Source organism: Agrobacterium tumefaciens, from assembly GCA_025559845.1.
In the GTDB taxonomy this organism is placed as follows: domain Bacteria; phylum Pseudomonadota; class Alphaproteobacteria; order Rhizobiales; family Rhizobiaceae; genus Agrobacterium.
Map to the genome: position 1 here is coordinate 2,705,001 of CP048469.1, position 230,686 is coordinate 2,935,686.

Genomic DNA, 230,686 nt, shown 5'->3' on the forward strand with positions numbered 1-230,686 from the left:
GCGCCAGCGCCTTCCAGACGGCAGAGATCCGTCCTCGTGTCACCGGCATCATCCGCGAAATTCCCTTCAAGGAAGGTAGCGAGGTCAAGCAGGGCGATATTCTCTATCAGATCGACGACGACACCTATCTGGCGGAAGTCGCGCAGGCCAAGGCAACCGTTGCCAAGGCCGAAGCCAGCATTCCGAGTGCCCAGGCAAACCTGAGCCGCTACGAGCGCCTGGTCAACAGCGGCGCGACGCAGATCGAATATGAAAATGCCAAGGTCACTCTGCTGCAGGCTGAGGCCGACGTCGCTCAGGCCAAGGCAGCTCTGGAAACCTCCGAGATCAATCTCAATCTTACCAAGGTCCGGGCGCCCTTTGACGGCATCACCAGCACCACGGCGTTCAGCATTGGCAACGTTGTCACCGCCAATCAGACCACGGCTCTGACAACACTGCGTCGGATTGATCCGATCTACATCGAACTGATGGAATCGAGCACCAATCTTCTGCGGCTGCGCAATGCCATCGCCTCCGGCCAGCTCGGCGGAGACGCAAAAGCCACCGGTATTCACCTGACGCTCGAAGACGGCACCGAATACAAGCAGGACGGCAAGATCGACATGTCCGATATGGCCGTCAGCGAAACGACGGGTAGCTTCTCGATCCGCGCTTTGTTCGACAATCCGGATGACCTCATTCTCCCCGGCACCTATGTCCGCGCGACGCTGAACATTGGCAAGGAAAAGGGCTATCTCATTCCGCAGCGCGCCGCGAACCGAGATGCCAGCGGCAACCTGACCGCCAAATTCGTGACAGCCGAAAACAAGGTGGAAACACGCACCTTCGCGTCCAGCCAGCAATCCGGCAACGCCTGGCTTGTCACCGAAAACGTCAAGGATGGCGACAAGCTCATCGTCGACGGCTTCCAGTGGATCGCCGACGGCGCAACCGTCGCACCCGTTGAAGTCACCATCGATGACCGGGGCATCGTCGTGCAGCCGGCCCAACCGGCCGCCGCTCCCTCGAAATAAGCATAGGCAGAGAACCTTTGTTCGAAGCTCGAAAAAGATAAGGCAAGGACTGCCATGGCCCATTTCTTTATCCGGCGCCCCGTTTTCGCATGGGTTATCGCCATCGTCATCATGCTTGGCGGTGCCTTGGCCATCGCGACGCTTTCCATATCGCAGTATCCGGACATTGCGCCGACGACGGTGCGCATCAGCGCTACATATAACGGTGCAAGTGCGGAGACAGTCGAGAAATCGGTGACGACAATCATCGAAGACGGCATGACCGGTCTTGATGATCTCACCTATATGACCTCGTCATCCTCGACCGGCAGCTCCGAAGTCACACTGACGTTCGGCAACAGCATTCTGCCGGATATTGCCCAGGTTCAGGTGCAGAACAAACTGCAGCTGGTCCAGTCGCAACTGCCGGATACCGTGCAGCAGCAGGGTATCCAGGTCAGTCGCTCGACGTCGAGCATTCTGATGGTCGGCGCATTGATTTCAACAGACGGGAAGCGCAACTCCGCTGACCTCGGCGACGTCTTTTCCACCCGCATTGAAGATCAGATCAAGCGTCTTGAAGGCGTCGGCAGCATCAACGTGTTCGGTTCCGAATATGCGATGCGCATCTGGCTGGACCCATTCAAACTCAACAAATATCAACTCACCACCGCAGATGTAACGAGCGCAATCGAAAGCCAGAACACGCAGGTCTCGGTCGGCTCGCTCGGAGCGCTGCCGGCCGTAAAGGGCCAGCAGCTCAACGTGACGGTGACGGCACAGAGCCAGCTCACGACGGTTGCGGATTTCGAATCCGTCATCCTCAAAGTCGAGAAGGACGGGGCGACCGTTCGTTTGAGCGACGTCGCACGCATCGAAATCGGCCAGGAAAGCTACGGCGGCGATTCCCGCTCCAACAGCCGCCCGGCAGCAGGTTTCGCGGTCAATCTCGCAACCGGCGCAAACGCCCTCGACACGGCGGCCCGCGTGAAGGATGCATTGACGAGGGTTGAAGGCTCTCTGCCGGAGGGTGTTTCGATCGAATATCCCTACGACACGACACCCTTCGTCAAATTGTCGATCGAGAAGGTGGTTCACACCCTGATCGAGGCGATCATTCTCGTCTTCGTCGTGCTTCTGGTGTTCCTGCAGAATCTCAGGGCAACATTCATCCCGATGATCGCGGTTCCCGTCGTTCTGCTTGGAACCTTCGGCATTCTTGCGCTCACCGGCTATTCGATCAACACGCTCACCATGTTTGCCATGGTGCTGGCGATCGGTCTTCTCGTCGATGACGCCATCGTCGTCGTTGAAAACGTCGAACGTATCATGTCGGAAGAAGGCCTTTCGCCTGTCGAAGCAACGGAAAAGTCGATGGGTGAAATTACCGGCGCAATCGTCGGTATCGCCCTCGTCTTGACTGCCGTGTTCATTCCGATGGCCTTCTTCGGCGGGTCCACCGGCATTATCTACCGCCAGTTCTCCGTGACGATCGTATCGGCAATGTTGCTTTCGGCCGTTGTCGCTATCGTGCTGACGCCGGCGCTTTGCGCCACCATGCTGAAGCCGATCGACCATCACAAAAAGCAGCGTGGACCTGGCGCGTGGTTTAACCGCGGCTTCGGGAAAACCACTGATGGCTACGTTTCGACCATTGGTTATCTTCTGAAGCGTCCGCTGCGTGTCATGGTACTTTTCCTCGCCATCATTGGCGGTTGCGCATGGTTCTTCACGAAACTGCCAAGCTCGTTCCTGCCGCAGGAAGACCAGGGCGTTCTGTTGACCATCGTACAGACGCCAACCGGCTCGAACATCGAGCGGACCAACGAAGTGGTCAAACAGGTCGAGGCCTATTTCCGTGAAAAGGAAGGCAACAACGTTGAATCCGTATTCGGCGTGCTTGGCTTCAGCTTCACCGGTTCCGGCCAGAACAACGCGATGGTGTTCACCAAGCTCAAGGACTTTTCCGAGCGCACGGCGCCGGATCAGCACGCAGCAGCGATTGTCCAGCGCGCGATGGGAACATTCTTCGGTTTCCGCGATGCGCAGGTATTCCCGCTTCTGCCGCCGGCAATTCAGGGCATGGGAACGTCCAGCGGCTTCTCGATGTACCTTGTCGACAGCGGCCGTAACGGCACTGACGCCCTGACGGCAGCATCGAAGGAACTGATCCAGCTCACCAACGGCAACCCCAACATCAGTTCGCTGCGAAGCAACAGCCGTGACAACGAATCGCAGATGAAGATCATTCTCGATCAGGAAAAGATGGGGGCCATGAGCGTCGATCTTGCCTCAGTGAATCTCATGCTGTCGACGATCTTTGCCGGACGCGATGTCAACGACTTCACGCTGAACGGCGAGTTGAAGCCGGTCTACGTGCAGGGTGATGCCCCCTATCGCATGCAACCAGACGACCTGAAATACTGGTATGCCCGCAACACGAATGGTGAAATGGTACCGTTCTCGTCCTTCAGCGAAGTCACCTGGATCAATGCACCGCCGACGCTTGCGCGGTTCAACGGCACGGGCGCCATTTCGCTTGAAGGAACCGCCGGACCGGGCGTTGCGTCTGGTGACGCAATGAACGAGATGGAGCGTCTGACAGCAAGCATGCCGGGTGGTTACACCGTCGCGTGGCAGGGCATTTCCTATCAGGAACGTTTGTCCGGCTCACAGGCACCGATGCTCTATGCGCTTTCGGTCCTGATCGTCTTCCTCTGCCTTGCCGCCCTTTACGAAAGCTGGTCGATCCCGTTCTCAGTCATCATGGCCGTACCGGTCGGCGTGCTGGGTGCATTGGGTGCTGCGCTGCTCTTCGATCAATCGAACGACGTTTATTTCAAGGTTGGTCTTTTGACGACCATCGGTCTCGCTGCCAAGAACGCCATTCTGATCGTCGAGTTTGCGAAGGAGAGGCAAGAACACGGGCTTAGTCTGGTGGATGCGACGCTGGAAGCTGCGAAGCTTCGTCTGCGCCCAATCATCATGACCTCGCTGGCCTTTATCCTCGGTGTTGTTCCCCTTGCAATCGCAACCGGAGCAGGATCGTCGGCCCAAAATGCGATCGGTATCGGGGTGCTGGGTGGTATGCTTTCTGCAACACTCCTCGGAATTTTCTTCGTTCCGTCGTTTTTCGTGGTCATTCGCCGCCTTTCTAGGCGTTAACAAAACAAAAATGGGCTGTGCCAATTGTAAATACGCTGCTAGAAATGTTGCTGATTTGGCAGATGCTCGTTTCTACGGCACATGAGCGGCTTTGTTCGCTTCGTCATGACGCTGCATTCGGTAAGCCAACCGGAGAATTGGGAAAAATATATGCTGTCTATTCGTGCTACCATTCCCCTGACAATGCTTTTGCTGTCTGGCTGCGTTGTCGGACCAGATCACAAGACCCCGGAAATTCAGCTTCCCGGAAAATATGCAGAAGGTGGAAAAACCAGTAACGGTGACATCAGCAGTGTTGCCTGGTGGACGGCCTTCAACGATAGCCGCCTGAACGGCTATGTCTCGACCGGTCTTGCGCAGAACCTAACGGTCCTGCAGGCCCTCGAGCGCATCAACCAGGCCGAGGCCAACGTTGTCGCAGCCGGCGCCGGTTCGCTTCCAAGCCTTACGGCAAGTGGCCAGCACACCACAAGCCAGACCAAGGGCAGCTATCGCGACGTTCCCGTCACGAACGCCTCGTCCGGTGGCCTGAGCGTTTCCTGGCTGCTTGACCTGTTCGGTCAGTACCGTCGTGCCAAGGAAAGCGCCAATGCCTCGCTCGACGCGGCGTATTCCAACGTCGACACCCAGCGTCTGACGCTGATTTCGGCAGTTGCCGCCGCCTATATCGACGCTCGCTACTACCAGGAGCGTATCGCGATCGCCAAACAGAACCTCGGTTCTCGCCGCGAAACGCTCGACCTGACCAAGCTGCAGCTCGAAGCAGGTGCTGCATCGCGCCTCGACGTTGTGCAGTCCGAGGGCCTGGTGAATTCGACATTGTCGGAAATTCCGGGTCTTGAGACGAATTTCCGTCGCTCGGCTCACCGCATCGCCACCCTGCTCGGCATGCCGGCTTCGTCGCTTCTGACGGAGCTTCAGAAGGGTTCTCGCCAGCCAGTTGCCCGCAACGTCCCGCGCACCGGCATTCCGGCAGATCTCATTCGCAATCGTCCGGACATCCGTGCGGCCGAACGCGAACTGGCCGCAGCCGTTGCGAGCATCGGCGTTGCCGAGTCGCGACTTTATCCGAGCATCGAACTCGGCGGCTCCATCACGCCAAGCTACAACTTCATCAGCGGCGGCAGCCGAGGATCGGCAAATAGCTGGTCGTTTGGTCCGAGCATCGTCCTGCCGATTCTGGATGGCGGCACCATCCGCGCCAACATCGATCTGACGAACTCGCAGGCTCGCGAACAGTATCTCGTCTGGAAGGCGACGGTTCTGAACGCTGTGGAAGAAGTTGAAAACGCGCTGGCCGCCATCAATCGCGATCAGCGGACTGCCGATGCGTTGCGCAAGACGGTTGCCTCCTATCAGGAAGCCCTGCAGCTCTCGACCGCGAGCTATCGTGACGGTGCGTCCTCGCTGCTCGACGTTCTCGATGCGCAGCGTCAGGTTTCCACCGCTCAGGCAAGCCTTGCTCAGGCCGTACAGCAGACCGCCCAGGACTATGTTTCTCTGAGCGTCGCTCTCGGTGGCGGTTATGCCTATGGCCAGACCGCACCGAAGAAGGTCACGGAAACACAGACTGTCGCAAAGGGCATGTAACAAGCCTTTCGCAACAACAAAAAAGCCCGCGCTTTGCGCGGGTTTTTTTATGCCAACACATCCGTCAAATCAGGCAATAAAAAAGCACCGGTTTCCCGGTGCTTTTTGCATTTTCGGATCTGGATCGGCGCATCACCTCAAATAGCTGAAACGCTCCGAATGCGCCCGCGAGCACACATCCAGTGATCAGTTCTTGGCGCGCTCAACGTAGGAGTTGTCTTCCGTCGCGATCACAACACGAATACCGGCATCGATGTGCGGCGGAACCATGGTGCGAATACCGTTGGAGAGAATTGCCGGCTTGTAGGACGAAGACGCAGTCTGGCCCTTGACGACCGGTTCGGTCTCAGAGATTTCCAGCGTGACGTGACGCGGCAGTTCTACAGAAAGCGGAACGCCTTCGTGGATGGAAAGAACGCAGGTCATGCCTTCCTGGAGGTAAGCCTTCTGGTCACCCATCGTATCAACATCGACAACGACCTGATCGTAGCTCTCAGGGTTCATGAAGTGGAAGCCTTCGCCGTCTTCATAAAGGAACTGGAAATTCAGGTCTTCAACAAACGCGCGCTCGACCTGTTCGGTGGTCCGCCAGCGCTCGGAAACCTTCACGCCATCGACGATGCGGCGCATGTCGACCTGCGTAACCGGGGTACCCTTGCCAGGGTGAAAGTTCTGGGCAGTGAGGACGACGTACAGCTTGCCGTCGACGTCGAGAACATTGCCCTTGCGGACGGATGAGGCGATAACCTTGACCATATGAGTTCCTTGTAACTCGATGAAATGCGTCGTAAAGGACTGCGCGGCTGCACCGACCCGGTAGACGTTTTGTCTTTTTTCTGGGGCGCAACTACCTTAAATCCGTGCGAATTGCCAGCCTTCTACAGCAATTCCGGGAAGAGTGCCTAGCGCTTTTCGGTCCAGAACTGCTTTAAATGGTATGATCGCACATGTAGCGGAGAAAAATCTCTGCAATGCCGCCGCCGCAACGACGGAAAAGAAGACAGGAAAATGGATTCAAGCAAACAGAAAGTATCGTCCTGGTGGAGGCCTGATGTTCATGCAGACCGTCGCGCCTTTCTGATCGGACGAAATGCGATCCAGTCTGCCTTCCGCGGTTATTTCGCCCGCAAGGATTTTCTCGAAGTCGATACTGCGACCCTGCAGATCTCGCCCGGAAACGAGGCCCATCTACACGCTTTCACGACACAGGGCATCACCACAAGTGGCGACAGGGCCGCACTCTACCTTCACACCTCGCCCGAATTCGCCTGCAAGAAATTGCTTGCAGCGGGTGAAAAACGCATCTCCTGTTTCGCCCATGTTTACAGAAACCGTGAGCGCGGCCCCCTGCATCATCCTGAATTTACGATGCTTGAATGGTACCGTTCCGGCGAGACATATGAAACGCTGATGAATGACAGTGCCGAACTTCTGGCACTTGCGGCCGAAACGGCGAAAACCAGAACCTTTACCTATCGTGGCCGCAGCGTCGATCCGTTTCTGGCGCCTGAACGCTTGAGCGTCGCGGAAGCGTTTGAGCGATATGCGGGTATCGATCTTCTCGCAACGATCAGCCGGAATGGTGAAACTGACGCCAGGCACCTCGCCGCGAACCTCATCAACGCAGGCATCCGTGTTGCCGACGACGACACCTGGGCGGACATGTTCAGCCGTGTCATCGTCGAACGGGTGGAGCCTGAGCTCGGCTTCGGACGAGCCACCATCCTTGATGAATATCCGACCAGCGAAGCCGCCCTCGCTCGAAAATCGCCGGCAGATGCACGTGTTGCAGAACGCTTCGAGCTTTATGCTTGCGGCGTGGAACTCGCTAATGCCTTTGGCGAATTGACCGACGCAACAGAACAACGGCGACGCTTTGAAGCTGAAATGCTGGAAAAGCAGCGCGTCTATGGGGAGATCTATCCGCTCGACGAGGATTTTCTTGCTGCGTTGGACATCATGCCGGCAGCAAGTGGAATAGCGCTTGGTTTCGACCGGCTTGTCATGCTGGCAACCGGCGCGCCGCGCATCGATCTCGTTATGTGGGCACCCGTTGCGGAATATGGGCAATGACAGCAGCCGAAACCATCAAGACACCCGAAGCGCTGTTTGATGCAGGTCTGATAGACGCCAGTGCGCTTGATGGCCTGCGAGCAGTGGCACAACGTTATGCCGTGGCAATCACGCCCTCGATTGCCGCGTTGGTCGATCCGGCTGATCCGGCCGACCCGATTGCATTGCAGTTTGTTCCGACCGAAGCCGAGCTTCTACAGCTTCCAGAAGAACGTGACGACCCGATCGGCGACAAGCCGCATAGTCCCGTCCACGGCATCGTCCACCGATATCCGGACAGGGTGTTGCTGAAGGCCGTGCATGTCTGCCCCGTCTATTGTCGTTTCTGCTTCCGCCGTGAAACGGTCGGCCCGCAAGGAAGTGGTACGATGAGCCCGGACGAACTGGATGCAGCATTCGACTACATCAGATCTCGCCCGGAAATATGGGAAGTAATTCTGACGGGTGGCGATCCACTCGTGCTATCGCCACGCAGACTTTTCGGTCTGATGCAGCGACTGCGCGACATTCCGCATGTCAAAATCGTTCGTTTCCATACGCGGGTGCCGGTTGTTGATCCGGCCCGTATTGACAGCGCACTAATCGATGCGCTGAAGGCGAGCGGCAAGACGACCTATGTTGCACTTCATGCAAACCATGCGCGTGAGCTCACAGATGTAGCAAGGGAAGCCTGCGCCCGTTTGGTGGATGCTGGAATTGTCATGATCAGCCAGACGGTATTGCTGCGGGGCATCAATGATGACCCAGCGGTTCTTGCGGACCTTATGCGTGCCTTCGTCGAAACCCGTATCAAACCTTATTACCTGCATCATCCAGATCTTGCGCCCGGCACCAGCCATTTCCGGCTGAGCATAGAAGACGGGCAGCGAATCGTTTCGGCGCTGCGCGGGCGAATCTCTGGTCTGTGCCAGCCGACCTATGTTCTCGATATTCCCGGCGGATATGGCAAAGCCGTTATCGGCGAGAATGCGGCGAAAAAAACACCAGAGGGTTGTTACTCAGTCTCTGATTTCAACGGAAACGATCATATCTACCCACCCACGGACGGGAACGGCAATTAAAAAGCCAATCAAAAGCCCGCATTTCCGGGCTTTTGAAACCTGACGTTTTCAGAAACAAAAATTTCACATTTCCGCCCATCTCCTGTCATCATACAGAAAAATATTCTACCTATAACAATCGGTATTGATTTTAACGCCGATCCGGACTATCTGTCGTTTGAACTGGAGAACGAGTCTCCTGATATTCCGGGTCAACACCAACACAGGGAGTGTGTCATGTCGAAATATCCGCGCATCGTCGCAATCCTTGGTCTTGAATCCCGGGATGGTGGATTTAAATCCACATGTTCCCGCTGCTGTCGAATGTGACTTAATCGTCTCAATCATCTGAAAATTCAGTTCGACAACATGCTGTGAGATATAGCCACAGCGGGAGTGTATTATGCAGAAGCAAGTTATTGAATTCGCTGGCGAACCCGTCGGCATCGTTATTCCGGACAATGACCGGTTGAAGTTCATCGCAGTCAAGTTTCACGTCCATGATCTGGACGAACAGAAATTTGACAGCGCCGACGACGTACGCATTGCAATCCGCAATCTCGTGCGCGAGCGGAACTTCGCCGCTGTCGCTTGATGGAATGCATTTTCCGACAGTTTGAAAACCGATCAGAAAAACAAAAGCGCGCCCGATACTGATATCGACGGCGCGCTTTTTTGTTGTAACGCGTCTCGGCTTCAGAACGCCGTGAACGTCAAAGTGGTCAAAGACCGCACGATGCCGGGAATGTTGACGATGTTCTGGTTGATGAACTTGCCGATATCTTCTTCCGACCCCAGATAGATTTTCAGCAGCAGATCATATTCGCCGCTCGTCGAATACAGTTCGGAAACGAGTTCGGTCTTGTAGATGGCGTCGGCGACATCGTAGGTCTTGCCGGGTTCACATTGAAGCTGAACAAAGATTGGCTTCACGGACGTCTCCCGTGGTTGGATTCGTAATAAATGGCTTTGCCCTGTGGGCATGCCGCACTATTGGCGCACCCGCATTCGTCTTGCAAGACCGTTCCGAGCCCGCCGTAAAAAAGTGTGCGACCATTTTGACCACGTTACGTAGAACTGCGTCAGCCTCGCGACGCGCCACGCAATTGAATATCGCCCTTTTTTGCCTGCCCGACGATCCAGTTCCTAAAACTTTCAAGCGGCAAATAACCTGCCCTGTCCGACATGCAGGCCAGATAGTAGGCCTCTTCACTTTCAAGCGTTCCTGAAACTGCTTTGACCAGTTTGCCGGTTTGCATCTCATCTTCGATCATGAAGGAGGGAATGAGTGCCACTCCAACACCGAAAGACGCCGCCTCGGCAATCGTCGTAAACTGGTCAAACAGCATGCCATGCAGATTGTCGAAACCCACATCATGGCTTCGGAACCACTTTTCCCAGGCATCGGGACGGGTCGTCATGTGCAACAGCGGCACATTCAGCAAATGAGCCGGGCCAGAAAGACCATGTCGTTCCTTGAAGTCAGGGCTACAGACCGGCACCACGCTTTCATGCATCAGGAAAACGAGTTCCGCCCCCGGCCAATGCGGCAAACCGAAATGAATGGCCGCATCGACAGTTTCGGTCCTGAAGTCGAACACAGACGAGCGCGTCAGGAGATTAACCGATATTCCCGGACAGGCCGCGATGAAATCGGGGAGGCGCGGTACCAGCCAGCGTGTCCCGAAACTCGGCAGAACGGCAAGATTGAGCGTGCCACCGTCGGGATTGGCGCGCAGATTGAGCGAGGCGGTGGAAATGCGGCGCAAAGCCTCGCGAATTTCGCGTGCATAGCCCTCCCCCGCGCGGGTAAGCCGGATCGTCTGGCGTTCGCGTAAAAAAAGCGCCACGCCAAGCTGCTCCTCAAGCGCGAGAATTTGTCGACTGACCGCTCCTTGTGTCAGCCCTAATTCCCGGGCCGCCGCCGATACGCTGCCGATACGCGAGGCAGCCTCGAACGCCGCGAGAAGAGACAATGACGGCAAAAATCTGCGCGGCGGAAGAACCATATTCCCTCACGGAATGAACTCTTGACGATATGTCGATATTCACCATGCACGCTCGGCTGTAAAGTCTTCGGAACAAGGGCTTATCACTCATATATAATCAGCATGGATAGGCCCAAAAAATGGTGGAACGATGTACAACAACCCCCGCTCTCATGGCCTTTGGGAAAAGACCGCGCCCCAGCCCCCTGCGACCTCTTCATTGATGGACACGGTCCATGCCGACGTCGTCATCGTTGGAGGCGGTTTCACCGGCCAGTCAGCAGCACTTCATCTGGCGGAAAGAGGTGTGAACGTCGTTCTTCTCGAAGCAAAACAGATCGGCTTCGGAGGCGCTGGCCGCAATGTCGGCCTGATCAATGGCGGCATGTGGGTCATGCCTCAGGAACTACCGGGGGTTCTGGGCCCGGTCTATGGTGAGCGCCTTCTCAACCTGTTGGGCGATGCGCCGCTCACTGTCCGAAACCTGATCGAAAAACACGACATCGCCTGCGAGATGGAAAAGAACGGCACCCTGCATTGCGCGGTCGGCGAAAAGGGGCTGGCGGAAATCAAGGCCCGATGTGAACAGTGGGCAGCCCGCGGCGCACCGGTCCGGGTTCTCGACGCCGACGAGACAGCAAAGCGTATCGGCAGCCCGGCCTACTCTGGTGCGCTTCTCGATACACGCGCAGGCACACTGCAACCGCTTGCCTATGTCCGCGGTCTTGCAAAGGCTGCCGCGAAGGCCGGGGCACGCATCTTCACCGAAAGCCCTGTCATCGCCACGGAACGCGACGGAAACCGATGGGTCGTCAAGACACCGCAGGGCGCGGTCTCATCCGACTGGATCATCGTCGCAACCGAGGCTTACAGCACGGGACCTTGGAAAATCGTGCGAGAAGAACAGGTCTACCTGCCCTACTTCAACCTTGCCACCCGGCCATTGAGCGACAATCTACAAAAAAGCGTCCTGCCAAACCGCGAAGGGTGCTGGGATACCAAGGAAATCCTGTCGTCTTTCCGGATGGACAAGGCCGGCAGATTGGTGTTCGGCAGCGTTGGCGCCTTGCGTCGAACGGGTACCGCCATCCACAGGAGCTGGGCAAGACGATCGCTGAAACGGCTCTTTCCGCAGCTTGCCGACATCGAGTTCGAATGCGAATGGTATGGCCAGATCGGTATGACGGACAACGCACTGCCGCGCTTCCACAAGTTTGCAGACAAGGTCGTCGGCTTCTCCGGCTATAACGGCAGAGGCATCGCACCAGGCACGATTTTCGGCCGTACGATTGCCCACCATGTCCTGGGTGACCTTTCCGAGGATGACCTGCCCTTGCCCGTGACCGATCCTCAAGCCCAGCCATTTCGTGCGCTGAAGGAAAGCTACTATGAAGCAGGCGCGCAACTTGCCCATTTTGCCGGCGAGCGCTTCTAAAAATCGGCACGCACAATAAAGCCGCCTGACCATTGCGCGTCTCCATTGCCAAAGATAGCAGCTCTGCGTATTGATTTCAGGGTTGAGTTGAGGAGGAGAATCTTCTCAACCTGACCTTGCCTTGGCGGATACGGAGCCACAAGTCGAACTTGGCGCGTTCTGGTGGAGGAAACGGCGGGACCACAGACCAAATGGAACATCCGGAGTGGTCATTTAAATTGAAGATATTGAGACTATGCATCTGATCGATCAGAGGCAAAATCACGGCCAGAGATGCAGCCGACACGACATCGATTTGTTGATCGTGTGGCCCTGGTGCCTGCCATCTGCATGGTATTGACGGTATTTTATGTATTGGGGGACTTTTAAGTGATTGATTACGTTGCGGGCCTGCCCGCATTTTTGGGATATTTCTTCATCGGACTTGCCGCATACGCTGCTTTCGCTGCCATATACACCCGACTGACCCCTCATCGGGAGGCGGAGCTTATCCACGAGGGAAACCTTGCAGCCGTTATAGCTTTTCTCGGCGCACTGATCGGTTTCAGCCTGCCGCTTGCATCTGCGGCAGCCCATTCTGTCAGCATCGTCGACTACGTCATCTGGGCCGTAATTGGCATCGCCGCCCAAGTGCTCGCTTTCTACATTGCCAATTTCACGATGAAGAACCTCCATGACAAGATCACAAGCGGCGATATCGCAGCCGGATTGTGGGGTGGCGGTGTGGCGCTCGCGATCGGCATCCTCAATGCCGCCTGCATGACGTATTGAGGAGAGAAAATGCGCAGACGTTTGAGCGGGCACACACGCCCAATCCTCATTTTCGGCTCCCTCGCCGCATACGCTTTGTTTCTTCACAACTGCACCAAGACCCCGCCCTACAACGTCATGTTCACCTCCGTGGATGAGTGCGTTTCCTCTGGCATGGATACGCAGGTCTGCCAGACCGCCTATCAAGATGCCATGGAGACGCATCTCACAAACGCTCCGCGTTTCGATGGCATGGCAGCCTGCGAGGATGAGTACGGAAAATTTCAGTGCACGGAACAACAAGGGCTAAAGTCGAGCGGCACGAGCAGCGGCTCCTTTACGCCGTTCATGACCGGATATTTTCTGTCTTCCACGATCAAAAACATCGCTGACTATAACAACTACCGTCGAGAGGAAAACGAAGAGGAAAGCAGCTCTTCCGGCGGCGCAGGTATCAGCGCTTCCCAACCGGTCTATCGCAACCGCACTGGCCAGACGGTAACACCGATGATGATGGCAAGCGGCGCGCACAGCGATACTGAAATCACAACAACGCGCGCCACCCAGATGGTCAATGTAAAAACCCAGAGCGTTTCGCGTGAAGGTTTCGGCGGACGTTCATTTAGCAGCAGCGGTTGATATGAAACGCATAGGCATTACGGCCCGACCCGACTGGCGCGAGAAAGCGCGCACTGTCGGCTTTGGCTTTCATGAAATGTACGGCGAACCCTATTGGGTCGATGACACCGCTTACGTCTTTTCGTTTGAAGAAATCGAGACAGAAATCGAGGCCCCGAGCCAGGAATTGCACGATATGTGCATGGACATGGTCGGTGACATCGTCACCAGTGAAGAGATGCTCGACAGGCTTACCATACCGCACGACATGCACGACGTGGTCCTGCGATCCTGGCAACGCGGAGATCGCCATCTTTATGGACGGTTCGATCTGGCGTATGACGGATCGGGGCCGGTCAAACTGCTCGAATACAATGCGGACACGCCGACATCCATATTCGAGGCAGCCTATTTCCAGTATGACTGGCTGACAGATCAAATCTTGAGCGGCCAACTGCCGGACAGTGCGGATCAATACAATCTTCTGCAGGAAAGCCTGATCGAGGCTTTTGCGCAGTTCTCCAAGGAACCGATTTTCCATTTCGCTGCCGCGACCCGAAATGAAGAGGATCGCGGCACGACAGTGTACCTGATGGATTGCGCCCTGCAGGCAGGTCATCGCGTCGAGCTTATCGACATCAACGACATCGGGATCGACGCGAAAGGGCGATATACCGATCTTCAAGATCGGGTGATCGATCGCTGTTTCAAACTTTATCCTTGGGAACATATGCTGCGCGAGCCTTACGCCCGCCAGTTGGCAAAATCCGGCGACGTGTTCATCGAACCGGCCTGGAAATCGGTTCTCTCCAACAAGGGGCTGCTGCCGCTTTTATGGCAACGACATCCCAACCATCCCAACTTGTTGCCGAGCTTCTTTGCCGACGCCCCGGCAGCAACGGGCCTGATGGATTACGTGCGCAAACCGCTTCTTTCCCGTGAGGGAGAAAACGTCACCATTGTTCGTGACGGACATGACGTGATCGAAGCTCCTGGCGAATATGGCGAGGAGGGCTTTATCATACAGGCCTATTCGCCACTTTTCGAAAGCGAGGCGGGCTACGCCGTGCTCGGAAGTTGGGTGATCGGCGACCGCGCTTGTGGTCTGGGCGTCCGTGAGGATCAATCACGAATTACCGCCAACTTGTCCCGCTTCGTACCGCACGTCATCATCGACTGATTTGATCAAAAGCGGCCATTTTCCATCCTGATCCTGCAAAGACGTCTCGACGTTTTCACAAGATCGATATGTTCTTGAAAATATAATGATGGCGATGTACGGCTAGCGTTATATTCACGAAAATATCTCGATACCGGGGAATTATTATGAAGCTTCTGAGCCGCACTTTTTTCAGATCTGTTGCTGCCGCCACATCCATGGTGCTGGCCGTGTCATTTGGCGCCCTACCGGCCAACGCCGCCGAAAAGGTGACTGTTTTTGCAGCCGCGAGCATGAAGAATGCTCTTGATGCCATCAATGGCGAATGGGCCAAGGAGAGCGGCAACCAGGCCACGGTGTCTTATGCGGCAAGCTCTGCACTTGCCAAACAGATCGAAGCCGGCGCGCCTGCCGATATCTTCATTTCCGCCGACCTCGCATGGATGGATTACGTTGCAGACAAGAAGCTGATAGACACCGCAACCCGCTCCAACCTTCTTGGCAACCGGATCGTTCTCGTCGCTCCTGCCGACAAGGCCAAACCCGTTGAGATCGGCCAGGGCTTCGATCTTGCCGGCCTAGTTGGCGATGGCCGATTGGCGATGGGCGCCGTGGATTCCGTTCCGGCTGGAAAATATGGCAAGGCTGCACTGGAAAAGCTTGGCGTGTGGGCGTCAGTCGAGAATAAAGTCGCGGGCGCTGAAAGCGTGCGCGCCGCACTGCTTCTCGTTTCGCGCGGCGAAGCACCTTATGGCATCGTCTACCAGACAGATGCTGCCGCCGACCCGGGCGTGAAGATTGTCGGCACCTTCCCTGAAGACAGCCATCCGGCAATCATCTATCCGGTCGCTGTACTTTCAGAGGCCAAGTCCCCGGCGGCCAAATCCTATCTCGAATTCCTGAAGTCGGAAAAAGCCAAGCCATTCTTTGAACAGCAAGGCTTTACGGTTTTGAAGTAAGGTGATCGCCGTGGCTTCCGAACAACGGCAGCCACGGCTTTTCACGACGACAGGATATGCATTTGGACTGGTGGACGCTCAGCCCTGAAGAATGGACTGCAATCAGGCTCAGCCTGCGGGTGTCCGTGGTCGCAATGTTCGCAAGCCTGCCATTGGGAATTCTCGTGGCGCTTGCCTTGGCGCGTGGTCGCTTCTGGGGAAAATCCATCCTCAACGGTATCGTACACCTGCCACTCATTCTCCCGCCCGTGGTCACGGGCTTTCTCCTCCTCGTCATGTTTGGCCGAAGAGGCATGATCGGCCAGTTTCTCGATACTTATTTCGGTATTGTCTTCTCATTCCGATGGACAGGTGCCGCACTCGCCTGCGCGGTCATGGGATTTCCATTGCTGGTCCGCTCCATCCGTCTTTCGCTTGAAGCGGTAGACGGCAAGCTGGAAGAAGCAGCGGCGACGCTCGGTGCCAGTCCCTTGCGCGTCTTTCTCACCGTTACGCTGCCTCTGATTTTACCAGGCATCATTGCCGGCATGATCCTGGCCTTTGCCAAGGCAATGGGCGAATTTGGTGCGACAATTACCTTCGTCTCGAATATTCCAGGGGAAACCCAGACACTCTCAGCCGCCATCTACACCTTCACCCAGGTTCCCGGCGGCGATTCCGGTGCGCTTCGCCTCACCATCGTCTCCGTCATCATTTCCATGCTGGCGCTGCTCGGTTCGGAATTTCTGGCGCGGATCATCGGCAAAAAGGTGAGCATGGAATGACGCTCTCGGTTAAAGTTCGCCACCGCCTTGGTTCTTTTGCGCTGGACGCGTCCTTTGAATCGCAGAGCGGCGTCACGGCTTTGTTTGGGCGTTCCGGCTCCGGAAAAACGTCGATGATCCGAATTATCGCGGGTCTGTTACGGCCGGAGAACGGGCAGGTTTCGCTTGATGGCGAGGTTTTGGCAGACAGTGACAAGAAGCTGTTCGTGCCCGTCCATGAACGTCGTTTCGGCTATGTTTTTCAGGAATCACGCCTTTTTCCGCATCTCAGCGTGGCTCAGAACCTCAATTACGGGAAATGGTTCACGTCCGCCAAACTGACGACGGCTGACGACCGTCGCATCATTGATATGCTCGGTATCGACCACCTGTTGCAGCGGCATCCCAACAAACTGTCCGGGGGCGAAAAACAACGCGTTGCGATCGGACGCGCGCTCATGTCATCACCGCGACTGCTGTTGATGGATGAGCCGCTGGCGTCTCTCGATGAGGCGCGCAAGGCCGAGATAATTCCCTATCTGGAACGGCTGCGTGACGAGATGAACATTCCGATTGTCTATGTCAGCCATTCGATCCAGGAAGTCGCACGCCTGGCCGACAACATCGTAGTCATGAAAGACGGCAAGATCGAAACGCAGGGCAAGGCGGCCGATGTTCTTGCCCGACCCGCTCTTAGTGTTCATCTTGAAAGGCGCGAGACCGGCAGCATTGTTTCCGGCCATCTGGGCAGCTTCGATGCACACCATAACCTTGCTGCCGTGCGCCTCTCGAATGTCGTCCTGCAGGTTCCCGCCAAGTCCGGAACGGCTGGAGCAGCGGTGCGTGTCCTGATCCCCGCTCGCGATGTCATGCTGGCAACAGTAAGACCGGAAGGCTTGAGTGCCCTTAACATTCTTGAGGGAACGATTGCCGATATCACGGCCTCCGGCGACGGGATGGTTACGGTTCAGGTCGACTGCGGCGGCAACCTCATCCAATCGCGCATCACCGATCTGTCGCGTGAGCGTATGCAGCTTGAACCGGGCAAAGCCATCCACGCGATCATAAAATCGGCGGCTCTTGATCCCTATTGATCGCATCGCCCGCTTCAGGATTGCGATTGGCCTCCAGCCAGTCGAGATCGGCGCGTAAGGCATCGTTCATGCGCAGTTCCATGGCGCGATACCGCTCCAGGACTTCAACGCCAAATGGGGTCAGGGACGCGCCGCCCCCCTGCTTGCCGCCGCGCTGCGATTCGATCACAGGCTGCCGGAACATGTGGTTCAGAGCATCCACCAGCAGCCATGCCCGTCGGTAGGACATGTCCATTGCCCGCCCGGCAGCGGAAATCGACCCCGTCTCGGCAATAAGCTCCATCAGCTCGATCCTGCCATGCCCGAGGCGATCGCCAGGTGGAAAATCGATCCGAAGAACTGGCTTCAACGGTAAAGATGCGTTGCTCATTGCCCTGTGCTCCGGTGAACATCGCGAAATGCCTTTTGGGCACCGGCAACCGGCAGAGCCGTCGCTTCATAAACGCCACGCGCCACGGCGCGTGCCATGGTGATTGTCGCAAGGTGGCAGAGTTCTGCAAAGTGAACACCGGCCTGAAGTGTTTTTTCACCCGTTGCGGCAGAAAACATTGTGTCGCCATCACTTGGCAGATGAGCCGGCAAAACGGCGCGGGCAAGGCCATCATGCGCCATGATCGACAAACGATGTGCCTGTGCTTTTGTCAGTGCGGCATCGGTCACCACAGCCCCAATCGTTGTTGCGGTGAGGTTCACACCCTTCAAACGAAGCGCGGTATCGTGCGTCGCGAATTGCGAAGGATACCCAAAAGCCCCAAACTCGCCGTCCGTTTCAAACGGCGCGGACCAGAAATGATGCCCCTCCCCGACAGTTGCAGAACCAAGTGCATTGACCGCAACAATCGCCGCAATCTTGTAGCCGCCGGAACTCATGGCGCTGGCCGAACCAAGACCACCTTTGAAGGTAGCAGTCGTCGCCCCCGTCCCGGCACCGACTGTGCCAAGATCAAACGGTCCTGTCGCAGCCGCCCTGAAGGCAGCATAACCCATGTCGCGATAGGGAGAATTGAGGCCCCAATCCTTGTTCCCGCCATTCAATAGATCCATCAGGATCGCCTGCGGTACGATCGGCACCCGCGTGGTGCCGACCTGCAAGCCACGACCAATCTCACGCAAACCGGCCTGAACGCCACCTGCCGCATCCAGCCCGAATGCTGAACCGCCGGAAAGCACAAGAGCATCCACCGTCTCGACCGTCATGGAAGGGTCCAGCAAGGCCGTGTCCCTGCCGCCGGGCGCGCCTCCCAGCACGCTGCCAGAGGCAACAGCCGGTCGATCGAACACGATGGCGGTCACACCCGAGCCAAGTTGAAGGTCGGTGACGTTTCCGACTGAAACACCATCGATATCGGTGAGAAGATTGTGCATTGCGGCGTTGTTCCCTCTTTTATGCCGGTATCCCGCCACGACTGAAGAGTGTCAACGTAAAACCAGCCTTCCGGAAAAACGACGATCAGGAAAACACCGCCGTACCGATGATCGGCGTTGAGGGCACGGCCATGTCCCTTGGCTCAAGTAGCCCGGCTTGAAACGCATCACGCCCGGCAGCGATCGCACGGGCAAATGCCTGCGCCATGATGACCGGATGAGTTGCACCCGCAACCGCTGTATTGAGCAGGACCGCGTCATAGCCCAGTTCCATCACCGTAACCGCGTGGGATGGGCGACCAATCCCGGCATCGACGATCAGCGGTACGTCAGGAAAATGCGCCCGCATCGATTTGAGTGCCGTCACATTGAGAGGCCCCATGGCACTTCCGATTGGCGCGCACCACGGCATCAGCACCTTGCAGCCGGCATCCAGCAGTTTTTCCGCAACGACTAGATCGTCGGTGGTATAGGGGAAAACCTCGAAACCCTCGTCGCAGAGAATTTTCGCGGCCTCGACCAGGGCAAAGACATCTGGCTGCAAGGTATCGTGATTGCCGATGACCTCGAGCTTGATCCAGTCTGTCGCGAACACCTCGCGCGCCATTTTCGCAGTCAAAACCGCTTCCTTGGCGGTATGGCAACCCGCCGTGTTGGGCAGGATGTGGCAACTGAGGTCACGCAGCAGTTCAAAAAACTGCCCGCCCTTCTTGCCGCCCGCCGTTTCCCGGCGCAACGAAACTGTCAGGATTTCCGTGCCACTTGCCCGGATAGCCTCTTCAAGAATGGCAGGCGATGGATAGCGGGCCGTACCAAGCAGCAGACGGGAAGAGACTTCGCGATCGTAAAACGTCAACATTCCGTCAGCCCCCCTGCATCGGCGAGAGAATTTCGATACGGTCGCGATCCTTCAACCTGCACGCGGCACGCTCGTCCGAATGGATGAGGTCGCCATTGACCGCCGTCGCCAGCCATTCGCCTTCATACTCAAGATCGGAAAGCAGTGCTGCCAATGTGTCTGCGGCGAAATCAAGCTCCTCGCCATTCACCAGAAGTTTCATGTTGTTTGTCCTTTGCAGATAGATCACTGAAGACGACACGCGCAGCTTCGCGCGCCATCGCTGGCGACAAAAGAAAGCCGTGCCGGTGCGCACCGTTGACGAGAATGGTCCTGCCGCTTTCGCTGATCTTCGGCAGGTTATCGGGAAATGCAGGGCGGATACCGGTGCCTGTTTCGAGTATCTCCGCTTCGGCGAAAGCCGGATGAATGGTGTAGGCAGCATTGAGGAATTCCATCGTCGAGCGGACCGAGATCGGTCCGGTATGCTCGGATTCAATCATCGTTGCCCCGACCATGAAGCGCCCGCCTTCACGCGGCACAATGTAAAGCGGGATACGCGGATGCAGCAGGCGGACAGGGCGGGCCAGCGAAACATCCTGTGTGGCGAGATAAAGCATTTCGCCACGAACACCGCGAAGCCGGGGAAGCCGACCGACCCCCGCATAGCCGACACAATCGACCACACGGTCGAACGTATTTTCCTCCAGCCGGCCCATGCCCAGATGGAAGGCGACACCCATGTCCTGAAGGCGCGCATGAAGAGCTTTCAGCGCAAGGCGCGGATCGAGATGGCCTTCTTCCGGAAAATACAGCCCGAAACGGAAACGCCCCGAAAGATCGGGCTCGAGAGCTGCAATCCCATCCTCATCCAGCCATCTGTAACCACTGGTTCTGGAGGCAAAACGCGAAAGCTCGGCGCGATCGCGCGCCGGTGCAACGACAAGCGTGCCGTTGCGGAAAACGAGGCCGGGGGTGGCTCGTTCCCACCAGTCCAGTGCAGACTGACCAAGCGTTAGTACAGCCTCTTCTGCACTCTCGCGTTCACACCAGGGAGCCAGCATTCCGCCTGCATACCAGGAAGCGCCGCGAAACGGTTCGGCAGCGGCATCCGCAACCTCGACCGAAGCACCCGCCAAAGCCAGTTCGAACGCCGCGGTTAAACCCGCGACGCCCGTTCCTTTGATGAGGATACGCATGCTAAGCGCCAGTCGAAGGATCGACAGGCAGATAGAGCTCTCCACCCTCCTGGAACCTGGCTGCCATTGCTTCCAGCCCTTCCTTCTGCGCCTCGGCGCGGATGTCATGCGAAATCCGCATCGAGCAGAATTTGGGACCACACATCGAGCAGAAATGCGCGACCTTGTGCGCCTCCTTCGGCAGCGTTTCATCATGGAAGGAACGCGCCGTGTCGGGATCGAGCGAAAGATTGAACTGGTCTTCCCAACGGAACTCGAAACGGGCGCGCGACAACGCATCGTCACGCACCTGCGCAGCCGGGTGTCCCTTGGCGAGATCGGCTGCGTGGGCGGCAATCTTGTAGGTAATGACACCCACCTTGACGTCATTGCGATCAGGCAGACCGAGATGTTCTTTCGGTGTCACATAACAAAGCATTGCCGTGCCGAACCAGCCGATCATCGCGGCGCCGATACCAGACGTAATGTGGTCATAACCCGGAGCAATATCCGTCGTCAGCGGCCCGAGCGTGTAGAACGGTGCCTCGCCGCAGACTTCAAGCTGCTTGTCCATGTTCTCCTTGATCTTGTGCATTGGCACATGACCAGGGCCTTCGATCATCACCTGGCAATCCTTGGCCCAGGCGATCTTGGTCAACTCACCCAGCGTTTCCAGTTCGGCAAATTGCGCCGCATCATTGGCATCGGCAATTGACCCCGGACGCAGACCGTCGCCGAGTGAGAAAGAAACATCGTAGGCGCGGCAGATGTCGCAGATTTCCTCGAAGTGTTCGTAGAGGAAACTCTCCTTGTGATGATGCAGACACCACTTGGCCATGATCGAACCGCCACGCGACACGATACCGGTAACGCGGTTGACGGTGAGCGGAATGTAATGCAGCCGGACGCCGGCATGGATTGTGAAGTAGTCTACGCCCTGCTCCGCCTGCTCGATCAGCGTATCGCGGAAGACCTCCCAGGTCAGGTCTTCGGCAATGCCGTTCACCTTTTCCAGCGCCTGATAGAGCGGCACAGTGCCGATCGGCACGGGCGAATTGCGGATGATCCACTCTCGGATATTGTGAATGTTGCGACCCGTTGAAAGGTCCATGACCGTGTCGGCGCCCCAACGGATCGCCCAGACCATTTTCTCTACCTCTTCCGCCATCGAGGACGTAACGGCGGAATTGCCGATATTGGCGTTGATCTTCACCAGGAAATTGCGGCCGATGATCATCGGCTCCAGTTCGGGATGATTGATGTTGGCGGGGATGATCGCCCGGCCTGCGGCCACCTCCTGACGAACGAATTCCGCACTGACGTGATCAGGAACATGCGCGCCGAAACTCTCGCCATCACGCACAAGCTTTTCCCTGGCCGCCTCACGCCCAAGGTTTTCCCGGATGGCGATGAACTCCATTTCCGGTGTGATGATACCTGCCCGAGCATAGGCAAGCTGCGTGACGGCTTTGCCGTCTTTGGCCCTGAGCGGTTGATAGCGTAACGGAAATTCAGGCGTCAGGCGGGTGCCAGTCGCAAAACCGTTGTCCTCCGGTTTGACGTGACGTCCGTCGTAAGCCTCGACATCACCTCCGGCCAGCGTCCAGTCGCGACGCTGGCGTGGAAGGCCACGCTCAATGGCGGCACTGTGGGAAGGGTCGGTGTAGAGACCGGAGGAATCATAGACCGTTACGGGCGGTTCGCCCGCTGTCGGATGAACCGCGATCTCGCGCATCGGCACGCGAATTTCCGGATGCAGGACACCTTGCCTGTAGACTTTCGTGGAGGCAGGCAACGGCCCGGTGGTGACGACGGGTGGGGTAGTCTTGGCAACGATATTCATCTTGAGGCTCCAAAGTTTGACTGTGGAGACCCAGTTCGAGCCGGAATGATGGAAAATACCGCAAGGCGCTGCATGAACGTCAAGCGTCAGCAAACCCTTTGGTCTTTGCACCGTCCCTACGCCAGTATGAACTGGATCAGGTTCAACGGGTCACTGCGCATAACAGCAGAATCTCAGCCCCTTGCGGGACACCCCTGGTGAATGACCGAAAGAAAATGCACATCCCCGCTTTTGTCAAGGAGCGATATCGACACTTGGCAGCATCGACTGTTTGTCGCATGCTGCTGTTAGTTGCAGTTAACCTAACGGTTTAGTTGAATGTTATCGTTTGGAATGTAACCATAACATTCAAAGCGTCTAATATGACTTCATGGGAGACACGTCCAAATGAACGCGACTATTCGTGAAATACTGGCAAAGTTCGGCCAGCTTCCCACCCCTGTCGAAACGATCGCCGATGAGGCTGATCTTTACGCGGCGGGGCTTTCGTCTTTTGCTTCGGTACAACTGATGCTCGGCATCGAAGAGGCATTCGATATCGAGTTCCCCGACAATCTTCTCAACCGTAAATCCTTTGCGAGCATCAAGGCCATCGAAGAAACGGTCAAGCTCATCCTCGACGGAAAAGAGGCCGCCTGATGAACGTCACCGTGGCGCCGATGGATGAAGCTCTGTCCGCGCGTGCGGGCAAAGTCGCGGCGATTGCCGCAAAACATGCCGATGATGTCGATGCTGCCGGCCGGTTTCCCCATGAGGCCGTCGCAGCACTGCGGCACGAACGGCTGCTGGGAATTCAAATTCCTGAAAACCTTGGCGGCGAAGCTGCCTCCCTGCAGGCGATCGCCGATATCTGCGTTCGCCTGGGACAGGCATGCTCGGCAACGGCGATGATTTTCGCCATGCATCATATCAAACTGTCGAGCCTCGTTGAGCACGGCGAACAAAGCGACTGGCACGCGGCTTTCATGCGCCGTGTTGCGGGCGAACAGCTCCTGCTCGGATCGGCGACGACGGAAGGCGGCATCGGCGGTAATCTCCGCAACTCCATCTGCGCAATCGATATCCAGGGCGATATCTGCCAGCTGGAAAAGGACGCCACCGTCATTTCCTACGGTAGCGACGCCGACGCCATTTTGATCACCTCGCGCTCGCATTCTGACGCCGCTCCCACCGATCAGGTGATGACGGTTTTCCTGAAAGACCAGTATACGCTCGAGAAGACCCACGTATGGGACACGCTCGGCATGCGCGGAACCTGCTCCGACGGCTTCCTGTTTCGCGGCAAGGCGCCGGCCACCCAGATTTTTCCGAAACCCTTTGCCGAGATCGCTGCACAATCGATGCTTGCAACATCGCATCTGCTGTGGAGCGCGGTCTGGTACGGTATCGCTTCTGACGCTGTCTTGAGAGCGCAATCTTTCGTACGCGCTGCGGCACGCAAATCGCCAGGCACTGCACCACCAGGCGCCATCCGCCTTGCCGAAGTCTCGACCAAGCTGCAGGTGGTGAAATCCAACATCATCGCTGGCATCAAGGCCTACAATGACACCAAGAGCGATCCGGAAAAGCTCATGTCCATGGCCTTCGCCGTGGCCATGAACAATGTGAAGATCTGCTCTTCGGAATCCATTCTCGAAATCATCGACCACGCCATGCTGATCTGCGGCATCATGGGCTACAAGAACGGTACGCCCTACAGCCTCGGCCGACATCTGCGCGATGCGCATTCCGCGCGCCTGATGATTTCCAACGACCGCATACTCGGCAATTCCGCCAACCTCCTGCTCGTTCACAAGCAGGACACCAGCCTCTTGGGATAAGACCATGGACATGCAGACATCGTTTGTTGATCGACTGTTTGAAGAGGGCCTGCTGATCGAGACGGGCGTGGATGGTCTTTATGGCCGCAGCGGTCAGTTCGAAGACGTCATCGCCGCGTTCGAGCGCCTGATTGATCGGACCGGTGGTCCGGATGGTGCAGAAGCGATCCGCTTCCCGCCGGGCATCAACCGTGCCTATTTCGAAAAAAGCGGCTACATGAAGAGCTTTCCGCAGCTTGCAGGCACGGTTCACTCCTTCTGCGGCTGCGAGCTGGACCATGTCAGCCTGCTGAAGACGATGGATGAGGGTGGCGACTGGACGAAAGACCAGAAGGCCACCGATATCGTTCTGACACCGGCCGCGTGCTACCCGCTTTACCCGACGATTGCCAAGCGCGGCAACCTGCCGTCCGGCGGTGGGCTCTACGATATCCAGTCCTATTGCTTCCGCCATGAGCCGTCCAAGGACCCGGCCCGCCAACAGCTTTTCCGCATGCGCGAATATGTTCGCATGGGCACGGAAACGGATGTCACAGAGTTCCGTCAGATCTGGATGGATCGTGGTGTCGCGATGATGGCTGCCGTTGGCCTCGACGTAACGATTGACGTGGCAAACGATCCGTTCTTCGGCCGCGCCGGCAAGATGCTTGCCAACAATCAGCGCGACCAGAACCTGAAGTTTGAGCTGCTGATCCCGGTGACATCCACCACCAATCCGACGGCCTGCATGAGCTTCAACTACCATCAGGACGCCTTCGGCCAGAAATGGGGTCTGAACCTCGACAGCGGCGACGTTGCGCATACGGCGTGTGTTGGCTTCGGCCTCGAGCGCATTGCGCTTGCACTGTTTGCACATCACGGTCTCGACGTGAAAAAATGGCCTGAAAAGGTCGTGAAGACGCTCTGGGGCTGACCCGCGATGAAGCAGATATTTCCTGGCCTCGATCCTCAGAACTACGCGCAGCATCCCCTGCATTCCTCAGAGAGAATGTGGCCGGAAACCAATTGCTACGTCGATTTGTGGATCGAAGTGCTGGCGTCCCGAGGCCTGCCTCCGGAAGCCATGCTCGGCTTCACGCTGGCTCAGGATTTCGAAGGCGACCAGTTCACCTTTTTCAAGGTGCCGCTGGAAGACCTCGAAGCACTATACGACATCCGCGCCACCGAACTGGCGATCTTCGATCAGGTGGAAAACCACGTCGAGGCACAGCTTCAGCGCGGCCGCATCTGCCTCATCGAAATGGACAGTTTCTACATGCCTGATACCCATGGTGTGGGCTATCAAAAAGAGCATGGCAAAACGACTATCGCCATCAATCGGCTCGACAGAGACAAGCGCGAGCTGGACTATTTCCACAATGCCGGTTTTTTCCATCTGGCAGGTGACGACTTCGACGGTCTGTTCCAGCACCATCTGCAGGAAACCGACCCGCCTTTCCTGCCCTATACGGAATTCGCGAAATTTCCCGACAGCAACAATTCTGAAACGCACATCCGCAAGACGGCTGCGCGCCTGCTGAAGCTGCATTTCTCCAGGCGTCCATCCGCCAATCCGGTCAGGGCGTTCTCGGCCGTATTTCCGGCTCAGGTGGAAAAAGTGGCCGACAGACCCTTCGGCTTTTTTCACAAATATGCTTTCAACACGTTACGACAACTCGGCGCCAATTTCGAACTGGCGGCAAGCCACCTCGAATGGCTGGATAGGGATGGCTTCCAAGAGGCATCGCAACACGCTTTGCGCATATCGGAGGTCGCCAAGACCGTTCAGTTCCAGCTGGCGCGGGCTGTCACGCGCCGCAAATTCGATGCGCTTGCAACTGTTCTCGATCCCGCCGCAGATGCATGGGACGCGTTGATGCAGGCCCTCGACAAGAAACTGTCCGATGCCAGCGAGGCCGCGTGAGAGTGACCCTTCCGGGAGAGACGGCGACCCTGTTAAGCGAAGGCTGGACGCTGACGCTGACATCAGCGGATGCCTATGATCTCCCGTCGGACATTCCGGCACACCTTGAAAGCCTGCCCGCCGACGTTCCGGGCACCGTGGCGCAGGCACTGGAGGTCTCAGGCGAGTTCGATCGCTTTGCCCCAGAAGCCCTGAACGACAAAGACGCATGGTATCGCCTGACCCTGATTTCGGAGGTTAAGGGACGCGCGATATTGCGTTTCGATGGACTGGCGACCGTCACCGAGGTCTTTTTCAACGGCACATTGGTCGCCGCATCCCAGAGCATGTTCGAGGTTCTGGAGATCCCGGTTGACTTGACGGGGGCGGACGAGTTGGCGATGTGTTTCCGGGCCTTGTCCCCGAGGCTTGAGAAGACCGGCCCCCGCGCCAGATGGCGCCCCCAGATGATGAATTCACAGGGTTTGCGGCTGATCCGCACAACGGCACTCGGTTACATGCCGGGCTGGTGCCCTGAAATTCATGCAGCCGGCCCCTGGCGTCCTGTCAGCCTCACAAGGCAACCGCAAATCCATTACTCCATTCGTTCTTCTCTGGACGAAGCAGGAACCGGAACGCTCAGCGTCGCTCTGGAAACGGATAGCGACGTATCGTTGGCGCGTTTGATATGCGGCGGGCATGCAGTCGACCTGAATACAGATGCAATTGGCAGGCTTTCCGGCGAGTTGGCGATCCCAGAGGTCACGCCATGGTGGCCACACACACATGGCGAACCGACCCTCCACGAGATCGCTTTGGAGCTGGACGGCAAGCGCATCAGTCTTGGAACGACAGGCTTTCGACGGATTGACATCGACCACGGCAAAGATGGCAATGGTTTCGGACTGCGGATCAACGGAGAACCTGTGTTCTGCCGCGGTGCCGTCTGGACGACAGCCGATATCGTCCGGCTGCCCGGCGGGCGCGCGGATTACGAACCATGGCTCAAACGGGCTCTGGACGCCGGTATGAACATGATCCGCATTGGCGGTACAATGACCTATGAGACCGCGGAGTTTTTTAAACTCTGCGACAAACTCGGCATCATGGTCTGGCAGGATGCCATGCTTGCGAACTTCGACTATCCGGCCAAGGATGAGGCGTTTCGCGAGCACGTAACGACCGAGATATCGCAGCTTCTTGACGCCACCGCATTGTCGCCTTCGCTCACCGTCTTTTGCGGTGGCAGCGAGATGTATCAGCAGGGAGCGATGCTGGGCCTTCCCGAGCAAATCTGGAAAGGTCCATTGACGGAAGTGGTCCTTCCCGACCTTTTGAAAACAAAACGCCCTGACATCGCTTACGTGGCGAATTCACCGTCGGGCGGCGCATTGCCATTTTTTCCCAATTCTGGGGTCGGCCATTATTACGGTGTCGGAGCCTATTGCCGCCCTCTCGACGATGCGCGCCGTGCTGATGTTCGTTTTGCCGCCGAGTGCCTGGCGTTTGCCAATATTCCCGAGCAGGAAACACTGGACCGCCATCTTGCCGTTCAGCCTGTGCATGATCCGCGATGGAAAGCCCGAACACCGCGTGACCGGGGTGCCTCCTGGGACTTCGAGGATGTGCGCGATCACTACCTGAAACTCCTTTACGACGTCGAACCGGATGTCTTGCGCCGCGAAGACAGCGCCCGCTACATGGACATGTCACGCGCTGCAATTGCCGAAGTCATGGAAGCAACCTTTGCGGAGTGGCGTCGTCCGGATTCCCATTGCCAAGGCGCCCTGGTCTGGACGTTCCAGGATATCCTGCCCGGCGCAGGCTGGGGATTGATCGATGCCACGGGCCGACCAAAATCCGTTTGGTACGGGTTGAAACGTGCCTTCGGTCGGCTGCAGGTGACGCTGTCGGATGAAGGCACAAATGGCCTGGACGTCAATATCGTCAACGAAACCGCCCAAACAACTCAAGTCATGCTGGAATTGACTTGCCTGCGGGATGGCACGCAACCGGTCGTGCATGCCAAACGGGCCTTCGATCTTGCGCCTCGCCAGAGTCTCGTTGTCCCGGCAACAGACCTGTTCGGAGCGTTTTTCGACACAACCTATGCCTATCGCTTCGGCCCTCCTTCCCATGATGTGACGCTCGCTCGGCTACGCGACACGACAAGCGGACATGTGGTGACAGATGCATTTCATTTTCCACTTGGACGGAAAAGAGCACTGCACCCGGCATCAATACAGATCACCAAAAACAATATTGGCGGAACTTGGTGGCTTGAGATCGAAACCGATCGTCTGGCGCAGTCGGTCCATATTGCAGCGGAAGGCTATAGCCCCTCCGACAACTGGTTCCATCTGGCTCCGGGTGAAGCAAAGCGGATCGAACTTCGTGCCGACGTCGATGCCGATGCTGCCGAACCAACTGGCGAAATCATGTCGCTCGGCTCAAGCCGCCGCTTTTCCTTCTAGAACATTCCCTGCAGAAGCAACCGGTCAGGGTTGAGATGCAAGACGCGTCACGGTCTCAAGGTAGACCGCGCGGGCTTGAGGCGTGGACAGATTATGGTCGGCATCGGGAATGATCGTCACCGACGCATTCGCATAGGCACCCAGCCCCCGTCCATCGGAATCGAAGTAATAACGGAAGTGTTCGAGCCCGTCGTCATTGTCGCTATAGAGCAGCGTGACGATCGTGCCCTTTGCTCGCAATGTTTCGAAAGCCCGATAAACCGCCCGACCTTCCTCACTTTTGGCTCGAAAAAGGCGTGCGGTTTTTGTCGAAAGCTTTTTCGCCGTCGCTTTGATGATGTTCAGCACAGCACTTACAACGTCGACATCGCCGCTGAACAGGCGCTTGAACGTTGCCCCTTGCAAAAAGCGCTGGCGATATTCGCCGAAAGAGCGCGGACGTTTGTGCAGCGCCTCATCGACGGAGCGGCCTTTCAGCCAATGGAAAACAACCGGATTGACCGCAACGACAGCGCGGATGCGATCATCGGAAAGAGCACCGTTAAAGGCCAGATAGGCACCGCTGCAGCGCCCGGCGGCGACGATCGGACCTGCGATCTGCGCCGACAGAAAATCGAGAGCCGCGACGACATCATCGTTCTGTCTGACGTCGTAAAGCACCTGTTCTGGAACGCCTTCAACCGGTGGACTGTCGGCGATGTTCGCCGCATCAAACCGCAAGGAAGCAACGCCATTTCTCGCGAGTTCGCGTGCCATCGTTACCGAAAGTCTGCCCCACCCCGCATGCCTGTCATAGGCGGCCCCCAGAAAAAGGACCGCAGACGATGCGCTGGCGTCAGCGGGTTTGCAGAAGACACCGAACAGACGTCCGTTCTCACCGAACTGGACAGGTTTTTCGATAAATCCATGTCCTCTCTGACCCGCGTTGGCGAGCTGTTCCCCGGCATATCCGGCACCATCACTCGCTTGCGCCTGCGACAGTGTCCAGTCCACGATGCGGCTGACGACACTGTCCGGGATCTTTGACAAGGTCGGACTGGAAACCAGATCGTCATAGCCTGTGAATTCGTCTTCTTGCACGTCGCCAGCAAGCGTTTGCAAATGGCGTGCGAAATCGGCATCCGTCACGCGCCCTGGCCGCGTCAGAACGAGCAGCCGCTCGGCAGGAACAACAGTCGAGCTGGAAAGATTGGTCTTCTTGATCCTCTCTGCAACGACGGCAGGCATCTCCATGCTGGCGATGGAACCGGGTGTCGCCAACCGTTGCTCGGGACGAAGGCCCAGACCGTCATCGATCATCGACGACCACATCGCAGTTTCACGCAGATAGGCACGCCCTGAAACGACAGGAGCAAGTAGAGCCATTCCGCTTACGCTCGTCTCATCCGCAAAAGCCTGCATGGCAATCAGGCAGCCAAGCCCCTGAGCAACAATGACAACGCTTGAGACACCCGAAATCTCGCGGAGACAATTGAGAGCAGATCTGGCGTTGGCGGACCAATCTGCGTCCTTGCCCACATCTTGAGGATCGAGCGCATCACCCGCGCCATGGTAGTCGAACCGCAGGCTCGCAATGCCGACAGCACCAAGCCGCTCGGCAATGACCCGCTGGAATTTGCGGCTGCAGAGTTCTTCCATACCCCAGGGGCTGACGAAGAGAACCGCAGTATTTTTTTGAGTATCACCCAAGGCTGGATGAAAAATGCCGACACAACCATCAAAAGAAACTGGCTGCGCGTTCATACCGCCTGTTCGCTCTGAAATATTTATCGTCATTGGGCCTGCCACTTTTTGCGCCGATGCCTGGCTCAACCATACACGTTTACAGATACATCAAAGGTCTTAACACCAGTTCTACGACAACGACATCCTCGAAGGCACAAGCGTCGCTATTTTGCTCGAAACCCCCTCGAGATGCTGATAAATAGCAACTTGCATACTATCTGTAGGAGGGACCTTCGTTGTCTGGCAAACCAGTGCCGGAGCGTTGCGAGAACTAAACGACGGGTTTCACCCGAAAAATCATAGAAGTCTTTTATGGAACAAAGCCTTACGCGTTACATCTGGACGCATACAAAGCGGCATCAGCTCTTCATTCTGATGATCGTCGCTCTTTCGATGATTCCTTACTTCCTTGCCTTTGACCTTCCCAAGCAAATCGTCAACGGCCCGATTCAGGGTGACGGCTTCGAAGGCGCGAACGCGACTCAGCCGTTCATGAACATCACCGTCGACTTGCCCTATTGGGGTACGGTCACGCTGTTCGACGGGCTTGAGCTCGACCGCATGTCAATGCTGATGGCCTTGAGCCTGACGTTTCTCGCGCTCGTCATCGTCAACGGTCTCTTCAAATATTACATCAACACCTACAAGGGTCGGCTCGGCGAACGCCTGCTGCGTCGTATCCGCTACGAGCTGATCGACAAGATTCTTCGCTTCCCACCCAGCCATTTCAAACGGGTCAAAGGCGCTGAAATCTCGAGCATGGTGAAGGATGAGGTTGAGCCTTTGGGCGGTTTCACCGGGGATGCCTTCGTCCAGCCAGCCCTGCTGGGCGGACAGGCTCTGTCTGCGCTTTTCTTTATTCTTGTACAGAATTTCTGGCTGGGCCTGATTGCCGCTTTCATGGCCGCGATTCAGGTCGGCATTATCCCCAAGATGCGGCGCCGGCTTATCGAACTGGGGCGCCAGCGTCAGCTCAGCGCTCGTCAACTGGCAGGCCGTATCGGCGAAATGGTCGACGGTATTGGCACCATCCATGCCTATGACACGTCGAACTACGAGAGAGCCGACGCATCCCACCGGCTCGGCGATATCTTCAAAATCCGCTACGATCTCTACCAGTGGAAGTTCCTGGTCAAATTCATCAACAACTTCCTGGCACAGCTCACGCCGTTCTTCTTTTATGCCTTGGGCGGATACCTCACGCTGAAAGGCAGCCTGGACGTCGGCCAGCTCGTGGCCGTGATCAATGCCTACAAGGAATTGCCGGGACCATTGAAGGAACTGATCGACTGGGACCAGTCGCGTCAGGATGTTCAGGTCAAATACGAACAGGTGTTCGAGCAGTTCAACGCGCCCAACATGATTGATGAAAAGGTGCAGAAACTCTCTGCCGTGTCGACCACTGCACTAACCGCCCCGATCGTCATCACCAACCTGACGCTGGAAGATGACAGCGGCAGCAGACTGCTTGAGCAGGCCTCGTTGAAAATCGAACCGGGAGAAGTGATCGCGATCGTCGGCGGTTCCGGCGGGGAGGCACTTGCGGACGCCGTTGGACGTACTCTGTGGCCAGCGAGCGGCAAGATCACCATTGATGATGTCGACATCCTGGAGTTGCCGGAAGCCGTCACCGGCCGCCGGATTTCCTATGTCTCGTCGGACAGCTATTTCTTCCACGCCAGCCTCGCGGACAACCTGCTCTATGGCCTGAAGCATTCGTTGATCGCCGACAAGGTGTATCAGGGTGCGGAACTGGAACACCGAAAGTGGGAAATCCGCGAAGCCAAGATGGCTGGCAATCCGTCGGTCGATATCAACGGGAACTGGATCGACTACGCGTCCAGTCCCGCCGGTGACGACAAGCCGGAAAATCTCTCAAAGGCAGTACTGGCGGTTCTCGATGCGGTGGATCTGTCGCAGGATGTCCTGGAGTTCGCTTTGCGCTCGTCCATCGACCCGCTGCATGACCTGAATCTGGCGGCACGTATCGTGGAACTTCGCCACATCCTGCGCTCCGAACTTGAAAAGGAAAATCTGAGCGGTCTTATCGCGCCTTTCGAGCTCAATAGTTACAACAACGAAGCAACTGTGGGCGAGAATCTGCTGTTCGGTACAATGCGGGATTCGTCGCAGACGATCCGGACAGTCATTGAGAGCGATTACTTCCGGACGCTGATGCGTGAAACCGGCCTTGTCGAGACATTGTTCGACATGGGTCACACGATTGCTGAAAACATTGTCGAAATCTTCTCCGACCTGCCGGGCGACCACCCGTTCTTCCAGCAGCTCACCTTTATGACGCCGGATGATCTGCCAATCTACCAGCAGATGTTGCAGCGCCTTCAGGGCAAACATTTCGCCGACGCCAATGAAAGTGAAAAGCGTGCAATGTTGCGCTTGAGCTTCTTCTATGTCGAACCGAGACAACGTTTCGGTCTGTTGACCCAGGAGATCATGGACCGGATCATCGAGGTCAGGCACATGTTCCATGCCAACCTGCCCGATGAACTTAAAAACATCATCGAGATCTACGATCCGTCCAAATACATGAGCGCCACCAGCCTCATGGACAATATCCTGCTCGGCAAGATCAGTTACCGATATTCGGATGCATCGAGGCGCATCACCAAGATCGTCGCCGATGTCATGCGCAAACGTGGCGTCTACGAACGCGTTCTGGCCGTTGGTCTGGATTTCAACCTTGGTTCCGGTGGCAAAAGACTTGGGCCCCTGCAACGCCAGAAGCTTAATCTTGCTCGGGCGCTGATGCGCAAATCAGACTACTACATCTTCAATCGCCCGCTTCCAGGTCTCGATCATCGACTGCAGGAGGAAATTGTTGAGAGAGTCATCACATTCCTGAAACAGAACAACAATAACCCGTCCATCGTCTGGGTTCTGTCTAACGCTACACTCTCACGAATGTTCGATCGCGTTATCGTTGTACACCAGGGTTCTATAACTGCTGATGGAAGTTACGAGACTCTTGCGCAAGAAAACGGTACATTCAAGGAAATGGTCGCAACATAAAGTTAAGAGACGTGACCGAGGTGGAACGAAATCAGGATAAAGCGATGCTGTTTAAAGACGAAATACAAATGCTGAAACGAGTGCCATTCTTTTCGGAGATGGAACCGTCAAAGCTTAAACTTCTGGCTTTTGCATCGGATCGCGTATCCTACCACAGTGGTGATGTTCTATTCCGGCAGGGTGATGTGGGCGACGCCGCCTATGTGCTTCTGACCGGTAAAGTCGATGTGCTCATCGATTCTCCTGCCGGCCCCATCAAGCTGACGGAAATGACCGGGAACGCAATCGTTGGCGAAATCGCCATCCTCTGTGACAGCGTCAGAACGGCGACGGTACGGGCGTCGACCAATGTCGAAGCTCTGCGTATCGGCAAGGAACAGTTTTTCAAGCTGATGTCGGACTTCCCCGATATCACCATCAAGGTCATGCGCGTCCTTGCCGAGCGGCTTACGCAAACCACGGCGGAACTGAGCAAAGCGCGCACCATGGCGAAAACATAAGTGGCAATTCCTTGCTACCGTCACGCGCGATCTTGAAAAAACAGACGTCGCGCCATTGCAATATACATGAAATGCTGGATGAATAGTGAGACGTCTGCTGTGGGGCAGCAGACATAGGTAATGCGTTTACAACGGGCCTCCAGGGAGGAAAGCTTGCAAGGCTCCGTTGTGGTTTGGGGTGTATCATGGTGTTCGGTTCCGACGTAGCGGGTCGGGAAAATGATGAGAATTTTCGGATAAAGATCTGGGGAGCGCGAGGAACACTCCCCGTTTCAGGTGAGGATTTCCGGAAATATGGAGGCAATACGATCTGCATCGAGGTTCGATGCGGAAATCATGTTCTTTTGTTCGATGCAGGGTCCGGACTTCTGCCAGCCGGCCTGGCGCTGCGTGCCGAAGGCGTGACGGACGTCAACCTGTTCTTCTCACACTGCCATTACGACCACATTGTCGGCTTCCCCTATTTCAAGCCCTTCTACAACAGCGCCAATGATGTGAAGATCTGGTCCGGTCATCTGGCCGGCACGAAAACCACGCGCGAAATGCTCAAGGAATTCATGAGCCCACCGTGGTTTCCCGTTCCGCTGGAAATCTGTTGCGCCAGAATTGCGACCAGGGACTTTCTCCCTAGCGATACCCTGGACGTGCGCCCTGGCCTCTCCATTCGCACCGGAATGCTCAATCATCCAGGCAATGCGGTTGGCTACCGTATCGATTGGGCAGGTAAATCGCTTGCGATCATAACGGACACCGAACATGAGCCGGGCACCTTTGACGAGACGGTGCTGGACCTCATCAAGGACGTCGACCTCTTCCTGTATGACGCCATGTTCACGGACGAAGAGATGGGCCTCTATAAAGGCTATGGCCATTCCTCATGGCAGCAGGCAATCCGCCTCGCCAAGCTTGCCAATGCAAAGAGCGTCGGGTTCATCCATCATTCGCCAACACGCAGCGACGAAGAACTCGATGACATCGAGAAACAGGCGAAAGAGCAGTTCGACGGTGCATTTGCGGCGATGGATCATCAGATCATCGAACTCTGACGAAAAATTTCGCTCCATCGACCTGGCCGTCTCCATCCTTCGGAACAATCCGTGATACGAACACGTACAAGTGACAATAAGTGTGTGTTCCCTTCCACGATGTTGCCGCAAGCCATTGCGCAATAACGCAGAAGAACAGTTCGTCGCGATGACGGGTGCTTACGCAATGAATGATGGGGGAACCGCGAGATTGGAACAGGCAACGTCACACCGACAGACCGCATAAAGGGATTTCCATGATCCGCTTCGTGCCGGAAACCGCGCTCAGACATGCCCGGATTGGCTCTGGCCTTGTCATGTTCGCGTTTGTCTGCAGCCATCTTTCAAATCACGCTCTTGCGCTCGTATCACTGGAAACCGCAGAAAAAGGGCGCAAATGGTTCAGCCTGCTCTGGCTGAATCCAGCAAGTAGCATTCTGCTTTACGGCGCGCTTCTCGTTCATTTGGTGCTCGTCCTTCGCTCCATTTATCTGCGCCGGACCTTGCGGATGCCTCTGCGTGAAGCATTGCAGACTGGTCTTGGTTTGCTAATTCCCTTCCTCATCATCGGTCATGCCGTAAACATCCGTTTTTCCAGAATACTTTACGGCGTCGATCTCGGTTATCCAGACATCATTCGCAGACTGTGGGTCGAAAATCCCGGTGCTGGTGCATGGCAGAGTTTTGCGCTGCTGGTGATTTGGACACATGGCTGCATCGGCGTATTTTTCTGGCTGCGTTATCGGGACTGGTACCCACGATTTTCAGGTTTCTTCCTGACCTTTGCTGTCATGCTCCCGATCCTCGCCCTCTTGGGTTTTGCTGATGCCGGGAGACTACTCGAAGAGGAGAGTGCCAGGCTGAGCCTGCCGCCGGGGCTTGCCGAATACAGCCAGCATCCGGAATATCAACGCTCGCCAAGCCAGATGGAAAATCACATCAAATCCATCACGACAGGTGCACAGGCGCTCTTCGCATCAGCGGTTGCAGTTGTGATTGCAATGCGTGGCCTGCGCGCGTGGCGGCAGCGAACCGGCGCTATCGAAATCCGTTATGAGCATGGCGCGCAGGTGCGTGTACCTGCTGGACTGAGCATTCTGGAAGCAAGCCGGATTGGCGGTATTCCGCACTACTCCGTTTGCGGAGGAAAAGGCCGTTGCTCGACCTGTCGGGTCAGAATTCTCGATAGCAAGGGACCTTTGCCGCCTGTTGGCGATATCGAAAAGAACACGTTACGGCGCATTCATGCTGATTCCGATGTGCGGCTTGGCTGTCAGTTGCGCCCGACCGACAATCTCAGTGTCGCGCTCCTTGTATCTCACAATCAGCAAAGTGATCTCCCACCCGATACGCAAACGACACGGCCAGGCCGGGAAGAGGAGATCGCGGTTCTGTTTTGCGACATCCGCAATTTCACCTCGCTATCGGAAGCGAAGCTCCCTTACGACGTCGTCTTTCTGCTGAACCGCTATTTCACGATCGTCGGGCAGGCGGTCGAACAGGCAGGTGGACGCCTGGATAAATTCATCGGCGATGGGGCCATGGCGCTTTTTGGTGTCGAGGGAAAAACCGAAGATGCCTGCCGCAATGCGATGAAAGCAGCCGCCACGATTTTACGGGAACTGTCGCTTCTGAACGAGGGATTGGAAAGACAGTTTTCCGTAAGGCTGGAAGTGGTCATCGGCATTCATTCAGGCCCGACCATTGTTGGCGTTATGGGCTATGGTTCAGCAAAAACCCTCACCGCCATTGGCGACACCGTCAATGTCGCAAGTCGGCTGGAATCGAAAGCCAAGGAGCTTGGTGTGGCAATTGTGGTCTCTGAACCGGCCATTATTCAGGCCGGTCAGGACATCGCCGATCTGCGCAACGAAAAGATCGCTATCCGTGGCAGAAACTCGCAACTGAAGGTCTTCCTCTTGTCAAAGGAAGAGAGCGAGCGGTTCCTGTAAAACCAACGCACCTATCAGATCTTGCGGTAGAGAAAATAACGGTCGGTTGGCACGCTGTCCGGCACCGGAAGCGGTTCAAGGGCCGGATGCTCGAGTGGCAGGCCACTGATGGCGATGCCGCCCGCACCCAGCAGGCCAGCCGCAAGCTGGGGAAGCCAGGTCAAGGTTATCGCGTCTTTTTCCGGATATCCCGTACCAATATCGGCATGTACCAGCGCCGCTTCCGAGCCGATATAGGCGGGAGCGGTTTCCGATATCTCGCCAATCACCATGTCCTCCGCCACCGGAACGGACGAAGCATGGGCGCCCATCGCCCTGTCGAAGGCAATGATACGACGCTCCGGGAAAAGTTCGCGCAGGTGATTGAACGTCCGCCCATTGCCAAGACCAACCTCCATGATCGCCCCGTTGCGTGGCAATTCGAGGTCGTCACGCACGTGGTTGAGAATATCCCGCTGTGCGGTCAAACGGCGAATGAAACTGTCGAGTCTGCTCATGCGATATCCAATGGAACGAGAAATGGGAGGACGATCAGGCCTTTAGGATATGTTTTGCGGCGATGCCCCGCCTTGCAAAGACGTTTCGGGTATCGATGATCAGTGGCGACCACTCCACGAGCGTCGCGTAGTCCACGTCGTCGTGATCGGTCGCGATAAGCACGGCATCGAACGCACCGATGACCTCCTTGCGCCACGCGACAGACTGCATGCCCATCAAGGCGCTGTATTCGCGCGTTTTCGGGATTTCAGCCACGTAGGGATCGTAATAGAACGGTTCGCCGCCACGCTCATGGATCAGCTCGATCAGCTTCAGAGACGGGCTTTCGCGAATGTCAGGCACGTTCTTCTTGTAGGCCAGTCCAAGCACCAGCACTTTGGAACGGCTCAATGCCTTGCCGGCATGAATATCCAGCGCCTCCGCAACGCGACCGATCACATGCCGGGGCATGCCGGTGTTGATTTCGCCCGCCAGTTCGATGAAACGCGTCGGCAATTCATACTCACGCGATTTCCAGGTGAGGTAGAAAGGATCGATCGGAATACAGTGACCGCCGAGACCGGGGCCTGGATAAAAAGGCATATAACCGAAAGGTTTGGTCTTGGCCGCATCGATCACCTCCCAGATGTCGATGCCCATTGCCTCGTAGACCACCTTCAGTTCGTTGACGAGCGCGATGTTGACCGCTCGGAAAACGTTCTCGGTAATTTTCACCGCTTCAGCCGTCGCCGTCGTTGACACGGGAACAACTTTTTTCACGACCGCACCGTAGAATGCCGTCATCAGCGTTCCCGCCGCTTCACCATCGCCGGCAACGACCTTCGGGATCGTCGATGTTTCAAAATCCCGATTGCCGGGGTCCTCGCGTTCCGGCGAAAAACCTATGAAGAAGTCGACGCCGGCCATCAGCCCGGATGTCTCAAGTATGGTTTTCACCACTCCATCGGTCGTACCGGGATAAGTGGTTGATTCCAGCACGATAAGCTGTCCCACACGAAGATGTGCAGCGATGTCACGGCAGGTTTTTTCGACGTAGGAGAGATCCGGTTCACGATATTTCGTCAGCGGCGTCGGCACACAGATGGCGATCACATCGCAATCAGCCAATTTCGAAAAATCGGATGTTGCAACAAACCCATCGTCTCGGCGCACCTCTTCCAGAACATCGTCCGAGACCGCCTCGATGTAGCTTCGACCCGCGTCGATCGCGATGATTTTACCGGGGTCGATATCGAACCCGGTGACCTTGTAGCCCGCCTTGGCGATTGTCATCGCCAGCGGCAGGCCGACATAGCCAAGTCCGATCACGCCTGCTCTGGCGCTCTTGGTTTCAATGGTGGTGAGCAAATTCTGGAAGGAGACCGAGGAAGTCAAAGCGTGTTACGCTCCGCGCATTGCAAAAAGATGCCTTTCAGTTGGGCAAGAATGAACAAGCTGTCAAGGCTCGTGGTCCTCAAATTACGGTTGACGCAGTGACAGCGGCCGACGCAAAACCATGCAGATGAAAATCGCTTTTTATTCGCCGCTGAAATCTCCCAATCACCCTGTCCCTTCCGGAGACCGGTTGATGGCGCGCCTTTTGATGAAAGCAATGGCGATGGGCGGCCATGAGGTTTATGTCGTTTCGGAGTTGCGGAGCTTCAACAAGCACCCCGATGCCCTCAGTCGAGCGGAGATAAATGCTGCGGCAGAACGTGAAGTGGCACGGATTTCCGGGGTTTGGAAAAGCGAAGGCAAACCCGATCTCTGGTTTTGCTATCATCCCTATTACAAGGCGCCCGATCTCTTGGGACCAACGCTTTGCAGGGAATTCGATGTTGCATACGTCACGGCCGAAGCGTCTTATGCTCCCAAGCGCAATGCGATGGGATGGCAGGACATACAGGATGGACTTCTGTCCGCATTGGCAGATGCTGCCGTCAACATCTGCTTTACCGCACGGGATCAGGACGGGCTCTTGCGGGCCTCACCGGTCGTTCACACAGCAATGTTACCTCCCTTCATCGAAACCGGCGCCTTCCGTGATAACGAGCCAACGCCCGTAGAGGGAAAACTGATTGCAGTCGCAATGATGCGAGCGGGTGACAAGCTCAGCAGCTATCAAGCGCTGGCCAATGCGCTGGTGATGTTGCCGAACGATCTGGAATGGACGCTCGACATTGTGGGAGACGGACCCGAACGCGAACAGGTGGAGGCCATGTTCCGACCCGTCGACGCTCGGCAGCTCGTATGGCACGGCGAAAAACCCTCCACCGAAATACCCAACCTTCTCTCCAAGGCATCGATCTATGTCTGGCCGGGACATGGTGAGGCTTACGGGCTTGCCTATCTGGAGGCGCAAGCAGCAGGTCTTCCGGTTATCGCGGAGCAGACGGCCGGGGTGCCGGAGGTGGTAAAATCTGGAATGACCGGACGATTGACGCGCGCAGGCGATACGGGCGCCTACGCAAAAGCGATCGAGTCCCTGCTGACCGATGAGACAAGTCGTCGGATTTTGGCCGACGGCGCTCGCCGCTTTGTCATGGAGGAACGGTCGCTGGAGAAAGCTGCCGAACGATTAAACGACATTCTTTCGCAAACGAAGGCGCAGAAACCATGAGTGTGGAAAAGCTTGTTGCTGCCTTGGACGCATGCGCGAAGCGTGGTGTCACAGCCGATCTCTGGCTGAGAGATGACGACGCGGTCGAACCCACGGCAAAACTCGATCGATTGCTCTGTCTCTCCGAAGACTTTTCGGTGCCAATGACCCTTGCCGTCATTCCGGTTGCCACGTCGGAGAAGTTGTCGACCTATCTCGATGGCGCACCTCTTGCAACTGTCGCCGTCCATGGCTGGTCCCATACCAACTATGCGACGAAGGAGGAAAAGAAGCAGGAGTTGGGGCGCCATCGGGAAACGGCCGTCGTTGTCGCGGAGCTACAATCCGGACTGCGAAAACTACGCGATCTGCATGGTGGACGTTTCACGCCGATGCTCGTCCCACCTTGGAACCGCATCGATGCCGGTGTCGTCAGCGAACTACCGCAAATCGGCTATCGTGCCCTTTCCGTGTTTGGCCCGGAAAAGGCGACAGAACCGCCATCTCAGAATACCCATGTCGATGTCATGGACTGGCATGGCACGCGCGGCGGACGCGACCACGACACTCTGTTCGCGGAAACAGCCACTCGCATAACAACAACAATGGAAGATGGTGGGACGACAGGTATCCTCACCCATCATCTGGTGCACGACGAAAACGTCTGGCGATTTTTGACGATGCTCCTGGAAGTCACGACAGATCATCCGGCATGCCGCTGGCGTTCGTCCGCCGATCTTATCGAAACGCCTTCACCATGATTTCCAGGCAATCAGCAATCCACCATCCTCGTCCTGAAGGCCGGCCCTGACAGCTTCTACCTCGTCAAACGGCGCACGATCGGCCATGGATGCGGCAACGAAATCTGCTGGTGCCAAGCTGATACTTCCTGCCCGGGCGATAATCGTGAAGATCAATGGTCCCGTGGCCCACCAGGCAGGAGCACGCGGCATATCCCTGACAATGCCTGGAAAGGCGTCGAGAAGCTTGCGAAAGACAGGATGCCCGGCAGGTGCCGCAATAAACGAATTGGCCAGGAGAACGCTGCCTTTTCCGGTCTCGCGTGGTGTTTTTTCATCGAAAGCCATAAGCCCGATCATCGGCAAAACGGCATCGAAGCTCAAATCATCGCGCGCCGGATACCAGTCGCAATCGAGATAAATACCGCCGAAACGGTCCAGCAGCTTGTAACGAGCAACATCGACGGCACCGGGATAGTCGCGTTTGTCCAACATGGTCTTGAAGGTCGCGTCGGCAAAAACACCTTCACGCTCCAACCCGTCCTCGCGCCATAAAAAATATTCATAACCGTTCGCCCGCGCATGAGCCTCCCATGCGACGGTCGATACCGGTGGAGGTTTATCGCCGATCCATATTTGGTGGATAATTTTGGGCACCGGCTGCCGACTTTTTTCCGCGACGGTGCGACGCTCCTCCACTGAGAACTGCGCGTATTTTGCGAGCGTCGAAGGGGGCGGTACCAGCGTGTACTGATAGCCGATCTTCGCAATCCTGTCGCCCTCGGCCTTGGCAAGGCGCAGACGGGCAGCATGCAACCTTCGCGGAAGCCCAAGCACCGTCGGCTCACCCATCAGGTGCCCATCCTCAACCGCAACGAGTGAAGACAGGATCGCATGCGCCTCGGCATATTTGCCATTCCCCTGCAACTGTCGGGCCTTATCCAGCAATGCGTCGTAATATTTCTTGTCCGACATTTAACCCTGTCCCGAAACACTGACTCACATATCGCCAAACCGAAGCCGCCAGGCAAGTCGCCGATTTAAGAAGCCGGCTTCGAATTCGCAGCATATACAGGTGTTTCAAGGGCATAGACAGACACAAAGCCCTACGATAACGTGACGTTAGAGCCTTGGATGAACTTTGTCGCAAGGCAATACTCAAGAAGACGACAGGGAACCTTTTTGGCATGAGCGCAGGCGCGGATTTGCTCCGCATCGAAAACTTGCAGGTGTCGTTTTCTCTCATGGGAGGAACCATCAATGCGGTAAGGGGCGCCAGCCTCCGCATTCTGCCGGGCAAGGTAACGGCGCTCGTCGGCGAATCCGGCTCCGGCAAGTCCGTGATCGGCCAGACCATCATGGGTATCCAGGCCAAAACCGCACGCGTGACGGGTCGCGTCCTGTTTTCCGATCCGGCCCTTCCAGCGCAGGCGCCAGTCGATCTGCTGCAACTGCCGAAAGACGGCAGGGAAATCCGCGCCATACGTGGTAACCGCATCGGCCTGATCTTTCAGGAACCGATGACATCGTTTTCAGCGCTGCACACAATCGGTAACCAGATCGATGAAGCGCTTAGAATTCACAGTGTCCTGACGCCAGCGCACCGTCTCGAAAAAATGCACGAGACGCTTGATCTCGTCGGCTTTTCCAATCCGGCCAAGATCTGCAACATGTATCCGTTCGAGCTTTCAGGCGGCATGCGTCAGCGCGCCATGATCGCGATGGCACTGATCTGCCGCCCTGCGCTATTGATCGCAGACGAGCCGACGACGGCTCTGGATGTGACCATTCAGGCCCAGATCTTGAAGTTGTTGCGCGATCTGCAGAGCCGACTAAACATGGGCATGCTGCTTATTACTCACGATCTCGGCGTTGTCGCCAACATCGCCGACGAAGTTGCCGTCATTTACCAGGGCGAGATCATGGAGGCCGGTCCCGTCGACGACATCTTCAGGGCTCCCAGCCACCCCTATCTCAAGGGGTTGATGGCTGCCGTGCCGCATTTCGACATGAAACCCGGCCAGAGGCTGAAAGCACTTCGTGAAATCACGGTCGATCACGAAAGTCTGGTCGGCAAGAAGAAAGTCGCTCAGAGCGACAAAGCACCTGATACGATTCTGACGGTCGACAACATCAGCAAGACCTTCACGACGCGCAAATCCAGCTGGTTCCGCAGTGGCAAGGCTAACGCCACCAAGGCGGTCAATAGCGTCAGTTTCGAGATTCGCCGGGGCGAATGTCTCGGCCTCGTTGGAGAGAGCGGCAGCGGCAAAACCACTGTCAGCAAGATTCTCATGCGTGCCGTCCGACCGGACGAAGGTTCGGTAACGTTTCACAGCCGAGATGGCGACATCGACGTCCTGAATGCGCAGGACGACGACCTCAAGCAGTTGCGCTCCAAAATCCAGATGGTGTTCCAGGACCCAATTTCGTCTCTGTCGCCGCGCATGACAGTGGGAAATATCCTGAGTGAACCTCTGGAAATCCATCGTCGCGGCGATGCGAAATATCGTGCGGAGAAGGTTCGTAATCTTCTCAAGGCCATCGGCCTTGGCGAAAGTGCCCTCAATCGTTATCCGCACAGCTTTTCAGGTGGCCAGCGCCAACGCATTGGCATTGCCAGAGCCCTGACGCTTGGCCCTGAGCTTCTCATCTGCGACGAGCCGGTTTCCGCCCTCGATGTGTCGGTGCAGGCGCAAATTCTCAATCTGCTGAAGGATTTGCAGCAGGATCTCGGTTTGACCTATCTCTTCATCTCCCACAATCTGGCGGTCGTCGACTACATGGCAGACCGCGTCGCGGTCATGTGTGAAGGCCGTATCGTCGAGCTCGCGCCACGGGAAATCTTGATGCGGTCGCCGGTCCACCCCTATACCAAATCTCTGCTGGCTGCGGTTCCGTTCCCCGATCTGGACCGCCCTCTCGACTTTCGCACCATCGGCAAGATCAGCGCGACGGGCAAATTCGATTGGGGCAAGCAGTTCCGCGATGAGGGCGAAGGAACGATGATCTCCGCAGATCTGGGTGAAGGCCATTTCGTGCTCGCCAACGGCAGCGCCGATATCCGAGAGTTGCGACCTTGATTACCCGCCGCACAACACTTGGCCTGCTGGCCTCCGTTTTTCTGCCGTTCACGGCACGGGCAGCTTATGTCGACCCTGGCTTTTTCAAGGAAAAAAAGGACAAGGGCGAATTGCCGGATGTTTCCGAGCGTTTGCCGAAAAATCCCCGCATCATCAACATGAAAGAGCTTGGCCGTGAGCCGGGTAAACATGGCGGTTCAGCACGAATGCTGATCGGCGGGCAGCGAGACATCCGTCTGATGCCGATCAACAGCTACGCACGTCTTGTCGGCTATGATGAGAACTTCAATTTCCAGCCGGATATTCTTGAGAGCTACGACATTCAGGAAGAGCGGATCTTCACGTTGAAACTGCGAGACGGCCATAAATGGTCGGACGGCAGTGACTTCACGACGGAGGATTTTCGTTATTTCTGGGAGGATGTTGCCCTCAACCGTGAAATCCACAAGGGTGGCCCGCCGATCGAATTGCTTGTCTATGACAAGCCGCCGCTCATCGAAATCATTGATCGCCTGACCGTTCGCTACACCTGGGAAGGCCCTAACCCGGATTTCCTGGCAAAGCTTGCCGCCGCCTCCCCCGCGCGACTGTGTCTGCCGGCCGCCTACATGAAGCAATTCCACGTCAAATATCAGACGGCGGAAAATCTCGCGAAGCTCATCAAGAAAAACAAGACCGATGACTGGAGCGGATTGCACATCAAGATGTCGCGGCAGGTTCGTCCGGAAAACCCTGCATTGCCGACACTCGACGCATGGCGCAACATGACATCGCCACCGGCCGAACAATTCGTGTTTGAGCGAAACCCCTATTATCATCGTGTCGATGAAAATGGCCTGCAACTGCCCTATCTCGATCGTTTCCTTCTGAACGTGACGTCATCAGACATCATTTCGGCAAAAACGGCATCTGGAGACAGCGACATCCAGTTCCTTGGCCTCGATTTCACTGACTACACCTTTTTGAAGGATGCCGAAGAGCGCTTCCCCTTGAAGGTCAATCTCTACAAACGATCGCAGGGTTCACGCATAGCCTTGTTGCCGAACCTGACCTGTGGCGATGCGGTCTGGCGGGAGGCGTTCCGCGATGTCCGCGTGCGCCGCGCCTTGTCGCTGGCGATCAATCGGCACGAAATCAACATGGTGTGCTTTTACGGTCTGGCGACCGAGAGCGCCGATACCGTGCTGCCTGAAAGTCCGCTCTATCGTCCGGAATTCGCCAAAGCCTGGAGCGAATTCGATCCCGCGCACGCCAACCGTCTCCTGGATGAAGCGGGCCTCGACAAACGCGACAGCAAGGGCATGCGGCTCCTTCCAGACGGCCGGCCGGCCCACATCATCGCTGAAACCGCGGGTGAAAGCACCCTCGAGACCGATGTGATGGAGCTCGTCACCGATCACTGGCGGCACGTCGGCATCTCGCTTTCGGTGCGCCCGACCCAGCGCGACGTTTTCCGTAAACGTGCCATGGGTGGCGAGGTCATGATGTCCGTCTGGATGGGCATGGACAACGGGGTGCCAAACGCCGACATGTTGCCCTCTGGCCTTGCGCCGACGGGCGACGACCAGTTGCAATGGCCCGTCTGGGGCGTGCATTATCTGTCCGGTGGACGCGAAGGCACGGCCCCCGATCTGCCTGAGGCCGCTCAATTGCTGGCAATGTTGAAGGAGTGGCGACGCACGGTATCCGACGAGGACCGCAAGCGGATCTGGCTTGAGATGCTGGAGCTTTATTCACAGCAGGTTTTCTCGATCGGCCTCGTCAACGGAGCGCTCCAACCGGTCGTTCACGTCACGCGCATGCGCAATGTGCCGGAGAAAGCACTGTTCGGTTACGAGCCAACGTCCTATCTCGGCGTCTATATGCCGGATGCCTTCTGGTACGACGGAGACGCTTGATATGTTGCGGTACATTCTCAAGCGCATCCTCGTGATGATCCCCACCCTGATCCTGATCTCGATGTTGGTCTTCACCATCATCGAGTTACCGCCAGGGGATTATTTCGAAAGTTATGTCGCCGAAATGCGCGCCATGGGCGAGACAGCCAATATGGCGGAAATCGAGGAACTGCGTGTCCGTTACGGTTTCGACCAACCTGCGCCCATTCGTTATCTCCGATGGGTCAGCGGCATGCTGGTCGGCGATTTCGGCTATTCCTTCGAATATCAGCTTCCGGTCAACGAAGTCGTGGGCGACCGCCTGTGGCTGACCGTTCTGGTGTCCTTTGTCACCATTATCGTTACATGGCTGATCGCGTTCCCGATCGGCATCTACTCCGCTACCCACAAATACAGCTGGGGAGATTACGGGCTGACGTTTTTGGGGTTGCTGGGCATCGCCATTCCCAACTTCATGCTGGCGCTAATCCTGATGTATTTCGCCAACATATGGTTCGGCATTTCCATCGGCCATCTGATGGATCGTGAATATCTCAATCAGGCGATGAGCTGGGCCAAGTTCAAATCAATCCTTGAACATCTGTGGATTCCCGTCCTGATCATTGGAACGGCGGGAACGGCCGGCATGATCCGGCGCCTGCGCGCCAATCTGCTGGACGAGTTGCAGAAACAATATGTCGTCACCGCACGCGCCAAGGGGCTTCACCCTTTCAAGGTCCTGATCAAGTACCCGCTCCGCATGGCATTGAACTTCTTCATCTCAGACATCGGCTCGATCCTGCCGGCCATTATCTCCGGTGCGGAAATCACCGCCGTCGTTTTGTCGCTGGAAACCACCGGTCCGATGCTCATCAGAGCGTTGCAGAGCCAGGATATGTATCTTGCCGGCTCGTTCCTGATGTTCCTGGCTTTCCTGACGGTGATCGGTGTTCTTGTCTCCGACATCGCGCTTGCCATACTTGACCCGAGAATCCGCTTCGGAGGCGATAACGTCAAATGACTTCACCCGCCCCGACTCCCATTCCCAAGCCCGGCGAACCGCTTCCGCACTATGTGTCAGCGGCGCCATTTGATCCCTATAGTGTCGAGCCTGCGACGTCGGGGCTGGCGGCCTTCGGAAAGGCATCGCAGTTTCGCCTGATGTGGTGGCAGTTCCGCCAGCACAAGATCGCCGTATGGTCCGGCGCGTTTCTGGCTGTCCTTTATCTCTCGATCCTGATCTGCGAGTTTCTGGCACCCTATAACCTGCACTCGCGCAACATCGACCACATCTACGCCCCGCCACAGCGCGTCCATTTCTTCAATGACGGCAAGTTTGTTGGACCGTTCGTCTACGGTCGGGAAATGACGCTCGACATGGAAAACCTGCGGCGCGTCTATCGGGACGTCCCGACCGATGTTCAGCCGCTGCGGTTCTTCTGCCAGGGCGATACCTATCGCTTCTGGGGATTGTTCGATGGCAACAGACACCTCGTCTGCCCGGCAGAAGGCGGCGAAATGTTCCTGCTCGGCACCGACAGGCTTGGTCGCGACGTCCTTTCGCGCATCATCTATGGCGCACGTATTTCGCTGACCATTGGCCTTTTGGGCGTCGCCATGAGCTTCGTTCTCGGGATTGTGATCGGTGGATTGGCCGGATATCGCGGCGGTACGTTCGATCTCATCGTGCAACGCCTTATCGAAGTGCTGCAGTCGATCCCCAGCATACCGCTCTGGCTGGCATTGGCGGCAATCATGCCCGTCACCTGGAGCCCGATTCTCGTCTATCTCGGCATTACCATCATCCTCGGCATGCTGGACTGGACCGGGCTGGCACGCGCGGTGCGCTCGAAATTGCTGGCGCTTCGCGAAGAAGACTATGTTTTAGCAGCACAATTGATGGGTGCGGGAACGACGCGCATCATTGGGCGACACCTGATACCAGGCTTCATGTCGCACCTCATCGCGTCGGCCACGCTGACGATACCGGGCATGATTCTTGGCGAAACCGCACTCAGCTTCCTTGGCCTGGGCCTGCGCCCGCCGATCACAAGTTGGGGAATTCTACTCACGGAGGCGCGCAGCGTCAGCGTGATTGCGCTATATCCGTGGCTTCTCATTCCGACGATCCCGGTCGTTCTCGTCATTCTGGCCTTTAATTTCTTCGGTGACGGACTACGTGATGCCGCGGACCCTTTCAGATAAAATGGAACACGCCTTGATAGACTGCCCTTCCGCCATCGCCTTTTCCGTGAAAGGCACCAAGAGGTGTGGCCCATGACCTCCCGCCTGAATGATGCGCGCATCCTGATGTACAGCCACGACTCTTTCGGGCTCGGACACCTTAGACGGTGTCGGACGATCGCCCATGCGTTGGTGGAGGATTATCGCGGCCTCAACGTTCTTATCATTTCGGGCGCAACGATCGCCGGCGCCTTCGACTATCGCGCTCGCGTCGATTTTGTAAAAATCCCGAGCGTCATCAAGCTGCGCAACGGCGAATACACATCCATGGATCGACACATCGATCTTCAGGAAACCCTGAAGATGCGCCGTTCGATCATCTACCACACAGCCGAAAGCTTTAAGCCGGATATCTTCATCGTCGACAAGGAGCCGATGGGCCTTCGTGGCGAAGTCGAAGAGACACTGGCCTATCTGAAGCAGCAGGGAACCAAGCTCGTCATCGGTTTGCGTGACGTCATGGATGCGCCGCAGCTTCTTGAGGCCGAATGGAAACGCAATGACGTGATGAACAAGATCAGTCATTTCTACGATCACGTCTGGGTTTACGGACCACCGGATTTCCACGACCCGCTGACTGGGCTGGACGTTCCACAGAGCGTGCGCAGCAAGATGGATTTCGTCGGTTTTCTGCAACGCTCCAGAACACAAGCGGAAACCGTCTCGCATAAACCGGATGGCGATTATCTTCTCATCACGACAGGCGGCGGCGGTGATGGCAGCGAACTGATCGACGACGTGATCAATGCCTATCATCACGACAAGGATCTGACCCACAAGGCACTCGTGGTGCTCGGTCCCTATATGCCGGTTGATCAGCGCCAGCGTTTCGTCAGCCTCGTCGCAGACATTCCGCATATTGAGATCATCGAATTCGACAACCGAATGGAAGACCTGGTTGCAGGTGCTCAGGCCGTCGTATCGATGGGGGGCTACAACACAGTCTGCGAAATCTTGTCGTTCGACAAGCCGGCTCTGGTCGTGCCGAGAACCATCCCGCGCGAGGAACAGTTGATCCGTGCCAGCCGCGCGTCGGAACTCGGGCTTTTCGACATGCTTTTGCCGGAAGACGCCGAAAATCCGGGAAAGATGGCTGCGGCTCTCAAAGCGTTGCCCTATCGTAATCCGCCTTCCGTCAATTCGCAGAACCTCAAGCTCGACGGCCTCGAAAACATTTCGAAGCGCATTGCCGAATGGCTACACCCGGAAAGCGAAAAGACGCCGGCTGTCCAGACGGCATGACCGACCGGTTCGATGCGTCGACCTGAAAGAGACACGATCAACGTGACAAAAAAAGAAAAAATCGTGGTGCTGCTCAAGGGTTACCCGCGGCTGTCCGAGACCTTTATTGCGCAGGAACTTCTGGGGCTGGAAAGGGCCGGGCTTGAGCTGGAACTGGTGTCCATGCGCCGCCCGACCGACAAGAAGCGTCATCCGGTGCATGATGAAATCCGCGCACCTGTCACCTACCTGCCTGAATATCTGCACGAGGAACCCTTGCGCGTTCTCAAAGCGCTCTGGGCATGCCGAAAAAAAGTCGGCTTCGGCAAAGCCCTTCGCCAGTTCTGGCAGGACTTGCGCCACGATGTCAGTCGCAACCGCTTCCGGCGTTTCGGCCAAGCGGCGGTTCTGGCTCATGAGTGGCCCGTCGACGCTGGATGGCTGCATGTGCACTTCATCCATACTCCAGCTTCGGTTGCCGCTTATACCCATCTGATCACCGGCACCCCGTGGACGATTTCCGCCCATGCCAAGGATATCTGGACATCCTCCGATCGCGATCTGTCCACCAAACTGAACAGCGCCCGCTGGGCCGTTACGTGTACCGCCAGCGGCTTCCAGCACCTTCTTGGGCTGTCCGGGAAAAAACAGAATGTGCATCTGAGCTATCACGGATTGGATCTGACCCGCTTCCCGCATTTCGATGGTCCGCGTCCGATGAGAGACGGCTCGGACGCAAACGATCCGGTGCGTGTTCTAAGCGTTGGCCGCGCAGTCAAGAAAAAGGGGATCGATGTGCTTTTGCGAGCGCTCTCCTCCCTGCCATCAGAGATCCACTGGCATTTCACCCATATCGGTGGCGGTGATGAGCTTGCGTCGCTCAAACAGCTTGCCGATGAACTCGGCGTCGCCGATCGCATCGTCTGGACAGGCTCAATGGATCAGAAACAGGTGCTGGAGAACTACCGCCAGGCAGATCTGTTCGCGCTTGCCTGCCGCATCACCAGCGATGGCGACCGTGACGGGCTTCCCAATGTTCTGGTGGAAGCAGCCAGCCAGTCGCTGACGTGCATTTCCACCAATATATCCGGCATTCCGGAGTTTTTTGTTGATGGGGAAAATGGTCTGCTGACAGAACCTGAGAATCCCGTGGCCTTCGCCAATGCTCTGCAACGGGTGATCACCGATCCACAATTGCGCATCAGCCTTGGTGAGGCAGCGGAACACCGGGTTCGCACGGCCTTCGATCACAGAACCAGCATTGCGGACCTCAAGGCACTCTTTGAAAGCGAATGGGAGAAGGCATCGTGACGACGACTGAACGGCCTCCCCGCGTCTTTTTTTATGTCCAGCATCTGCTCGGCATCGGTCATATCGCCCGCGCCAGCCGGGTTGCCAACGCGCTCCAGGCGGATGGTTTCGATGTGACGCTTGTAACAGGGGGCATGCCTGTTCCCGGTTTTCCAGGTGACGGAATACGCCATGTCGAGCTACCACCGATCGCCGTGAGCGACGGTAGTTTTTCCGGCCTTGTCGATGCGACGGGAAAGCCAGTGGACGACGCTTTCAAAAAAGACCGGACCGACATGCTGATCGGCGCCTATCACGGCGCCAAACCGGATATCGTCATCATCGAGGCTTTTCCGTTCGGGCGCAGGCAGGTTCGCTTCGAACTTCTGCCGCTGCTGGACGAGATCGAGGACAGCGAGCCCAGACCACTGGTCATGGCCTCGCTTCGCGACATCCTGCAGGAACGTTCGAAACCGGGGCGGGACGAAGAAACCGTCTCATTGGTGAAGAAACATTTCGATGCGGTACTCGTGCACGGCGATCCGAATTTCGTGCGGCTTGAAGATACCTTCCCTCTCGCTGAACAGATCAGCCACCGCGTTGTCTACACCGGCCTTGTCGCTCCGCTCGCGCCACCACCGCCGTCGGAAAAATTCGATATCATCGTGTCTGCGGGTGGCGGTGCTGTCGGTGCAGCACTCATTCAGGCAGCCCTAGAGGCAGCGCCAAAAGTCAAAGGGATTGAAAACTGGTGCCTGATCGCTGGCCCCAACATGCCCCAGGCTGATTTCGAGGCAATTACCGCAAAGGCCGGGGACAACATCTCCGTTTTTCGATTCCGCAAAGACTTTGCAAGTCTGCTTACCGGCGCGCGACTTTCCATTTCCCAGGCAGGCTACAACACGGTCTGCGATGTCCTTCAGGCAAAATGCCGTTCCTTGCTCATTCCCTTCTCGGCAAGTGGCGAGACGGAACAGAGTGCCCGCGCGGAACGTCTGCAAAAACTCGGGCTCGCGCATGTACTGGAAGAAAAAGACATTACGGCACAGTCGATGGCCGATGCCATAGAAAGAGCTTTGGCGCTGCCTGCTCCGGACCTCGTCTCCCTCGATCTGGATGGCGCATCGGGAACAGCTAGGGCGTTGCGCCATATCTATGACGAGCGTTGAGTATATCCCTCAATGCCCGGACAGTCGCCTCGTCCGTCTGTTTGCGTTCCGGGCCGGCAAAACCGAGCTTTGAGACCTGGCTTTCAGGATCGTAAGGCTGGGCGGACGAACATGACGCATGAATCTCTGTTATCGGAAGCCGGTCCAACAGCGCTGGCGTGATTTGAGGACGAACCCCCGCACCCGGCATGATGACAATCCGGTCACCTGCCATGTGGCAAAGCCGCTCCAGCATATCGATACCCTCCAGGGCCGATCTCGCACCTCCCGATGTCAGGATGCGCGAGAACCCGAGATCGACAGCCGCCTCCAGTGCCTCCCTCATATCAGGCACCACATCAAAAGCGCGATGCAGGGTCAGATCCAATCCCTCGGAGTGGCGGCAAAGGTCTTCAATCAACGGCACGTCAAGCGCGCCGTTTTCACGCGATGCACCGAGAACGACGCCGGAAAGACCAGCGCGTCGAACGGCATCGATATCGTGTTTCATCTGATCAGCATCTTCACCGGTGAACACGAAATCCCCGGCGCGCGGCCGTATCATCACGCTTACCGGCACATCATACCGGGCCGCCAACTGCAAAAGACCCGATGACGGCGTGACACCGCCACCCGAAAGGGCTGCGCACAATTCGATGCGGTCTGCCCCACCTTTGACGGCGGCGGCCAGCCCGGCAGCATCGTCTACGCAAATTTCGAGAATCATCGACACCTCTTTCGTTGTACCGCCGTTATCGGCGACGGCCCTTCCCATCAAGTGCATAGAGCATGTAAATGCCGCCCAGACCGAACATCGCCCCGAGAATGGAGGTGCCGGCATAGTTGGAGAACAATGTTCCGATCGCAAAGATCAATGCACCAACGCCCGCACTGAGGAATATGTTCACGGCAATCAGCGAGCTTCCAAGTCCCGGCCGGTCAGCGATCAGTTCCTGCAGATAGGTAATGGGTATGCTGATGATCGCGGCAGCACCAAGCGCGCTGATACCGGTCTGGGCATAGATGTGCCAAGGCGCGCTGGCCAGTCCCTGGAAGACCAGGTAGATGGCGTAGAGTACGGCACCTGTCGCAAGGGTGATCGTCTGCGGCAGCTTCTTCTCGATCCATCCCCAGAACAGGATGAAGGCGATTTCCAGCGCGGCTACGATACCGGCTACGATACCGATGTCTGCCACCGTACCGCCGGCCTGCCCCGTGATGATCAGAGGCCGCACGGAATCGTTCAGATGCAGCATCGAGCAAATCAACGCGATGGCAATGACGCGCAACAACACCCGGCGCGAACCAACCTGAGCCAGCGAGGCGCGCAAACCGAAACGTGCCTCATTTCCAACCGAAATTGGCGTGGAGGTGCGCGGCAGATAGAAGGCGACCAACAGGAAACAGACGCCTGCACAAATGCCCGAGAACAGGAAAGACGACATCATGTTGCCGGTGTTCACCAGGAAGATGCCAACGATGCCGGGCACGAGAACCCAGGATAACGAAATCGTTGCCCGCATGATCGAGTTGACGGCGATCATGTCATTCATGGAGAGGTCGCGGGCGTCAGCGCGAACATGCGCAAAAATCAACGAATTCATGGCGCCGAAAATCGGCAACAGAACAAGTTTCGCCGCCACGAACGCGGACGCATTGGCAGCGAGATAGACAAGAAAATAACCGCTTACGCCAAACAGCGCGATGAACAGCATCGGCTTGCGGTATTCGCCGAGCCGGTCTGCCACGATCCCCATCAGCACGCTGGCACTGACATTGATGACGGCGGCAAACAACATCAACAGCGAGTATACAGTATTGCTCAGTCCGATCTCGCGAATGCCGATGACCGCCTGATAGGGCGCGGTTGCAGCATTCGAAAAACCGAAGAACAGAATGGCAAGCGCCCCGATCCGGATCGACGGATTGCTGATAACGATGGAAAGAGCGGAGCGCATAAAAACTCACGAAAGATGATCCGCAAATCCGGATCGATACGAGGGCATCTTTCCCGACGCGCTGTTATCGCCAGCGCGCCGAGAGAACGGGTTCCGGGCTATAATCGAAAGACATGCTCCATGGGAAGATGGCTCCTTGCCGCCGGTGGTTCGGAAGACTTTCGATATCCTGATTGATGACGCCGTCCGTCAGTGCCATCAGATTTGGATTGGCGATTGGTGCAAGCTCTGGTGAGAGATAACCCGATTTCACCACAAGCAGCTTTGCCTCTTTGGGGTCGAAACCAAGCCGCGTAAAATCGGACAGCATATGATACGGTCTGCGCCGCGCAGCGAGGATGACCGTTACGCCACCAATGGCAACAACAGCCTGGCGCTGCTCGTCCGTACCCGGGTCATCGAGTTTCAAAACCAGCGCTTCGACGTTCACGGACGGACTTTGAGGATCGAGGCTACCACCGATCTGCAGGCTGACAGATGCACCTTCGCCTGCCGCAAAACACGCCTCGACAGCCGGCTTGTCCGTAATACCGCCCATCAACGCGCCCTGCCAGTTTCTGGCAATGAGCGCAGCCAACACATCAGCCCGATCTCCCACCCCACCGCCGGTCGGGTTGTCACCGGAATCAGCCAGAATGATCGGCGTAGTCACTGTCTTTGCCGCAATGTCCAGAATGGCGTCCAAAGGCTCGGTCACCGGTCCGAACTCGAAGTCCTGACGTGCATCCCAATAAGCCTGAGCAATCTCGACGGCAACGGCCTGCGCCTCTTGCTTGTTGGTGCCCGTTACCACTGCGCAGGCTGTTGCCCGAGGCTCATCCGCCCAGACATAGCCGATCATGAAATTCGCATCCCAGATGCCGGGTCGCGCATCATGTTGCGGCAACACCGCATAGAGACTCTTGGCAGGTTCATCTTCCGTTGAGGTTTTTTCACCTGGAAGCAGAACCGGGATCTTTGCCCATGCGACGCCGGGCTTCTCACCCGTTTTCAGGGCTTTCAGCAACATGGACCACGCCCGCACCATGGTTTCGCGTACGTCGATATGCGGCGCAGTACGGTAACCCGCAAAAATATCAAGCTGATCGATGATCCGCTGGCTGACATTGCCATGCAGGTCATAGCTGGCAGACACGATCACATCTGGCCCGACAACGGCGCGGGCACTGGAAATCCAGTCACCCTCGGCATCGTCCATGCCTTCGACATTCATGGCGCCATGCATGGCAAGATAAAGCCCGTCAACCGGCAGGACCGCGCGAAGCCTTTCAAGAAATTCCGTCTTGAAAGCCTCATAGGCCTGGCGCGAGACAGGGCCGCCGGGAACTGCCCGTGCATGCAGGAGCGGCAGAACTTCCGCCCCTCCATCACCCAGAAAATTGAAATACTCGGCTTCGACCAGATCCTGACCGCGGAAGACACGAAAATCCTCCGGCCTCATCAAAACCGGCGAAGACGTGCTGCATTCAGTGTGAATGCCGCCAACGGCAATACGCATGGCGCTCCCCCTCAATAGACCGGGCTAAGAGGAACGATCGCGGCAAACCGCAGCCAGTCCTTTTGTGCCTTGGGTGTCCACGCCGCTTCCGCAATAGCCGGGAGACGCGGGAAAACAAGGTGATTGAAGTAGGCGCGATTGAGGAAATGCTCCGACCAGATGCAGGCCTGTACGCCCTTCATGCGGTCCTTCAGCTCTTCCGGAAACTCGCCCACCGCCTCATAGGCATATGTGTGCGACGGAGGCACCGTTCCAGCCCAGCTTGCGCCCGGCTCCTGCCAGGCCTCGTCCTGCACCATGTCCAGGTAGTAGGCTTGTCCCGGCGTCATCACCACGTCGTAGCCCTGCTTGGCCAGCGCAAGGCCGACCTCCGGTTTCTGCCAGGCCATCAGAAGTGTGCCTTGCGGATCGACACCGCCGCCGTGGGAAACTTCGTCCCATCCGGCAAGCTGACGGCCGCGCTCATGCAACATGCCCTGAATGCGCTTCATGAAATAGGATTGAATGCCGAACGTGCCGTCCAGCCCTTCTTTCTCCATCAGAGACTTTGCCAGCGGCGATGCCAGCCATGATCCATCCGCAACCTCATCGCCACCGATGTGGATGAGACGCGATGGAAACAGCTCGACCATTTCATCGAAGATCTTGCCCAGAAACTCATACGTCAACTCGATGGCCGGGTTGAGTGCGTTGTTGGGATACCCCTGCACAGAACGATAACTATCGGGCGCCTCCTGGCCGTCCGTCAATTCCGGATAGGCCACCAGGGCTGCAGTACTGTGGCCAGGAATATCAACCTCGGGAATGACTTCGACGTTCAATGCAGCCGCACGCGCCACAACGTTGCGGACATCATTCTGCGTATAGAAACCGGAGACCGGCTCGGCGCTGTTGCCAAGCTGCGGCAGAAGCTGCGTGTCCGGACCACGCGTCGCACCCACCGTGGTCAGCAACGGGTAGGCCTTGATTTCAAGACGCCATGCCTCGTCATCCGTCAGATGCCAATGGAAACGGTTCATGCGGAACCATGCCATGATATCGATCAGCCTCAGCACATCATCCGTGGGATAGAACTGGCGCGACACATCCAGATGGCACCCACGCCAGCTATATCGCGGCGCGTCACTGATGACACCGGAGGCCGGGAAACGGAATTTGGCGTCGCTGCGCGCGCCATGCAGCAACTGGGCAAGCACCGTCAGAGCATATTGGAGGCCGGCAGCAGCAGAATATTCAACGGTTACACTGTCAGCAGCAAAGGACAGCCGATAACCTTCGGCTTCCAACCCACTATGCTTCTTGAAATTGAGTGGCTTTCCTTCATGCACGGGTGCAAGACTGAGCGGCGCATGACCGACCGCGAACAGTCTGCGGAAAAGCGAAAGCACGCCGTCCACAGCAAGCACTTCGTCCGTTGTCGCTTCCTTCGCCGGGAAAAGCGCCACTGGGAAGGTTTCGCCGGGTTGCACCTCAACATCAGCAGGCCATGGCTGCATGGAAAACGGCAGATCGAGCTTTCCTTCCGGCAACAGGACCGGCGGCGGCTCGCTGTGGCGTCCATCCAGCATCAGATCGGCAACCTCGACGGTACGATGTGTGCCGTCTGCAAGGCTGACATAAGCGGATTTTGCGCCATCCGTGCGGTGGCGGGCCGGACGCAACAGACCATCGACCACAAACCGCCAGGATTGTCCGGCCTCCAGAACGAAACCCGGCGGCGGTGCAAACTCGTGGAAGTTCGCATTCCGGCGCAGATAAACGGCATTCTCGCAAACAGGCTTGTCCACAGTGCGCGTCAGAGAGGTGTAGACAACACGGAAATCGCTCAACGGTTCGGAAGACAGGTTGAACAGCGTGAAGGTAAATCCACCGGACGCGTTGTCTTGCAGCGGATGCCAGGAATTTTCGAGACGGTAACGTGTGAGCGCCATGATGCTCCCCTTATTATTGCAGATTGAGCCTGGTTCTGGCCCGGGTCAGTAATGTTCGGATTGCGAAAAAGTGTGGGCGAGCGGTGCCTGCCCGGCGGTCAAACCGCAGTCGACAGGCAGGCAAACGCCGCTGATGGCCATCGCTTGCGGACCGGCCAGAAAGGCAACAGCATTCGCCACATCCTCCGGTTTCACGATGCGGCGCAACGGATACCAGTGCTTCGCCTCTTCGAAGACTTGCGGATTGTTGGCCGCCCGCGCTTCCCATGCCTGTGTTCGAACAGTGCCAGGGGCAACGGCGTTGGAGCGGATGCCGAATTTTCCGTATTCGACGGCAATCAGCTTTGTCAGGTGGATCAGGCCTGCCTTTGCAGCGCTATAAGCCGGATGACCGAAAACCGACATCCCGTTCACCGAGGCGACGTTGACGAGCGCACCCTGCGTTCGCTTCAAAGGCTCCTCAAAAGCCCTGAAACACAAGAACGGCGCCTCGAGGTTGAGAGCGTTATCCTTGCGCCAGATTTCCGGCGTTGTGTCGTGCAGACTGACAGCGCGAGCCGCGCCAGCATTGTTGACGAGTGTTGCGACATCACCAAGCAAAGCTACGTCGGCTGCCAGCCTTGAAAGATCCTCCGGACTGGTCACGTCACAGGTTTTGGCAACGAAGTTGGAGCCGGAAAGCAGGGAAAGCAGGGAAAGCGCCTTATCAAGCGCTGCAGCATCAATATCCACCAGCACAACGGTCGCATGGGTCACCGATAGCTGTTCAGCAATTGCGCGACCAATATCACCAGCCGCACCCGTTACCACGGCGACGTGGTTTCTGCTGTCTGTCATGTCCTAAAGCTCCTCTGGCGTTAACCGCCCCTCTCAGTCGCCAAGCAATTGCCGGTCGTCCTTGTCGCGGTGTTCCACGAGCTGCTGCTTGATGTGACGCAAGGTCACCATCGACCTTTGCTGGTTGTGATAAGCTGCCAACGTCGCGAGAACATCGACGGCAGCCAGATAGGCATAACGCGACGAAGTGGGGCGGAAGATATTGTTTCCTTCGGGAACATTGACCCCGACAACGATGTCTGCAGCGTCGGCAACCGGACTGTCGCTCTGGGTCAACGCAATGGTGGCGACACCCATCTCGCGCGCCAGCCTGAAACATTTGACCAGCTCCATGTTCCGGCCCGAGAAGGATGAACCGATAATGACATCGTCCTTGCGTGCGGCAGCGGTCATCATCAGTTGCATGCTGTGATCGGCGCTTGTCGCAACACGGAATCCGAGGCGAAACAGGCGGTTTTGAATCTCGTCCGAAATCATCGACGAGTTGCCGCCCGAACCAAAGGCATAGATCATGCCGCTATTGGCAATCCTTGCTGCGGCCTGATCCGCTATCGCAGGATCAAGCGTCTTGTGAAGCAGGAAAAGCGCATCTTGCGCCTTCGCCAGAACTTCCTCGGTAACTTCGGAGGGACCAGTGCTAGTCGCCTCCGAGGTCAGATAACGGATACCGACATAGGCCGTCTTGGCAAGGCTGACCTTGAACTCGGAGAAACTCTGACAACCAAGGCGCCGGCAGAAACGTGTAACGGTCGGCGGAGAGACTTCGGCACGCGCTGCAAGCTCGATGATCGAGGCATTGACGGCAAATTCGAAGTCCGAGACCAGAATATCGGCGATGCGTTTCTCCGACTGGGAAAACTGCGCCTTGTCTTCTTGAATTTTTGCGAAAATATCCATGGTCATCGGTCCCCGTTACGCCAAAATCAGGCTTTGGCCTCGTTTCCGATGCACCGCAAATCGGCATGCCAGTCAACCGCCCGAATTCTTGATCCAAGGTTCGTTTGCCCAATTAACGGCAAGGCTTTCGCTCCCATTACGAAAATTATTTTCTTTGTTGATTGATATGAGAGCATATGCCAACAATCTCCACCAGAGAAATCTACGAAATATGAAAATAATTTCAAAAACGGACTGTCGTCATGCGTGATCCCTTCAAGAACCCCTTTCCCGAAACCGATTTCGCCCGCCACTCCATCTGGGAGATGCTGGTGACGCGTGACATCGACGCTTTTCTCGCTGCCGACTGGGACAAGGTCGCCGATGATTTCGTCGAAGACGGCTTTCTCGGCATCAATGCCAACCGCGAGACCAATCCGGACAACTGGCGCCTGTCCTTCCCCTCGCTTGTTGCCTACCGCGACGAATGGCTGAGACAGGCACAGGATTTCCAGAAGGAAAAGTTTGCCGACGATCCGCGCACAGCCATCTTCACCACGACGACGCTGGAAGAGATCGAGGTCGAAGGCGAAACGGCGCTCGTTCGCAAGAAGTTCGATGGCGGCTTGCGAAAAGCAGACGGCAGTTTCGACACCATGAAATGGCAGACGCTTTATTATTGCCGGCTGCACCAGGGGCGCTGGAAAATCAGCGGCTTCACGGGCTACATGCCGAACCCGATGCCGTAATGGCAAAGACGCAAAACGCCGGGCCGAAAACCCGGCGTTTTTTTTGCGTTTAGCGCCTGCATCTGAAGTACGAAATGCGGCCTTGGCAACAGGGGCGGATGTAAGTGAAAATCCCATGATCCGCCCTCCTGTCGCTATTGAATGAGCTTGAGCACGGAGAGATCGACACGCCGATCCAGGGCAATACCGCTATCGTCAAACAGATGGCAATCGGATGCCTTGATACCTGTGACGATCGGCTCGTCGACAACCACCGGTGCAGAGCCAGACAGCAACGCACAATAGTTTTCTCCGGTCGGAGAAACACCATAGGCAATGGTGTTGACACCGAGCCGCTCGATCACGCTTGGCGCCACCGTGATATTGAGGTCTGCAGGTTCAAGACCGGTGTGTTCCGGGCGAATTCCAAGCGTCAATTGCGAACCTTCGAGACCCGCACGCGGTTCGACCGGAACAGTGATCCGCTGGCCCTGATAGTCCACCGTGACACCATCGGCGTCTGCCTTTACACAGGTCACCTTCAGGAAGTTCATCTTGGGGTTACCGATAAATCCGGCAACGAAAAGATTGGCGGGTTTGTGGTAAAGTTCCAGCGGCGCGCCGACCTGTGCAATCTCGCCAGCATTCAGCACCACGATACGGTCAGCCATGGTCATGGCTTCCACCTGGTCGTGGGTCACGTAGATCATCGTCGCCTTCAGCGTACGATGCAGATTGGTAAGCTCGATACGCATGTCCGCGCGCAGCGCCGCATCGAGGTTGGACAGCGGTTCGTCGAACAGAAAGATTTTCGGTTCACGGACGATCGCGCGCCCGATTGCAACGCGCTGGCGCTGACCGCCAGAAAGCATTCCCGGTCGCTGTTCAAGGCGCTGATCAAGCTGCAGGATCTTGGCGACGCCTTCGACCTTCTCCTTGATCTTGCTTTCTTCCATCTTTTCGACACGCAGCGGAAACGCGATGTTTTCGAAGACAGACATATGCGGATAAAGCGCATACGACTGGAAAACCATGGCAATGCCGCGCTTGACGGGTGGCAGCTCGTTGACCTTCACACCATTGATGACGACGTCACCACCGGAAATGTCTTCCAGACCTGCGATCATCCGCAGCAGCGTGGACTTGCCGCATCCCGAAGGTCCGACAAAAACGACGAATTCACCATCCTTGATGTCGAGCTGAACGCCCTTGATGACTTCGAAATGTCCATAATTCTTGCGGACGTTGTTGAGATAGAGTTGACCCAAGACTTGCCTCTCCCGTCACCAGCCAAAACACGGCTGCGTTCAGAGACGTTCCAGAACGAACAGGGCCGTTCGGACCGAAACCGTTTGAAATAAGACGGAAACCTTACCCCTTCTGATGAAGTGATGATGTTTCCGCAGCGAAATTGAGGGGAACTGCGGGCTTTACGACAAGCCCGCAGTCATCAGCGCATTTGGCTTACTTGTATTGCTCAAGCGCACCCGATGCCTTCTTCACGGCATCTTCCGGTGTCGCCTTGCCCGTGACGACGGACTGTACCATCTCGATGATGACGTCCTGGAAGCCCTTGTAATCGGTGAAGAGCGGCTCAGGACCACCATAGGCGATACCGTCGACGAGCGGCTTCCAGAAGGGGTCCTTGGCAATGAATTCGTCAACCTTCGGCGATGGACGCAGCGGCGTCAGGCCGGCGCCGCCCTGCAGTTCATATTCGCCCTGTGGACCGGGAGAGGTAATGAATTTGGCGAATTCGGTCGCTTTTTCCTCAACGCCCGTACCCTTGAAGATAGCAAGGCTGTCGGTGATGAGCAGCGTGCCAGAACCCTTGGCTTCCGGACCGAGCGGAAGTGTTGCGATACCCCAATTGATCTTGGTGGCCTGGAGACGCGTAGCGGCACCGGAGCCTGCCTGGATCATGCCGACCTTGCCATCGAGGAAGATCGCGCGGATTTCGTTCTGCTCGTAGGCAGTCGGACCTTCGACGGAGTAAGGTGTGATGTCCTTGTAGGCCTGCAGTGCTGCCAGAACCTGCGGGCTGTCGACCGTGATCTTGTCGCCGTCGATGACCTTGCCGTTATTGGTGTAAACCCAGTGCATGAACTGGTGCATGGTGTTGTCGAAGGTCTTTGCTGGCAGACCGTAACCGGCCACACCGGTCTTTTCCTTGATCTGCTTTGCGAACGCAATTTCTTCAGCCCAGGTCTTCGGCGGCACTTCCGGATCAAGACCGGCCTGCTTGAACAGATCCTTGTTCCAGTAGAGAGCCTTGGTCGAGAACGCGACCGGAACGCCCCACTGGGTATCTTCGAACGTCACCGTGTCGACGATGTTGGGGTAATAGCTTTTCTTTTCCTCTTCCGTCATCGGCACCGGAACGATGAGATCGTTCTGCGCGAACTGCTTCAGAGTGCGTGAACCGACATAGGCCATGGCGACCGGCGTGCCGGCAGCAGCCAGCGTGGTTGCCTTGTCCTGGCACTGTGCCCAGCCGACGACTTCCGGAACAACCTTCCAGCCTTCGTTCTTGCCTTCCCATTCCTTGATGTACTTCTCATGGATGGGGTCCATCTTGTCGCCGCAATAGATCCAGCTGATTTCCTTGTCGGCAGCGTGCGCCGTCACCGTGCCAAGCGCGGTTGAACCGGCAAATGCGAGAGCGCAGAGCGCCAATCCGTAATGTTTCAGTGCCATAAGTAGTCTCCCATTCTCTGGTGGTCGTTCCGGTTGTTGTTTATTTCACCGCGCCGGCGGTCAGACCGCTGACGAGATATCGTTGCATGAAGAAGATCACGACCATGGCCGGCGCAATGCCGACAAAGCTGGCCGCCATCAACTCATTCCAGATGACTTCCTGACGACCGAAATAGGCAAACAGGCCAATAGGCAGCGGCATAAATTCGGTCTTGGAATTGAAGGTGAGGGCGAAGATGAACTGCTGGGCGTAAGCGCCGATGAAGGTGGTGATCGACACCACGGCGATGCCAGGCATGGCAAGCGGCAGGATCACACGGCGGAACGTATAGAAATAGCTGGCGCCGTCCACATAAGCGGCTTCTTCAAGTTCGCGTGGAATGCGCAGCATATACGTTCTGAGCAGCCAGATGGCGGTTGGAATCAGGAACGCCGCACCTGGGATGATCATTGCGAAATAAGTATTCAGGACACCCATGTTGCGCATCAACCGGTAGAGCGGGATCAGGAGAACCGCACCTGAAAACATGTTGATGGCCAGAAACGCGCCCAGCAACTGCCCACGGCCGCGAAACTTGAAACGGGCGAAGGCGTAGGATGCGGGGACCACCAGAAGCAGCACGATCGCCGTCGAGATGGTGGAAATGAAGAAGGAGTTGAAGACGTAACGGGCAAAGCCCGGAACGCTGACCCACATGGTCTTGTAGGCTTCGAACGAGCCGTTTTCCGGCCAGAAACGATATGGCGAGGAAAACAGCAGGCTGAGCGGCTTCAGCGAAACCAGAAAACCCTCGACAAACGGTGCCAGCACGAAGGTCAGGAACACGGCGATACCGCAATAGATCCCGACGATTTCATACCACTTGTAGCGGTTGATCATCGCATTCTTGTCGGTCATCGGGTGGCCTCCTGAGAAATACGGCTGGTGACACGGAAATAGAAGAAGGTGAAAATCGACAGGAAGATGCAGATCAGCACGGCACGCGCGGCACCTTCCCCGTATTTGTAGGAACCGATCGCGGTCTTGTAGGTGTCGATAATCATCGTTGTCGTCTGACCGGTCGGACCGCCCTGCGTCAAAATCCAGATGATATCGAAAGAGTTGAACGTCGAGATCAGCGAAATCATCGACATGGTGATCATCGCAGGCAACATCAGCGGCAGCGTGATGCGGCGGAAACGATACATACGGCTTGCACCATCGGTCCACGCAGCCTCGTAGAGATCCTGCGGAATGGCCTGTATGGCTGCCAGAAGGTAAAGCGTCACCATCGGCACGCCGATCCAGACGTCTGTCACGACTGTCGCCCAGAATGCGGTATTGCCGTAAGCAAGAAATGCAACCGGTCCATCGACCAGGCCCAGGTTCTGCAAGACGCCAGAGATCATGCCGAACTGGCCGTTATACATCCAGCCCCACATGAAAATGCCGATCGCCATTGGCACGATCCATGGCGGCATGGTCAGGATGCGGAAAAGTGCCCGACCTGGAACGGCCGAGTTCAGCAGAACTGCTCCGAACGTGCCGATGATCATCTTGATCGAGACGGAAAAGAACGTCCAGATGAAGGTCCGGGTGATGACACCGGCAAAGGTCTCGTTGAAAATCTTCTCGTAGTTCAGAAATCCGACCCAATTCGTCGTCTTGCGAAGTGACGCATCGGTGAAGGAGAGAATGAACGTATCAACCAGCGGGTAGGCAACGATAACCGTTATATAGAGGAGTGCCGGAAGAAGGAGAAGCCAGGCGAAGATGACCGCGGTACGTTTCGCTTCCATCGCCCGTCCCCTTACGCGGATTTCGCCGTGGGCGCTTTTACCTGCCCATGGAGCGCGAGATCATAATCTTCCCAGACTGGCTTCAGGTCCACGACCTTGCGGCCATGACGAGCCTCATCCATGGCAAGCGCCAGAATGCCAGCCTCGATTGCATCAAGCGCCGAAACCGGAAGCGGCGTCCCATTCACCACATGCGCCACGACATCAGCGGCCATTTGTTCGTCGGCACCATAGTGCTGCGACAGGGCCGTTGCTGCGGAGTAGGTCTTCGAAACGGTTTTTTCGTTGGTGCGGGCATTGTGTACATTGAGGAAGCCACGCACGAAATCACCTTCCGCCATGCCCTTTGCGCCCATGACGCAGAAACGGCGAAAATCGTCCGGCACGTTCAGATTGGTATGGAACGCAAGCGAGGCACCATTTTCATATTCGACGATTGCCGTCTGATAGTCGATGATATCGCCATCGCTGTCGAAGACCTTGTCGGACCCCATCCAGCCACTTGGCTTGCGATGATAGACCTCCATGTCATTGATGCCGTCGTTCTGCGGGGCATTGGCTGGCGTAAAGCTTTTGCGCCCACCGAAACTCGACACGAAACGTGGCCGCGCCCCGACAACACCGTTGTAAAGATCGAGGTCATGGCAGCATTTTTCCAGCATGAACGAACCGGAATAATGCTCGTAACGCCGCCAGTCGCGCATGAAAAACGCGCCGTGATAAGGCGGAATATGTTCTGAAGCCTCGATGGAGACGACCTCACCCAGCTTGCCCTCCGCCTGAGCCGCGCGCAGATCGCGATAAAGTGGCGAATAACGCAGGACGAGGCCGACCATCAGCCGCTCATGCCCATGCTTATTCAGCAGGCGGGCAAGCTCGAGGCTTTCAGCAATACTGACGACAATCGGCTTTTCGGTGAAGATCGTGCAGCCGGCCTCAAGCCCGATGCGGATGTGGTCGAGATGCATATGGTTGGGAGACCCGATCATCAGCAGATCAAAGGTCTCGTTGGCGATCAGCTCTTCGGGGGTATCATAAACCCGACCAGCGGAAATTCCCTTTTCCTGCAAGCCGGGAAGGCCAGCAGGGGCAGGATCGACATAGCCGACGATTTCGAAATCCTTGTCGATTTCACTGAAAACGTAGCCCAGATATCCGAGACGGAATCCGAGTCCGATAATTCCCACTTTCATGAAGCTGTTCCCTGCTTTACCGTAATTCATTTTCGCAATTGCAGCCATTTCTGCGTCGGCCGTTCAATCAACTGCGATAATTTTGATCCATCATGAAATTAATTTTCAAGATGGTCAAATCAAATTCTAGACTTCCAGCTCTTGGCCCAGAGTTTTTCACGGCGGCCCAACTCAATGGACAAACCTCAACCGAGGACCAACACAAAAACAATACCAAAAAAATGCCACTCGTCCAGAGAGGAAACGCAAAGCGGAAATTTTTTTTGGTTAACGCTGAAATATCATCGAAAACAGCCTGAAAAACCTCGAAAACAATGAAAAACCTCCATCACCGAACGGATTTTTGCAAATGGTTTGATTTTGGTATTGTCGGTGGTATCACCTGTGATATAGCGAAACCAGCCAAGGACTGGCGACAGAGGGTGACAGATGAACGAGGCAGCCTTGAATCTCGACGGCCTGCAATCAGGAAGCGGCGGACCGCTTTACCTGAAACTGCGCCAGACGATTGAAGACGCGATCAATGGCGGCCGCCTGAAACACGGCGATGCCCTCCCCCCGGAAAGAGATATTGCCGAAAACGCCAGCGTAAGCCGCGTGACGGTGAGAAAGGCCGTAGACGATCTGGTTCGCGATGGCCTTCTGGTACGCAGGCATGGCTCGGGCACGTTCGTTGTGAAGCCAATAACACGCATGCAGCAACCCCTGACAAAGCTGACCTCGTTTACCGAGGACATGCGTCGCAGGGGTATGACAGCCAGCACGCGATGGCTCGACCGGGGACTTTTTTACCCCACCGGCGATGAAATGATGACACTCGGCCTCTCCCATTCCGCCATGGTGGCCCGGTTGACCCGTCTTCGCCTTGCCAACGACCAGCCAATCGCGCTGGAAGTCACGACCCTGCCGGACGACATATTGCCTGAACCACAACAGGTGGAAAACTCGCTTTATCTGGTGCTGGAACGGAACGGCATTCGCCCTGTCCGCGCCATTCAGCGCATCTCCGCACGCACTCTGACAGACGAGGAAACATTGCTCCTGGGTGTTCCGCCCGGGTCCGCCGCTCTTTCCGTGCAACGCATGGCCTATCTGGAGAGTGGGCGTCTCATGGAAATATCACACGCGCTTTACAGAAGTGACGCCTACGACCTCGTAGCGGAACTGACGATAGCATCCGACTGAAACAAATCGATCAAGGACCAAACCGATGACAACCCTGATGCGCCAGGAAATCGACGAGATTCCCGATGCAGTTGCTCGCCTGCTGGACAATGCCTCGACAGAATTTCAGGAGGCAGGGCGCAAATTGATGGCCCGGGACCCGGCTGTCATCATTACCATCGCCCGTGGATCGTCAGATCATGCCGCACATTTCCTGAAATATGCCATCGAGTTGCAGACTGGCCTTCCCGTTGCCTCTCTCGGCCCTTCGCTCGCCTCGATCTATCAGACAAAATTGCGGCTGGAACGGGCAGCAGCGATCGCCGTCTCGCAGTCGGGCAAAAGCCCCGATATCGTGGCGCTGGCAGAAAGTGCCCGCAAAGGCGGCGCACTGACATTTTCCCTCGTCAACACCTTGCCCTCTCCCTTGGGCGATATGGCCGATCACGCGATAGACATTCAGGCTGGACCGGAAAAGGCTGTCGCAGCAACCAAATCCTTCGTCAATTCGATTGTCGCAGGCTTGGCAATCCTCGCGGCCTGGACGGAAGACAATCTGCTCGCGAAAGCCGTCAGCGCGCTCCCGCAAAATTTTGCCAAGGCCATCGCACTTGACTGGAGCCACATCGGCGAAGCCGTGAAGAATGAGGAATCGCTTTATATGCTGGGCCGTGGCCCGTCATTGGCAATTGCTGCGGAAGCCGCGCTGAAATGCAAGGAAACCTGCGAGTTGCACGCGGAGGCCTACTCCTCTGCTGAAGTTATGCACGGTCCGGTGTCTCTGGTGTCGCCGAGGTTCCCTGTCATCGCGTTTGCCGCACGCGATCGCGCCGAGGCATCTGTCACGGAGATTGCCAGCGGACTTGGCAAGAAAGGCGCAAGCGTCTTTGTCACGTCCACCAAGGGATCACCGGCCACATCGTTGCCATTCGTCGAAACCAACCATCCGCTGACCGACGCGCTGTTGCTGATCGCGCCATTCTACGGCTTCATCGAGCAGCTTTCACGCGCGCGCGGCTTCAACCCGGATGCGCCCGTCGCACTGAAAAAGGTAACGGAAACCCAATGAGCAGCATGAAAGCGCTGGTTGGCACCCGCATCTTCGATGGCACGACGTGGCATGAAGGCAAGGCCCTGCTGATTGATGGCGGACGGGTATCGCAAATCATCGACAGGGAAGCTTTGCCCTCGGGGACGATATCGATCGATGCGGCAGGCTTTTTGATGGTACCGGGGTTCGTTGACCTGCAGGTCAACGGCGGCGGCGGTGTGATGTTCAATAACCAGCCGGATGTCGAAGGCGTTGCCCGCATCTGCGCCGCTCACGCGAAATTTGGTACGACGGCCCTGATGGTAACGTTGATTACCGACCGGCCAGACGTCACCGCAAAAGCAGCGCAGGCAGGGATCGCAGCATGGAATGACAAAGTTCCGGGCTTTCTCGGGCTGCATTTCGAGGGGCCGCATCTTTCGGTCGCACGCAAGGGCACCCACGATCCCAACCTGATCCGGAAAATGGAATCAGGCGATCTGGCCTTGCTGACCGCCTTGAAGGCTGACCTTCCTTATATCCTGACGACGGTCGCCCCGGAGAGCGTTTCAACCGAGCAGGTCAGCGCGCTTCGGCAAGCTGGCATCATCGTCAGTCTTGGTCATACCGAAGCCGGGTTTGCTGTTGCGAAAAATTATGCGGATGCAGGCGCCTCCATGGTCACGCATCTTTTCAACGCCATGAGCCCGCTTGGTCACCGCGAACCCGGTCTCGTCGGTGCGGCAATTTCAAGCGGCAAGCTGGACTGCGGTCTCATCGCCGACGGTTTCCATGTCGATCCTGCCGCAATGGGAATTGCTTTGCGCGCAAAAAACGGTCCGGGACGAATCTTCCTCGTGACCGACGCCATGTCCACCATCGGCACGAACGATGACGGCTTCGAACTGAATGGCCGCCGGGTTTATCGCAACGGCGGACGCCTGACATTGGCCGACGGTACGCTTGCTGGAGCGGATATCGACATGCTTTCCTGCATCCGGTTCGTACACGAAAAATTGCAGATGCCCCTTGAAGAAGCCTTGCGAATGGCGTCCACCTATCCCGCGCAAGCCATCGCGGCATCAGGAAAAGGCGAGCTTCTGCCTGGTTTCGATGCCGATTTTGTCTTGCTCACGCCAAGCCTTGATATCGATTCGACCTGGATCGGCGGGGAAAAGATCTTTGACGCGAACACTTCCGGGATGTGAATGATGATCGTTTGCTTCGACATCGGTGGAACGACCATCAAGGGCGCGGCTGCCTACGCGCCAGATGACATCAGGCCGGCACCCCGCATCCCTACTCCAAAAACCAGTTTCGAGGATTTTGCCGCGAGCTTGAAGGCGGTCATAGACGCAAGCGGCACGACACCGGACTGTGTGTCGCTGTCGATTGCCGGGGTCATCGATGCGGAGACCGGCAAGGCGACGGTCGCCAACATTCCAAGTATCCATGGCAGGCGGTTGAAAGATGATCTGGAGAAGGCACTCGGCCTGCCGGTCATCGTTTCCAACGATGCCGATTGTTTCGTGATGGCCGAATCGAAGATTGGTTCTGGCAAGGGACACCGCGTTGTGTTCGGCGTCATTCTCGGAACGGGTGTCGGCGGCGGACTGGTGATCGATGGCAAGCTCATCAACAGCGATGGTGGTTTTGCCGGGGAATGGGGGCATGGTCCGGTTGCCGCGACATCTGCCGGCAATCCCCCCGCCATTTTGCCGCGTTTCGAATGCGGCTGCGGGCTTACCGGCTGTGTCGACGCCATTGGCAGCGCCCGCGGCATGGAAAAACTGCATCAGCATCTGTATGCGAAAACGATGAGCAGCGAAGAGATCATTGACGCCTGGCAGAGCGGCGATGCCGAAGCCGCACGGACCATCGACATTCTCATCGACATCCTTGCCTCGCCTCTCGCCATGGTCATCAATGTCACGGGCGCGACCATTGTGCCGGTTGGAGGTGGGTTGTCGAACTCGAAAGAATTGCTCGCGGCGCTGGATGAGGCCGTCAGAGCGCGTATTCTCAGACGCTTCGACCGCCCTCTGGTCGTTCCGGCCATATGCCGAATTGAGCCGGGGCTTATTGGCTCCGCCGTTCTCGGGTTGAAATTTGCCGAAAAACCGGAAATCGCCTGACCCCGGCCAATTGTTTAGCGCGCCAGTTTCTCTCGTCTGAAACCAAGCCCGATGAGCCTTCCGGCAAGATGGGAAAGCAAAGGAAACCGGGCGATGGTGCGAACAAAGCCCGGCGGACCCTTGGCTTTCTGCGCATCGCTCTGATCTTTCTTGCGGCGGCTGCGCATCATCAACTGCAATTTCTGCGTCGCCTTGGTCGGGAAGGACCGCCGCACCTCAATGGCAGCCAGTGCCTTGTCTGGCACCGCACCGTCAAAACCAAGCGCCGGGATCAGAATATTGGCAGCGGCAACCGCATCCTGGATCGCCAGATTGACGCCAACGCCGCCAATCGGAGACATGGCATGCGCGGCATCCCCGATGCAGATCAGACCCGGCCTCCACCATCGTTTAAGGCGATCGATCCTGACACTCAAAAGGTGGACATCACTCCAGTCTCCGATCTCCAGCAACCTCTCCGCAGGCAGAGGGCACACCTTGGCAACAGCATCTCGAAAAGCATCGAGCCCCCTGCTTTTCATCTCGGCAAACGTGCCTCTGCGAACCACGTAGCCGCACTGCCAATAGTCACCACGGTCGATCAGGACAAAACCCTGTTGTGGTCCCGCATGCCCCATCGTTTCCCTGGGGTCACCGGGTTGTTTTGAAAGCCTCAGCCACAAGACCTCGGTTGGCTGACCGAAACTTTCAACCTCCAGCCCGGCCTTGTCGCGAACAATGGAGTTGCGCCCGTCTGCACCGATCACAAGATCCGTTTCCACCACGAGTGCGCCATCTGGTGTTTCAACCTCGAGCCCTGACACCCGACCGTTCTGCTCGACAATGCCGCAAACACGAGCATTCATCATCAACCGAAAACTATCGTATTGGCCGGCCTTTCCGGCCAGAAAACTCAAAAACTCCCATTGCGGCATGAAGGCGATAAAACGGTTCTTGACCGGCAGACGCGAGAAATCGGCGATTGTGATTCTCTCACCACCGATCTCGGCATGGAGTTTGGGGGCACGTGTGTGCGGAAGCTCGAGAAACTCGCGGATGAATCCAAGCTGCTCGACAATATCGAGCGTGGACGGGTGGATCGTATCACCACGAAAATCGCGTAGAAAATCGCCATGTTTTTCGATGACGGCAACATCGACGCCGGCTCTTGCCAGCAAAAGCCCGAGCATCAAACCCGCTGGCCCTGCCCCGGCAATCGCAACCCGTACCTTGATGCGACCCGCCCGCCCGGCATCGGCCTGCGCCTGCGGATTTGCCTGGTTCATTCCATCCACTGGAGAGCCCCCTCTCGCATCAAACATTCATACTGGCAGCGGCACATTTTTTGGCTGTGGCCAGCCGTTGGCGTCGAAACGAAAGAGCTTTTCGGATCGCGCAAAAATAAAAGCGTAAGCAACCGCCGTCCACAAGCCGAGCAACAGCCCCGCAGCGACATCGCTTGGATAGTGCGCCCCAACGATGACACGCGAAATGCCGATGACAAGCGCCAACAACAGGAACACCCAGCGAAACCGGGGCATCAGCATCGCGAACACCCCGAAAAATGCGCCAGCGGCCGTAGAGTGCCCGGAGGGAAAGCTCTCGTAGAGATTGTCGCCGGTGAAGGGCGTGAGACTGTAAGCGCCCAACTCCAGAAGCAATTCAGGCCGTGCACGGCCTATCAAAAACTTCAGGGCATGAACAAGAACGCTGGCAGTTATGATGGTCAGAAAGAAATAGGTGAGAAGCCGCCACGCTGCCTTCAGACGTCCCGAATAGGTTCTCGCCTGGAAAATGCGGGCGGCGATGTAGACGCCGATAGCCAGAACACCGGAGGAATACAGCATCCATCGGAAGGTACCGAAATCGGTAACCGCCCTGTTGAAAGACACCACCGCACCAGGAAGGGCCTGCGCCCGCTCGGACAGCCGCGGGTCGAACGGCATGAAGACACACACAAGAATAAGGCTCGTGGCAAAGATCCAACCGCTGGAAACAAGGAAACGTCGCATTCAGGTCCTCTTATCGTTTTCAAGCATATGGCTTTACCGTTCCCAAAAACAATAGCAGGGCTTTGAGCTTGTTATGGCCGGGTTTCACTTGTAGAGCCTAGAAACGGATGATTGAGACTGTCGACGGGCTGAACATGACGAATGCCAAGAACACGCCACGCAAATTGACGATTTTGGGATCGACGGGTTCCATCGGCACCAGTACGCTGGATGTGGTGCGGCAGCTTGGCGGTCGTAATGATTTCGAGATCATGGCACTGACAGGTGCTGGCAACATCGCACTTCTGGCAGAACAGGCACGCGAATTCGGCGCCAAACTCGCTGTCACGGCAGACGAAGACAGGTACGAGGACCTCAAATCCGCCCTCGCAGGCACGGATATCGTGGTCGCTGCCGGCAAAACGGGCCTTGAGGAAGCCGCGTCAATGGACGCTGGCTGGGTCATGGCGGCCATTGCCGGAACGCCCGGTCTTGCTCCGACGCTCACGGCGGCGCGACGCGGCGCCGATATTGCCCTGGCAAACAAGGAATGCCTCGTTTCGGCTGGCGACGTTTTTCTGCGTACCGTCAAGCAAGGGGGCGGCAAACTCATTCCCGTGGACAGTGAGCACAGTGCCATTTTCCAGTGCCTGACCGGCGATCATAAACAGGCTGTCGAACGGATCGTCCTGACCGCATCAGGCGGACCATTCCGTACCTGGACGCGAGAACAGATGGCGGGCGTCACTGCGGACATCGCCCGCGCTCATCCCAACTGGTCGATGGGGCTGAAGGTTTCCATCGGCAGTGCCTCGATGTTCAACAAGGGGCTGGAAATGATCGAGGCGAAATACCTCTTCGATCTCAGACCCGACCAGGTGGAAGTCATCGTCCACCAACAGTCCATCATTCATTCGATGGTCGGTTATTCCGATGGCTCCTACATCGCGCAGCTTGGGTCGCCGGATATGCGAACCGCGATTGGCTACGCCCTGACCTATCCGGCACGAGGTCAGCTCAATGTCGAACGGCTGGATTTTTCACGGCTTGCGCGCCTCGATTTCGAAGCGCCCGATGAAGAACGCTTCCCCGCACTTCGGCTGGCCCGTACCGCGCTCGAACGCGGTGGACTGCAGGGCGCTGTGCTGAATGCGGCTGAAGAAACCGCCTTTCACGCTTTCGTCGATGGCAATATCGGCTTTCTCGATATGGCTGAGATCGTTGAACGTGTCATGGACCGCATGAATGACGGCCGCTCTGCCTCAACAACGGAAGACGTTTTTGCGGCAGATGCCGAAGCGCGCCGTCATGCGCAGGAACTGATTTCCGCCAAAGAAAAGGCCGCTTGAAGCGGCCATTTTCGTCTTTTCTCTTTATCGCGTCTCAGGCCACGGCACGCGCCAGCGCACAGTGCGACCAAAGCTGATGCAGCGCACCGACAAGATGCTCGATATCGGCATCGCTGTGCAGCGGCGTCGGCGTGATACGCAGGCGCTCGGTCTTGCGCGGTACGGTCGGATAGTTGATCGGCTGAACATAAACGCCGTGGCTGTCGAGCAGAATGTCCGAAATCCATTTGCACTTTGCCGCATCCCCGACCATCACCGGTACGATGTGGCTGGGATTGTCCATGTGCGGGATGCCGCGCGCGTCGAGAAGTCCACGCAGCTTGCGAACCCTCTCCTGATGGCGGGCACGTTCAAACGGGCTTGCCTTCAGATGCTGTATCGAAGCGACCGCACCGGCTGCGAGCGACGGCGGCAACGCCGTTGTAAAAATGAAACCCGACGCGAAAGAACGGATAAAATCACACACTGCGGCCGAGCCGGCAATATAGCCGCCCATGACACCGAATGCCTTTCCGAGCGTACCCTCGATGATCGTCAAACGATCCATAATGCCTTCGCGCTCAGCAATGCCACCACCACGCGGACCATACATGCCAACCGCATGGACTTCGTCCAGATAGGTCATTGCGCCATACCGGTCGGCGAGGTCACAAATCTCTTTGATCGGCGCAATATCGCCATCCATCGAATAGACGGACTCAAAAGCAATCAGCTTCGGCGCAGCCGGATCGGCAGCCTTGAGCTTTGCCTCAAGGTCTTCGAGGTCGTTATGCTTCCAGATCACACGCTCGCAACGGCCATAACGAATGCCTTCGATCATCGAGGCATGGTTCAGCGCGTCGGAAAAGATGATGAGGCCAGGAATTTTTTGACCGAGAGTTCCGAGTGTGGCCCAGTTGGAGACGTAACCCGAAGTAAAGATCAGCGCCGATTCCTTGCCGTGCAGATCGGCCAGTTCGCGCTCGAGAAGAACATGGTAGTGGTTGGTGCCAGAAATATTCCGGGTGCCTCCCGCACCCGCGCCACAGTGGTCGATCGCCGCTTTCATCGCTTCGACAACTTTGGGGTGCTGACCCATACCGAGGTAGTCGTTGGAGCACCAGACGGTCACATCCTGACGTTCGCCATTGGCGTTATAACGTGTCGCACGGGGAAAATTACCCTGATGACGCTCGATATCCGCGAAAACACGATAGCGGCCTTCAGAGTGCAAACTTTGCAGTTCCGCCGTGAAAAATGCCTCGAAATCCATTCCATGCTCCAGAATTGATCGCTGTGTTCTCTGCCTCGTGACCGGAACCGTCAACCCCGTTCAGCAAGTTTAGCCACGCCTGCGTCAATACGCCGTTGTTTTGAACCATTCCAATAAAGCTCTTATACGCCCAGATGGGAAGTGCAAACTTGATCCACATCAAAAAAGCGCGAGATTTGGAACCTTTGGTGACAAAGCCCGTTCTATCGAACGCAATCAATTTACGCGTAAAGGAATGCCGGCACAGACAAGGCTTCCCTAAAGCGAATCGAATTGATAGTTATTTGTGGCGGTCGGAAATTGCAGTCGCCGCAGAGATAAATATGGGACGCCTACCGAGCCACAGAGCTCATTGTAACGTTGGAGAGAGTTTCATGAAAAAGGCAATCATATTTGCGCTGGTCGGCCTGTCGCTTGCAAGCTGCACCCAGACCGAAAAGGGAGCTTCGATCGGCGCCGTTTCCGGTGCGGTCATCGGTGGCGCTGTAACGGGTAACGTCCGTGGCGCAGCAGTCGGTGCAGCGATCGGTGGCGTAGGTGGCGCCCTTATCGGTAACGCTTCTGAACCAGGTTATTGCTACTATCGCGACCAGTACGGTCAGCGTTACACGGCTCGTTGCCGCTAATTACAAGACGCAATAGCGTTGCACAGAAGCCCCGGTTCTCCGGGGCTTTTTGTTTTTAAGGCGGTAAATTGGAGTCCGAGAGTCCTCAAAGCGGTTCATTTATGATTAAATTGCAACGTTAACGGAGAGGAAACGGGTTGGAGCGAAAATAAATGCTCAACCATAAAGCAGCTTATGCGAAAAACACGAACTGCCCCGAAGACAAGTATTGCGTATCGGAAAGTCGGCACCGCTTTGGCGGTTGCTGTCGCGCTAGCTGCGTACCCAGCCCTCATCCGTGATGCCTATGCTTTCAAACTGTTCGGGATTCGGCTGTGGGGATCGGACGAGCCGGAAGTCGAAGTCACCAATCCCGTCAGCTATTCCGTCACCTTGAACGCGCCGGATGCGGACAAGAGCCTCCGCAGCAGCCTTGAGAACAGCTCTCTCCTTCTTGCAGACAAGGACAAGCCTGCTTCGGGCGATCTCGGCTTGCTGATCAAGGCCCGCGATGATCGCGACCGTTTGATCGCAGCACTTTACGAAAACGCCCGTTACGGTGGCATCGTGACCGTCACGGTTGCCGGCACGAATGTCGATGCGCTGCCGCCAAACCCTGTATTCGATCATTCTGCACCGGTTCCTGTGGTCATCACGGTTACACCCGGCCCGGTGTTCACACTCGGCGCTGTCAGACTCGAAGGTGACGTGACCGGACGCAATCTTGAGGATTACGGCCTGACGACCGGCGGCGATGCCGGTTCGCTCGCAATCATTCGCGCTGGCAACAAGCTGATCGACGATCTCAAGGCTGAAGGTCGCCCACTGGCGAAACTGACGAAACGCGAAGCGGTCGCAAACCACGCAACCAACACGGTCGACATTACCATGGGAGCCGAAGGCGGGCCGATTGCACCGCTTGGTGAGGTTGCCGTCAAAGGTGAAAAGACGGTTGATGGCGATTTCATTCGCCGCTATTCGCGCCTCAATGGCGGCGAACCCTATTCACCTGAGAAGCTGCGCAAGGCCTCGGACCGACTGCGGCAGCTTGGCGTATTTTCCAGCCTGACAATCAAGGAAGCGGGAACCCTTGCCCGCGACGGGTCCATCCCGTTGACCATCGAGGTCTCGGAAGGCAAGCACCGCTATTTCGGCGTTGGTGCGCAATACTCCACCACTGAAGGTATTGGCCTGCAGGGTTATTGGGGACATCGAAACCTTTTCGGCAAGGCAGAATCGCTTCGTATCGAAGGCGCTGTTTCGCGCCTGGGTGAAGCCTCCAGCGTCGAAGGCATGGACTATTCGGCCGGCATTACCTTCACCAAGCCGGGCATGTTCAATCCCCGTACCACCTTCAAGACCAGCCTGATCGCCAAGACCGAGCATCCGGATACATATGAGGCACGGTCCATTACCGGTGCGGCCGGTTTCAGTTACGAACTGAACGATACGGATACGGCATCCGCCGGCCTCGAGGTGCAATGGACGGATACCGAAGATGCCTTTGGTAAAAACCAGTATCTGACGACATCCATCCCCCTTGAATTCGTCCGGGATACCCGTGACGACAAGCTCAATCCGACAGAGGGCTTCCGCGCCTCGATTGCAGCCAAACCAAGCTATGAGGCGCTGAACGGCACCTTCTTCTCGTCCTTCGAAGGATCTCTGACGGGTTACAAGGGATTTGGCGCCGAAGACCGCCTGGTCATGGCTGGAAAACTTTCCGGCGGCGTTCTGGTAGGCGGCAGCGAGCTGCAGGATATTCCCACCACCCGTCGCTTCTACGCAGGCGGTGGCGGATCGGTTCGCGGTTACAGCTATCAGGAGATATCGCCCTACAATGATGCAGGCGATGCAACGGGCGGCAGATCCTACATCGTCAGTTCGGTGGAAGCTCGTATCAAGCTGACCGAGACGATCGGCATCGTGCCGTTCATCGATGCGGGCGTTGTCTCTCCTGACATGGCGCCGGATTTCTCTGATATTCGCGCAGGTGCCGGTATCGGCCTGCGTTATGCGACCCCCTTTGGACCTCTGCGTCTCGACGTCGCCATGCCGCTTAAGAAATATGAAGACGGCAACAGTTTCGGTATTTACGCCGGCATTGGCCAGTCTTTTTAGGCATCGCGGTCGAACGACCTTAAAACTGAGTGTAGATTACCTTTTATGACGATGTTGATTCGATTGTTGAAGTGGCTGGGATACATCGTTTTATGCGGTGTTGTACTGCTATTGCTTGCCGTTCTGTTCGTCGGCTTTACACCGATCGGCGCGAGAATTGCTGCAGACCAGGTTTCTTCACTCGTTTCGTCACCGGACCAAACGATTGAAATCTCGCCGCCGCGCGGCCTGCTGACCGGACGTCTGCGGCTGGACAACGTCACCCTTTCCGACCGTCAAGGTGCTTACGCGCGCGTTGATGACATTGCCGTAGACTGGTCGCCGCTGTCCTTGCTTGCCGGCACATTTCATGCTGACATGGTTTCGGCGCGCTCGATCGAGGTGGATCGCAAACCGCTTCCTGCGGCAGAGAAGGCAGAAACAAGCCCCAGCGGTTTCTCACTGCCAATCGAAATCGGCGTCGATAATTTCAATTTCCCGGATATCAGCCTTGCAGAACCATTGCTTGGGCGTTCTTTCGACCTTCGCGCCGAAGGCAGCTTGAAAGCCGCAACTGATGACATCAGGCTTTCTCTCGCAGCAAACCGACAAGATTTGCAGGATGCCGAAGTCAACGCCGACATCGCCTTCCTGCCGAACGAGAATGTTCTCAAACTCAAGGCGGAACTGAGGGAACCCCAGGGTGGCCTGCTGGCAACGCTGCTATCGCTTCCAGATGCACCTGCGGTGTCAATCGATCTCAATGGCGAAGGTCCGCTTTCCGACTGGACCGGCACACTGAACGGCAATGTCGCTGGCAATCGCGTTCTTAATCTTTCCGGCCACCACGTATTGGCTGCGGATGGTGCGCGCCGCATCGAAATCACCGGTGGCGGACAGCCCGACTTGCTGCTCCCCCCTGATTTCCGTCAGCTCTTTGCAGGCGAAACAAAGCTCGACGCAACGACAACAATCTTCCCGCAGGGCCGGATAGAGGTTGGCAACAGCACACTGGAAACACGTGCCCTGCTTTTGACGGCATCGGGCAACATTGACCCTAATGGTCAGAACGATCTCAACGCCAATCTCATCGGCATGGCTGGACCGGTCGATTTTCGCTGGCCGATTGAAAATGGCGAACTCCAGGCTCTGATTGACGGGATTGATCTTTCCTTGCGTGGCAATGCCGACGCAGCAAGCCTCAACGCATCCGCGTCGATACGCAGCCTGTCTCTGCCACAGGGAAAGCTGGATGCTGTCAAGCTGACGGCAACCAGCAAGGACCTCAATCTCACGGATCGCAGTGGTACCGTCGAAACCGTGCTTACCGTCGCTCAATCGTCGTTCACAAGCCCGGACATTGATCGGGTCGTGCGGGCGCCCGTGACAATCAAGGCACCTTTGAAGGTCAGCGAAACGGCAATCGGTTTCGATGGCGCGACATTGGAAAGCGCCAGCGTCGGTGGGACGATCAATGGAGCATTCGATCTTTCCGGCAAAAGGCTGTCGTCTGCGGTTCGACTTTTTGCACTGCCGGCAACGCTTCCTGAAGCACTAGCCTCCAAATTCGACACCACGATCGCGCTGCAGGGCGATATCGATCTTGTCATCGGCGGAAGCACGAGCGTTCGCAATCTCGACCTGAAATCCGGCACGCTGGAAGCGGCTGGCGATGTCAGTCTGGAAAATGGCTCGATCAGAGCAAACCTCACCGGACGGTTGCCGCAACTTCAGAAGCTGACACCACAAGCGACAGGAACAGCCGACTTCACGATCGATGCCAGCGGTGCGTTGTCTGCACCCGACTTCAATATCGGCATCAGTTCGGAGAGTGCTGTTCTCGCTGGGCGTAAACTTGAAGCACTGAAACTCAACGCGAGCGGCAAGGCAGACGCTTCAGCCCCCCAGGCAAAGCTGACGGCAAGCGGCAGTCTCGATAAACAGGCGATCAATGTCGATGCAAACGTCGTGCAGACGGAAACGGGAACGGCGATACCGGAACTGAATGTCGCGGTCGGGAAGAACATTCTGAAGGGGCAGTTGCAGTTTTCGCCTCAGTTTCTTCCAGAAGGCAACCTGTCGTTCGATTTCCCGGACCTTTCCCTGCTCGCGGCTCTGGCCGCACAACAAGCCGCGGGTGACGTTGCGGGCAACATCGTTCTCAGCAACGACAATGGAAAGATCGCCGCAACGATCAAGGCCAATGGCGGGACCATCAGGCAGGGCACGACCACGATTTCCAAGCTCGCTGCCGATGTAACCATCGATGACCTGCAGGCGTTGGCAATCAATGGGACGGTGAAGGCAGACAGCATCAATGCCGGTGCGGCCGCGATCTCCGGGCTGACCGCAACCGTCGCTCACACGGGAACGAGCACCGAATTCAATCTCAACGGTCGCTATGACAATGCCCCCATTGTCGCGAAAGGTAGCGCCGAAACCGGCGGCTCTCCGATGACGGTCCGGATCGATGAGTTCTCTGCAGCGCCAAAGGGTATTCCGGTTCGTCTCGAAAAGCCGACCAGCATCGCCATCCAGCAAGGCACGGCGCGAATTTCAGACCTTGCAATCGTCACCGGTCAGGGGCGCATTGAAGTCAACGGAACCGCAGGCTCCGCTCTCGATCTGAATGTTGATATCCGCGCGCTGCCTGCCAGCCTGGCCAATGCTTTTGCCGCCGGGCTGGATGCCGCCGGTAATATTTCCGGCACTGTTACGGCCAAGGGCGCCGCATCCGATCCGGCAGTGACATATGACTTAAACTGGGCGGATGCTGCAGTATCCCAGACCAGGGCAGCGGGTCTCGCACCGCTTGGTATCAAGGCCAACGGCCGTTTTGCCGGTGGCAACCTGCAGATCGACACCAATGTGACCGGCCAGGGCGGCATGGCACTTTCCGGTGGCGGTTCGCTCGGCATCTCCGGCAACCGACCGATTTCCATGGCCTTCTCCGGCAATTTGCCGTTTGCTGCCCTTGCCGCACAGACTGCCGCACAGGGTCTCGATGTCAGTGGAACGGCCGCAATCGACGTGAAGATCAGCGGAAGCGCGACATCACCCGTGATAACCGGTTCCGTCACGACCGATGGCACCCGTGTGATCGACGTGCGCCGGAACCTGACGTTGAACGATGTCGGTGCCACTATCACCTTCGACCGCGATCGCGCCGTCATTTCGCGCCTGACGGGCAAACTGGCCGGCGGCGGTACGATTTCAGGCGCCGGTTCGGTTGGCATAACGGGAGGCTTCCCTGCCGATCTGACAATCACGCTCAACCGCGCCGGTTATAATGATGGGACATTGGTCACAACCGTTGTCAGCGGCACAGTGACGCTCAAGGGGCCATTGCTCAGCGGCCTGGTTCTTGGCGGCAATCTCACTCTGGACAGAAGTGCGATCACCATTCCCGAACGGCTTCCGGCATCACTGACCGAAATCGATGTGAAGCACAAGAACGCTCCCCCTCAGGTCCGTGCCCAAAACAAGGCACTTGGTGCAGACCAGGGCGGCAGTGGCAGTTCCTCGACTATCAACCTCGACCTGCAAGTCAACGCGCCGAGTGGTATTTTTGTCCGTGGCCGCGGTATCGACGCAGAACTGACCGGCAATCTGACCATTCGCGGTACGGCTGCGGTGCCGGTTATTTCCGGCGGTTTCGAAATGCGCCGTGGACGACTGGAAATTCTCACCCGCCGCCTGGACTTCAATACCGGCAACATCACGTTTGGCGGCGGTCTGGTGCCTGTCCTGGATATGGAAGCGCAATCGTCCGTTGGATCGACAACGGTCACGGTCGCTGTGACGGGCAATGCCAATGATCCGGCATTCGTTTTCTCGTCCTCACCGGTTCTGCCGCAGGATGAAGTGATGGCGCAGTTGATCTTCGGACAATCCATGTCGAAACTGTCTGCCTTGCAGATTGCCCGACTGGCGGATGCCGCAGGACAATTGGCCGGTGGTCGCTCCACGTCCCTCTTCGACAAGCTGCGAAGCAATCTCGGCGTGGACGATCTCGACATCTCGACTGACTCGGAGGGACAAGCACGTGTTTCGGCCGGGAAATACCTCAACGAACGAACCTATCTCGAGCTGCAGCAGAGCGGCGATTCCGGCGCCAAGGCGATCATCAACCTTGACGTCGGCAAGGGCGTCAAGCTGCGTGGTGAAGCCGGTGGCGACGGTGAAGGGGCGGCCGGCATATTCTACGAGAAGGAGTATTGAGACCCTTCGCATTTAGGTTTGCGAAACGATCTTGTGTTACGAATCTCCCTTATGAAGCCGGAAGTCTCCTCCCGGCCGTTCAGGCACCAGGCAGAACGCCAAACTCCGCATATGCAAGTGTCGGTGCACTTGCTCTGGCCTCCTCAGCGAAAATTGGGAAGAATTCTGATGGCAATGATTAACTCCACCAACTTTGGCGGCGAGACGCTGGAAATCATCGCATTCCGCCTGCACGATCAGGAATTTTGCGTCAAGACAACGACGATCCGCGAAATTCGTGGCTGGGCGCCGTCGACCCCGATCCCACACGCTCCTAAAGACGTTATCGGCGTCATGAACCTGCGCGGTTCCGTTATCCCGATCATTGATCTCGCACACAAGCTGGGCATGAAAAGCACCGTCGCAAACGAGCGTAGCGCCATTGTTGTCGCAGAAGTGCACAACATGGTCATCGGCATGCTCGTTGACCGCGTTTCCGACATACTGACCATTCCTGCCAACCAGGTTCAGCCGGTTCCGGAGATTTCCGCCTCGTTCGACAAGTCATATTCCGAGGGCATCATCGCTAACGAGCATGGCATGATCTGCTTCCTCAACCTGGCAAAAATGTTCAAGGGAACGGAAGCGGAAGACCTCGCGGCCTGATCCGAAACAAAGTCATATCAAAGTAGTTTTCAAAGCAAGCGTAGCTCGGTGCCGATCTTGATATCTGAGAAGAACAGAGCCTGCGTTTCCTGAACAATAAAGCCACCGGCGGCCCCGCTCGGTGGCTTTTATTTTTATTTCCCTCAAATCAAATAAGAACATTTTAATATTATTTATTTCTAATATTGAAGAGCCAAACGAAGTCACACAAAACGATACGAACAACGTTACTTCATTTGCTCGAGACGAAGAGGGAATTCATCTTTTTCAACACTCTACAGCGGTCCGCAGAGCGACAGACTGTACCGTGTGGCCAAATCTGGGGGACGTCCAATGCTGGGGCTTGGGAAAAGTGCAGACAACAAAAACGTTCTTGATGCAATATCGAAATCGCAGGCTGTCATCGAGTTTGACCTCAAAGGCAATATTCTGACGGCAAACCGCAATTTTTGTCAGGCGCTCGGTTACGAGCTTTCGGAAATCGTCGGCAAGCATCACCGCATCTTCTGCGATAAGGAACTGGCCGCGTCTCATGAATATCAGGAATTCTGGGCTTCGCTCGCGCGGGGCGAGTTCCAGGCGAATGACTACCGCCGCATCACCAAAACCGGCTCGGTAATCTGGATCGAGGCATCTTACAACCCGGTCTTTCGCTCCGGCAAACCGTACAAGGTCGTGAAGATCGCGACAGACATTACCGCAAAGAAAATCAAAGCCGTTGAAGATGCCGGAAAGCTTGAAGCGCTTTCGCGTTCGCAGGCGACGATCGAATTTTTGCCCGACGGCACCATCATCACGGCAAATCCGAACTTCTCCAACGCGGTCAATTACGATCTGAAAGAAATACAGGGCAAGCACCACCGCATGTTCTGCGACCCGGCCTATGCTGCCTCCCCTGCCTATGCCGACTTCTGGCAGCGTCTGGCAGCAGGAGAATTCATCTCCGACGAGTTCGTACGATATGGAAAAAATGGCAAGGAAATCTGGATTCAGGCCGCTTACAATCCCGTTCTGGATGACGCCGGAAAAGTCGCGAAGGTGGTCAAGTTTGCGACTGACGTAACGCCGCGTATGAGCGCAATCACTGTACTTGCAGGCGCGCTCCGAGATCTCGCCGACGGCGACCTGTTGCAAAGGCTTGAACAGACATTCGTGCCGAGCATGGAGCAGTTGCGAAAAGACTTTAACGAAGTCGTGGCCAAGCTGCAGACGACAATGCAGACGGTTGCCCACAACGCCTCGACCATCGCATCCGGTTCAAGCGAGATACGGATGGCCGCCGACCAGCTCGCGCAACGAACCGAACAGCAAGCCGCATCTTTGGAAGAGACCGCTGCTGCTCTCGAGGAAATCACCACGACAGTGGCGGACGCCAGCCGACGCGCTGGCGACGCAGGAAAGCTTGTCTCTGACACCCGAGACAACGCCGACAGCTCCGGCAAGATCGTTCAGCAAGCCATTTCGGCGATGGATGAAATCTCTCGCTCATCGGGTGAAATTACCAACATCATTGGCGTCATCGATGACATCGCCTTCCAGACCAACCTTCTTGCGTTAAATGCAGGTGTTGAGGCGGCACGTGCAGGCGAGGCCGGCAAGGGCTTTGCCGTCGTGGCGCAGGAGGTGCGTGAACTTGCCCAGCGCTCGGCCCTCGCCGCCAAGGAGATCAAGTCGCTGATCAACAAGTCCCGCGAACAGGTTGCAAATGGCGTGGATCTGGTGGGCAAAACGGGCAGCGCCCTGCGAGACATCCTCTCACAAATGACGGAGATCGACACCAATGTCGCCGCGATCGTCGAAGCTTCGAGAGAACAGGCCAACGGTCTCGCCGAAATCAACCAGGCGGTAAACGTCATGGATCAGGCGACACAGAAAAATGCTGCTATGGTGGAAGAAACCACGGCAGCAAGCCACGGACTTGCCAAGGAAGCTGCCGATCTGCACCAGCTCCTTGCCCAGTTTAAGATCGCACAGGAACAGCAAATCCGCGTCATGCAGTCGGCAGACATCAGGAAAGCGCCAGCTCCAGTTGCTAGGCTTTCCCCTCAGCCGAGATTTGCAGCGACTGGCACATATGCCAATGTCGCCGCCGATTGGACGGAGTTCTGAAAGCGGAGCGACTTAAGCGGATAGAATGAGCCTGTCGGCGCGGGTGAAGACTTCAAAGTCTTCACCGCGAACGATAGCCACCAGCGTCATACCTGCCGTCTCAGCCGTTTCGATGGCCAGCGCCGTTGGAGCAGAAATTGCGACCAGCATCGAGCTTCCGAAGATCGCCGCCTTCTGAACCATTTCGACTGACAGACGACTGGTAACAACGACAACGCCTGTAGCCCCAGAATAGCCGGCATTGATCGCAGCGCCGACCAGCTTATCCAAGGCATTGTGACGCCCGACATCCTCTCGAACAGCAACCAGTCCCTTGCCTGGCACATAGAAGCCCGCACCGTGAACCGCGCGGGTCTGTTGATGCAAGGGCTGTTCATCATTCAACGTCTTGATCGCTTCGACCAGTTCACGACCTGGCAGCTTCAGGCCCACAGCGCCGACATCGGGAATGGGCCGAACCGCCTGTTCGATGGATTCAATGCCGCAGAGACCACAACCTACCGGGCCTGCCATATGTCGACGACGTGCCCTGAGAACATCGGCCTTCTCGTCTTGAAGTCCGATCTGCACATCGAAACCCTGGCCGGCATCAACGACCTCAATGGTTTCGATCTCGTCGCGTCGCGATATGATTCCTTCCGTCAGGCTGAATCCGACAGCAAAGTCCTGAAGATCGGCGGGGCTCGCCATCATCACCGCATGGGTTGAACCGCCATAGGAAAAAGCCACAGCCCTTTCCTCCGGTACCGATCGATGACCGGTATCGACAGACCCGCCTTTGGATGCGGTTCTTAGAACACGTCGATAGCTCGCTTCCGCAGACATTCTATGGGCTCATTTCTCTCTGAGACGGGCCAGACGCTCGCCCGGAACTTCAGTCCGCAGCAACGCCACCGTGCGCTTGGCTACAGACAAACGACATTGCTGCGACGATAACGCGCGTCAAGCGCCTGTTCGACCATACCTAGGTATCAGAAACAAAAAAGCGGCCACTAGGACCGCTTTTTTGTTTGAAATTTTTTGTGGGCAGTCATTCCTTGGAACCCGCCCGGTTCTTTCAAGCGGCGACGAGAACCTCATGCAGGTTCGTCAGCTCGTAAAGATGCTTTTCAAGCTTCGTCAGATGATCGTGGTGGTGATTGCCTTCATCGATCTCGGCCTTCGCAGCGTCGATGCGCTTCTGCAGCGTATCAGGCGAAATATCGTCTGCGGAAACAGCCGATTCCGCCAGAAGCGTGCAGCCCGTCGGCAGAATGTCGGCGAAGCCACCGAATACGACGTATTTGTGCTTCTCACCGGAGGCAAACGTTACGCTCACGATACCCGGCTTGATCGTGGTCATCGTCGGTGCGTGGTTGGCCATCACGGTCATCTCACCGAGCGTAGCCGGAATGACGACTTCCGTAACCGTCTCGGAAACGAGCAGACGTTCCGGGGAAACCAGTTCAAACTTGAAACTGTCAGCCATGGCTATTCACTTCTTTTCAATTACGCGGACGGTCAAATGTCATCGTATGCAAATCACGCGACCCATATGTTTCGCATAAAGCATACGGAGGCGCACAGAAGAACCGCGCGCCTCGTATTTCAGTATCAAGCAGCTTCAGCCAGCTTCTTGGCCTTTTCGATGGCTTCTTCCATCGAACCAACCATGTAGAAGGCAGCTTCCGGCAGATGGTCGTACTCGCCGTTGACGAGACCCTTGAAGCCCTTGATGGTGTCTTCGAGAGCAACCAGCTTGCCTGGAGAACCGGTGAAGACTTCAGCAACGAAGAACGGCTGCGACAGGAAGCGCTCGATCTTACGGGCGCGAGCAACGGTCAGCTTGTCTTCTTCCGACAGTTCGTCCATGCCGAGGATGGCGATGATGTCCTGAAGCGACTTGTAGCGCTGCAGGGTCGACTGAACCTTACGAGCAACTTCGTAGTGCTCTTCACCAACGATCATTGGGTCAAGCATGCGCGAGGTGGAGTCGAGCGGGTCAACAGCCGGGTAGATACCCTTTTCTGCGATCGAACGCGACAGAACGGTCGTTGCGTCCAGGTGGGCGAACGATGTTGCTGGTGCCGGGTCGGTCAAATCGTCGGCCGGAACGTAAATGGCCTGAACCGAGGTAATCGAGCCCTTGGTCGTCGTCGTGATGCGTTCCTGCATCTGGCCCATGTCGGTTGCCAGCGTCGGCTGATAACCCACAGCGGAAGGAATACGGCCGAGAAGAGCCGACACTTCCGAACCAGCCTGTGTGAAGCGGAAGATGTTGTCCACGAAGAACAGAACGTCCTGGCCCTTGTCGCGGAAATCTTCAGCGATCGTCAGACCGGTCAGAGCAACACGAGCACGCGCACCCGGCGGTTCGTTCATCTGGCCGTAAACCAGCGCAGCCTTGGAGCCTTCTCCACCGCCGTGCTTGTTAACGCCGGATTCGATCATTTCGTGGTAAAGGTCGTTACCTTCACGCGTACGCTCACCAACACCGGCGAATACCGAGTAACCGCCGTGCGCCTTAGCGACGTTGTTGATGAGTTCCATGATGAGAACGGTCTTGCCAACGCCGGCGCCGCCGAACAGGCCGATCTTACCGCCCTTTGCGTAAGGAGCGAGAAGGTCAACGACCTTGATGCCGGTTACGAGAATCTGGCCTTCCGTGGACTGCTCAACATAAGCAGGAGCTTCCTGGTGGATGGCGCGCAGGTTCGTCGTGTCGAGCGGACCAGCTTCGTCAACAGGCTCGCCGATGACGTTCATGATGCGGCCGAGCGTCTGGTCACCAACAGGAACCGAGATCGGAGCGCCGGTGTTCGTTACGGACTGGCCGCGAACGAGACCTTCGGTGGAGTCCATAGCGATGGTGCGAACAACGTTCTCACCGAGGTGCTGTGCGACTTCGAGAACCAGGCGGTTGCCGTTGTTGTCCAGCTCGAGCGCGTTCAGGATCGGAGGCAGTTCGCCTTCGAACGCCACGTCGACAACAGCGCCGATAACCTGGGTAACCTTGCCCGCGCCGTTGACCGCTGCGGTTTTCTTGGGGGTAGCTGCCTTAGCCATTATCCTTACCCTCTTTCCTTACCTCAGAGCGCTTCCGCGCCCGAAATGATTTCAATGAGTTCCTTGGTGATCTGAGCCTGGCGCTGACGGTTATAGGAAAGCGTCAGCTTGTTGATCATCTCACCGGCATTGCGCGTTGCATTGTCCATCGCGCTCATCTTGGCGCCCATTTCACCGGCAACGTTTTCGAGCAGAGCACGGAAAACCTGAACCGAGATGTTGCGCGGAATAAGATCTTCGAGAATGGAAGCCGCATCCGGCTCGTATTCGTAGACCGCGTTCGCCGCCGACTGGTCTTCTTCAACAACCGGCGTTGCTGCCGGGATGAGCTGAAGGCCGGTCGGAACCTGGCTGATAACGGACTTGAACTCCGAGTAGATCAGCGTGCAGACGTCAAACTCACCTGCGTTAAACAGGGAGATGACCTTCTTGGCGATCTGATCGGCGTTCTCGAAACCGACTCTCTTCACATCGCGCAACTCAATGCGCTCGATGATGTTCGATGCAAATTCGCGACGAAGGCTGTCGTAGCCCTTCTTGCCGACCGTGACGATCTTGACCGTCTTGCCTTCGGAAACCAGCTTGCGAGCGTGATCGCGAGCAAAACGGGAAATCTGCGAGTTGAAACCACCGCAAAGGCCACGTTCAGCCGTGCAGACGACGAGCAGATGCACGTCGTCCTTGCCGGTACCGGTCATCAGCGCCGGAGCAACGTCTGCCTCAACCGCCTGGGCGATGTTGGCAAGCACGGCGCTCATGCGCTGAGAATAAGGCCGGGCGGCCTCCGCAGCTTCCTGGGCGCGCCGAAGCTTCGCCGCGGCGACCATTTTCATCGCCTTGGTAATCTTCTGCGTCGCCTTTACGGAGGCAATGCGGTTTTTCAGATCCTTTAGTGAAGGCATCCGTTATCCGTCCCAGTCAAGAGCTCAATTACGAGAAAGACTTCGCGAAGTTGTCCAGAGCGCCCTTGAGCTTGCCCTTGGTGTCGTCGCTGATAGCCTTTTCCGTGCGGATGGTGTCGAGGATCGCCTTGCCTTCAGAACGGAGGTAGGAGAGCAGACCCTGCTCGAACTTGCCGATCTGAGCGACCGGGATCTTGTCGAGATAACCGTTCACACCAGCGAAAATCACCGCAACCTGTTCTTCCGTCTTGAGCGGAGAGAACTGTGGCTGCTTGAGAAGTTCCGTCAGGCGTGCACCGCGGTTGAGGAGGCGCTGCGTGGAAGCGTCGAGGTCCGAACCGAACTGTGCGAACGCTGCCATTTCACGATACTGGGCGAGTTCACCCTTGATCGAGCCGGCAACCTGCTTCATGGCCTTGATCTGAGCGGCAGAACCAACGCGCGAAACCGACAGACCGACGTTAACAGCCGGACGAATGCCCTGATAGAACAGGTCGGTTTCAAGGAAGATCTGGCCGTCGGTGATCGAGATCACGTTGGTCGGAATGAACGCCGAAACGTCGTTACCCTGAGTTTCGATAACCGGCAGAGCCGTCAGCGAACCTGCACCCTTTTCGTCGGAGAGCTTTGCAGCGCGCTCGAGAAGGCGGGAGTGAAGATAGAAAACGTCGCCCGGATAAGCTTCGCGGCCCGGAGGACGACGCAGAAGAAGCGACATCTGGCGGTAAGCGACAGCCTGCTTGGAAAGGTCGTCGTAACCGATCAGAGCGTGCTGACCGTTGTCACGGAAGTATTCGCCCATGGTGCAGCCAGCGAACGGAGCAAGATACTGCATCGGAGCAGGATCGGAAGCCGTTGCGGCAACGATGATCGAGTACTGCAGAGCGCCACGCTCTTCCAGAACCTTCACGAACTGAGCGACGGTCGAACGCTTCTGACCGATAGCAACGTACACGCAGTACAGCTTGTCGCCATCAGGACCGTTGTCGTGAATGGCCTTCTGGTTCAGGATCGTGTCGAGAATGATCGCGGTCTTACCGGTCTGACGGTCGCCGATGACGAGCTCGCGCTGGCCACGACCAACAGGGATCAGGGCGTCGATAGCCTTGAGACCGGTCGACATAGGCTCATGAACCGACTTACGCGGAATAATGCCAGGCGCCTTGACGTCAACGCGAGCACGACGGGTCGCATTGATCGGGCCCTTGCCGTCGATCGGGTTGCCAAGCGCGTCAACAACGCGACCGAGCAGCTCCGGACCAACTGGAACGTCAACGATAGCGCCGGTGCGCTTTACGGTGTCGCCTTCCTTGATGTCACGGTCGGAACCGAAGATAACCACACCAACGTTGTCGCTCTCGAGGTTGAGCGCCATGCCGCGGATACCGCCAGGGAACTCGACCATTTCACCGGCCTGAACATTGTCGAGGCCGTAAACGCGAGCAATACCGTCACCAACGGACAGCACCTGACCGACTTCGGAGACTTCCGCCTCGTTGCCGAAATTTTTGATTTGATCTTTCAGAATTGCGGAAATTTCCGCGGCGCGGATATCCATCAGCCAACCTCTTTCAGTGCAAGCTTAAGGGTGGAAAGTTTGGTGCGAAGAGACGTATCAATCTGACGCGAACCGACCTTAACGATCAGGCCACCAAGGATCGACGGATCGACAGTGACGGAGACCGCCACATCCTTGCCGGTTACGCTCTTCAGCGCCGCTTTCAGTTCAGTTTCCTGCGCTTCATCGAGCGCATGGGCCGAAGTCACTTCGGCGGTGATTTCGCCGCGATGAGCGGCAGCAATGGCGCGGTAAGACCGGATCATGCCCGGAACAGCGAACAGGCGGCGGTTGTTCGCAACAACCTTGAGGAAATTGACCGCAAGACCGGCAATGCCAGCCTTTTCGCAGATCGCCGAAATCGCCTTGAGCTGATCCTCGGCAGAAAATACCGGGCTCGCAACCAGACGCTTCAAATCGTCACTTCCGTCGAGAAGCGCGCCGAACTTGTCGAGATCGGACCCGACCGCATCAACCGCACCCGCTTCCAAAGCAAGCTCGAAAAGCGACGACGCATACCTTTCCGCTACACCGGATGTTCCATGGGAGGTATCTGCCACGGGCACTTTTTCCCTGCTAATCGTCCAAGATCATCAACGAAGGGGTTCCTCCGCATCAAATTCTTGAAATCGTTTCAATTTCCCCGAAAAAGACTGGAATTCCCCCCTGTCTTTTCCCAATTTCGCGGTCCGTCTAGCATAGGATGCCGGGACTCGCAACACGCGTAATAACGGAAAGCGCGGTTTGAACAAGGGGGAAAGCGCTTAAATTTTCGGATTTCGGCGCGGATGCGCGTCTGTTGCGGCAGAAATGCCAAACTGCCCGCTTCAAACCAGCCCGAATACATAGCCCAGCGAGAGCGCAGACAGCAAAAGATGCACAACCAGAAGTATGAAATTCCGCACTGTTGCGCCTCCGTCGGAGAGGATCGACAGGATGCCGCCGAAGACAGCAAGTGTGAAGGCCGCGCCAAATGCGAGATAGACCATAGGCTGTGCGAGCAGCAATGCAGCCGCGCCCAGACCAAGGTAAAATCCGGCGAGTGAGGAGCGGACCAGCATATAACCGTCCTTGCGCTCACTTGCGGACTGAAGACCGAACACGCGGAGCGTGACGCCTGGAGCAAACATGAAGACGAGGCCGATCAGCACCGAAAGCGCAGCCGCGCCAAATGCCAGTTGCTCGCCGAATTCCGTCGGAAAATAAAACTCCATCTTGCTCCCCAAATCACCTGTGCCCCGTTGCCTTATGGCATGGTCACGACCGCAGGAAAACGGTTCCGGTACGAAAGTTCAAAGGAAACTTTGCGGATCGATATCGAGCTGGACATGAATGCTGCCGCGCTCCTTCGGACCATTCGTCAGCAAGGTGCGCAAGAAAGATTGCATGTCGGAGTTACGACGGCCATGCACCAATAGTCGGAAACGGTATCGTCCACGGATCAGCGCCAACGGTGCTTCTGCTGGACCGAGAAGCATAATGCCTGTCGCTTGTGGTGCGGCGGCGCGCAGTCCACGCGCATGCGTTTCGGCCTCCGCGCGACTATCGGCCGATATGATGACGGAGGCCAGACGCCCGAATGGCGGCAACATCGCCTTTTCCCTCTCGACGATCTCGCGTTCGTAAAATGCCGAGGCATCCCCGGAAACAATCGCCTGCATCACCGGATGCTGCGGTTGATAGGTCTGCAGGAGGCCATGACTCTTCAAACCGGTTCGGCCGGCTCGGCCTGTCACCTGAGAAAGCAACTGGAACGTCCGCTCCGCAGCACGGGGATCTCCGTTGGCAAGTCCGAGATCGGCGTCAACGATACCCACGAGCGTCATCAGCGGGAAGTTATGCCCCTTGGCGACAAGCTGGGTTCCAATGACGATATCCGCTTCGCCCTTGACGATCGCCTCCAGCTCCAGCCGCAACCTCTTGACGCCCATAAGGTCGGAGGACAGGACAATGGTGCGGGCCTCGGGAAAATGTTTCTCCACCTCCTCGGCAATGCGCTCCACGCCCGGGCCGCAAGCGACCAGATGATCGAAGGTCCCACATTCAGGGCAATGGTCGGGTGTTGGTTCGTTATGGCCGCATTGGTGGCACTGTAACTGATTGCGAAAGCGGTGCTCGACGAGCCAGCTTGAGCATTGCGGGCACTGGAAGCGGTGCCCGCAGACACGACAAAGCGTCAGCGGAGCATATCCGCGCCTGTTCAGGAAAAGCAGAGCCTGCTCACCCTTTTCAATGGTTTTGCCAATTCCGCGCAACAGAACCGGCGAAAGGAAACCACCCCTTTCTGGAGGATGCCTGCGCATATCCACAAGGTGCAGATCCGGCATGGCGGCATCGCCGAAACGGGTATGCAAATGGATTGTGTTGTAACGGCCCGAACTCCCGTTGACCTGGCTTTCCACCGACGGCGTGGCGGATACCAGAACCACAGGAAAATCGGCGATCCGCGCCCGGACAACGGCCATGTCACGCGCATTGTAAAAAACCCGATCCTCCTGCTTGTAAGCCGGGTCGTGCTCCTCATCGACAATGATGAGACCGAGATTGTCAAACGGCAGAAATAACGCCGACCGTGCACCCGCAACAACCTTCACTTCACCGGTGACAGCCTGCCGCCAGACCTTTTCACGCATGCGGGGCGAAAGATCAGAATGCCATTCCGCCGGTCGTGAACCGAAGCGATCGTGAAAACGATCCAGAAACGCCGCCGTCAGGGCGATTTCCGGCAGGAGAATAAGAACCTGCTTGCCTTGCCTCAGCGTCTCGGCAACCGCCTCGAAATAGACCTCCGTCTTGCCGGAGCCCGTCACGCCATCGATCAGCGAGACGGCAAACGCGCCCTTTTTGACGTCTTCTAGAATTTCGGACGCAGCTTGCTTCTGCGGGCCTTCCAGACGCGGCTCGACATAGTCTGGGTCAGGTTCGGCCACAACAGGAGGAGCCGGCAAAAAGATCGTTTCAAACACCCCCTGCTTGACGAGACCATCCACAACACTGGTGGACACGCCAGCAGCGTGTGCGAGACCGCTTTTCGTCCAGCCATGTCCTTCCGCCGCCAACTCCATGACCCGCTCACGCGCCGGCGTCAGTCGTTCCGGTCGACCTTCAGTCAGACGCAATCCTTCGATCATCGGCTCCGGATCAAACGCGGCCGGAGCACGAAGTGCCATGCGCGCAACGAGACCGGGCGGTGAAAGCGTATAGGCGGAAACCCAATCGATAAAGCGACGCATCTCCGGCTTCAGGGCGGGGCAATCGAATGTCTTGGTAATCGGACGCAGCTTTTTTGGGTCAACCTTGCTGGCATCACCATCATCCCACACGACACCAATGACCTGTCTCGGACCAAGCGGCACCTGCACGACGGAGCCGGGCTCCACCACCATATCCTCCGGTACGGAGTAGCTATAGGGACCTGGCGCAGGCATCGGCACCAAAACAGGCACTGAACGCACCAGCGACGGCGGATCGAACAATGCGCCAAACAGATCGGACGAATCTTTTGCCATGATGTGGCGACCATGCCCCGGTCGAGTGAAAAAGGAAACCGCCCGGATGTAATAGGCGTGAGCCGCGAAGTCCACGCCTTAACCAAATGCTGACCATAAACGGCTAGATTGGGTCACGGAAATGGAGATCGCCGTGAACGAAATTCTCACCTTCGCCGACACCACCTTGCTAAAGGAGCGCGAGATCTGGTTGGCCGCCATCGCCGGCGAACGGCGTCTGTCGGACAACACGGTCGAGGCCTATGAGCGCGATACCCGCCAGTTTTTGATATTCATGACGGGCTATGTCGGCAGACCGACGCGGGTCGCCGATATTGCCGATCTTCGTCCTGCAGATCTTCGCGGTTTCCTGGCAAGCCGTCGAAAGGAAGGTGCCGGCGCCCGCTCTCTCGGCCGCCATCTTGCGGGATTGCGATCCTTCCTTCGGCATCTGCAAAAAAAGGGCCTGGTGAATGCGGCTGGCGCGACCGCCATGCGCGCGCCTAAACAGCCCAAATCCCTGCCCAAACCACTGACTGATCGACAGGCGCTTAAAATCACCACCGCGCAAGCGCAGCTGTCGGACGAACCGTGGATTGCCGCGCGCAACGCAGCCGTGCTGGCGTTGCTATATGGCTGCGGGCTTCGCATCTCTGAGGCTCTCGACCTGACGCCCGACGATCTCACGACGCAAGCGCGTAGCCTGCGCATAACCGGCAAAGGCAACAAGACACGTATCGTCCCGCTTCTCCCGATCGTACTTGAGGCCGTTGAAAGCTACAAAAAGCTCTGCCCTCATCATCTCCCAGCCAATGAGCCGCTTTTCCTTGGCGCCCGTGGCGGCAAATTGCAGCCTGCCATTATCCAGCGGGAAATGCAGAAACTCAGGGCAGCGTTCGGGCTGCCGGAAAATGCCACCCCGCATGCACTGCGCCATTCCTTCGCCACCCATCTTTTGGGCGGTGGCGGCGATCTTCGCACAATTCAGGAGCTGCTGGGTCATGCCAGCCTGTCGACCACGCAAGTCTATACCGGCGTCGACACGGCGAGACTGCTGGAGATCTACGATAGCGCTCACCCGCGCGCCTGAATTAAGACATGCTTAACCATAAGCATTAACCAGGCATCCAAGCCGCCGGTCTATAAGCGATCCAGAACCGGATAACGCCCATGCATAGTCTGAACAAACCCCAAAACCTGACACTGGCCCTCATGGGAAAAGCGGGAGATGCCGTCCTCTGGCTGCTCGCCTTGCTGCATGTGACTGCCCTTGCAATCCTTCTGATGACCCTGCTTTCACTTGGTGAAGCGGCGGCGGCCCCACAGGAAACAAGCTGTGGCGGCGCCGATATTCTTGTCGCCATGCAGAAGAACGATCCGCAACGATACCAGGCGATCGAGCAGGAAGCCGCGGCCATTCCGAACGGCAAAGGCACGTTCTGGCGGATTGAAAAGTCAGGGGCTGAGCCATCCTACCTTCTGGGGACGATGCATGTGACCGACCCACGGGTTCTGGACATGCCAAACGGCGCGAAAGAAGCTTTTGAAAAAGCTGGCGCTGTGATCGTCGAGTCTGACGAAATCGTCGACGAGCAGAAAGTCGCGGTGTCGCTGCTGAGCAAACCCGAACTCACCATGTTTCTGGATGGCAAGTCCATCACCGACATCCTTTCCCCTGAAAATGCTGCCCGGCTTGAGAAGGGACTGAAAGACCGCGGCATTCCGCTGAATGCCGTTTCGCGCATGAAACCATGGATGCTGTCGGGCTTCGTTGCCCTTCCTGCCTGCGAGTTTACGCGCAAGGCTGCTGGCGCTTCCTTCCTGGACAAGAAGCTGGCCGAGGATGCTCTGAAGAATGGCAAACGCCTTATTGGCCTCGAAACGATGGTCGAGCAACTGACGGCAATGTCGGAACTTCCCATGGAGTTTCACCTGCAGTCGCTGATCGAGACGCTGGAACTGGGTGACCGGATGGACGACGTCATGGCAACCATGACAGATCTCTACGTCAGTGGCGACATTGGCATGACAATGCCGATGCTCAAAAGCCTCGACACGAAGACCGCAGGAACAAGTGAGCAGGGATACGCCGCCTTCGAACAGCGGATCATCACCGACCGCAATCACGTCATGGCAGAGCGCGCAGCCCCCGAACTTGAAAAGGGCAATGTTTTCATGGCTGTTGGAGCGCTGCACCTTCCCGGTTCAGAAGGCGTAATCGAACTGCTGCGTGCCCAGGGCTTCAAGGTCACGCGCGTCGAGTAGATTTGCCGTCTTCCCGAATGACAGGCCTGACATTCACACATATCGGCCGCATCGTCGCCGGTACGATGCGACGATGAAAAGGCCCAACCGCCAGTAAATAGAGGCGTCCCAACAGATTGTTACGCCGAACGAGCGTTGTTACATCGAGATACCTTCGATCCGCTCCTTCTCTGATGTCGACAACGATGCGGAAATTCAGGTGACGGTCATCGAAACCAAGGACGGTACGTTGCGGTGTCGATGACACAACAGGAAAACCACCTGCCGATGCACCAGCCACAAACGCGACCGTTTTCAAGCCCGCAATAGCGACGATCCGGTTTCGAAGCGACATCAAGCCGCTAATCCAGCCTGGCGGATGTTCCAACAGCATCTGGCTGACTTGCAAGGAGTCGGCATCCGCCGAAATCAGCTCCCCACTGAAACGATCCCACCAGTCGGCTTTTGCAAGAATTGTCTCGACGTCACGCATATGAGCACCCCTCGATACGAGAGCGCCTACGCGGCCGAAAGTTTGTTTCTATTTTTCGGCTAGGCACTTCAGAGGGTAGATTTCACGTTAGGCAGTGCGGTGCCAAGGTGACAAACCGTCGCTTACCCATGTGTCATGCGCTTCACCACATCCGTCTTCCAATAGAACTGGTGGACGAAGGCTGCGGCAATATGCGCGACGATCAACACCCACATCAGCACCTTGAACGGACCGGAATGCAATTGCCCAGCCGCCTGCACTCCGAAGTAATAGGCAGCGATGCCGGACAGAGGCAGGATGAAAAACAGCGCATAGAAGGTGAAATGCGCGATGGACGCGGCAATCTGTAACAGGCGCGGCTCATTTTTCGGATGCGGAGGAACACCCTGCAAGAAACGAAGACAGAGCCTGAGAAGTGCGAGCCCCAGAATGGCAAAGCCGACATAGGCGTGGATATTGGCGGAGGAGATCTGATCGGACGTCAACGCCTCCCCTCGCCTCATCAGTCGGTAGGCATGCTCCATGCCATCCGGAAACAAAAGATTGAAGAAGATCAGGAGTGCCATCGCCCAATGAAGGACGCGCTGTGGCCTGGAAAAGGAAACTTGACTGGAAGATGCCATTTTATTGCCTTTTATCAAAAGGTTAGACACGCTTTCAGTGCAAATATGAAAAACCCCGGCCTGCATGGCAAGCCGGGGTTATCCGAATGACTAAAATTTAATTCTGCCGATTACATGTGGATCGGCTTGAAGAAGGTTGCGAGAGCCGCTTCCTTGACCGCTTCCGACATCGTCGGATGTGCGTGGCAGGTGCGGCCGAGATCTTCCGAAGAGCCACCGAATTCCATCAGAACAGCAATTTCGTGGATCATTTCACCTGCGCCGAAGCCGACGATATGACCACCGAGAACGCGGTCGGTTTCCTTGTCGGCAAGGATCTTCACGAAGCCGTCCGTAACCTGCATAGCGCGGGCACGGCCATTGGCCGTGAACGGGAACTTGCCGACCTTGTAGGCAACGCCTGCAGCCTTCAGTTCCTCTTCGGTCTTACCAACGGAGGCGACTTCCGGCTGTGTATAGACGACGCCCGGAATGACGTCGTAATTGACGTGACCATGCTGGCCAGCGAGAATTTCCGCCAGCGCGACGCCTTCGTCTTCGGCCTTGTGTGCCAGCATCGGGCCTTTCACAACATCACCGATAGCGTAGATGCCGGGAACGTTGGTCTTGAAATGACCGTCGATTTCGACGCGACCGCGGCTATCAAGAGCAACACCCGCTTCCGCGAGGCCGAGACCTTCGGTGTAGGGCTTGCGGCCGGTGGAAATCAGTACCACATCGGCTTCCAGCGTTTCAGCCGCACCGCCCTTGACCGGCTCGAACACCACTTTCGCGCCGCTCGCACCCTTCTCGACGGCCGTTACCTTGGCACCGAGCTTGAAGTCGATACCCTGCTTGGCAAACAGGCGCTGCGCCTGCTTGGAAACTTCACCATCCATGCCGCCGAGGATGTTGTCGAGATATTCAACGACCGTAACCTTGGCACCAAGACGACCCCAGACCGAACCCAGTTCGAGGCCGATGACACCGCCGCCAACGACGATCAGCTTTTCAGGAACCTTCGAGAGTGCAATTGCGCCGGTCGAGGAAACGATGACCTTCTCGTCGATTTCGACCTGAACGCCAGGAATGCCGGCAACATCGGAACCGGTCGCGATGACGATGTTTTTCGCTTCGATTTCCTGGGTCTCGCCCTTGTCGTTGGTGACGGAGACCTTGCCGGCGGAAACGACCTTGCCGGTGCCCTGGAAAGCGTCGATCTTGTTCTTCTTGAACAGGAACGAGACGCCATCGACGTTGGCTTTCACCACGCCGTCCTTGTGCGCCATCATCTTGTCGAGGTTGAGCTTCGGTGCAGCGACTTCGATACCGAGCGAATCGACGCCATGAGCAACGTGCGCGAAGGTTTCGGAAGCGTGCAGAAGAGCCTTGGAGGGAATGCAGCCGACATTGAGGCAGGTACCGCCATAGGTCGCGCGCTTTTCAACAACAGCCACCTTCAGACCAAGCTGGGCTGCCTTGACCGCGCAGACATAACCGCCGGGGCCTGTACCGATTACAACTACATCGTATGCCATATTCGTGTTCCTGATTGATTGCGGACAGACAGTGTGCGCTGCCCAACTTCGTTTGACCTGAAAATCAGGCCGCTTTTTCCGTTGCGAGTTTTATACCGAGAGCGATGAACACCACGCCGCTGGTACGATCGATCCACTGGCTGGCGCGGGCAAATGCCGCGCGCATGCGCGGCGTGGTCATGAAGAGGCTGACGCCAACAAACCAGGCGATCAGGCAACTGGCCATCACCAACCCATAGCCAAACTTGATGGCAACAGGGGTATGGGCATGAACCACCGTCGAGAAAATCGACAGAAAGAAGAAAACCGGCTTCGGGTTCAGCGCATTCGCGGCAAAGCCCAGCGTGAAGGCTTTCAAAGCCGTCTGCTCGCTTTTTCTGGCAGAGCCGCTGATCTCATCCTCTGCAGCAGGCATTTCGGTCTTGCCGGCCCGCAGCGCCTTGATCCCGATATAAATGAGATAGGCGACACCGAGCCACTTGACGATATTGAAGAGATAGATCGACTGGGAAATGATCAGACCAAGTCCGAGGATCGTATAGGTGACATGGAACATCAGCGACGTTCCGACACCAAAGCTGGTGATGATTGCCTGCCGACGTCCATGCACCATCGCCTGACGCATGACCATCGCAAGGTCTGCACCGGGAGAAACGATGGCGAAGGAGAAAATGGCCATCAGGGACGCAAGTTCGATCAGATACTGATGCACGGACTATTCTCCACCAACCATGAAAACGGGGGCAACGTTACCGCAGCCCCCGCTCGGTGTGCTTCTTAGAGATCGAGAACCAGACGCTCCGGATCTTCCAGGCTTTCCTTGACGCGAACGAGGAAGGTTACGGCTTCCTTGCCGTCAACGATACGGTGATCGTAGGAGAGCGCAAGATACATCATCGGACGGATGACGACCTGACCGCCAATGGCGACCGGACGCTCCTGGATCTTGTGCATGCCGAGGATGCCCGACTGCGGTGCATTGAGGATCGGCGAAGACATCAGCGAACCGTAGACACCACCGTTGGTGATGGTGAAGGTGCCGCCCTGCATGTCGGCCATACCAAGCGAGCCGTCACGTGCTGCCTTGGCGAGACGGCCGAGTTCCTTCTCAACGCCAGCGATGGAAAGCTGGTCGGCGTCACGGATAACCGGAACAACAAGACCCTTGTCCGTGCCGACAGCCATGCCAACGTGACAATAGTTCTTGTAGATGATGTCGGTGCCGTCGATTTCAGCGTTAACGGCTGGGAGTTCCTTCAGGGCGTGCGTGACAGCCTTGGTGAAGAAGCCCATGAAGCCGAGCTTTACGCCATGCTTCTTTTCGAACACGTCCTTGTAGCGGTTACGCAGATCCATCACCGCAGACATGTCCACCTCGTTGTAGGTGGTCAGCATTGCAGCCGTGTTCTGGGCGTCCTTGAGGCGCTTCGCGATCGTCTGACGCAGACGCGTCATCTTCACGCGCTCTTCACGAACAGCATCCTGCTCGGCAGAAACCGGACGAGGAGCTGCCGGAACCGGTGCGGCGGCTGGTGCGGAAACGCCCTTGGCGACAGCGGCCAGAACGTCACCCTTGAGAACCTGGCCACGCTTGCCGGAACCATCAACCTGGTCAGCAGAGAGGTTGTTTTCAGCAAGCAGCTTGCCGGCAGCAGGTGCTGGCGGCATGGAGCTGGCAACAGGTGCAGCAGCGGCAGCAGCAGCCGGTGCAGGTGCGGCAGCCGGTGCGGGCGCAGCGGCAGGAGTTGCAGTCGCAGTGCCAGCAGCGCCTTCGGCGATCTGACCGAGCAGAGCGTCGAGACCGACGGTCTCACCGTTCTGGGCAACGATTTCCGTCAATACGCCGGAAACGGGCGACGGGACTTCAACGGTAACCTTGTCGGTTTCCAGCTCCACCAGAGGCTCATCGGCCTTTACGGTGTCGCCGATCTTCTTGAACCAGGTGCCGACGGTCGCTTCGCTAACGGATTCGCCGAGGGTTGGTACGCGGATTTCAGTGGCCATGATCTAGTTCCGTTATTCAGGTGTCTTTTTCAACGAGGGGCGATGCGGGAGAGTTTTCACTCTCCCAGCGCGTCTTCCAGGAACGCAGCAAGCTGCGCCAGATGCTTGGACATAAGGCCCGTCGCCGGAGAGGCGGCAGCCGGACGGCCCGTGTAGCGGACCTTCTGATACTTGGCGTCGATATGAGCCAGAACCCATTCGAGATACGGGTCGATGAACGACCACGCGCCCATGTTCTTCGGCTCTTCCTGGCACCATACCATCTCCGCATTGCGGAAGCGGCTCAGCTCGTTGATGAGCGCCTTGGCCGGGAACGGATAAAGCTGCTCGATACGAAGCAGGTACACATCGTCGATGCCGCGCTTTTCGCGCTCTTCCAGCAGATCGTAGTAGACCTTGCCCGTGCACATGACGACGCGACGGATCTTCGAGTCCTTCTGCAGCTTGATCGGACCGTCCTTGATGACTTCCGCATCGTCCCAAAGCAGGCGATGGAAGGAGGACTCACCGGCAAGCTCGGCCAGCGAAGACGTGGCGCGCTTGTGACGCAGCAGCGACTTCGGCGTCATCAGGATCAGCGGCTTGCGGAAGTCGCGCTTCATCTGACGGCGCAGGATGTGGAAGTAGTTCGCCGGCGTCGTAACGTTTGCGACCTGCATGTTGTCTTCGGCGCACATCTGCAACCAGCGTTCCAGACGAGCCGAGGAGTGTTCCGGACCCTGACCTTCATAGCCGTGCGGCAGAAGGCAGACGAGACCGGACATGCGGAGCCACTTGCGTTCACCAGACGAGATGAACTGGTCGAACACGACCTGTGCACCGTTGGCGAAGTCACCGAACTGGGCTTCCCAAAGCGTCAGTGCATTCGGGCGAGCCAGCGAGTAGCCGTATTCGAAACCGAGAACGGCTTCTTCCGAAAGCATCGAGTTGATGACTTCGTAACGGGCCTGCGTCGGCGCGAGGTTTGCAAGCGGAATGTAACGCTCTTCTGTCTCCTGATCGTAGAGAACCGAGTGACGCTGCGAGAAGGTACCGCGTTCGCAATCCTGACCGGACAGACGGATTTTGTGACCATCGACGACGAGCGAACCGAAGGCCAGTGCTTCCGCCATGGCCCAATCGAGACCTTCGCCGGTCTCAACCATCTGCGCACGGTTTTCCATGAAACGCTGGATGGTGCGGTGCGCCTTGAAGCCGTCCGGAATGGTCGACAGCTTGCGGCCGATTTCCTTGAGCTGCTTCATCGGAGCGCCGGTCTTGCCGCGACGCTGCTCATCGGCATTGTCGGCAGCACGCAGACCGGACCACTGACCGTCCAGCCAGTCGGCCTTGTTCGGCTTGTAGCTCTGGCCGGCTTCGAATTCCTGCTCGAGATGCGCGCGCCAGTCGGCCTTCATCTTCTCGAATTCGCCTTCGGTCAGGAGGCCTTCGGCGATCAGGCGCTCAGCATACAGTGTCGAGACGGTCTTGTGAGCGCGGATGACCTTGTACATTTTCGGCTGCGTGAACGCCGGCTCGTCGCCTTCGTTGTGGCCAAAGCGCCGGTAGCAGAACATGTCGACCACAACAGGCTTGTGGAACTTCATGCGATATTCGGTAGCAACCTTGGCCGCATAGACAACGGCTTCCGGATCGTCACCGTTGACGTGGAAGATCGGCGCTTCGATCATCTTGGCAACGTCGGACGGATAAGGCGACGAGCGCGAGAAGCCCGGATTCGTCGTAAAGCCGATCTGGTTGTTGATGATGAAGTGCATGGTGCCGGCAACGCGGTGACCACGCAGGCCGGACAGGCCGAGGATTTCAGCAACGACACCCTGACCTGCGAAAGCAGCATCGCCGTGCAGCAGCAACGGCAGAACCTTGGCGCGCTCGGACAACGGAATGATGTCGCCGTCCCAGACCTTGGCAAGCTGGTCCTGCTTGGCACGGGCCTTGCCCATGACAACCGGGTTGACGATTTCGAGGTGCGACGGATTTGCTGTCAGCGACAGGTGAACCTTGTTGCCATCGAACTCGCGGTCGGAGGAAGCGCCGAGGTGGTACTTGACGTCGCCAGAACCTTCGACATCATCAGGCTTGAACGAACCACCCTTGAACTCGTGGAACACGGCGCGGTGCGGCTTGCCCATAACGTTGGTCAGAACGTTCAGACGGCCACGGTGGGCCATGCCGAGAACAACCTCTTCGAGACCGTCCTGGCCGCCACGCTTGATGATCTGCTCGAGCGCGGGGATCAGCGATTCACCGCCATCGAGGCCGAAGCGCTTGGTACCCTTGAAACGAACGTCCAGGAACTGCTCGTAGCCTTCAGCTTCGATCAGCTTGGAAAGGATGGCCTTCTTGCCTTCGGCTGTGAAAGCAACGCCTTTATCCGGACCTTCGATACGTTCCTGAATCCAGCCTTTTTCTTCCGGGCTGGACATGTGCATGAACTCGACACCGATGGTGGAGCAGTAGGTGCGCTCGAGAATATCGATCATCTCGCGAACGCTGGCGTATTCCAGACCGAGCACGTTATCGATGAAAATCTTGCGGTCGTAGTCGCTCTCCTCGAAGCCATAGGACTTCGGAGACAACTCGTTATAGTCTTCGACGGGTGCAGCAAGACCAAGCGGATCGAGCTTGGCATGCAGATGGCCACGCATACGATAAGCGCGGATCATCATGATGGCGCGAACACTGTCGCGCGTCGCCTGAAGCACTTCCGCTTCGCTGACCGGCTTGCCGGTCTCGGCGCTCTTGGCCTCAGCCTTCGCCTGAACCTTTTTCTCGACAGCCTTTTCGACCGTGGCCCAGTTGCCGTCCAGAGCGGAAACCAGATCGCCATTGGCCGGAATGGGCCAGTTCGAACGCTTCCAGGACGCGCCCTTGGCGGCCTTCTTCACGTCGTCAGGGTTTTCGGCCAATCCCTTGAAAAAGCTCTGCCACTCCGGCGACACGGAAGAGGGGTCCTCTTCGTACCGGGCATAGAGCTGCTCGATATAGGCCGCATTCGCGCCGTCCAGAAACGACGTGATCTGAAACTGCTCGTTCGCTTCTTGCCTTGCCATTGTGTTTTGCGGACGCGCCGTCCGCCTCCTCGATGCCGTTAGGGCCGTTAGCCGGCCTGCCGCTTTAATTGTTTGGTATGTCGCCGCCGAAGCGGCCAGTCATTTCGTGCAAATCATCGGGTAGTCTCATCGCATGAAGCGCGGGACCACCCGATGCGGTCTCATGTGGTCTTAGCCCTTGAGGACTTCAACCAGTGTCTTGCCAAGGCGCGCCGGCGAGGGCGAAACCTTGATGCCTGCTGCTTCCATGGCAGCGATCTTGGACTCTGCGTCACCCTTACCGCCGGAAACAACTGCACCAGCGTGACCCATGGTACGGCCCTTCGGAGCAGTACGGCCCGCGATGAAGCCGGCCATCGGCTTCTTGCGGCCCTTCTTGGCTTCGTCGATGAGGAACTGTGCCGCATCTTCTTCAGCCGCACCGCCGATTTCGCCGATCATGATGATCGAAGTGGTTGCTTCGTCAGCCAGGAACATTTCCAGCACGTCGATGAACTCGGTGCCCTTGACCGGGTCGCCACCGATACCGACGGCCGTCGTCTGACCAAGGCCTTCGTTCGAGGTCTGGAACACAGCTTCGTAGGTCAGCGTGCCGGAGCGCGAAACGATACCGACAGAACCCTTGCGGAAGATGGAGCCCGGCATGATGCCGATCTTGCACTCTTCCGGCGTCATGATACCTGGGCAGTTCGGGCCGAGAAGACGGGACTTCGAACGGTCGAGGCGAGCCTTGACGCGGACCATGTCCGCAACCGGAATACCTTCGGTGATGCAGGTGATGAACGGGATTTCCGCATCGATCGCCTCGATGATCGCGTCAGCGGCACCTGCCGGCGGAACGTAGATCACGGACGCGTCTGCACCGGTCTTTTCCTTGCCTTCGGCAACGCTTGCGAAGATCGGCAGCGTTTCGCCCTTGGAGCCAGTCCAGTTGGTGCCGCCCTTGGAAGGGTGGATACCACCGACCATCTGCGTGCCGTAATAAGCAAGCGCCTGCTCGGTGTGGAAGGTGCCGGTCTTGCCGGTCAGACCCTGAACAAGGATCTTCGTGTCTTTATTGACGAGAATAGACATTAATTCAGATCCTTCAAAATTAGCCGTTCACCGCGGCAACGATCTTCTTGGCCGCATCGTCCAGATCGTCGGCTGCCGTGATAGCGAGACCGGATTCGTTCAGGATCTTCTTGCCGAGTTCCACATTGGTGCCTTCGAGGCGTACAACGAGCGGAACCTTGAGGCCCACTTCCTTCACCGCGGCGATAACGCCCTCGGCAATAACGTCGCACTTCATGATACCGCCGAAAATGTTGACGAGGATGCCCTCGACCTTCGGGTCAGCCGTGATGATCTTGAAGGCAGCCGCGACCTTCTCCTTGCCAGCGCCACCGCCGACGTCGCAGAAGTTTGCAGGCTCTTTACCGTACAGCTTGATGATATCCATCGTCGCCATGGCTAGACCGGCGCCGTTGACCATGCAGCCGATGTTGCCGTCGAGCGCCACGTAAGCAAGGTCCCACTTGGAGGCTTCGATTTCCTTGGCGTCTTCTTCGGTTTCGTCGCGCAGCGCCTTCACGTCGTCGTGACGGAAAAGGGCGTTGCCGTCGAAGGAAACCTTGGCATCGAGAACACGCAGATGGCCATTTTCCATGACGATCAGCGGGTTGATTTCGAGAAGAGCCATGTCCTTCTCGTTGAACGCCTTGTAGAGGATCGGGAAGAGCGACTTCGCATCTTCAGCAGCAACGCCGGAAAGCTCGAGAGCCTTGCTGATGGCGGCGACATCAGCCTCGGTTACGCCAGCTTCCGGGTCGATCGCGATGGTGTGGATCTTCTCGGGCGTGTCGTGAGCAACGGCTTCGATGTCCATGCCACCTTCGGTCGAAACAACGAAAGCAACGCGACCAACAGAGCGGTCTACCAGCAGCGAGCAATAGAGTTCGCGAGCGATGTCAGCGCCGTCTTCGATGTAGAGACGGTTGACCTGCTTGCCGGCGTCGCCGGTCTGCGCGGTAACCAGCGTGTTGCCGAGCATGTCCTTGGCGTGAGAAACAACTTCCTCGATGGACTTTGCCAGGCGAACGCCGCCCTTGGCGTCCGGGCCGAGTTCCTTGAACTTGCCCTTGCCGCGGCCGCCAGCATGGATCTGGCTCTTGACCACGTAGAGCGGGCCAGGAAGCTGCTTTGCAGCAGCTTCGGCTTCTTCGACCTTGAGAATGGCAACGCCTTCAGCAACCGGCGCACCGTAGCCCTTGAGGAGAGCCTTGGCCTGATATTCGTGAATATTCATGGAATAATCCCTGTTTGAGCCGCTTCGGCTATTACTTCAGCGACGGAGCGATGTTGACGCAGGCTTCGCAAAGACCTGCAACGGCACCGACGGACTTCTGGAAAGCAGCTTCCTCGTCCTTGTTCAGTTCGATTTCGATGATGCGCTCGACGCCACCGGCACCGATGATGGTGGGTACGCCGACATACATGTCGTCAACGCCGTACTGGCCGGAAAGGTAAGCTGCTGCCGGCAGAACGCGCTTCTTGTCCTTGAGGTAGGACTCAGCCATTTCGATTGCCGAGGCGGCCGGAGCATAATAGGCAGAACCGGTCTTCAGCAGGCCAACGATTTCGGCGCCGCCGTCACGGGTGCGCTGAATGATCTGCTCGAGACGCTCAGCCGTGACCCAGCCCATCTTGACGAGGTCCGTCAGCGGAATGCCGCCAACGGTGGAGTAGCGAGCAAGCGGCACCATCGTGTCGCCGTGGCCGCCGAGCACGAAGGCGGTGACATCTTGAACGGAAACATTGAACTCTTCCGAGAGGAAAAGACGGAAGCGCGCGCTGTCGAGAACGCCAGCCATGCCGACGACCTTGTTCTTCGGCAGGCCGGAGAACTTCTGAAGTGCCCAGACCATGGCATCGAGCGGATTGGTGATGCAGATCACGAATGCGTTCGGGGCATATTTCTTGATGCCGGCGCCGACCTGCTCCATGACCTTGAGGTTGATGCCGAGAAGATCGTCGCGGCTCATGCCCGGCTTGCGGGCAACGCCTGCGGTGACGATGCAGACATCAGCGCCTTCGATGGCGGCGTAGTCGGAAGCGCCCGAGAGCTTTGCATTGAAACCTTCGACCGGGCCGGACTGGGCAATATCCAGACCCTTACCCTGCGGGATACCATCAGCAATATCGAAGAGGACGATATCGCCCAGTTCTTTCAGGCTGGCGAGATGTGCCAGCGTACCGCCGATCATGCCAGAACCAATAAGTGCAATCTTTTTGCGAGCCATCGAATGCTTCCTCTCGAGCTTCAATTCAATTTCACCACACGAAGTGGGGGGGCAAAATTGTCGCACCCCGATTAGCCCTATTGACCAGAATTGGCAACAGATTCTTTTGTGGCGAGTATTTTCAATCGTTTAGATGCATAATTTCTTACGTAAACGTAAGAAATTGCGTCACAAGAATGTCAAACTCTCTGCCGTTTTTCGTGGTGGAGAGCCAGATAGTCCGCACTTCGCATTTCGAAAAGGCGCGAGGCGGTGCGATCGAATTCGAAACCTTCAGTGCCCTTGCGTTTGCCCAGAAGGTTTTCAGGCATAGCCGCCGCAGACGCAAAAAGCCGCACACTGTGATCATATAGAGCGTCGATCAGGATGATGAAACGCTTTGTCTCATTGCGCTTGTCGGCATCGAGCAACGGAATGTGATCGACGAACACGGTATCGAAACGGTTGGCGATCGCCAGAAAATCGGAAGCGCCGTGTGGCTTCTCGCAAAGATCGGAGAAGGTAAAACGTGCAACACGGCCGGCAGCCTTCGGAACCAGAATGGAACGGCCCTTCATGGGGATTTCGGTGGGTGCAACCAGATGCCCCGCCGTCATATGCCGCCAGGCCATGTCCATTGCCTGATCGGCGGCGCCATCAAGCGGCGTCACGTAAACGGGCAGGCTCTCCAGCTTTTCCATTCGGTAGTCGGTAGGACTGTCGAGCGACACCACCTCGACATGTTTTTTGAGCAAATCCACAAAAGGCAGGAAAAGGCCGCGATTGAGGCCATCCTTGTAGAGATTGTCAGGCACGACATTCGATGTCGTGACCAGCGTACAACCATTGGCGAACAATTCGCTGAAAAGCCGCGCCAGGATCATCGCGTCAGCAATGTCCGTCACCGTGAATTCATCGAAGCAGAGAAGCTCCGCCTCAGCCAGAATTTGCGCTGCCACAGGGGGGATTGGGTCGGCCTGCTTGGTTTCACCGTTTTTCAGCTTCTGCCGATGTGCATGCACCCGGTTATGTACGTCCGCCATGAACTCATGGAAGTGGCAACGTCGCTTGGCCGCGACAGGTGCCATTTCATAAAACATGTCCATTAGCATTGTCTTGCCGCGCCCGACGCTGCCATAGACATAAAGTCCCTTCACAGCCGCTGAAGGCCCGGGCTTACGTGCAAACATCCAGCCAAGAGCACTTTTTTTCTTGGCAGGCTTGCGGGCTTTGAGATCTGTGAGGATGCGATCGAGATGGGCTGCAACACCAAGCTGAGCAGCGTCCGCCTGCAAGGTGCCGGCTGCTGTCAGCGCGTTGAGCTGTTCAACGACACTATGATTGTAATCGGGCAATGGCTGCATGAGGACGCGCCCTCGGTGCGGACGCAAGGCTGCGTCCGCCAAGACAGGGATTATCGGCTAAGGCTGAGCGGTTGACCGCTGTTCGTCGTGCCGTCGAAACGTGCATCGGCACTTTTGTAAACGCGACCGATGGTATTGCCGGAACGATCCTTGAAGAGGACCATCTTGCCGGAAACCTCCCATGAGCCCATTGCCGTAAGTTCGCCTGCGCAGCCACGGGTGCCACCACGCGAACCGCTACCGAGGTTGGTGAGCGTTAGGAACATGTCGCAGCTTGCGCCTGCATTTGAAACGCGCCAGTTGCCGACCATGGATTCCTTGGTCACATCAAGAGCGGCGGGCGGCGGAGCAGCCGAAGCGACATTGGTGCCACCGGGCGCCGCCGATGTCGGAGCCGTCGGGAACTGGCTGCCAGATGCGCCACCGGGCGGAGGCAGGGCGCCAGACTGAACGGATGGAACGGGCTGTGCCTGAAGCGGCGGCGTGTAACCAGGGTTACCGCTGTTGTTGTTGTAATCGTAGGAGGTGCGCTGGCAACCGGCAAGGCTCATCACAACGGCGAGACCTGTTACCATATATCTGAATTGCATATCAAACTCCCGATTCTCTCGCTTCCGGAAAGACCATGTTCGAACAAGAAGGCCGAATTATTACTAAAGCCTTATCGTAAGCAAGCGACGGCAACGATAATTGCCGTTTTAGTCGATTTTTACCGAAATTTCTCATCATTCGGTTGCGAAAAAAGGCCGCGGTTTTGCCCGCGGCCCTGATATTCCTGATTGCCGGAAACCGCCGTCAAACGCGACGCTCGACCATCATCTTCTTGATTTCTGCGATGGCCTTGGCAGGGTTCAGCCCCTTCGGGCAGGCCTGCGCGCAGTTCATGATGGTGTGGCAACGATAAAGGCGGAAAGGGTCTTCGAGGTTGTCGAGACGCTCACCGGTTGCCTCGTCGCGGCTGTCGATCAGCCAACGATAAGCCTGCAGCAGAACAGCCGGGCCGAGATAACGGTCGCCGTTCCACCAGTAGCTGGGACAGGAGGTCGAGCAGCAAGCGCAGAGAATGCACTCGTAAAGGCCGTCCAGCTTCTGACGATCTTCATGGCTCTGCTTCCATTCCTTGGCAGGCGTCGGCGAAACCGTCTTCAGCCAGGGTTCGATCGAACGATGCTGGGCGTAGAAGTTGCTGAGATCAGGAACGAGATCCTTCACAACCGGCATGTGCGGCAGCGGATAGACCTTTACGGTACCGTTGATCTCATCCATTCCCTTGGTGCAGGCGAGTGTGTTCGTGCCATCGATGTTCATCGCGCACGAACCGCAAATGCCTTCGCGGCAGGAACGGCGCAGCGTCAGCGTCGGATCGATGTTGTTTTTGATGTAGAGAAGCGCATCGAGAACCATCGGGCCGCAATCCTCGACATCGATGTAATAGGTATCGATGCGCGGATTCTGACCGTCGTCCGGATTCCAGCGATAGACCCGGTATTCGCGAACATTCTTGGCACCGTCCGGCTTCGGCCAGACTTTGCCTTCGTTGATCTGAGAGTTTTTGGGGAGAGCAAGTTCAACCATGTCCAATTCCTCTCAAATCAGTAGACGCGCGCCTTCGGCGCGATCTTCTTGGGATCGATGCCATCGGCGATCAGTTCGGTGTGAACAGGGCGGTAGTCTAGCTTCACGTCGCCTTCCGGGCTGACCCAAGCGAGCGTGTGCTTGCGCCAGTTGACGTCGTCACGACCGGCAAACGGGCCGTCCACGAAGTCTTCACGCGCATGCGAACCGCGGCTTTCCTTGCGGGCTTCCGCGCCGTAAACCGTGGTGATGGCGTTGGCCATCAGGTTATGCAGTTCCAGCGTTTCGACCAGATCGGAGTTCCAGACCATCGAGCGGTCGGTAACCTTGACATCCGGCAGTTCCTTCCAGATCGCCGAGAGCCGGCGGCAACCGCTCTCAAGCGATTCCTGTGTACGGAACACCGCAGCGTCGTCCTGCATGGCGCGCTGCATCTTATCGCGCAGAACAGCGGTTGGCGTTGCGCCATTGGCGTAACGCAGGCTGTCGAAGCGCTCCATGATCTTGTCACAGGCTGCAACGTTCAACGCCGGTACCGGCGCTGCACGGTCAATCACCTCTGCAGCGCGGATTGCCGCTGCGCGGCCGAACACAACGAGGTCGATCAACGAGTTGGAACCGAGACGGTTAGCACCGTGAACCGATGCACAACCGGCTTCACCAACAGCCATCAGGCCGGGAATGACACGCTCTGGATTGCTGCTGTCAGCGTTCAGCACTTCGCCCCAATAGTTGGTCGGAATGCCACCCATGTTGTAGTGAACCGTCGGCAGAACCGGGATCGGCTCGCGCGTCACATCCACACCGGCAAAAATCTTGGCGCTTTCGGAGATACCCGGAAGGCGCTCGTGCAGGATCGCCGGATCGAGGTGATCCAGGTGCAGGAAGATGTGGTCCTTGTTCTTGCCAACGCCACGGCCTTCGCGGATTTCCATGGTCATGCAGCGGGACACGACGTCACGCGAGGCAAGATCCTTGGCCGAAGGCGCGTAACGCTCCATGAAGCGTTCACCTTCGGAGTTGACGAGATAACCGCCTTCACCGCGTGCACCCTCGGTAATCAGGCAGCCTGCGCCGTAGATACCGGTTGGGTGGAACTGAACGAATTCCATGTCCTGAAGCGGAAGGCCCGCGCGTGCGATCATACCGCCGCCGTCGCCCGTGCAGGTATGCGCGGAGGTCGCCGAGAAATAGGCGCGGCCGTAACCGCCGGTGGCCAGAACGACCATCTTGGCGGAAAAACGATGGATCGTGCCGTCATCAAGGTTCCAGGCGACGACACCGGTGCAACGGCTGCCGTCATCCGACATGATGAGGTCGAGCGCGAAATACTCGATAAAGAATTCCGCGTTGTTGCGCAGCGACTGGCCGTAAAGCGTGTGCAGGATGGCGTGACCTGTACGGTCGGCTGCGGCGCAGGTGCGCTGCACCGGCGGGCCTTCACCATAGTTCTGCATGTGGCCGCCGAATGGGCGCTGGTAAATCTTGCCTTCCGCGTTACGCGAGAACGGAACACCATAGTGCTCGAGCTCATAGACCGCCTTGGGCGCTTCCATGGCGAGATACTGCATGGCGTCGACGTCGCCGAGCCAGTCAGAGCCCTTTACGGTGTCGTAAAGGTGCCACTGCCAACAGTCGGGCGTCATGTTGGTCAGCGAAGCGGCAATACCGCCCTGAGCCGCGACCGTATGCGAACGCGTCGGGAAAACCTTGGTGATGCAGGCCGTGCGGAACCCCTGCTCGGCCATGCCGAGCGTGGCGCGAAGACCAGCACCGCCGGCACCAACAACAATCACATCATAGGAGTGATCGACATAGGTGTAGGCCTTGCCATTCTGGGAAGGTGAACTTGGAGATGCCATGACCGGATTATCCTGCGAATGCGATTTTCAGAATGGCGAAGACGCAAAGGCCGCCAACCAGAATCGCGAAAAACGTATTGAGCATCAGAAGAACGAGCTTCGGGACCTCGGCGTGAATGTAGTCTTCAATGATCACCTGCATGCCGAGCTTCATGTGGATGAGGCCGGAAACGACCACCAGACCCATGATCACCGCAACAAGCGGGTTCGACAGCGCAGCGGCGACGTCCGCATAGGGAGCGCCAGCATACTTGATCAGGAAGATCACGAAAAAGATCAGCAGAGGAACGTTGGCAACAGCCGTGACGCGCTGACGCCAGAAATGCTCTGTGCCTTCCTTGGCGGAGCCAAGACCGCGGACCTTGCCGAGAGGTGTACGCATATCCATGAAAATATCTCCTCAGCGCACGATCAGGGCGATGACCCAGATCAGCGCGGTCAGACAGATCGACACGACGAAGGAAGCCTTCGCAAGCTTGGTCGTGAAGTGCTTGTCGAAACCGTGTCCCAGGTCCCACATGAAGTGGCGCAAACCGCCCAGCAGGTGATGAACAAGCGCCCAAGTATAACCGATCAGGATGAGCTTGCCGATGATGGTGCCCATCGCCCAGTCGACCCAGGCGTAATAAGCCTCGCCGGTCGAAATGGCGATCAGCCACCAGGCGACGAGTAGCGTGCCGAAATACAGTGCGCCGCCCGTAATACGGTGCACGATGGATGCGGCCATCGTCGGAATCATCTTGTAGACTTGAAGATGCGGCGACAAAGGCCGATTATTTGTCGTGTTCGCCATCAGAACCTCGCGGCGTTTTCCCGTGCGCCCGCAACTGCGAACGCCCCCAAGCAACAGCACATGACGAAAGAATGTGCATTGCACCAACCGCGACGTTTAATCGCATGGGAACATCACCACAAGCAGATTCCACGGTCGATTCGAATTTAATCGATTGGGTCGGACGATTTTTTGCAAAAAAAGTGTCGCAAAAATAAAAAGTCGAGCGTTTCCAAGATCACCAGCCCGAAATTTTTGACCTTTACGTAAATCAGAAATGCTGTAATTTACATTTTGTTAACTAAAAAAACCGGAGAAAAAGGATCATGTTACTGCGTCGAATCGCCGGCTTCTCCCTTGCATTCGCAAGCCTCATTTTCACGGTTTTGCCTTCCGCGTCAGCAGAGAATTTCAGCTATCGCCATAATAATCGGCACCAGCAGCAGCAGACCAGCTTTTCAACCGATGGCCTGCCCTCCACGCTCCCCGGCGGCACCTACAGCGGTGCTATTGCCGCGCTGAGAGTCCGTGGCAACGGCAACTACTTTGCCATTGGCGGTGGTTTGTCCTCTGGAAACAGACCCGCTTCGATCGGATTGCAGCCTGCCCCGAGAGCCAAAATCATCAAGGTGAATGCCGTAACGGCGAACGAAGCCTGTGCCTGGGAGCATGGTGTCTGCGTGATCCGCCCATGAGCGACCCGCTTCAATCCGTTGGAGAACTTTCTCTGTCCCCAGCTCAGACAAACCGCCAGACGGTTGTCTTCTTGATTTCGCTGTCTTCCAGCGCACGCGTCACCGGCACCTGATAGGTAGCCATTGCCTCAAGGCGATCTTTCGGAAGATAAGCTCGGCCGGGATCACCAACCAGAACGGTAACGCCCTGTGTCGCCAGATGCCGTAACCAAGGCACCAGCAGATCAGCGAAAGAACGGTCATAAAACACGTCACCGGCAAGCAGCACCTCGGCGCCGATGTCCTGACCGATGAGATTGGCCGCCGAAAACGCAACATCGACGCCGTTCAGCGCAGCATTCAAAGCCACCGACGCTCCCGCCCAGGGATCGATGTCGACGGCCTCCACCGCTGCGGCTCCGGACATCGCGGCTGCAATGGCAACCATGCCCGAGCCGCTTGCGAAATCCAGCACGCGCTTTCCCCGCACGCTTTCAGGATGATCGATAACGAAGCGGGCAAGGCCCTGCCCTCCCGCCCAGGCAAAGGCCCAGAACGGCGGTGGCAAACCGATCTCCTCCAGCTCCTCTTGCGTCTTCAGCCACAGATCATGGGCCTCTGTCGCCAGATGGAGCTGCAGTTCCGGCACATGCGGAGGACGCATGATGCCGGTGTTGTCGAGGATGAAACGTTCGGGATCGGTCTTCACGCCTTCAGCATCATTCTGGCGAAAGAGGAGGATTGTCGAGACCACCCATGCGGCAGACCTCGAAATATTCCTCTTCGGTCACCGGCTGCACAGAAAGCCGCATCGAGGTGACCAGCGACATGTTGGCAAGCTTAGGGTTCGCCTTCACGTCCTTCAGAGAAACGGACTTCGGCATGTCGCGGACAGCCTTGATATGCACGCAGTCCCAACGGGCATCGCCTTCCGCAGTGGAATCCGGCCGCGACAGCTCGCAAACCTCAACGATGCCGACGACGTCCAGCCCCTCATTGGAGTGATAGAAGAAGCCCTTGTCGCCAATCTTCATGGCGCGCATGTTGTTGCGCGCCTGATAGTTGCGAACGCCGGTCCACTCCTCACCCTCTTCGCCCTTGGCTTTCTGCTGCTCCCAGGACCATTTGAACGGTTCAGATTTGTACAGCCAGTAATTCGCCATCGCCAATTACGCTCCCGGATTGTTGAAGACCCAGTTGTAGGGCTTTACATCAACGCTCTCGAACAATCCTGCCTTTGCATAGGGATCGGCATCGGCCAGCGCCTTGGCAGCATCGATATCGGCCGCTTCGACGATAACCAGGCTGCCATTCGGCTTGCCTTCGCTATCCAGAAACGGGCCGGCGATCTTCAGCGTTCCCTCGGCATTCAGCTTGTTCAGGTGCTCCAGATGCGCCGGACGCGTATCCATGCGCACGTTCAGATGGCCAGGCTTGTCCTTGCAGATAAAAGCAAACAGCATTCTCGTCTCCTCATTTGGCCTGCCAACCTTATTCGGTGGTGATCGGCCGTGTCATCAATTGTTGCATGGCGCTTGCCACGTCCAGATTGCCGTCGATGATGGCTGCAACAGCTTCCGTCACGGGCATATCGACTGAATATTGTGCGGCAAGTCGAGCCGCGACGGCGGCTGCAAAAGCGCCTTCGACCAGACCACCGGACGCGTCCTTGCCTTCATCGCGGCCGAGCGCGATCCCGAAACGCAAATTTCGCGATTGATGGCTGGTCGCCGTTAACACCAGGTCGCCAAGCCCCGAAAGACCACGCACCGTATCCGCCTTGCCGCCCATGGCAACAACGAGACGCGACATTTCCGCAAGCCCGCGAGAAATGAGCGCAGCGCGGGCAGAATCGCCAAGCCCGGCGCCCTCAACGATCCCGGCGGCAATGGCCAGCACATTCTTCAAGGCGCCGCCGAGCTGCACGCCGATACGATCGGTGGATGCATAGAGACGGAACGTCTTGCCGCTGATGGTTGCTGCCAGCCTCTCCGCAACAGCCACCTCTTCGGCGGCAATCGCCATCGCGGTTGGTAGTCCACGGGCGATGTCGGCAGCAAACCCAGGACCGGAGAGAACCGCGACCGGATGGTGAGGCAATTCTGCTTCAAGAAGCTCAGTCAAAAGCCGACCAGAGGCGCGATCGATGCCCTTGGCACAGGTGACAATGACGGCATCCCTGGCAAGATAGGGGCCATAATGTCGTGCTGCATCCGCATGCGCCTGCGACGGCATGGCGAAAAGGACGATACCGGCATCGGCGAGCACATTTTCTTCTGCCGAAAATGCCAGCGCATCCGGCAGACTGACACCGGGCAACGCCGCTTCATGCACCCTGTCGGATCGAAGATCGGCCATCAGCGACGGATCACGACCGAGCAGCGTGACATCATGGCGGTTTTCCAGCGCGACGACCACGGCCAGCGCGGTTCCGAAGGCACCTGCGCCAATCACGACGATTTTTTCACGCTGCATCAGGCCTTGGCTCCTCTTTTGCCGAACCCGATCAGGGTTTCCGCATTGGCATCAAGCGGCCAGCGCGAACGCGGTTGAATATCGAGCGAATCCGGCTCGCGGCCATCGGCCATACGTTCCAGACCCGCCCAGGCAATCATCGCAGCATTGTCGGTACAGAGATGGTGTGGTGGCGCAACGAAGCGGAACCTGTAGCTATCGCACAGCGCCTGCAATGTGCTTCGAATTTCCTGATTGGCAGCAACCCCGCCAGCCACCACCAATGCCGGTTCGCCAGCGATATCCGTAAACTCCTCGCGGAACCTAGCAAGCCCACGGCCGATACGGTCCTTCAGGGTACGCGATACGGCCTTCTGGAACGAAGCGCAGATGTCGGCAATGTCCTGATCCGAAAGCGGCGCAATGGCCGTCGCTGCCTGCCGCACGGCCGTTTTCAAACCGGAGAAGGAGAAGTCCAGCCTTGTTTCGCCGACCATTGGACGGGGCAGCGAAAATCGGTCCGGATTTCCTGTCGCTGCAGCTTTCTCGACGGCAGGTCCACCTGGATAAGGCAGCCCCAGAAGTTTCGCCGTCTTGTCGAAGGCCTCGCCCAGCGCATCGTCGATGGTCGTGCCCCAGCGTTCATATTGCCCCACGCCACGAACAAGAACGAGCTGCGTGTGACCGCCGGAGACCAGCAGCATCAGATAGGGAAAAGACAGACCATCGGTCAGACGCGCCGTCAGCGCGTGGCCTTCCAGATGGTTGATCGCATAAAGCGGCTTGCCGGCCGCCTTGGCAATCGCTTTGCCGGTCATCAGACCAACGATCAAGCCGCCGATCAAACCCGGACCGGAGGTGGCGGCAATGGCATCGACATCGGCCAGGGTCAAACCCGCCTGCTCGAGCGCTTCCTCGACAAGCGTGTCGAGCGCTTCAACGTGAGCACGTGCAGCAATTTCAGGCACCACACCGCCATAGGCGCTGTGTTCGTCGAGCTGCGACAAAACGACATCCGAAACGATCTCTCCACGCCCGTCGGCATGGCGAACCACCACGGATGCAGCGGTTTCATCACAGCTCGTCTCTATGCCAAGGATACGAAGAAAGGAGGCCATCAACCTGTTCGTTCATTGCGGTCAAAGGGAAACTTAGGTACGGAAACACCCGGTAACAATGGATAGACGCGGATGCAAACAAAACCTTTCCGAATCGGCACACGCGGCAGCCCTCTGGCGCTAGCGCAGGCCTATGAAACCCGGAACCGGCTGATGTCAGCGCATGCTCTGCCGGAAGACATGTTCGAAATCGTCGTCCTGTCGACCAAGGGTGACCGCATCACCGATCGCGCTCTATCCGAAATCGGCGGCAAAGGCCTGTTTACCGAAGAGCTGGAAAACCAGCTTGTCTCCGGCGAACTGGATATTGCCGTCCATTCGTCCAAGGACATGCCAACGATCTTGCCTGAAGGGCTGCACCTTTCCGCATTTTTGCCGCGCGAAGACGTCCGCGACGCCTTTATCGGCCGCACCGCGCCGAAACTGCTGGAATTGCCACAGGGCGCCGTCGTCGGTTCGGCCTCGTTGCGGCGTCAGGCCCTGATACGCCGACTGCGCCCAGATCTGAACGTCATCGTTTTCCGCGGTCTGGTCGATACGCGCCTGCGGAAACTTGCGGAAGGCGATGCCGATGCGACATTGCTCGCCTTTGCGGGATTGAAGCGTCTCGGAAAAGAGGCGGTTCCGACGGAAATTCTCGATCCGAAGGAATTTCCCCCCGCACCCGCGCAAGGGGCGATCTGTGTAGAAAGCCGCATCGGCGATACGCGCATTGATGAATTGCTGGCCGCGATAAATCACAAGCCGACATTTGATGCGGTAACGTGCGAACGCGCGTTCCTCGGCGCGCTGGACGGCTCTTGCCGCACTCCAATCGCCGGCCTTGCCGTTTGCGATGATGGCGAGCTTCATTTCCATGGCGTGATCCTTACGCCCGATGGCCAGACAAGCCACAGCGTCGAGATATCGGGCAAATGTGCGGATGCCGCATCGCTGGGTCGAAAAGCCGGGGAAGATGTTCGCTCCAGAGCGGGCTCCAGTTTCTTCGAAGGGTGGAGCTAGGCTCATGCGGATCGTCGTCACCCGGCCGGAACGTTCCGGCAAGAAGACGGCGGCAAAGCTGAAGGCGCTGGGCCACGATCCAGTGCCTTTGCCCCTGTTCCATCCGATCCACTATGGCGACTTGGCCGGGGCGGCTCTCGCCGCGCCAAAATCCGCACTCGCCGTCACCAGCGCCGAAGCGATCCGGGCGCTGAAACCGCTCGGCACGTCACTCACCCCGTATTTCACGAAGCCGATCTTTGCTGTTGGCGAGGCAACCGCTGACGCCGCAAGGCAGGCCGGTTTTCAAAACATTTTCACCGCTGCTGGCGACGGGAAATCGCTGGCAACGCTTGTGGTGGAAAATCGCGCCCTGTTGTCGCGCAGCGCACCTCTGCTCTATCTTGCCGGCACACCGCGTGCCCCTTCTTTCGAAGCAGGACTTCAGTCAGCCGCCATCGCATTTACGGTGGCCGAGTGTTACGAAATGCGGGAGAATGATTTTCTCCCTGACGTCTGGGATGCGGCGCTTGTCTCCGCAAAAGTGGACGTGATTCTGCTTTATTCGGCTGAGGCGACGCAGGCTTTTTTTCGCATCGCAACAAAACCGCCTTATGCTTCAGCGTTGGCGGGCACACGCTTCATCTGCATGAGCGAAAACGTGAAAGCCCATATCCCCGATGCTTTTAGCGCCCAGACCCGCACGGCAGCGACGCCAAGCGAGGCTACAATGTTAGAAATCTTGCACGCCATCGCAGGAACCTAATTCCCTCTCGCCTCTTTCCTTTGCCGTCATCACTGACTAGGTTTAGACTATTGCAGGCAGAAATGAGGTTGTCATGGTATCGGGAAAGCCGCCACGCCACTCCAAGTCCAAAGCCGAGCCAGTCACGATTGATCTGGACGCAAAGGATGTGACGGAAATCGGCAAGGAAAGCCCACCGACGCCGGAGGTTTCAGTCTCCACCAACCAGACCGAGACGCCGAAAAACGCTCCCGCAGATACCGCCGGGACGGAAAACGTCAAATCGGAAGCGCCTAAACCCATCTGGGATCAACCGGTCAGGACTCCGATCGAACCACAACCCAATGTCGGGACGACGGAAGGCGTAAAAGTAGAAGGGCCGAAGCCTGAGGCCACTGCCAAACCGGCTTCGAGTGCAGCGCCGAAGCCAGAGCAAGCTAAGCCAGAGCAAGCCAAGACAGAGCCGCCAAAACCACAAGCGACGAAGCCGTCGCCCGAGACGAAAAGCTTTGGCGCCACGACACCCCCACCGAAAAAAGACGAGCCGGGCCGTTCGAACAATTCCGGCTTGATTGCAGCGGGTATCGTCGGCGGCCTCGTTGCCCTTCTTGCGGCGGGCAGCATGCAATATGCCGGTTACCTGCCACCATTCTCCGGAACCAGCAGCTCTGCCGAAGAACTGAATGCGCTGAAAACACAGATTGCCAACCTGCGCGAGCAGGTCGCCAACACGCCGGCAGCCACGACCGATACATCTGCCCTGGAGCAGCGCATCGCGGCCCTTGAAAGTGGCAGCGCCGGCAGTGCCGATACTTCTGCGCTGTCCGAAAAAATCGCCGCGCTGGAAACTGCGCTGCAATCGCAGACGTCGGCGCAGGGTTCGGCAACAGAAGACCTGACGCGACGTCTTGGGGAAGCCGAAGCGAAGATCAACGAACCACGTGACGATATCGAAGTCGCTCGTGCCATCGCATCGGCTGCGTTGAAGGCGGCAATCGACCGTGGCGGTCCTTTCCTGACCGAACTCGACACACTCGCCAAGGTAACGCCAGATGACCCGGCCATTGCGTCCTTGCGATCGTTCGCTACGACAGGCGTTCCGTCCCGCGCCGAGCTGCTTCGGAATTTCCCCGATGTCGCCAACACCATGCTGTCGGCCATCAATCAGCCTGATCCCAATCAGGGGATCGTTGAGCGCCTGACGGAAAGCGCCTTCTCGCTGGTCAAGGTCCGCCCTGTCGGAAACATCGAGGGAGAGACCCCTGATGCCGTCATTGCGCGTATGGAAAACAAGCTTCGCAATGGCGATCTTCAGGGCGCAGCGCTTGAATGGGATTCCTTGCCCGATGCGGCCAAAACCGTATCCGCCGACTACAAGAAATCTCTGGATGCACGCATTAACGTCGAGAATCTGGTGGGTGATACGCTGAACCGCGCCATTGGCAGCACTGGCAAGCAGGGGTAAGGGCATGACCAGAATTCTGACTTTCGTCGCTATCGTTCTGGCTCTTGGTTTCGGTTTTTCCTGGCTGGCAGACAGACCTGGCGTCCTGTCGATCGTCTGGCAGGGACAGCTGATTGAGATGAGCCTGATGGTTGCGGCATCCATCGTCGCAGCCCTCGTTGCCGTCGTCATGCTCGTCTGGTGGCTCGTCAATGCGATCTGGACCTCACCGAATGCAGCACGGCGTTATTTCAGGGCCCGCAAGCGTGATCGCGGCTATCAGGCCTTGTCGACGGGTTTGATTGCAGCCGGTGCCGGCAACGCGCTTCTGGCCCGCAAGATGACGGCGCGGACGCAAGGCCTGCTTAACGCCGACCAGGAACCTTTGATCCATCTGCTTGAAGCACAGGCAGACCTCATCGAAGGGAAATACAATGCCGCACGCCGCAAGTTCGAGGCGATGGCGCAGGACCCTGAAACACGCGAGTTGGGCCTTCGTGGTCTCTACATCGAAGCCCGGCGACAGGGCGCTCATGAAGCAGCCCTGCAATATGCCGAAGATGCCGCCGAAAAAGCACCCTATCTGCCCTGGGCAGCGCAGGCGACGCTGGAAAACAAATGTCGCAACAATCAGTGGGATGACGCTATCCGTCTTCTCGATCAGCAAAAAGCAGCAGGTGTCATCGAACGTGGCGAAGCCGAACGCCTGAAAGCCGTACTCTTGACGGCAAAAGCTGGCGAAAAGCTCGAAAGCGATCCGGTTGGCGCTCGAGACGATGCCAAGCAGGCGTTGAAGCTGGCGAAAACACTGGTTCCCGCTGCTCTCGTTGCGGCGAAATCCTATCTGCGCGAAGACAACCTTCGCAAGGCCGCTTCTGTTCTTGAGCCGGTCTGGAAAAGCAGCCCGCATCCGCAAATCGCCGAACTCTACGTTCGGGCCCGCAGCGGCGACACGGCAATAGACCGCCTCAAGCGCGCCGAGCGACTGGAAAGCCTCAAGCCGAACAACATCGAGTCGCTGTTTGCAGTGGCGCAAGCCGCCCTCGACGCCAAGGAATTTGCCAAAGCGCGCACGAAGGCCGAAGCCGCAGCGCGTATCGAGCCTCGGGAAAGCATTTTCCTGCTGATGGCGGACATCGAGGAAGCGGAAACCGGTGATCAGGGGCGAGTGCGCTACTGGATGGCGCAGGGACTGCGTGCACCACGCGATCCGGCCTGGGTTGCAGACGGCATCGTCTCGGAAAGATGGCTTCCAGTCTCGCCTGTTACCGGGCGCCTGGATGCGTTTGAATGGAAGGCACCGTTCGGCCAGCTCGAAGGACCAGTCGAAGACGTCGCAATCGACCATGCTTTGGCAGCGGTTCCTGCAAAGTCGGAACCTGCGCCGAGAATTGTTGTCGAAAATGAGCCTCCGCGCAAAGACAACGACATCACGGTTACCCAAAAACAACCCGAGACCGTGGAGATCAAACCCGCTGTGGTGGCCGTGAAGGAACCAGAAAAGGCGCCAGCGCCTGCACCGGCTGCGCCAATCAACGGCGATGCTGAACCCGTTCCCTTTTTTGGCGGCGCACCGGATGATCCGGGTGTGAAAAAACCGGGCAGCGAACCGGAAGCCAAAACCAGGCTCAAACTTTTCTGAGAGCACAAGGACAGATATGCTCAACCGTATCCAGTCGTTTTTCCAAACCCTTGTTGGCCCGCACACAGATGACTTCAGCCCCGATGATTTGAGAGTGGCTGTTGCCGCGCTCTGTTTTCAGGTGATGGAGGCAGACGGCACTGTTTCAAAGAGCGAGCGGAATCGTCTCCGCGAGATCCTTCAGGACTATTATCACCTGGACTCCGGAAAACTCGACGCCCTGCTTGCTGCGGGGCAGGAAGCAGGCAAGGAAGCCGTCGATTATTATCGCTTCACAATCGATATCCGCCGTCACCTCGATGAGGATCAGCGTATCGAGCTTATTGGTATACTGTGGGATATTGTTTACGCTGATGGTGAGCGAAGCGAGATGGAAGACCACGTGATCTGGCGTGTTGCCGATCTTCTCGGTGTTTCTGCTCGTGACAGGGTTCTGCAACGTCAGCAGGCAGCCACGCGGTCATTGCCTTCTGAAGAAAGCGAAAACGACGAAGATGCTGTTTGACCCCTCCCGGCAACAGAGAAGACAACCATCGATCCTCATCGTTCTGCATCAGGAGCGTTCAACGCCGGGGCGCGTCGGGCAAATGCTGGTGGAAAAAGGCTACAGGCTCGATATCCGGCGCCCCGCGCTCGGGGACGACCTGCCGACGACGCTGGAAAAACATGTCGGCGCCGTCATCTTCGGTGGACCGCAAAGCGCCAATGACCACCATGATTATGTAAAGACCGAAATCGACTGGTTGAAGGTGCCTCTGAAGGAAAATAAGCCATTCCTCGGCATCTGTCTCGGTGCGCAAATGTTGTCCAAGCATCTGGGCGGCAAGGTTGAGGCCGACAAGGAAGGCAAGGTCGAAATCGGCTGGTATCCGTTGCATCCCACGGAACATGGCCGTCTGCTGATGCCGCACTGGCCGAAAATGGTCTATCATTTTCACAAGGAAGGTTTCGAGCTTCCACGCGGCGCAGAATTGCTTGCCGCTGGCGACACCTATCCGCATCAGGCTTTCCGCTACGGAAAAAATGCCTGGGGGCTGCAGTTCCATGCGGAATTGACACGCGCCATGATGCATAGCTGGGTGGTGCGCGGTGCGCAGCGTTTCGGCATGCCGAACGCACAGGTGGGCAGTCAGCATCTCGAAGGACGCATGTTGTTCGACACGCCGCTTCGCGCATGGCTCGGCAACTTCCTCGACCTGGTTTTTGAGGGCAAGCCGCAGCGCTGACGAGGCGAAGCGCTTTTAATCCTTCGGCAGGTCCAGACTGTCGATTTTCCGCAACTTGGAAAAACCGAGCGCCCAAATAACCGCGACGGCGAGCGTTCCGGCACCGCCTATGACGACCGCCGGTACAGCCCCGAAGACATGTGCCATCGTACCGGCGCGGAATTCGCCCAATTCGTTGGATGCACCGACAAATACGGAATTGACGGCGTTGACACGCCCACGAACCTCATCCGGCGTCCAAAGCGCGATCAGTGTTTCACGCACGTACACGGACACCATATCGGATGCGCCCATGACAACCAGCGCCGCGATAGAGAGCCACGCTGTCTCGGAAAGACCGAAAACCACCGTCGAAACCCCGAAAAGTCCGACGCCGACAAACATCAGCAAGCCCGCATGGTGACGGATCGGTTTGAAAGCGAGAATGACGGCAACGACAATCGCGCCGATACCCGGAGCAGCGCGCAGAAGCCCTAGTCCCCATGGCCCCAGTGTCAGCACTTCCTTGGCGAAAATCGGCATCAGAGCAACCGCACCACCGAGCAGAACTGCAAACAGATCGAGCGAGATCGCGCCGAGGACCACCTTCTCCTGCGCAATGAAGCGGAAACCCGCCAGCATGCTCTCGAGGCTGACCGCTTTTGCGGGGCTGCGCTGCTCGGGCTTGCGGATGATAAAAGCAAGAATGGCAGCAAGCGCAAAAAGTGAAAATGCCACCCCGTAAGCCAGGGAGGCGCCCACGCCGTAAAGCAAACCACCAACCACAGGACCAAGAATGGAGGCCATCTGCCAGGACGACGAATTCCACGCCACCGCATTTGGCAGATCTTCAACCGGGACAAGATTGGGTCCGAGCGACTGAACGGCCGGCCCCATGAATGCGCGCTCGATACCGATTACCACCAGGATGGCGAAGACCGGCCAGGGTGCAAAGGTATGGGTGAGCGTCAGACCTAGCAAAGCAGCAGCACACACGGCAGCAACGATAAAACCAATCGCCATGATGAGCCGGCGATTGTGCCTGTCGGCAACCGTACCGGTAACGAGGATCAGAAGCAGCGATGGCAAAAACTGAAAAAGACCGATCAGACCAAGGTAGAAGGCATTTCCCGTCACCTCATACATTTGCCAGCCGACCGACACGCTGACGATCTGAAACGCAAACGCCGCGAAAAACCGGGCGGTAAAGAAACGACGGTAGGAACTATGCCGGAATGCGCCGAAACGGTTTTCGGCAGAAATCAGTGACATCGGCTGAGCGCTCTCGATAATATGAGGGCTTTCCCATAGAAGGATATCACAAGAATCGCCAGCGCTGTTTGGGCAACACTTGCCGGTTAACGCGCCAATGTCTAAATGTCTTGCAACGAAGACACGGAGATATTGATGCTTGCCCTGTTTCAGACGATCGATCTGGCCCTGAACCTCTTTGTATGGGTGCTGATTGCCAGTGCTATTTTTTCCTGGCTCTATGCCTTTAACGTCATCAATTCCCGAAACCAGTTCGTGAATGCGATCGGCAGCTTCCTTTACAACATTACGGAACCGGTTCTGCGTCCTATTCGTCGCATCCTGCCCAATCTGGGCGGCATAGACATTTCGCCGGTGATCCTGCTGCTGATCATCTTCTTCATCCGCTCCTTCATGTGGAACACGCTTTATCCAGCGCTTGTCTGAAACAGAGTGCCCGAGAGCGTTGATCGCGATATTCAGCGCCAACAACAAAAAACCTCCGGATCGATGTCGAGCCGGAGGTTTTTTTATCACTTGAGAAACCGGGCTAATCAGCCCTGCGTCTTGTAGCGCTCGATGGCTTCAACGATCAGCTTCTTGGCAACGTCGACGTTCTGCCAGCCGCCGATCTTCACCCACTTGCCGGGCTCCAGATCCTTGTAGTGTTCGAAGAAGTGCTCGATCTGCTTCAGGGTAATTTCCGGCAGATCCGTGTAGTTTTCGATCTTGTCATAGCGGCGCGTCAGCTTCGGCACCGGCACGGCGATGATCTTCTCATCCTTGCCACCGTCATCTTCCATGATCATCACGCCGATCGGACGAACGTTGATGACGCAGCCCGGAACGAGCGGACGGGTGTTGCAGATAAGAACGTCGATCGGATCGCCATCATCAGACAGGGTGTGCGGCACGAAGCCGTAGTTACCCGGATAAGTCATTGGCGTGTAGAGGAAACGATCAACGATCAGCGCACCGGCGTCCTTGTCCATCTCGTACTTGATCGGCTGACCGCCAACCGGCACTTCCACAATAACATTCACGTCTTCCGGCGGATTCTTGCCTACGGAGATTGCATCAATACGCATTCGCTTCCCTCATTTCGACGGGTTGGGTTCGGTTTTCGATAATGGGAAAGTCGTGGCATTGCAACATGGCTTTAAAAGGATCAGGCAGAATGCCTCATCCTTCGCTGTCAGCTTATCCACGATTTTTGGAAATGAAACGGAAGAGCAGCAAGCCACCGGCAACATCCGTTTCGCTCAGTTCCAGACGAAACCGATCTTGCGCAACGAGGTGCCGCCGAAATCTTCCATGCCCTCGGCAATGTCACGACCGCCATGCGAACGGAAAAAGCGATTGGCGACATCACTGTCTTCAAGGCACCAGACAACAATCCCCTGGCAACCAAGCGACGTCAGCAGTCTGCGCGCCTCGGTAAACAGCAGCGAACCGAGGCCGATTCCCTGATATTCCGGACGGAGATAAAGTTCGTAGACTTCACCATCATGCGGAAGGCCGCGCGCGCGGCTAAGGCCCAGCGTCGCATAACCGGCGACCACGCCGGCCACCTCGACAACAAGCATCGTGGCTGAGCCACGGGTTGCCTTCTTCCACCACAATTCGCCACGACGCTCGAGCATCTGCGTCAACGGCTTGTGCGGAATCAACCCGGCATAAGCCTGTTGCCACGACAGACGGTGCGCCTCTGATATGGCGCGCGCATCATGCGCTTCGGCACGGCGAACATCTATGGATAACGTTTTCATAACGCGATTCTGGCCCCGACCGCGGAAACTTGCCAGCCATAAAGGTTAACGGCACCAAGCTTACCCACAGCCTATTCATGTGGACGACCAGAAAAAATTAACGCATCCTTAACCTTTAATACAAGCCGCTTTCGACTCATCCCCAAATAAAAAACCCGGCACGAAGGCCGGGTTTTTCAGGATCACTCGCGATCGGCGATTAGACGGCAAGCTTTGCCTTCTCGAAACGCTTACGGTCGTTAGCATCGAGGAACATCTTGCGCAGACGGATCGACTTCGGCGTCACTTCCATCAGTTCGTCGTCCTGAATCCAGGAGAGGGCGCGGTCGAGCGTCATGCGGATCGGCGGCGTCAGCTTAACGGCTTCATCCTTGCCAGCGGCACGAATGTTGGTGAGCTGCTTGCCCTTCAGCACGTTGACTTCGAGATCGTTGTCGCGCGTGTGAATGCCGATAATCATGCCGGCATAGACCTTTTCACCTGGCTCGATGATCATCGGACCACGATCTTCCAGGTTGAACATGGCGTAGGCAACAGCTTCGCCGGAACCGTTGGACAGCAGAACGCCGTTGACACGGCCAGCAATCGCACCCTTGAAGGGCTGGTAGTCGTGGAACAGGCGGTTCATGATCGCCGTGCCACGCGTGTCGGTCAAGAGTTCGGACTGGTAACCGATCAGACCACGCGTCGGGGCGAGGAACTTCAGACGAACGCGGTTGCCACCGGACGGACGAAGCTCGGTCATTTCAGCCTTGCGCTCGGACATTTTCTGAACGACGACACCGGAATGCTCTTCATCGACGTCGATAACGACTTCTTCGATCGGCTCGATGGTCTGACCATTTTCGTCCTTGTGCATAACGACGCGCGGACGCGAAACGGCAAGCTCGAAGCCTTCACGACGCATGGTTTCGATCAGAACGGCAAGCTGCAATTCGCCGCGACCCGAAACGAAGAACGAATCCTTGCCTTCGGCTTCTTCGATCTTCAGCGCAACGTTGCCTTCGGCTTCCTTGAACAGACGATCGCGGATAACGCGCGACGTTACCTTGTCGCCTTCCGTACCAGCCAGCGGCGAGTCGTTGACGATGAAGGACATGGTGACCGTTGGCGGGTCAATCGGCTGCGCCTTCATTGCTTCGTTGACCGAAGGATCACAGAACGTATCGGCAACCGTACCCTTGGAAAGGCCGGCAATAGCAACGATATCGCCCGCATGAGCTTCGTCGATGGCGGTGCGTTCGATACCGCGGAATGCGAGGATCTTCGAAATACGGCCAGTTTCAACGGTCTTGCCGTCCTGACCGAGAACCTTCACGGCCTGGTTCGGCTTGATCGAGCCCGAAGCGATACGGCCGGTGATGATACGGCCGAGGAAGGGGTTGGCTTCAAGGATCGTACCGATCAGACGGAACGGACCTTCTTCAACGGTTGGCTCAGGAACGTGCTTCAGAACCAGGTCGAGCAACGGAGCAAGGCCTTCATCCTTCGGGCCTTCCGGGTTGACGTTCATCCAGCCGTCGCGGCCCGAACCGTAGAGGATCGGGAAGTCGAGCTGTTCGTCGGTGGCATCCAGATTGGCGAAAAGGTCGAAAACTTCGTTGATGACTTCTTCATGGCGGCCATCCGGGCGGTCGATCTTGTTGATCGCAACGATCGGCTTGAGACCAACCTTGAGAGCCTTGGACACCACGAACTTCGTCTGCGGCATCGGGCCTTCAGACGAATCGACCAGAACGATTGCACCGTCCACCATCGAGAGAATACGCTCAACTTCACCACCGAAGTCGGCGTGGCCGGGGGTGTCGACGATGTTGATACGAACACCTTTCCACTCAACCGAAGTCGCCTTGGCGAGAATGGTAATACCGCGTTCTTTTTCGAGGTCGTTCGAGTCCATCACGCGCTCTGCAACGCGCTGGTTGTCGCGGAAGGAGCCGGACTGCTTCAGAAGCTCGTCAACGAGCGTCGTTTTTCCATGGTCAACGTGCGCGATAATCGCGATGTTGCGAAGGGCCATATGATAAATCTCTGAGGTTGGGGCGCTAATCGTATGGGGTGCGCCAATTTAGTTTGGCGCGCTCATAACCTTTTTTTTGTAAATGCGAAAGGGGGGCTTTGTCATAAGCCCCCTGCGCCTAGGTTCTAGCTGAGAAATGTGACGGTCTTTATGCAAGCCCGCGTTTGGCGAGCATCGCATCCGGACTGGGCATCTTGCCGCGGAAAGCGAGATAGGCTTCCTCAGGGTCAATCGACCCGCCCACGGAATAGATATTGTCCTTCAGCTTGCGCGCCATTTCCGCGTTGAAGGCATCGCCGGTTTCCTCGAAAGCGGCAAAGGCGTCAGCATCCAGCACCTCCGACCACATGTAGGAGTAATAACCGGCGGAATAGCCATCACCCGAAAATACATGCTGGAAATGCGGGGTTGCATGCCGCATTACAATCGATTTCGGCATTTTCAGCTCGTCCAGCACCTCGCCCTGCACCGCCATAGGATCAGCCACCGCATCGCGCGTGTGGAAGGACATGTCGACGATTGCCGAAGAGGTAAACTCGACCGTGTTGAAACCGGCATTGAATGTCTGCGCGGCCAGCACCTTGTCGAGCAACGCCTTGGGCATGGGCTCGCCAGTCTGGTAGTGAAGCGCGTATGTCTCCAGAATTTCCGGAACGGTCAGCCAGTGTTCGTAGAGCTGCGACGGCAATTCCACGAAATCGCGGGATACGCCCGTCCCCGAAACAGAAGGATACGTGACATCAGACAACATGCCATGCAGGGCATGACCGAATTCATGAAACAGCGTCCGCGCGTCATCGAGCGAAAGCAGCGCCGGTTTGCCTTCGGCGGGTTTTGCGAAATTGCAGACATTGTAGATGATCGGCAACTCACCGACAGCGCCGTTCTTGAGCGGCAGCTTGTGCTGCGATTGGAACGAACTCATCCATGCGCCGGAGCGCTTGGATGGGCGGGCGAAATAATCGCCGAGGAACATTGCCTTCAGTTCGCCGCTGCCATTGCGGATTTCAAAAACCCGCACATCGGGATGATAGGCCGCGACACCTTTCGTTTCGACCGCGCGGATGCCGAAAAGCCGGTTGGCAACATCGAAGCAGGCGTCGATGATTTTTTCCAACTGCAGATAAGGCTTGAGCTCAGCCTCCGAGAAGCTGAACTTCTGAGCGCGGAGCTTTTCCGCATAATGACGCCAGTCCCATGGCATCACGTCGTGGTTTTTGCCTTCCTTCGCTATGATTGCCGAAAGTTCAGCCTCTTCTTCACCAGCGCGGGCAACGGCCTTTTCCCAGACCTGACCAAGCAATCCATTCACCGCATCGGGCGTTTTCGCCATGGTGTCGTCCAGCTTGTAGGCGGCAAAAGTCGCATATCCCAGAAGCTTCGCCTTTTCTTCGCGCAGCTCCAATGTCCGCTTCACCGTTGCACGGTTGTCAGTTTCGCCACCGTTTTCACCGCGTGCCACCCAAGCATTGAATGCCTGCTCGCGCAGATCACGACGCTCGGAGAAGGTCAGGAACGGCTCGATGATCGAGCGCGACAGCGTCACAGCAAATTTTCCATCCTCACCATGCTCGCGCGCGGCTCCTGCCATCGCATCGCGCAGGAATGCAGGAATTCCGGCAAGTTCCTCTTCGGAGGACAGCAGAAGCTTCCAGTTCTTTTCATCCGCCAGGACATTTTGTCCGAATCTGGCGCCGAGCCCGGCCAGTTCCTCATTGATCGACGCAAGCCGTTCCTGGCTCTCCTTCGGCAGCTTCGCGCCGGAGCGGACAAAGCCCTTCCAATGGCGCTTCAGAACACGCTTTTCCTCGCCTGTAAGACCGAGATCATCACGCTTTTCCCAAAGGGCATCAATACGTTTGAACAACGCCTCGTTCATGCCGATCCTGGAATAATGGCGCGACATTTTCGGTGCGATCTCCCTCTCCAGTCCTTGAATGACCGGATTGGTGTGTGCACCTGCCTTGTTCCAGAAGAGTGCCGAGACCCGTGAGAGATCGTCTCCGGCGATTTCGAGTGCAGTGACAGTATTCACGAATGTCGCCGGTTCGGAATTATCGGCAATCGCATCGATTTCCTTGTCGTGCACAAGAAGTGCCGCATCGAAGGCTTCGGCGAAATCCTCGTCCCTGACAGCTTCAAACCTTGGCAGCCCATTCGGGCCATTCCAGTCTACGAGTGCGGGATGGGGAGCGGCTGCGGATGCCATTTCGTATTCCTCATGCGATTGCTGCTTTGCATCATATGGGCATGCCTTCCCCACCAATTCAATACGCGGGATTTGATGTGGAGGACGATGACCCGACAGGTGCCGAATATTGACCATGTCAGCGATGACATGGTTACATTTCCATCCATATCCCATGATGGAGATATGTATTATGGAGATTTATTCCTTAAGGTCTGCCAGCAGTTTTTCTTCAAAGAAGATTCCAGAAACACCAAAGCCGTGGCCACCCCTGATTTTGAACAGACCACGCACAACGAAACGACCGCAACCTTTGAAGATGCCGTAAAGCGCATCGATTTTACCAGCCTGAGCCCGCGGGAACTGCGGGAATTTGCCCGAGGTTACTACGACACCGGCAAGATCGGCCATGACACATGGGTCGAGCTCTCTTCCGACTTGCCAATGCAAACGCTGAACGCCAATGGCGAAGTTGTCGATATCAGCAATGTCACAGATGATACTCAGTTCGATTTTGTCGGCTACTTCTCGGACCGCCTTGAAATAGCGCGATCGATCGGCACCGTCGAAGAAATGGACAAGATAGAAAACGTCTTGTCCTTTTTCGCGTCGGCTTGAAGTGTTGCGGTAAAGGAATATCGCCCGGTATCTTGACCAGGTCGGGAAATACTTTGTCCATTTACGACAAAATCTGTCATATGCCATTGATTGTCGCCGGGATTTTAGTAAGGCTGACTTACGAAAAGGCGGATCATGGGCACGAAACTCGAAAAAGATTCATTGGCTTTTCTGCTCAACAGCAGCGCACGCATGTTGAATACAGCTTTTGAGCGCCGCATCGCCGATGCTGGTCTTGGACTGACACCTGGCGAAGCGAGGGCGTTGCTGACGGTTGCCATCATCGACGGCAGCAAGCAATCCGACATCGCCGCACGTCTTGGTATCGAGCCTATGACGATATGTGCCTATATCGACAAACTTCAGTCTCTCGATCTCGTCGAGCGCCAGCAGGCCCCCAATGATCGCCGGTCAAAGCGCATCGTGCTGACGGAAAATGCAGACGAGATGCTGAAAGCGGTGAGGCAGGAAATCGACCAACTTCTGCGTCAGGCCACGCAGGGTTTGAGCGAAGCCGATATCGCTACCTTCCGCAATTGCCTTCAGGCCCTTCGGGAAAATCTTCAACCGGAACAGCCGTCCCAGAGCGGTCAGTGAGACATGTCATCAAAAACCATCATGTCCAGGCGGCGCACGGCCATGCTCGGCGCGCTCCTGACCGCACTCGGCCCGATCTCCATGGCGATCTATACGCCGGCCATGCCGGAACTGGTGCATGGCTTTGCCACGACGGACTCCGCTGTGAAGATGAGCCTCTCGCTTTATTTCGCGGGATTTGCCTTGGCACAACTGATTGCCGGTCCCACCTCTGATGCGTTCGGACGGCGCACGGCAAGCCTGATTTTTCTGTCGATCTTTCTGCTCGGTAGTGTACTCGCCATTCTTGCCCCGACGATCGAGTTTTTGCTGCTGGCGCGTCTGGTACAGGGGATTGGCGCCTCCGTCGGCATGACCGTTGCCCGTGCCTTTGTGCGTGACCAGTTTACGGGCGCCGAAGCCTCCAGCATCATGAACCTCATCGGCATCATGCTTGCCATTGGCCCCGCAATGGGCCCGACGATCGGCGGCCTGTCGCTCACCGCTTTCGGCTGGCAATCAATTTTCTATCTGCTGGCCGGCCTTGGTGTCATCGCCATTCTATCGGTTGTTTTCTACCTCCGGGAGACAACAATTCCGGACAAAAACCGCATACGGCCGACGCGACTTCTTTCCGCCTATCGGGAATTGCTGGGGCAACCACGCTTTCTGCTGGGCGCACTCGTTCTCGGTGGCTCGATTGGCGCCCTTTATGCGCAAGCGACCATGCTGGCCTTCATCCTCATCAAGGATGTCGGCCTGTCGCCGACAGCTTTCGGTGTCGGCATGCTGATGCAATCCGGATCCTATTTCTTCGGCTCGATCGCCCTTCGCTACATCGCACCGAAGCTCGGAGATCGGCATTCAACCGTTCTCGGCCTCTGTTTTTCAGGCGCGGGCGGGCTTCTCATCATGCTGTCGGTGTTTTTCCTGCCGCCGTCCTTCCTATCCATCATGGGGCCGGTTGCCGTAGCAACCGTAGGGATCGCGCTGCTCACCCCTTCCATGGTCACCGCAACACTGGCCCCCTTCCCGCACATTGCCGGATCGGCGTCGGCCATGATGGGCTTCATTCAGATTGGCTCTGGCTTTATCGGTGGAGCAGCCGCCTCGCTGATCAATTCGCCGCTAACGAGCTTCGGTATCATCATTCCCGTCATGGAGTTCACTGCCGTCGCGAGTTACATCGCCTTCCGCGTCATCTCCAAAAAGAGCGCATGAAAAACCCGCGGACCATAAGATCCGCGGGCTGACGTAATCCCAAAATCGTGTCGACGATCAGCCGAGAAGATTGCGCTTTGCCAGCGTGCGAAGGCGCAGCGCGTTCAGCTTGATGAAACCTGCGGCATCCTTCTGATCGTAGGCGCCGTGGTCGTCTTCGAAGGTTACCAGAGCGTCGGAATACAGCGACTTTTCGCTTTCACGGCCGGTGACCATGACGTTGCCCTTATAGAGCTTCAGCGTCACTTCGCCTTCGACATGCTCCTGGCTCTTGTCGATCAGCGCCTGCAGCATCTCACGCTCCGGCGAGAACCAGAAGCCGTAATAGATAAGCTCGGCATAACGCGGCATCAGCTCGTCCTTGAGGTGAGCAGCACCGCGGTCGAGCGTGATGGATTCAATGGCGCGATGTGCGGCAAGCAGGATGGTGCCGCCGGGCGTTTCATAAACGCCGCGAGACTTCATGCCGACGAAACGGTTTTCAACGAGGTCGAGGCGGCCGATGCCGTTTTCGCGGCCATAGTTGTTGAGCGTGGCAAGCAGGGTTGCCGGCGACATTTCAACACCGTTGATGGAGCAGGCATCACCCTTGCGGAAACCGATCTTGATGACGGTGGCTTTGTCGGGAGCTGCTTCCGGCGAAATAGTGCGCATATGCACGTATTCCGGAGCTTCCACTGCAGGATCTTCCAGAACCTTGCCCTCGGAAGACGAGTGCAGCAGGTTAGCATCCACGGAGAAAGGCGCCTCACCCTTCTTGTCCTTGGCAACCGGAATCTGATGCTCTTCAGCGAATTTCAGGAGATCAGTACGGCTCTTGAACGACCAGTCGCGCCACGGAGCGATGATCTTGATATCCGGGTTGAGCGCATAGGCAGAGAGCTCGAAACGAACCTGGTCGTTGCCCTTGCCGGTCGCGCCATGCGCGATCGCGTCAGCACCGGTCTTTTTGGCGATGTCGATAAGGTGCTTGGAAATCAGCGGGCGGGCAATCGATGTGCCGAGCAGATAGACACCTTCATAAACGGCATTAGCGCGGAACATCGGGAAGACGAAGTCGCGCACAAACTCTTCACGGACGTCCTCGATGAAGATTTCCTTGATGCCCAGCATCTCGGCTTTCTTGCGCGCGGGCTCAAGTTCTTCACCCTGGCCGAGATCAGCCGTAAAGGTCACGACTTCCGCGCCGAGTTCCGTCTGAAGCCATTTCAGGATGATCGAGGTGTCGAGACCGCCGGAATAGGCAAGAACGACTTTCTTTACGTCTTTCGGGAGTGCCATAGTGATGTCCATCTGCATGATGACGGCATGGGGCATGCCGCCATTTCCTTGGGATTTCGGCACTTTTACAGTGCAACCCCGAAGGTGTGAAGCGCTTTTCCCAAAAAGACATGCGCCAAAACAAAGAATTGGAGAACCGAAACCCGGGGAACGGTACGGCTGGACAGGCCGAAGCTTGAGTGGGGGCTGGAACGAAGGAATTGTCACATGCATTATGTGTTTCGCGCCGTAACATCGACGGACGCGAAACAGAAAGCGTGAATGAAGCCACTCAGGGCTCAAGAAACGTTGCAAGCCGCTGGAAACAGCAGGAAACGACGGGAAGGAGAAACCGATGACGATCATCCACCCAGCATTCAAGGAAGACAATGTTGCCGTCATTACCGGTGCCGCGTCAGGCATCGGTCTTGCTGCGGCGCGTAAGTTTGCCGGCTTCGGCATGAGCGTCGTGCTCGCCGATCTGGATGGAGACAAGCTTGCCGAAGCACATGCCGAGGTTCTCAAGCTATCCAAGGATGGCGAGGCGCAAATTGTCGCCGTGCCGACCGACGTATCGAAGCTCGATGAACTTGAAGCACTCGAACGTGCCGTCATCCAGCGTTTTGGGCGCGTACATGTTCTGATGAACAATGCAGGAATTCAGCCGGGAAGTGCGATCTTCGGCCCACAGGCCAATTGGGAAAAGATCATCAACGTCAACCTGATGGGCGTCGTGAACGGCAGTCGGGTTTTCGGTCCGGGTATGGTCGCGCATGCTGAACCGTCGCTCATCATCAACACCGGCTCGAAACAGGGCATCACCACGCCGCCCGGCGATCCCGCCTACAATGTATCGAAAGCCAGCGTAAAAGCCTTCACCGAGGCGCTGCAACATGAATTGCGGAATATCGCCAGCAGCGCTGTTTCCGCGCATCTGCTCATCCCGGGATATGTTTTCACCGGTCTGACCGCCAATGGCAGAACGGAAAAACCCTCAGGTGCATGGACGGCCGAACAGACGGTCGATTTCATGGTCGACAGTCTTGGTAATGGCGATTTCTATATTCTTTGCCCAGACGGAGAGGTGGACCGCCCGACGGACGAAAAACGCATTCTGTGGGCCGCCTACGATATCGTTCAGAACCGTCCGCCGTTGTCGCGCTGGCATACGGAGTATTCGGCCGAATTTACAACGTTCCTCAAGAACTGATTTTTCGAACCTGCCGCGCCTTGAAACGTGCGGCAGGCGCGCTCTGCTCCTCCGTTGCCCCGAGGATTCAAAGGCATTGGCAGAAGCGCGAAATCGCGTTAATCAACGGCATCTCCAGTTTTTTCAGGTGCCGTGATGGATTTCGTTCCAAGCCTGCCAACTCTTGCTGCATTCACCATCGCCATCCTGCTTCTGGCCGTAACCCCCGGCCCCGACATGACGTTGTGGATCAGCCGATCCCTGCGGGAAGGCCGGAAGGCCGGTTTCGTGACCCTTGTCGGCTCCAACATCGGCATTACGGTACACACCCTGCTGGTCGCATTCGGCGTCGCAGCCCTGATCGTTGCGTCACCAACCGCCTTCATGGTTCTGAAGACTGGTGGGGCCGCCTATCTCGTCTGGCTGGCCATTCAGGCAATCCGCAAGGGTTCTGATTTCGTGATGGTGAAGACCACGGGCGCGAAACCTCAGGCGTCCCTGAAGTCTGCCCTGTTGAACGGCATATGGGTGAACCTGCTGAACCCCAAGGTCATCATTTTCTTCATGACCTTCCTCCCGCAATTCGTCAGCGCCTCTGACCCTCACGTCACCGGCAAACTGATCTTTCTTGGCATCTGGTCAATCATTGTCGCGCTTCCGATCGGTATCGGCATTGTGGTTGCGGCGGATTCCCTGTCGAGCTGGCTGCAAAGCAACCGCAAGGTCCTGCGCGGGCTCGATTACACGATTGCCGGTGTCTTCTCGCTGTTCGCCGTCAAAATCTTCCTGACACAGGCAAAATAAAAGGCGCTACCAGGAGCGCCTTTTAATCCGTCAGCCGATCAACAGCTCATCGTCATCCAGTTTCTGTCCGCGTATCTTGCGGAACATCTCGATCAGATCTTCCACCTGCAAGCCCTTGCGGCTTTCGCCGGAGACATCGAGGACAATCTCGCCCGCGTGCAACATGATCGTACGGTCACCATAGTCGAGCGCCTGGCGCATGGAGTGCGTCACCATCAGGGTCGTCAGCTTGCGCTCGGACACCACTTTGCGGGTGAGTTCCATAACGAATTCCGCCATCCCCGGATCGAGCGCGGCCGTATGCTCGTCAAGCAACAGGACATCGGACCCGGAAAGGGTTGCCATAACAAGCGAAACGGCCTGTCTCTGACCGCCAGACAGCAAATCCATCCGGTCTTTCAGGCGATTTTCAAGACCGAGACCGAGCAAAGCAATACGGTCCTTGAAGAAGTCGCGGCGTCCACCGCCAAGCGCTGGCATCAGCCCGCGCAGTTTGCCGCGTGCCGCTGCCAGAGCAAGGTTCTCTTCAATGCTCAAAACACCGCAACTGCCTGCCAACGGGTCCTGGAAGACACGTGCCACCTGACCGGCCCGGCTCGCCGTCGGCTTGCGTGTCACATCCACACCGCCAATCGTGACCTTTCCCGCTGTTGGCAGGACATCGCCAGCCAGAACGCCGAGCAACGTGGATTTTCCCGCGCCGTTCGAGCCGATGACCGTCACGAAGGAACCTCCTTCGATGGTCAGATCAATCTTCGCCAGCGCCTGTTTCTGCAAGGGCGTCCCCTTGCCGAACACGACTTGAATATCGGACAGCGAAATCATGATGTGGCTCCCCGGCGCAGACGCGGCAAGATCAGCGCAACGGCGACCAGCACGGCTGTAACGAAATTGAGATCGGAGGCTTTCAGGCCCAGCGCATCGCTCGAAAGCGCGAGCTGGATAGCCAGACGGTAGGCAATCGAACCAAACACACAACCGATCAGGGCAATGAGAATGCCACGCGAACCAAACAGCGTTTCACCGATGATGACGGCGGCAAGGCCAACTACGATCGTGCCGACGCCGGACGTCACGTCAGCGAAACCGTTGGTCTGGGCAAACAGTGCTCCACCCAGCGCGACGAGCGCGTTGGAAAGCGCCATGCCAAGATAGATCTGATTGCCGGTCTTCACGCCTTGCGCCCGCGCCATTCGGGCATTGGCGCCGGTAGCGCGCATGGCAAGGCCCGCATCGCTTTCCAGAAAACGCCAGACAATGATGACGACGACCACCGCCAGTACACCAACGAACAGCGGCCGAACCAGGTATTCGGAAACACCGAGCCCGTAGAACGGTTCGATAACCGTTTCCTGGTTGAGCAGAGCCACATTTGGCTTGCCCATGACGCGCAGGTTCACGGAGAACAGCGCGATCATGGTCAGGATCGAGGCGAGAAGATTGAGGATCTTGAAACGGACATTCAACAGCGCCGTCACCATCCCAGCCGCCGCGCCCGCCAGCATGGCAACACCCGTGGCAAGCCACGGGTTCAATCCGGCAATGATCAGCACCGCCGCAACAGCAGCCCCAAGCGGGAACGATCCGTCAACCGTCAGGTCCGGAAAATCGAGCACGCGGAAAGCGAGATAGACGCCGATAGCGACGAAGGCAAAAACCAGCCCAAGCTCGACGGCACCCCAGAAAGCGATTTGGCTCACAAGAAAAGTCCTTGGTTTACCCGCCGCACAAGAAACGGTTGCGGCTGAGGATAGCAGAAGGGCCGCTTTAAAGCGGCCCCGCAGGGATTAGTCGATGACCTTGGTGGCGCGTTTCGTGACGCTTTCCGGGAAAGTCACACCAGCCTTTTCAGCGGCGGTCTTGTTGAGAACAAGGTCAGTACCAACAGCAACCGTAGCCGGAATGTCGCCAGGCTTTTCACCCTTGAGGATGCGAACAACCACGGCACCGGTCTGTTTGCCGACGTCGAAGTAGTTGAAGCCGAGAGCTGCAATGGCACCGCGCGCAACCGAATCCGTGTCAGCCGCATAAAGCGGGATCTTCGCTTCGGATGCGACGCCCGCAGCAGCCTCAAAGGCCGAAACGATGGTGTTGTCGGTCGGAACGTAGATCACGTCGGCCTTGCCAACCAGTGCGCGGGTCGCACCCTGCACTTCGGCAGACTTCGTGGCGACGGATTCGACAACCTTGAGACCGGCCTTCTCGGCTTCAGCCTTCAGCATTTCCAATGTCGAAACGGAGTTAGCCTCGGCGGAATTGTAGATGTAACCGACGGTCTTGGCGTTCGGCGTGATTTCCTTGATCAACGCCAGATGCTCATTCACTGGCAGCGCATCGGAAAGACCGGTGACGTTGCGGCCGGGCTTGTCCATCGACTTCACAAGCTGCGCGCCGACTGGGTCGGAAACCGCCGTAAATACGACCGGAATATCACGCGTGGCAGCAGCCACGGCCTGTGCGGATGGCGTGGAGATCGGTACGATCACACTCGGCGCATCGCCAACGAACTGGCGGGCGATCTGTGCTGCCGTGCCGGGATTGCCCTGCGCGGACTGGTAGACGAACTTCAGGTTTTCACCTTCCTTGTAACCGGCTTCCGCAAGGGCCGCCTTGACGCCATCACGAGCGGCGTCAAGTGCCGGATGCTCAACGATTGCGGTGACTGCAACGGTTACGTCTTCTGCTTTGGCCGGCATGGCAAGGGCGGTAGCAGCCGCCAGTGCCAGAATAAGTGCGCGCATGGGTATCCTCCGATTGTTTTCGTTTCTTTGCCTTCTTTAGGAAAGCGCCAAGTCGAAATCAATCACGCAAGCTCTATGGCAACCATCAATTCTTCTTTTGCAAGAAAATCAGTCGTCAGCGCCATGATTGGCGATCATCATTGCTTCGAAAGCAAGACGTTCGGTTTTGCGCATGCGCTCGGATTCGGACTTGAGCTGACCGCAGGCCGCCAGAATGTCGCGCCCGCGCGGCGTACGGATCGGCGAAGCATAACCGGCCTGATTGATGAAATCGGCAAACTTCTCGATCTGCGCCCAATCGGAGCACTGATAATTGGTGCCCGGCCAAGGATTGAACGGAATGAGATTGATCTTGGCAGGCACGCCCTTCAGAAGCTGAATCAGCATCTTGGCGTCTTCCAGGCTGTCGTTGACATCCTTCAGCATCACATATTCAAAAGTGATGCGGCGGGCATTCGACAGGCCGGGATACTTGCGGCAGGCCTCGATCAGCTCCTTCAGCGGATACTTCTTGTTGATCGGCACCAGCATATCGCGCAGATCGTCGCGCACGGCATGCAACGAAATTGCCAACATAACGCCGATCTCGTCACCGGTCCGGAAGATTTCCGGCACGACACCGGATGTCGACAGCGTCACACGACGCTTGGAGAGCGAGAGGCCATCGCCATCTGTCGCAATCAACAGCGCGGTCTTCACATTGTCGAAATTGTAAAGCGGTTCGCCCATGCCCATCATGACGATGTTGGAGACCTTGCGACCTTCGCTCGGAACATATGCACCGACAGGCGTCGAACCATCGGGAAAATCGCCAAGACGATCGCGTGCCAGCAGTAGCTGAGCCAAGATTTCTTCAGCGGTCAGGTTGCGCACCAGACGCTGCGTGCCGGTGTGGCAGAACGAACAGGTCAGCGAGCAACCGACCTGGCTGGAAATGCACAGCGTGCCGCGGCCCTCTTCGGGAATGTAGACGGTTTCCACTTCGACAGGACGGCCAGCACCGCGCGGCGGGAAGCGCAGGAGCCATTTGCGTGTCCCGTCGTTGGAGATCTGCTCCTCCACGACTTCAGGGCGAGCAATGGTAAACGCGGCCTTGAGCTTCTCACGAAGCTCCTTGGCGACATTCGTCATATTGTCGAAGTCTGAAACACCGCGCACATAGAGCCAATTCCACAACTGGCTGACGCGCATTTTCGTCTGCTTCTGCGGTACGCCGATTTCCATCAACGCATCCGCCATCTCCTCACGCGTCATGCCGATCAGCGAGGGTTTTCCGGACATAAGGTCGCTATTGGCCACAAGTGGCGTCTTGACTGCCAGTCCGGCAGTGGCTTCCATTACGGACATCACACTATCCCATCATCCAATGCATCGCCGGACCAGCCTTCTAGGAAGGCGGAAAATCGTCGGCATGTCGTGAAATTCAAAAGGCGGACAACGCAACACGCTTCCGCCTTATCCTGTTGCCGCGCCTTTACCATCAATACGGCAAAAACGCAAATGGCCGATCCTGAAGACCGGCCATTTCAAACGTTGAGGAAGCTGAAAAACTTACTTGCAGCTTTCGATCTGCTTCAGGGCAGCGGAAATGCCCGACAGAGAATAGGAGTAGGAGGTGGCGGTACCGCGTCCGGACGTTGCCTTCACGGTCATGCTTTTGCCACCCTTCATCGCGGCAACAAGTGCCGGCTCTTCAGCAGCATTTTCAACCCAGGCAGCCTTATCCTTGGTGAACATCACGAAGTTTTTGTTGTCGATGGTCACATTGACCTTCGAGCCCTGCTTCAGCGAGTACCCCACCATGGCCTGCGGCTCATAGGAAATGTTTTGGCCAGGACGCTGCGAAACGATGAAGAAAATATCACCGTGATCGACGCTAGCGGGCTCCTTGGCGGTCGGAATGGACAGAACGTAGCAGACGGTGCTGTTGCCCGATTTGTACGAATACGCGCCCCATGCATTGAACTGCTGGATACGCGTGGGCGACTGTGCAGATGCTACGCCAACGCTGGTCAGCAAAATGGCTACTGCGGTTGCTACACTTCTTACAAACATAGAATTTCCTGCCGGGTTATTATCTTCCATTGGCCCGAAGCGGCTGCGGGCTCCGTTTTCAGAACGGCCACTTTCAGGTGCGGATCGTCTTTTCTCATTGTGGTCAGGAAGCGGTTACCAAACCGTCAACAGCACGCATAAAATGCCGAAAACGTCTTGTAGTGTTACAGATCGGCGACTCCCAGCACCCTGAGCGGAAGGACGTGGCACGACCTTCCGCTTCGTGTATGACACACAAATTCAGGCAAGAATTTGTCAGCTATCGGGCTCTGCGGATTGAGCACATCACAGAGGCGTTACCCTTGCTCCTGCTGTCGTTTCAGCATGGCGTCCGCGGCCTCGTAATGCTCCATCTTGATATGAGCACGGATCATGGCAAGGGCTGCGGTGACAACCGCAATGTCATCCGTAAACCCGATGACCGCCAGAACATCAGGAACGACATCCATCGGCATGACGAAATAAGCAAGCGCAGCCAGGATAATACCTTTGGCCTTCAGCGGCGTGCTACGATCGACCGCGCAGTAATAGGCGGCTGCCGCGTCGCGAGCGAATGGCACCTTTGTCATCACCCGCTTCATTTTCGGCCAGAACTTGGCGCGGATCACGCGCTCACGTTCTTCCTGCTTGTCGGGTTCGCCGGGCAGGAGAATTTCACCGATTTTCACATCATCCATGATCGACGGTCCTCCAGTCACAGATATTATATGGGGGACCGAAGTCTGGCGTTCAATTCCCTCGCCCGGCCGCGGCTTTCTGCATTGCCTCGGCCAGAAGGAAATCACGCTCCGTCACACCTTGCAAATCGTGGGTGGTCAGGCAAACCTTCACACGCGAATAAACGTTCGACCACTCCGGATGATGGTTGAGCTTCTCTGCAACGAGAGCGCATTCAGCCATGAAGCCGAAAGCTTCGGCAAAACTGGAAAACTTGAACGCTTTGACGAGGGCCGCGCCATCCTCCCGCAACGTCCAACCTTCGAGCTTGGCGAGTTCTGTTTTGATGGCGTCCGGTTCAAGTCTGGGATATTTCATGGTGTAACCTCCTTTGTCGGCGTCTTGCTTCCATCAGGAAGCTTGGAGGACGCCTCGTTTATCAGATCGGCTTATGGGTCTTATGAAACGCACATCCGTTCTTTTTGTCTGCATGGGCAATATTTGCCGCTCTCCGTTGGCCGAAGGTATCTTGGTACATCAGGCATCTGCGCAAGGTGTGATGGATCGGCTCTTGGTGGATTCGGCCGGAACGGGCGGATGGCATGCGGGCGATCCGCCGGACCCGCGCTCCATAACGATTGCGAAAAAACACGGCATCGATATTTCCGGACAACACGCCAGACAGGTCAAGCAAGCTGACTTCGCGACATTCGATCTTGTTCTTGCCCTCGACGAGAACAATCTGTCGAAACTGCTGCAAATCTGCCCCGAAGCGCAAAAGCACAAGGTCCATCTGTTCCTTGACTTTGCATCCGGTCGCCATGAAAGCGTCCCCGACCCCTACTACGGGGGCGAGGACGGCTTTCTCAATGTCTACAACATGCTTTTGACGGGATGCAGCTCGTTGCTCGAAAAGCTGGAACTGGACCGCGCTTCATGAAGCGGAAACGCTTCCTCCACGATGTATGGGCCGCCGCCAACCGATTCCTTCGATGACATCAGAACAAATCGACCGATCCCGAAGGGAGAGGTGCGGAAGTTTCCGCGTCCAGAAAGATAATGGACCACATCATCAAGTCTTGAATTGCGCAACCTTGCCAACGTCACATGCGGCATGAACTTGCGCGGATCGGGTGGGAGACCGACCTTCTGGCAGATCCGCTCGATCTCTGCCTGCAGCGCATTCATTTCCGGCGAGGGGGAAACGCCAGCCCAGATGGAATGCGGCTTCTTTGAACCGAAGGACCCCATTCCGGTCAGGTTGATCTGGAATTCCGGACGGTCAATCCGGTCCAGCCGGTCAACGACCTCATCGGCGGTTCGCCCGTCGATGTCACCAATAAAACGCAAGGTTATGTGATAATTCTCCACATCGATCCACCGGGCTCCCGGCAGACCACCGCGCAACAATGAGAGGCTCATGGCCGCATTGCGCGGAATTTCGAGGGCGGTAAACAGTCTCGGCATGGCGAGCTCCCCGAATCTCTTGGCAGAACAAGCATAGCGAATCATGCAATGCGGATTGGCGCAAGTGCTTATTTTTTTTGCGCACTGATTGTCGTGATGAAGCTTTCGACAGCCGGCAAAGATTTCTCCACCATCACCGCCACGCCTTTGGCGTTTGGATGCATCTTGTCATCCAGTTTCAACGCGTCATCGAGCACCACGCCATCCAGAAAGAAGGGGTAAAGCGGGAGATTGTGTTTTTCCGCCAGACGCGGGAAAATCGGGTTGAAGCGATTGGCATAATCCTCACCCATGTTCGGAGGCGCCATGATGCCGACGAGAAGGACCGGTATGTTTCGACCCTTGAAGGCGGTAATGAGCGCCTCAAGGTTCTTTTCCGTTTGATCGGGCGGGATACCGCGAAGCGCATCATTGGCGCCAAGCTCCAGAATGACACCGTCCGTACCATCAGGAACAGACCAGTCAGCACGAGCGAGGCCACCCGAAGAGGTGTCACCTGAGACACCGGCGTTGGTGATGGCAATATTGGTGCCCTTGGCTTTCAACGCAGCTTCGAGCTGCGCGGTATAACTCTCGGTTGGCGGCAGTTGATAACCAGCCATCAGGCTGTCGCCAAACCCGACGAGTTGGAGGGTGCGATCCTGCGCTTTGGCGGAGACCGCGGCAAATGTTGCGGCGCAAATGACGATGAAGTGAAACAGGGCAGCTTTAAATCTCATTACGGCTTTCCTAATTTGGTTCGCATTACTCGAAATTCCGTCTGGGCCCGCACCGCCAGACCGCTTTATCATCCTATATAGGAACGCGAATTGTGACGAAAAGCATCATAGAGCTCAAGAAAGCCGACCTCACCCTGGGCAATGCCGCCGCCTCCGTTCACGTTCTCAAGAACATCGACCTGACGATCGGCGAAAGCGAGGCCGTCGGCATCGTCGGTCCTTCGGGTTCGGGTAAATCAACTTTGCTGATGGTGCTAGCCGGCCTGGAAAGGCTGGACAGCGGCGAAATCATTATCGACGACACGGCACTGCACAAATTGAGCGAAGATGCGCTGGCGGACTTCCGCGGCCGCAATATCGGCATCGTGTTCCAGTCGTTTCATCTGATCGCCAATATGACTGCCCTCGAAAACGTTGCCGTTCCGCTGGAACTGGCAAATGTGCCAAACCCTTTTGATATTGCCAGACGCGAACTTGTCGCCGTTGGTCTCGGTGAGCGCCTGAACCACTATCCAGGCCAGCTTTCGGGTGGCGAGCAGCAGCGTGTCGCCATCGCCCGTGCACTGGCTCCTTCGCCAGCCGTCCTGATCGCCGACGAACCGACAGGTAATCTTGATACGGAGACCGGAAAACAGATCGCCGACCTTCTGTTCGCCAAACAGGCCGAACGTGGCATGACCATGATCCTCGTTACCCATGACCCATCCCTTGCTGCGCGCTGCTCGCGCCAGATCAAGGTGCGCTCCGGCCAGATCGAAGGCGACAGTGCCAAGGCAAAAGCCACTGAAAAGGTCATGGCATGATCCCGTCGGCTGCGCACATTCAGAATGCATTGCGGCTTGCCCGACGCGAAATTCGCGGCGGTCTGCGAGGTTTTTACATTTTCCTGGCGTGTATAGCGCTCGGAACGGGCGCGATTGCTGCGGTGAATTCCGTTTCCCGCGCCGTGACCGATGCAATCGCTACACAGGGGCAGTCCATTTTGGCTGGCGATGTCCGCTTCGAACTACGCAACCGCGAAGCGAGCGACGAAGAACGAGCCTATCTCGGCAATCTCGGTCAGGTCGCAGTTTCCACGGGATTGCGGTCGATGACACGTCTGGCAGACGGTTCCGCCCAGACGTTGACGGAAGTGAAAGCTGTCGACGGCGCCTATCCGCTTTACGGCAGCTTTGCCGCTGATCCGGCCCGCCCGCTTCCGGAACTTCTCGAAAAGAATGGCGACACCCATGGCGCCGTCGTTGCGCCACTTCTGCTTGAACGCCTTGGCATCAAGGTCGGCGACGAGGTCCTGCTCGGCAACGTCAAACTGAAGGTAACAGGCACTGTTGTGGATGAACCGGACGCGCTTTCCGATGGCTTCGGTTTCGCGCCGCGCTTGATGCTCAGCCGCGATGCACTGTTTGCATCCGGCCTTATCCAGACCGGCAGTCTTGTCGAGCATGCCTACAAGATCAGTCTGAATGACCTTTCCAAACGGGCGACGATTACCGAAGATACCAACAAGACCTTCCCCAATGCGGGCTGGTCCATTCGCACCAGCGATCGTGCCGCACCTTCCCTGACCGAAAACGTCAATCGCTTCTCCCAGTTTCTCACACTGGTCGGACTGACAGCCCTCATCGTCGGGGGCGTTGGCGTGGCGAATGCCGTGCGGGCGTTTCTCGATTCAAAACGCACCACGATCGCATCCCTGAAATGCCTTGGCGCACCCGCCTCGGTGGTGACGATGACCTATCTCTTCCAGATCGTCTTCATTGCAACTGTCGGCATCATGGTCGGGCTCGCCTTCGGCGCAATCGCCCCATTGGTTGCAATGCGTTTTCTGGAAGGTGTGCTCCCTGTCCCTGACGGTCTGGCCTTTTATCCGAAGGCGCTCGGGCTCGCCGCCCTGTTTGGCATCCTGACGACGCTTGCATTCGCGATTTTGCCACTCGGCCACGCGCGCGAAGTTCCAGCGACGGCACTCTTTCGCGAACAGAGCTTCGATGAGAGCCGCTGGCCGTCCTGGCCCTATCTCGCGGCAACTGGCCTGCTTCTCGCGACGCTTGCTGCTCTTGCAATCTTTTCAGCGGAAGACCGCTTCATTGCATCTGTGTTCCTGGCAGCAGTCGCATTCGCATTCGTTGTCCTGCGCGCCGTGGCTGCAGGCGTGAAAGCGATCGCCAAACGGAGCCCGCGTGTCCATTCCGCTGCATTGCGCCTTGCAATCGGCAACATTCATCGGCCCGGCGCCCTGACACCCTCCGTGGTTCTCTCGCTGGGACTTGGCCTGACGCTGCTGGTCACGCTCACACTGATAGACGGCAACTTGCGGCGCGAATTGACTGGCAGCCTGCCGGAACGGGCTCCGAATTTCTTTTTCGTCGATATTCAGGGAACCGAGCTGCAGGGCTTTCGCAACCTTCTCAAACGGGAAGCTCCGGAAGGCAATCTTACTGAAGTCCCGATGCTGCGCGGCCGCATCCTGGCCCTGAACGGTCAGGACGTGACGAAGATGGAAGTTCCCCCTTCCGGACGCTGGGTTTTGCGTGGCGATCGCGGCATCACCTACTCCGAGGACCTGCCGGAAAACGCAGAACTGACGGAAGGGACATGGTGGAACAAGGACTACAGCGGGGAACCGCTGGTATCGTTCGCAGCCGAGGAAGCGGCTGAACTGGGTCTCAAGATCGGCGATACCGTTACCGTCAACGTTCTTGGCCGCAGCATCACGGCAAAGATTGCCAATCTGCGCAACGTCGAGTGGGAATCCCTGTCGATCAACTTCGTCATGGTCTTTTCCCCAAACACCTTCCGTGGCGCGCCACATGCCTGGCTTGCCACGCTCACCGACCCCTCTGCAACACCGGAGCGTGAAGGGCAGATATTACGTGCCGTCACCAACGCCTATCCAACGATCACCAGCGTTCGCGTGAAGGATGCGCTTGATGTGGTCGACAAGCTCGTCGGCCAGCTTGCCACGGCCATCCGTGCCGCAGCCGCCGTTGCTCTCGTTGCTTCGGTGCTCGTTCTTGCCGGAGCACTGGCGGCAGGAAATCGCGCCCGGACGCATGATGCCGTTATCCTGAAGACGCTGGGCGGCACACGCTCAATGCTGATCCGCGCTTTTTCCTACGAATATATGATCCTCGGCCTTGCCACTGCGGTCTTTGCACTTCTCGCAGGCGGTGTCTCCGCATGGTTCGTGATCGCCCGTATCATGAAACTGCCCTCGAGCTTTTTGCCTGACGTGGCGGTTGGGACGCTCATTGTTGCCCTCGTCATGACGGTTGGCATCGGGCTTGCCGGAACGTGGCGTATTCTCGGCCAGAAGGCAGCGCCGATTTTGCGTCAGGCAGGGGAGTGATTGTGAATCTGCGGCGCTTAACTTTAGCGATTAATTCTTTGTAATAATCGCCAAAACGTGAGCGATTTTCGCGTCTATGGTGTCTTTTCAGTCGTAAAAGGTCTTGTATCGAACACGTTCTGCCATCATATTCTGAGGTAGGCTTGCTGTGGCTCCGCAGCGGCGCCAGGGAGCGATCCCGACACCGTAGCAATCACGGAGCTCAAAAGAGGAAACAATGGCTGACTTCAACAACTACCAGAACCGCATGGCGCAGAACCGTGCACAGACTGGTGCGATGATCGATGAAGGTCTCCGCACCTACATGCTTAAGGTTTACAACCTTATGGCGCTGGCTCTGGTCATCACCGGCATCGCGGCCTTCGGCACCTATACGCTGGCTGCCTCGAACCCGGCTTTCGCCCAGATGCTTTACGCGTCCCCGCTGCGCTGGGTCGTTATGCTTGCACCGCTGGCGCTGGTATTCTTCCTTAGCTTCCGCATCCAGAACATGAGCGTTTCTGCTGCTCAGACGACCTTCTGGGTCTATGCGGCGCTGATGGGTGTATCGCTGTCGTCGATCTTCCTGGTCTTCACCGGCCAGAGCATCGTTCAGACGTTCTTCGTCACGGCTGCTTCGTTCGGCGCTCTGTCGCTTTACGGCTACACCACGAAGAAGGATCTTTCCGGTCTCGGCTCGTTCCTGATCATGGGCCTGTTCGGTCTCATCATCGCTTCGATCGTCAACATCTTCCTCGGTTCCACTGCTCTGCAGTTCGCGATCTCCGCAATCGGCGTACTGATCTTTGCAGGCCTGACCGCCTACGACACGCAGAAGATCAAGGAAATGTACTTTGATGGCGACGACGTTGCCGTGGCTGGCCGCAAGGCAATCATGGGTGCGCTGACACTCTACCTCGACTTCATCAACCTCTTCACGTTCCTGCTGCAGTTCCTCGGGAACCGCGACGACTAAGGAACCCCGTTGAGGTTCGACATAAGAAAGGCGGCCGAATGGCCGCCTTTTTCGTTTACACGTTTCGTTGTGAACGCAGCCGCTGTCCTCTGACGAGAAACAGGTGCTTTCATTCAATCAGTTTCAGAACCTTGTCGAAAACCTTGAGAACCTGTGGCAGTTCATGCCCGCGCTTGAGAATGCGTCCATCCGTATTCAGAACGCAGTAGGCTCCCTGTTTCGCTGCTAGCTTCGGATTTTTCTCGATGCGGTAAAGCGGCATCTCACCGGAGCGCTTGAAGACCGAGAACACCGCCTTTTCCTTCAGGTGGTCGATGGCATAATCTCGCCACTCACCTTCGCCAACCATGCGCCCGTATATGCGCAGGATCGCATCCAGTTCACGTCTATGGAACGTAACCGGTAAGGGGTCCTTGTCTCGCTTGTATTCACGAAGATCGACGACGGTGGAATTGTCACGTGCGCTGGTCTGCACCTGCTGCACATCCGGTTGATCGGTCATCCAGTACCTCCGATTCCACCCAAACTCATGGCTCAATGTGAAGCCGCTGGCGTGAAATTGCAAGTCTTGGCCATTTCACGGTCCGTTTGATAGCGAAATACCTTGAAACCACGGTAACCATTTAGGCAGGCAATTTGGTACCTGCTGCCGTATTTCGGTCAAATCATGGCCCGAATTGGGTGGAATAGTTTTATTGTCAATTGATGCCTAGGCACCAAGATGACCCGGTCCGGTGCATTGACCCTTTACCCCCAGCCCCCAATGCCCGGACCGGATCTCCAATCGCCAGAGGCGATTATGGTGTTTCGTCTCCCATCAGCATGCTCGCACCAACGATCGCTGCCGGATCGCCGTTCGCATTCGCCGTCTGCAGCAGAACGGCGCAGCCGCCCTTCTTGACCTTGGCAACGACGCTGGCTGGAAGCTTGACCGTCATTGGCGAACCATCCCACATGCCGACCGTCTGAACATCGTAGACGCTGTGCCAATAGGACATTTTCTTGCCCTGGTTTTCACCCTTCTGCACATCCACCGTTTGCTCGCGGGTGAAGTAGGCGACCACGACATCGGCCTTGCCACTGCCGGCGCCAATATCGATCTCCACCTCATCTCCAGCGAATTTCGAGCTGACAGGCACGGTCAGACCAGCACCGGTGCGCTTGAATGCGTCAAGCTTGTCGTAGATACCGGCAACATCAGCGCCTTTGACGTGATCGCGACCATTCAGGATTGCCTGCGGGGTGTAGACGCCGTTGCGCCCAAGTGCTCGCATATAGCCGTATTGCCGCTCGGTATTCTCCTTCGATGCCAGTGAATCCGTCCAGCCAAGGTAATTCCAGTAATCGACATGGTAGGAAAGACCAACCACGTCGCCTTTGCGGATCATCTTGCGCAATGCCTCATCGGCAGGGGGGCAGGATGAGCAGCCTTGCGATGTGAACAACTCGACGACGCCCTTCACCGCCTCCTGCGCATGCGCAGAGGTGGCCATCAGCGTCCCGAGAACACAGATCGAAAGGCGGAATTTCAACGGCATTACGAAAACCTCTATCCGGACGAATATCCAGACGAATTGATGCGATCAATATGTGTCGGGATGCAAGCCGGAAAATAACGTCGAACGACCTTCAATAGAAAGTCACGAAGGGGTGAGCGCTCTTCACAAATTACGTGCCCGTGCAAACATGAAAAAACGCCGGGATGTCTCCCGGCGTTTCTCGTATCGGTGCCTTGTTGATCAGGCTGCCAGATCGCGAAGAACGGTCTGCAGAATGCCGCCGTTGTTCATGTAGATAACCTCGTCCAGTGTATCGATACGGCAAAGAAGTGGAACGTCCTTCACCGTACCGTCGCTGTAGGTGATCTTGGCGATCTTCTTTTCACGCGGCTTGATCTCGCCTTCCAGACCGTCAATCTCGACGATTTCATCGCCCTTGAGATTGAGACTTGCCCAGGTCGTGCCTTCCTCGAAGACGAAGGGAACCACACCCATGCCGACCAGATTCGAACGGTGAATACGCTCAAACGACTGGGCGATGACGGCTTTCACGCCGAGCAGGTTGGTACCCTTGGCGGCCCAGTCACGGGACGATCCGTTGCCGTATTCGACACCGGCGAAGATGACGAGTGGCACACCCTCTTCCTTGTACTTCATGGCAGCGTCGTAGATCGACATCTCTTCCTTGGATGGATAGTGGATCGTGTATCCGCCTTCCTTGCCGTTCGGACCGAGCATGTGGTTGCGGATGCGGATATTGGCAAAGGTGCCGCGCATCATCACTTCATGGTTGCCACGACGCGTACCATACTGGTTGAAGTCGGCAACGCCCACTCCATGCTCCGTCAGGTAGGCACCGGCTGGCGAGGCTGCCTTGATCGAACCGGCCGGAGAGATGTGGTCGGTGGTGATCTTGTCGCCGAACAGGCCAAGCACGCGCGCGCCCTTGATGTTCTTAAGACCGGAGCCGGTCTTGCCCATGCCAACAAAGTAAGGCGGGTTCTGAACGTAGGTCGACTGGTCATCCCAGGCATAGGTCTGACCCGCAGGTACCTGCACGGCCTGCCAGTTTTCATCGCCCTTGAACACGTCGGCATATTTGGTTTCGAACAGTTCACGCGTGACATATTTCTGGATGAAGGACTGAACTTCCGTCGACGTCGGCCAGATGTCCTTGAGGAAAACAGGATTCCCGTCCTTGTCCTCGCCAAGCGGCTCCTTGGTCAGATCCTTCTGCACCGTGCCAGCCAGCGCATAGGCGACGACGAGCGGCGGAGACGCCAGATAGTTCGCCTGAACATCAGGCGAGATACGGCCTTCGAAGTTACGGTTACCGGAAAGAACACCCGCGGTGATCAGCCCCTTGTCGTTGATCGTCTTGGAGATCGGCGCCGGCAGCGGACCGGAGTTGCCGATGCACGTGGTGCAGCCGAAGCCAACGAGATTGAAGCCGAGCGCGTCGAGGTCGGTCTGCAGACCGGACTTGGCGAGATATTCGGCAACGACCTGCGACCCGGGGGCAAGCGACGTCTTGACCCAAGGCTTGGACTGCAAGCCCTTGGCCACGGCATTGCGGGCCAGGAGACCTGCAGCAATCAGCACCGAGGGGTTCGAGGTGTTGGTGCAGGAGGTGATGGCAGCAATCGCCACATCGCCATGACCGAGATCGAAATCCGTGCCCTCGACGGCATAACGCGCGTCAATCTGGCCGGGCTTCTTGTAGTCGTTTTCGAGCGCAGTCGCGAAGTTCGGCGCGATGGTCTCGAGCGGCAGACGCCCTTCCGGGCGCTTCGGGCCGGCCATGGACGGGACGACATCGCCAAGATCGAGCTCCAGCGTATCGGTGAAAACGAGGTCGGAACCATCATTGTCGCGCCACATGCCCTGTGCCCTGGAATAGGCTTCGACCAGAGCGATGCGCTCCTTGGTGCGGCCAGACATGTTGAGGTAGTTCAGCGTCTCTGCGTCAACCGGGAAGAAACCGCAGGTCGCGCCATATTCCGGACCCATGTTACCGATCGTGGCACGGTCGGCGACCGGCATGTTGTCCATGCCAGGACCGAAGAATTCCACGAACTTGGAAACAACGCCCTTCTTGCGCAGCATCTGCACGACGGTCAGCACGAGGTCGGTCGCTGTAACGCCTTCCTTCAGCTTGCCGGTCAACTTGAAGCCGATGACTTCAGGCAGCAGCATCGATACCGGCTGGCCAAGCATGGCAGCTTCCGCTTCGATACCGCCAACACCCCAACCCAGAACGCCAAGACCGTTGATCATGGTCGTGTGGCTGTCAGTTCCGACGCAGGTATCCGGATAAGCAAAGGTTTCGCCGTCTTCTTCCTTCGTCCAGACAGTCTGGCCGAGATACTCGAAGTTGACCTGGTGACAGATGCCGGTGCCAGGCGGCACGACGCGGAAATTCTTGAACGCCTGCTGGCCCCATTTCAGAAAGCGGTAGCGCTCGCCATTGCGCTGGTATTCAAGCTCGACATTGCGTGCGAAAGCCTGCGGTGTACCAAACTCATCGACGATCACGGAATGGTCGATAACAAGGTCGACGGGAACGAGCGGATTGATCTTTTCCGGGTCGCCACCCAGCGCCTTGATGCCGTCGCGCATTGCCGCAAGGTCAACCACAGCGGGAACGCCGGTAAAGTCCTGCATCAGCACGCGCGCCGGGCGGTAGGCGATTTCGTTTTCGGTCAGGCCCTTGTTGTCGAGCCATTCGGCGACAGCGAGGATATGCTCCTTGGTTACCGACTGACCGTCTTCGAAACGCAGCAGGTTTTCCAACAGGACTTTCATGGAATAGGGCAGCTTGGAGACGCCCTTCAAGCCGTTGGCTTCAGCCTTCGGAAGGCTGAAATAGACATAGTCCTTACCGTCAACGGTAAGGACAGAGCGACACTGGAAACTGTCAAGAGATTTGGCCACGGATAAAACCCCGCTTCCTCTGATAGCCAACACGCGCGTGCGGACACCCGTGCATCAAAGTGCACATCAGGATGCGGGTACGGCCATTTCCGCTGTCCGCACGTGAAAGTCGCATTTTGCAACATTCAGGTCCGGCGCTATATGGTGATCACGCCGGCCGCTGGCGTGGTTGATATCCATATAGATAATTTCTCCGAAACGTGCCAGACCGGAAGCAGTGCTAAATCGATTTTTTTATATCGGATGACCAAAATCTTGAACGAGACCGGACCATGCTGCTGACTGCGGAAAACCTCAGCGCCCGGCGCGGGGAAGATTTCATATTTATGAATATTTCCCTCAAGTTAGTGGCCGGAGATACCCTTATTTTGACCGGACCGAATGGCTCGGGAAAATCCACGTTACTGCGTGTTCTGGCCGGACTTTTCAGCGCCGAATCGGGCTCCATAAAAATAGCCGGCGAAGGAGTTCCACAAGACGCTTGCCCATCGGAAGCAAGCCACTACCTTGGTCATCGCAACGCGATGAAACAGGAGCTCACGGTCTTTGAAAACCTCCACTTCTGGAAGGAGTTTCTGGGCGATTTCAGTGGCGGCACGTCACTGGACATTGGCGAAGCCGCCGAGGCTGTCGGTCTTGCCGGTATTACCCATCTGCCATTCGGTTATCTCTCAGCCGGCCAGCAACGACGCTTTGCCATGGCGAAGTTGCTGATCGCCTGGCGCCCCATCTGGATACTGGACGAACCGACCGCCGCCCTCGACGCCAGCGCAGACCGAATGTTCACGGGACTGGTCAAAGACCATCTCGGCAAGGGCGGCATTATCATCGCTGCCACGCACCAGCCCCTCGGGCTCGACCATGCCCAGGAACTGAAAATGACGGGATTTGCCGGAACGGAGCTGACCTGGTGATGACCGCCCTTTTCTTTCGCGACATGAAACTTTCCATTCGTGCCGGCGGCGGCGCACTGATCGGCGTGCTGTTCTTCCTCACCGTGGTTGCCGTCATTCCCTTTGGCGTTGGACCGGACCTCAACCTTCTGTCGCGTATCGGGCCAGCCATTGTCTGGATCGGTGCGTTGCTGGCAGCCCTTCTCGGTCTCGACCGCTTGTTTCAGGCAGAACGTGACGACGGCTCTCTCGACCTCTTGCTGATGCATGAAAACCCGTTGGTGCTGACGGTGTTCGTAAAATGCCTCGCTCACTGGACGGCAACCAGTCTGCCGCTCGTGATTGCCTCACCATTGCTCGGCCTGTTCATGAACATGAGCGAAGTGGCAATCGGTGCGGTCATGGTGACCCTGCTTGTCGGCTCTCCCGCGCTGACCTTCATTGGTGCGGTTGGAGCCGCTGTTGCCGTCGCGCTGCCGCGCGGTGGACTTCTCGTCTCCATCCTCGTATTGCCGCTGGCGATTCCTGTGTTGATTTTCGGCGTCAGCGCATCCTATGCCGCTGTTCAGGACCCGGCACCGTTCATGCCGCCGTTTCTCATTCTTTGCGCGATCACGTTATTTTCAGCCGTCATCGGCCCTTTCTTTGCCGCGTTGGCGCTGCGCAATGCTATGGATTGAACCGCCGCCATTGACAGGGATCAATTGCGGCAAAAGCCTTCTCGGGTTACAGAAAAACCATGAACCAACAGACTTTCGCCATCACCAAGTTCAGCGACCTTGCCAACCCTACCCGGTTTCTGGCGCTGGCAGCCCGTATCCTTCCGTGGCTTGCGACCTTGTCGGCACTCTGTCTTGCCGCAGGCCTCTACATGGCCTTTACGACTGAAGGGGACTATCAGCAGGGTAATACCGTTCGCATCATGTATGTTCATGTGCCTGCGGCTTGGCTGTCGATGATGTGTTACACGGTCATGGCGCTGTCGGCGATCGGCACCCTGGTCTGGCGCCACCCCTTGGCCGACGTCAGCCATAGGGCAGCCGCGCCCATCGGTGCCGCATTCACGCTGATCGCTCTCGTCACGGGCTCTCTCTGGGGCAAACCCATGTGGGGTACATGGTGGGTCTGGGATGCACGACTGACATCCGTCTTCGTCCTGTTTTTGATGTATCTGGGGCTGATCGCGCTCAATCGCGCTATGGACGATCCTTCGAGGGCCGCGCGTCTAAGCGCTGTCCTGATCCTTGTCGGCTTCGTGAATATCCCCATCATCAAGTTTTCGGTTGAATGGTGGAACACACTTCACCAGCCAGCCAGCGTCATTCGCATGGGCGGCTCCGCAATCGATCCGACGTTCCTCTGGCCGCTTTTGACCATGGCCATCGGTTTCACCCTGTTGTTCTTCACGTTGCACATCGCCGCCATGCGCAACGAAATCTGGCGGCGCCGTGTTGCTGCCCAGCGACGCCTTGCAGCCCGCATGGTCAATCGGGAAGGATGAGGCAATGACACACAACTTCTATATCGGCATGTCCTATGCAGCGACTGGCCTTGTGGTTCTTGGCCTTATCATCTGGGTGATTGCAGATGGCAAAGGACGCCAGCGGGAACTGAGGCAACTGGAAGCGGCAGGTGTTCGCCGCAGATCAAAAACCGGGCCTGCGAGCGACGCGTCATGACAAACGTCGACCAGGATACCAAACCGCGACCAAAGAGCCGGTCACGCTACGTGCTGGCGCTTCTACCCTTGTTACTGTTTGGCGGTTTCGCGCTCGTCTCAGGGAAAATGCTCTATGATCAGGATGTCAATGGCCTGGATGTCAGCGCCATTCCGTCCGCCCTGATCGGCACCAAGGCACCAACGCTCGCCTTGCCTTCGCTGGAAGGGGCAAACGTTCCGGCTTTGACTGATGCGGCCATCAAAGGAAAGCTGACGCTCGTCAACGTGTTCGCATCCTGGTGCATCCCCTGTCGACAGGAACATCCGATTCTGGAAGAACTGTCGAAAGACGGCCGCATCAGCATCGTCGGCATCAATTACAAGGATAAGTCCGACAACGCCCTGCGCTTCCTCGGCGAACTCGGCAATCCCTATTCGGCAATCGGCATTGACCCCAACGGCAAGGCAGCGATTGACTGGGGCGTGTACGGCATTCCTGAAAGCTATCTTGTCGCTGCCGATGGCACGATCCTCTATAAAAAGGTCGGCCCTTTCGATGCACAGAGCCTGCAGCAGGGTCTTTTCCCAGCCATCGAGGCGGCTGTCAAAAAGTAACGTTCCGCAGCTTATCGGCGCCTATTGATTCTTGGAGATGATCCGGATTGTCTGCGGCGCCGCTGCGGGCGGCGGATGGTCACCTTCGAGCACCACCTGATCACGCCCGCCTCTCTTGGCAGCATAGAGGCTGTCGTCAGCACGCTTGATGGCATCGTGAATGGAGTGGTCACCACGCGCAACGGCCGATACGCCGAAGCTTGCCGTGATCCGGGTTGAAAACCCCCGGCTGCTCCAGTCTATTCCGGCAAGTTCAGAACGCGCAGCTTCGGCAAAGGTGCCCGCCGTTTCAGCAGCGCAATCCGGCAGGAAGGCGATAAATTCCTCTCCCCCAAAACGTGCAACCAGGCCATTTTCCGAAATCGTACCCTTCAGCAAGTCAGAGAGACCGATCAGAACGATATCGCCGGCGGCATGTCCAAAGCGGTCGTTGATCTGCTTGAAATGATCGATGTCACAGGCGATTACCGCACCAACAGGCGCACCTTCCCGGAAATCCGGAACGCGACGCTCGAAACCACGGCGGTTCAGCACATCCGTTAACGGATCATGTTCCGCGGCATGCAGATGCCTGTCCACGATGACAGATATCTGGCTTGCAAGGACGGCAAGCGCCATCAGAAAGCCGAAGATACTCGCAGCGACCTGCATGTAGAAGGCATAATCCGACTCGAAGAATTCCCCCAGTTCGACCATGGTCCCGTGCGGGGTCATCACGATCAGCACAATGATCCTGAAAATGGTTTCAAGCACAACCAGCGACACAGCCGCCATCAAGACCTTGTCAGCCAATACCTGAGGGCGCTTTCGCACCATCCAGACAGGCCAGGCCAGCAATATGGCGACGACAGTATCGCCAATCACCAGTTCGCGTTTCAGATCGGGTGTGACAAAGACATGGAAGGAAACGAGCACGAAAGCCAGGAAGACGATCGACAGCCGGGCTTTCGTGTAGGTTGGCCGCTGGAAATGCACCAGCAAAGCATGGCCGTAAAAGAAGAAGGCGGAGAAAAACAGAAGGTTGGAAAGAATGGCTTGCACTTCGAACGGCAAGGCACCCAGCACCAAAGGTGTCGCAAAACCGGCGCAAGCCGAAAGATAGCCGATACCCCAGTACAACGACGAGGCATGACCGATCCTCTGCAGGAACAGAAATATCACGCCGAATGTCAGCATGATGAAAGGAAGCAGGTAGGCGAAATTATCTTGCAACGTCTTCTGCCCGAAACCAGAATCTTGGGTTTGAAACCAAGGACGCTATCAGGTGCCAGTTAAGAAAACCTGCCCCATGCGGGAAGATCCGGCCCATTATGGCTCAAGGCGGGATCATACCATTCACATTTGCGGGAGCGCGCTCTGCCATTCCTTGATAGCCTCAACCGGCCAGACAAGCATGACGACATTGAGTGTCAGGTTATCGCGGATCAACCAGCCAGTGAATATTTCGAAGAAAATGGCAATGATGACGGTCAGCCAGACCGGAACACGGGCCGCGAACAGAAAGCCGAGCGCCATGAAGATCGTGTCCATGGCAGAGTTCAAGATGCTGTCACCGGTGTAACCAAGCGCCATGGTCGCAGTACGATAACGATCAATGATAATAGGCGAGTTTTCGAGAATTTCCCACGCCGCCTCAACCAGAACCGCGAGCGAAAGCCGCATCATGAGCGGCTTCTTGCGAAACAGCAGCCAGGCGAACCAGTAGAACAGGAAGCCATGAATGATGTGCGAGGGAGTGTACCAATCGGCAAGATGTTGCGAATTTCCCGGCGTATTCACACCTGGCTCGAACAGCTTGATGTAACCGCACTCACAGATCGGAATGCGGCCCATGAAATAGAGAATGACGATCTGCAAAAGAAGAAGCCCGGCAGCAACACCAAACCACTTCAGCGCGCTCGAGCGGGAAGCCGGCATCTCCGCAACTGTCATTTGTCGTCCTTGTTCAGCGGCTCAAGCGAGTGACGCATGACGAGCGGCATCTGTGCCATGGTGAAGATGATCGTGATCGGCATGGTACCCCACACCTTGAACGCGATCCAGGTGTCGGTGGTGAACATACGCCACACGACCTCGTTCAGTACCGCCAGGAACAGGAAGAACACGCCCCAGCGCAGGGTCAGCTTGCGCCAGCCTTCATCCGTCAACTTGAATGCCGAGTTGAAGACGTAACCCAGAAGCGACTGTCCGAAGAACAGCCCGCCCAAAAGGATAACGCCGAACAGCGCATTGACGATGGTCGGCTTCATCTTGATGAAGGTATCGTTCTGCAGCCAGAGCGTCAGGGCGCCAAACACCAGCACCACGATACCGGAAATCAGCGGCATGATAGGCAGCTTGCGAGTCAGCAACCAGGAGATGCTCAACGCCAGCGCCGTGGCAATCATGAACAGGCCGGTAGCGATGAAGATCGGGCCGCCGAATTCCGTCAGGACCGGAAAATGCGTCGCAAGCCATTCACCACGCGAATTGGCAAAGAAGAAAACAAGCAGCGGGCCAAGCTCGAGCACAAATTTCAGCAGCGGGCTGATCTCCGCCACCATTTTTTCGCTTTCCTTGGAATTGCTTTCGATATCCATACTCAAACTCCCGCGATGGCCTTGGCGAAATCCTCCGCCTCGAACGGCTCCAGATCGTCCACGCCTTCGCCCACGCCGATGAAATAGACCGGCAGCTTGTGTTTTGCAGCAATGGCAACGAGGATACCGCCTCGGGCCGTGCCATCCAATTTTGTCATAATCAGGCCCGAAACGCCCGCGACGTTGCGGAAAATTTCCACCTGGTTCATGGCATTCTGACCGGTGGTCGCATCAAGCGTCTGAAGAACGGTGTGCGGCGCATCCGGATCGAGCTTGCCAAGCACGCGCACGATCTTCTCAAGCTCCGCCATCAGCTCGGCCTTGTTCTGCAAACGCCCGGCTGTGTCGATAATCAGCACGTCGCTTTTTTTGGCCAGCGCCTGCTCATATGCGTCGTAAGCGAGACCGGCGGCATCAGCACCGAGCTTGGTACCGATGAACTCCGAACCCGTGCGGTCGGCCCAGATCTTCAATTGTTCGATGGCAGCGGCTCTAAACGTATCGCCCGCCGCCAGCATGACCTTGAGGCCGGAGCCGGAAAGCTTGGCAGCCAGCTTGCCGATGGTCGTCGTTTTACCGGTGCCATTGACACCCACGACCAGAATGACATGCGGCTTGTGAGAAAGATCAAGCTCAAGCGGTTTGGCGACAGGGGCAAGAACCCTGGTAATCTCGCCGGCCATGATACGCGCCACGTCTTCGCCACTGACATCCTTGCCGTAACGCTCCGAAGACAGGGCACCGGTAATGCGCATGGCTGTCTCAACGCCGAGATCGGACTGGATGAGCAGATCTTCAAGCTCATCAAGCGTGTCCTCGTCCAGCTTGCGCTTGGTGAAGAGTGCCGAAATCTGGCTTGTCAGCTGTGAAGAGGTGCGGGCAAGCCCGGCGCGCAGACGTTGAAACCAGGTCAGCTTGGCCGCCGGAGCAATCTCCACGGGTTCGACACGCTCGCTGGCCGACGAAAAACCCTTTGGCAGGGATGGCGCAACGGCCGGCAGAGAGGTCTCCTCGACTTCAGGCGTGTCATCGATATTGGTCTCTGGCGCCAGATCGGCGCTTTCAACAACCTCGACAGGCTGAACAACCTCGGGAAGCGGCTCGGGCTGGAGGGCTTCCTCTTCTGCCGCAGCCTCGGCCTCAAGCAGCGAAAGCGGCACCATGCCAATCTCACCAACCTGTTCGCTACCGGGCAGAATAGGCGCGTCCTCCTCCTCGGAAGCCGCCTCGTCTTCGTTCAAATCGACAGCGACGTCATCAGGTGAAGGGCCACCGGCTGTCTCCACCTCGACGGCAAGGACAGGATCATCCGCGAGCGGAGCGGTCGCTTCGGCTTCGTGCAGGACCTCTTCAAAGGATGAAAGCGCGTCATCTTTGGCGGGCGCGGAATCGTCGAGCGGCTTCTCGCCTGTCTCGGCCTTATCCTTACCGAATGAAAAGACTTTCTTGATGAAGCCGAGGGCCATGAGTGTTCCGTGTCTTGTGAGCGTCAGGCCGCGTTCGCAGCCAGAAGCTCCATGCTGAGATGTTTGCCGTTGTGGCCCGTAATCGCAACCTGCGCAAGCGTGCGCGGCATCAGTGCAGGTGCTTCGACGAGCGTGAAATTGTCGGTGTGGGCAAAACCGTTATTCTCCACGAGGATCGTCTGCACAGAACCGACCATAGTCTCGAGATGGGCATGCTTCAACGCCTCACCGCGTTCGCGCAGTCGGGCAGCCCGCTCCTTGATCAGGCCGCGATCAAGCTGCGGCATACGCGCCGCCGGCGTTCCGGGACGCGGGCTGTAGGGGAAAACATGCAGACTGGAAATCCCGCACTCTTCCGCAAGCGTTGCAGCGTTTTCCGCCATTTCTTCGGTTTCGGTCGGAAAACCCGCAATCATATCGGCCCCGAAGGCAATGTCTGGCCGGAGCGCCCGCACGTCGCGACAGAAACGGATTGCATCGTCGCGCAAATGGCGACGTTTCATACGTTTCAGGATCATGTCGTCGCCATGCTGTAGCGAAAGATGCAGGTGCGGCATGAAGCGCGGTTCGTCGGCAATCAGGTCCATCAGATGTTTGTCGGCTTCGATGCTGTCGATGGAGGAAAGCCGCAGGCGCAAGATTTCCGGCACCTGTTTCAAAAGTGTTTTCGCCAGATATCCGAGCGACGGCTCACCCGGCAGATCAGCGCCGTAACTGGTTGCATCTACCCCTGTCAGAACGATTTCGCGATAACCGCCTTCCGTCAGCTTGCGGGCCTGCTCCACCACCGCACCCATCGGTACGGATCGGGAGTTACCGCGACCATAGGGAATGATGCAGAAGGTGCAGCGATGATCGCAGCCATTCTGCACCTGAATGAAGGCGCGCACATGCCCGTCGATATGCTTGACCATCTGCGGCGCGGTCGCCTTGATGCTCATGATATCATTGACGCGTAGCTTCTCTTCGGCCGAAACGCCAAAATCAGGAAGGGAGCGGTAAGAGGCGCTTTTCAGCTTCTCTTCGTTGCCAAGCACGGCATCGACTTCCGGCATGTCGGCAAAAGTCTGTTTTTCGGTCTGCGCGGCACAGCCTGTAACGATGATGCGTGCATGCGGGTTGTCGCGTCGTGCACGGCGGATCGCCTGACGGGCCTGCCGTACGGCTTCGCCCGTGACAGCACAGGTATTGACGAGAACGGCATTGTTGAGCCCGGCCTTTTCGGCCTCCGCCCGCATCACTTCCGATTCATAGGTATTGAGACGGCAGCCGAAGGTTATGACCTCGACGCCGCTCATATCGCCCCCTGCTCGGCAGCGGCATCGCGCTGCCATGTACCCGTGGCAGGATCGACCGACCCCGACCATTCCCATTCAGCAGGACCTGTCATGATGACATGATTGTCTTCGCGCCATTCGATCGTCAGCGGCACGCGGATCGGGCTGGAAGCGACATCGATGGTCACCGATTTTCCGGTACGACCTGTCCGGGCGGCCGACACCGCCGCAGCACACGCAGCCGAACCGCAGGCAAGCGTAAGCCCTGCCCCACGCTCCCAGGTCCGCGTGCGCAGAGCGCTATCAGATATGACCTGCGCCAGCGTGATATTGGCCTTCTCAGGAAACATCGGGTGGTTTTCGAGAAGCGGCCCGATGCGCTCGAGATCGAAACTCATCGGATCACGATCCACCCAGAACACGGCATGCGGATTGCCCATCGACATCACGGCAGGCGAATGCAGGATCGGATTATCGATCGGCCCGATCTGCAATTCAATGCGGCTTGTGTCGTGGAACTCTTCCGAAAGCGGAATATCCTGCCAGCGAAAACGCGGAAGCCCCATGTCAACGGAGATCATCCCGTCTTCATGTTCCACGGCATTGAGGATACCCGCGACCGTCTGGAAGGTGAAAACCTTCTTTCCTGTTTCCGAGGCCAGTGCCTGCACCACACAGCGCGTTCCGTTGCCGCAGGCCTGCGCCTTGGTCCCATCGCAGTTTAGAATATCGATATAGGCGTCCGTTCCATTTGTGCGCGGGTCGTGAATGGCCATGATCTGGTCGAACTGCGTCGCCGGATCGGCATTGAGCGCAACCGCAGCCTCAGCACTGACCATATCCTTGCGGCCGCGCATGTCGACAACCAGGATCTTGTTGCCAAGCCCGTTCATCTTTGCAAATTCGACCGTATCCGCCATCGTTCTGAACCTGAAAACCGCTAAAAATGGAAACGCGCACCGGATCGATCCGGTACTTTCGCCCTATATGGCGGAAAAGGCAGTAAATTACCAGACCGGGCACGCCGAAACGCCTAGGACGAGGTGACCGGCACATCGAACACTTCGCCGGGACGCATAGGCCGGAAACGACCGTCTGCAACCCCATGTTCGCTCAGTGCCGCCGTGAGCGCAATGACCGGTGCATCGATGGCTTCATCAGTGAGCTGAACCGTTCCCCAATGATGACCGCAGGCATAGGCAGCGCCGCAAATCTTCATGCCCTCGACTGCCTCTGCAGGGTTCTGGTGCTGGCCTTTCATGAACCAGCGCGGTTCGTATGCTCCGAAAGGCAGGTTGGCGAGACGGAAGCCGCCGTGCTTCTTGGCCATGGCATGATAGTTGAGACCATTATGAAAGCCGGTATCGCCAATGTGATAGATCTTGCCACCCGGCGTTTCGATGACGAAGGCCGCCCAGAGCGCCATACGCCGATCGTTCAGCCCGCGCGCTGACCAGTGATGGCAGGGCTCGAAGTGGATTTTCACATCCGGACCGACAGCAACAATATCGCCCCAGTCCCCCGTCGAAATCCGCGCAGCCTCGACGCGCGTACGGATGATCGCATCGTTTCCAAGCGGTGTGACAAACAGAGGCTTGTGGTTCACATGCAGTCGATGAAGCGTTTCAAGGTCCATGTGGTCGTAGTGATTGTGCGTTATCAGCACCACATCGATCGGCGGCAAGTCCTCGAAACGGATACCGGGAGCATTGACGCGTTTTGGGCCAGCAAAACTGAAAGGGCTGGTGCGTTCCGACCAGACAGGATCGGCGAGAATGTTCAGCCCCGCCGTCTGAATGAGAAAGGAAGCGTGGCCGACGAAGGTAATGCGCAGATCCTTGCCCACGACCCGTTCGCTGGGTTTTGCCAGAGGAAAAGGGCTCGGATAGTCTTCCGGCCAGGAGGATTTCTGGCCGTTGAACCGCCATTTCATCAGATCGAGAAAACCGCCTGGCGGCGCACCGCCGGGATTGAAGAAACGCACACCATCGAAATGGTCGGACGCCGGACCGGAATAATAGGCGCCAGCATTGGAACGGCTGGCAAAAAGCCCGCCGCCTGCCAGAGCAAGCGTGCCGATTGCAGCAAGGCGGAAGAAGTTTCGACGTTTCATAACAAAAGCTATAAGAAGCCTCATAGCCGCGTTCAAGGCACATTGCGCCGTATAAATGCGCCCTCACGAAGTCGTCACTGCGAGCGCATGTCAGCTAAAATGCCTGCACGCCTTGACTTTCGCCCGGCTTTACTGTTTATCCGGCCCGATTAGCTGGCAGTTTCAAGACTCCAAGCCACCGACCGGGACCCGAAAAGGTATAAAGAGATCCCGGAGGTCAACACCCGACAGCGCGATGCGCCCTCGGGTGCTTTTGGGCTTTGCGTCTTGTTTTTGACAGCAAAAGCACCGACGTTTCGGAAACCCCGGAACGAAGAAGGAAAAGACGATGTTTGAAAGCCTCCAGGACCGCCTTGGCTCCATTTTGAATGGACTGACCGGCCGTGGCGCACTGACGGAAGCCGATGTTTCCGCAGCTCTGCGCGAGGTTCGCCGTGCGCTTCTTGAAGCAGACGTGGCGCTTGAAGTCGTTCGTTCCTTTACCGACAAGGTGCGTGAAAAAGCGGTCGGCGCAGCCGTCCTGAAATCCATCAAGCCTGGCCAGATGGTCGTCAAGATCGTTCATGACGAGCTTGTCGAAATGCTGGGCACAGAAGGCGTCTCCATCGACCTTCATGCCGCAGCCCCCGTCGTCATCATGATGGTGGGCCTTCAGGGCTCCGGTAAAACCACAACCACCGGCAAGATTGCCAAGCGCCTGACGGATCGCGAGAAGAAGAAGGTGCTGATGGCATCTCTCGACACGCGCCGCCCCGCCGCACAGGAACAACTCAGACAGCTTGGCGTCCAGACTGGCGTCGATACGCTGCCGATCATCGCCGGCCAGTCACCGACCGACATCGCCTCGCGCGCAGTACAGGCCGCGAAGCTTGGCGGCCATGACGTCGTGATCCTCGACACCGCAGGCCGCACCCACATCGACGAACCGTTGATGCTGGAAATGGCCGAGATCAAGAAAAAGTCCAACCCGCACGAAATTCTGCTGGTAGCCGACAGCCTGACAGGTCAGGACGCCGTCAACCTCGCACGCAATTTCGATGAGCGTGTCGGCATCACCGGTCTTGTCCTGACCCGTATGGATGGCGACGGTCGCGGCGGCGCGGCTCTGTCGATGCGCGCCGTTACCGGCAAGCCAATCAAGCTGATTGGTACCGGCGAGCGCATGGGCGAACTCGACGAGTTTCATCCACGCCGTATCGCCGACCGTATTCTCGGCATGGGCGACATCGTTTCGCTGGTCGAAAAGGCTGCGGAAAATATCGACGCCGAGAAGGCGCGGGCCATGGCCGAAAAAATGGCCAAGGGCAAGTTCGACCTGAACGACCTCGCCGACCAGCTTCGCCAGATGAAGAAGATGGGCGGCATGGGCGGCATCATGGGTCTGATGCCCGGCATGGCCGGCATGAAGGACAAGATGGCCTCAGCCGGTCTGAACGACAAGATGTTCGACCGCCAGATCGCCATCATCTCTTCTATGACCAAGGCAGAGCGCGCCAACCCGGATATTCTCAAGCATAGCCGCAAGAAGCGCATCGCCGCCGGTTCCGGCACCGACGCTGCCGAGATCAACAAGCTGCTCAAGATGCATCGCGGCATGGCCGACATGATGAAAGCCATGGGCGGCAAGGGCAAGGGCGGCATCATGAAACAGATGATGGGTGGCCTTGCGGGCAAGATGGGCCTCGGTGGAATGGGCGGCATGCCCGACCTGTCGAACATCGATCCCAAGCAGTTGGAAGCGCTGCAGAAACAGGCAGAAGCTGCGGGCCTAGGTAAGCCTGGCGCCATGCCGCCAGGTCTTGGACAGGGCTTGCCCGGCGGGCTTCCCGGCTTGGGCAGCAAACTGCCCGGTCTTGGTGGACTTCCGGGCCTGCCCGGTTTTCCGAAGAAGAAGTAAGGCAGGGGGACATCATGACCACGACCGAAGTGAAGGCCCAGCTTTCCGAATACCGCCAGTCGATCGACAACATCGACGCCGCACTGGTTCACATTCTTGCCGAACGTTTCCGCTGCACCAAGGCAGTGGGCGTATTGAAGGCAAAATACAATTTGCCGCCGGCAGACCCGGCGCGCGAGGAATACCAGATCGATCGCCTTCGCCGTCTGGCAAAGGACGCCAATCTGGACCCGGATTTCGCCGAGAAGTTCCTGAACTTCATCATCACCGAAGTCATCCGGCATCATGAAGCAATCGCCGCCGAACATGGCGGCAACGAAAAAACCGCCTGATCGGCGGAAAACACCTCAAGGAGTAAATAACATGGCACTGAAAATTCGTCTCGCCCGCGGCGGTTCCAAGAAGCGTCCGTACTACCAGATCGTCGTTGCTGACGCCCGTTCGCCGCGCGACGGCCGTTTCCTCGAAAAGGTTGGTTCCTGGAACCCGATGCTTGCAAAGGATAACCCGCAGCGCGTTGAGCTGAAGGTTGACCTCATCAAGGAATGGATCGCCAAGGGCGCACAGCCGACCGACCGCGTTCTGCGCTTCCTCGCAGAAGCTGGCCTGGCTGAGCGCGACGCTCGCAACAACCCTGAAAAGGCAAAGCCGGGCAAGCGCGCTCTGGAGCGCGTTGCTGAGAAGAAGCAGAAGGCTGAAGACGCCGCTGCTGCTGCCGCAGAAGCTTCTGCTGCAGAATAATCTGCAAGCGATCGCTTGAAGAGCGGGTGGCGTGGTTTACCGCGCCGCCCGTTTTTGGTTTATTGTGCTGTGAAAACGCCATAAACCGAAGACGATAAACACCAGATGACGGACGGCCCGATGGCAAAACTGGAAAACCCGGTTCTCATGGCAAAGATTGGCAGCGCGCAGGGCCTGCGCGGCGAAGTGCGAGTGAGTTCGTATACGGACGATCCGATGGCGTTGGGCGACTACGGCAATCTGGTCAGCGCCGATGGCCGCGTCTTCGAGATACTGGAAGTTCGCGAAGGCAAGAACGTCGTGGTCATCCGCTTCAGAGGCGTCAACGACCGCAATGCCGCCGAAGCCCTGAACGGGCTGGAACTCTTTGTCGATCGCGACAACCTGCCCGACGAAGAGTTGGATGACGACGAATTTTATTACGCCGATCTCGAAGGGCTGGAAGCCGTCGATGCCGAAGGAAACAGCTATGGCGCTGTCAGTGCCGTATTTGATTTCGGTGCAGGTGATCTGCTGGAACTGAAGGGTGCCGGCCGACGCCCGACGCTGATCCCCTTTTCGGAAGCCGCAGTTCTCGAAATCGATCTCGATGCCGGAAAAATTCTGATCGATCCCATGGCGGCAGGCCTGATCGACAATCCCGACGACAAGGACGAAACCGGCGTTTCGCCGTTCGGCAAGAAATAATCCATGACCTTCAAGGCTACCGTCCTGACGCTCTACCCGGAAATGTTTCCCGGCCACCTTGGCTATTCTCTGGCAGGCAAGGCCCTGGATAAAGGGCAATGGTCGCTGGAAGCGGTGCAGATCCGCGAGTTCACGACGGACAAACACCGCAGCGTCGATGATACACCTGCTGGCGGTGGTGCCGGGATGGTGCTGAAACCGGACGTTCTGGCCGCAGCCATCGATCGTGTATCCGAAGGCGATACGCGCCCGCGCCTGCTGATGAGCCCGCGTGGCAAACCCTTGTCCCAGGAGCGTGTCCGCGAACTCGCCGCTGGTGAGGGCGCAATCATTGTTTGCGGTCGCTTCGAGGGTGTCGACCAGCGTGTGATCGATGCGCGCGAACTGGAAGAGGTTTCCATCGGCGACTACATTCTGTCCGGCGGAGAACCGGCGGCCTTGACGCTTCTCGACGCGATTGTTCGGATCTTGCCGGGCGTTATGGGCAACGATCTCTCAGGCGTTCATGAGAGCTTTGAAGGCGGATTGCTGGAGCACCCGCATTATACCCGACCGCAGATATGGGAAGGACGCGACATTCCTGCCGTTCTGACCTCCGGCAATCATGCCGCCATCGATAAATGGCGGCAGGCTCAAGCGCTGGCGCTGACAAAAGAACGTCGTCCGGACCTGCTGGACAAGCCTGCGTCTCAGGCCGACAGGAAATAATAGCCCGTCAACACCAGCCCGACGGCAATGACAAGCCATCGGATGATCCATTGCGGCACCCGCCTTGCCGCGTGAACACCAGCATAACCGCCAAGTGCGGCTGCCGGAAACATGATGAGTGCCGCCCACCACGACACGACGCCGCCACTGACGAAGATCGTAATCGCGATAATGGCAATCACCACCGACAGCAGGTTTTTCAGCGCATTGAGATGATGATAGCTGCCGCCGGACGTGACGCCCAGAATGGCGAGCATCATGATGCCCATACCGGCCCCGAAGAAGCCGCCATAAACAGACGCTAACCCCTGGAAGACAAGGCTTGGCAGATTGCCTGGAGAGCGCTCAGCGCTCGATCTCGGACGCAGCCACGGCCCCGCCGCAAATACGGCTGTCGCGGCAAGCAGCAGCCACGGCACGAGTTGGCGGAAAGAAGGGTTATCAAGCGACAGGAGAAGTAGCGCGCCGGCCAGTCCACCTACCACGGAAACGGCTGAGAGCAAGATTGCCTCGCGCCAGTGTTTGCGAATTTCCGGGCCATAGGCGATCACAGAGGTGATGTAACCGGGAAACTGCACAATGGCGGACGTGGCATTGGCAACGATTGGCGGCAAACCGGCAAGTGTCATTGCCCCGAAAGTCAGAAATGTGCCGCCACCGGCAATGGCATTTACGACGCCCGAAAGAAAGCCGGTCGCGAAAAGCAGAAGAACGATAAAAATGGACATGGCCCCTCCCAAGGTTCTCATGCCATAAAGGCGGAGTTCGATCCCGACAACCGCCTCGATCAACGAGCGGAAGATAAAATATTGTCACAAAAGGGATGACAAAACGCGCGTCGTCGTGTATGTGCCCGCGTGGAAATGGGAAAACTCCCTTAACCGCAAGCAAAGAATGGCGAACCCGCTCCTGCCGAAAGGCACGATCCCAAGGCTGTGACCGAAGGATGAGATGTTGAGCGCTCTGGCTGTTTCAGAAGAAATTAGAGGTTAACATGACCAATATCATTCAGCAGCTGGAAGCCGAACAGGCTGCCAAGATCGAAGCCAAGCGCACCCTGCCCGACTTTTCTCCGGGCGACACGGTTCGCGTTAACGTTCGCGTTACGGAAGGTAACCGTACCCGCGTACAGGCTTACGAAGGCGTTGTTATCGCTCGCTCCGGCGGCGGCCTGAACGAGAACTTCACGGTTCGCAAAATCTCCTACGGCGAAGGCGTTGAGCGCGTATTCCCGGTTTACTCTCCGCTGGTTGAAGGCGTTGAAGTCGTTCGCCGCGGTAAGGTTCGCCGCGCGAAGCTCTACTACCTGCGCGACCGTCGCGGTAAGTCTGCACGTATCGTTGAAAACACCGGTACGCGCGCTCGCAAGCTGAACGAAGCCGAGCGTCAGGCTATTGCCGACGAAAAGGCACGTCTGGAAGCTGAAAAGGTTGCAGCAGCACAGGCTCTCGCAGCCGAGAAGGCAGCAGCCGAAGCCGCAGAAGCAAAGGCAGCGGAAGAAGCAGCAAAGGCTGCTGAAGGCGCAGCAGAATAAGATTTCCCATTACGGGATTTTTTCGAAAAGGCGGTCTTTGGACCGCCTTTTTTGTTGCCCGCTCTTTACTTGCCCCAGCCGTCGCAACCGTGCATTTTCGAGAAAACTCTTTCAGGAGATGCCTCGTGACCACCAGACGCCTGTTCCTCGCCACCCTCGCCGCTCTGAGCACCGCTCCTCTTCTGGCGCGCGCGGCCGAACTGCCCGACCTCAAGGGGCGTACCGTTGTCGTGGTGACCGAGAATGCCTACCCGCCGCTGCAGTTCATCGATCCGAAATCAGGCGATGCGATCGGCTGGGAATACGATGCCATGAAGGCGATCGCCGAGCGGCTGAACTTCAAGCTCGAATACCGGAATATCTCCTGGGATGCGATGATCCAGGCCGTGTCGGACGGGCAGTACGACATCGGCATGACCGGCATCAGCATCAAGGATGAACGCAAAGCGAAGGTCGATTTTTCCGACCCCTACATGCGCTCTGAAATGTTCATGCTGGTGCGTTCCGACGAAACGCGCTTCACCGACGCAAAGAGCTTTGCGGCCTTTGAAAAAGGCCTGGTCGGGGCACAGGCAGGAACCACCCCCTTTTATACGGCCGTCTACGATATTCTCGATGGCAATGAACAGACCCCCCGCATCAGGCTCGTGGAAACCTTTGGCGCCAGCGTCCAGGCTTTGATGACGGGCGATGTCGATCTCGTGCTCACGGATGGCGTGGCGGGCAAAGGATATGTGGAAGTCTCGAAAGGCGCTCTGAAGCTGATCGGCGATCCATTGGGGGGCGATGATTTCGGCTTCATCTTCAAGAAGGGCTCCGATCTTGTCGCGCCCGTAAATGCGGCTATTGCGGCTCTAAAGGCCGATGGCACCTTCGCGGCTCTCGATAAGAAGTGGTTCCTGGATTACAAGCTCGGCGAATGACCTGAGCCGACGCATGTGATGGGGACGAAATCGTTTTGAGTGCCGGACAGACGAAGAATGACGAGGATTTTCCGTGGTGGCTGATGGCGATCCTTGCCATTGGCATCGGGCTTGCGGCCCTAATCGCAGTCAATGACCTTTACACCCAGGTTTTCACCACCGTCGCGAAGGGTATCGGTATAACGATCTTCGTGACGCTAGTCGCCTTCGTCCTCGCGACACTTCTGGGCCTTGGCATTTCACTACTCAGCATGGCCGACAACATCGTGTTGCGACAGTTCGCTCGATTTTACATCGAAGTGATCCGCGGCATACCGGTTCTCGTCCTGCTCTTTTACATCGCCTTTGTCGGCACGCCGGGACTTGTGAGTCTCTATAATTGGCTGACTGTACCTCTGGCTGAGAGCGGATTGCTTGAGCCCTTGTTGGTGCGCGACGTCTCGCTGACATGGCGTGCAATCATTGCTCTGGCGATTTGTTACGCCGCCTTCATTGCCGAAATCTTTCGGGCAGGCATTCAGTCGGTATCATCCGGGCAGATCGAGGCTGCGAAGGCGCTCGGTCTCAATCGCTATCATCGTTTCAGGCTGATTGTGTTGCCGCAGGCATTGAGGACAATCTTTCCGCCGCTTTCGAACGACTTCGTCGCCATGGTCAAGGACAGTTCGCTCGTTTCGGCTCTGGGAGTCACCGATATTACCCAGATGGCCAAGGTCTATGCAGCAGGTTCGTTCCGCTTTTTCGAGACTTACTCGATTGTCGCCTATGTCTACCTGATCCTGACGATCGGCTTGTCGCTGATCTTGCGGCGCGTTGAAAAGGCTTTGCGCTCGAAGCAGCACTGAGGCGTGGCGCGACAGCCGGGAAACCCGGCTGCCGCATTTTCGTTTGTCAGGCAGTCGCCCTGTTTTCGCTGGCGATCGTGCGCGTGGCGATAATGACCAGCACGCCGGCAACAGCAAGGCAGAAAGCCAGGAAGAACATCGGTGCGATGGTGCTTCCGGTCTGATCCTTGATCCACGGCACCACGTTCTGTGCGACGAAACCGCCGAGATTGCCGACCGAGTTGATGGCCGCAAGACCGGCAGCAGCACCAGCTCCCTTGAGGAAGCGACCAGGCAGGCTCCAGAACACCGGCTGGCCGGCGAAAATGCCTGCAGCAGCAATGCAAAGGAACGTGAACTGCAGCACCGGAGTGGTCAGCAAAGCCGACATCAGAAGGCAGGCCGCACCAATGAAGGCAGGACCGACGATGTACAGCGTCTTGTTCTTGGCACGATCCGCAGCAGCCGGAATGACATACAGCGAGATTGCGACAGCGATCCACGGAATGATATTGATGAAACCATTGGCCGTGTTGGAAACGCCGAAGCTCTTGACGATGGTCGGCAGCCAGTAGCTGAGCCCGTAGGCGGCAAGCGGGAAACCGACATAGCAGAGCGACATGAACAAGACGCGCGGATTGATCAACGCCCTGAAACCATCATCGGCGTGTTCTTCCATACCGGAATTTTCAGACGCGATACGGTTCTTCAACCAGTCCTTCTCGTCCTGCGTCAGGAACTTCGCCTTGTCGGGCGTATCGTCCAGATAGAAGAGCGTAAAGATACCGGCGATAACCGCAGGAACGCCAGTGGCGAGGAACACCCATTCCCAGCCTGCATATCCGAGCAGACCGTCCAGATCGAGCAGCATGCCGCCGAGCGGCGCGCCGATCGCATTGGCAAGCGCACTGAAGATCATGAACAATCCGACCATACGGGCGCGGTAATCCCGCGGGAACCAGACAGTCAGCAGATAAAGAACACCAGGGAAGAAGCCGGCCTCACACGCTCCCAAGAGGAAGCGCAGAATATAGAACATCGTCGGGCTGCTTGTGTAGGCAAGCGCGATCGTGACCAGACCCCAGGAAATGATGATGCGTGCGAACCAGCGGCTTGCACCGAAGCGCGTCAGCAGCAGATTGCTTGGAACTTCGAAAATAAAATAACCGATGAAGAACAGCGAAGCGCCGAGCCCATAGGCATATTCGCTCAATCCAAGATCGTCCACCATTTGCAGCTTGGCAAAGCTGACGTTCTGACGGTCGATATAAGCGATAAGATAGAGAACGCCAAGAAACGGCATGAGCCGCCAGGTGATCTTCGAGATAAGGGACTTTTCAGATACCATGTGCTTTCCCTCCCTTCGATTCCTCGTTCGAAATGCAGATGATAAGGCGCTCCGTCTATATGTGCAGCGCACAACAAGCAAGTTGCAATGCAGCAATCACCCCGCAATACAGGGGATTTCAAGGCATTTCGCGTAAAAAACTGGCATTTCGTGGCGATAAAATCGGCACTCTCGCCACCTCGGCCTGATATTGCCGTAGCGTCCGCGATCTGGTATGAAGGCAACCATGGAATCGAAATTCGGATGTCTCGCGCAGAATATCTACGTGCTGCAAGACCATAAGCGTCTGCCAGCCCGTTTCTTCGCGCGCATCGCCGGGGCGCTCAACAGCCGACTTAGGCTCGCCTGACAGCATCTGCTGTCCACCTCATATCGATCCCCAATTTACCTTTTGAATGACAAGGCAAAGAGCCATGAGCGCACCGCGTACCCTGTATGACAAGATCTGGGACGACCACGTCGTCAACCGCGACCCGGATGGGACCTGTCTCATCTACATCGACCGTCACCTCGTTCACGAAGTGACGTCGCCGCAGGCCTTCGAAGGCCTGCGTATGGCAGGTCGTCCTGTCCATTCGCCGACCCGCACCCTGGCCGTCGTCGACCACAACGTTCCAACCACTGCCGATCGTCTTGAGGGCATCAAGAACGAAGAAAGCCGTATTCAGGTCGAAGCACTGGCGCAGAACGCCAAGGATTTCGGCGTTGAATATTACTCCGAGCGTGACAAGCGCCAGGGCATCGTTCACATCGTTGGCCCTGAACAGGGCTTCACCCTGCCTGGCATGACGATCGTCTGCGGCGACAGCCACACCTCCACCCACGGAGCCTTTGGCGCATTGGCGCATGGTATCGGCACCTCGGAGGTTGAGCACGTTCTGGCAACCCAGACGCTGATCCAGAAAAAAGCCAAGAACATGCTGGTGCGTGTCGACGGCAAGATACCGGAAGGCGTGACGGCAAAGGACATCATCCTCGCGATCATTGGTGAAATCGGCACCGCCGGCGGTACCGGCCACGTGATCGAATTTGCCGGCGAGGCGATCCGTTCCTTGTCCATGGAAGGCCGCATGACGGTCTGCAACATGACGATCGAAGGTGGCGCCCGCGCTGGTCTCATCGCACCGGACGAAACGACGTTCGAATATATCAAGGACAAGCCGCGCGCACCGCAGGGCGAAACGCTGGAACAGGCGATCGCCTACTGGAAGACGCTGAAGTCGGATGAAGGCGCGCACTACGACAAGATTGTCGTGCTGGATGCCGCCAGCCTGCCACCGATCGTTTCCTGGGGCTCGTCGCCTGAAGACGTGACATCCGTTCAGGGCACTGTTCCTGATCCGGACAAGATTGAAGATGAGAACAAGCGTGCCTCCAAATGGCGCGCTCTGGAGTATATGGGCCTGAAGCCCGGCACCCGCATGACTGATATTCCTGTCGATCGTGTCTTCATCGGCTCGTGCACCAATGGTCGCATCGAGGACCTGCGTGCTGCGGCAAAGATCGTTGATGGCCGCAAGGTCGCGCCGACAGTCTCCGCAATGATCGTCCCCGGCTCCGGACTGGTGAAAGAGCAGGCGGAAAAGGAGGGTCTGGACAAGATCTTCCTCGACGCCGGTTTCGAGTGGCGCGAACCGGGCTGCTCCATGTGCCTTGCCATGAACGATGACCGTTTGAAGCCGGGCGAACGTTGCGCCTCGACATCGAACCGCAACTTCGAAGGCCGTCAGGGCTACAAGAGCCGCACACATCTGGTTTCCCCCGCCATGGCGGCGGCGGCGGCCATCGCCGGCCACTTCGTCGATGTTCGTGAATGGCAATAAACGTCGAAGCCAAACCAGGCTGACAAAAAACCCCGGAGCGATCCGGGGTTTTCTTTTTGGTTATTCCGAAATGATCTTCACCCGCTGGCCGGGTTGGAGAGTGGCTGTCGCGCTCAACGCGTTCAGTACTCTGAACATGTCAAGCTTGCGATCCGTGCCCATCATACGCGCCGCCATCGTCGCCACTGTCTCACCGGGTTTTACGGTAATGACCCGTACGCGCAGCGGTTTCAGCGAGGCAATCTCCTGTGGCGTCATCCGCCGGAAACTGCTGCGCAGAACGTTGGCAACACTGTCAAGCTGCGGGCTGCCTTTTGGCACGGCCGTCAGAAAACGGAAGATCTGTTGGCCGACACGGATGACGGTCACATCGAAATCCCATTTGTCGGCGGACGCACGGGCCGTTGCGGCCTCGAGCCCATTGACCTGGGTTTCACGAACGGTTTCCGGGATGAGGCCCGCCACCCAGCCACTCGTGAGATAGTTCGCAAGACTGGTCTGCTTGGGATCGGCAACGCCATCAAAACGGATGGCCATGTCGCCAGGTCCGGTCGCCAGAACGGCTTCCACCTTGTTATCGATCACGAAGCCTTCCGGAACATCGAAACGGATGCCGAGCGTGCCGTGCAGGAATGTCTGCCCACGGACGTAACCTTCCTGCGGGCTGTCGCCATAAAGCAGCCCATCGATGCCATCGAGGAACCAGTCGCGGCCACGATCACCGACCTGACCTTCCTGGCCGAAGGCGCGGGCATGACGCCGCGCTAACTCGATACGTTGTGGTGTATTCGGGTGGCTGGACAGGAAGTCGAGGCTCTGGTCACTGTCGGGATCGGCGGACGTGAAGCGGGCGTAAGCGGCCATCGAGTCAAGGAACCGGGGCGACGCGAAAGGATCGTACCCTGCCTCGCCCAGCATGCGCACGCCGATAACATCAGCCTGCAGTTCCTGCTGACGGGAAAATGCTGCAAGTCGCAGCTTGCCACGTGCCAGCGCCTGCTTGCCGGCGAGGTCGCTGGACAGCACCTCGGCAACCACCCTGCTGGCAATAACCTCCGCTTCTTCACGACGCTGACGCTCGATCCCGTGATTGGCGGTGACATGGCCCATTTCGTGCGAAAGCACAGCCGCTACTTCCGACGCGTCATTGGCAAGCGCCAGAAGACCACGCGTCACGTAAAGATAGCCACCCGGCAATGCAAAGGCATTGATCGCCGGCGAATTGAGGATTGTGATGCGATACGATTGCTGCGGATTTTCCGATACCGCCGTCAGCGCACCGGTAATGCGCGCAACCAGCCGTTCCGTTTTTGCATCGTGATATTCACCACCGTAACTCGCCACGATGCGGGGATGCTCACGCGCACCCATCTGGGCACGCGGGTCATTCTTTTGCACCTCTTCCACGGTCTGCGGATTGTCGGACGGCCGCAACGTAGATTGGTAAGCCGGGCTGAACAGAGACTGGCAGGAAGATAGAATGACGGAGGATGCCGCAAGCACAGAAAAAACTTTGGCCGCTCTGCCGAAACGCTGAACGCCTGAACCGGAGAACAAACCCCTCTGTGCAGTCACGCAATTTTTCATTCTGTTAGTCTGCTCCTAACGTTCCTGATCATCCGTTAATTGCAGACCAGAATATCATATTCCCCTCGACCAGCACATGAATGCCGCAGAGGTAAAAACGATCCTTCGCACCCGGACTATTTTTGAAGAAGGCAATAGTTACCGTGTTCTCGGACAACAACTTGAGTCTCGCAAGTGCAAATTAGCGTCATTGAAGTCGTGTGGTAAAGCGATTGCCAGCGGGCCGCGTCGAAAATAAGGCGATCATCCATTCAGGAAGCCCTCAATGACCTTCACATTTTGTGTGGCAAAGAAATCATCGACCGAACCCGAGTAGAGAACGCTGCCCCGATCAAGAAAAACCACATCCTGAGCCAGCTTCTTCACGTCATCGATATGATGCGTGACAATAACGACGGTATGTTGTGTTTCGGCTTGCAGTTTAACAAGCAATGAGACCATCCCGGACCGCAAACCCGGATCAAGCGCGGCAAAAGGTTCATCAAGAAGCATGACAGGCTTTTCGCGCACAAGCGCGCGTGCCAAAGCCGCTCGCTGCCTCTCCCCGCCCGACAGTGTGTTCGGCATGCGTTTTCCAAACCCCGCCAATCCAACGCGCTCAAGCGCAAGGTCAATTTCCTGCCTGTCCTTTGCCTGCAATTTCAAAGACGGACTGACGCCAAGCGCAACATTGGTGAAAATGTCGAGATGCGCAAAAAGGTTGTTGTCCTGAAAGATCGATGAAACGGGACGTTCGGAGGGATCGAGCGCCTTTACGTCCTGCTCATTGATCAGGACTCGACCGGTGTCCGGCATCTCGAATCCGGCAACAAGGTTGAGCAAAGTCGACTTGCCGGAACCCGAGGCACCAACGACAGCCGTAATTCGTCCTCTGTGGAAACTGCAGTCAAACTGAAAGCTCTGCGACCCGAGTGTTAAGCTCACCTCATCCAGCCGAATCGCCAGATTTTCCCTACTCATGCGCTTCCCTTTGATGATTTGGAACTCGGCACACCGCCAGCCGCAAGCAACAGGCAAACAAGACCGAGAATGAAGGCGTATCCCGCCGCATCATTCGTCCGATAGCTGCCCATATTGCTGTAAACCAGCCAAGGTAAGGTCACAAAGTTCTCCGAACCGAATAGAGCAACCGCACCAAGGTCGCCAAGCGAAAGTGCCATTGAAAATGACATGGCCATGGCAAGAGACCGCCACAGGACAGGCATGTCGATCAGACGCATACGCGAGAAAGTTGAGATGCCAAGACTTGCCGATAGCCGTCCGGTGCGGGCGCGGTGCGTCGCAATGGCTGGCTCCAGTACCCGCATGACAAGCGGCAGGGCCATCAGCATGTTGATCAGGGCGACGAGCAAGGGGGCAAACAAATTGACATCGCCCAGTGGTCTCAAAAGCAAAAACCAGCCACTTCCGAGGACCACAGGCGGCACGAGAAGGACGAGTGAAGAGCCTGCTCCATAAAGTACCGAGACGAACCGCAAGGGCGCCGTAACTCTTCGTTTTGAAGAAATCGCCTGCCGCGCAGCAATCAACGCAACGCAGCAAAGCACGGCAAGTGTCCCCGACAGCAGCGCAATGAAAAAGCTGGTGGTCGCGGCCCGCACAAAGACCGGCGCCGAAACAAGCCGGATCAGATCGGCACTGAGCCCGGAAGCAGCGACGGCCGCAAGCGGCAAGCCGACCAGAAGGATCACGAAAACAATGGCCGCTCCGTCCCAGACCCGGGCAGCGATACCGAAACTGTCAAAACGACGGATCGGTCGTCCCAGGGATGCAATCTCCGCGTCCTGCGAGGGAAACAGGGAAAGCAAACCAAGAAGAACGGCCGTCAGGGTGATCTGCATCAGCGAAAGGGCAATCGCGCGCTGTGGATCGAAATCAAATCGCAGCGCCTGGTAGATGGCCACTTCGAGTGTCGTTGCCGCAGGTCCACCTCCCAAAAGCAGAACAAGCGTAAAACTGGTGGCACATAGCATGAAGATGAGCCCGGCAATGCCCGGCACGAGGCGCATGACTGCAGGCCACTCGATGAAGCGAAGCACCGATAACGAGCCCATACCAAGGCTCGACGCCATGCGCCAATATTCTGCGGGCACGCGCTCCAGCCCCGCCAGCATCAACCGAACGGCCAACGGCAGATTGAAAAATACATGCGCAACGAGAATGCCAGAGAGGCCGTAGATGCTGAATGGCTGCTCTTTGCCGAGCGACAAAAGCGCGGTGTTCAGCGCACCTTGCCTGCCCCAGATCGCGATGATCCCGAAGGCCCCGACAATTGCTGGCAGACCCATCGGAACCGCCAGTAGCCTGATTATCCAGATACGGCCGGGAAAACGTCTTTGCCGGGCCAGCGCCAGCGCCACCGGCAGACCCAGAATGATGGAAATAAGGGTGGACAGCGTAGCCTGATAAAGCGTGAAACGGAGGATGCGCAGCGTATAGGCATCCAGAATTCCCGAAGCCGACGTTCCAGCATCAAACGAAAGCAGCGCGACGACGGCAAGCGCCATGAACAGAAAAACGGCGGTAAACGCCGCCGTTCCTCCAATCATCGACCATCTGTAGTCGCGACGCAGCATCATCTGTTCGCCTGAACTTCCCTTAATTGACGCTCATGGCCGCAAGCCACTCATCGATCCAGGCCTTGCGATTTTTCGCCACCTCGGCGGAGTCCATCAGAAAGGTCTTTTCCGGCTGCACCAGTTTAGAAAAAGCTTCCGGCAACGGCTTCGAAGTAGCGGAAACTGGCATCATCCAGTTGTTTTCCGGAATGGCGTCCTGAAAACCCGGCGTCAGAGTGAAGGCAAGGAACTGTTTGGCAAGCTCCTTCTCCGGCGCGTTTTTCAGAAGGCCTGAAACCTCGATCTGGATATAATGCCCTTCAGAAAACGCTGCGGCCTGATAACGATCGGTGTTCTCCGAAACCATGTGATAGGCGGGCGACGTGGTGTAGGAGAGCACCATCGGCACTTCGCCCTTGGTAAAGAGGCCGTAGGATTCCGACCAGCCCGGCGTCACCGTCAAAACGCGGTTCTTCAGTTTTGCCCAGGCCTCCGGCGCCTTGTCGCCATAGACCGACTTGACCCAGAGCAGCAGACCGAGGCCCGGCGTCGAGGTGCGCGGGTCCTGGATCGCGATCTTTTGCGACGGATCGCCGTCAACCAGATCCTTCAGGCTTTTGGGCGGGTTCTTGATGGTCTGCGTATCATAGATAACGGCAAAATGGCCGTAGTCATATGGCACGAAAACATCGTCCTGGTAGCCGCCCGGTACTTTCGCCGCGGACACATCAATGTCGCCTGCCTCGAACAGACCGGTCTGTTTGGCTTCCGCCACGAGATTGGTGTCGAGGCCGACCACAACGTCAGCCTTCGAACCAGCGCCTTCCAGTTTCAGGCGGTTGAGCAGCGCCACACCATCAGCAACACCGACGAAATTGACCGTGCAGTTGCAGATTTTTTCGAAAGCCTCTTTCACCTTGGGGCCGGGACCCCATTCTGAAACGAAGCTCTCATAGGTGTAGATAGTCAGTGTCTTCTTCTCTTGCGCCGCGGCAAGACCCGGCAGCAGCAGAGATACGGCAACAATGGAGTTCAGCAAGAAACGACGACGCACGCGCACCTCCTAAAAACGAAAAGGGGATCAGGCGCTTGCGTGTAAGCTGTCTAATCCCTACGCCGGTATGAACCAGATCAGGTTCTTCGGGTTGGCGAACCTCTCAGCCTTGTCTCCAGAAAAAAGACAAGACACCCCGTTAGATCAAAGCAAGGATGTAAACCTGCCGCTGTCGCTTGGCAAGACGGCCTGTTGTCAGGCCTGCTCCGTCATATGCACGAGTTCCCAGACATGGCCGTCAGGGTCCTGAAAGCTGCCGGCATACATGAAGCCATGATCCTGAACCGGCTTCCATCTGCTGCCACCCGAGGCGAGTGCCGCCGTAATCGTACGGTCGATCTCCTCACGGCTCCCTGCCGAAAGGCAGGTCAGCACCTCTGTACTGCTCGCCGCATCACAAATATCGCCATTGATGAAATCCCGAAAACGCTCTTCCTGCAGAAGCATCACGAAGATGTTCTGCTCGACAATCATGCAAAGCGTACGATCGTCAGAATATTCCGGATTGAAGCTGAACCCGAGCGCCGTAAAAAACGCTCTCGATCTCTCGATATCCTTGACAGGCAGGTTGACGAAAATCATCCGCATGGTCCGAACTCCTCCATTGGACTGACAGGAAAAGCCAATTTGCTTCCCCTGTCAAAGTCAGAGCAGACGAAACCGTTCCCGGAATTCCGCTTTTATCCTTCAAGCTCTTCGCGCAGCATCTCCAGTTCCAGCCACTCTTCTTCCATGGCTTCCAGCTTTTCGCGCAGCTTGGTCATTTCCTCCGCCAGCTTGTTGAAGGCGGCCGGGTCTTTGGTGAACAGGTTGGGATCGGCCAGTCGCTCTTCGCGCCTGGCGATTTCGCCCTGAGCTTTCTCCATTTCCTTCGGCAGATTTTCCAGCGCGAACTTCTGCTTGAAAGAGAGCTTTGCCTTGCCCTTGGCAGGTTCCGCAGATGAAGAGGCAGACGATGTGCTCTTTGCCTTTTCCTGCTTTTCCGCTTTCCGTTTTTCCTCGGCAGCACCTTTTCGCTGCGCCATCATATCGGAATAGCCACCGGCATATTCGATCCAGCGGCCATCCGGCGCATCGGGATTTGCCGGTGCGATGGTGGAGGTGACGGTACGATCGAGAAAATCACGATCGTGGCTGACAAGAATGACCGTGCCGGAGAACCCGGCGACGATTTCCTGCAGAAGATCGAGCGTTTCAATATCGAGATCGTTGGTCGGCTCGTCGAGGATCAACAGGTTGGTCGGACGCGCGAGAATGCGTGCCAGAATGAGGCGGGCGCGTTCACCACCCGAGAGGTTACGGATAGGCGTACGGGCCTGTTCCGGCTGGAACAGGAAATCCTTCATGTAGCCCGTTACATGCTTCAGCTCACCGTTGACGATCAGGTTGTCACCGCGTCCGTCCGTCAGATAATAGGCCAGAGTGTCTTCCGGGTTCAAATCCTCGCGCTTCTGATCGAGCGTCGCAATCTCCAGATTGGTGCCGAGCTTGACCGTTCCACCATCAGGCGCAAGCTGCCCCGTCAACATCTTGAGGAGCGTCGTTTTGCCTGCGCCGTTCGGCCCGACCAGGCCGATACAGTCGCCACGATGCACACGCAGTGAAAACGGTGCGACGATGGTGCGTTCGCCATAGGACTTGGTGATGGCGTCCGCTTCGATCACCAGCTTGCCTGACTCACGCCCTTCGGTCACCGTTGCCTGGACGGAGCCCTGCGGCCCCTTGTGCCCGCGATAGGACGCGCGCATGGCCTGCAATTCACCGACGCGACGCATATTGCGTTTGCGCCGTGCTGTGACGCCATACCGCATCCAGTGCTCTTCGCGCTCGATGGCCTTGCCAAGCTTGTGCTGCTCGAGTTCTTCTTCTTCCAGAACCTTGTCGCGCCATTCCTCGAAATGCGCAAAACCGCGATTGAGGCGGCGAGACTGGCCACGATCCAGCCAGACAGTGGCGTTGGACACCTTTTCGAGAAAACGACGGTCGTGCGAAATCAGTACCAGTGCACTTCGCGTCTGCTGCAGCTCGTCTTCCAGCCATTCAATCGTCGGCAGGTCCAGATGGTTGGTCGGCTCGTCCAGCATCAAAATATCCGGCTGAGGCGCCATGACACGCGCGAGCGCCGCACGACGCGCTTCACCGCCGGAGAGGTTTTGCGGATGCTCCTGTCCCGTCAGGCCGAGATGTTCGAGAATGTAGGTGACGCGATAAGGGTCGTCGCCCGGCCCGAGCCCTGACTCGGCATAAGCCTGAACGGTATCATAGCCGTCGAAATCAGGTGCCTGTTCCAGATAACGGATGGTGGCGGAGGGATGACGGAAAACTTCACCTGATTGTGCTTCGACCAGGCCGGCGGCAATTTTCATCAACGTCGATTTGCCCGAACCGTTGCGCCCGACAAGGCAGATACGATCACCCGGCTCCACCTGCAGGTTTGCACCGTCAAGCAACGGCGTCACGCCAAAGGTGAGTTTGATATCGTCGAGTTTAAGAATTGGGGGTGCCAAGGTGTCAGGCTCCGGTCAGATCATAGGGTCGGGCAAGCACGATAGCTTTTCCGCTTTTCAGCGAAAAATGCGCCGTGCCGCCATTTGCGACGTTGGAAATAGTGCGGGATGAACCGAAAGCAAGCGCGAACTCCGTAAGCGGATAGCGCACATTGGCAATGTTCAGCCCCTGAAGTGTGGAAATACCGGCAACGGAAAACAAGGAGCCGGCTGGAAGATCGAGATCGAGCACGCCAGGAAGCAACGGATAGGCTTCCTCGTCACCGGATGTCAAAACGACATCGAAACCACTCTCGGCAAGCGCGACGGCATACAGGAAATGCTGAAGCGCATGATCGCTCCTTGCCCCTCCGAAAGCGCCGACCATCACAAGGGAACGAGCCCCACGGACAATCGCCTCTGAAACGGCAATCTCGCCGTCGGTAACAGCTTTTGCCGCTGGATAAGGTTGCCGCTCAATGCCCGGCCATTCGTCGAGAAGACCCGGCTCGGCGGAATCGAAATCCCCGACCCAAAGCTCCGGCGACAGCTCAAGCGTTTTTGCATGCCGCATGCCACTGTCTGCAGCGATGACACGCGTCCCCGACACAACCGTTTTCAGGCGATCCGTGACGGTGACATTTCCGCCAAGCAGAATGGTGAAGCGTTCTGTTTCCATGCCTTGCCTTATCGCAGGTAGGAGCGAAATGGAAAGGCTGAAACCCGCAGAAAACCGCCGATATTGATTTTCCGCCTCGACAGGATTATGTAATCCGCCAGTGGTGATTTGCCGACCGGCTTGCAGCCACTTTAAAGAAGTCGCTAAAGGGTCGAGGAAAAAGGCAATTTCCTGGAGCCGGTTGCGATTTCGCTGCCGGTTTTTTTGTTTTCACGGCCTTTGGCGGCCTGAAAGTGAGAGTTCAACATGCCGATCAAGATTCCAGATACCCTGCCCGCTTTCGAAACCCTCGTGCATGAGGGCGTACGGGTCATGACCGAAACGGCGGCTATCCGACAGGATATTCGCCCGCTCCAGATCGGACTTTTGAACCTCATGCCGAACAAGATCAAAACCGAATTACAGATGGCTCGCCTCGTCGGTGCCTCACCGTTGCAGGTTGAGTTGTCGCTGGTGCGCATTGGCGGTCATCGTGCGAAAAATACGCCGGAAGAGCATCTGCTTTCCTTCTATGAGACGTGGGAAGAGGTTCGCCACCGCAAGTTCGATGGCTTCATCATCACGGGCGCTCCCGTCGAGACGCTCGCCTACGAAGACGTTACCTATTGGAACGAGATGCAGAAGATTTTCGAATGGACACAAACCAACGTCCATTCGACACTCAATGTCTGCTGGGGCGCGATGGCAGCCATCTATCACTTCCATGGCGTGCCGAAGCATGAGTTGAAGGAAAAGGCTTTCGGCGTTTATCGTCACCGCAACCTCAGCCCGTCTTCCATCTATCTGAACGGGTTTTCCGACGACTTCCAGGTTCCGGTGTCACGCTGGACGGAGGTACGTCGCGCCGATATCGAAAAGCGCGCCGATCTGGAAATCCTGATGGAATCGGAAGAAATGGGCGTGTGCCTGGTGCATGAAAAGCAGGGCAACCGGCTCTACATGTTCAACCACGTCGAATATGATTCGACCTCGCTTTCGGACGAATATTTCCGCGATGTGAACGCCGGGGTTCCCATAAAGCTGCCGCATGACTACTTCCCCCACAACGATCCGGACCTGACCCCGCTCAATCGTTGGCGAAGCCACGCGCATCTGTTTTTTGGAAACTGGATCAACGAGATATACCAGACGACCCCCTACGATCTCGACGCTATCGGAGAGCTTGCGGCATAAAACGCGATTGCACATCGTCGCAAAATAACGCAACGTCCGCCGGTCATTACAAGCGGGGAGAGCAGGAATGGGCGATGTGCCGGCACGGGAAAATTTCGGTTTCACAGCAACCGGAGAAAAGGTCGAGCGTGTCACCATATCCAAGGGTGGACTGACCGCGAAGGTCATCACGTGGGGCGCAGTCATTCAGGATCTGCGCCTCGACGGCCACCAGCCGCCACTCGTTCTCGGCTTCGACAAGTTTGAGGACTACAAGTACTCCTCTTATTTCGGCGCGACGCCCGGCCGCAATGCCAACCGTATCGGTGGCGGCAAGTTCTCGATCGACGGCCACGAGTACCAACTCGAGTTGAATGAAAAAGGCGTTACCCATCTTCACGGTGGCAGCGACGGTTTGGGCAAACGCAACTGGATGTTGATGGAGCACGGCGAAAGCCATGTTGTTCTGGAAATCATCGATCCGGACGGCCGCGCCGGTTATCCCGGTAACTGCACTGTCACGGCGACCTACACGATCCTCGACGGCGGCGTGCTTTCTGTCGTTTACGAAACAACCACCGACAAGGCGACCATCGCCAACATCTGCCAGCACTCCTATTTCAATCTGGACGGTGCTGACACGGCACTTGGCCACGAGATCGAAATTGCCGCGAACTATTATCTGCCGACCAACGAACAGCAGATTCCGACAGGTGAAATCCGCCCCGTCGATGACACGGTTTTCGACCTTCGTCGCCCGACACCGATGCGACGCAAGGACAATGGCGAGCAGGTTCTGTACGACCACAATTTCTGCCTTTCGCCCGAGCGCCGGGCGAAGCGCAAAGTAGCACGCGTCTACGCACCGGCATCCGACATCGCGCTTGAAGTGCACACGACTGAGCCCGGTGTGCAATTCTATTCCGCCTTCAAACTCGACGTTCCGGTTCCGGGCCTCGACGGCCGGACCTATGGCCCCTTTGCCGGTTTCTGCCTTGAAACGCAGAACTGGCCCGACGCCCCCAATCACGCCGATTTTCCGCATGCCATCCTGCGCCCAGGCGAGACCTTGCGTCAGGAAACGGATTACATTTTCAAGAAGGGCTGACTGGCTTAGTCCAGCACACAGCCGACATAGGCGCCGGATGCGCGGGCGCGTCGTTCGATGACGCCCGCAAGCCGTTGCAGGCCACGCCCTGGCTTGCTGGCGACACGGTCGATCGGATTGGGCAATGAGACCGCGAGAAGCGCCGCCTGTCTCTGGGTCAGCTTCGAGGCCGGCACCTTGAAATGATGCTGGGCGGCCGCTTCTATGCCGTAGATACCTGGGCCCCATTCGGCAACATTGAGATAAATCTCCATCATCCGTTTTTTGGACCAGACGAAATCGGCGACCACGGCAAGCGGCAGCTCCAGCCCCTTGCGCAGGAAAGATCGTCCATTCCAGAGGAAGAGGTTCTTTGCCGTTTGCATCGGAATGGTGCTGGCACCACGCGTGGAAGCCCCCTCCAGCGCATCCGTCACCACAGATTGCATCTGGTTCCAGTCAACGCCGCCATGGAAACAGAATTGCCCGTCCTCGGACATCATCACCGACTGAACAAGACGTGGAGAAATGTCCTCAATTGGCACCCAGCGCCTGTCGTAACCCTGCAAAGTCACAAGATCGGCAAGCATCAACGTTGAAACGGGCCGCATGAAAGGAAGCGCATAGACGGGAATCAGCAGGTAAGGCAAGATCAGCAATGCCAGCAAAAACATGACGAAACGCTTTGCTAACGTGCGAAAATCCACCTTCGGACTACTCCGGTCTTCCGCCAGCACGGCGTAGTCTGCGTCGCTTTCAGGCGTGCTGCTCAATGTTTTCCCCACCCAGGCTTATAAAAACCTTTCATATTCCATTGCCATGTTCAAGGCGAGTCCGCTCAAATGGGTTCCCGCAAGGAATCACGAAAAGGTTTGCTTGCCGACGTACGGCATGCCAAAGAGCGCCACATGGACGCTGCAATGACGACTTTTGAAACGAAGCTGCGCGACAGCGCGGCAAAGACCGAAGCCCTGCTCGGACGCCTGCTGTCAAGCGACGTGGGCCCGGATGAAATCGCTCGCCCTCAAAACCTCCTCGACGCCATGCGCCATGGCGTGCTGAATGGCGGCAAACGGTTGCGGCCTTTTCTCGTCATAGAAAGTGCGGCGCTGCTAGGCGGCAACGACGAGGCAGCCCACCATGTCGGCGCAGGACTCGAATGCCTTCATTGCTATTCTCTGGTTCATGACGATCTGCCGGCCATGGACGATGACGATCTGCGTCGCGGTCAACCGACAGTTCATCGCAAATTTGATGAAGCCACCGCCATTCTCGCCGGCGACAGTCTTTTGACACTGGCGTTTGACATCATTGCCGCGGACAACAATCCGCTGCAGGCAGATCGCAAGGCTGCGCTTGTGCTGTCACTGGCGCGCGCTGCCGGAATAGGTGGCATGGCAGGCGGGCAGGCGCTGGATCTTGCCGCTGAAAAGAAAGCACCTGATGAGGCGGGCATCGTCACGCTTCAAGCGATGAAAACCGGTGCACTTATCCGCTTTGCGTGTGAGGCTGGCGCCATCATCGCCGGGAGCAGCGCGTCTGAGCGGCAAAGAATGCGTCTTTTCGGTGAGAAGATTGGTCTTGCCTTTCAGCTTGCTGACGACCTTCTGGATCTGACGGCCGATGCTGCGACCATGGGCAAGGCGACCGGTAAAGATGCGGCACGTGGCAAGGGCACGCTGGTTGCCCTGCGCGGCGAAAACTGGGCACGTCAAAAGCTGAGTGAGCAGGTAAACGAGGCGGCAGAGCTCCTCTCGCCGTATGGCACCAAGGCCGATATCCTCGTTGCGGCAGCGCGGTTCATCGCCGAACGCAAGAGCTGAGCCGGAAACTCCGGCCCAGCGTTTTCATCGATTTATCAGCCCTTGAGCGGCGAAATCAGAACTTCAACGCGGCGGTTCTGCGCGCGGCCATCCGGTGTCGCATTGGATGCAATCGGCTGCGACGGACCGAAGCCGAGCGTCGAGATACGGCGCTGGTCAACACCACGCGCACCCAGATAATTCGCGACAGACGCCGCACGGCGTTCAGAAAGCGCCTGGTTATGCTGCAGGCTGCCGGTGGAATCCGTGTGACCGTTGATGTCGATGAGGGTGCGGTTGAATTTGTTCAACACGATACCAACCGAATCGAGAGTCGCGTAGAATGGCGGAATGACCTGGTCCTGGTCGGTTGCGAAGGTGATGTTCGACGGCATGTTCAGAACGATGTTGTCGCCGCGACGGGTGACAGACACGCCGGTACCCTGCAACTGCGCACGCAGTTCCGATTCCTGCGTGTCCATGTAATTGCCGATCGCACCGCCAGCCAGCGCGCCAATACCCGCGCCGATGAGTGCGGCATTGCGGCGACCGACCGGCGAGCCACCAACGGCAAGACCACCGAGCGCACCGACGACGGCACCGATACCCGCACCGCCGGCCGTGTTGGACATCTTCTGCTCGCCCGTATAGGGGTCAGTGGTCGTGCAGGCGGAGAGATAGGTCCCGCAAAGGGCAACAATCGCGATTTTTTTTATCATGTGTTTTGATGCTCCGAGAGGTTCAGGAGGTATGACAGAGGGATTCCGGCCGTTTCACGGTACTCTTTACTCCGCCGCGTCTTTCCGGCCAAAACGCTTTTCGATGTAATCGATCACAAGCGCTTCAAAATCGGCGGCAATGTTAGGGCCGCGCAGGGTGAGCGCTTTCTGTCCATCGATGAAGACTGGAGCCGACGGCGTTTCACCGGTTCCGGGCAACGAAATGCCGATGTCGGCATGTTTGCTCTCACCCGGGCCGTTGACGATGCAGCCCATGACCGCAACGTTGAGCGCTTCAACACCGGGGTATTTTTCACGCCAGACCGGCATGTTCTTGCGGATATCGTTCTGGATATTCTGCGCCAGTTCCTGAAACACCGTGGACGTGGTGCGGCCGCAACCGGGACATGCCGCAACAACAGGAATAAACTGACGGAAGCCCATGACCTGCAACAGTTCCTGAGCAACCTGAACTTCGCGGGTGCGGTCACCATTGGGTTCCGGTGTCAGCGACACGCGGATCGTATCGCCGATACCGTGCTGGAGCACGTAACCCATAGCGGCGGACGAGGCGACGATACCCTTGGAGCCCATCCCTGCTTCGGTCAGGCCAAGATGCAACGCGTGATCGGAGCGTTCCGACAACATCGAATAAACCGCGATGAGGTCCTGTACCTGGCTGACCTTGGCCGAAAGAATGATACGATTGCGCGGCAGCCCGATGTCTTCAGCCAACTCGGCGGAAATCAACGCAGACTGAACAATCGCCTCGCGAGTCACCTGGCGAGCGGAGAGCGGAAACCCCTCTTCCTTGTTCTTGTCCATCAGGGCAGTCAGCAGTTCCTGATCAAGCGAACCCCAGTTCACGCCGATACGTACGGGTTTATCGTAGCGGATCGCCATCTCGACGATCTCGCCGAACTGCTTGTCTTTCTTGTCCTTGAAGCCGACATTGCCGGGATTGATGCGATACTTCGCCAGCGCCTCCGCACAGGCAGGATGGTCGGCCAGAAGTTTGTGACCGATATAATGGAAGTCGCCGACAAGCGGTACGTCCATGCCGAGACGCAACAGGCGGTCGCGGATTTTCGGCACTGCTGCAGCACTTTCGTCGCGATCGACGGTAATACGGACGATTTCCGAACCGGCCCGGAACAACGCCGCCACCTGCTGCACGGTGGCGTCAATGTCAGCCGTATCGGTGTTGGTCATCGATTGGACGACGACGGGCGCACCGCCGCCGACGATAACACCACCCACATCGACAGCGACAGATGCGCGGCGGGGCTTCGGGTCGAAATCGGCGTGTGACGTCATTTTGGTCTCTGGGCTTGCGGCAAAATATGGCTATTGAGGTGAAACAAGGGGGAGGCCTTGTCAACACCCAACGCACGTGAGCTTCTACTTTACCGCAATCGTGGCAAAATTCGAGACGACTATTCCCGTCCTGCGCCGTCGGCATGCCGTGCAAGCTTCGAAAGCAGCAAGACGACAACATGCAGCAGCGGCAGACCTAGGAAGACAACGGCAAGACCGGTGTGCTCGGCAATGAACCCGATGGCCGAGGGCGCTACGAGAATTCCCGAATACCCCATGGTCGTGACGACAGACAATCCGATCCCAGGCGCCAGGCCAGGCATGTTACCGGCGGCAGAAAAGGCTATCGGCACCATGTTGGAAATGCCGATCCCGGCCACTGCAAAACCGATGATTGCCAGGGTCGAATTTTCTGCAAGACCGGCGGTCAACAAACCGATGATCGAAATCGTCGAGCAGAAACGCAAGGTGTTGACGGCACCGAAGCGGTCCCTGACCAGATCGCCGGCAAAACGCATGACAGCCATGGTCAATGAAAACGCAGCGAAGGCAAAACCGGACTGCGAAACGGACGCACCCAACTCGTTGCGCAGATAAAGGGCGCCCCAGTCAAGGATTGCACCTTCCGGCACCATCGAAAACAAAGCCATGAGACCGATGATCCAGGGCAGCGGTGTCAGCGGCAAGCCGCCCTTCGGCCGCTCTTCCTCCGGGTGTGGACGATCCGCGAGAGTGCGGGGCCAGGCAATGACGAGGAGGACCAGTGCGACCAGCGTCAGCGCAACCGCATGGCCGTGCACGCCGATGGCCGTGATCAGAAAGCCGCCGAAGCCCGCGCCGATCAGACCGCCGAGACTCCAGAATGCGTGACAGGAGGACATGATGGCCCGGCGCATGTCCCGTTCCACGGCAACAGCGTTGGCATTCATGGCAACGTCCATTGCCCCCGTCAGACCGCCGAACAGGAAAACGGCAATGACACCGGCCCAGATCGTGTTGGCCCAGGTGATGAACAGCAGCGTCGGAAGAAAAAGCACCGCCGAAACGAGAGACACGGTCCGCGACCCGAAACGGGCGATCTGTGAACCGGCAATCGGCATGAACAGCAGTGAACCGACCCCAAACACCAGAATGACCAGACCCAGCGCACTTTCGCTCAGCGAGAGGCGGGTTGAAAATTCGGGGATTTTCGGTGCCCATGACCCCATCATGAAGCCGTTCATCAGGAACAACAGCGAAACGCCGAGCCGGTGTCGCGTGAAGTACGAAGAGCGCGCCGGTGTGGGTGCGAAACTCGCAGGACCGTTCATCTAAAAATCCTTCAAACGTGAGCGCGGGCGGGTTAAGCCGCGTGGGTATCGGCAAAACGGATATTCACGCCGTGCGCCGCAAGCGCATCGGCAGTCGTCTGTTCAATGTCGCGCTCCAGCGCGAGACAAAGAGAAGGCGTCAGATCATGCACATGAAAAGCTGCCTTGTGGCCAAGCTTTTCCGTCGTGATGGCAGCAACAACCTGCTCACTGGCACTGCATGCGAGCCGCTTGAACACGGCATCCTCAAAGACATCGGCGGATAATCCCGAGCTGAGCGTCATGCCGCAAACACCGAGGACGCAGAGATCGGGCCGCATCAATTCGAGCTGCCGCAACGCCATGGCGTCAATAGCGGCGCCAACCAGCGGATCGACCTTGCCACCGATCAATACCAGTTCAATGCCGGCTTGCCCCGTCAGTTCCGCAGCAATGGCCGGCGTGTTCGTGACAACAGTCAGCTTCAAATCGGCGGGGATTGCCCGTGCAATGGCAAGATTGGTCGAACCGGCATCGATAAAGACAACCATGCCTGGCTCAAGAAGCGGCAAGACCGCGGCAGCAAGACGCTCTTTGCGATCAGCATCTTCTGCCATGCGTGTTTTCAACGGCACCGTCGTGCTTTCGGCAAGCAAGGCGCCGCCGTAAACGCGCTGACATTCACCTCTGCCCGCCATATCACGTAAATCACGCCGTATCGTGTCTTCGGACACACCGAAACTCTCCGCGAGATTCTGCGCCAACACACGACCGCTTTGCCGTAATTGAGAGAGAATGAGCGCCTGTCGCTCACTGACAAAATGTTCGTTCATTTCACTTCACGGATAAACATGTAAAAACGTGCACAAACATGCATATTTGAGTTTTCTCAAAAGCGCAACAGCAAAACGCCCGCCAAAGGGCGGGCGCAATGCGTCGTCAGATGCAATGTCGCGATGACGGCATTAGCTTGCGTAGGTCACAAGCAGATCCTTTGCGTCGATCTGATCACCCTGGCGGACGAGGACTTCAGAAATAGTGCCCTCACGCTCAGCGTGCAGCGCCGTCTCCATCTTCATGGCTTCGATGGAAAGCAGCACGTCTCCAGGCTTTACGGCCTGCCCCGGATTGACGAAAACGCGGCTGATGACACCCGGCATCGGTGCGCCGATCTGGGCAGTGTTGCCCGGCTCAGCCTTACGGCGTACGGCCGAACCTGTCGCTCCATGCGCCCGGTCTGGCACCTTGATGCGACGCGGCTGACCATTGATCTCGAAGAACACCGTCACCATGCCCTTGTCATCCGTGCCGGATGACGCCTGATTGACGATCACCAGCGTCTTGCCGCGCTCGATATCGGCAAACAGCTCTTCGCCGTCTTCCATGCCGTAGAAGTAGGCATGAGTCGGCAGCACAGAGACCGGGCCGTAGGTTTCTGCCGTCAGGGCAAAATCGGTGAACACCTTCGGATACATAAGGTAGGAGGCAAACTCGAAATCGTTGACCGAACGCTCGAGCTTTGTCTCGATCGTCTTGCGTTCGGCATCCAGATCGGCGTCGGCAAGAAGCGAACCGGGACGCACATTGTAGGGTGCATCGCCCTTCAACGCCTTCTTCTGCAGCGCTTCCGGCCAGCCGCCCGGCGATTGGCCAAGATCACCCTTGAGCATGGACACCACGGATTCGGGGAAGGAGACTTCCTTGTCCGGATTTTCGACATCGGAAACCGTCAGATCCTGGCTGACCATCATCAGCGCCATGTCGCCGACGACCTTGGAGGATGGCGTGACCTTGACGATATCGCCGAACATCTGGTTGGCATCGGCATAGGCCTGCGCCACCTCGTGCCAGCGGCTTTCGAGGCCCAGCGAACGCGCCTGCTCCTTGAGGTTGGTGAACTGACCACCCGGCATTTCATGCAGATAGACTTCGGATGCCGGTCCCTTGAGGTCGCTTTCAAACGCCGCGTACTGGTTGCGGACCGCCTCCCAATAGAAGGAAATACGACGAATCCATTCCGCATCGAGACCCGTATCGCGTTCGGTGCCGGCAAGTGCCTCGACGATGGAGCCAAGGCACGGCTGCGACGTGTTGCCGGAGAACGCGTCCATGGCGGCGTCGACGGCGTCCACGCCCGCGTCCACAGCAGCAAGAACGGTCGCGGCAGAAATACCGGACGTGTCGTGCGTGTGGAAGTGGATCGGCAGACTGGTCGCCTCACGCAAGGCCTTGAACAGAACCTTGGCAGCCGCAGGCTTCAGAAGACCCGCCATGTCCTTGACGGCGATGATATGCGCACCGGCCTTTTCCAGTTCGGCCGCAAGCCCCGTATAATATTTGAGGTCATATTTTGGACGCGCGGAATTGAGGAGGTCGCCCGTGTAGCAGATCGCCGCTTCGCAGAGCTTGTTCTCTTCGGCAATCGCATCCATCGAGACGCGCATGTTCTCGACCCAGTTCAGGCAGTCGAACACGCGGAAGAGATCGATGCCACCCTTGGCCGCCTGACGAACGAAGTACTTCACCACGTTGTCGGGGTAGTTCTTGTAACCCACGCCATTGGCGCCGCGCAGAAGCATCTGCAGCAGAAGGTTTGGTGCACCCTCACGGATGAGGGCCAGACGCTCCCATGGATCTTCCGTCAGGAAGCGCATGGAAACGTCGAAGGTCGCACCACCCCAGCACTCAAGCGAGAGGAGCTGCGGCAACGCCTTGGCGTAGGCGCTCGCCACACCGGCAATGTCGTGGGTCCGCACACGCGTCGCTAGCAGCGACTGGTGCCCGTCACGCATGGTCGTATCAGTGACGAGAACGCGCTTTTCATTGCGCATCCACTCCGAAAAGCCCTTGGGGCCAAGCTTGTCGAGAACCTGCTTCGTGCCATCCGGCGTCGGGGCATCGATATAGGGCACGATCGGCTTGGCTGCCTTGTCCGATGGCTTTGCGCGACCCTTGGTTTCAGGATGACCGTTGACCGTGACATCGGCCAGATAGGTCAGAAGCTTCGTTGCACGGTCCTGGCGCTTGACCTGCGCGAACAGCTCCGGCGTGGAGTCGATGAAACGCGTTGTATAGGTATTGTCGCGGAATTTCGTGTGGCCGATGATGGCTTCCAGGAAGGTGAGGTTTGTCGCAACACCTCTGATACGGAATTCGCGCAGGGCGCGATCCATGCGGCTGATTGCCTCTTCAGGTCCCGGCGCCCAGGCGGTCACTTTGACCAGCAGCGGATCGTAGTAACGTGTAATTACCGCGCCCGTATACGAGGTACCGCCGTCGAGACGGATACCGAAGCCGGAAGCCGAACGATAAGCAGTGATACGGCCATAATCAGGAATAAAGTTATGTTCAGGGTCTTCAGTCGTAATACGGCACTGGAGCGCATGACCGTTGAGGCGAATGTTTTCCTGCTTCGGAACACCCGATTCTGCCGTGCCGATGGCGGCACCTTCGAGAATATGGATCTGCGCCTTGACGATATCGATACCGGTCACGACCTCGGTGACGGTATGCTCGACCTGGATACGCGGATTGACCTCGATGAAGTAGAACTTGTTCGTATCCGCATCCATCAGATATTCGACAGTGCCGGCGCCGATGTAGTTTGTCGCAGCGGCGATCTTCAACGAGTAATTGGCAAGTTCCTGTCGCTGTGTTTCGCTGAGGTAAGGTGCCGGAGCGCGCTCCACGACCTTCTGGTTGCGTCGCTGGATCGAACAATCGCGCTCAAACAGATGAACGACATTGCCATGTGTGTCGCCGAGAATCTGGCTTTCGACGTGGCGCGCGCGCTCGACCAGTTTTTCGAGATAAACTTCGTCCTTGCCGAACGCCGCCTTGGCCTCACGTTTGGCTTCCGTCACTTCACGTGCGAGGTCCTCTTTCTTGCGAATGGCGCGCATGCCGCGACCACCACCGCCCCAGGACGCCTTCAACATCACCGGGTAGCCGATCTCTTCAGCCATTCGCTCCACTTCGGCGATATCGTCGGGCAATGGATCGGTGGCCGGTACAACCGGGACGTTGACCGAAATGGCGAGATTGCGCGCAGCAACCTTGTTGCCGAGCTGACGCATCGTGTCGGCCGTCGGTCCAATGAAGATGATTCCTGCCTTGTTGCAGGCCTCCACGAATTCAGGGCTCTCTGACAGAAGGCCATAACCGGGATGGATCGCATCCGCACCGGACAATTTCGCGACCCGGATGATCTCCTCGATCGAAAGGTAGCTTTCGATTGGTCCCATGTCTTTCGTCAGGTGCGGCCCCCTACCGACCTGATAACTCTCATCCGCCTTGAAACGATGGAGAGACAGCTTGTCCTCCTCGGCCCAAATCGCGACCGTTTTTATTCCAAGCTCATTCGCTGCCCGGAAAACACGGATCGCTATTTCAGAGCGGTTGGCGACAAGTAGTTTCGAAATTTTCAAGACTGTCTCCCCAGAAACAAAAGAAGTTTTCTGCTGCACCGCGAAATTAAGCAGCAAAAAACGATCTTGGAAAGACCATTTCCGACCGGAAGCGATCGCTCCGGCCCTCTGGGGGCATAGAATTTTTAAATCGATTGAAAAACTTCGACCGACTTCACGGTACTGAGAGCGTGGCTTGAGAGATCAAGGTTAACTGAGCAGTCCACGCCGAAATGCAAGCGCAACGGTATGCTGGCGATTCTTCGCGTTAAAGCGGCGCTGAATCCCGTTGATGTACCAGTCCACAGTATGACTTGAGATCGAAAGCTGCCGTCCGATTTCCGTCGACGTCATGCCCTCAGCCATGAGTCTCAGCACCTCCATCTCTCTTTTGGTGAGTTCGGGGGAAGACATTTCAGGAAGATTGAGAATGGCGTTGGCCTGTCCGGAAAGATCAAGCAGACGCCAGAATACGGCACGCATGGCGGAATCGAACAATTCGATATCCGCCGCCTTCAATTGCCGGTCCTCGCCGCCAATGAAAACCGCGCCGATGAAACCCGCACGTCCGTGCACCGGAAACGCGTAACCGCCCTGCAGGCCATAACGGCTGGCGTCGTGGAAAAAGCTGACCGCACGTTTGCGATGCATGGCGCGTGGCAGTTCACCAAGCGCATCTTTCCAATGAAATGGCTTGTGCACCAGCCCAATAAGTTTCTTCACCGGATCGACCAGGCTGTACTTCTTGGCGCGATAAACGTCCATCCAGCCGTCGGGGAGGTTTTGAGCGAGGACATATCCACCTGAGGTCAGGTCGCCGGCCATGCGTCTGCTGACAAGGAAATAGTCAAAACCATACTCCTGCAGAAGAGCGGCAAACTCAGACTGGACATCATCCACGTTCGCGATCTGATGACATTTGGCAATGAAATGAACGATATTATGCATAAAGACGCATGCCCGAAGCTGGCAGTGTTGACGGATGATTGTTGGACATGGTCCCGCGATGACGTCATGTTATTCGGGCGCCGGTCAGACGAGATTGCGCCGAACGTCGTTATCAATCACTGAAACGATACCGCAAAATCTTGTTAGGGCAACTGCGAACCGTTTTACGTGCGCGTCGTTTGCTTCAACAACGGTGAGACGTTTGTTAAGCCGCCATTCAGACAGAAAGAGCGATAATCCCGCCAGTTTCGCCGTCTATCAAGACGCAAGGGTTTGAAAGTTAACCCATCAACCGCATGAAAAAGACGCACGGATTGGATTGAAAATTTGACTTTGTTTCAGGTTTACACGCGCGCCCTGCGCTATCTGACCGTCCACAAATGGCGTGTGACGGTTGTCGTCGTGGCCAACATCATCCTGGCGGCCATCACCATCGCCGAACCCGTGCTGTTCGGGCGCATCATCGATGCCATCTCGTCAGGCTCCGACGTCACGGCCATTCTTGCGCTTTGGGCGGGCTTTGGCGTGTTCAACACAGTCGCTTACGTCGCTGTCGCCCGCGAGGCTGACAGGCTGGCACACGGTCGTCGCGCCACGCTTTTGACGGAAGCCTTCGGCCGGATCATCTCCATGCCGCTGTCGTGGCATCACCAGCGCGGCACATCGAATGCTCTGCACACGTTGCTGCGCGCCAGTGAAACACTGTTCGGCCTGTGGCTGGAATTCATGCGCACGCACCTAGCAACCTTCGTTGCCCTGGTGCTTCTGGTGCCGACCGCAATGTCGATGGATATGCGCCTCAGCTTCGTGCTGATCGGCCTTGGCATCGTCTACTGGTTCATCGGCAAATGGGTGATGGGCCGGACGAAAGATGGCCAGGCATCCGTCGAAGAACATTATCACAGCGTCTTTGCGCATGTGAGCGATTCCATCAGCAACGTTTCGGTTCTGCATAGCTACAATCGTATCGAAGCTGAAACGAAGGCGCTGAAATCATTCACGGAAAAGCTCCTGAGCGCCCAGTATCCAGTTCTCGACTGGTGGGCTTTTGCCAGTGCCCTCAACCGTACGGCATCGACCGTCTCGATGATGATCATTCTCGTCATCGGCACCATTCTCGTGAAGAACGGTGAATTGCGCGTCGGTGACGTTATCGCCTTCATCGGCTTTGCAAACCTGCTGATTGGTCGTCTCGACCAGATGCGTCAGTTCGTGACCCAGATTTTCGAAGCCCGTGCCAAGCTGGAGGACTTTTTCGTTCTGGAAGATTCCGTCAAGGAGCGCGAGGAGCCGGGCAATGCCGGCGAACTTACCAACGTTTCCGGCACCGTGGAATTCAAGAACATCAACTTCGGTTTTGCCAACACCAAGCAGGGCGTTCATGACATCTCCTTCACGGCGAAAGCTGGCGAGACGGTTGCCATCGTCGGTCCGACGGGTGCAGGCAAGACCACGCTCATCAACCTTCTACAGCGCGTCTATGACCCGAATTCTGGTCAGATTCTGATTGACGGCACGGATATTTCCACTGTCACCAAACAGTCGCTGAGAAACTCGATCGCGACGGTGTTCCAGGACGCCGGACTGCTTAACCGCTCGATCAAGGAAAACATCAGACTTGGCCGTGAATCGGCGACCGATGCAGAGGTGATCGAAGCAGCGGCAGCAGCGGCAGCAACGGATTTCATCGACAGCCGCATCAATGGCTATCTGACCCAGGTGGGTGAACGTGGTAACCGGCTTTCAGGCGGCGAGCGCCAGCGAATTGCCATCGCACGCGCCATTTTGAAGAACGCGCCAATCCTTGTTCTGGACGAAGCGACCAGTGCGCTCGATGTGGAGACGGAAGCCCGCGTGAAGGCTGCTGTCGATGCGCTGAGAAAGAACCGTACGACATTCATCATCGCACACCGCCTTTCGACAGTCCGCGACGCCGATCTCGTGCTGTTCCTCGATCAGGGCAGGATCATCGAGAAGGGTACGTTTGATGAACTGAGCCAACGTGGCGGACGCTTTACCTCGCTTCTGCGTGCCAGCGGCCTGCTGACGGATGAAGGCGGCAACGGGCAGCCGAAGGCGATCGCGTCCTAAACAGCTCCAGGAACAAAACAATAGTCAAAAGGGCGGACAGGCAATGTCCGCCCTTTTTTGTATCTGGCTGAAGTGCCACGTCGGGTTGATCCACGATACGCAAGTAACGCCACAGTCAGCCTATCAGCAGCCCTCTGCTGAGCCAATGAACCGGATGTTGCCAACTCTCCATCCCCTCAATTGTTCACCATAGGATGCTTGGCTGGTTGCCCCGCAGGCGAACGGCAGAGCCGGTTTCGGAAACATGCCCGTGTCACAGGAGATCGAAGCCTGTGTTGGCGCTACGCGGCACTTTAGCGACGTCGATCCGAAAGCAGGCGGTAACCGCCGAGTTCTCGCACTTTCTCCCTCCCCCTTACGGATCAACGAAGCTCGATTTTTTTTGGCAACAAAAAAGCCCCTGCTGATCGCAGGGGCTTTTGTTGATCCGGCCTTCAGACCTGAGCCATGGCTCAGGCGATCTTTGCCATGCCGTTCTTCGTGGCAGCTGCCTTACCATCGACAGATACGATGACATCTCCAGAGCCCGCCTTACGGCTGACGACGATATCCCGTGTCTTGCCGTCCAGCGTGATCTTGACCGAGAAGCCGCTCCAGTCGTCCGGCAGCGCCGGTGCGATGTGCAGCTTGCCCTCGACACGGGTAATACCGAGGATACCTTCAACAGCCGCGCGATAGAGCCAGCCGGCCGACCCCGTATACCAGCTCCAGCCACCACGTCCCGCGTAGCCATCGCCACCGTAAACGTCAGCCGTTACCACGTAAGGTTCAACGCGATAGGTCTGCGAAGCGTCACGGTCCAGCGCATGATTGACCGGGTTGAGCAGCTTGAAGCACTTCCAGGCATCTTCATGACGACCCTGCTTTGCGAGTGCAAGAACCACCCAGGTTGCCGCATGCGTGTACTGGCCGCCGTTTTCACGCACACCCGGCGGATAACCCTTGATGTAGCCCGGATCATGCGATGTCTGCGAGAAAGCCGGTGTGAACAGGCGGATAATGCCCGTCTTTTCATCGACCAGATGTTCGAGCACGGCATCCATTGCCTGACGCGAACGACCTTCCTCACCCTCACCGGATAGAACGCTCCAGCTCTGGCCAAGTGAATCGATACGGCATTCCTCACTGCTGGCAGAACCAAGCGGTGCACCATCATCAAAGTAGCCACGACGGTAATAGCTACCATCCCAGCCGGCCGTCTCGAGTGCCGAACGCAGCTTGTCGCGATGGGCTGACCACTTTGCGACATGCGCGTCGTCGCCCCGTTTTTCGGCAATCGCGATGAAATCGCGCAGCGCACCGGCAAGGAACCATCCGAGCCAGACGCTCGTGCCCTTGCCGCCAACACCGACGCGGTTCATGCCGTCGTTCCAGTCACCACCCAGAATCAGCGGCAGACCATTTTCTCCGGCTCTCTGGATCGCCAGGTCGAGCGCCAATGCTGCATGGTCGTATAGACTTGCAGACTTTTCGCTGGTTTCCGGCTGGAAGAAGGCGTCGTGCTGACCCGGCATCAAGGCCGATCCCTTGAGGAACGGAATGCTCTCATCAAGAATGGAGGCATCTCCCGTCGCCGACAGATATTGGTTGACCGCATAAGCGAGCCAAACAACGTCATCGGAGATGGTCGTGCGAACACCCGCGCCAGTCAGTGGCAACCACCAGTGCTGCACGTCGCCTTCGACAAACTGGCGCCCGGCTGCTCGCAGGATCTGGCTGCGGGCAAGATCCGGCTTGTAGAGGAGGAACGCCAGTGTGTCCTGAAGCTGATCGCGGAAGCCGAACGCGCCGCTCGACTGATAGAAAGCCGTTCTGGCCAGTATGCGGCAGGCGAGCGCCTGATACGGCAGCCAGCTGTTGACCATATGGTTGAAACCGGAATCCGGTGTGGTGACCTGAAGCTGACCGGTAAATCCGTTCCAGAATGCCCTGCTCTCTTCGAGCGCCATCTGGAAGTCAGCGCGCCGCGCATCCTTCACCAGTGACTGGGCTTCTTCTTCGCTATCGGCATCACCAAGGACAAACATCATGTGACGTTCTTCGCCCGGCTTCAGATGAATTTCCTGCATCAGTGCTGCGCAGGGATCACCATCCACCTCGGTGTTACCAGCCAGAGCCGCACCGGAAACAACACCTTGAGGCGCCTGTATGGAACCATACCTGCCAATGAATTCGCGACGGCTGGTGGTGAAACCGCTTGCCTCGCTATCCAGTGTCAGGAACGAGGTCCGGGCATTGTAGTCGATGCTGTATGGGTTCGATGCGAAAATCGCACCGCTTTCAGCGTCATGCCTGCTCAGAATGAACGGGGCAGACTTTTGGCCATTGTTGCCAAGAATCCATTCCACATAGGAATAGACCTTCAGGCGGCGGCTCTTCGTGCCCTTGTTGCGAACAATGACCTGCGAATATTTGAGTGGCTTTTCGCGGTCGACCGTTTGCGTAACCTCGATCTCAACCGTGTCGGCCTTGCCGGTAAACACGGAGTAGCCGAGACCGTGACGTGTTTCGAAAAATGCTTCCGGATCACGCGAGAGGGTTGCAAACGGCGTATAAACCTTTCCGGTTTCGACGTCGGATACGTAGAACGCCTCACCCGTACGATTGATGACCGGATCATTGCTCCATGGCGTCAACTGGTAGTCGCGCGAATTGCGGCTCCAGGTGAAACCCGCGCCTTCGGCCGAAATATGGAAGCCGAATTTTTCGTTGGAAATGACGTTGATCCACGGATGTGGTGTCGACTGGCCGCCATGCAGACGCACGACATATTCCTGACCGCTCTTGGCAAAGCCGCCAAAACCGTTCCAGAAATCCAGATCGTCCGCATCCTCGACCGGTTCGGCAACCGGGAAAGCTGGTGCAGGCAGACGCGCAAGCGCTGCTTCGGCCCCGCCGTCCGGACCGCGATGTGCAGCAAAAAGCGACACGGCGCGGTTGATCTGGTCGACAATCTTGCCATTGCGAACGTGCAGAACCACACGCGACGCCGCCAGCAGCGCTGCCCAGGTTTCCTCATCCATCAGGTCACGGCGTACAGAGAAGACATGCGGTCTTCCACCGTCTGCCGGATTGATGCGGCGCTGGCCTTCGGAGATATGATCCAGCGCATGCTGCATATCCTGCGCGTAGGACGCTGCGCGCTCATTGACGATGACGAGATCGAAGATAACGCCACGCGAACGCAGATATTCGTGCGCGCTCAATGCTTCGCGAGCGATGTCCATATCCATGTCATCGTTGATGCGCAGCGAGAAGATCGGGAAATCGCCCGAGATCGCCAGCGGCCAAAGCGCGCGCTGCGAGGTGAGACCGGTCTTCAGCGTCTCTGAATCGGCACGCAGATGCATGTCCGGATAGGTCAGATAGCGACCAAGATGCTGGAATGCCGCAGCCTGCTGCGATGTGACGCCAACATGGCGCATCTGTACCTGCGTACGCGTCCAGGCATGAACGAGTTCATGCGCGAAGGCGTCCGGATGGCGGTAACGATCGATTGCCTTGTCGACTTCCTCACGGCTTGGCGCCGCAATCGTCCAGAAAATAACGCTGACTTTCTTGCCGGCAGGAACGCGAACGGTCCGACGCAGCGAAAGTACAGGATCAAGCGTGAAACCGTCGGTGCTCGAAAGCGTAGCACCGCTGTCGAAAGCGGCAGCTTCCGCCAGCGAACGGCCGCGACCGATAAACTTCGCACGGTCGGTTTCGAACTCTGTCGGACGCGATGGGCCTGCATTGTCTGCTGCCAGATGCGCGATGACCGTGCCCGGATCACTCGGGCTGCGGCGATTGCGCCATGCCCGGATAACATCACCACGACGACCGATTTCGGTCTGCACGAACATACGTGAGAACAGCGGATGCGCGTTGTCGTCATCCTCGGACGCAATGACCGGCTCCATATAGGACGTCACTTCGATGTAGCGATCTTCCGAACCGACATTGAGCAGTGTGACGCGACGGCCTTCGGCGTCGTGTTCGGTCGCCACGATGCATTCAACGACGCTTTGCAGATCGCCGACTGCCTTGTGGAACTCCGCCTTGTCGTCAGTAAAGACCGTTTTCGTCTTTTCACCTTCGATTACGCGCGGTTCTGCGGTCGCACTCCACCATTGTCCAGACGACGTATCGCGCAGGAAGATGAAGGTTCCCCAACGATCCTCAGTCGGGTCGGCCTTCCAGCGGGAAATCGCCTGACCGTTCCACTTGGAATAACCGGCACCGGTGGATGTCAGCATGGTCGAATAATGACCATTCGACAGGAATACCACTTCACGGTCGCGAACAGCAGGATCGGCAATGGTACGGACTTCCGCACGCAGGAGATCCGCCTGCTCCTTACCGGGTGTCTCCGGCTCGTATTTGGCGCTCATCACCGGCACTTCGCGCGGTGCCTTTTCCTGCAGAAGCAGTTCCGCCGCCTCAATGACCGGGTCGGAATGAAACAGTTCGCGCAGCACGCCGTCGAAAGCGACGTTGGCAACGGCCGCAATCGACATGCCATGGTGGTGTGCATAGTAGTTATAGACCACCGCGCAGACCTTGCCGTCCGGCACGCGGGTCGGCGTGAAGTCGACCGCATCGTGGAAACCGTACTGGCCAAGCGCGCCAAGTTTGCGCAGCTTGTCGAGGTTTTCCAGCGCGCCTTCCGGATCGTACTGGCTGGCAAGGATCGACGCATAAGGCGCAATGACGGCGTTCTGGCCGAGACCACGCTTGAGACCAAGCGTCGGCACACCGAAGTTGGTGTACTGATAGTTCATGTTGTGATCGCGGGCGTTGAACGCCGCTTCAGAAATACCCCACGGCGTGCCGAGGCGGCGGCCATGGTTCATCTGTTCCTTGACGATCAGATTGTTGGTCTGGTTGAGAATACCACCCTGACGCTCCTGCATGACGAGCGGCGGCATGAGGTATTCGAACATCGAGCCAGACCAGGACACCAGGGCACCCTGAGCGCCGATCGGCACGACCTGACGACCAAGGCGATACCAGTGCTCGGTCGGCAGATCGCCCTTGGCGATGGCAAACAGGCTCGTCAGACGGCACTCGGAGGCGAGAAGGTCGTAGCAGGCTTCATCGAGTTCCTTGCTTTCGACCCGGTAACCGATCGACAGAAGACGGCGATCCTTGCGGTAAAGGAACGTGAAGTCCATCGAGAAGGCAAGGTTGCGGCTACGGTCACGCAGCGACGCCAGACGCTGACGAAGCGGTTCCATGTTGGTGAGATCGATCGCGCTGTCGGCAATATGCGCCTCGCAGCATTCCACCAATAGCTGCGCCCAGCGGGTAACCTCGGTGCTCTGCGACGACTTGACCTCGTGGTCCACATTGGTGGCGAGTTTCTGGATGTCGCGCGCAAGAACCGCAAGATTGATCACACGGATCGAAGCGAACTCATGCTCACGCTTGACCGAAGCCAGAGCGTTCGAGAAGCCGATAATGCGCTCTTCCAGCCGGCGATGCAGCGGACGAAGGTTCTTGCGGTCATCCGGCAGCGCCTTCAGCGTCTCGCGCAGAATACCGGCAACATCACCAATACCGTCAAGATTGCCCTGAAGATGTGCGGAAGGTGCTTCAGCCCAATCGCGGCAGGCCGACGAAACGGCAATCAGGTGACCCGCAAGGTTGCCGCTGTCGACAGCGGAGACGTAACGCGGACCAAGCGTCTGCAGTGTGTCCGTATGATACCAGTTGTAGAGATGGCCGCGATATTTCTCCATCTTCTCAACGGTCGTGATCGTATTTTCGATCCGCTCGATGGTTTCAGCGAAACTGATCCAGCCAAACCGGCGTGCCGAGATTGCCGACAGCAGATAAACGCCGATGTTGGTTGGCGATGTGCGCGAGGCAACGATCGGCTCCGGCGTTTCCTGGAAGTTGTCCGGCGGCAGATAGTTTTCCTGCGGCGTCACGAAGGCTTCGTAGTAACGCCAAGTCCGGCGCGCGATCTTGCGCAGTTCGAACGAAACATGTTCCGACACGAACATGCGGTCTTCGGTTTCAGCCGATTGGCTGACGTACCAGGCGACGGCAGGCGACAGAACCCACAACAGTGCGAAAGGAATACCAATCAGGAATGCGTTATCGCCAGGCAGCGCTGCAAACAGCAGCCCGAGAAGCGCAACGACCGGAGCATGCCACATCTGTTGATAATAACCGACCACGCTGCTCTGTGCGCTGGATTGCATCGAGGCAGCGGTACGCCATTCCAGCATCAGCTTGTGGCTGACCAGCAGGCGATAAAGCGAACGCGCGATGGCATCTGTCATCATGCAGGCGGAATCGGCAATGAAGACGATGCGCAGCGCGACCTGAGCGTTGGTTGCCCGGATCTCAGACCAGATCGTGTGGAAATGCGCCTGTGGCACGATATCCGTCGAACGTGGGACCAGACCGGAAAGAAGCGAAAGCGTCGGTGCCACGAACAGCGAAAAGATCAACAGTATCTGCCAGATCAGCGCGCCAAGCGGGTCCATGAAGTACCAGCCGAGTACGGACGCGAAGAACCACGCAATTGGCGTCAGAGAACGACGCAGGTTGTCGACCATCTTCCAGCGGCCAATTGCGGTCACGCCGCGTGCCCGATCGAGGATGTAGGGCAGAAGCTGCCAGTCGCCACGCGCCCAGCGATGCTGGCGCGAGACTTCAACTTCGTAGCGGGTCGGGAAATCCTCTACCAGCTCGACATCGGTTACCAGCGCGCAGCGCGCAAACGAGCCTTCGAGAAGGTCGTGGCTGAGAATGGAGTTCTCCTCGATACGGCCCTTCAGCGCCGCTTCGAAGGCATCCACGTCATAGAGGCCCTTGCCGGTGAACGTCCCTTCAGAGGTCAGATCCTGATAGACGTCAGACACCGTGAAGACATAGGGGTCGATACCACGGTTGATCGAAAAGACGCGCTGGAAGACGGAGGCATCCTTGCCGGTTGTCAGGGACGGCGTAACACGTGGCTGCAGCAGGCCGTAACCTTCCACGACGCGTCCCGAGACCGGATCGATCACCGGACGGTTGATCGGATGATGCATCTTGCCGACCAGCTTGGTCACAGCGTCGCGCATCAGGCGCGTATCGGCGTCCAGCGTCATGACGTACTTAACGTCGGCCGGCACGACATTCGCGCCGCCGAGGAAGGTTGTATCCTTGTCGCCGCGCAGCAGCATGTTCAGTTCATGCAGCTTGCCGCGCTTGCGCTCCCAACCCATCCAGCAGCCTTCTGCCGGGTTATAGAGCCGGCGGCGGTGCAGCAGATAGAATCGCGTCTTGCCATCAAAGGCATAACGGCTGTTCAGCGCAGCGATCTCGCGCTTGGCGTATTCGAGAATTTCGATATCGTCGCCGGACTGCTCCTGCTGTCCGTCGCGCCAGTCGCTCACCAGCGAGAAATAGATTTCACCGTGCGGGTTGGCGAGATAATGCACCTCGATGTTGCGCATCATTTCATCAACGCTGTCGCGGCTGGTCAACATGCAGGGCACGGCCACCAGCGTTCGAGCATCGTCCGGAATACCGTTCTTGAATTCGTATCCGACCAGGCGGAACGGCTTCACAAAGAAGGTCACGAGCGTGTTGAAGAGACCAGTTGCACCTTCCGAAGCAGGCAGAGCGAACATCAGCAGGAACGCGGTAACCACATACCAGGGCATTCCAGCTTCGGCCAGGAACCAGCCCACCGCCCACATTGCCACGGCCGTAATCAGAAGAACCGGCGCCGCGATCGACAGCCAGTTGAACCGGCGCATCGATCTTACGATATGCTGGGAGATCAACGGCCTGTAGGCGATCTGCTTTTCAAGCTCGAATCGGCTTTGCCCGACGAGCACGGAGCCAACATTGACGCGGCTGTCCGACCCTGCAACAGGTTGAAGCGTGCGCGCCATTTCAACAGCAGCGCGGGCAACTTCCACTTCGGTTTTCGGCGAGCGTCGCGCCAGAAGTTCTATTGTGTTGCGATAGGTGTTGCGCGAACCGAAATCGAGCGTTTCGTAGTCGGTTTCCTCGCGAAGAACCTTGTCGATGTGGCTGACTTCCTCAAACCAGACCGACCACTCCGTATCGTCGATTTCGCGCAGGCTCTTGACGATGTTGCCCATCGTCACGTTGCCGGAGGCCAGACGGTTGTGCTCAGCCATCATGACGTTTTCGGCGTCGGTACCGGCAGCATGCAAACGTTCTTCCAGCCAGGCCAGTGCAAAGCCCGAGGTCTGAGAGCCATTTCTCAGGCGATAGAGGAACTGGGTCGCAAAGGTCGGATCATCGACCAGCGAATTGACCTGACCAAGCAGAGCAGCCGAGGCTTCCGCATCGTTGAGACGGATAATCTCGTCGACAACCTCATTCGCCTTCTGGCGCATGCGGCGCGAGCGCTCGACGCGAATAGAAATACGGCGGAGATTTTCGATGAGAACAAAACGGATGATCGACGGCAACGCCCACAACTCGCCGATCTGCAGCGTCTTGGACGTCTGATAACCGTCAACCAGTGCCGTCATGTTTTCGCGCGTCACAGTGCTGTGCGTATGCGCCACATAAAGCCAGCCGAGCGCCATGACGCGGGGTATGGTGACGCCACCAACCGTCATCGTCGGCAATTGACGATAGAACTTGCGCGGGAAATCGCGACGAACTTCCTGGATCGCTTCTTCGATCACGTAGTGGTTGTCGAGAAGCCACTCTGCGGCGGGCGTAATCGTCGCACCGTTTTCCGCGTCAACCGCGGTGGTACGATAGACGCGCAGGATTTCCTTCTCGTTTTCGCGATGGCGTTCGAAGAAATCGAACTCCATGAAACCGGGGAGGCTGTCAGCACCGTCGCGCGAAAGCGCGGCACCGGCCTCATACAATTCTTCGATCGTCATGTAGGAAGCACGGATCGAATCGTTGTGATCGATCTGTTTGGCTTCGGAATCACGGGCGGCGGCAGGCGGCGTAATATGAAATGACATCGGCTCGTATTCTAAAACGGTTTAGGTGCGTTGCTCGTCTTGCTCGGCATTTGCATCATATTGCTGAAAGCATCATGAAAACAAAACCGCAGTTATATGTCGCGTTCTTCATGAACCTTTGCTGAACCGGCAAAAAACGTGGCGCATTCCCGCGCCCGTTTCACCGCTCAGCCTAAAGCCTGCTGCATGCAGGGCTGAAGCACTCAAATTCCATAGCTGGCGGATATTCGTGAGAAAAACCGGAAAGGACGAGCCGCAAAACTTGGTCGTTCCATACGGATTTCGCATGCTCCCCCAAAGCGAAAACAACGTCAGCAAGGCGGCTTCCCCTTTTCCGTCTTCCCATTCCGGCAAAAAGCGGGATTGCCCCGTATCCTTGCCACCGAAAAGACGTAACGCCTTGCATCGCCAACCAGTTCCATGCCACCGGTTTCGGGCCGATGCAAGCGATGTTTCCAGGCTTTCGATCCAAACCGTAACACCGTCAATTTTAGGCCCACCGGCCTACCCTTATTCGGCATTTACGCGCTCGCAACATTGCTGTTATGGAAGAGCCTGAAAGCAAGGTAACGGAACCGCACGATGACCAGACAAACCGGAAACAGCAGCGCATTCGCCAACCATATGCCAGAGGTGGTCGCGATCCGGCATCATCTTCACCGGCATCCCGAAATCGGCCTTTCCGAGCACCAGACGTCAGACTTCATTGCCGACCAACTTGTTGCCATGGGCTACGACGTCACACGCGGCCTTGCCGGCACCGGAGTTGTCGCCACGCTGCGCAATGGCAGCGGGACGCGCACGCTCGGCATTCGTGCAGACATTGACGCCTTGCCCATTCATGAAGAAACCGGCGCCGACTACGCCAGTGAAAATCAGGGCGTCATGCATGCCTGCGGACATGACGGCCACACCGCAATGTTGCTCGGTGCGGCCAAGATCATCGCTGAACGCAAGAACTTCGACGGGACGCTGCATCTGATCTTTCAGCCGGCGGAAGAAAATTTTGGCGGCGCCCGCATCATGATCGAGGATGGCCTTTTTGAGCGCTTCCCCTGCGATGCGGTCTTCGCCCTTCATAACGATCCCGGCCTGCCTTTTGGTCAGTTCGTGCTGCGCGAGGGCCCGATCCTGGCAGCCGTCGACGAATGCAGGATCACGGTGAATGGCTACGGTGGCCATGGTGCAGAACCCCAAGCTGCAGCTGACCCCATCGTGGCGGGTGCCAGCATCATCATGGCGTTGCAGACGGTGGTTTCCCGTAACATCCATCCGCAACTCTCCGCCGTTGTGACCGTGGGGGCATTTCACGCCGGGATCGCAAGCAATGTCATTCCGGAAACGGCAGAAATGCTGCTGACAATCCGCTCCTTCGATCCGGGCGTTCGCGACGAGCTCGAAAAGCGTATCCGCTCCATAGCCGAGGGCCAGGCGGCGAGCTACGGCATGAGCGTGACCATCGACTACGAACGTGGCTACAACGCCACGATCAATCACAAGGCTGAGACCGACTACGTCAACGAACTGGCAAAGCGATTTGCCGGAGCCGAAAACGTCGCCGAAATGCCACGTCCGTCGATGGGCGCTGAAGATTTCGCCTATATGCTGGAGAAACGGCCAGGTTGTTATTTCTTCCTCGGAACGGCCCGTACCGATAACGATCCGCCTCTGCATCACCCGAAGTTCGACTTCAACGACGAGATTCTGCCAATCGGAACCTCGTTCTGGGTCGAACTGGCGGAAGATTACCTCAAGCGCTGACATCAAATGAAAAAGGCCAGTCGGAGGAGCGACTGGCCTTTTTCTTCGGTTTCCCGGAATATGGGAGGATCAGGGAACGAAGCCGAAAATGACTGCTGCGACAAAAGCGAAACAGACGCCGACCAGCGCAGTATGAACCGTATCACGCCAGTTGCGCTGTGCGTGGGATTGCGGAACGAAGTCTTTGACTTTTCCGGTCTTGGAATAAGACATTTCGCGCTCCTTTGCCTCATTGATCCACCGAGGTGGCCACTCGCTTATCTTGGTAAAGATTATCGCTATTCCCCACTATTTCAGTAGAGATAAAATTCCATAAGATTGGCCCAAAGGGAAAAATCGGATTGCGACTTGCCTGTCGAAACGCATCAATCTACCCATTGCGCGATATAAACGCTTTAGCGGGAATTCGGTTCGAGCCATCAAAAAACGGGAAGCCATGACCGATATAGATGCAGTCATCATTGGTGCCGGTGTCATCGGACTGGCCACGGCACGCGAGCTGGCAATGCGCGGTTTCTCCGTTATCATCCTCGAGAGCGAAGCAGAGTTCGGCTCAGCAACGTCCTCCCGCAACAGCGAGGTTATTCACGCAGGGCTTTATTATCCGCAAGGAAGCCTCAAGGCCCGTCTTTGTGTCGATGGAAAGTATCGGCTATATGCCTTCTGCCAAAGCCATGGCGTCGCCCACCGTCGTTGCGGCAAGCTGATCGTCGCCAATGATGATGGGGAAGCGGACCTGCTTGTCGGCCTCAAGAACAAGGGCCAAGCCAATGGATGTGGTGATCTGGAGCTGATCGATAGAAAAAAAGCACTTCTGCTTGAACCCGTTTTGTCCTGTACGGCTGCGCTGTTTTCCCCGTCGACGGGAATTATAGACAGTCATGGCTATATGCTCGCACTGTTGGGCGACGCGGAAGATCATGGCGCGGCGCTGGCCCTCAACGCGCCTTTTCTTGCAGCAGAAACGGTCAGCAACGGCTTTTGTGTCCATGTCGGTGGCAAGGAGCCGATGAGCCTGACGTGCCGGTTCCTCGTCAATTCGGCTGGGCTTTTCGCGCCGTCAATCGCCGCAAAGATCGATGGGCTACAGCATGACACCGTCCCGATGGCGCGCTATGCAAAAGGAAGCTATTTTGCGCTTTCCGGCAAACAGCCTTTCTCACGGCTCATATACCCCGCGCCGCAGACGCATGGCCTTGGCGTTCATCTCACACTCGACCTGGCTGGGCAGGCACGCTTTGGTCCCGATGTCGAATGGGTGGACGACATAGACTATGCCGTTAATCCCGAGCGTATGAGCGGTTTTGGCGAAGCAATACGACGTTATTGGCCGGGGCTGCCAGAACATGCGTTGATCCCCGCTTATTCTGGCATCCGTCCAAAGATTTCAGGTCCGAATGACCCCGCCATGGATTTCCGGATCGACGGCCCGGAAGCACATGGGCTTCCGGGCCTCGTCAATCTCTTTGGTATAGAAAGTCCGGGGCTCACAGCCTCGCTGGCCATTGCTCACGATGTCGCCGGGAAACTGGCCTGACATTCAGCCAAAACGGGAAAGCGCGTTTGCCATGATCGCCGGATCGACGTTGCCACCCGAGGCAACGGCAATGACGGTATCACCCGTCAATTCGCTTCCATGGAAAAGCGCGGCGGCAAGCGCCACGGCTCCACCCGGTTCCACAACGATCTTCAGTCTGTTGAAGGCCAGAACCATGGCGCGAAGCGCTTCGTCCTCGGAGACGGCAATTCCCTCTCCGCACAGACCCGCTATGAGCGGGAAGGTGATGTTTCCAGGCTGTGGTGTCATGATCGCATCGCAGAGCGAGCCGGATGTGCTGGCATTGCGTTCGATCTTGCCTGCTGCAAGCGAACGCGCGACATCATCAAAGTGCTCCGGTTCGCAGGTACGGACCTTGTACGTCGGAGCTTTGGCATCCAGTGCAAGAGCAATGCCCGAGGTCAGCCCGCCGCCGCCACACGGGACAAGAACCTCAGCCGCACCGATGCCCAGTTCAGCACCCTGTTCGGCGATTTCAAGACCTGCTGTCCCCTGCCCGGCGATCACCAGTGGCTCGTCGAATGGCTTGATGAGCGTCAACCCGCGCTCGCGTGACAGCCGGTCGCCGATCGCGTCACGGTCTTCGTTCGCTCTGTCATACAAAACGACCTCGGCACCATAGGCGCGCGTGTTGTCGATTTTGATCTTCGGCGCATCGGAGGGCATGATGATAACCGACGGTACCCCATGCAGACGAGCGGCCAGAGCAACACCCTGAGCATGATTGCCGGAGGAAAAAGCGATCACGCCTTTGCTTCGCACATCCGCAGGCAGACCTGAGACCGCCGACCAGCCACCGCGAAACTTGAAGGAACCCGTCTTCTGCAGGCACTCTGCCTTCACGAATAATTTGCGGCCAGCAATCTCATCCAGAAAATGCGACGACAGCAACGGGGTACGCACTGCGTTTTGGCCGATACGTTCGCGCGCCGCTTCAATCATCGCAATATTCGTCATCTTTTTGCTCCCGTGCTGCTGATTTGCAGTTACGAACATTAAGAGGCCGAATCGCGTTACGAAACCGCCTGAAACAAAAAAATCCCCGGCTTGGCCGGGGATTTTTCTCGATCGATATCAATGGTTATGCCGCGGCATCTTTTCTGCAATCCTGCGGAAATCGGCTGCGCCATCCAGAACCGCACCGTCGGAAAGCTGTGTCACCGACTTTCGGTAGATGCGTTGCCATGGCGTCGCATCGGCCGGAACGGCCGGAATGCCGTCCGCTTTGCGTGCTGCGATTTCTTCGTCGGACACCAGCATGTTGCACTGGCCCTGGTTGAAGTCGATGCGAATGACATCGCCTGTCCTGAGCCACGCCAGACCGCCGCCCGCCGCACTTTCCGGAGAGGCATTCAGGATCGACGGGCTGTCTGCAGTTCCCGACTGGCGTCCATCACCGATTGTCGGGAGGCTGGTGATCCCCTTTTTCAGAAGCGCATCCGGCGGCTGCATGTTCACGACTTCAGCCGACCCTGGCCAGCCGAGGGGACCTGCACCTCTGATAACAAGAATGGTACGTTCATCGATATCAAGTGCCGGATCGTTGATCCGGGCGTGATAGTCCTCCGAACCGTCGAACACCACGCACTTGCCTTCGAACACGCCTTCACGGCCTGGTTCGCTGAGATAACGCTGTCGGAACTCCGCCGAGATCACGCTTGTCTTCATGATCGCGAAGTCAAACAGGTTCCCCTTGAGCACCAGGAAGCCGGCACGTTCCTTGAGCGGCTGATCATAAGGCAGGATCACGTCGCGGTCGGATGATTCCCGGCCTTCAAGGTTTTCCGCCATGGTCTTGCCGGTCACGGTCGGACAGTTTCCGTCGAGCTTGCCCGCTTTCAGAAGTTCCCACATGATCGCCGGCGTTCCGCCTGCGCGATGATATTTTTCACCGAGCCATTTACCGGCGGGCTGAACATTGGCCAGAAGCGGAATGTCGTAACCGTGGACCTGCCAGTCTTCTTCACGAAGTTCGACCCCGGCGTGTTTCGCCATCGCGGCAAGATGTGGCTGCGCATTCGTCGATCCACCGATGGCCGAGTTGACGCGGATCGCGTTGAGAAACGCTTCGCGTGTCAGGATATCGGACGGCTTGATGTTCTCGAGCACCAGTTCGACGGAACGAATCCCCGTGCGATAGGCCATCTGGCCGCGTTCGCGGTAAGCCGCCGGAATTGCACCGCAGCCGGTCAGCGACATGCCGAGCGCTTCCGCCATCGCATTCATCGTGGATGCGGTACCCATGGTGTTGCAGTGACCGACCGACGGTGCAGATTCCAGTGCCGCCTGCAGGAATTCCTCGCGGGTGATTTCGCCGGCGCCAAATTTGCGGCGCATACGCCAGATCACCGTACCGGAACCGACGAGATCACCCTCGTGGTACCCGTCGAGCATCGGGCCACCGGAGAGCACGATGGCCGGAATGTCGACCGTGCTCGCCGCCATCAAGGCCGACGGCGTGGTCTTGTCGCAACCCGTTGTCAGAACGACACCATCAAGCGGGTAACCGTAAAGCACTTCCACCAGGCTGAGGTAAGCGAGGTTTCGATCAAGCGCCGCCGTTGGGCGTTTGCAATTCTCGAACATCGGATGGGTAGGAAACTCGATCGGAATACCGCCAGCATCGCGAATACCGTCGCGCACACGCTTCACGAGTTCGACGTGAACGCGATTGCACGGCGTCAGGTCGCTACCGCTCTGCGCGATACCGATCACCGGTTTGCCAGAGCGAAGCTCTTCCGGTGTCACGCCGTAGTTCATGAAGCGCTCGAGATAAAGCGCAGTCAGGTCAAGGTGATCAGGATTGTCAAACCAGTCCTGTGAACGCAGGCGGCGCTTCTGTGTGATGTCGTTGGCCATGGCTGGTCTCAACCCTGTTCCCGGTTGTTGAGTTTTTCGAGATAGAGCAGGATGCCGCTGTGATCGATATCAGCTCCGCCGTCGCCGACGAAATCATCAAATTCGCGGGTAACCTGCTGTGTCAGAGGAAGCGTCAGAGACAGATCCTTTGCCGTGGCAAGCACACCGTTCAAATCCTTGAGCTGGAATTTCGATGGACCACCGGGCACAAAATTGCGCTTGACCATCCGCTCGCCGTGCAGCTCGAGAATACGGCTTTCGGCAAAACCGCCACGGATCGCATTACGGAAACCTTCACGCGATGCACCACCAGCCTCGACCAGCATCATCGCCTCAGCAACAGCGCCAATTGTGATGGCGACGATCTGCTGATTGGCAAGTTTGCAAAGCTGCCCGGCACCCGAAGGGCCGACATAGGTCAAGCGTCCCATCGGTGCAAAGAGATCGGCAAGAGAAGAAACGACTGCTTCGTCACCACCCGCCATAATGGCGAGCGTGCCTGCAGTCGCACCCGGCACACCGCCGGACACCGGCGCATCGATATGGCGAATACCCAGCGCTTCCAGCCGCGACGCATGTTCGCGTGCAATCGGTGGAGCAATGGAGCTGCTGTCGATAACGACAGCACCCTTTTCCAATGCCTCGGCAACGCCCGTTTCAAACAGGACTTCACCAACCGCCTTGCCGTCGCTCAACATCGTAATGACGACATCGGCGCCCCTGGCGGCCTCAGCCGGCGATGCGGCAACCACTGCACCATCGGCAACAAGCGCTTCGGCCTTCTCGACACTGCGGTTCCAGACCTTGATGGCAAACCCCGCGCCCAGCAAGCGCCGGGCCATCGGACCGCCCATCAGGCCGGTTCCGATGAACGCGATAGACTGTTTCTTCTCCTCCCCGGCAACACTCATTTCAAAGAGCCCCCGAGTTCGTCTTCGATATGAACCTGAATGATTTCTTCGAACGAGCTTTCTGCCATGAAGCCTAGTTCGCGGGCACGCTTGGCTTCGAAGCCAGGAGCCCAGCCTTCGCACATGCGCATGATCATTTCATTCGGTTCGCGACGGATGAGGGACACAGCTTTTTCACCAGCAACCTTGCGAAGCGCTTCGATCTGTTCGCCAACGGTGGCGCTGAGGCCCGGCATGGAAAGATTGCGGCGCGGACCGACCTTCTCCACATCGATCGTCGCGCCGTGGATGAGGAAGCCAACAGCCGAACGGGGCGATGCGTGCCAGTGGCGAATGGTTTCCGGAACCGGCAACACCGCTTCCTGACCAATCAGCGGCTCGCGCAGGATATTCGAGAAGAAACCGGATGCGGCAGCATTCGGTTTGCCGGGACGGATGCAGATCGTCGGCAGGCGAATGCCGATGCCGTCAAAGAAACCGCGACGGCTGTAATCCGACAGCAGCAGTTCGCAGATTGCTTTCTGAGTACCGTAGCTGGTGAGCGGGGTCGTGTGGAATTCATCCGGGATCGGGTAAGGAAGCGGCGCACCGAAAACGGCGATCGACGAGGTGAAAACGACGCGCGGCTTGTAGCCGTCCTTGCCGTTGGCAATCCGGATGGCGTCGAAAAGGTAACGCGTGCCATCAAGGTTGATGCGATATCCCTTGTCGAAATCCAGTTCGGCTTCACCCGACACGATAGCGGCAAGATGGAAGATGACATCAGGACGACCTTCCACCAGCTTCTCGGCTTCGCCGGGCGCGGAAAGATCGGCCGCCCGCGTATCGACTACACCGGAAAAACCGGCAGGCGCATCAGCCTGGAACACGTCGATCAGCGTGAATTTTTCGATCGGCTTGCCGCCCAATGCGCCGTCCTTGACGAGACGCTGGGTCAGCTTGCGGCCAACCATGCCGGCAGCTCCGATGATTGCGATATGCATATTTATCCTCCTCATTGATCCGGTCACTCTCCCGGACCGAAAAACACCTCTGACTCGCTATCGAGACAGCAAGCCGATAAATTAGCTTGTAAGGTTGTCTGATAACCTTATATGATCCGCTTGAAAATAGTATTTTTTAACAAACCGGCAAAAGCAGGCACGAATACGGCCTGATGCGCGACCTTGAGCGGGTGGCATGGGAGAGGGTGGAATGCAGAACGTGATCGAGAACGACCTGACGGAAGTGCGGTTCTCGTTGAAAAACATGCTGGGAGAAGGAATGCTTCTGACGGCAGAGGAGGATATGGCCCGTTACTGCCGTGACTGGCACGGGGACGTGACGAGTTCGGCGGTCGCCGTCATTCGTCCGCGTTCGACGGAAGAAGTCTCTGCTGCCGTTCGCGCCTGCGCTGAATTGAAACTTGCCATCATTCCCCAAGGCGGCAACACCGGATTGGTTCTGGGCGCAACACCCGACGCACCTGCAGGACAGGTCGTCATCAGCCTCGAGCGCATGAATGCCATCCGCACCATCGACAGCGACGATTTTTCCGCAGTCGTGGAAGCCGGATGCATCCTCTCGGAATTCAAGGACGCCGTCGAAGACAAGGGCATGTTCTTTCCGCTGTCACTGGGAGCCCAGGGTAGCTGCCGCATCGGTGGCAACGTCTCAACCAATGCCGGCGGTATCAACGTGCTGCGCTACGGCATGACGCGCGAACTGGTTCTCGGCCTCGAAGTTGTTTTGCCGGACGGCACGATCTGGAACGGCCTGTCCACATTGCGCAAGGACAATCGCGGCATTGATCTCAAGCAACTGTTCATCGGCGCGGAAGGAACGCTTGGCATCATTACCGCCGTTGCGGTCAAACTCTATCCGAACCCTGAACACGTCGAGACAGCGCTGCTGGGCCTTAATTCGCTTGATGACGCCATCAAGCTTTATCGCCGCGCGCGCCGTGAATGCTGTGACCTGATGTCGGCTTTTGAATTCATGCCGCCTGTGGCCTTCACACTGGCGATCGAAGCCATTCCCGACCTCAAGATGCCGATTGCAGCAGATTATCCCGCCTATGTGCTGATGGAGATTTCCGGTTCGGGTCTGGTCGACACGGCCGATCTGATGGGACGTTTCCTTGAAGGTGTCATGGAAGACGGTCTGGTGCTGGACGGCGTCATTGCCTCATCCCGTGCGCAGGCGCAGCAGCTCTGGCTGTTCCGCGAAGGCATGAACGAGGGCCAGGCCCTGCGCGGCGCGCATATGCGCACCGACATTTCCGTGCCGCTTTCGAAGCTCTCGGCCTTCGTAGCCGAAGCTGAAGCCGAACTGGCGGATCGACTGCCAGAATGCCTTGCCGTGTCTTATGGGCATGTCGGAGACGGCAATGTTCACCTGAACGTTCTGCCGCCGAACGGCTCGACGCCGGACGAACGAACAGCGCTCATCTACAAATCCAAAACCATCGTCAATGAGGTGCTGGATCGTTACGTCGGCAGCATCAGTGCCGAGCATGGCATCGGCCGCCTGAAGCGCGGCGACTTTGAAAGCCGCCTGTCCGACGTGCAGCGCCAGATGATCACCAACCTGAAATCCGCGTTTGACCCCGATTTGCGTATGAATCCCGGTTGCCAGATCAGCCTTTCGGCGGATAGCTAAGTAAAAACGTGGACGGCTTTACCAAAAAGCCGTCCACAAAACCTCTGCAGGCGAAGGAGGAAGTCGCGGGCAGAGGTGAAGATAAAAGCAATAATTCCGCGAAACGGGAGCAGGCATGACGCTGGAGTTCAATCAGATACATCGCAACGATCACCTTCCCGGCCGCATTGCCGCGGAGATCGCCCGCGAAATCAACGATTCGAAACTTGGACCGGGTGACAGATTGCCCACCGAGCATGTACTGGCCAGAACCTTTGGTGTCAGCCGATCGGTTATTCGCGAAGCCATTGCGCAACTGCGCAATGAGGGTTTTGTTGAAACACGGCAAGGTGTCGGCGCGTTTGTCACCGATCCCAGGCAGCGCCTTTCCATTCGCATCGAACGGTCCCGGCTGAACGACCCGGAAAACTTCAGGGATCTCTTTCAGCTTCGTATGCCGCTGGAGATTGAGGCTGCCGGCCTTGCGGCGCTTCATAGAAGCCCCGAACAATTGACGCGGCTTGCAGAGGCCTTGCAAGGAATGCGGACAGCCGAAGACTGGAGCAAGGACGGCGTGGCGGCCGATCTCGACTTCCACCGCATTCTCGCCGAGGCGACCCAGAATGAATATTTCCTGATGTTTCTTGGCTTTATTGCCGAACGCATCAGCTCTGCGATCAATATCGCGTTCTCCCGTGCAATATTTGGCGAAATCCTCGAAATCACCATCGCCGAACACGTTGCCATCTACGACGCGGTCGCCGCTTCCGATGCGACGGCGGCCAAAAACGCCATGCGCAAGCATCTTATCGGCGCAGCAAGTCGAGTGAACCTGGAACTCGACCTATTCTGAGCTGTAACGCAAAGCTATCGGACAGCTTTGCCGGGTTTTCATGATCAGGGCGACAAACAACGCGAATTTTTGTCTAGGGGACCGCTAGACTCGCTGCAAAAGTCATACTAAGAAAGATCAATATAGCTTGTCAGACATCCAGACAATAAGACCACATGGAGGTGGTCGTCGGGGTTCTGAAGTGGAGGACATACATGACCGTTGCTGGGCCAATCAACGCCACAGATATTTTGCCTGAAGATTTTGCGAGCGCCTTGCTGGTTGGTCGCGTCTGGTCAAAAAGCGAAGATGGGCCCTGCCCCGTGCTTCTGCGTGACGGCGTGCTTTATGATCTCACCTCGCTTGCTCCGACCATGGCCGAGCTTCTCGAAAAGACCGATCTGGTCGATCTGCTCGCCGACGTCAGCGGTTTCGTCGCACTCGGCACGCTCGACGCATTTCTCGACGGTTCGGCCGGTGAACTCCTTGCTCCGAACGATATTCAGGCGGTCAAGGCAGCTGGTGTAACCTTCGCCGACAGCATGCTGGAGCGCGTCATCGAAGAGCAGGCCAAAGGCGACCCGTTGCGCGCCCAGGAAATTCGTGTGCGTCTGGCGCCGGTTCTCGGCGACAACCTTAAGGGCCTCGAAGCCGGCTCCGAAAAAGCTGCCGAAGTGAAAAAGCTGCTTCAGGAAATGGGCCTCTGGTCGCAGTATCTTGAAGTTGGCATCGGCCCTGATGCGGAAATTTTCTCCAAGGCACAGGCCATGGCATCCGTCGGTTGCGGCGCCCTCATCGGCGTTCACCCGAAGTCGCAATGGAACAATCCTGAACCGGAAGTCGTCCTGGCCATTACGTCGGATGGACGCATCATCGGCGCAACATTGGGCAACGACGTCAATCTGCGTGATTTCGAAGGACGCTCCGCCCTGCTGCTCAGCAAGGCGAAGGACAACAATGCGTCCTGCGCAATCGGCCCCTTCATCCGTCTTTTTGACGGAAAGTTCAGCATCGAAGATGTCAAGCAGTCGCAGATCTCGCTTCTCGTCGAAGGCACGGATGGCTTCACGATGACGGGCGTCAGCCCGATGCAGGCAATCAGCCGCTCGCCGGAGAACCTGGCTTCGCAACTCTTGAACCGCAATCATCAGTATCCCGATGGCGCAGTATTCTTCCTCGGAACCATGTTTGCACCGGTCAAGGACCGGCATGGTCCCGGTCTCGGCTTCACCCACGCCAAGGGCGACCGCGTGGAAATTTCCACGCCGAAGCTCGGCAGGCTCATCAACTGGGTTACCACCACCGACGAGTGCCCCGAATGGACGTTCGGCACCACGGCTCTGATGCGCAATCTGGCCAAACGAGGGCTACTCTAAAAATTTCTTCGGGAGGGGAAAATGCAAAAGACAATCAATCTCTTTTACCGGATTCTCGAAATCATTCTCGTCTTGCTGCTGGCCGGCATGTCGATCATGGTCTTCGTGAACGTTGTCATGCGTTACACGATGAATTCCGGTATCAACGTGTCGGAAGAGTTGTCGCGCTATTTCTTCGTGTGGCTGACCTTTATCGGTGCCGTTCTCACCTTTCGCGAGAACAGCCACATGGGCATCGAAACGCTCGTCATGTTCCTGTCGCGACGCGCACGCGTCTTCTGCATGATCATCTCGAACATCATCATTCTTGTCTGTTCCGCCATTTTCTTCTGGGGAACCTGGAAGCAGTCCGGCATCAACGCCAGCATGCACGCCCCCGTAACCAAGCTCTCAATGATCTGGGTCTACGGCGTTGGCATGTTTACCGGCGGCCTGATGTTCATCATCGCGCTCGAACGCCTCTACCGTTATCTCACGGGCCGCGTGACCGATGATGAAGTCGCCCAGTTTGCGGGCGAGAACCTGACGATCGAACAGCTTTCGGAGCGCTGATACCATGACACTTTTCGTTTTTGTCGGCTCTCTGCTGGGAGCTATGGCGATTGGCGTTCCCGTCGCATTCTCGCTGATGTTCTGTGGCGTCGTGCTCATGGCTTACATGGGCATGTTCAACACTCAGATCATTGCTCAGAACATGATCTCGGGCGCTGATACCTTCACGCTGCTGGCTATTCCCTTCTTCATTCTTGCCGGCGAACTGATGAACTCCGGCGGCCTTTCCCGCCGCATCATCGACTTCGCGATAGCTCTCGTCGGCCACATCCGCGGCGGTCTTGGTATCGTTGCAATCGTTGCCGCCATCATTATGGCCAGCATCTCCGGTTCGGCAGCAGCTGATACCGCAGCACTCGCGGCGATCCTGATCCCGATGATGGCAAAAGCCGGTTACAATATTCCGCGCTCCGGTGGTCTGATCGCCGCAGGCGGCATCATTGCTCCGGTCATCCCGCCGTCCATGGCCTTCATCGTTTTCGGCGTCGCCGCAAACGTCTCGATCACGCAGCTCTTCCTTGCCGGTATCGTTCCGGGCATCCTGATGGGTATCTCGCTGATCATCGCCTGGCTTATCGTCGTGCGTAAGGACAATGTTCAGCCGCTGCCAAGAACGACTGCGAAAGAACGTCTGGCTGCGACGGCTCGCGCCGGCTGGGCGCTCGGCATGCCGGTCATCATCCTCGGCGGCATCAAGGCCGGCATCATGACCCCGACCGAAGCCGCTGTCGTGGCCGCCGCCTACGCTCTGTTCGTCGGCATGGTGATCTACCGCGAACTGAAGCCTGCAGACCTCTTCCATGTTCTCCTGCGTGCCGCGAAAAGCACCTCGATCATCATGTTCCTGGTCTGCGCCGCGCTGGTTTCCGCATGGCTTATCACCGCTGCCAACATTCCAAACGAAGTTGCAGGCTATATCGAGCCGCTGATCGACCGCCCGATGCTCCTGATGGTCGTCATCATGATCCTCGTCTTCGTCGTCGGCACCGCACTCGACCTGACGCCGACCATCCTGATCCTGACACCTGTTTTGATGCCAATCATCAAACAGGCAGGTATCGATCCGGTCTACTTTGGCGTACTCTTCATCATCAACAACGCCATCGGCCTGATTACCCCTCCGGTTGGCGTCGTGCTGAACGTCGTCAGCGGCGTGGGACGCATTCCGCTGGGCAAGGTAACGATCGGCGTTTGGCCGTTCCTTGTAGCCGAAACCATTGTCCTGGCGTTGCTCGTCATCTTCCCGGACATCGTTATGGTTCCGCTGCAGTATCTCCGTTAATCCGCAATCCGCTTCTCGCTCACAAATCCAAGGGAGGATATTATGAGAAAGCTTCTTCTGACCACCACTGCAATCGCTTTCGCCGTTGGCGCATCAGCACCTGCGATGGCTGAATTCAGCAGCCGCAACATCCGTGTTTCGAACGGCATCAATGCCGACCACCCGGTCGGCAACGGCATCAAGGCGATGCAGGCTTGCCTCGACGACAAGTCGGGCGGCAAGCTGAAACTGACGGCATTCTGGGGCGGCGCTCTCGGCGGCGATCTTCAGGCAACCCAGGCGCTGCGCTCCGGCGTTCAGGAAGCCGTTGTGACGTCCTCGTCGCCGCTCGTTGGCCTGATCCCGGCTCTCGGCGTGTTCGACCTGCCGTTCCTGTTCTCCAACGCTCAGGAAGCTGACGCCGTTATGGACGGTGAGTTCGGCAACATGATGAACAAGAAGCTGGAAGAGCAGGGTCTCGTAAACCTGGCTTACTGGGAAAACGGTTTCCGCAACCTGTCGAACTCCAAGCACGCTGTTAACAAGTGGGAAGATTTCTCCGGCTTGAAGGTTCGCGTGATGCAGAACAATATCTTCCTTGACACCTTCCAGAACCTCGGTGCCAACGCAACGCCGATGGCTTTCGGCGAAGTCTTCTCCGCACTTGAAACCAACGCAATCGACGCGCAGGAAAACCCCTACGTCACGATCGATACGTCCAAGTTCTACGAAGTCCAGAAGTACATCACGGAAACGAACCACGCTTACACGCCGTTCCTGTTCCTCTTCTCCAAGCCGATCTTCGACAGCTACGCTCCTGAAGAGCAGGCTGCCCTGCGCGAGTGCGCGGCCGTTGGCCGTGACGAAGAGCGCAAGGTCATCCGCGATCTGAACCAGAAGTCCCTGGAAAAGATCAAGGCTGCCGGCCTCGAAGTGAACACGCTGTCGGCTGAAGAGCAGGCCCGTATCCGCGAAAAGTCGATGGTCGTTTACGAAAAGCACAAGGCTGAAATCGGCGCTGACGTCGTTGACGCCGTTCTCGCGGACCTGAAGAAGATCCGCGGTCAGTAATCGCACTGACATGGAATAAAAAACACCCGGAGGTTCCGCCTCCGGGTGTTTTTGTTTGTGCCATCGGCAAGAAGAAAGGCTGCCGAAGCAGCCTTTTCAAGACAGTTGGACGATCAGGACGCCGCCAGCCGGTTCTGCCGGTTGGCGATGAGATCTTCGACCACAGCAGGATCGGCAAGTGTCGAGGTGTCTCCCAAGGCTCCGAAATCGTCTTCGGCGATTTTTCTGAGAATACGGCGCATGATCTTGCCGGAGCGTGTCTTCGGCAGACCGGGTGCGAACTGGATCTTGTCAGGCGTGGCGACCGGCCCGATCTCATTGCGCACGTGTTTCACCAGTTCCTCGCGAAGCGCATAGTCACCGTTCTGTCCGGCCATCAGCGTCACATAGCAATAGATGCCCTGCCCCTTGATGGCATGCGGATAACCGACAACCGCCGCTTCCGAAACCAGATGGTGCGACACCAGCGCCGATTCCACTTCCGCTGTGCCAAGTCGGTGGCCAGATACGTTGAGCACATCGTCGACGCGGCCGGTAATCCAGTAATATCCGTCCTCGTCGCGACGGCAGCCATCGCCGGTGAAATACTTGCCCTTGTAAGTGGAGAAGTAGGTGTCGATGAAACGCTGGTGATCGCCATAGACACTGCGCGACTGACCGGGCCAACTGTCGGTGATGCACAGGTTCCCGTCGGCCGGGCCTTCCAGAACGTTGCCTTCCGCGTCGACAAGCTGTGGCTGTACGCCAAAGAACGGTCGTGTCGCCGATCCGGGCTTCAGATCGGTCGCACCCGGCAGAGGCGAAATCAGGATACCACCAGTCTCCGTCTGCCACCATGTATCGACGATCGGGCTCTTGTCCTCACCGACGACGTGGTAATACCACTCCCAGGCTTCCGGGTTGATCGGCTCGCCCACGGTGCCGAGCAGACGGATGCTGGAGCGCGACGAGCGCGTGACAAACTGGTCACCCGCGCCCATCAGCGAACGCAAAGCTGTTGGCGCCGTATAGAAGATATTGACCTTGTGCTTGTCGATCACCTCCCAGAAACGTCCCTGATCCGGGAAATTGGGCACGCCCTCGAACATCAGCGTTGTCGCGCAGTTCGCCAGCGGTCCGTATACGATATAGGAATGTCCGGTCACCCAGCCAACGTCGGCCGTACACCAGTAGACCTCTCCATCCTTGTAATCGAACACATATTCGTGCGTCATCGAGGTATAGACGAGATATCCGCCCGTCGTGTGCAGAACGCCCTTTGGTTTGCCGGTGGAGCCGGACGTATAAAGAATGAAAAGCGGATCTTCCGCCCTCATCTTCACGGGCGGGCAATCCGGTTTCACGGTGGCAATTTCCTGATGGTACCAGACATCGCGGCCGGGTGCCCAGCCGGTCTTCCCGCCGGTGCGGCGGACCACCAGAACCTTGTTGACGATAACATATTGCTTCGCCGCAATGTCGATCGCCTTATCGGTATTTTCCTTCAGCGGGATCGGCTTGCCACCACGCACGCCTTCATCGCAGGTGATAACGAACGTCGACTGGCAATCGACGATGCGGCCCGCCAGCGCTTCGGGCGAGAAACCACCGAAAACCACGGAATGAATGGCGCCGATACGCGCGCAAGCCAGCATCGCATAAGCTGCCTCCGGGATCATCGGCATATAGATGGTAACGCGGTCACCCTTTTTGACGCCATGCTTCTTCAGGACGTTCGCAAGACGGCAGACGTAATCATAAAGCTGATTGTAGGTGATCTTCTTGTCGATATAGGGATTGTCGCCTTCCCAGATGATCGCGGTACGTTCGCCATGCGTCTTCAGATGCCGGTCGATACAGTTGTAAGAAACGTTGGTAAGACCGTCCTCAAACCACTTGATCGGCACGCGCCCGCGAAACGAGGTGTTCTTGACCTTGGTATATGGCTTGAACCAGTCGATCCGCCGACCGTGCTTGTCCCAGAACTTTTCCGGGTCCTCGACGCTCTCCTGATACCATTTCTGGTAGCGCTCGTTGTCAATGAGCGTACGGGCCTTTGCCGACTTGAGCACCGGATAGATTTTGGCAGACATGAACTCCTCCTGGAACCAGATATGTCTTGTTTTCTGCCCAAGACTCCCACCTCAGACATGTGTTCAATTCATAGCAGTTCAACTTCGTACGGCAATTAGACAAAGGTCATTTGTTGCACAAAGAATTGCAATTCTGATGCAATGCAGCTATAGAGCCTCCATATCCCGGAAATTAGTGGTTAGTACCCACGGCCCGCGACACCGGCGCGGACGGACAGAAGGATTGTATCTATGGCTCAACAATTGCTCATGCCAAAGGCGACCGCCGTATGGCTGGTTGATAACACCGCGCTGTCGTTCGATCAGATCGCTACGTTCTGCAAGCTGCATCCGCTCGAAGTGAAGGCAATTGCCGACGGTGAAGCCGCGCAGGGCATCAAGGGTCTCGACCCCATTGCAACCGGACAGCTTTCCCGTGACGAGATTGTCCGCGCTGAAGGCAATCCGAACCACAAGCTGAAACTTTCCGAGCCAAAGGTTCGCGTGCCGGAATCCAAGCGCCGTGGCCCGCGTTATACGCCGGTTTCCAAGCGTCAGGACCGTCCGAATGCCATTCTCTGGCTGGTCCGTAACCATGCTGAACTGAAGGACGCGCAGATTTCGCGCCTCGTTGGCACGACCAAGTCCACCATCGAGCAGATTCGCGATCGTACGCACTGGAACTCGGCCAACCTTACGCCGATGGACCCGGTAACGCTCGGTCTCTGCAGCCAGATCGATCTCGACCTTGAAGTCGAACGCGCATCGCGCGGCCGTCCGCTGCCAACTGCAGAAGAGCTGGACAACACGCTGCAGCCTGCAGCAGCGACCGAAGGCCTGAACTACAGCTTCCAGCGTGAAGAAGAAGAGCAGATCGACGCCGACGCCGTATTCAGAAAGCTGAGCTCGTTGAAGTCGACCAAGACCGACGAAGATGAGGACGATCAGTACTGATTCGTTTGCAGTCATCGGATTTACAAAACCCGGCTTCAAAGCCGGGTTTTTTGTTAAAGGCTTAGTGTTTTTCCCTAACTCAGCGTCAGCGAGCACCGAAAATCGCTGAGCCGACACGAACACTGGTTGCGCCAAACTCCACGGCTGTCTCGAAATCGCCGGACATGCCCATGGAAAGCTTCTCGAGGCCACACTGAGCGGCGAGCTTGGCCAAAAGCGCAAAATGCGGGCCAGGATTTTCATCTGCCGGGGGGATGCACATCAGCCCCTCGACCGGCATCTTCAATTCGTCACGACAAAAAGCGACAAAGGCTGCCGTTTCGCGCGGATCGATACCGGCTTTCTGTTCTTCAAGCCCCGTATTGACCTGCACATAAAAACGAAGATGTCGTCCCTGCTTTTCGCATTCTGCAGCAAGAGCACGGGCAATTTTTTCCCGATCGACACCCTGGATGACGTCGAACAGTTCCACGGCGTCTGCTGCCTTGTTGGATTGCAGCGGTCCGATCAGATGCAGTTCGATATCAGGAGTCTTCTCTTTCAGCGCCGGCCATTTGCCTTGCGCCTCCTGCACACGGTTCTCACCGAAAACGCGCTGACCACAGTCGATCACCGGCTCAATCGCCTCAGCGTCAAAAGTCTTCGAAACGGCAACAAGTGTAACATCATCCGCCTTGCGACCGGATTTTTCAGCAACATCCGCAATCCGGTGCCTGACATCTTCAAGGCGCGCTTCGATTTCCATTGGAGGACCTTCGTTTGAACCGTTTTCAACGCTAACTAGACGCCTGCAGCCTTGATGCCAAGCAGGTTTCGCACCATTTGATGAGCGCTGGCCAAGTTTGAACGTCCTAATGCCCCGCCAAACTTGACGCCCCGGTCGTTTCATGGTGAAGGTCAGCGCAAATTTTTCCCCTCGATACCCGGATTTCTAAAGACATGGCCATCGAACGTTACAATCCTCGCGACGCCGAGCCGCGCTGGCAGCAGAAATGGAACGAAGACAATGTTTTCGTCACCGACAACAGCGACCCGCGTGAGAAATATTACGTTCTAGAGATGTTCCCGTATCCATCGGGCCGCATCCACATGGGCCATGTGCGCAACTACGCCATGGGCGATGTTGTTGCGCGTTACAAGCGCGCGCGCGGTTTCAACGTTCTGCACCCAATGGGCTGGGACGCTTTCGGCATGCCCGCCGAAAACGCTGCCATGCAGAACAAGGTTCATCCAAAGGACTGGACCTACCAGAACATCGCCACGATGCGCGGTCAGCTGAAGTCCATGGGCCTGTCCCTGGATTGGACCCGCGAATTTGCCACCTGTGACGTGGACTACTACCACCGCCAGCAGGCGTTGTTCATCGACTTCATGGAAAAGGGCCTGGTCTATCGCAAGCAGTCCAAGGTCAACTGGGACCCGGTCGACCATACGGTTCTGGCTAACGAACAAGTGATCGACGGTCGCGGCTGGCGCTCCGGCGCTCTAGTCGAACAGCGCGAACTGACGCAATGGTTCTTCCGCATTACGGATTTCAGCCAGGATCTGCTGGACGAACTGGATACGCTGGACCAGTGGCCGGAAAAAGTTCGCTTGATGCAGAAGAACTGGATTGGCCGATCCGAGGGCCTGTCGCTGCGTTGGCAGACAGTTGCGGCGACAGCGCCGGAAGGTTTTTCGGATATCACCGTTTACACCACACGCCCGGACACGTTGTTCGGTGCATCGTTCATCGCCATTGCCGCCGATCATCCGCTGGCCAGGGAACTGTCCGCAAAGAACCCGGCCATCGCCGAATTCTGCGATGAGTGCCGTCGTCATGGCACTTCGCTCGCAGCTTTGGAAACGGCCGAGAAAAAGGGCGTGGACACTGGCGTGAAGGTCGTTCACCCGCTGGACCCGACTTGGGAACTGCCGGTCTACATCGCCAACTTCGTGTTGATGGACTACGGCACCGGTGCAATCTTCGGCTGCCCGTCCGGCGACCAACGCGACCTGGATTTCGCGCGCAAGTACGGCCTGCCGGTCGTTGCGGTTGTTGCGCCTGAAGGCCCGGATCAGGATAACTTCACTGTTGGCGACACAGCTTATGTCGATGACGGCGTGATGATCAATTCACAGTTCCTGAACGGAATGAAGACGGCAGACGCATTTGAAGCGATCGTGCAGAAGCTGTCCGCTCAGACCCTGGGCAACGCGCCGCAGGCAGAGCGCAAGGTCAATTTCCGCCTGCGTGACTGGGGTATCTCCCGCCAGCGCTATTGGGGCTGCCCGATCCCGGTCATTCATTGCGAAGTCTGCGGCGTCGTTCCGGTTCCGAAAAAGCAATTGCCGGTCAAGCTGCCTGACGATGTGACATTCGACGTTCCGGGCAACCCGCTGGATCGTCACCCGACATGGCGTCACGTTGCCTGCCCACAGTGCGGTGCAGACGCACGTCGTGAAACCGACACCATGGATACTTTTGTCGATTCGAGCTGGTATTACACGCGCTTTACCGCACCGTGGGAAGACGAGCCGACCGATCCAAAGGTTGCCAATCGCTGGCTGCCGGTCGATCAGTATATCGGCGGCATTGAACATGCGATCCTGCACCTGCTCTATTCGCGCTTCTTTACCCGTGCGATGCGCGAGACCGGCCATGTCGACGTGAAGGAACCATTCAAGGGCCTCTTCACGCAGGGTATGGTGGTGCATGAGACTTACAGCCGCGGTGAAGGGACTGCGCGCGAATGGATCGCACCTGCGGACCTGCGGATCGACGAAACGGACGGCAACCGTCGTGCATTCCTGTTGTCGTCTGGCGACGAGGTGAAGATCGGCTCGATCGAGAAAATGTCGAAGTCGAAAAAGAACGTTGTCGATCCGGACGATATCATCGCATCTTATGGCGCTGACACTGCCCGCTTCTTCGTTCTGTCCGACTCTCCGCCGGACCGTGACGTCATCTGGTCTGAATCCGGCGTTGAAGGCGCACACCGCTTCGTACAGCGCGTCTGGCGCATCATCGGCGAGGCCGCCGAAGAGTTGAAGGCCGTGACAGGAAAGCCTGCGACGGAAGGCGCAGGCTTGGCTGCCTCGAAGGCTGCGCACAAGACGCTGAAGGCGGTTCAGGAAGATCTGGACAAGCTGGCCTTCAACAAGGCCATCGCCCGCATCTACGAACTGGTCAACGCACTGGCCGGCCCGCTCGCCGACGTGTCGGCTGGTGGCAAGTCAGAGGACGTCAAGGCAGCGGCGCGCGATGCCGTCGAAATTTTGATTCGCATGATCGCGCCGATGACACCGCACCTGGCCGAAGAATGCTGGTCCGTGCTTGGCAATGACGGTCTTGTGGCGCAGAGCCCCTGGCCGACGTTCGTTCCCGCGCTGGTCGAGGAAAACGACGTCACTATGCCGGTGCAGGTTAATGGCAAGAAGCGTGGCGAATTGACAATCGCGCGCGATGCGGATCAAGATGCCGTCCGTGCGGCCGCCCTTGCGCTGGATGCCGTCAAATCTCTTCTTGCCGGCGGCGAGCCCAAGAAAGTCATCGTGGTTCCGCAAAGGATTGTGAACATTGTTGTCTGACGCATTTTCGAGATGGAGCCGCACTGCGGCGGCACTTTCCGTCGTGCTGGTGGCTGGCGTTCTTGCCGGGTGCCAGGCCCGGCCGCTCTACGGCGAAGCGTCGGGAACGAAAGAGAGGCTGGCGGCTGTCAGCTTCGCTCCTGCGCATGACAGAATCTCCCAGGAAGTTCGCAACAACCTGATCTTCCTGGCTTCTGGCGGCGCTGGCGAACCTGCTACGGCTCAGTACAATCTCAAGATGACAGTCAGCTCGAGTGCGACCTCCACCGAAGTCGAAAACTACGATCTGACGTCGCGAACCAACAACAACTACGATGGTCCCTACCCGGGCCGCGTGGTGATGAATGGTCAATACGTGCTGACGCGCGTGTCCGATGGACAGATCCTCCGCTCTGCGCGCCGCAGCGTGACCGCACAGGTCGATCTGCCGCAGCAGGAATTCGCAAAGATCCGTGCGATCCGCGACGCAGAAAACCGCGCAGCACGCGAACTGGCTGAAATCATCCGTACGGATATCGCCGCCACGCTCGGCCGCTGAGACCGGGCGCGATGACGGAAATAAAGTCTCATGAATTCGAGCGCTTCGCCGAAAACCCGGCGGAGCGTTTTCGCATTTTTGTGATTTATGGCCCTGATCGCGGTCTTGTCTCCGAACGCGCAGGCCTCATTGCCAAGAAAACGGGCATTGATCCCGATGATGCTTTCGCGTCGTTGAAACTGAGTGCTTCCGATCTTCAGGGCGATCCGGGCCGGCTTCTCGATGAAGTCAATGCCATCGGGCTGTTCGGCGGAGAGAAACTCGTCTGGGTCAAGAACGCGGCGGCCGAAAAAGCGCTCGTTGATGCGCTTCAGGTTCTTGCCGAAACACCGCCGGAGGCAAGCTTCCTGATTATTGAAGCGGGCGACCTCAAGAAGGGAACGGGACTGCGCAAGATCGCCGAGCCCGCCCGGTCGATCGCCGCGATCCCCTGCTACGCCGACGATGCCCGTGCTCTTAATGCCCTGATCGACCAGGAACTGTCCGGAGACAATCTGCGCATCGCACCCGCTGCACGCCAGCGCCTCATTGAATCGCTCGGCGGCGACCGCATTGCCTCCCGCAATGAGATCCGCAAGCTCGCACTTTACGGCCGTGGCATGGAGGTGATTGAGGAAGACGACGTGATGGCGATCATCGGCGATGCCAGCGCGATTTCGACCGACGATGCCGTCGATGCCATCCTGAAAGGTGATCGAAACGCCTTCTTCCATGCGACGCAGAAGATCATTGCGTCGAAGACGCCGATTTTCCTTGTCCTTCAAGGCTGCCTGAAACAGTTTCAGCTTCTGGACCAGATGCGCGCGGAAATGGATGAGAAAAAACTGCAGGCCGGACAGGTCATGCAGACACTTGGACGGCACATTCATTTTCGTCGTAAACCGGTGATCGAAAGAGCGCTGCGCACGTGGCAACCAGCGGCGATCGCCAGGGAAATGAACCGTTTGCAGGCGGCTATCCTGCAAAGCCGCCAGCGACAAAGCCTGGAGGAAAGCGTGGCCTTGCTGACGCTGCTCGCAACGACGCTGCAATCGGGTCGATCCGGATAAAACAAAAGCCCCGGCTTCTAGACCGGAGCTTCTGAAATCATCTGATGTGGTGCTTAGTCGCCCTGACCGGCTTCAGCGGAGAAGTAAAGCTCCAGCTTGCCTTCCACGCCATCCATTTCCTTGGCTTCCGGCATGGGATCGCGCTTGACGGTGATGTTGGGCCAGACGGCGGCATATTCGGCGTTCAGCTTCAACCACTTGTCGAGACCTGGCTCCGTATCGGGCTTGATGGCCTCGGCGGGACATTCCGGTTCGCACACGCCGCAGTCGATGCATTCGTCAGGATTGATGGCAAGGAAGTTTTCGCCTTCGTAGAAACAATCGACGGGGCAGACTTCAACACAGTCGGTATATTTGCAGCGGATGCAATTATCGGTCACGACATACGTCATGATGAACTCCAGAATATGCAGGCCGGGTCATTGGGCTTCGGAACACAAGCCGTCGCCCGGATTTTCAGACAGGGCATTTTCGCATGTGACGTAATGCGTTTGTCATCCAATGGCAAGGATAAACAGTTCTGAATTGGGAGCGTACGTAGACGCTTATTCTAATCGCGGTCTTCGCCAGCGTCTGAAATGAACTTGTCGAGCGCACGGCGCTCTTTTTTCGTCGGGCGCCCGGAGCCCGGCAGTCGCATTGCCTGCTCGAGATGCGTTATCCGCTCTCCCGGCTCGCGGGGCGGCGTGATGTCGTCGTAAAGGAGCTTTGCTTCCTCGAAAGGCCCGCGGCGCTCTCCGCCACCTTTCACGATCAGCACGCGATCCATCCGCTCGAAGCGAATGTCCAGTCTGTCGCCCGCCTTGACCATGTGACTGGAGTGGCGGATGACCGTATCGTTTACCCGTACCAGACCGGACTGGATATAGCCCTGGGCAACCGATCGGGATTTGGCCATGCGAGCAAAGAACAGCCACTTGTCCAGACGCTGGCGCGTACTTTCCGGTGACTGTTCCTTGCTTCCCATAGACTTACTTCTTCAGCTGCTCCTTGAGAGCAGCGAGCTTTGCAAAGGGTGAATCCGGATCAAGCGGCTTTTCCTTACGGGGCGGCTTGGCCTCGAAGCGCTGGCCCTGCTGGGGCTTGCCACCACGATCGTTGCGATCCGGCCTGTCCTTACGCTCGCCGCGATCATTACGATCGTTGCGGTTGCCGCGATCAGGACGACCACCATCGCGCTTACGCTCGCCATCACCACCATTGGATGCCTCACGGTTGTCGCGACGGCCTTCGCCACGACGCTCGCCCTGCTCACGTCCACCCTGCTCGCGACCCTGGCCACGATTACCCGGGCGGCGATTCTCGCCACGCTGGTTTTCGTTGCGGCCACCTGGACGCCACAACAACACAGGCTTCGGCTCGGCAACTTCGCCAGCCGATGCATCGGCTGCGGGAGCTTCCGCAACAGCAACCTCTGCCGCCGGTGCCTCGGCAACAGCTTCACCCTCGGATGCATCCTGCGGATCTGCGTCGTCGTGGGCAGCCTCGGCTGCATCCACTGCACCAGCGTCGTCGGCCTTGGCAGGCTCACCGCTCTGGCTTGCGAGGAACGCCTGCGCTTCTTCCGCCGTCACCTGATCAGCACGGTAGCCAAGACCCTTCAGGATCTCTTCCATATCGTCGAGCGTTGCACCGAGAATGGACAGCATGGCCGTCGTCGTTGTGAAACGGCGACCGTCATAGGCACCCTCCGGCCGCAACTGCTGGCCTGGCTTCCACTGCAGCAACGGACGGATGAGGTCCGCCAGACGCTCGAGAATGTCGATACGAACCGCACGCTTTCCGAGGAAACGGAAGCCGGCAAGCTTGTAGAACATGCGTTCGAAGCTCGGGTCGGTAACAACGGACGTACGGCCCGCAGCCAGAACAGGGATCAGGTCGCCATAGCCAGGCTTGCCCAATCCGTCATTCTTCAAGGCCCAGAGCAGCGTCACCAGTTCTGCCGGTGCGGGCTTGAGAAGCGCCGGCAGGAAAACGTGGTACGCACCGAAACGCACACCGTAGCGGCGCATCGAGGCGCGCATGTCCTGATCCAGCGACTTCACCTCTTCGGCGACATCGCGGCGGAACAGTACGCCAAGATTTTCAACGAGCTGGAACGCCAGTCCCTTTGCCAGACCCTGAAGGTCTTCGGCGCGGGAGATATCGTCGAGCGGCTTCAGCACGGTCGCAATCTGATGATTGACGAAACGTTCGACACGCGCCACCGCATGGTCACGGGCATTGCCCGTCAACTGATCGTCAGCCAGCAGGATGACCCGCGGCTTCATGATATTGTCGCCCGCAGCAAGACGCGCCACCGGCTCGCCCAACCAGCGCACGAGGCCATCGGAGCTTAAAGCAAGGTCGCCATTGCCGCTGGCATGCAGACGCGCAGCACGCGCCTCGAATTCTAGCGCAAGCGCCTTTTGCGCCGCAGACTGTACGGCCTTCTGATCCGGCCCTTCCGTTCCCGGTGCCGGCGTAAACCGGAACCCGGCCAACTGGCCGACGTGATGACCTTCTACGAAGACATCACCATTCACACTGATTTCAGCTTCAAGCATCGCATTCTCTCTCAGGCGCCTCATGAGCACAGATGTCCTGCGATCAACAAAGCGTTTCGTCAACCTTTCATGTAGCGCATCGGACAATCGATCTTCGATTTCCCGAGTCTTTTCTTGCCAGTGTGTCGGATCGGCAAGCCATCCTGGGCGGTTCGATACATAAGTCCATGTTCTGATCTGCGCAATCCTTGCAGACAGCGTATCGATCTCTCCATCAGTGCGGTCCGCCCGGCGCACCTGTTCGGCCATGAAATCTTCATTCACAGTACCGCGTTTGACGAGGTCGAAATAGAGTGTCGAGATCAGATCGGCGTGCTGGGCAGGTGCAATGCGACGATAGTCCGGAAGCGCACAGGCCTCCCACAACTTTTCCACCCGTTCGGGGCTGGTCGTAACGTCGATGATCTCGGGATATCGCGACAGATATTCGAGTGCCTGCTGGTCGATGGCTGGGAGCGCACGCGACAGTCCCTGAATGGTCGGTGCGGCATCAAGACTCAAACGCAGATTGCCGATCGACGAAAAATCGAAATTCTTGGTTCGCCATTGCAGCACTTTGACGGCATCGAACTGATGCGTCTCAATGCGCTCCACCAGTTCATCATCGAAAGGATCTACACGGCCGGTAACGCCAAAGGTCCCATCCCGGAGATGGCGACCGGCACGACCGGCGATCTG

At 57.2% G+C, this 230,686-nt stretch carries 196 protein-coding genes, 1 pseudogene and 3 riboswitches (2 of these 200 only partly in view); of the genes and pseudogenes, 91 read left to right on the plus strand and 106 right to left on the minus strand.

Annotated elements, in window-relative coordinates; all coding sequences use genetic code 11:
- The 3 genes from FY156_13615 to FY156_13625 form a co-directional block, all read left to right on the plus strand.
- Positions 1-1,016: the 3' portion of an efflux RND transporter periplasmic adaptor subunit gene (locus FY156_13615; protein ID UXS02423.1), read on the plus strand. It extends 181 nt beyond the left edge of the window; 1,016 of the gene's 1,197 nt are visible here — the last part of the coding sequence; its start codon lies beyond the left edge, outside the window; its stop codon occupies positions 1,014-1,016.
- Positions 1,017-1,070: 54 nt separating this feature from the next.
- Entirely contained in the window at positions 1,071-4,160 is a 3,090-nt protein-coding gene (locus FY156_13620; protein ID UXS02424.1) for an efflux RND transporter permease subunit, read from the plus strand.
- A 150-nt stretch (positions 4,161-4,310) separates the two neighbouring features.
- Positions 4,311-5,750: an efflux transporter outer membrane subunit gene (locus FY156_13625; protein ID UXS02425.1), complete on the plus strand. Its 1,440-nt coding sequence runs from the start codon at positions 4,311-4,313 to the stop codon at positions 5,748-5,750.
- Between the two features lie 186 nt (positions 5,751-5,936).
- Here FY156_13625 and efp read toward each other — a convergent pair whose 3' ends face one another.
- Positions 5,937-6,506 carry an elongation factor P gene (efp, locus tag FY156_13630; GenBank protein UXS02426.1) on the minus strand — a complete coding sequence of 190 codons (570 nt, stop codon included), beginning with the start codon at positions 6,504-6,506 and terminating at the stop codon, positions 5,937-5,939.
- Between the two features lie 252 nt (positions 6,507-6,758).
- Here efp and genX point away from each other — a divergent pair, with 252 nt between their 5' ends.
- The 3 genes from genX (at position 6,759) to FY156_13645 (ending at position 9,458) form a co-directional block, all read left to right on the plus strand.
- Positions 6,759-7,823, plus strand: coding sequence for an EF-P lysine aminoacylase GenX (gene genX / locus FY156_13635; protein ID UXS02427.1), 1,065 nt, complete (start codon positions 6,759-6,761; stop codon positions 7,821-7,823).
- Positions 7,820-8,884, plus strand: coding sequence for a lysine-2,3-aminomutase-like protein (locus FY156_13640; GenBank protein ID UXS02428.1), 1,065 nt, complete (start codon positions 7,820-7,822; stop codon positions 8,882-8,884). The genes genX and FY156_13640 overlap by 4 nt, the downstream gene beginning before the upstream one ends.
- A 382-nt stretch (positions 8,885-9,266) precedes the next feature.
- A complete protein-coding gene (locus FY156_13645) occupies positions 9,267-9,458 on the plus strand; it encodes a hypothetical protein (protein ID UXS02429.1) in 192 nt (63 codons plus the stop codon).
- A gap of 101 nt (positions 9,459-9,559) precedes the next feature.
- On the opposite strand, the gene FY156_13650 is transcribed toward FY156_13645, so the two are convergent.
- Complete coding sequence (locus tag FY156_13650) at positions 9,560-9,796, minus strand: Lrp/AsnC family transcriptional regulator (protein ID UXS02430.1); 237 nt, start codon at positions 9,794-9,796, stop codon at positions 9,560-9,562.
- A gap of 149 nt (positions 9,797-9,945) precedes the next feature.
- Positions 9,946-10,872, minus strand: coding sequence for a LysR family transcriptional regulator (locus FY156_13655; protein UXS02431.1), 927 nt, complete (start codon positions 10,870-10,872; stop codon positions 9,946-9,948).
- A 130-nt stretch (positions 10,873-11,002) separates the two neighbouring features.
- Between FY156_13655 and FY156_13660 the strand changes: the two genes are divergently transcribed.
- The 7 genes from FY156_13660 to modC all read left to right on the plus strand — a co-directional run bounded on the left by FY156_13660 (position 11,003) and on the right by modC (position 17,609).
- Complete coding sequence (locus FY156_13660) at positions 11,003-12,286, plus strand: FAD-binding oxidoreductase (GenBank protein ID UXS02432.1); 1,284 nt, start codon at positions 11,003-11,005, stop codon at positions 12,284-12,286.
- A 369-nt stretch (positions 12,287-12,655) separates the two neighbouring features.
- Positions 12,656-13,057, plus strand: a complete 402-nt coding sequence (locus tag FY156_13665) for a DUF350 domain-containing protein (protein ID UXS02433.1) — start codon at positions 12,656-12,658, stop codon at positions 13,055-13,057.
- Between the two features lie 9 nt (positions 13,058-13,066).
- On the plus strand, positions 13,067-13,675 hold the full coding sequence (locus tag FY156_13670; protein UXS02434.1) for a DUF1190 domain-containing protein: 609 nt from the start codon (positions 13,067-13,069) through the stop codon (positions 13,673-13,675).
- A 1-nt stretch (position 13,676) separates the two neighbouring features.
- Positions 13,677-14,834, plus strand: coding sequence for a glutathionylspermidine synthase family protein (locus tag FY156_13675; protein UXS02435.1), 1,158 nt, complete (start codon positions 13,677-13,679; stop codon positions 14,832-14,834).
- Between the two features lie 146 nt (positions 14,835-14,980).
- Positions 14,981-15,772, plus strand: a complete 792-nt coding sequence (gene modA / locus FY156_13680; GenBank protein UXS02436.1) for a molybdate ABC transporter substrate-binding protein — start codon at positions 14,981-14,983, stop codon at positions 15,770-15,772.
- A 56-nt stretch (positions 15,773-15,828) separates the two neighbouring features.
- Positions 15,829-16,536 carry a molybdate ABC transporter permease subunit gene (modB, locus tag FY156_13685; protein ID UXS02437.1) on the plus strand — a complete coding sequence of 236 codons (708 nt, stop codon included), beginning with the start codon at positions 15,829-15,831 and terminating at the stop codon, positions 16,534-16,536.
- Complete coding sequence (gene modC, locus FY156_13690; GenBank protein ID UXS02438.1) at positions 16,533-17,609, plus strand: molybdenum ABC transporter ATP-binding protein; 1,077 nt, start codon at positions 16,533-16,535, stop codon at positions 17,607-17,609. The genes modB and modC overlap by 4 nt, the downstream gene beginning before the upstream one ends.
- Here modC and FY156_13695 read toward each other — a convergent pair.
- From FY156_13695 to thiC, 6 genes are all read right to left on the minus strand, one after another.
- Positions 17,578-17,979 (minus strand): LysR family transcriptional regulator, encoded by a 402-nt coding sequence (locus FY156_13695; protein UXS02439.1) that lies wholly within the window; start codon positions 17,977-17,979, stop codon positions 17,578-17,580. The two genes, modC and FY156_13695, sit on opposite strands and share 32 nt — an antisense overlap.
- Positions 17,976-18,974 (minus strand): P1 family peptidase, encoded by a 999-nt coding sequence (locus tag FY156_13700; GenBank protein UXS02440.1) that lies wholly within the window; start codon positions 18,972-18,974, stop codon positions 17,976-17,978. Before FY156_13700 ends, FY156_13695 begins: the two co-directional genes overlap by 4 nt.
- Before the next feature lie 85 nt (positions 18,975-19,059).
- The gene (locus tag FY156_13705) at positions 19,060-19,833 is read right to left on the minus strand and encodes a thiazole synthase (protein UXS02441.1); all 774 of its coding nucleotides are present in this window, start codon (positions 19,831-19,833) and stop codon (positions 19,060-19,062) included.
- Between the two features lie 4 nt (positions 19,834-19,837).
- Complete coding sequence (thiS, locus tag FY156_13710) at positions 19,838-20,035, minus strand: sulfur carrier protein ThiS (protein UXS02442.1); 198 nt, start codon at positions 20,033-20,035, stop codon at positions 19,838-19,840.
- On the minus strand, positions 20,004-21,011 hold the full coding sequence (thiO, locus tag FY156_13715) for a glycine oxidase ThiO (protein UXS02443.1): 1,008 nt from the start codon (positions 21,009-21,011) through the stop codon (positions 20,004-20,006). Before thiO ends, thiS begins: the two co-directional genes overlap by 32 nt.
- A 1-nt stretch (position 21,012) precedes the next feature.
- On the minus strand, positions 21,013-22,833 hold the full coding sequence (thiC, locus tag FY156_13720; protein ID UXS02444.1) for a phosphomethylpyrimidine synthase ThiC: 1,821 nt from the start codon (positions 22,831-22,833) through the stop codon (positions 21,013-21,015).
- Positions 22,834-22,928: 95 nt separating this feature from the next.
- A riboswitch (TPP riboswitch) is annotated at positions 22,929-23,039 on the minus strand.
- A 181-nt stretch (positions 23,040-23,220) separates the two neighbouring features.
- Here thiC and FY156_13725 point away from each other — a divergent pair.
- From FY156_13725 to FY156_13745, 5 genes are read left to right on the plus strand one after another with little or no spacing between them, the layout of a single operon-like run.
- Positions 23,221-23,472: an acyl carrier protein gene (locus FY156_13725; GenBank protein ID UXS02445.1), complete on the plus strand. Its 252-nt coding sequence runs from the start codon at positions 23,221-23,223 to the stop codon at positions 23,470-23,472.
- Positions 23,472-24,653 carry an acyl-CoA/acyl-ACP dehydrogenase gene (locus FY156_13730; protein UXS02446.1) on the plus strand — a complete coding sequence of 394 codons (1,182 nt, stop codon included), beginning with the start codon at positions 23,472-23,474 and terminating at the stop codon, positions 24,651-24,653. Before FY156_13725 ends, FY156_13730 begins: the two co-directional genes overlap by 1 nt.
- 4 nt (positions 24,654-24,657) lie before the next feature.
- Positions 24,658-25,566 carry an amino acid--[acyl-carrier-protein] ligase gene (locus tag FY156_13735; GenBank protein ID UXS02447.1) on the plus strand — a complete coding sequence of 303 codons (909 nt, stop codon included), beginning with the start codon at positions 24,658-24,660 and terminating at the stop codon, positions 25,564-25,566.
- Between the two features lie 6 nt (positions 25,567-25,572).
- A complete protein-coding gene (locus FY156_13740) occupies positions 25,573-26,556 on the plus strand; it encodes a DUF1839 family protein (GenBank protein ID UXS02448.1) in 984 nt (327 codons plus the stop codon).
- Positions 26,553-29,009, plus strand: coding sequence for a glycoside hydrolase family 2 protein (locus FY156_13745; GenBank protein ID UXS02449.1), 2,457 nt, complete (start codon positions 26,553-26,555; stop codon positions 29,007-29,009). The genes FY156_13740 and FY156_13745 overlap by 4 nt, the downstream gene beginning before the upstream one ends.
- 24 nt (positions 29,010-29,033) lie before the next feature.
- Here FY156_13745 and FY156_13750 read toward each other — a convergent pair whose 3' ends face one another.
- On the minus strand, positions 29,034-30,785 hold the full coding sequence (locus FY156_13750) for an alpha/beta fold hydrolase (GenBank protein ID UXS02450.1): 1,752 nt from the start codon (positions 30,783-30,785) through the stop codon (positions 29,034-29,036).
- A gap of 261 nt (positions 30,786-31,046) precedes the next feature.
- On the opposite strand from FY156_13750, the gene FY156_13755 reads away from it, so the two are divergent.
- The 4 genes from FY156_13755 to FY156_13770 all read left to right on the plus strand — a co-directional run bounded on the left by FY156_13755 (position 31,047) and on the right by FY156_13770 (position 37,241).
- Positions 31,047-33,764 (plus strand): ABC transporter ATP-binding protein, encoded by a 2,718-nt coding sequence (locus tag FY156_13755; protein ID UXS02451.1) that lies wholly within the window; start codon positions 31,047-31,049, stop codon positions 33,762-33,764.
- Between the two features lie 44 nt (positions 33,765-33,808).
- On the plus strand, positions 33,809-34,264 hold the full coding sequence (locus tag FY156_13760; GenBank protein ID UXS02452.1) for a cyclic nucleotide-binding domain-containing protein: 456 nt from the start codon (positions 33,809-33,811) through the stop codon (positions 34,262-34,264).
- A gap of 185 nt (positions 34,265-34,449) precedes the next feature.
- A complete protein-coding gene (locus tag FY156_13765; GenBank protein UXS02453.1) occupies positions 34,450-35,310 on the plus strand; it encodes an MBL fold metallo-hydrolase in 861 nt (286 codons plus the stop codon).
- 236 nt (positions 35,311-35,546) lie between these two features.
- Positions 35,547-37,241, plus strand: a complete 1,695-nt coding sequence (locus FY156_13770; GenBank protein ID UXS02454.1) for an adenylate/guanylate cyclase domain-containing protein — start codon at positions 35,547-35,549, stop codon at positions 37,239-37,241.
- A 14-nt stretch (positions 37,242-37,255) separates the two neighbouring features.
- Here FY156_13770 and FY156_13775 read toward each other — a convergent pair whose 3' ends face one another.
- On the minus strand, positions 37,256-37,738 hold the full coding sequence (locus tag FY156_13775; GenBank protein ID UXS02455.1) for a hypothetical protein: 483 nt from the start codon (positions 37,736-37,738) through the stop codon (positions 37,256-37,258).
- Between the two features lie 34 nt (positions 37,739-37,772).
- The gene (locus tag FY156_13780) at positions 37,773-39,113 is read right to left on the minus strand and encodes a nucleotide sugar dehydrogenase (protein ID UXS02456.1); all 1,341 of its coding nucleotides are present in this window, start codon (positions 39,111-39,113) and stop codon (positions 37,773-37,775) included.
- Between the two features lie 127 nt (positions 39,114-39,240).
- On the opposite strand from FY156_13780, the gene FY156_13785 reads away from it, so the two are divergent.
- Positions 39,241-40,338, plus strand: coding sequence for a glycosyltransferase family 4 protein (locus FY156_13785; protein ID UXS03153.1), 1,098 nt, complete (start codon positions 39,241-39,243; stop codon positions 40,336-40,338).
- Positions 40,335-41,078 (plus strand): polysaccharide deacetylase, encoded by a 744-nt coding sequence (locus FY156_13790; protein ID UXS02457.1) that lies wholly within the window; start codon positions 40,335-40,337, stop codon positions 41,076-41,078. The genes FY156_13785 and FY156_13790 overlap by 4 nt, the downstream gene beginning before the upstream one ends.
- On the opposite strand, the gene FY156_13795 is transcribed toward FY156_13790, so the two are convergent.
- The gene (locus tag FY156_13795) at positions 41,070-42,032 is read right to left on the minus strand and encodes a mannosyltransferase (protein ID UXS02458.1); all 963 of its coding nucleotides are present in this window, start codon (positions 42,030-42,032) and stop codon (positions 41,070-41,072) included. The genes FY156_13790 and FY156_13795 overlap by 9 nt on opposite strands.
- A gap of 212 nt (positions 42,033-42,244) precedes the next feature.
- Here FY156_13795 and FY156_13800 point away from each other — a divergent pair, with 212 nt between their 5' ends.
- The 7 genes from FY156_13800 to FY156_13830 all read left to right on the plus strand — a co-directional run bounded on the left by FY156_13800 (position 42,245) and on the right by FY156_13830 (position 51,941).
- Positions 42,245-44,140: an ABC transporter ATP-binding protein gene (locus FY156_13800; GenBank protein UXS02459.1), complete on the plus strand. Its 1,896-nt coding sequence runs from the start codon at positions 42,245-42,247 to the stop codon at positions 44,138-44,140.
- The gene (locus FY156_13805) at positions 44,137-46,038 is read left to right on the plus strand and encodes an ABC transporter substrate-binding protein (GenBank protein ID UXS02460.1); all 1,902 of its coding nucleotides are present in this window, start codon (positions 44,137-44,139) and stop codon (positions 46,036-46,038) included. Before FY156_13800 ends, FY156_13805 begins: the two co-directional genes overlap by 4 nt.
- Before the next feature lies 1 nt (position 46,039).
- Positions 46,040-47,038: an ABC transporter permease gene (locus FY156_13810; protein ID UXS02461.1), complete on the plus strand. Its 999-nt coding sequence runs from the start codon at positions 46,040-46,042 to the stop codon at positions 47,036-47,038.
- Entirely contained in the window at positions 47,035-48,222 is a 1,188-nt protein-coding gene (locus FY156_13815) for an ABC transporter permease (protein ID UXS02462.1), read from the plus strand. The genes FY156_13810 and FY156_13815 overlap by 4 nt, the downstream gene beginning before the upstream one ends.
- Before the next feature lie 72 nt (positions 48,223-48,294).
- A complete protein-coding gene (locus FY156_13820) occupies positions 48,295-49,503 on the plus strand; it encodes a hypothetical protein (GenBank protein ID UXS02463.1) in 1,209 nt (402 codons plus the stop codon).
- A gap of 42 nt (positions 49,504-49,545) precedes the next feature.
- Positions 49,546-50,793 (plus strand): glycosyltransferase family 4 protein, encoded by a 1,248-nt coding sequence (locus FY156_13825; protein UXS02464.1) that lies wholly within the window; start codon positions 49,546-49,548, stop codon positions 50,791-50,793.
- Positions 50,790-51,941, plus strand: coding sequence for a glycosyl transferase (locus tag FY156_13830; GenBank protein UXS02465.1), 1,152 nt, complete (start codon positions 50,790-50,792; stop codon positions 51,939-51,941). Before FY156_13825 ends, FY156_13830 begins: the two co-directional genes overlap by 4 nt.
- Here FY156_13830 and FY156_13835 read toward each other — a convergent pair.
- The 6 genes from FY156_13835 to FY156_13860 all read right to left on the minus strand — a co-directional run bounded on the left by FY156_13835 (position 51,907) and on the right by FY156_13860 (position 59,041).
- Entirely contained in the window at positions 51,907-52,647 is a 741-nt protein-coding gene (locus FY156_13835) for a copper homeostasis protein CutC (GenBank protein ID UXS02466.1), read from the minus strand. The two genes, FY156_13830 and FY156_13835, sit on opposite strands and share 35 nt — an antisense overlap.
- Positions 52,648-52,672: 25 nt before the next feature.
- A complete protein-coding gene (locus tag FY156_13840; GenBank protein UXS02467.1) occupies positions 52,673-53,878 on the minus strand; it encodes an MFS transporter in 1,206 nt (401 codons plus the stop codon).
- A 64-nt stretch (positions 53,879-53,942) separates the two neighbouring features.
- Positions 53,943-55,376: a M81 family metallopeptidase gene (locus FY156_13845; protein UXS02468.1), complete on the minus strand. Its 1,434-nt coding sequence runs from the start codon at positions 55,374-55,376 to the stop codon at positions 53,943-53,945.
- A gap of 11 nt (positions 55,377-55,387) precedes the next feature.
- Positions 55,388-57,307 carry a beta-N-acetylhexosaminidase gene (locus FY156_13850; GenBank protein ID UXS02469.1) on the minus strand — a complete coding sequence of 640 codons (1,920 nt, stop codon included), beginning with the start codon at positions 57,305-57,307 and terminating at the stop codon, positions 55,388-55,390.
- 45 nt (positions 57,308-57,352) lie between these two features.
- On the minus strand, positions 57,353-58,144 hold the full coding sequence (locus FY156_13855; protein UXS02470.1) for an SDR family oxidoreductase: 792 nt from the start codon (positions 58,142-58,144) through the stop codon (positions 57,353-57,355).
- Between the two features lie 33 nt (positions 58,145-58,177).
- The gene (locus FY156_13860; protein ID UXS02471.1) at positions 58,178-59,041 is read right to left on the minus strand and encodes a MurR/RpiR family transcriptional regulator; all 864 of its coding nucleotides are present in this window, start codon (positions 59,039-59,041) and stop codon (positions 58,178-58,180) included.
- Between the two features lie 242 nt (positions 59,042-59,283).
- Between FY156_13860 and FY156_13865 the strand changes: the two genes are divergently transcribed.
- Positions 59,284-59,769, plus strand: coding sequence for a hypothetical protein (locus FY156_13865; GenBank protein UXS02472.1), 486 nt, complete (start codon positions 59,284-59,286; stop codon positions 59,767-59,769).
- A gap of 134 nt (positions 59,770-59,903) precedes the next feature.
- On the opposite strand, the gene ugpC is transcribed toward FY156_13865, so the two are convergent.
- From ugpC to FY156_13890, 5 genes are all read right to left on the minus strand, one after another.
- Positions 59,904-61,016 carry a sn-glycerol-3-phosphate ABC transporter ATP-binding protein UgpC gene (gene ugpC / locus FY156_13870; protein UXS02473.1) on the minus strand — a complete coding sequence of 371 codons (1,113 nt, stop codon included), beginning with the start codon at positions 61,014-61,016 and terminating at the stop codon, positions 59,904-59,906.
- A gap of 196 nt (positions 61,017-61,212) precedes the next feature.
- Entirely contained in the window at positions 61,213-62,445 is a 1,233-nt protein-coding gene (locus tag FY156_13875; GenBank protein ID UXS02474.1) for an extracellular solute-binding protein, read from the minus strand.
- A 40-nt stretch (positions 62,446-62,485) separates the two neighbouring features.
- Positions 62,486-63,343: a carbohydrate ABC transporter permease gene (locus FY156_13880; GenBank protein UXS02475.1), complete on the minus strand. Its 858-nt coding sequence runs from the start codon at positions 63,341-63,343 to the stop codon at positions 62,486-62,488.
- On the minus strand, positions 63,340-64,224 hold the full coding sequence (locus tag FY156_13885) for a sugar ABC transporter permease (GenBank protein UXS02476.1): 885 nt from the start codon (positions 64,222-64,224) through the stop codon (positions 63,340-63,342). The genes FY156_13880 and FY156_13885 overlap by 4 nt, the downstream gene beginning before the upstream one ends.
- An 11-nt stretch (positions 64,225-64,235) precedes the next feature.
- Complete coding sequence (locus tag FY156_13890; protein UXS02477.1) at positions 64,236-65,417, minus strand: Gfo/Idh/MocA family oxidoreductase; 1,182 nt, start codon at positions 65,415-65,417, stop codon at positions 64,236-64,238.
- Positions 65,418-65,846: 429 nt separating this feature from the next.
- Here FY156_13890 and FY156_13895 point away from each other — a divergent pair, with 429 nt between their 5' ends.
- Genes FY156_13895 through FY156_13910 form a run of 4 tightly spaced genes read left to right on the plus strand, consistent with a single transcriptional unit; the run spans position 65,847 to position 69,746 of the window.
- Positions 65,847-66,602 (plus strand): GntR family transcriptional regulator, encoded by a 756-nt coding sequence (locus FY156_13895; protein ID UXS02478.1) that lies wholly within the window; start codon positions 65,847-65,849, stop codon positions 66,600-66,602.
- A 25-nt stretch (positions 66,603-66,627) separates the two neighbouring features.
- The gene (locus FY156_13900) at positions 66,628-67,650 is read left to right on the plus strand and encodes an SIS domain-containing protein (protein UXS02479.1); all 1,023 of its coding nucleotides are present in this window, start codon (positions 66,628-66,630) and stop codon (positions 67,648-67,650) included.
- The gene (gene nagA / locus FY156_13905; protein UXS02480.1) at positions 67,647-68,819 is read left to right on the plus strand and encodes an N-acetylglucosamine-6-phosphate deacetylase; all 1,173 of its coding nucleotides are present in this window, start codon (positions 67,647-67,649) and stop codon (positions 68,817-68,819) included. Before FY156_13900 ends, nagA begins: the two co-directional genes overlap by 4 nt.
- Positions 68,820-68,822: 3 nt before the next feature.
- Positions 68,823-69,746 carry an ROK family protein gene (locus tag FY156_13910; GenBank protein UXS03154.1) on the plus strand — a complete coding sequence of 308 codons (924 nt, stop codon included), beginning with the start codon at positions 68,823-68,825 and terminating at the stop codon, positions 69,744-69,746.
- Between the two features lie 14 nt (positions 69,747-69,760).
- Here FY156_13910 and FY156_13915 read toward each other — a convergent pair whose 3' ends face one another.
- Both FY156_13915 and FY156_13920 read right to left on the minus strand, forming a co-directional pair.
- A complete protein-coding gene (locus FY156_13915; protein ID UXS03155.1) occupies positions 69,761-71,011 on the minus strand; it encodes an FAD-dependent oxidoreductase in 1,251 nt (416 codons plus the stop codon).
- A gap of 36 nt (positions 71,012-71,047) precedes the next feature.
- A complete protein-coding gene (locus tag FY156_13920) occupies positions 71,048-71,737 on the minus strand; it encodes a phosphatase PAP2 family protein (protein UXS02481.1) in 690 nt (229 codons plus the stop codon).
- A 134-nt stretch (positions 71,738-71,871) separates the two neighbouring features.
- Between FY156_13920 and FY156_13925 the strand changes: the two genes are divergently transcribed.
- Positions 71,872-73,065 (plus strand): 1-deoxy-D-xylulose-5-phosphate reductoisomerase, encoded by a 1,194-nt coding sequence (locus FY156_13925; GenBank protein UXS03156.1) that lies wholly within the window; start codon positions 71,872-71,874, stop codon positions 73,063-73,065.
- 34 nt (positions 73,066-73,099) lie between these two features.
- Here FY156_13925 and hemA read toward each other — a convergent pair whose 3' ends face one another.
- A complete protein-coding gene (hemA, locus tag FY156_13930) occupies positions 73,100-74,317 on the minus strand; it encodes a 5-aminolevulinate synthase (GenBank protein UXS02482.1) in 1,218 nt (405 codons plus the stop codon).
- A 374-nt stretch (positions 74,318-74,691) separates the two neighbouring features.
- Between hemA and FY156_13935 the strand changes: the two genes are divergently transcribed.
- The 5 genes from FY156_13935 (at position 74,692) to FY156_13955 (ending at position 83,997) form a co-directional block, all read left to right on the plus strand.
- Entirely contained in the window at positions 74,692-74,943 is a 252-nt protein-coding gene (locus FY156_13935) for a glycine zipper 2TM domain-containing protein (protein UXS02483.1), read from the plus strand.
- Positions 74,944-75,117: 174 nt separating this feature from the next.
- Entirely contained in the window at positions 75,118-77,043 is a 1,926-nt protein-coding gene (locus tag FY156_13940) for an outer membrane protein assembly factor (protein UXS02484.1), read from the plus strand.
- 45 nt (positions 77,044-77,088) lie between these two features.
- Complete coding sequence (locus FY156_13945) at positions 77,089-81,243, plus strand: translocation/assembly module TamB (protein UXS02485.1); 4,155 nt, start codon at positions 77,089-77,091, stop codon at positions 81,241-81,243.
- Positions 81,244-81,411: 168 nt separating this feature from the next.
- Positions 81,412-81,888: a purine-binding chemotaxis protein CheW gene (locus tag FY156_13950; GenBank protein ID UXS02486.1), complete on the plus strand. Its 477-nt coding sequence runs from the start codon at positions 81,412-81,414 to the stop codon at positions 81,886-81,888.
- A 333-nt stretch (positions 81,889-82,221) separates the two neighbouring features.
- Entirely contained in the window at positions 82,222-83,997 is a 1,776-nt protein-coding gene (locus tag FY156_13955; protein ID UXS02487.1) for a PAS domain-containing protein, read from the plus strand.
- Between the two features lie 12 nt (positions 83,998-84,009).
- On the opposite strand, the gene fdhD is transcribed toward FY156_13955, so the two are convergent.
- From fdhD to FY156_13995, 8 genes are all read right to left on the minus strand, one after another.
- A complete protein-coding gene (gene fdhD, locus FY156_13960; protein ID UXS02488.1) occupies positions 84,010-84,822 on the minus strand; it encodes a formate dehydrogenase accessory sulfurtransferase FdhD in 813 nt (270 codons plus the stop codon).
- A 232-nt stretch (positions 84,823-85,054) separates the two neighbouring features.
- Positions 85,055-85,465: a F0F1 ATP synthase subunit epsilon gene (locus FY156_13965; GenBank protein UXS02489.1), complete on the minus strand. Its 411-nt coding sequence runs from the start codon at positions 85,463-85,465 to the stop codon at positions 85,055-85,057.
- A gap of 125 nt (positions 85,466-85,590) precedes the next feature.
- Positions 85,591-87,042 carry a F0F1 ATP synthase subunit beta gene (gene atpD / locus FY156_13970; GenBank protein UXS02490.1) on the minus strand — a complete coding sequence of 484 codons (1,452 nt, stop codon included), beginning with the start codon at positions 87,040-87,042 and terminating at the stop codon, positions 85,591-85,593.
- A 23-nt stretch (positions 87,043-87,065) separates the two neighbouring features.
- A complete protein-coding gene (locus FY156_13975; protein ID UXS02491.1) occupies positions 87,066-87,944 on the minus strand; it encodes a F0F1 ATP synthase subunit gamma in 879 nt (292 codons plus the stop codon).
- 28 nt (positions 87,945-87,972) lie between these two features.
- Complete coding sequence (locus FY156_13980) at positions 87,973-89,502, minus strand: F0F1 ATP synthase subunit alpha (protein ID UXS02492.1); 1,530 nt, start codon at positions 89,500-89,502, stop codon at positions 87,973-87,975.
- Positions 89,502-90,062, minus strand: coding sequence for a F0F1 ATP synthase subunit delta (locus FY156_13985; GenBank protein ID UXS02493.1), 561 nt, complete (start codon positions 90,060-90,062; stop codon positions 89,502-89,504). Before FY156_13985 ends, FY156_13980 begins: the two co-directional genes overlap by 1 nt.
- A 267-nt stretch (positions 90,063-90,329) precedes the next feature.
- On the minus strand, positions 90,330-90,716 hold the full coding sequence (locus tag FY156_13990) for a DUF4345 domain-containing protein (GenBank protein ID UXS02494.1): 387 nt from the start codon (positions 90,714-90,716) through the stop codon (positions 90,330-90,332).
- Positions 90,717-90,794: 78 nt separating this feature from the next.
- Complete coding sequence (locus FY156_13995; protein UXS02495.1) at positions 90,795-93,011, minus strand: primosomal protein N'; 2,217 nt, start codon at positions 93,009-93,011, stop codon at positions 90,795-90,797.
- A 121-nt stretch (positions 93,012-93,132) separates the two neighbouring features.
- On the opposite strand from FY156_13995, the gene FY156_14000 reads away from it, so the two are divergent.
- Together FY156_14000 and FY156_14005 are read left to right on the plus strand one after the other, a co-directional pair.
- Positions 93,133-94,080: a tyrosine recombinase XerC gene (locus tag FY156_14000; protein ID UXS02496.1), complete on the plus strand. Its 948-nt coding sequence runs from the start codon at positions 93,133-93,135 to the stop codon at positions 94,078-94,080.
- An 80-nt stretch (positions 94,081-94,160) separates the two neighbouring features.
- Complete coding sequence (locus FY156_14005) at positions 94,161-95,255, plus strand: polysaccharide biosynthesis protein GumN (protein ID UXS02497.1); 1,095 nt, start codon at positions 94,161-94,163, stop codon at positions 95,253-95,255.
- Here FY156_14005 and FY156_14010 read toward each other — a convergent pair.
- The 15 genes from FY156_14010 to sdhC all read right to left on the minus strand — a co-directional run bounded on the left by FY156_14010 (position 95,239) and on the right by sdhC (position 111,778).
- On the minus strand, positions 95,239-95,727 hold the full coding sequence (locus FY156_14010) for a DUF2867 domain-containing protein (GenBank protein UXS02498.1): 489 nt from the start codon (positions 95,725-95,727) through the stop codon (positions 95,239-95,241). The two genes, FY156_14005 and FY156_14010, sit on opposite strands and share 17 nt — an antisense overlap.
- Positions 95,728-95,849: 122 nt before the next feature.
- Positions 95,850-96,350 carry a cytochrome b gene (locus FY156_14015; protein UXS02499.1) on the minus strand — a complete coding sequence of 167 codons (501 nt, stop codon included), beginning with the start codon at positions 96,348-96,350 and terminating at the stop codon, positions 95,850-95,852.
- Between the two features lie 110 nt (positions 96,351-96,460).
- A complete protein-coding gene (locus FY156_14020) occupies positions 96,461-97,867 on the minus strand; it encodes a dihydrolipoyl dehydrogenase (protein UXS02500.1) in 1,407 nt (468 codons plus the stop codon).
- Between the two features lie 64 nt (positions 97,868-97,931).
- Positions 97,932-98,579: a LysE family translocator gene (locus FY156_14025; protein UXS02501.1), complete on the minus strand. Its 648-nt coding sequence runs from the start codon at positions 98,577-98,579 to the stop codon at positions 97,932-97,934.
- A 65-nt stretch (positions 98,580-98,644) separates the two neighbouring features.
- Entirely contained in the window at positions 98,645-99,871 is a 1,227-nt protein-coding gene (gene odhB, locus FY156_14030; protein UXS02502.1) for a 2-oxoglutarate dehydrogenase complex dihydrolipoyllysine-residue succinyltransferase, read from the minus strand.
- A 56-nt stretch (positions 99,872-99,927) separates the two neighbouring features.
- Positions 99,928-102,924 (minus strand): 2-oxoglutarate dehydrogenase E1 component, encoded by a 2,997-nt coding sequence (locus tag FY156_14035; GenBank protein UXS02503.1) that lies wholly within the window; start codon positions 102,922-102,924, stop codon positions 99,928-99,930.
- A 171-nt stretch (positions 102,925-103,095) separates the two neighbouring features.
- On the minus strand, positions 103,096-103,998 hold the full coding sequence (sucD, locus tag FY156_14040) for a succinate--CoA ligase subunit alpha (protein UXS02504.1): 903 nt from the start codon (positions 103,996-103,998) through the stop codon (positions 103,096-103,098).
- A 19-nt stretch (positions 103,999-104,017) separates the two neighbouring features.
- Entirely contained in the window at positions 104,018-105,211 is a 1,194-nt protein-coding gene (gene sucC / locus FY156_14045; GenBank protein UXS02505.1) for an ADP-forming succinate--CoA ligase subunit beta, read from the minus strand.
- 31 nt (positions 105,212-105,242) lie between these two features.
- Complete coding sequence (gene mdh / locus FY156_14050; GenBank protein UXS02506.1) at positions 105,243-106,205, minus strand: malate dehydrogenase; 963 nt, start codon at positions 106,203-106,205, stop codon at positions 105,243-105,245.
- A gap of 179 nt (positions 106,206-106,384) precedes the next feature.
- Entirely contained in the window at positions 106,385-107,548 is a 1,164-nt protein-coding gene (locus FY156_14055; GenBank protein ID UXS02507.1) for a cell division protein ZapE, read from the minus strand.
- Positions 107,549-107,598: 50 nt separating this feature from the next.
- On the minus strand, positions 107,599-108,138 hold the full coding sequence (locus FY156_14060; GenBank protein UXS02508.1) for an AprI/Inh family metalloprotease inhibitor: 540 nt from the start codon (positions 108,136-108,138) through the stop codon (positions 107,599-107,601).
- Between the two features lie 205 nt (positions 108,139-108,343).
- Positions 108,344-109,123, minus strand: a complete 780-nt coding sequence (locus FY156_14065; GenBank protein ID UXS02509.1) for a succinate dehydrogenase iron-sulfur subunit — start codon at positions 109,121-109,123, stop codon at positions 108,344-108,346.
- A gap of 17 nt (positions 109,124-109,140) precedes the next feature.
- The gene (locus tag FY156_14070) at positions 109,141-110,985 is read right to left on the minus strand and encodes a succinate dehydrogenase flavoprotein subunit (protein UXS02510.1); all 1,845 of its coding nucleotides are present in this window, start codon (positions 110,983-110,985) and stop codon (positions 109,141-109,143) included.
- 7 nt (positions 110,986-110,992) lie between these two features.
- On the minus strand, positions 110,993-111,373 hold the full coding sequence (sdhD, locus tag FY156_14075; protein ID UXS02511.1) for a succinate dehydrogenase, hydrophobic membrane anchor protein: 381 nt from the start codon (positions 111,371-111,373) through the stop codon (positions 110,993-110,995).
- 12 nt (positions 111,374-111,385) lie between these two features.
- The gene (sdhC, locus tag FY156_14080) at positions 111,386-111,778 is read right to left on the minus strand and encodes a succinate dehydrogenase, cytochrome b556 subunit (protein UXS02512.1); all 393 of its coding nucleotides are present in this window, start codon (positions 111,776-111,778) and stop codon (positions 111,386-111,388) included.
- Positions 111,779-112,083: 305 nt separating this feature from the next.
- Between sdhC and FY156_14085 the strand changes: the two genes are divergently transcribed.
- Entirely contained in the window at positions 112,084-112,452 is a 369-nt protein-coding gene (locus FY156_14085; GenBank protein UXS02513.1) for a hypothetical protein, read from the plus strand.
- Between the two features lie 43 nt (positions 112,453-112,495).
- Here the strand turns inward: FY156_14085 and FY156_14090 are convergent, their stop codons facing one another.
- Genes FY156_14090 through tsaD form a run of 5 tightly spaced genes read right to left on the minus strand, consistent with a single transcriptional unit; the run spans position 112,496 to position 116,003 of the window.
- The gene (locus FY156_14090) at positions 112,496-113,140 is read right to left on the minus strand and encodes a methyltransferase (GenBank protein UXS02514.1); all 645 of its coding nucleotides are present in this window, start codon (positions 113,138-113,140) and stop codon (positions 112,496-112,498) included.
- 10 nt (positions 113,141-113,150) lie between these two features.
- Positions 113,151-113,594, minus strand: a complete 444-nt coding sequence (locus tag FY156_14095) for an EVE domain-containing protein (GenBank protein ID UXS02515.1) — start codon at positions 113,592-113,594, stop codon at positions 113,151-113,153.
- 6 nt (positions 113,595-113,600) lie between these two features.
- Complete coding sequence (locus FY156_14100) at positions 113,601-113,894, minus strand: YciI family protein (GenBank protein UXS02516.1); 294 nt, start codon at positions 113,892-113,894, stop codon at positions 113,601-113,603.
- A gap of 28 nt (positions 113,895-113,922) precedes the next feature.
- Positions 113,923-114,906, minus strand: a complete 984-nt coding sequence (locus tag FY156_14105; GenBank protein ID UXS02517.1) for an NAD(P)-dependent glycerol-3-phosphate dehydrogenase — start codon at positions 114,904-114,906, stop codon at positions 113,923-113,925.
- Entirely contained in the window at positions 114,906-116,003 is a 1,098-nt protein-coding gene (tsaD, locus tag FY156_14110; GenBank protein UXS02518.1) for a tRNA (adenosine(37)-N6)-threonylcarbamoyltransferase complex transferase subunit TsaD, read from the minus strand. The genes FY156_14105 and tsaD overlap by 1 nt, the downstream gene beginning before the upstream one ends.
- A 72-nt stretch (positions 116,004-116,075) precedes the next feature.
- On the opposite strand from tsaD, the gene hemC reads away from it, so the two are divergent.
- From hemC to FY156_14140, 6 genes are all read left to right on the plus strand, one after another.
- Positions 116,076-117,005, plus strand: a complete 930-nt coding sequence (gene hemC, locus FY156_14115) for a hydroxymethylbilane synthase (GenBank protein UXS02519.1) — start codon at positions 116,076-116,078, stop codon at positions 117,003-117,005.
- Positions 117,006-117,009: 4 nt separating this feature from the next.
- Positions 117,010-117,750, plus strand: coding sequence for a uroporphyrinogen-III synthase (locus FY156_14120; protein UXS02520.1), 741 nt, complete (start codon positions 117,010-117,012; stop codon positions 117,748-117,750).
- Between the two features lie 73 nt (positions 117,751-117,823).
- Positions 117,824-119,194 carry a hypothetical protein gene (locus tag FY156_14125; protein UXS02521.1) on the plus strand — a complete coding sequence of 457 codons (1,371 nt, stop codon included), beginning with the start codon at positions 117,824-117,826 and terminating at the stop codon, positions 119,192-119,194.
- Between the two features lie 4 nt (positions 119,195-119,198).
- Positions 119,199-120,815, plus strand: coding sequence for a heme biosynthesis protein HemY (locus FY156_14130; GenBank protein UXS02522.1), 1,617 nt, complete (start codon positions 119,199-119,201; stop codon positions 120,813-120,815).
- Between the two features lie 16 nt (positions 120,816-120,831).
- Positions 120,832-121,320: a hypothetical protein gene (locus FY156_14135; protein UXS02523.1), complete on the plus strand. Its 489-nt coding sequence runs from the start codon at positions 120,832-120,834 to the stop codon at positions 121,318-121,320.
- The gene (locus FY156_14140; GenBank protein UXS02524.1) at positions 121,310-122,041 is read left to right on the plus strand and encodes a glutamine amidotransferase; all 732 of its coding nucleotides are present in this window, start codon (positions 121,310-121,312) and stop codon (positions 122,039-122,041) included. The genes FY156_14135 and FY156_14140 overlap by 11 nt, the downstream gene beginning before the upstream one ends.
- 15 nt (positions 122,042-122,056) lie before the next feature.
- On the opposite strand, the gene FY156_14145 is transcribed toward FY156_14140, so the two are convergent.
- The gene (locus FY156_14145; protein ID UXS02525.1) at positions 122,057-123,292 is read right to left on the minus strand and encodes an MFS transporter; all 1,236 of its coding nucleotides are present in this window, start codon (positions 123,290-123,292) and stop codon (positions 122,057-122,059) included.
- Between the two features lie 135 nt (positions 123,293-123,427).
- On the opposite strand from FY156_14145, the gene FY156_14150 reads away from it, so the two are divergent.
- A complete protein-coding gene (locus tag FY156_14150) occupies positions 123,428-123,718 on the plus strand; it encodes a YggT family protein (GenBank protein UXS02526.1) in 291 nt (96 codons plus the stop codon).
- Between the two features lie 107 nt (positions 123,719-123,825).
- On the opposite strand, the gene ppa is transcribed toward FY156_14150, so the two are convergent.
- The 4 genes from ppa to FY156_14170 form a co-directional block, all read right to left on the minus strand.
- Positions 123,826-124,359: an inorganic diphosphatase gene (gene ppa / locus FY156_14155; protein ID UXS02527.1), complete on the minus strand. Its 534-nt coding sequence runs from the start codon at positions 124,357-124,359 to the stop codon at positions 123,826-123,828.
- A gap of 174 nt (positions 124,360-124,533) precedes the next feature.
- Positions 124,534-125,040, minus strand: a complete 507-nt coding sequence (locus tag FY156_14160) for a GNAT family N-acetyltransferase (GenBank protein ID UXS02528.1) — start codon at positions 125,038-125,040, stop codon at positions 124,534-124,536.
- 199 nt (positions 125,041-125,239) lie between these two features.
- Positions 125,240-127,060 (minus strand): translational GTPase TypA, encoded by a 1,821-nt coding sequence (typA, locus tag FY156_14165; GenBank protein UXS02529.1) that lies wholly within the window; start codon positions 127,058-127,060, stop codon positions 125,240-125,242.
- Positions 127,061-127,208: 148 nt separating this feature from the next.
- Positions 127,209-129,269, minus strand: coding sequence for a M3 family metallopeptidase (locus tag FY156_14170; protein UXS02530.1), 2,061 nt, complete (start codon positions 129,267-129,269; stop codon positions 127,209-127,211).
- Between the two features lie 172 nt (positions 129,270-129,441).
- Here FY156_14170 and FY156_14175 point away from each other — a divergent pair.
- The 3 genes and pseudogenes from FY156_14175 (at position 129,442) to FY156_14185 (ending at position 131,663) form a co-directional block, all read left to right on the plus strand.
- Positions 129,442-129,866: pseudogene (locus FY156_14175) on the plus strand (hypothetical protein).
- A gap of 135 nt (positions 129,867-130,001) precedes the next feature.
- Positions 130,002-130,463: a winged helix-turn-helix transcriptional regulator gene (locus FY156_14180; protein ID UXS02531.1), complete on the plus strand. Its 462-nt coding sequence runs from the start codon at positions 130,002-130,004 to the stop codon at positions 130,461-130,463.
- Between the two features lie 21 nt (positions 130,464-130,484).
- Entirely contained in the window at positions 130,485-131,663 is a 1,179-nt protein-coding gene (locus FY156_14185) for a multidrug effflux MFS transporter (protein UXS03157.1), read from the plus strand.
- 57 nt (positions 131,664-131,720) lie between these two features.
- On the opposite strand, the gene FY156_14190 is transcribed toward FY156_14185, so the two are convergent.
- Entirely contained in the window at positions 131,721-132,944 is a 1,224-nt protein-coding gene (locus FY156_14190) for an argininosuccinate synthase (GenBank protein ID UXS03158.1), read from the minus strand.
- Positions 132,945-133,278: 334 nt separating this feature from the next.
- Between FY156_14190 and FY156_14195 the strand changes: the two genes are divergently transcribed.
- Both FY156_14195 and FY156_14200 read left to right on the plus strand, forming a co-directional pair.
- Positions 133,279-134,133: an SDR family NAD(P)-dependent oxidoreductase gene (locus FY156_14195; protein UXS02532.1), complete on the plus strand. Its 855-nt coding sequence runs from the start codon at positions 133,279-133,281 to the stop codon at positions 134,131-134,133.
- Positions 134,134-134,268: 135 nt separating this feature from the next.
- Complete coding sequence (locus FY156_14200) at positions 134,269-134,916, plus strand: LysE family translocator (protein UXS02533.1); 648 nt, start codon at positions 134,269-134,271, stop codon at positions 134,914-134,916.
- 30 nt (positions 134,917-134,946) lie between these two features.
- Here FY156_14200 and FY156_14205 read toward each other — a convergent pair whose 3' ends face one another.
- The 7 genes from FY156_14205 to FY156_14235 all read right to left on the minus strand — a co-directional run bounded on the left by FY156_14205 (position 134,947) and on the right by FY156_14235 (position 140,747).
- A complete protein-coding gene (locus FY156_14205; GenBank protein ID UXS02534.1) occupies positions 134,947-135,741 on the minus strand; it encodes an ABC transporter ATP-binding protein in 795 nt (264 codons plus the stop codon).
- Positions 135,738-136,616 (minus strand): ABC transporter permease, encoded by an 879-nt coding sequence (locus tag FY156_14210; GenBank protein ID UXS02535.1) that lies wholly within the window; start codon positions 136,614-136,616, stop codon positions 135,738-135,740. Before FY156_14210 ends, FY156_14205 begins: the two co-directional genes overlap by 4 nt.
- A gap of 87 nt (positions 136,617-136,703) precedes the next feature.
- Complete coding sequence (locus FY156_14215; GenBank protein ID UXS02536.1) at positions 136,704-137,657, minus strand: ABC transporter permease; 954 nt, start codon at positions 137,655-137,657, stop codon at positions 136,704-136,706.
- Positions 137,658-137,765: 108 nt separating this feature from the next.
- A complete protein-coding gene (gene rlmN / locus FY156_14220; GenBank protein UXS02537.1) occupies positions 137,766-139,004 on the minus strand; it encodes a 23S rRNA (adenine(2503)-C(2))-methyltransferase RlmN in 1,239 nt (412 codons plus the stop codon).
- A 204-nt stretch (positions 139,005-139,208) separates the two neighbouring features.
- Complete coding sequence (locus FY156_14225; GenBank protein ID UXS02538.1) at positions 139,209-139,712, minus strand: hypothetical protein; 504 nt, start codon at positions 139,710-139,712, stop codon at positions 139,209-139,211.
- A 296-nt stretch (positions 139,713-140,008) separates the two neighbouring features.
- Positions 140,009-140,389, minus strand: a complete 381-nt coding sequence (locus tag FY156_14230) for a DUF1232 domain-containing protein (protein ID UXS02539.1) — start codon at positions 140,387-140,389, stop codon at positions 140,009-140,011.
- Positions 140,390-140,441: 52 nt separating this feature from the next.
- Positions 140,442-140,747, minus strand: a complete 306-nt coding sequence (locus FY156_14235; GenBank protein UXS02540.1) for a 4a-hydroxytetrahydrobiopterin dehydratase — start codon at positions 140,745-140,747, stop codon at positions 140,442-140,444.
- Positions 140,748-140,829: 82 nt separating this feature from the next.
- On the opposite strand from FY156_14235, the gene FY156_14240 reads away from it, so the two are divergent.
- Positions 140,830-141,309, plus strand: coding sequence for a low molecular weight phosphotyrosine protein phosphatase (locus FY156_14240; GenBank protein ID UXS02541.1), 480 nt, complete (start codon positions 140,830-140,832; stop codon positions 141,307-141,309).
- Here FY156_14240 and thpR read toward each other — a convergent pair.
- Both thpR and FY156_14250 read right to left on the minus strand, forming a co-directional pair.
- A complete protein-coding gene (thpR, locus tag FY156_14245; protein ID UXS02542.1) occupies positions 141,243-141,836 on the minus strand; it encodes an RNA 2',3'-cyclic phosphodiesterase in 594 nt (197 codons plus the stop codon). The two genes, FY156_14240 and thpR, sit on opposite strands and share 67 nt — an antisense overlap.
- A gap of 68 nt (positions 141,837-141,904) precedes the next feature.
- Positions 141,905-142,555 carry an arylesterase gene (locus FY156_14250; GenBank protein ID UXS02543.1) on the minus strand — a complete coding sequence of 217 codons (651 nt, stop codon included), beginning with the start codon at positions 142,553-142,555 and terminating at the stop codon, positions 141,905-141,907.
- Positions 142,556-142,647: 92 nt separating this feature from the next.
- Here FY156_14250 and FY156_14255 point away from each other — a divergent pair, with 92 nt between their 5' ends.
- From FY156_14255 to FY156_14265, 3 genes are all read left to right on the plus strand, one after another.
- A complete protein-coding gene (locus FY156_14255; protein UXS02544.1) occupies positions 142,648-143,358 on the plus strand; it encodes an ABC transporter ATP-binding protein in 711 nt (236 codons plus the stop codon).
- On the plus strand, positions 143,355-145,904 hold the full coding sequence (locus tag FY156_14260; protein UXS02545.1) for an ABC transporter permease: 2,550 nt from the start codon (positions 143,355-143,357) through the stop codon (positions 145,902-145,904). Before FY156_14255 ends, FY156_14260 begins: the two co-directional genes overlap by 4 nt.
- A gap of 217 nt (positions 145,905-146,121) precedes the next feature.
- Positions 146,122-146,859 (plus strand): Bax inhibitor-1/YccA family protein, encoded by a 738-nt coding sequence (locus FY156_14265; protein UXS02546.1) that lies wholly within the window; start codon positions 146,122-146,124, stop codon positions 146,857-146,859.
- Between the two features lie 109 nt (positions 146,860-146,968).
- Here the strand turns inward: FY156_14265 and FY156_14270 are convergent, their stop codons facing one another.
- The 3 genes from FY156_14270 to acnA all read right to left on the minus strand — a co-directional run bounded on the left by FY156_14270 (position 146,969) and on the right by acnA (position 151,292).
- Positions 146,969-147,361 (minus strand): DUF2794 domain-containing protein, encoded by a 393-nt coding sequence (locus tag FY156_14270; GenBank protein ID UXS02547.1) that lies wholly within the window; start codon positions 147,359-147,361, stop codon positions 146,969-146,971.
- A gap of 295 nt (positions 147,362-147,656) precedes the next feature.
- Positions 147,657-148,397 carry a DUF1223 domain-containing protein gene (locus FY156_14275; GenBank protein UXS02548.1) on the minus strand — a complete coding sequence of 247 codons (741 nt, stop codon included), beginning with the start codon at positions 148,395-148,397 and terminating at the stop codon, positions 147,657-147,659.
- Positions 148,398-148,598: 201 nt separating this feature from the next.
- Positions 148,599-151,292 (minus strand): aconitate hydratase AcnA, encoded by a 2,694-nt coding sequence (gene acnA / locus FY156_14280; protein UXS02549.1) that lies wholly within the window; start codon positions 151,290-151,292, stop codon positions 148,599-148,601.
- Positions 151,293-151,564: 272 nt separating this feature from the next.
- Here acnA and ccmA point away from each other — a divergent pair, with 272 nt between their 5' ends.
- From ccmA to FY156_14305, 5 genes are read left to right on the plus strand one after another with little or no spacing between them, the layout of a single operon-like run.
- Positions 151,565-152,206, plus strand: coding sequence for a heme ABC exporter ATP-binding protein CcmA (ccmA, locus tag FY156_14285; protein ID UXS02550.1), 642 nt, complete (start codon positions 151,565-151,567; stop codon positions 152,204-152,206).
- Positions 152,206-152,865, plus strand: a complete 660-nt coding sequence (ccmB, locus tag FY156_14290; GenBank protein UXS02551.1) for a heme exporter protein CcmB — start codon at positions 152,206-152,208, stop codon at positions 152,863-152,865. The genes ccmA and ccmB overlap by 1 nt, the downstream gene beginning before the upstream one ends.
- A gap of 59 nt (positions 152,866-152,924) precedes the next feature.
- A complete protein-coding gene (locus FY156_14295) occupies positions 152,925-153,686 on the plus strand; it encodes a heme ABC transporter permease (protein ID UXS02552.1) in 762 nt (253 codons plus the stop codon).
- A 4-nt stretch (positions 153,687-153,690) separates the two neighbouring features.
- Positions 153,691-153,864 (plus strand): heme exporter protein CcmD, encoded by a 174-nt coding sequence (gene ccmD, locus FY156_14300; protein ID UXS02553.1) that lies wholly within the window; start codon positions 153,691-153,693, stop codon positions 153,862-153,864.
- Positions 153,861-154,460 (plus strand): DsbE family thiol:disulfide interchange protein, encoded by a 600-nt coding sequence (locus FY156_14305; GenBank protein ID UXS02554.1) that lies wholly within the window; start codon positions 153,861-153,863, stop codon positions 154,458-154,460. Before ccmD ends, FY156_14305 begins: the two co-directional genes overlap by 4 nt.
- Before the next feature lie 21 nt (positions 154,461-154,481).
- Here FY156_14305 and FY156_14310 read toward each other — a convergent pair whose 3' ends face one another.
- The 7 genes from FY156_14310 to FY156_14340 all read right to left on the minus strand — a co-directional run bounded on the left by FY156_14310 (position 154,482) and on the right by FY156_14340 (position 161,895).
- A complete protein-coding gene (locus FY156_14310) occupies positions 154,482-155,672 on the minus strand; it encodes a GGDEF domain-containing protein (GenBank protein ID UXS02555.1) in 1,191 nt (396 codons plus the stop codon).
- Positions 155,673-155,795: 123 nt separating this feature from the next.
- Positions 155,796-156,392 carry a DUF2585 family protein gene (locus FY156_14315; GenBank protein ID UXS02556.1) on the minus strand — a complete coding sequence of 199 codons (597 nt, stop codon included), beginning with the start codon at positions 156,390-156,392 and terminating at the stop codon, positions 155,796-155,798.
- Positions 156,389-157,039 carry a septation protein A gene (locus FY156_14320; protein UXS02557.1) on the minus strand — a complete coding sequence of 217 codons (651 nt, stop codon included), beginning with the start codon at positions 157,037-157,039 and terminating at the stop codon, positions 156,389-156,391. Before FY156_14320 ends, FY156_14315 begins: the two co-directional genes overlap by 4 nt.
- Positions 157,040-157,041: 2 nt before the next feature.
- A complete protein-coding gene (ftsY, locus tag FY156_14325) occupies positions 157,042-158,505 on the minus strand; it encodes a signal recognition particle-docking protein FtsY (GenBank protein ID UXS02558.1) in 1,464 nt (487 codons plus the stop codon).
- Positions 158,506-158,528: 23 nt separating this feature from the next.
- Entirely contained in the window at positions 158,529-159,803 is a 1,275-nt protein-coding gene (mtaB, locus tag FY156_14330) for a tRNA (N(6)-L-threonylcarbamoyladenosine(37)-C(2))-methylthiotransferase MtaB (protein ID UXS02559.1), read from the minus strand.
- The gene (locus tag FY156_14335) at positions 159,800-160,702 is read right to left on the minus strand and encodes a diaminopimelate epimerase (GenBank protein ID UXS02560.1); all 903 of its coding nucleotides are present in this window, start codon (positions 160,700-160,702) and stop codon (positions 159,800-159,802) included. Before FY156_14335 ends, mtaB begins: the two co-directional genes overlap by 4 nt.
- A 113-nt stretch (positions 160,703-160,815) precedes the next feature.
- Positions 160,816-161,895 carry an MBL fold metallo-hydrolase gene (locus FY156_14340; GenBank protein ID UXS02561.1) on the minus strand — a complete coding sequence of 360 codons (1,080 nt, stop codon included), beginning with the start codon at positions 161,893-161,895 and terminating at the stop codon, positions 160,816-160,818.
- Between the two features lie 328 nt (positions 161,896-162,223).
- Here FY156_14340 and ffh point away from each other — a divergent pair, with 328 nt between their 5' ends.
- The 5 genes from ffh (at position 162,224) to trmD (ending at position 165,928) form a co-directional block, all read left to right on the plus strand.
- Positions 162,224-163,792, plus strand: a complete 1,569-nt coding sequence (gene ffh / locus FY156_14345) for a signal recognition particle protein (protein ID UXS02562.1) — start codon at positions 162,224-162,226, stop codon at positions 163,790-163,792.
- Between the two features lie 14 nt (positions 163,793-163,806).
- Positions 163,807-164,124, plus strand: coding sequence for a chorismate mutase (locus FY156_14350; protein ID UXS02563.1), 318 nt, complete (start codon positions 163,807-163,809; stop codon positions 164,122-164,124).
- 31 nt (positions 164,125-164,155) lie between these two features.
- Complete coding sequence (gene rpsP, locus FY156_14355; protein UXS02564.1) at positions 164,156-164,533, plus strand: 30S ribosomal protein S16; 378 nt, start codon at positions 164,156-164,158, stop codon at positions 164,531-164,533.
- Positions 164,534-164,653: 120 nt separating this feature from the next.
- On the plus strand, positions 164,654-165,220 hold the full coding sequence (gene rimM / locus FY156_14360) for a ribosome maturation factor RimM (protein UXS02565.1): 567 nt from the start codon (positions 164,654-164,656) through the stop codon (positions 165,218-165,220).
- 3 nt (positions 165,221-165,223) lie between these two features.
- Positions 165,224-165,928: a tRNA (guanosine(37)-N1)-methyltransferase TrmD gene (trmD, locus tag FY156_14365; GenBank protein ID UXS02566.1), complete on the plus strand. Its 705-nt coding sequence runs from the start codon at positions 165,224-165,226 to the stop codon at positions 165,926-165,928.
- Here trmD and FY156_14370 read toward each other — a convergent pair.
- A complete protein-coding gene (locus tag FY156_14370; protein UXS02567.1) occupies positions 165,910-166,656 on the minus strand; it encodes a sulfite exporter TauE/SafE family protein in 747 nt (248 codons plus the stop codon). The genes trmD and FY156_14370 overlap by 19 nt on opposite strands.
- 266 nt (positions 166,657-166,922) lie before the next feature.
- On the opposite strand from FY156_14370, the gene rplS reads away from it, so the two are divergent.
- From rplS to FY156_14385, 3 genes are all read left to right on the plus strand, one after another.
- Entirely contained in the window at positions 166,923-167,462 is a 540-nt protein-coding gene (gene rplS / locus FY156_14375; protein UXS02568.1) for a 50S ribosomal protein L19, read from the plus strand.
- A 125-nt stretch (positions 167,463-167,587) separates the two neighbouring features.
- Complete coding sequence (locus FY156_14380; protein UXS02569.1) at positions 167,588-168,385, plus strand: transporter substrate-binding domain-containing protein; 798 nt, start codon at positions 167,588-167,590, stop codon at positions 168,383-168,385.
- A gap of 83 nt (positions 168,386-168,468) precedes the next feature.
- Positions 168,469-169,230, plus strand: a complete 762-nt coding sequence (locus tag FY156_14385) for an amino acid ABC transporter permease (protein ID UXS03159.1) — start codon at positions 168,469-168,471, stop codon at positions 169,228-169,230.
- Between the two features lie 46 nt (positions 169,231-169,276).
- Here the strand turns inward: FY156_14385 and FY156_14390 are convergent, their stop codons facing one another.
- Positions 169,277-170,557 carry an MFS transporter gene (locus tag FY156_14390; GenBank protein ID UXS02570.1) on the minus strand — a complete coding sequence of 427 codons (1,281 nt, stop codon included), beginning with the start codon at positions 170,555-170,557 and terminating at the stop codon, positions 169,277-169,279.
- Between the two features lie 413 nt (positions 170,558-170,970).
- Here FY156_14390 and leuC point away from each other — a divergent pair, with 413 nt between their 5' ends.
- A complete protein-coding gene (gene leuC / locus FY156_14395) occupies positions 170,971-172,380 on the plus strand; it encodes a 3-isopropylmalate dehydratase large subunit (protein ID UXS02571.1) in 1,410 nt (469 codons plus the stop codon).
- A 60-nt stretch (positions 172,381-172,440) separates the two neighbouring features.
- Here leuC and FY156_14400 read toward each other — a convergent pair whose 3' ends face one another.
- From FY156_14400 to FY156_14430, 7 genes are all read right to left on the minus strand, one after another.
- Positions 172,441-173,955 carry a M48 family metalloprotease gene (locus FY156_14400; protein UXS02572.1) on the minus strand — a complete coding sequence of 505 codons (1,515 nt, stop codon included), beginning with the start codon at positions 173,953-173,955 and terminating at the stop codon, positions 172,441-172,443.
- A 255-nt stretch (positions 173,956-174,210) separates the two neighbouring features.
- Positions 174,211-174,927 carry an ATP-binding cassette domain-containing protein gene (locus tag FY156_14405; GenBank protein UXS02573.1) on the minus strand — a complete coding sequence of 239 codons (717 nt, stop codon included), beginning with the start codon at positions 174,925-174,927 and terminating at the stop codon, positions 174,211-174,213.
- Positions 174,924-176,546 (minus strand): thiamine/thiamine pyrophosphate ABC transporter permease ThiP, encoded by a 1,623-nt coding sequence (gene thiP / locus FY156_14410; protein ID UXS02574.1) that lies wholly within the window; start codon positions 176,544-176,546, stop codon positions 174,924-174,926. The genes FY156_14405 and thiP overlap by 4 nt, the downstream gene beginning before the upstream one ends.
- Positions 176,547-176,565: 19 nt before the next feature.
- Positions 176,566-177,579 carry a thiamine ABC transporter substrate binding subunit gene (locus FY156_14415; protein UXS02575.1) on the minus strand — a complete coding sequence of 338 codons (1,014 nt, stop codon included), beginning with the start codon at positions 177,577-177,579 and terminating at the stop codon, positions 176,566-176,568.
- Between the two features lie 37 nt (positions 177,580-177,616).
- Positions 177,617-177,728: riboswitch (TPP riboswitch) on the minus strand.
- A 46-nt stretch (positions 177,729-177,774) separates the two neighbouring features.
- Positions 177,775-178,167: a VOC family protein gene (locus FY156_14420; GenBank protein ID UXS02576.1), complete on the minus strand. Its 393-nt coding sequence runs from the start codon at positions 178,165-178,167 to the stop codon at positions 177,775-177,777.
- A 92-nt stretch (positions 178,168-178,259) separates the two neighbouring features.
- A complete protein-coding gene (locus tag FY156_14425) occupies positions 178,260-180,086 on the minus strand; it encodes an ABC-F family ATP-binding cassette domain-containing protein (GenBank protein UXS02577.1) in 1,827 nt (608 codons plus the stop codon).
- Positions 180,087-180,090: 4 nt separating this feature from the next.
- Positions 180,091-180,744: a thiamine diphosphokinase gene (locus FY156_14430; GenBank protein ID UXS02578.1), complete on the minus strand. Its 654-nt coding sequence runs from the start codon at positions 180,742-180,744 to the stop codon at positions 180,091-180,093.
- A 90-nt stretch (positions 180,745-180,834) separates the two neighbouring features.
- Positions 180,835-180,911: riboswitch (SAM riboswitch) on the plus strand.
- 79 nt (positions 180,912-180,990) lie between these two features.
- On the opposite strand from FY156_14430, the gene FY156_14435 reads away from it, so the two are divergent.
- Complete coding sequence (locus tag FY156_14435; protein ID UXS02579.1) at positions 180,991-181,917, plus strand: homoserine O-succinyltransferase; 927 nt, start codon at positions 180,991-180,993, stop codon at positions 181,915-181,917.
- Between the two features lie 67 nt (positions 181,918-181,984).
- Positions 181,985-183,004 carry a galactose mutarotase gene (locus tag FY156_14440; protein ID UXS02580.1) on the plus strand — a complete coding sequence of 340 codons (1,020 nt, stop codon included), beginning with the start codon at positions 181,985-181,987 and terminating at the stop codon, positions 183,002-183,004.
- Between the two features lie 5 nt (positions 183,005-183,009).
- Here FY156_14440 and mtgA read toward each other — a convergent pair whose 3' ends face one another.
- Positions 183,010-183,756 carry a monofunctional biosynthetic peptidoglycan transglycosylase gene (mtgA, locus tag FY156_14445; GenBank protein ID UXS02581.1) on the minus strand — a complete coding sequence of 249 codons (747 nt, stop codon included), beginning with the start codon at positions 183,754-183,756 and terminating at the stop codon, positions 183,010-183,012.
- 135 nt (positions 183,757-183,891) lie between these two features.
- On the opposite strand from mtgA, the gene FY156_14450 reads away from it, so the two are divergent.
- Positions 183,892-184,806, plus strand: a complete 915-nt coding sequence (locus tag FY156_14450; GenBank protein UXS02582.1) for a polyprenyl synthetase family protein — start codon at positions 183,892-183,894, stop codon at positions 184,804-184,806.
- 35 nt (positions 184,807-184,841) lie between these two features.
- Here FY156_14450 and FY156_14455 read toward each other — a convergent pair whose 3' ends face one another.
- The 6 genes from FY156_14455 to FY156_14480 form a co-directional block, all read right to left on the minus strand.
- A complete protein-coding gene (locus tag FY156_14455) occupies positions 184,842-185,504 on the minus strand; it encodes an OmpA family protein (GenBank protein ID UXS02583.1) in 663 nt (220 codons plus the stop codon).
- A 66-nt stretch (positions 185,505-185,570) separates the two neighbouring features.
- Positions 185,571-186,821 carry a flavodoxin-dependent (E)-4-hydroxy-3-methylbut-2-enyl-diphosphate synthase gene (ispG, locus tag FY156_14460; GenBank protein ID UXS02584.1) on the minus strand — a complete coding sequence of 417 codons (1,251 nt, stop codon included), beginning with the start codon at positions 186,819-186,821 and terminating at the stop codon, positions 185,571-185,573.
- Positions 186,822-186,940: 119 nt separating this feature from the next.
- Entirely contained in the window at positions 186,941-188,131 is a 1,191-nt protein-coding gene (locus FY156_14465; GenBank protein UXS02585.1) for an MFS transporter, read from the minus strand.
- Between the two features lie 32 nt (positions 188,132-188,163).
- Complete coding sequence (locus tag FY156_14470) at positions 188,164-188,943, minus strand: DeoR/GlpR transcriptional regulator (protein ID UXS02586.1); 780 nt, start codon at positions 188,941-188,943, stop codon at positions 188,164-188,166.
- A 132-nt stretch (positions 188,944-189,075) separates the two neighbouring features.
- Positions 189,076-192,537: a pyruvate carboxylase gene (gene pyc / locus FY156_14475; GenBank protein UXS02587.1), complete on the minus strand. Its 3,462-nt coding sequence runs from the start codon at positions 192,535-192,537 to the stop codon at positions 189,076-189,078.
- 189 nt (positions 192,538-192,726) lie between these two features.
- The gene (locus FY156_14480; protein UXS02588.1) at positions 192,727-193,464 is read right to left on the minus strand and encodes a LuxR family transcriptional regulator; all 738 of its coding nucleotides are present in this window, start codon (positions 193,462-193,464) and stop codon (positions 192,727-192,729) included.
- A gap of 327 nt (positions 193,465-193,791) precedes the next feature.
- Here FY156_14480 and FY156_14485 point away from each other — a divergent pair, with 327 nt between their 5' ends.
- Positions 193,792-195,555, plus strand: a complete 1,764-nt coding sequence (locus FY156_14485) for a glucan ABC transporter ATP-binding protein/ permease (GenBank protein ID UXS02589.1) — start codon at positions 193,792-193,794, stop codon at positions 195,553-195,555.
- A 452-nt stretch (positions 195,556-196,007) separates the two neighbouring features.
- Here FY156_14485 and FY156_14490 read toward each other — a convergent pair whose 3' ends face one another.
- The gene (locus FY156_14490; GenBank protein UXS02590.1) at positions 196,008-204,500 is read right to left on the minus strand and encodes a protein ndvB; all 8,493 of its coding nucleotides are present in this window, start codon (positions 204,498-204,500) and stop codon (positions 196,008-196,010) included.
- A 582-nt stretch (positions 204,501-205,082) separates the two neighbouring features.
- Between FY156_14490 and FY156_14495 the strand changes: the two genes are divergently transcribed.
- Positions 205,083-206,261, plus strand: coding sequence for an amidohydrolase (locus FY156_14495; protein UXS02591.1), 1,179 nt, complete (start codon positions 205,083-205,085; stop codon positions 206,259-206,261).
- A 436-nt stretch (positions 206,262-206,697) separates the two neighbouring features.
- Positions 206,698-207,798 carry an NAD(P)/FAD-dependent oxidoreductase gene (locus tag FY156_14500; GenBank protein ID UXS02592.1) on the plus strand — a complete coding sequence of 367 codons (1,101 nt, stop codon included), beginning with the start codon at positions 206,698-206,700 and terminating at the stop codon, positions 207,796-207,798.
- 3 nt (positions 207,799-207,801) lie between these two features.
- Here FY156_14500 and FY156_14505 read toward each other — a convergent pair whose 3' ends face one another.
- From FY156_14505 to FY156_14520, 4 genes are all read right to left on the minus strand, one after another.
- Positions 207,802-208,776 carry a threonine/serine dehydratase gene (locus tag FY156_14505; protein ID UXS02593.1) on the minus strand — a complete coding sequence of 325 codons (975 nt, stop codon included), beginning with the start codon at positions 208,774-208,776 and terminating at the stop codon, positions 207,802-207,804.
- 117 nt (positions 208,777-208,893) lie between these two features.
- On the minus strand, positions 208,894-210,678 hold the full coding sequence (locus tag FY156_14510) for a dihydroxy-acid dehydratase family protein (GenBank protein ID UXS02594.1): 1,785 nt from the start codon (positions 210,676-210,678) through the stop codon (positions 208,894-208,896).
- An 8-nt stretch (positions 210,679-210,686) separates the two neighbouring features.
- Positions 210,687-211,589, minus strand: coding sequence for an NAD(P)-dependent oxidoreductase (locus FY156_14515; GenBank protein ID UXS02595.1), 903 nt, complete (start codon positions 211,587-211,589; stop codon positions 210,687-210,689).
- Positions 211,586-212,572: an SDR family oxidoreductase gene (locus FY156_14520; protein ID UXS02596.1), complete on the minus strand. Its 987-nt coding sequence runs from the start codon at positions 212,570-212,572 to the stop codon at positions 211,586-211,588. Before FY156_14520 ends, FY156_14515 begins: the two co-directional genes overlap by 4 nt.
- A 211-nt stretch (positions 212,573-212,783) precedes the next feature.
- Here FY156_14520 and FY156_14525 point away from each other — a divergent pair, with 211 nt between their 5' ends.
- The 6 genes from FY156_14525 (at position 212,784) to FY156_14550 (ending at position 219,300) form a co-directional block, all read left to right on the plus strand.
- Positions 212,784-214,229 (plus strand): FAD-binding oxidoreductase, encoded by a 1,446-nt coding sequence (locus FY156_14525; GenBank protein ID UXS02597.1) that lies wholly within the window; start codon positions 212,784-212,786, stop codon positions 214,227-214,229.
- 115 nt (positions 214,230-214,344) lie between these two features.
- A complete protein-coding gene (locus FY156_14530) occupies positions 214,345-215,061 on the plus strand; it encodes a FadR family transcriptional regulator (protein ID UXS02598.1) in 717 nt (238 codons plus the stop codon).
- A gap of 194 nt (positions 215,062-215,255) precedes the next feature.
- The gene (locus FY156_14535; protein UXS02599.1) at positions 215,256-216,416 is read left to right on the plus strand and encodes a fumarylacetoacetate hydrolase family protein; all 1,161 of its coding nucleotides are present in this window, start codon (positions 215,256-215,258) and stop codon (positions 216,414-216,416) included.
- Positions 216,417-216,437: 21 nt separating this feature from the next.
- Positions 216,438-216,968: a TRAP transporter small permease gene (locus FY156_14540; GenBank protein UXS02600.1), complete on the plus strand. Its 531-nt coding sequence runs from the start codon at positions 216,438-216,440 to the stop codon at positions 216,966-216,968.
- A gap of 4 nt (positions 216,969-216,972) precedes the next feature.
- A complete protein-coding gene (locus tag FY156_14545) occupies positions 216,973-218,250 on the plus strand; it encodes a TRAP transporter large permease subunit (GenBank protein ID UXS02601.1) in 1,278 nt (425 codons plus the stop codon).
- Between the two features lie 42 nt (positions 218,251-218,292).
- Positions 218,293-219,300, plus strand: coding sequence for a TRAP transporter substrate-binding protein (locus FY156_14550; protein UXS02602.1), 1,008 nt, complete (start codon positions 218,293-218,295; stop codon positions 219,298-219,300).
- 113 nt (positions 219,301-219,413) lie between these two features.
- Here the strand turns inward: FY156_14550 and acs are convergent, their stop codons facing one another.
- Positions 219,414-221,372, minus strand: coding sequence for an acetate--CoA ligase (acs, locus tag FY156_14555; GenBank protein UXS02603.1), 1,959 nt, complete (start codon positions 221,370-221,372; stop codon positions 219,414-219,416).
- A gap of 231 nt (positions 221,373-221,603) precedes the next feature.
- Between acs and FY156_14560 the strand changes: the two genes are divergently transcribed.
- The gene (locus FY156_14560) at positions 221,604-222,305 is read left to right on the plus strand and encodes a DUF1013 domain-containing protein (GenBank protein ID UXS02604.1); all 702 of its coding nucleotides are present in this window, start codon (positions 221,604-221,606) and stop codon (positions 222,303-222,305) included.
- An 85-nt stretch (positions 222,306-222,390) separates the two neighbouring features.
- Here the strand turns inward: FY156_14560 and FY156_14565 are convergent, their stop codons facing one another.
- Positions 222,391-223,050, minus strand: a complete 660-nt coding sequence (locus FY156_14565) for a YggS family pyridoxal phosphate-dependent enzyme (protein ID UXS02605.1) — start codon at positions 223,048-223,050, stop codon at positions 222,391-222,393.
- 194 nt (positions 223,051-223,244) lie between these two features.
- On the opposite strand from FY156_14565, the gene FY156_14570 reads away from it, so the two are divergent.
- Genes FY156_14570 through FY156_14580 form a run of 3 tightly spaced genes read left to right on the plus strand, consistent with a single transcriptional unit; the run spans position 223,245 to position 227,462 of the window.
- On the plus strand, positions 223,245-225,875 hold the full coding sequence (locus tag FY156_14570) for a leucine--tRNA ligase (protein UXS02606.1): 2,631 nt from the start codon (positions 223,245-223,247) through the stop codon (positions 225,873-225,875).
- Entirely contained in the window at positions 225,868-226,413 is a 546-nt protein-coding gene (locus FY156_14575) for a hypothetical protein (GenBank protein ID UXS02607.1), read from the plus strand. The genes FY156_14570 and FY156_14575 overlap by 8 nt, the downstream gene beginning before the upstream one ends.
- An 11-nt stretch (positions 226,414-226,424) precedes the next feature.
- On the plus strand, positions 226,425-227,462 hold the full coding sequence (locus tag FY156_14580; protein ID UXS02608.1) for a DNA polymerase III subunit delta: 1,038 nt from the start codon (positions 226,425-226,427) through the stop codon (positions 227,460-227,462).
- A gap of 53 nt (positions 227,463-227,515) precedes the next feature.
- Here the strand turns inward: FY156_14580 and FY156_14585 are convergent, their stop codons facing one another.
- The 3 genes from FY156_14585 to FY156_14595 form a co-directional block, all read right to left on the minus strand.
- On the minus strand, positions 227,516-227,854 hold the full coding sequence (locus FY156_14585) for a ferredoxin family protein (protein ID UXS02609.1): 339 nt from the start codon (positions 227,852-227,854) through the stop codon (positions 227,516-227,518).
- Positions 227,855-228,012: 158 nt separating this feature from the next.
- Positions 228,013-228,429 (minus strand): RNA-binding S4 domain-containing protein, encoded by a 417-nt coding sequence (locus FY156_14590; protein UXS02610.1) that lies wholly within the window; start codon positions 228,427-228,429, stop codon positions 228,013-228,015.
- 4 nt (positions 228,430-228,433) lie between these two features.
- Positions 228,434-230,686, minus strand: partial view of a helicase gene (locus FY156_14595; GenBank protein ID UXS03160.1) — the 3' portion only. It continues 771 nt past the right edge of the window; 2,253 of the gene's 3,024 nt are visible here — the last part of the coding sequence; its start codon lies beyond the right edge, outside the window; the stop codon is at positions 228,434-228,436.

What these genes read in the sequence shown, in the direction of transcription:
- FY156_13620 (UXS02424.1), top strand. Translation starts at nt 1,071, where the DNA reads ATGGCCCATTTCTTTATCCGGCGCCCCGTTTTCGCATGGGTTATCGCC.
- FY156_13625 (UXS02425.1), top strand. Translation starts at nt 4,311, where the DNA reads ATGCTGTCTATTCGTGCTACCATTCCCCTGACAATGCTTTTGCTGTCT.
- efp (UXS02426.1), bottom strand. Translation starts at nt 6,506, where the DNA reads ATGGTCAAGGTTATCGCCTCATCCGTCCGCAAGGGCAATGTTCTCGAC.
- genX (UXS02427.1), top strand. Translation starts at nt 6,759, where the DNA reads ATGGATTCAAGCAAACAGAAAGTATCGTCCTGGTGGAGGCCTGATGTT.
- FY156_13640 (UXS02428.1), top strand. Translation starts at nt 7,820, where the DNA reads ATGACAGCAGCCGAAACCATCAAGACACCCGAAGCGCTGTTTGATGCA.
- FY156_13645 (UXS02429.1), top strand. Translation starts at nt 9,267, where the DNA reads ATGCAGAAGCAAGTTATTGAATTCGCTGGCGAACCCGTCGGCATCGTT.
- FY156_13655 (UXS02431.1), bottom strand. Translation starts at nt 10,872, where the DNA reads ATGGTTCTTCCGCCGCGCAGATTTTTGCCGTCATTGTCTCTTCTCGCG.
- FY156_13660 (UXS02432.1), top strand. Translation starts at nt 11,003, where the DNA reads ATGTACAACAACCCCCGCTCTCATGGCCTTTGGGAAAAGACCGCGCCC.
- FY156_13670 (UXS02434.1), top strand. Translation starts at nt 13,067, where the DNA reads ATGCGCAGACGTTTGAGCGGGCACACACGCCCAATCCTCATTTTCGGC.
- FY156_13675 (UXS02435.1), top strand. Translation starts at nt 13,677, where the DNA reads ATGAAACGCATAGGCATTACGGCCCGACCCGACTGGCGCGAGAAAGCG.
- modA (UXS02436.1), top strand. Translation starts at nt 14,981, where the DNA reads ATGAAGCTTCTGAGCCGCACTTTTTTCAGATCTGTTGCTGCCGCCACA.
- modB (UXS02437.1), top strand. Translation starts at nt 15,829, where the DNA reads ATGCATTTGGACTGGTGGACGCTCAGCCCTGAAGAATGGACTGCAATC.
- modC (UXS02438.1), top strand. Translation starts at nt 16,533, where the DNA reads ATGACGCTCTCGGTTAAAGTTCGCCACCGCCTTGGTTCTTTTGCGCTG.
- FY156_13695 (UXS02439.1), bottom strand. Translation starts at nt 17,979, where the DNA reads ATGAGCAACGCATCTTTACCGTTGAAGCCAGTTCTTCGGATCGATTTT.
- FY156_13700 (UXS02440.1), bottom strand. Translation starts at nt 18,974, where the DNA reads ATGCACAATCTTCTCACCGATATCGATGGTGTTTCAGTCGGAAACGTC.
- FY156_13705 (UXS02441.1), bottom strand. Translation starts at nt 19,833, where the DNA reads ATGTTGACGTTTTACGATCGCGAAGTCTCTTCCCGTCTGCTGCTTGGT.
- thiS (UXS02442.1), bottom strand. Translation starts at nt 20,035, where the DNA reads ATGAAACTTCTGGTGAATGGCGAGGAGCTTGATTTCGCCGCAGACACA.
- thiO (UXS02443.1), bottom strand. Translation starts at nt 21,011, where the DNA reads ATGCGTATCCTCATCAAAGGAACGGGCGTCGCGGGTTTAACCGCGGCG.
- thiC (UXS02444.1), bottom strand. Translation starts at nt 22,833, where the DNA reads ATGAATATCGTTGCCAAGACTACCCCACCCGTCGTCACCACCGGGCCG.
- FY156_13725 (UXS02445.1), top strand. Translation starts at nt 23,221, where the DNA reads ATGAACGCGACTATTCGTGAAATACTGGCAAAGTTCGGCCAGCTTCCC.
- FY156_13730 (UXS02446.1), top strand. Translation starts at nt 23,472, where the DNA reads ATGAACGTCACCGTGGCGCCGATGGATGAAGCTCTGTCCGCGCGTGCG.
- FY156_13735 (UXS02447.1), top strand. Translation starts at nt 24,658, where the DNA reads ATGGACATGCAGACATCGTTTGTTGATCGACTGTTTGAAGAGGGCCTG.
- FY156_13740 (UXS02448.1), top strand. Translation starts at nt 25,573, where the DNA reads ATGAAGCAGATATTTCCTGGCCTCGATCCTCAGAACTACGCGCAGCAT.
- FY156_13750 (UXS02450.1), bottom strand. Translation starts at nt 30,785, where the DNA reads ATGACGATAAATATTTCAGAGCGAACAGGCGGTATGAACGCGCAGCCA.
- FY156_13755 (UXS02451.1), top strand. Translation starts at nt 31,047, where the DNA reads ATGGAACAAAGCCTTACGCGTTACATCTGGACGCATACAAAGCGGCAT.
- FY156_13760 (UXS02452.1), top strand. Translation starts at nt 33,809, where the DNA reads ATGCTGTTTAAAGACGAAATACAAATGCTGAAACGAGTGCCATTCTTT.
- FY156_13765 (UXS02453.1), top strand. Translation starts at nt 34,450, where the DNA reads ATGGTGTTCGGTTCCGACGTAGCGGGTCGGGAAAATGATGAGAATTTT.
- FY156_13770 (UXS02454.1), top strand. Translation starts at nt 35,547, where the DNA reads ATGATCCGCTTCGTGCCGGAAACCGCGCTCAGACATGCCCGGATTGGC.
- FY156_13775 (UXS02455.1), bottom strand. Translation starts at nt 37,738, where the DNA reads ATGAGCAGACTCGACAGTTTCATTCGCCGTTTGACCGCACAGCGGGAT.
- FY156_13785 (UXS03153.1), top strand. Translation starts at nt 39,241, where the DNA reads ATGAAAATCGCTTTTTATTCGCCGCTGAAATCTCCCAATCACCCTGTC.
- FY156_13790 (UXS02457.1), top strand. Translation starts at nt 40,335, where the DNA reads ATGAGTGTGGAAAAGCTTGTTGCTGCCTTGGACGCATGCGCGAAGCGT.
- FY156_13795 (UXS02458.1), bottom strand. Translation starts at nt 42,032, where the DNA reads ATGTCGGACAAGAAATATTACGACGCATTGCTGGATAAGGCCCGACAG.
- FY156_13800 (UXS02459.1), top strand. Translation starts at nt 42,245, where the DNA reads ATGAGCGCAGGCGCGGATTTGCTCCGCATCGAAAACTTGCAGGTGTCG.
- FY156_13810 (UXS02461.1), top strand. Translation starts at nt 46,040, where the DNA reads ATGTTGCGGTACATTCTCAAGCGCATCCTCGTGATGATCCCCACCCTG.
- FY156_13815 (UXS02462.1), top strand. Translation starts at nt 47,035, where the DNA reads ATGACTTCACCCGCCCCGACTCCCATTCCCAAGCCCGGCGAACCGCTT.
- FY156_13820 (UXS02463.1), top strand. Translation starts at nt 48,295, where the DNA reads ATGACCTCCCGCCTGAATGATGCGCGCATCCTGATGTACAGCCACGAC.
- FY156_13835 (UXS02466.1), bottom strand. Translation starts at nt 52,647, where the DNA reads ATGATTCTCGAAATTTGCGTAGACGATGCTGCCGGGCTGGCCGCCGCC.
- FY156_13840 (UXS02467.1), bottom strand. Translation starts at nt 53,878, where the DNA reads ATGCGCTCCGCTCTTTCCATCGTTATCAGCAATCCGTCGATCCGGATC.
- FY156_13845 (UXS02468.1), bottom strand. Translation starts at nt 55,376, where the DNA reads ATGCGTATTGCCGTTGGCGGCATTCACACTGAATGCAGCACGTCTTCG.
- FY156_13850 (UXS02469.1), bottom strand. Translation starts at nt 57,307, where the DNA reads ATGGCGCTCACACGTTACCGTCTCGAAAATTCCTGGCATCCGCTGCAA.
- FY156_13855 (UXS02470.1), bottom strand. Translation starts at nt 58,144, where the DNA reads ATGACAGACAGCAGAAACCACGTCGCCGTGGTAACGGGTGCGGCTGGT.
- FY156_13860 (UXS02471.1), bottom strand. Translation starts at nt 59,041, where the DNA reads ATGGATATTTTCGCAAAAATTCAAGAAGACAAGGCGCAGTTTTCCCAG.
- FY156_13865 (UXS02472.1), top strand. Translation starts at nt 59,284, where the DNA reads ATGCGTGATCCCTTCAAGAACCCCTTTCCCGAAACCGATTTCGCCCGC.
- FY156_13875 (UXS02474.1), bottom strand. Translation starts at nt 62,445, where the DNA reads ATGGCACTGAAACATTACGGATTGGCGCTCTGCGCTCTCGCATTTGCC.
- FY156_13880 (UXS02475.1), bottom strand. Translation starts at nt 63,343, where the DNA reads ATGACCGACAAGAATGCGATGATCAACCGCTACAAGTGGTATGAAATC.
- FY156_13885 (UXS02476.1), bottom strand. Translation starts at nt 64,224, where the DNA reads ATGGAAGCGAAACGTACCGCGGTCATCTTCGCCTGGCTTCTCCTTCTT.
- FY156_13890 (UXS02477.1), bottom strand. Translation starts at nt 65,417, where the DNA reads ATGAAAGTGGGAATTATCGGACTCGGATTCCGTCTCGGATATCTGGGC.
- FY156_13895 (UXS02478.1), top strand. Translation starts at nt 65,847, where the DNA reads ATGAACGAGGCAGCCTTGAATCTCGACGGCCTGCAATCAGGAAGCGGC.
- FY156_13900 (UXS02479.1), top strand. Translation starts at nt 66,628, where the DNA reads ATGACAACCCTGATGCGCCAGGAAATCGACGAGATTCCCGATGCAGTT.
- nagA (UXS02480.1), top strand. Translation starts at nt 67,647, where the DNA reads ATGAGCAGCATGAAAGCGCTGGTTGGCACCCGCATCTTCGATGGCACG.
- FY156_13910 (UXS03154.1), top strand. Translation starts at nt 68,823, where the DNA reads ATGATCGTTTGCTTCGACATCGGTGGAACGACCATCAAGGGCGCGGCT.
- FY156_13915 (UXS03155.1), bottom strand. Translation starts at nt 71,011, where the DNA reads ATGAACCAGGCAAATCCGCAGGCGCAGGCCGATGCCGGGCGGGCGGGT.
- FY156_13920 (UXS02481.1), bottom strand. Translation starts at nt 71,737, where the DNA reads ATGCGACGTTTCCTTGTTTCCAGCGGTTGGATCTTTGCCACGAGCCTT.
- FY156_13925 (UXS03156.1), top strand. Translation starts at nt 71,872, where the DNA reads ATGACGAATGCCAAGAACACGCCACGCAAATTGACGATTTTGGGATCG.
- hemA (UXS02482.1), bottom strand. Translation starts at nt 74,317, where the DNA reads ATGGATTTCGAGGCATTTTTCACGGCGGAACTGCAAAGTTTGCACTCT.
- FY156_13935 (UXS02483.1), top strand. Translation starts at nt 74,692, where the DNA reads ATGAAAAAGGCAATCATATTTGCGCTGGTCGGCCTGTCGCTTGCAAGC.
- FY156_13940 (UXS02484.1), top strand. Translation starts at nt 75,118, where the DNA reads ATGCGAAAAACACGAACTGCCCCGAAGACAAGTATTGCGTATCGGAAA.
- FY156_13945 (UXS02485.1), top strand. Translation starts at nt 77,089, where the DNA reads ATGACGATGTTGATTCGATTGTTGAAGTGGCTGGGATACATCGTTTTA.
- FY156_13950 (UXS02486.1), top strand. Translation starts at nt 81,412, where the DNA reads ATGGCAATGATTAACTCCACCAACTTTGGCGGCGAGACGCTGGAAATC.
- FY156_13955 (UXS02487.1), top strand. Translation starts at nt 82,222, where the DNA reads ATGCTGGGGCTTGGGAAAAGTGCAGACAACAAAAACGTTCTTGATGCA.
- fdhD (UXS02488.1), bottom strand. Translation starts at nt 84,822, where the DNA reads ATGTCTGCGGAAGCGAGCTATCGACGTGTTCTAAGAACCGCATCCAAA.
- FY156_13965 (UXS02489.1), bottom strand. Translation starts at nt 85,465, where the DNA reads ATGGCTGACAGTTTCAAGTTTGAACTGGTTTCCCCGGAACGTCTGCTC.
- atpD (UXS02490.1), bottom strand. Translation starts at nt 87,042, where the DNA reads ATGGCTAAGGCAGCTACCCCCAAGAAAACCGCAGCGGTCAACGGCGCG.
- FY156_13975 (UXS02491.1), bottom strand. Translation starts at nt 87,944, where the DNA reads ATGCCTTCACTAAAGGATCTGAAAAACCGCATTGCCTCCGTAAAGGCG.
- FY156_13980 (UXS02492.1), bottom strand. Translation starts at nt 89,502, where the DNA reads ATGGATATCCGCGCCGCGGAAATTTCCGCAATTCTGAAAGATCAAATC.
- FY156_13990 (UXS02494.1), bottom strand. Translation starts at nt 90,716, where the DNA reads ATGGAGTTTTATTTTCCGACGGAATTCGGCGAGCAACTGGCATTTGGC.
- FY156_13995 (UXS02495.1), bottom strand. Translation starts at nt 93,011, where the DNA reads ATGGCAAAAGATTCGTCCGATCTGTTTGGCGCATTGTTCGATCCGCCG.
- FY156_14000 (UXS02496.1), top strand. Translation starts at nt 93,133, where the DNA reads ATGGAGATCGCCGTGAACGAAATTCTCACCTTCGCCGACACCACCTTG.
- FY156_14005 (UXS02497.1), top strand. Translation starts at nt 94,161, where the DNA reads ATGCATAGTCTGAACAAACCCCAAAACCTGACACTGGCCCTCATGGGA.
- FY156_14010 (UXS02498.1), bottom strand. Translation starts at nt 95,727, where the DNA reads ATGCGTGACGTCGAGACAATTCTTGCAAAAGCCGACTGGTGGGATCGT.
- FY156_14015 (UXS02499.1), bottom strand. Translation starts at nt 96,350, where the DNA reads ATGGCATCTTCCAGTCAAGTTTCCTTTTCCAGGCCACAGCGCGTCCTT.
- FY156_14020 (UXS02500.1), bottom strand. Translation starts at nt 97,867, where the DNA reads ATGGCATACGATGTAGTTGTAATCGGTACAGGCCCCGGCGGTTATGTC.
- odhB (UXS02502.1), bottom strand. Translation starts at nt 99,871, where the DNA reads ATGGCCACTGAAATCCGCGTACCAACCCTCGGCGAATCCGTTAGCGAA.
- FY156_14035 (UXS02503.1), bottom strand. Translation starts at nt 102,924, where the DNA reads ATGGCAAGGCAAGAAGCGAACGAGCAGTTTCAGATCACGTCGTTTCTG.
- sucD (UXS02504.1), bottom strand. Translation starts at nt 103,998, where the DNA reads ATGTCTATTCTCGTCAATAAAGACACGAAGATCCTTGTTCAGGGTCTG.
- sucC (UXS02505.1), bottom strand. Translation starts at nt 105,211, where the DNA reads ATGAATATTCACGAATATCAGGCCAAGGCTCTCCTCAAGGGCTACGGT.
- mdh (UXS02506.1), bottom strand. Translation starts at nt 106,205, where the DNA reads ATGGCTCGCAAAAAGATTGCACTTATTGGTTCTGGCATGATCGGCGGT.
- FY156_14055 (UXS02507.1), bottom strand. Translation starts at nt 107,548, where the DNA reads ATGCAGCCATTGCCCGATTACAATCATAGTGTCGTTGAACAGCTCAAC.
- FY156_14060 (UXS02508.1), bottom strand. Translation starts at nt 108,138, where the DNA reads ATGCAATTCAGATATATGGTAACAGGTCTCGCCGTTGTGATGAGCCTT.
- FY156_14065 (UXS02509.1), bottom strand. Translation starts at nt 109,123, where the DNA reads ATGGTTGAACTTGCTCTCCCCAAAAACTCTCAGATCAACGAAGGCAAA.
- FY156_14070 (UXS02510.1), bottom strand. Translation starts at nt 110,985, where the DNA reads ATGGCATCTCCAAGTTCACCTTCCCAGAATGGCAAGGCCTACACCTAT.
- sdhD (UXS02511.1), bottom strand. Translation starts at nt 111,373, where the DNA reads ATGGATATGCGTACACCTCTCGGCAAGGTCCGCGGTCTTGGCTCCGCC.
- sdhC (UXS02512.1), bottom strand. Translation starts at nt 111,778, where the DNA reads ATGGCGAACACGACAAATAATCGGCCTTTGTCGCCGCATCTTCAAGTC.
- FY156_14085 (UXS02513.1), top strand. Translation starts at nt 112,084, where the DNA reads ATGTTACTGCGTCGAATCGCCGGCTTCTCCCTTGCATTCGCAAGCCTC.
- FY156_14095 (UXS02515.1), bottom strand. Translation starts at nt 113,594, where the DNA reads ATGGCGAATTACTGGCTGTACAAATCTGAACCGTTCAAATGGTCCTGG.
- FY156_14100 (UXS02516.1), bottom strand. Translation starts at nt 113,894, where the DNA reads ATGCTGTTTGCTTTTATCTGCAAGGACAAGCCTGGCCATCTGAACGTG.
- FY156_14105 (UXS02517.1), bottom strand. Translation starts at nt 114,906, where the DNA reads ATGCAGCGTGAAAAAATCGTCGTGATTGGCGCAGGTGCCTTCGGAACC.
- tsaD (UXS02518.1), bottom strand. Translation starts at nt 116,003, where the DNA reads ATGGCCTCCTTTCTTCGTATCCTTGGCATAGAGACGAGCTGTGATGAA.
- hemC (UXS02519.1), top strand. Translation starts at nt 116,076, where the DNA reads ATGCAAACAAAACCTTTCCGAATCGGCACACGCGGCAGCCCTCTGGCG.
- FY156_14120 (UXS02520.1), top strand. Translation starts at nt 117,010, where the DNA reads ATGCGGATCGTCGTCACCCGGCCGGAACGTTCCGGCAAGAAGACGGCG.
- FY156_14125 (UXS02521.1), top strand. Translation starts at nt 117,824, where the DNA reads ATGGTATCGGGAAAGCCGCCACGCCACTCCAAGTCCAAAGCCGAGCCA.
- FY156_14130 (UXS02522.1), top strand. Translation starts at nt 119,199, where the DNA reads ATGACCAGAATTCTGACTTTCGTCGCTATCGTTCTGGCTCTTGGTTTC.
- FY156_14135 (UXS02523.1), top strand. Translation starts at nt 120,832, where the DNA reads ATGCTCAACCGTATCCAGTCGTTTTTCCAAACCCTTGTTGGCCCGCAC.
- FY156_14140 (UXS02524.1), top strand. Translation starts at nt 121,310, where the DNA reads ATGCTGTTTGACCCCTCCCGGCAACAGAGAAGACAACCATCGATCCTC.
- FY156_14145 (UXS02525.1), bottom strand. Translation starts at nt 123,292, where the DNA reads ATGTCACTGATTTCTGCCGAAAACCGTTTCGGCGCATTCCGGCATAGT.
- FY156_14150 (UXS02526.1), top strand. Translation starts at nt 123,428, where the DNA reads ATGCTTGCCCTGTTTCAGACGATCGATCTGGCCCTGAACCTCTTTGTA.
- ppa (UXS02527.1), bottom strand. Translation starts at nt 124,359, where the DNA reads ATGCGTATTGATGCAATCTCCGTAGGCAAGAATCCGCCGGAAGACGTG.
- FY156_14160 (UXS02528.1), bottom strand. Translation starts at nt 125,040, where the DNA reads ATGAAAACGTTATCCATAGATGTTCGCCGTGCCGAAGCGCATGATGCG.
- typA (UXS02529.1), bottom strand. Translation starts at nt 127,060, where the DNA reads ATGGCCCTTCGCAACATCGCGATTATCGCGCACGTTGACCATGGAAAA.
- FY156_14170 (UXS02530.1), bottom strand. Translation starts at nt 129,269, where the DNA reads ATGGCATCCGCAGCCGCTCCCCATCCCGCACTCGTAGACTGGAATGGC.
- FY156_14180 (UXS02531.1), top strand. Translation starts at nt 130,002, where the DNA reads ATGGGCACGAAACTCGAAAAAGATTCATTGGCTTTTCTGCTCAACAGC.
- FY156_14185 (UXS03157.1), top strand. Translation starts at nt 130,485, where the DNA reads ATGTCCAGGCGGCGCACGGCCATGCTCGGCGCGCTCCTGACCGCACTC.
- FY156_14190 (UXS03158.1), bottom strand. Translation starts at nt 132,944, where the DNA reads ATGGCACTCCCGAAAGACGTAAAGAAAGTCGTTCTTGCCTATTCCGGC.
- FY156_14195 (UXS02532.1), top strand. Translation starts at nt 133,279, where the DNA reads ATGACGATCATCCACCCAGCATTCAAGGAAGACAATGTTGCCGTCATT.
- FY156_14200 (UXS02533.1), top strand. Translation starts at nt 134,269, where the DNA reads ATGGATTTCGTTCCAAGCCTGCCAACTCTTGCTGCATTCACCATCGCC.
- FY156_14205 (UXS02534.1), bottom strand. Translation starts at nt 135,741, where the DNA reads ATGATTTCGCTGTCCGATATTCAAGTCGTGTTCGGCAAGGGGACGCCC.
- FY156_14215 (UXS02536.1), bottom strand. Translation starts at nt 137,657, where the DNA reads ATGCGCGCACTTATTCTGGCACTGGCGGCTGCTACCGCCCTTGCCATG.
- rlmN (UXS02537.1), bottom strand. Translation starts at nt 139,004, where the DNA reads ATGTCCGTAATGGAAGCCACTGCCGGACTGGCAGTCAAGACGCCACTT.
- FY156_14225 (UXS02538.1), bottom strand. Translation starts at nt 139,712, where the DNA reads ATGTTTGTAAGAAGTGTAGCAACCGCAGTAGCCATTTTGCTGACCAGC.
- FY156_14230 (UXS02539.1), bottom strand. Translation starts at nt 140,389, where the DNA reads ATGGATGATGTGAAAATCGGTGAAATTCTCCTGCCCGGCGAACCCGAC.
- FY156_14235 (UXS02540.1), bottom strand. Translation starts at nt 140,747, where the DNA reads ATGAAATATCCCAGACTTGAACCGGACGCCATCAAAACAGAACTCGCC.
- FY156_14240 (UXS02541.1), top strand. Translation starts at nt 140,830, where the DNA reads ATGAAACGCACATCCGTTCTTTTTGTCTGCATGGGCAATATTTGCCGC.
- thpR (UXS02542.1), bottom strand. Translation starts at nt 141,836, where the DNA reads ATGCCGAGACTGTTTACCGCCCTCGAAATTCCGCGCAATGCGGCCATG.
- FY156_14250 (UXS02543.1), bottom strand. Translation starts at nt 142,555, where the DNA reads ATGAGATTTAAAGCTGCCCTGTTTCACTTCATCGTCATTTGCGCCGCA.
- FY156_14260 (UXS02545.1), top strand. Translation starts at nt 143,355, where the DNA reads ATGATCCCGTCGGCTGCGCACATTCAGAATGCATTGCGGCTTGCCCGA.
- FY156_14265 (UXS02546.1), top strand. Translation starts at nt 146,122, where the DNA reads ATGGCTGACTTCAACAACTACCAGAACCGCATGGCGCAGAACCGTGCA.
- FY156_14270 (UXS02547.1), bottom strand. Translation starts at nt 147,361, where the DNA reads ATGACCGATCAACCGGATGTGCAGCAGGTGCAGACCAGCGCACGTGAC.
- FY156_14275 (UXS02548.1), bottom strand. Translation starts at nt 148,397, where the DNA reads ATGCCGTTGAAATTCCGCCTTTCGATCTGTGTTCTCGGGACGCTGATG.
- ccmA (UXS02550.1), top strand. Translation starts at nt 151,565, where the DNA reads ATGCTGCTGACTGCGGAAAACCTCAGCGCCCGGCGCGGGGAAGATTTC.
- ccmB (UXS02551.1), top strand. Translation starts at nt 152,206, where the DNA reads ATGACCGCCCTTTTCTTTCGCGACATGAAACTTTCCATTCGTGCCGGC.
- FY156_14295 (UXS02552.1), top strand. Translation starts at nt 152,925, where the DNA reads ATGAACCAACAGACTTTCGCCATCACCAAGTTCAGCGACCTTGCCAAC.
- ccmD (UXS02553.1), top strand. Translation starts at nt 153,691, where the DNA reads ATGACACACAACTTCTATATCGGCATGTCCTATGCAGCGACTGGCCTT.
- FY156_14305 (UXS02554.1), top strand. Translation starts at nt 153,861, where the DNA reads ATGACAAACGTCGACCAGGATACCAAACCGCGACCAAAGAGCCGGTCA.
- FY156_14315 (UXS02556.1), bottom strand. Translation starts at nt 156,392, where the DNA reads ATGACAGTTGCGGAGATGCCGGCTTCCCGCTCGAGCGCGCTGAAGTGG.
- FY156_14320 (UXS02557.1), bottom strand. Translation starts at nt 157,039, where the DNA reads ATGGATATCGAAAGCAATTCCAAGGAAAGCGAAAAAATGGTGGCGGAG.
- ftsY (UXS02558.1), bottom strand. Translation starts at nt 158,505, where the DNA reads ATGGCCCTCGGCTTCATCAAGAAAGTCTTTTCATTCGGTAAGGATAAG.
- mtaB (UXS02559.1), bottom strand. Translation starts at nt 159,803, where the DNA reads ATGAGCGGCGTCGAGGTCATAACCTTCGGCTGCCGTCTCAATACCTAT.
- FY156_14335 (UXS02560.1), bottom strand. Translation starts at nt 160,702, where the DNA reads ATGGCGGATACGGTCGAATTTGCAAAGATGAACGGGCTTGGCAACAAG.
- FY156_14340 (UXS02561.1), bottom strand. Translation starts at nt 161,895, where the DNA reads ATGAAACGTCGAAACTTCTTCCGCCTTGCTGCAATCGGCACGCTTGCT.
- ffh (UXS02562.1), top strand. Translation starts at nt 162,224, where the DNA reads ATGTTTGAAAGCCTCCAGGACCGCCTTGGCTCCATTTTGAATGGACTG.
- FY156_14350 (UXS02563.1), top strand. Translation starts at nt 163,807, where the DNA reads ATGACCACGACCGAAGTGAAGGCCCAGCTTTCCGAATACCGCCAGTCG.
- rpsP (UXS02564.1), top strand. Translation starts at nt 164,156, where the DNA reads ATGGCACTGAAAATTCGTCTCGCCCGCGGCGGTTCCAAGAAGCGTCCG.
- rimM (UXS02565.1), top strand. Translation starts at nt 164,654, where the DNA reads ATGGCAAAACTGGAAAACCCGGTTCTCATGGCAAAGATTGGCAGCGCG.
- trmD (UXS02566.1), top strand. Translation starts at nt 165,224, where the DNA reads ATGACCTTCAAGGCTACCGTCCTGACGCTCTACCCGGAAATGTTTCCC.
- FY156_14370 (UXS02567.1), bottom strand. Translation starts at nt 166,656, where the DNA reads ATGTCCATTTTTATCGTTCTTCTGCTTTTCGCGACCGGCTTTCTTTCG.
- rplS (UXS02568.1), top strand. Translation starts at nt 166,923, where the DNA reads ATGACCAATATCATTCAGCAGCTGGAAGCCGAACAGGCTGCCAAGATC.
- FY156_14385 (UXS03159.1), top strand. Translation starts at nt 168,469, where the DNA reads ATGGCGATCCTTGCCATTGGCATCGGGCTTGCGGCCCTAATCGCAGTC.
- FY156_14390 (UXS02570.1), bottom strand. Translation starts at nt 170,557, where the DNA reads ATGGTATCTGAAAAGTCCCTTATCTCGAAGATCACCTGGCGGCTCATG.
- leuC (UXS02571.1), top strand. Translation starts at nt 170,971, where the DNA reads ATGAGCGCACCGCGTACCCTGTATGACAAGATCTGGGACGACCACGTC.
- FY156_14405 (UXS02573.1), bottom strand. Translation starts at nt 174,927, where the DNA reads ATGAGTAGGGAAAATCTGGCGATTCGGCTGGATGAGGTGAGCTTAACA.
- thiP (UXS02574.1), bottom strand. Translation starts at nt 176,546, where the DNA reads ATGATGCTGCGTCGCGACTACAGATGGTCGATGATTGGAGGAACGGCG.
- FY156_14420 (UXS02576.1), bottom strand. Translation starts at nt 178,167, where the DNA reads ATGCGGATGATTTTCGTCAACCTGCCTGTCAAGGATATCGAGAGATCG.
- FY156_14430 (UXS02578.1), bottom strand. Translation starts at nt 180,744, where the DNA reads ATGGAAACAGAACGCTTCACCATTCTGCTTGGCGGAAATGTCACCGTC.
- FY156_14435 (UXS02579.1), top strand. Translation starts at nt 180,991, where the DNA reads ATGCCGATCAAGATTCCAGATACCCTGCCCGCTTTCGAAACCCTCGTG.
- FY156_14440 (UXS02580.1), top strand. Translation starts at nt 181,985, where the DNA reads ATGGGCGATGTGCCGGCACGGGAAAATTTCGGTTTCACAGCAACCGGA.
- FY156_14450 (UXS02582.1), top strand. Translation starts at nt 183,892, where the DNA reads ATGGACGCTGCAATGACGACTTTTGAAACGAAGCTGCGCGACAGCGCG.
- FY156_14455 (UXS02583.1), bottom strand. Translation starts at nt 185,504, where the DNA reads ATGATAAAAAAAATCGCGATTGTTGCCCTTTGCGGGACCTATCTCTCC.
- ispG (UXS02584.1), bottom strand. Translation starts at nt 186,821, where the DNA reads ATGACGTCACACGCCGATTTCGACCCGAAGCCCCGCCGCGCATCTGTC.
- FY156_14465 (UXS02585.1), bottom strand. Translation starts at nt 188,131, where the DNA reads ATGAACGGTCCTGCGAGTTTCGCACCCACACCGGCGCGCTCTTCGTAC.
- FY156_14470 (UXS02586.1), bottom strand. Translation starts at nt 188,943, where the DNA reads ATGAACGAACATTTTGTCAGTGAGCGACAGGCGCTCATTCTCTCTCAA.
- FY156_14480 (UXS02588.1), bottom strand. Translation starts at nt 193,464, where the DNA reads ATGCATAATATCGTTCATTTCATTGCCAAATGTCATCAGATCGCGAAC.
- FY156_14490 (UXS02590.1), bottom strand. Translation starts at nt 204,500, where the DNA reads ATGTCATTTCATATTACGCCGCCTGCCGCCGCCCGTGATTCCGAAGCC.
- FY156_14495 (UXS02591.1), top strand. Translation starts at nt 205,083, where the DNA reads ATGACCAGACAAACCGGAAACAGCAGCGCATTCGCCAACCATATGCCA.
- FY156_14500 (UXS02592.1), top strand. Translation starts at nt 206,698, where the DNA reads ATGACCGATATAGATGCAGTCATCATTGGTGCCGGTGTCATCGGACTG.
- FY156_14505 (UXS02593.1), bottom strand. Translation starts at nt 208,776, where the DNA reads ATGACGAATATTGCGATGATTGAAGCGGCGCGCGAACGTATCGGCCAA.
- FY156_14510 (UXS02594.1), bottom strand. Translation starts at nt 210,678, where the DNA reads ATGGCCAACGACATCACACAGAAGCGCCGCCTGCGTTCACAGGACTGG.
- FY156_14515 (UXS02595.1), bottom strand. Translation starts at nt 211,589, where the DNA reads ATGAGTGTTGCCGGGGAGGAGAAGAAACAGTCTATCGCGTTCATCGGA.
- FY156_14520 (UXS02596.1), bottom strand. Translation starts at nt 212,572, where the DNA reads ATGCATATCGCAATCATCGGAGCTGCCGGCATGGTTGGCCGCAAGCTG.
- FY156_14525 (UXS02597.1), top strand. Translation starts at nt 212,784, where the DNA reads ATGCAGAACGTGATCGAGAACGACCTGACGGAAGTGCGGTTCTCGTTG.
- FY156_14530 (UXS02598.1), top strand. Translation starts at nt 214,345, where the DNA reads ATGACGCTGGAGTTCAATCAGATACATCGCAACGATCACCTTCCCGGC.
- FY156_14535 (UXS02599.1), top strand. Translation starts at nt 215,256, where the DNA reads ATGACCGTTGCTGGGCCAATCAACGCCACAGATATTTTGCCTGAAGAT.
- FY156_14540 (UXS02600.1), top strand. Translation starts at nt 216,438, where the DNA reads ATGCAAAAGACAATCAATCTCTTTTACCGGATTCTCGAAATCATTCTC.
- FY156_14545 (UXS02601.1), top strand. Translation starts at nt 216,973, where the DNA reads ATGACACTTTTCGTTTTTGTCGGCTCTCTGCTGGGAGCTATGGCGATT.
- FY156_14550 (UXS02602.1), top strand. Translation starts at nt 218,293, where the DNA reads ATGAGAAAGCTTCTTCTGACCACCACTGCAATCGCTTTCGCCGTTGGC.
- acs (UXS02603.1), bottom strand. Translation starts at nt 221,372, where the DNA reads ATGTCTGCCAAAATCTATCCGGTGCTCAAGTCGGCAAAGGCCCGTACG.
- FY156_14560 (UXS02604.1), top strand. Translation starts at nt 221,604, where the DNA reads ATGGCTCAACAATTGCTCATGCCAAAGGCGACCGCCGTATGGCTGGTT.
- FY156_14565 (UXS02605.1), bottom strand. Translation starts at nt 223,050, where the DNA reads ATGGAAATCGAAGCGCGCCTTGAAGATGTCAGGCACCGGATTGCGGAT.
- FY156_14570 (UXS02606.1), top strand. Translation starts at nt 223,245, where the DNA reads ATGGCCATCGAACGTTACAATCCTCGCGACGCCGAGCCGCGCTGGCAG.
- FY156_14580 (UXS02608.1), top strand. Translation starts at nt 226,425, where the DNA reads ATGACGGAAATAAAGTCTCATGAATTCGAGCGCTTCGCCGAAAACCCG.
- FY156_14585 (UXS02609.1), bottom strand. Translation starts at nt 227,854, where the DNA reads ATGACGTATGTCGTGACCGATAATTGCATCCGCTGCAAATATACCGAC.
- FY156_14590 (UXS02610.1), bottom strand. Translation starts at nt 228,429, where the DNA reads ATGGGAAGCAAGGAACAGTCACCGGAAAGTACGCGCCAGCGTCTGGAC.